Source organism: Telluria sp. ZT3P26, from assembly GCF_059686035.1.
In genome coordinates this window covers 285,364-494,988 of record NZ_JCASII010000005.1, presented here as the reverse complement: position 1 = coordinate 494,988, position 209,625 = coordinate 285,364, and the positions used below count along the sequence as shown (strand labels likewise).

The 209,625-nt window shown below is 64.8% G+C and carries 201 protein-coding genes and 3 tRNA genes (1 of these 204 only partly in view); 83 read left to right on the top strand and 121 right to left on the bottom strand.

What is annotated here, in order from left to right; all coding sequences use genetic code 11:
* Nucleotides 1-286: 286 nt before the first annotated feature.
* The 10 genes from phoR to alr all read right to left on the bottom strand — a co-directional run bounded on the left by phoR (nucleotide 287) and on the right by alr (nucleotide 10,295).
* Nucleotides 287-1,579, bottom strand: coding sequence for a phosphate regulon sensor histidine kinase PhoR (gene phoR, locus AC56LN_RS18720; protein WP_499573955.1), 1,293 nt, complete (start codon nucleotides 1,577-1,579; stop codon nucleotides 287-289).
* Between the two features lie 18 nt (nucleotides 1,580-1,597).
* Nucleotides 1,598-2,284: a response regulator gene (locus AC56LN_RS18715; RefSeq protein WP_183551095.1), complete on the bottom strand. Its 687-nt coding sequence runs from the start codon at nucleotides 2,282-2,284 to the stop codon at nucleotides 1,598-1,600.
* A gap of 2 nt (nucleotides 2,285-2,286) precedes the next feature.
* Complete coding sequence (gene phoU / locus AC56LN_RS18710; protein ID WP_183551093.1) at nucleotides 2,287-2,988, bottom strand: phosphate signaling complex protein PhoU; 702 nt, start codon at nucleotides 2,986-2,988, stop codon at nucleotides 2,287-2,289.
* 71 nt (nucleotides 2,989-3,059) lie between these two features.
* Nucleotides 3,060-3,848 (bottom strand): phosphate ABC transporter ATP-binding protein PstB, encoded by a 789-nt coding sequence (gene pstB / locus AC56LN_RS18705; RefSeq protein ID WP_343027699.1) that lies wholly within the window; start codon nucleotides 3,846-3,848, stop codon nucleotides 3,060-3,062.
* A gap of 36 nt (nucleotides 3,849-3,884) precedes the next feature.
* Nucleotides 3,885-4,745, bottom strand: coding sequence for a phosphate ABC transporter permease PstA (pstA, locus tag AC56LN_RS18700; RefSeq protein ID WP_499573953.1), 861 nt, complete (start codon nucleotides 4,743-4,745; stop codon nucleotides 3,885-3,887).
* Between the two features lies 1 nt (nucleotide 4,746).
* Nucleotides 4,747-5,769, bottom strand: a complete 1,023-nt coding sequence (gene pstC / locus AC56LN_RS18695) for a phosphate ABC transporter permease subunit PstC (RefSeq protein ID WP_482898327.1) — start codon at nucleotides 5,767-5,769, stop codon at nucleotides 4,747-4,749.
* Between the two features lie 108 nt (nucleotides 5,770-5,877).
* Nucleotides 5,878-6,912, bottom strand: a complete 1,035-nt coding sequence (gene pstS / locus AC56LN_RS18690; RefSeq protein WP_499573951.1) for a phosphate ABC transporter substrate-binding protein PstS — start codon at nucleotides 6,910-6,912, stop codon at nucleotides 5,878-5,880.
* Between the two features lie 465 nt (nucleotides 6,913-7,377).
* Nucleotides 7,378-7,698 (bottom strand): PilZ domain-containing protein, encoded by a 321-nt coding sequence (locus AC56LN_RS18685; protein ID WP_499573982.1) that lies wholly within the window; start codon nucleotides 7,696-7,698, stop codon nucleotides 7,378-7,380.
* A 101-nt stretch (nucleotides 7,699-7,799) separates the two neighbouring features.
* Nucleotides 7,800-9,176, bottom strand: coding sequence for a DNA repair protein RadA (radA, locus tag AC56LN_RS18680; protein ID WP_183551078.1), 1,377 nt, complete (start codon nucleotides 9,174-9,176; stop codon nucleotides 7,800-7,802).
* 12 nt (nucleotides 9,177-9,188) lie between these two features.
* Complete coding sequence (gene alr, locus AC56LN_RS18675; protein WP_499573949.1) at nucleotides 9,189-10,295, bottom strand: alanine racemase; 1,107 nt, start codon at nucleotides 10,293-10,295, stop codon at nucleotides 9,189-9,191.
* Between the two features lie 161 nt (nucleotides 10,296-10,456).
* Between alr and lplT the strand changes: the two genes are divergently transcribed.
* Nucleotides 10,457-11,716, top strand: coding sequence for a lysophospholipid transporter LplT (gene lplT, locus AC56LN_RS18670; RefSeq protein WP_183551072.1), 1,260 nt, complete (start codon nucleotides 10,457-10,459; stop codon nucleotides 11,714-11,716).
* A 458-nt stretch (nucleotides 11,717-12,174) separates the two neighbouring features.
* Here lplT and AC56LN_RS18665 read toward each other — a convergent pair whose 3' ends face one another.
* The 4 genes from AC56LN_RS18665 to tsaB are packed head-to-tail and all read right to left on the bottom strand — an operon-like array spanning nucleotide 12,175 to nucleotide 15,122.
* Nucleotides 12,175-13,113: a DUF1853 family protein gene (locus tag AC56LN_RS18665; protein ID WP_499573947.1), complete on the bottom strand. Its 939-nt coding sequence runs from the start codon at nucleotides 13,111-13,113 to the stop codon at nucleotides 12,175-12,177.
* On the bottom strand, nucleotides 13,097-13,954 hold the full coding sequence (locus AC56LN_RS18660) for a uracil-DNA glycosylase (RefSeq protein ID WP_499573945.1): 858 nt from the start codon (nucleotides 13,952-13,954) through the stop codon (nucleotides 13,097-13,099). The genes AC56LN_RS18665 and AC56LN_RS18660 overlap by 17 nt, the downstream gene beginning before the upstream one ends.
* Nucleotides 13,951-14,418, bottom strand: coding sequence for a ribosomal protein S18-alanine N-acetyltransferase (gene rimI / locus AC56LN_RS18655; RefSeq protein WP_499573943.1), 468 nt, complete (start codon nucleotides 14,416-14,418; stop codon nucleotides 13,951-13,953). Before rimI ends, AC56LN_RS18660 begins: the two co-directional genes overlap by 4 nt.
* Nucleotides 14,415-15,122, bottom strand: coding sequence for a tRNA (adenosine(37)-N6)-threonylcarbamoyltransferase complex dimerization subunit type 1 TsaB (tsaB, locus tag AC56LN_RS18650; protein ID WP_499573941.1), 708 nt, complete (start codon nucleotides 15,120-15,122; stop codon nucleotides 14,415-14,417). The genes rimI and tsaB overlap by 4 nt, the downstream gene beginning before the upstream one ends.
* Nucleotides 15,123-15,211: 89 nt before the next feature.
* On the opposite strand from tsaB, the gene AC56LN_RS18645 reads away from it, so the two are divergent.
* Complete coding sequence (locus tag AC56LN_RS18645; RefSeq protein WP_482900201.1) at nucleotides 15,212-15,637, top strand: thioredoxin family protein; 426 nt, start codon at nucleotides 15,212-15,214, stop codon at nucleotides 15,635-15,637.
* Here AC56LN_RS18645 and AC56LN_RS18640 read toward each other — a convergent pair.
* Complete coding sequence (locus AC56LN_RS18640) at nucleotides 15,634-18,774, bottom strand: sensor domain-containing protein (RefSeq protein ID WP_499573939.1); 3,141 nt, start codon at nucleotides 18,772-18,774, stop codon at nucleotides 15,634-15,636. The genes AC56LN_RS18645 and AC56LN_RS18640 overlap by 4 nt on opposite strands.
* Nucleotides 18,775-18,983: 209 nt before the next feature.
* Between AC56LN_RS18640 and AC56LN_RS18635 the strand changes: the two genes are divergently transcribed.
* Nucleotides 18,984-19,493 (top strand): DUF1993 domain-containing protein, encoded by a 510-nt coding sequence (locus tag AC56LN_RS18635; RefSeq protein ID WP_482898318.1) that lies wholly within the window; start codon nucleotides 18,984-18,986, stop codon nucleotides 19,491-19,493.
* 32 nt (nucleotides 19,494-19,525) lie between these two features.
* Here AC56LN_RS18635 and AC56LN_RS18630 read toward each other — a convergent pair whose 3' ends face one another.
* Together AC56LN_RS18630 and AC56LN_RS18625 are read right to left on the bottom strand one after the other, a co-directional pair.
* A complete protein-coding gene (locus tag AC56LN_RS18630) occupies nucleotides 19,526-19,762 on the bottom strand; it encodes a DUF1289 domain-containing protein (RefSeq protein ID WP_499573937.1) in 237 nt (78 codons plus the stop codon).
* Complete coding sequence (locus AC56LN_RS18625) at nucleotides 19,746-20,312, bottom strand: DUF1415 domain-containing protein (protein WP_482898316.1); 567 nt, start codon at nucleotides 20,310-20,312, stop codon at nucleotides 19,746-19,748. The genes AC56LN_RS18630 and AC56LN_RS18625 overlap by 17 nt, the downstream gene beginning before the upstream one ends.
* Before the next feature lie 345 nt (nucleotides 20,313-20,657).
* Here AC56LN_RS18625 and AC56LN_RS18620 point away from each other — a divergent pair, with 345 nt between their 5' ends.
* From AC56LN_RS18620 to selD, 3 genes are all read left to right on the top strand, one after another.
* Nucleotides 20,658-21,980: a transglycosylase SLT domain-containing protein gene (locus tag AC56LN_RS18620; protein ID WP_499573936.1), complete on the top strand. Its 1,323-nt coding sequence runs from the start codon at nucleotides 20,658-20,660 to the stop codon at nucleotides 21,978-21,980.
* Nucleotides 21,981-22,369: 389 nt separating this feature from the next.
* On the top strand, nucleotides 22,370-23,923 hold the full coding sequence (locus AC56LN_RS18615) for a DEAD/DEAH box helicase (RefSeq protein ID WP_343027716.1): 1,554 nt from the start codon (nucleotides 22,370-22,372) through the stop codon (nucleotides 23,921-23,923).
* A 138-nt stretch (nucleotides 23,924-24,061) separates the two neighbouring features.
* The gene (selD, locus tag AC56LN_RS18610; protein WP_499573935.1) at nucleotides 24,062-25,117 is read left to right on the top strand and encodes a selenide, water dikinase SelD; all 1,056 of its coding nucleotides are present in this window, start codon (nucleotides 24,062-24,064) and stop codon (nucleotides 25,115-25,117) included.
* A gap of 18 nt (nucleotides 25,118-25,135) precedes the next feature.
* Here the strand turns inward: selD and nhaR are convergent, their stop codons facing one another.
* Nucleotides 25,136-26,032 (bottom strand): transcriptional activator NhaR, encoded by an 897-nt coding sequence (gene nhaR / locus AC56LN_RS18605; RefSeq protein WP_482898313.1) that lies wholly within the window; start codon nucleotides 26,030-26,032, stop codon nucleotides 25,136-25,138.
* Between the two features lie 194 nt (nucleotides 26,033-26,226).
* Here nhaR and AC56LN_RS18600 point away from each other — a divergent pair, with 194 nt between their 5' ends.
* Nucleotides 26,227-27,189 (top strand): TerC family protein, encoded by a 963-nt coding sequence (locus AC56LN_RS18600; protein WP_308638126.1) that lies wholly within the window; start codon nucleotides 26,227-26,229, stop codon nucleotides 27,187-27,189.
* 50 nt (nucleotides 27,190-27,239) lie between these two features.
* On the opposite strand, the gene AC56LN_RS18595 is transcribed toward AC56LN_RS18600, so the two are convergent.
* The 3 genes from AC56LN_RS18595 to egtD are packed head-to-tail and all read right to left on the bottom strand — an operon-like array spanning nucleotide 27,240 to nucleotide 30,384.
* Nucleotides 27,240-28,196, bottom strand: a complete 957-nt coding sequence (locus AC56LN_RS18595; RefSeq protein WP_499573933.1) for a YihY/virulence factor BrkB family protein — start codon at nucleotides 28,194-28,196, stop codon at nucleotides 27,240-27,242.
* Complete coding sequence (gene egtB / locus AC56LN_RS18590) at nucleotides 28,193-29,419, bottom strand: ergothioneine biosynthesis protein EgtB (protein ID WP_499573932.1); 1,227 nt, start codon at nucleotides 29,417-29,419, stop codon at nucleotides 28,193-28,195. Before egtB ends, AC56LN_RS18595 begins: the two co-directional genes overlap by 4 nt.
* Complete coding sequence (egtD, locus tag AC56LN_RS18585; protein WP_499573931.1) at nucleotides 29,416-30,384, bottom strand: L-histidine N(alpha)-methyltransferase; 969 nt, start codon at nucleotides 30,382-30,384, stop codon at nucleotides 29,416-29,418. Before egtD ends, egtB begins: the two co-directional genes overlap by 4 nt.
* A 199-nt stretch (nucleotides 30,385-30,583) precedes the next feature.
* Here egtD and AC56LN_RS18580 point away from each other — a divergent pair, with 199 nt between their 5' ends.
* The 6 genes from AC56LN_RS18580 to AC56LN_RS18555 all read left to right on the top strand — a co-directional run bounded on the left by AC56LN_RS18580 (nucleotide 30,584) and on the right by AC56LN_RS18555 (nucleotide 35,056).
* Complete coding sequence (locus tag AC56LN_RS18580) at nucleotides 30,584-31,462, top strand: putative selenate ABC transporter substrate-binding protein (protein WP_499573929.1); 879 nt, start codon at nucleotides 30,584-30,586, stop codon at nucleotides 31,460-31,462.
* Between the two features lie 7 nt (nucleotides 31,463-31,469).
* The gene (locus tag AC56LN_RS18575; protein WP_499573928.1) at nucleotides 31,470-32,285 is read left to right on the top strand and encodes a phosphonate ABC transporter ATP-binding protein; all 816 of its coding nucleotides are present in this window, start codon (nucleotides 31,470-31,472) and stop codon (nucleotides 32,283-32,285) included.
* Nucleotides 32,286-32,287: 2 nt separating this feature from the next.
* Nucleotides 32,288-33,118 (top strand): PhnE/PtxC family ABC transporter permease, encoded by an 831-nt coding sequence (locus tag AC56LN_RS18570; RefSeq protein ID WP_499573927.1) that lies wholly within the window; start codon nucleotides 32,288-32,290, stop codon nucleotides 33,116-33,118.
* Entirely contained in the window at nucleotides 33,115-33,924 is an 810-nt protein-coding gene (gene phnE, locus AC56LN_RS18565) for a phosphonate ABC transporter, permease protein PhnE (protein WP_499573926.1), read from the top strand. The genes AC56LN_RS18570 and phnE overlap by 4 nt, the downstream gene beginning before the upstream one ends.
* A gap of 24 nt (nucleotides 33,925-33,948) precedes the next feature.
* Nucleotides 33,949-34,593 (top strand): ABC transporter ATP-binding protein, encoded by a 645-nt coding sequence (locus AC56LN_RS18560; RefSeq protein ID WP_499573924.1) that lies wholly within the window; start codon nucleotides 33,949-33,951, stop codon nucleotides 34,591-34,593.
* Between the two features lie 172 nt (nucleotides 34,594-34,765).
* Nucleotides 34,766-35,056 (top strand): hypothetical protein, encoded by a 291-nt coding sequence (locus tag AC56LN_RS18555; RefSeq protein ID WP_482898303.1) that lies wholly within the window; start codon nucleotides 34,766-34,768, stop codon nucleotides 35,054-35,056.
* Between the two features lie 21 nt (nucleotides 35,057-35,077).
* Here the strand turns inward: AC56LN_RS18555 and AC56LN_RS18550 are convergent, their stop codons facing one another.
* Entirely contained in the window at nucleotides 35,078-35,596 is a 519-nt protein-coding gene (locus AC56LN_RS18550; RefSeq protein WP_499573923.1) for a hypothetical protein, read from the bottom strand.
* Nucleotides 35,597-35,901: 305 nt separating this feature from the next.
* Between AC56LN_RS18550 and AC56LN_RS18545 the strand changes: the two genes are divergently transcribed.
* The gene (locus AC56LN_RS18545; protein ID WP_499573922.1) at nucleotides 35,902-36,987 is read left to right on the top strand and encodes an AI-2E family transporter; all 1,086 of its coding nucleotides are present in this window, start codon (nucleotides 35,902-35,904) and stop codon (nucleotides 36,985-36,987) included.
* Here AC56LN_RS18545 and AC56LN_RS18540 read toward each other — a convergent pair.
* From AC56LN_RS18540 to AC56LN_RS18500, 9 genes are all read right to left on the bottom strand, one after another.
* A complete protein-coding gene (locus AC56LN_RS18540) occupies nucleotides 36,961-37,887 on the bottom strand; it encodes a Ppx/GppA phosphatase family protein (protein WP_499573921.1) in 927 nt (308 codons plus the stop codon). The two genes, AC56LN_RS18545 and AC56LN_RS18540, sit on opposite strands and share 27 nt — an antisense overlap.
* Before the next feature lie 66 nt (nucleotides 37,888-37,953).
* Nucleotides 37,954-39,126 (bottom strand): GGDEF domain-containing protein, encoded by a 1,173-nt coding sequence (locus AC56LN_RS18535; RefSeq protein WP_499573919.1) that lies wholly within the window; start codon nucleotides 39,124-39,126, stop codon nucleotides 37,954-37,956.
* A 157-nt stretch (nucleotides 39,127-39,283) separates the two neighbouring features.
* The gene (locus AC56LN_RS18530) at nucleotides 39,284-39,910 is read right to left on the bottom strand and encodes an exopolysaccharide biosynthesis protein (RefSeq protein ID WP_482898298.1); all 627 of its coding nucleotides are present in this window, start codon (nucleotides 39,908-39,910) and stop codon (nucleotides 39,284-39,286) included.
* A gap of 41 nt (nucleotides 39,911-39,951) precedes the next feature.
* On the bottom strand, nucleotides 39,952-40,200 hold the full coding sequence (locus AC56LN_RS18525) for a hypothetical protein (protein WP_183551000.1): 249 nt from the start codon (nucleotides 40,198-40,200) through the stop codon (nucleotides 39,952-39,954).
* A gap of 69 nt (nucleotides 40,201-40,269) precedes the next feature.
* Nucleotides 40,270-41,859 carry an aspartate-alanine antiporter-like transporter gene (locus tag AC56LN_RS18520; protein WP_499573918.1) on the bottom strand — a complete coding sequence of 530 codons (1,590 nt, stop codon included), beginning with the start codon at nucleotides 41,857-41,859 and terminating at the stop codon, nucleotides 40,270-40,272.
* Between the two features lie 134 nt (nucleotides 41,860-41,993).
* On the bottom strand, nucleotides 41,994-42,950 hold the full coding sequence (locus tag AC56LN_RS18515; protein WP_499573916.1) for a sensor domain-containing diguanylate cyclase: 957 nt from the start codon (nucleotides 42,948-42,950) through the stop codon (nucleotides 41,994-41,996).
* Between the two features lie 103 nt (nucleotides 42,951-43,053).
* Nucleotides 43,054-43,776 (bottom strand): CPBP family intramembrane glutamic endopeptidase, encoded by a 723-nt coding sequence (locus tag AC56LN_RS18510; RefSeq protein WP_499573914.1) that lies wholly within the window; start codon nucleotides 43,774-43,776, stop codon nucleotides 43,054-43,056.
* A gap of 154 nt (nucleotides 43,777-43,930) precedes the next feature.
* Nucleotides 43,931-44,893, bottom strand: coding sequence for a tripartite tricarboxylate transporter substrate binding protein (locus AC56LN_RS18505; protein WP_499573912.1), 963 nt, complete (start codon nucleotides 44,891-44,893; stop codon nucleotides 43,931-43,933).
* Between the two features lie 36 nt (nucleotides 44,894-44,929).
* A complete protein-coding gene (locus AC56LN_RS18500) occupies nucleotides 44,930-45,997 on the bottom strand; it encodes a porin (protein WP_499573910.1) in 1,068 nt (355 codons plus the stop codon).
* A gap of 134 nt (nucleotides 45,998-46,131) precedes the next feature.
* Between AC56LN_RS18500 and AC56LN_RS18495 the strand changes: the two genes are divergently transcribed.
* The 6 genes from AC56LN_RS18495 to AC56LN_RS18470 all read left to right on the top strand — a co-directional run bounded on the left by AC56LN_RS18495 (nucleotide 46,132) and on the right by AC56LN_RS18470 (nucleotide 54,296).
* Nucleotides 46,132-46,821: a response regulator gene (locus tag AC56LN_RS18495; protein WP_499573908.1), complete on the top strand. Its 690-nt coding sequence runs from the start codon at nucleotides 46,132-46,134 to the stop codon at nucleotides 46,819-46,821.
* Between the two features lie 13 nt (nucleotides 46,822-46,834).
* The gene (locus AC56LN_RS18490) at nucleotides 46,835-48,313 is read left to right on the top strand and encodes a sensor histidine kinase (RefSeq protein ID WP_499573906.1); all 1,479 of its coding nucleotides are present in this window, start codon (nucleotides 46,835-46,837) and stop codon (nucleotides 48,311-48,313) included.
* Nucleotides 48,314-48,585: 272 nt separating this feature from the next.
* Complete coding sequence (locus AC56LN_RS18485; protein WP_499573980.1) at nucleotides 48,586-50,112, top strand: CitMHS family transporter; 1,527 nt, start codon at nucleotides 48,586-48,588, stop codon at nucleotides 50,110-50,112.
* A 19-nt stretch (nucleotides 50,113-50,131) separates the two neighbouring features.
* Complete coding sequence (locus AC56LN_RS18480; RefSeq protein WP_499573905.1) at nucleotides 50,132-50,932, top strand: fused MFS/spermidine synthase; 801 nt, start codon at nucleotides 50,132-50,134, stop codon at nucleotides 50,930-50,932.
* A gap of 164 nt (nucleotides 50,933-51,096) precedes the next feature.
* Nucleotides 51,097-53,931 carry a bifunctional diguanylate cyclase/phosphodiesterase gene (locus tag AC56LN_RS18475; protein ID WP_499573903.1) on the top strand — a complete coding sequence of 945 codons (2,835 nt, stop codon included), beginning with the start codon at nucleotides 51,097-51,099 and terminating at the stop codon, nucleotides 53,929-53,931.
* Between the two features lie 149 nt (nucleotides 53,932-54,080).
* On the top strand, nucleotides 54,081-54,296 hold the full coding sequence (locus AC56LN_RS18470; RefSeq protein ID WP_482898287.1) for a hypothetical protein: 216 nt from the start codon (nucleotides 54,081-54,083) through the stop codon (nucleotides 54,294-54,296).
* A gap of 80 nt (nucleotides 54,297-54,376) precedes the next feature.
* Here the strand turns inward: AC56LN_RS18470 and AC56LN_RS18465 are convergent, their stop codons facing one another.
* Complete coding sequence (locus AC56LN_RS18465) at nucleotides 54,377-54,748, bottom strand: hypothetical protein (RefSeq protein WP_482898286.1); 372 nt, start codon at nucleotides 54,746-54,748, stop codon at nucleotides 54,377-54,379.
* Between the two features lie 59 nt (nucleotides 54,749-54,807).
* Entirely contained in the window at nucleotides 54,808-54,945 is a 138-nt protein-coding gene (locus tag AC56LN_RS18460) for a hypothetical protein (RefSeq protein ID WP_482898285.1), read from the bottom strand.
* 185 nt (nucleotides 54,946-55,130) lie between these two features.
* Between AC56LN_RS18460 and AC56LN_RS18455 the strand changes: the two genes are divergently transcribed.
* Nucleotides 55,131-55,340 (top strand): hypothetical protein, encoded by a 210-nt coding sequence (locus tag AC56LN_RS18455; protein WP_499573901.1) that lies wholly within the window; start codon nucleotides 55,131-55,133, stop codon nucleotides 55,338-55,340.
* Between the two features lie 18 nt (nucleotides 55,341-55,358).
* Here the strand turns inward: AC56LN_RS18455 and AC56LN_RS18450 are convergent, their stop codons facing one another.
* On the bottom strand, nucleotides 55,359-55,553 hold the full coding sequence (locus AC56LN_RS18450; RefSeq protein WP_482898283.1) for a hypothetical protein: 195 nt from the start codon (nucleotides 55,551-55,553) through the stop codon (nucleotides 55,359-55,361).
* A gap of 156 nt (nucleotides 55,554-55,709) precedes the next feature.
* Here AC56LN_RS18450 and AC56LN_RS18445 point away from each other — a divergent pair, with 156 nt between their 5' ends.
* Nucleotides 55,710-56,612, top strand: a complete 903-nt coding sequence (locus tag AC56LN_RS18445; RefSeq protein WP_499573899.1) for an alpha/beta hydrolase — start codon at nucleotides 55,710-55,712, stop codon at nucleotides 56,610-56,612.
* 274 nt (nucleotides 56,613-56,886) lie between these two features.
* On the opposite strand, the gene AC56LN_RS18440 is transcribed toward AC56LN_RS18445, so the two are convergent.
* The gene (locus tag AC56LN_RS18440) at nucleotides 56,887-57,189 is read right to left on the bottom strand and encodes a 2Fe-2S iron-sulfur cluster-binding protein (RefSeq protein ID WP_499573978.1); all 303 of its coding nucleotides are present in this window, start codon (nucleotides 57,187-57,189) and stop codon (nucleotides 56,887-56,889) included.
* A gap of 111 nt (nucleotides 57,190-57,300) precedes the next feature.
* On the opposite strand from AC56LN_RS18440, the gene AC56LN_RS18435 reads away from it, so the two are divergent.
* Nucleotides 57,301-58,332, top strand: coding sequence for a L,D-transpeptidase family protein (locus AC56LN_RS18435; protein WP_499573898.1), 1,032 nt, complete (start codon nucleotides 57,301-57,303; stop codon nucleotides 58,330-58,332).
* Nucleotides 58,333-58,383: 51 nt separating this feature from the next.
* Complete coding sequence (locus AC56LN_RS18430) at nucleotides 58,384-59,076, top strand: M23 family metallopeptidase (protein WP_499573896.1); 693 nt, start codon at nucleotides 58,384-58,386, stop codon at nucleotides 59,074-59,076.
* On the opposite strand, the gene AC56LN_RS18425 is transcribed toward AC56LN_RS18430, so the two are convergent.
* The 5 genes from AC56LN_RS18425 to AC56LN_RS18405 form a co-directional block, all read right to left on the bottom strand.
* Nucleotides 59,045-60,871: a M4 family metallopeptidase gene (locus tag AC56LN_RS18425; protein WP_499573894.1), complete on the bottom strand. Its 1,827-nt coding sequence runs from the start codon at nucleotides 60,869-60,871 to the stop codon at nucleotides 59,045-59,047. The genes AC56LN_RS18430 and AC56LN_RS18425 overlap by 32 nt on opposite strands.
* Nucleotides 60,872-60,965: 94 nt before the next feature.
* Nucleotides 60,966-61,559: a hypothetical protein gene (locus AC56LN_RS18420; protein WP_499573893.1), complete on the bottom strand. Its 594-nt coding sequence runs from the start codon at nucleotides 61,557-61,559 to the stop codon at nucleotides 60,966-60,968.
* A 30-nt stretch (nucleotides 61,560-61,589) separates the two neighbouring features.
* Nucleotides 61,590-62,774: a zinc-dependent alcohol dehydrogenase gene (locus AC56LN_RS18415; RefSeq protein WP_499573892.1), complete on the bottom strand. Its 1,185-nt coding sequence runs from the start codon at nucleotides 62,772-62,774 to the stop codon at nucleotides 61,590-61,592.
* A 185-nt stretch (nucleotides 62,775-62,959) separates the two neighbouring features.
* A complete protein-coding gene (gene ypfJ / locus AC56LN_RS18410) occupies nucleotides 62,960-63,841 on the bottom strand; it encodes a KPN_02809 family neutral zinc metallopeptidase (RefSeq protein WP_499573891.1) in 882 nt (293 codons plus the stop codon).
* 27 nt (nucleotides 63,842-63,868) lie between these two features.
* Complete coding sequence (locus AC56LN_RS18405; protein WP_499573889.1) at nucleotides 63,869-64,051, bottom strand: hypothetical protein; 183 nt, start codon at nucleotides 64,049-64,051, stop codon at nucleotides 63,869-63,871.
* A gap of 170 nt (nucleotides 64,052-64,221) precedes the next feature.
* Here AC56LN_RS18405 and AC56LN_RS18400 point away from each other — a divergent pair, with 170 nt between their 5' ends.
* Nucleotides 64,222-65,163, top strand: a complete 942-nt coding sequence (locus AC56LN_RS18400; RefSeq protein WP_499573887.1) for a methyltransferase — start codon at nucleotides 64,222-64,224, stop codon at nucleotides 65,161-65,163.
* A gap of 11 nt (nucleotides 65,164-65,174) precedes the next feature.
* On the opposite strand, the gene AC56LN_RS18395 is transcribed toward AC56LN_RS18400, so the two are convergent.
* From AC56LN_RS18395 to AC56LN_RS18385, 3 genes are all read right to left on the bottom strand, one after another.
* Complete coding sequence (locus tag AC56LN_RS18395) at nucleotides 65,175-66,479, bottom strand: cation:proton antiporter (RefSeq protein ID WP_482898274.1); 1,305 nt, start codon at nucleotides 66,477-66,479, stop codon at nucleotides 65,175-65,177.
* Between the two features lie 343 nt (nucleotides 66,480-66,822).
* Nucleotides 66,823-66,912, bottom strand: a tRNA-Ser gene (locus AC56LN_RS18390).
* Between the two features lie 116 nt (nucleotides 66,913-67,028).
* Complete coding sequence (locus tag AC56LN_RS18385) at nucleotides 67,029-67,358, bottom strand: nuclear transport factor 2 family protein (protein ID WP_499573885.1); 330 nt, start codon at nucleotides 67,356-67,358, stop codon at nucleotides 67,029-67,031.
* Nucleotides 67,359-67,465: 107 nt separating this feature from the next.
* Between AC56LN_RS18385 and AC56LN_RS18380 the strand changes: the two genes are divergently transcribed.
* From AC56LN_RS18380 to AC56LN_RS18370, 3 genes are all read left to right on the top strand, one after another.
* Nucleotides 67,466-68,371, top strand: coding sequence for a LysR family transcriptional regulator (locus tag AC56LN_RS18380; RefSeq protein ID WP_499573882.1), 906 nt, complete (start codon nucleotides 67,466-67,468; stop codon nucleotides 68,369-68,371).
* 121 nt (nucleotides 68,372-68,492) lie between these two features.
* A complete protein-coding gene (locus AC56LN_RS18375; protein ID WP_499573881.1) occupies nucleotides 68,493-69,200 on the top strand; it encodes a hypothetical protein in 708 nt (235 codons plus the stop codon).
* A gap of 17 nt (nucleotides 69,201-69,217) precedes the next feature.
* Nucleotides 69,218-69,526: a hypothetical protein gene (locus AC56LN_RS18370; protein WP_499573879.1), complete on the top strand. Its 309-nt coding sequence runs from the start codon at nucleotides 69,218-69,220 to the stop codon at nucleotides 69,524-69,526.
* Here AC56LN_RS18370 and AC56LN_RS18365 read toward each other — a convergent pair.
* The 4 genes from AC56LN_RS18365 to AC56LN_RS18350 are packed head-to-tail and all read right to left on the bottom strand — an operon-like array spanning nucleotide 69,487 to nucleotide 73,484.
* On the bottom strand, nucleotides 69,487-69,774 hold the full coding sequence (locus AC56LN_RS18365) for an RNA recognition motif domain-containing protein (protein ID WP_183550915.1): 288 nt from the start codon (nucleotides 69,772-69,774) through the stop codon (nucleotides 69,487-69,489). The genes AC56LN_RS18370 and AC56LN_RS18365 overlap by 40 nt on opposite strands.
* Nucleotides 69,771-70,985 carry an acetate/propionate family kinase gene (locus AC56LN_RS18360; RefSeq protein ID WP_499573975.1) on the bottom strand — a complete coding sequence of 405 codons (1,215 nt, stop codon included), beginning with the start codon at nucleotides 70,983-70,985 and terminating at the stop codon, nucleotides 69,771-69,773. Before AC56LN_RS18360 ends, AC56LN_RS18365 begins: the two co-directional genes overlap by 4 nt.
* On the bottom strand, nucleotides 70,985-71,953 hold the full coding sequence (locus tag AC56LN_RS18355; protein ID WP_499573877.1) for a phosphate acetyltransferase: 969 nt from the start codon (nucleotides 71,951-71,953) through the stop codon (nucleotides 70,985-70,987). Before AC56LN_RS18355 ends, AC56LN_RS18360 begins: the two co-directional genes overlap by 1 nt.
* A gap of 25 nt (nucleotides 71,954-71,978) precedes the next feature.
* On the bottom strand, nucleotides 71,979-73,484 hold the full coding sequence (locus AC56LN_RS18350) for a DASS family sodium-coupled anion symporter (protein ID WP_499573875.1): 1,506 nt from the start codon (nucleotides 73,482-73,484) through the stop codon (nucleotides 71,979-71,981).
* Between the two features lie 144 nt (nucleotides 73,485-73,628).
* Between AC56LN_RS18350 and AC56LN_RS18345 the strand changes: the two genes are divergently transcribed.
* A complete protein-coding gene (locus tag AC56LN_RS18345) occupies nucleotides 73,629-74,162 on the top strand; it encodes an arsinothricin resistance N-acetyltransferase ArsN1 family B (protein ID WP_499573871.1) in 534 nt (177 codons plus the stop codon).
* Here the strand turns inward: AC56LN_RS18345 and AC56LN_RS18340 are convergent.
* The 9 genes from AC56LN_RS18340 to AC56LN_RS18300 all read right to left on the bottom strand — a co-directional run bounded on the left by AC56LN_RS18340 (nucleotide 74,159) and on the right by AC56LN_RS18300 (nucleotide 82,933).
* Nucleotides 74,159-75,151 carry a bile acid:sodium symporter family protein gene (locus AC56LN_RS18340; RefSeq protein WP_499573869.1) on the bottom strand — a complete coding sequence of 331 codons (993 nt, stop codon included), beginning with the start codon at nucleotides 75,149-75,151 and terminating at the stop codon, nucleotides 74,159-74,161. The two genes, AC56LN_RS18345 and AC56LN_RS18340, sit on opposite strands and share 4 nt — an antisense overlap.
* Before the next feature lie 65 nt (nucleotides 75,152-75,216).
* Nucleotides 75,217-75,306: transfer RNA gene (locus AC56LN_RS18335), tRNA-Ser, on the bottom strand.
* A gap of 112 nt (nucleotides 75,307-75,418) precedes the next feature.
* The gene (gene serS / locus AC56LN_RS18330; protein ID WP_499573867.1) at nucleotides 75,419-76,714 is read right to left on the bottom strand and encodes a serine--tRNA ligase; all 1,296 of its coding nucleotides are present in this window, start codon (nucleotides 76,712-76,714) and stop codon (nucleotides 75,419-75,421) included.
* Nucleotides 76,715-76,833: 119 nt separating this feature from the next.
* Nucleotides 76,834-77,016, bottom strand: coding sequence for a hypothetical protein (locus AC56LN_RS18325; RefSeq protein WP_499573866.1), 183 nt, complete (start codon nucleotides 77,014-77,016; stop codon nucleotides 76,834-76,836).
* A 179-nt stretch (nucleotides 77,017-77,195) separates the two neighbouring features.
* Nucleotides 77,196-77,867, bottom strand: coding sequence for a hypothetical protein (locus AC56LN_RS18320; RefSeq protein WP_499573865.1), 672 nt, complete (start codon nucleotides 77,865-77,867; stop codon nucleotides 77,196-77,198).
* Nucleotides 77,868-77,896: 29 nt separating this feature from the next.
* Nucleotides 77,897-80,041: a hypothetical protein gene (locus AC56LN_RS18315; protein ID WP_499573863.1), complete on the bottom strand. Its 2,145-nt coding sequence runs from the start codon at nucleotides 80,039-80,041 to the stop codon at nucleotides 77,897-77,899.
* Nucleotides 80,041-81,735 (bottom strand): hypothetical protein, encoded by a 1,695-nt coding sequence (locus AC56LN_RS18310; protein WP_499573861.1) that lies wholly within the window; start codon nucleotides 81,733-81,735, stop codon nucleotides 80,041-80,043. The genes AC56LN_RS18315 and AC56LN_RS18310 overlap by 1 nt, the downstream gene beginning before the upstream one ends.
* A gap of 21 nt (nucleotides 81,736-81,756) precedes the next feature.
* The gene (locus tag AC56LN_RS18305; protein WP_499573859.1) at nucleotides 81,757-82,281 is read right to left on the bottom strand and encodes a hypothetical protein; all 525 of its coding nucleotides are present in this window, start codon (nucleotides 82,279-82,281) and stop codon (nucleotides 81,757-81,759) included.
* A gap of 106 nt (nucleotides 82,282-82,387) precedes the next feature.
* Nucleotides 82,388-82,933 carry a hypothetical protein gene (locus AC56LN_RS18300; protein WP_499573857.1) on the bottom strand — a complete coding sequence of 182 codons (546 nt, stop codon included), beginning with the start codon at nucleotides 82,931-82,933 and terminating at the stop codon, nucleotides 82,388-82,390.
* 137 nt (nucleotides 82,934-83,070) lie between these two features.
* Between AC56LN_RS18300 and AC56LN_RS18295 the strand changes: the two genes are divergently transcribed.
* Nucleotides 83,071-83,436 carry a winged helix-turn-helix domain-containing protein gene (locus AC56LN_RS18295; RefSeq protein ID WP_499573856.1) on the top strand — a complete coding sequence of 122 codons (366 nt, stop codon included), beginning with the start codon at nucleotides 83,071-83,073 and terminating at the stop codon, nucleotides 83,434-83,436.
* Here the strand turns inward: AC56LN_RS18295 and AC56LN_RS18290 are convergent.
* The 3 genes from AC56LN_RS18290 to AC56LN_RS18280 form a co-directional block, all read right to left on the bottom strand.
* Nucleotides 83,433-84,734, bottom strand: a complete 1,302-nt coding sequence (locus AC56LN_RS18290; protein ID WP_499573855.1) for a replication-associated recombination protein A — start codon at nucleotides 84,732-84,734, stop codon at nucleotides 83,433-83,435. The two genes, AC56LN_RS18295 and AC56LN_RS18290, sit on opposite strands and share 4 nt — an antisense overlap.
* A gap of 18 nt (nucleotides 84,735-84,752) precedes the next feature.
* Nucleotides 84,753-85,388, bottom strand: coding sequence for an outer membrane lipoprotein chaperone LolA (gene lolA, locus AC56LN_RS18285; RefSeq protein WP_499573854.1), 636 nt, complete (start codon nucleotides 85,386-85,388; stop codon nucleotides 84,753-84,755).
* Nucleotides 85,389-85,493: 105 nt separating this feature from the next.
* Complete coding sequence (locus AC56LN_RS18280) at nucleotides 85,494-87,980, bottom strand: DNA translocase FtsK (RefSeq protein ID WP_499573852.1); 2,487 nt, start codon at nucleotides 87,978-87,980, stop codon at nucleotides 85,494-85,496.
* Nucleotides 87,981-88,188: 208 nt separating this feature from the next.
* Between AC56LN_RS18280 and trxB the strand changes: the two genes are divergently transcribed.
* The 3 genes from trxB to AC56LN_RS18265 all read left to right on the top strand — a co-directional run bounded on the left by trxB (nucleotide 88,189) and on the right by AC56LN_RS18265 (nucleotide 92,195).
* Complete coding sequence (gene trxB / locus AC56LN_RS18275) at nucleotides 88,189-89,157, top strand: thioredoxin-disulfide reductase (protein WP_499573850.1); 969 nt, start codon at nucleotides 88,189-88,191, stop codon at nucleotides 89,155-89,157.
* Between the two features lie 23 nt (nucleotides 89,158-89,180).
* The gene (locus AC56LN_RS18270) at nucleotides 89,181-89,849 is read left to right on the top strand and encodes a Smr/MutS family protein (protein WP_499573848.1); all 669 of its coding nucleotides are present in this window, start codon (nucleotides 89,181-89,183) and stop codon (nucleotides 89,847-89,849) included.
* A gap of 150 nt (nucleotides 89,850-89,999) precedes the next feature.
* Nucleotides 90,000-92,195, top strand: a complete 2,196-nt coding sequence (locus tag AC56LN_RS18265; RefSeq protein ID WP_499573846.1) for an ATP-binding protein — start codon at nucleotides 90,000-90,002, stop codon at nucleotides 92,193-92,195.
* On the opposite strand, the gene AC56LN_RS18260 is transcribed toward AC56LN_RS18265, so the two are convergent.
* The gene (locus AC56LN_RS18260; protein WP_499573844.1) at nucleotides 92,164-92,589 is read right to left on the bottom strand and encodes a DUF1842 domain-containing protein; all 426 of its coding nucleotides are present in this window, start codon (nucleotides 92,587-92,589) and stop codon (nucleotides 92,164-92,166) included. The genes AC56LN_RS18265 and AC56LN_RS18260 overlap by 32 nt on opposite strands.
* Nucleotides 92,590-92,800: 211 nt before the next feature.
* Between AC56LN_RS18260 and AC56LN_RS18255 the strand changes: the two genes are divergently transcribed.
* Nucleotides 92,801-93,406, top strand: a complete 606-nt coding sequence (locus tag AC56LN_RS18255) for a trimeric intracellular cation channel family protein (RefSeq protein WP_183550873.1) — start codon at nucleotides 92,801-92,803, stop codon at nucleotides 93,404-93,406.
* 25 nt (nucleotides 93,407-93,431) lie between these two features.
* Here AC56LN_RS18255 and AC56LN_RS18250 read toward each other — a convergent pair whose 3' ends face one another.
* Together AC56LN_RS18250 and AC56LN_RS18245 are read right to left on the bottom strand one after the other, a co-directional pair.
* Nucleotides 93,432-93,770, bottom strand: a complete 339-nt coding sequence (locus AC56LN_RS18250; protein ID WP_183550870.1) for a P-II family nitrogen regulator — start codon at nucleotides 93,768-93,770, stop codon at nucleotides 93,432-93,434.
* Nucleotides 93,767-95,839, bottom strand: coding sequence for an NAD(+) synthase (locus AC56LN_RS18245; protein ID WP_499573842.1), 2,073 nt, complete (start codon nucleotides 95,837-95,839; stop codon nucleotides 93,767-93,769). The genes AC56LN_RS18250 and AC56LN_RS18245 overlap by 4 nt, the downstream gene beginning before the upstream one ends.
* Before the next feature lie 83 nt (nucleotides 95,840-95,922).
* Between AC56LN_RS18245 and AC56LN_RS18240 the strand changes: the two genes are divergently transcribed.
* Entirely contained in the window at nucleotides 95,923-97,068 is a 1,146-nt protein-coding gene (locus AC56LN_RS18240) for a GNAT family N-acetyltransferase (RefSeq protein WP_499573840.1), read from the top strand.
* A gap of 89 nt (nucleotides 97,069-97,157) precedes the next feature.
* On the opposite strand, the gene AC56LN_RS18235 is transcribed toward AC56LN_RS18240, so the two are convergent.
* From AC56LN_RS18235 to AC56LN_RS18195, 9 genes are all read right to left on the bottom strand, one after another.
* A complete protein-coding gene (locus AC56LN_RS18235; protein ID WP_332529949.1) occupies nucleotides 97,158-97,286 on the bottom strand; it encodes a hypothetical protein in 129 nt (42 codons plus the stop codon).
* A gap of 131 nt (nucleotides 97,287-97,417) precedes the next feature.
* The gene (locus tag AC56LN_RS18230; protein WP_499573839.1) at nucleotides 97,418-98,374 is read right to left on the bottom strand and encodes an ACP S-malonyltransferase; all 957 of its coding nucleotides are present in this window, start codon (nucleotides 98,372-98,374) and stop codon (nucleotides 97,418-97,420) included.
* On the bottom strand, nucleotides 98,344-99,240 hold the full coding sequence (gene mdcB / locus AC56LN_RS18225) for a triphosphoribosyl-dephospho-CoA synthase MdcB (RefSeq protein ID WP_499573837.1): 897 nt from the start codon (nucleotides 99,238-99,240) through the stop codon (nucleotides 98,344-98,346). The genes AC56LN_RS18230 and mdcB overlap by 31 nt, the downstream gene beginning before the upstream one ends.
* Nucleotides 99,233-99,907, bottom strand: coding sequence for a malonate decarboxylase holo-[acyl-carrier-protein] synthase (mdcG, locus tag AC56LN_RS18220; RefSeq protein WP_499573836.1), 675 nt, complete (start codon nucleotides 99,905-99,907; stop codon nucleotides 99,233-99,235). The genes mdcB and mdcG overlap by 8 nt, the downstream gene beginning before the upstream one ends.
* On the bottom strand, nucleotides 99,891-100,607 hold the full coding sequence (mdcE, locus tag AC56LN_RS18215) for a biotin-independent malonate decarboxylase subunit gamma (RefSeq protein WP_499573973.1): 717 nt from the start codon (nucleotides 100,605-100,607) through the stop codon (nucleotides 99,891-99,893). The genes mdcG and mdcE overlap by 17 nt, the downstream gene beginning before the upstream one ends.
* Entirely contained in the window at nucleotides 100,607-101,515 is a 909-nt protein-coding gene (locus AC56LN_RS18210; protein WP_499573834.1) for a biotin-independent malonate decarboxylase subunit beta, read from the bottom strand. Before AC56LN_RS18210 ends, mdcE begins: the two co-directional genes overlap by 1 nt.
* Nucleotides 101,512-101,835, bottom strand: a complete 324-nt coding sequence (gene mdcC / locus AC56LN_RS18205) for a malonate decarboxylase acyl carrier protein (RefSeq protein WP_499573832.1) — start codon at nucleotides 101,833-101,835, stop codon at nucleotides 101,512-101,514. Before mdcC ends, AC56LN_RS18210 begins: the two co-directional genes overlap by 4 nt.
* 11 nt (nucleotides 101,836-101,846) lie before the next feature.
* A complete protein-coding gene (gene mdcA / locus AC56LN_RS18200; RefSeq protein WP_183550846.1) occupies nucleotides 101,847-103,514 on the bottom strand; it encodes a malonate decarboxylase subunit alpha in 1,668 nt (555 codons plus the stop codon).
* Between the two features lie 25 nt (nucleotides 103,515-103,539).
* On the bottom strand, nucleotides 103,540-104,958 hold the full coding sequence (locus tag AC56LN_RS18195; RefSeq protein WP_499573830.1) for an SLC13 family permease: 1,419 nt from the start codon (nucleotides 104,956-104,958) through the stop codon (nucleotides 103,540-103,542).
* A 271-nt stretch (nucleotides 104,959-105,229) separates the two neighbouring features.
* On the opposite strand from AC56LN_RS18195, the gene AC56LN_RS18190 reads away from it, so the two are divergent.
* Both AC56LN_RS18190 and udk read left to right on the top strand, forming a co-directional pair.
* Complete coding sequence (locus tag AC56LN_RS18190) at nucleotides 105,230-106,207, top strand: TIGR01777 family oxidoreductase (RefSeq protein WP_499573829.1); 978 nt, start codon at nucleotides 105,230-105,232, stop codon at nucleotides 106,205-106,207.
* Nucleotides 106,208-106,265: 58 nt separating this feature from the next.
* Complete coding sequence (udk, locus tag AC56LN_RS18185; RefSeq protein ID WP_183550835.1) at nucleotides 106,266-106,907, top strand: uridine kinase; 642 nt, start codon at nucleotides 106,266-106,268, stop codon at nucleotides 106,905-106,907.
* A 44-nt stretch (nucleotides 106,908-106,951) separates the two neighbouring features.
* Here the strand turns inward: udk and AC56LN_RS18180 are convergent, their stop codons facing one another.
* Nucleotides 106,952-107,872 carry a LysR family transcriptional regulator gene (locus AC56LN_RS18180; protein WP_499573827.1) on the bottom strand — a complete coding sequence of 307 codons (921 nt, stop codon included), beginning with the start codon at nucleotides 107,870-107,872 and terminating at the stop codon, nucleotides 106,952-106,954.
* A 247-nt stretch (nucleotides 107,873-108,119) separates the two neighbouring features.
* On the opposite strand from AC56LN_RS18180, the gene AC56LN_RS18175 reads away from it, so the two are divergent.
* The 7 genes from AC56LN_RS18175 (at nucleotide 108,120) to AC56LN_RS18145 (ending at nucleotide 116,112) form a co-directional block, all read left to right on the top strand.
* Nucleotides 108,120-110,402 carry a TonB-dependent receptor gene (locus AC56LN_RS18175; RefSeq protein WP_499573826.1) on the top strand — a complete coding sequence of 761 codons (2,283 nt, stop codon included), beginning with the start codon at nucleotides 108,120-108,122 and terminating at the stop codon, nucleotides 110,400-110,402.
* Nucleotides 110,403-110,447: 45 nt separating this feature from the next.
* The gene (locus tag AC56LN_RS18170) at nucleotides 110,448-111,647 is read left to right on the top strand and encodes a substrate-binding domain-containing protein (protein ID WP_499573825.1); all 1,200 of its coding nucleotides are present in this window, start codon (nucleotides 110,448-110,450) and stop codon (nucleotides 111,645-111,647) included.
* A gap of 1 nt (nucleotide 111,648) precedes the next feature.
* Entirely contained in the window at nucleotides 111,649-112,440 is a 792-nt protein-coding gene (locus AC56LN_RS18165; RefSeq protein ID WP_499573823.1) for an ABC transporter ATP-binding protein, read from the top strand.
* Nucleotides 112,427-113,173 carry an ABC transporter ATP-binding protein gene (locus AC56LN_RS18160; RefSeq protein WP_499573970.1) on the top strand — a complete coding sequence of 249 codons (747 nt, stop codon included), beginning with the start codon at nucleotides 112,427-112,429 and terminating at the stop codon, nucleotides 113,171-113,173. The genes AC56LN_RS18165 and AC56LN_RS18160 overlap by 14 nt, the downstream gene beginning before the upstream one ends.
* Before the next feature lie 8 nt (nucleotides 113,174-113,181).
* The gene (locus AC56LN_RS18155; protein WP_499573822.1) at nucleotides 113,182-114,204 is read left to right on the top strand and encodes a branched-chain amino acid ABC transporter permease; all 1,023 of its coding nucleotides are present in this window, start codon (nucleotides 113,182-113,184) and stop codon (nucleotides 114,202-114,204) included.
* 2 nt (nucleotides 114,205-114,206) lie between these two features.
* On the top strand, nucleotides 114,207-115,286 hold the full coding sequence (locus AC56LN_RS18150) for a branched-chain amino acid ABC transporter permease (protein ID WP_499573820.1): 1,080 nt from the start codon (nucleotides 114,207-114,209) through the stop codon (nucleotides 115,284-115,286).
* A gap of 166 nt (nucleotides 115,287-115,452) precedes the next feature.
* On the top strand, nucleotides 115,453-116,112 hold the full coding sequence (locus AC56LN_RS18145) for a choice-of-anchor J domain-containing protein (protein ID WP_499573818.1): 660 nt from the start codon (nucleotides 115,453-115,455) through the stop codon (nucleotides 116,110-116,112).
* Between the two features lie 60 nt (nucleotides 116,113-116,172).
* On the opposite strand, the gene ppa is transcribed toward AC56LN_RS18145, so the two are convergent.
* The 5 genes from ppa to hemC form a co-directional block, all read right to left on the bottom strand.
* Complete coding sequence (ppa, locus tag AC56LN_RS18140) at nucleotides 116,173-116,712, bottom strand: inorganic diphosphatase (RefSeq protein ID WP_183550812.1); 540 nt, start codon at nucleotides 116,710-116,712, stop codon at nucleotides 116,173-116,175.
* A gap of 61 nt (nucleotides 116,713-116,773) precedes the next feature.
* Complete coding sequence (locus AC56LN_RS18135; RefSeq protein ID WP_499573816.1) at nucleotides 116,774-117,970, bottom strand: heme biosynthesis protein HemY; 1,197 nt, start codon at nucleotides 117,968-117,970, stop codon at nucleotides 116,774-116,776.
* Between the two features lie 2 nt (nucleotides 117,971-117,972).
* Nucleotides 117,973-119,154, bottom strand: a complete 1,182-nt coding sequence (locus AC56LN_RS18130) for a uroporphyrinogen-III C-methyltransferase (RefSeq protein ID WP_499573815.1) — start codon at nucleotides 119,152-119,154, stop codon at nucleotides 117,973-117,975.
* A complete protein-coding gene (locus AC56LN_RS18125; RefSeq protein ID WP_499573813.1) occupies nucleotides 119,151-119,939 on the bottom strand; it encodes a uroporphyrinogen-III synthase in 789 nt (262 codons plus the stop codon). Before AC56LN_RS18125 ends, AC56LN_RS18130 begins: the two co-directional genes overlap by 4 nt.
* On the bottom strand, nucleotides 119,932-120,891 hold the full coding sequence (hemC, locus tag AC56LN_RS18120; protein WP_482898227.1) for a hydroxymethylbilane synthase: 960 nt from the start codon (nucleotides 120,889-120,891) through the stop codon (nucleotides 119,932-119,934). Before hemC ends, AC56LN_RS18125 begins: the two co-directional genes overlap by 8 nt.
* 197 nt (nucleotides 120,892-121,088) lie before the next feature.
* On the opposite strand from hemC, the gene ppc reads away from it, so the two are divergent.
* Nucleotides 121,089-123,902 carry a phosphoenolpyruvate carboxylase gene (gene ppc / locus AC56LN_RS18115; protein WP_499573812.1) on the top strand — a complete coding sequence of 938 codons (2,814 nt, stop codon included), beginning with the start codon at nucleotides 121,089-121,091 and terminating at the stop codon, nucleotides 123,900-123,902.
* A 4-nt stretch (nucleotides 123,903-123,906) separates the two neighbouring features.
* On the opposite strand, the gene AC56LN_RS18110 is transcribed toward ppc, so the two are convergent.
* The 3 genes from AC56LN_RS18110 to rpoD form a co-directional block, all read right to left on the bottom strand.
* Nucleotides 123,907-125,511, bottom strand: coding sequence for a methyl-accepting chemotaxis protein (locus AC56LN_RS18110; protein ID WP_499573810.1), 1,605 nt, complete (start codon nucleotides 125,509-125,511; stop codon nucleotides 123,907-123,909).
* Nucleotides 125,512-125,523: 12 nt separating this feature from the next.
* The gene (locus AC56LN_RS18105; protein ID WP_499573808.1) at nucleotides 125,524-126,318 is read right to left on the bottom strand and encodes a transporter; all 795 of its coding nucleotides are present in this window, start codon (nucleotides 126,316-126,318) and stop codon (nucleotides 125,524-125,526) included.
* A 299-nt stretch (nucleotides 126,319-126,617) separates the two neighbouring features.
* Entirely contained in the window at nucleotides 126,618-129,350 is a 2,733-nt protein-coding gene (rpoD, locus tag AC56LN_RS18100) for an RNA polymerase sigma factor RpoD (RefSeq protein WP_499573807.1), read from the bottom strand.
* Between the two features lie 555 nt (nucleotides 129,351-129,905).
* Here rpoD and AC56LN_RS18095 point away from each other — a divergent pair.
* The 4 genes from AC56LN_RS18095 to AC56LN_RS18080 all read left to right on the top strand — a co-directional run bounded on the left by AC56LN_RS18095 (nucleotide 129,906) and on the right by AC56LN_RS18080 (nucleotide 133,150).
* On the top strand, nucleotides 129,906-130,442 hold the full coding sequence (locus AC56LN_RS18095; RefSeq protein ID WP_482898222.1) for a ProQ/FINO family protein: 537 nt from the start codon (nucleotides 129,906-129,908) through the stop codon (nucleotides 130,440-130,442).
* A 38-nt stretch (nucleotides 130,443-130,480) separates the two neighbouring features.
* Entirely contained in the window at nucleotides 130,481-131,092 is a 612-nt protein-coding gene (locus AC56LN_RS18090; protein WP_499573805.1) for a 3'-5' exonuclease, read from the top strand.
* A 73-nt stretch (nucleotides 131,093-131,165) separates the two neighbouring features.
* Nucleotides 131,166-131,876 (top strand): c-type cytochrome, encoded by a 711-nt coding sequence (locus tag AC56LN_RS18085; RefSeq protein WP_499573804.1) that lies wholly within the window; start codon nucleotides 131,166-131,168, stop codon nucleotides 131,874-131,876.
* Entirely contained in the window at nucleotides 131,876-133,150 is a 1,275-nt protein-coding gene (locus AC56LN_RS18080; RefSeq protein ID WP_499573969.1) for a cytochrome c, read from the top strand. The genes AC56LN_RS18085 and AC56LN_RS18080 overlap by 1 nt, the downstream gene beginning before the upstream one ends.
* 12 nt (nucleotides 133,151-133,162) lie before the next feature.
* Here the strand turns inward: AC56LN_RS18080 and AC56LN_RS18075 are convergent, their stop codons facing one another.
* Nucleotides 133,163-134,284, bottom strand: a complete 1,122-nt coding sequence (locus AC56LN_RS18075; protein WP_499573802.1) for a type IV pilus twitching motility protein PilT — start codon at nucleotides 134,282-134,284, stop codon at nucleotides 133,163-133,165.
* Between the two features lie 72 nt (nucleotides 134,285-134,356).
* A complete protein-coding gene (locus tag AC56LN_RS18070; protein WP_499573801.1) occupies nucleotides 134,357-134,839 on the bottom strand; it encodes a DMT family transporter in 483 nt (160 codons plus the stop codon).
* 195 nt (nucleotides 134,840-135,034) lie between these two features.
* On the opposite strand from AC56LN_RS18070, the gene AC56LN_RS18065 reads away from it, so the two are divergent.
* Nucleotides 135,035-135,808 carry a head GIN domain-containing protein gene (locus AC56LN_RS18065; RefSeq protein ID WP_499573799.1) on the top strand — a complete coding sequence of 258 codons (774 nt, stop codon included), beginning with the start codon at nucleotides 135,035-135,037 and terminating at the stop codon, nucleotides 135,806-135,808.
* A 43-nt stretch (nucleotides 135,809-135,851) separates the two neighbouring features.
* Here AC56LN_RS18065 and AC56LN_RS18060 read toward each other — a convergent pair whose 3' ends face one another.
* Entirely contained in the window at nucleotides 135,852-136,340 is a 489-nt protein-coding gene (locus AC56LN_RS18060; RefSeq protein ID WP_482898215.1) for a copper chaperone PCu(A)C, read from the bottom strand.
* 40 nt (nucleotides 136,341-136,380) lie between these two features.
* On the bottom strand, nucleotides 136,381-136,923 hold the full coding sequence (locus tag AC56LN_RS18055) for a YaeQ family protein (RefSeq protein WP_482898214.1): 543 nt from the start codon (nucleotides 136,921-136,923) through the stop codon (nucleotides 136,381-136,383).
* A gap of 128 nt (nucleotides 136,924-137,051) precedes the next feature.
* On the opposite strand from AC56LN_RS18055, the gene AC56LN_RS18050 reads away from it, so the two are divergent.
* From AC56LN_RS18050 to AC56LN_RS18020, 7 genes are all read left to right on the top strand, one after another.
* Complete coding sequence (locus tag AC56LN_RS18050) at nucleotides 137,052-138,083, top strand: NADP-dependent oxidoreductase (RefSeq protein WP_499573797.1); 1,032 nt, start codon at nucleotides 137,052-137,054, stop codon at nucleotides 138,081-138,083.
* Nucleotides 138,084-138,235: 152 nt separating this feature from the next.
* Nucleotides 138,236-138,574 carry a KGG domain-containing protein gene (locus AC56LN_RS18045; protein WP_499573796.1) on the top strand — a complete coding sequence of 113 codons (339 nt, stop codon included), beginning with the start codon at nucleotides 138,236-138,238 and terminating at the stop codon, nucleotides 138,572-138,574.
* Nucleotides 138,575-138,721: 147 nt separating this feature from the next.
* The gene (locus AC56LN_RS18040; protein ID WP_499573794.1) at nucleotides 138,722-139,255 is read left to right on the top strand and encodes a YgjP-like metallopeptidase domain-containing protein; all 534 of its coding nucleotides are present in this window, start codon (nucleotides 138,722-138,724) and stop codon (nucleotides 139,253-139,255) included.
* A gap of 286 nt (nucleotides 139,256-139,541) precedes the next feature.
* Nucleotides 139,542-140,696 (top strand): hypothetical protein, encoded by a 1,155-nt coding sequence (locus AC56LN_RS18035; protein WP_499573793.1) that lies wholly within the window; start codon nucleotides 139,542-139,544, stop codon nucleotides 140,694-140,696.
* A gap of 5 nt (nucleotides 140,697-140,701) precedes the next feature.
* Nucleotides 140,702-141,142: a phosphate ABC transporter substrate-binding protein gene (locus tag AC56LN_RS18030; protein WP_499573791.1), complete on the top strand. Its 441-nt coding sequence runs from the start codon at nucleotides 140,702-140,704 to the stop codon at nucleotides 141,140-141,142.
* Between the two features lie 13 nt (nucleotides 141,143-141,155).
* Entirely contained in the window at nucleotides 141,156-143,909 is a 2,754-nt protein-coding gene (locus tag AC56LN_RS18025) for a bifunctional diguanylate cyclase/phosphodiesterase (RefSeq protein ID WP_499573968.1), read from the top strand.
* Nucleotides 143,890-145,005, top strand: a complete 1,116-nt coding sequence (locus AC56LN_RS18020; RefSeq protein ID WP_499573790.1) for a diguanylate cyclase domain-containing protein — start codon at nucleotides 143,890-143,892, stop codon at nucleotides 145,003-145,005. Before AC56LN_RS18025 ends, AC56LN_RS18020 begins: the two co-directional genes overlap by 20 nt.
* Here the strand turns inward: AC56LN_RS18020 and AC56LN_RS18015 are convergent.
* The 5 genes from AC56LN_RS18015 to AC56LN_RS17995 form a co-directional block, all read right to left on the bottom strand.
* Nucleotides 145,002-145,598 (bottom strand): LOG family protein, encoded by a 597-nt coding sequence (locus AC56LN_RS18015; RefSeq protein ID WP_499573788.1) that lies wholly within the window; start codon nucleotides 145,596-145,598, stop codon nucleotides 145,002-145,004. The two genes, AC56LN_RS18020 and AC56LN_RS18015, sit on opposite strands and share 4 nt — an antisense overlap.
* An 11-nt stretch (nucleotides 145,599-145,609) precedes the next feature.
* Nucleotides 145,610-146,305 (bottom strand): TetR/AcrR family transcriptional regulator, encoded by a 696-nt coding sequence (locus AC56LN_RS18010; protein ID WP_482898206.1) that lies wholly within the window; start codon nucleotides 146,303-146,305, stop codon nucleotides 145,610-145,612.
* A gap of 63 nt (nucleotides 146,306-146,368) precedes the next feature.
* A complete protein-coding gene (locus tag AC56LN_RS18005) occupies nucleotides 146,369-147,235 on the bottom strand; it encodes a response regulator (protein ID WP_499573786.1) in 867 nt (288 codons plus the stop codon).
* A gap of 60 nt (nucleotides 147,236-147,295) precedes the next feature.
* Complete coding sequence (locus AC56LN_RS18000) at nucleotides 147,296-148,258, bottom strand: alpha/beta hydrolase (RefSeq protein ID WP_499573784.1); 963 nt, start codon at nucleotides 148,256-148,258, stop codon at nucleotides 147,296-147,298.
* A 94-nt stretch (nucleotides 148,259-148,352) separates the two neighbouring features.
* Nucleotides 148,353-149,132: an RNA methyltransferase gene (locus tag AC56LN_RS17995; RefSeq protein WP_499573782.1), complete on the bottom strand. Its 780-nt coding sequence runs from the start codon at nucleotides 149,130-149,132 to the stop codon at nucleotides 148,353-148,355.
* A gap of 182 nt (nucleotides 149,133-149,314) precedes the next feature.
* Between AC56LN_RS17995 and AC56LN_RS17990 the strand changes: the two genes are divergently transcribed.
* The 4 genes from AC56LN_RS17990 (at nucleotide 149,315) to AC56LN_RS17975 (ending at nucleotide 153,585) form a co-directional block, all read left to right on the top strand.
* Complete coding sequence (locus AC56LN_RS17990) at nucleotides 149,315-150,094, top strand: inositol monophosphatase family protein (RefSeq protein WP_183553544.1); 780 nt, start codon at nucleotides 149,315-149,317, stop codon at nucleotides 150,092-150,094.
* Nucleotides 150,095-150,340: 246 nt separating this feature from the next.
* Nucleotides 150,341-151,702, top strand: coding sequence for a DEAD/DEAH box helicase (locus AC56LN_RS17985; protein ID WP_499573780.1), 1,362 nt, complete (start codon nucleotides 150,341-150,343; stop codon nucleotides 151,700-151,702).
* A 552-nt stretch (nucleotides 151,703-152,254) separates the two neighbouring features.
* The gene (locus AC56LN_RS17980; protein ID WP_499573778.1) at nucleotides 152,255-153,100 is read left to right on the top strand and encodes a hypothetical protein; all 846 of its coding nucleotides are present in this window, start codon (nucleotides 152,255-152,257) and stop codon (nucleotides 153,098-153,100) included.
* A gap of 11 nt (nucleotides 153,101-153,111) precedes the next feature.
* Nucleotides 153,112-153,585 carry a hypothetical protein gene (locus AC56LN_RS17975; RefSeq protein WP_499573777.1) on the top strand — a complete coding sequence of 158 codons (474 nt, stop codon included), beginning with the start codon at nucleotides 153,112-153,114 and terminating at the stop codon, nucleotides 153,583-153,585.
* 100 nt (nucleotides 153,586-153,685) lie between these two features.
* Here AC56LN_RS17975 and AC56LN_RS17970 read toward each other — a convergent pair whose 3' ends face one another.
* The 4 genes from AC56LN_RS17970 to AC56LN_RS17955 all read right to left on the bottom strand — a co-directional run bounded on the left by AC56LN_RS17970 (nucleotide 153,686) and on the right by AC56LN_RS17955 (nucleotide 156,818).
* On the bottom strand, nucleotides 153,686-154,240 hold the full coding sequence (locus AC56LN_RS17970) for a hypothetical protein (protein WP_499573775.1): 555 nt from the start codon (nucleotides 154,238-154,240) through the stop codon (nucleotides 153,686-153,688).
* Between the two features lie 114 nt (nucleotides 154,241-154,354).
* The gene (locus AC56LN_RS17965) at nucleotides 154,355-155,248 is read right to left on the bottom strand and encodes a M90 family metallopeptidase (RefSeq protein ID WP_499573773.1); all 894 of its coding nucleotides are present in this window, start codon (nucleotides 155,246-155,248) and stop codon (nucleotides 154,355-154,357) included.
* Nucleotides 155,248-155,994 carry a glutathione peroxidase gene (locus AC56LN_RS17960; protein ID WP_499573771.1) on the bottom strand — a complete coding sequence of 249 codons (747 nt, stop codon included), beginning with the start codon at nucleotides 155,992-155,994 and terminating at the stop codon, nucleotides 155,248-155,250. The genes AC56LN_RS17965 and AC56LN_RS17960 overlap by 1 nt, the downstream gene beginning before the upstream one ends.
* A 215-nt stretch (nucleotides 155,995-156,209) precedes the next feature.
* Entirely contained in the window at nucleotides 156,210-156,818 is a 609-nt protein-coding gene (locus AC56LN_RS17955) for a winged helix-turn-helix domain-containing protein (protein WP_499573769.1), read from the bottom strand.
* A gap of 523 nt (nucleotides 156,819-157,341) precedes the next feature.
* Here AC56LN_RS17955 and AC56LN_RS17950 point away from each other — a divergent pair.
* A complete protein-coding gene (locus AC56LN_RS17950) occupies nucleotides 157,342-158,370 on the top strand; it encodes an OmpA family protein (RefSeq protein ID WP_499573767.1) in 1,029 nt (342 codons plus the stop codon).
* Nucleotides 158,371-158,456: 86 nt separating this feature from the next.
* Nucleotides 158,457-159,371: a YihY/virulence factor BrkB family protein gene (locus AC56LN_RS17945; RefSeq protein WP_482898192.1), complete on the top strand. Its 915-nt coding sequence runs from the start codon at nucleotides 158,457-158,459 to the stop codon at nucleotides 159,369-159,371.
* Between the two features lie 47 nt (nucleotides 159,372-159,418).
* On the opposite strand, the gene AC56LN_RS17940 is transcribed toward AC56LN_RS17945, so the two are convergent.
* The 3 genes from AC56LN_RS17940 to AC56LN_RS17930 all read right to left on the bottom strand — a co-directional run bounded on the left by AC56LN_RS17940 (nucleotide 159,419) and on the right by AC56LN_RS17930 (nucleotide 161,665).
* Complete coding sequence (locus AC56LN_RS17940) at nucleotides 159,419-160,675, bottom strand: AI-2E family transporter (RefSeq protein WP_499573763.1); 1,257 nt, start codon at nucleotides 160,673-160,675, stop codon at nucleotides 159,419-159,421.
* Between the two features lie 45 nt (nucleotides 160,676-160,720).
* Entirely contained in the window at nucleotides 160,721-161,035 is a 315-nt protein-coding gene (locus tag AC56LN_RS17935; protein ID WP_183550710.1) for a BON domain-containing protein, read from the bottom strand.
* A 78-nt stretch (nucleotides 161,036-161,113) separates the two neighbouring features.
* Nucleotides 161,114-161,665: a hypothetical protein gene (locus tag AC56LN_RS17930; protein WP_499573762.1), complete on the bottom strand. Its 552-nt coding sequence runs from the start codon at nucleotides 161,663-161,665 to the stop codon at nucleotides 161,114-161,116.
* A gap of 249 nt (nucleotides 161,666-161,914) precedes the next feature.
* Here AC56LN_RS17930 and AC56LN_RS17925 point away from each other — a divergent pair, with 249 nt between their 5' ends.
* Both AC56LN_RS17925 and AC56LN_RS17920 read left to right on the top strand, forming a co-directional pair.
* Nucleotides 161,915-162,373 carry an outer membrane lipoprotein gene (locus AC56LN_RS17925; RefSeq protein WP_482898189.1) on the top strand — a complete coding sequence of 153 codons (459 nt, stop codon included), beginning with the start codon at nucleotides 161,915-161,917 and terminating at the stop codon, nucleotides 162,371-162,373.
* Nucleotides 162,374-162,490: 117 nt separating this feature from the next.
* Nucleotides 162,491-162,838: a hypothetical protein gene (locus AC56LN_RS17920; protein ID WP_499573760.1), complete on the top strand. Its 348-nt coding sequence runs from the start codon at nucleotides 162,491-162,493 to the stop codon at nucleotides 162,836-162,838.
* 32 nt (nucleotides 162,839-162,870) lie between these two features.
* Here the strand turns inward: AC56LN_RS17920 and AC56LN_RS17915 are convergent, their stop codons facing one another.
* The 8 genes from AC56LN_RS17915 to AC56LN_RS17880 all read right to left on the bottom strand — a co-directional run bounded on the left by AC56LN_RS17915 (nucleotide 162,871) and on the right by AC56LN_RS17880 (nucleotide 168,343).
* Complete coding sequence (locus AC56LN_RS17915) at nucleotides 162,871-164,013, bottom strand: DUF3616 domain-containing protein (protein ID WP_499573759.1); 1,143 nt, start codon at nucleotides 164,011-164,013, stop codon at nucleotides 162,871-162,873.
* An 85-nt stretch (nucleotides 164,014-164,098) separates the two neighbouring features.
* Nucleotides 164,099-164,959: an IS1595 family transposase gene (locus AC56LN_RS17910; protein WP_499573757.1), complete on the bottom strand. Its 861-nt coding sequence runs from the start codon at nucleotides 164,957-164,959 to the stop codon at nucleotides 164,099-164,101.
* A 182-nt stretch (nucleotides 164,960-165,141) separates the two neighbouring features.
* Nucleotides 165,142-165,531, bottom strand: a complete 390-nt coding sequence (locus tag AC56LN_RS17905; protein WP_499573756.1) for a hypothetical protein — start codon at nucleotides 165,529-165,531, stop codon at nucleotides 165,142-165,144.
* Between the two features lie 23 nt (nucleotides 165,532-165,554).
* On the bottom strand, nucleotides 165,555-165,941 hold the full coding sequence (locus AC56LN_RS17900; RefSeq protein WP_499573755.1) for a phage holin family protein: 387 nt from the start codon (nucleotides 165,939-165,941) through the stop codon (nucleotides 165,555-165,557).
* A 13-nt stretch (nucleotides 165,942-165,954) separates the two neighbouring features.
* Nucleotides 165,955-166,299: an ElaB/YgaM/YqjD family protein gene (locus AC56LN_RS17895; RefSeq protein WP_482898183.1), complete on the bottom strand. Its 345-nt coding sequence runs from the start codon at nucleotides 166,297-166,299 to the stop codon at nucleotides 165,955-165,957.
* Nucleotides 166,300-166,362: 63 nt separating this feature from the next.
* Nucleotides 166,363-166,896: a ferritin-like domain-containing protein gene (locus AC56LN_RS17890; RefSeq protein WP_183550672.1), complete on the bottom strand. Its 534-nt coding sequence runs from the start codon at nucleotides 166,894-166,896 to the stop codon at nucleotides 166,363-166,365.
* Nucleotides 166,897-166,933: 37 nt separating this feature from the next.
* Nucleotides 166,934-167,857 carry an OmpA family protein gene (locus AC56LN_RS17885; RefSeq protein ID WP_499573752.1) on the bottom strand — a complete coding sequence of 308 codons (924 nt, stop codon included), beginning with the start codon at nucleotides 167,855-167,857 and terminating at the stop codon, nucleotides 166,934-166,936.
* Between the two features lie 96 nt (nucleotides 167,858-167,953).
* Nucleotides 167,954-168,343, bottom strand: a complete 390-nt coding sequence (locus AC56LN_RS17880; RefSeq protein WP_499573751.1) for a DUF4398 domain-containing protein — start codon at nucleotides 168,341-168,343, stop codon at nucleotides 167,954-167,956.
* A 202-nt stretch (nucleotides 168,344-168,545) separates the two neighbouring features.
* Between AC56LN_RS17880 and AC56LN_RS17875 the strand changes: the two genes are divergently transcribed.
* The 3 genes from AC56LN_RS17875 (at nucleotide 168,546) to AC56LN_RS17865 (ending at nucleotide 171,304) form a co-directional block, all read left to right on the top strand.
* Entirely contained in the window at nucleotides 168,546-170,618 is a 2,073-nt protein-coding gene (locus AC56LN_RS17875) for an AsmA family protein (protein ID WP_499573749.1), read from the top strand.
* A gap of 117 nt (nucleotides 170,619-170,735) precedes the next feature.
* Nucleotides 170,736-171,062, top strand: coding sequence for a BON domain-containing protein (locus tag AC56LN_RS17870; protein WP_499573747.1), 327 nt, complete (start codon nucleotides 170,736-170,738; stop codon nucleotides 171,060-171,062).
* A gap of 20 nt (nucleotides 171,063-171,082) precedes the next feature.
* Nucleotides 171,083-171,304 carry a YMGG-like glycine zipper-containing protein gene (locus AC56LN_RS17865; RefSeq protein ID WP_183550660.1) on the top strand — a complete coding sequence of 74 codons (222 nt, stop codon included), beginning with the start codon at nucleotides 171,083-171,085 and terminating at the stop codon, nucleotides 171,302-171,304.
* Between the two features lie 101 nt (nucleotides 171,305-171,405).
* Here the strand turns inward: AC56LN_RS17865 and AC56LN_RS17860 are convergent, their stop codons facing one another.
* Nucleotides 171,406-172,134, bottom strand: coding sequence for a Crp/Fnr family transcriptional regulator (locus AC56LN_RS17860; protein ID WP_482898178.1), 729 nt, complete (start codon nucleotides 172,132-172,134; stop codon nucleotides 171,406-171,408).
* Between the two features lie 186 nt (nucleotides 172,135-172,320).
* Between AC56LN_RS17860 and AC56LN_RS17855 the strand changes: the two genes are divergently transcribed.
* The 4 genes from AC56LN_RS17855 to AC56LN_RS17840 all read left to right on the top strand — a co-directional run bounded on the left by AC56LN_RS17855 (nucleotide 172,321) and on the right by AC56LN_RS17840 (nucleotide 174,415).
* Nucleotides 172,321-173,007: a glycine zipper 2TM domain-containing protein gene (locus AC56LN_RS17855; protein ID WP_499573743.1), complete on the top strand. Its 687-nt coding sequence runs from the start codon at nucleotides 172,321-172,323 to the stop codon at nucleotides 173,005-173,007.
* Nucleotides 173,008-173,180: 173 nt separating this feature from the next.
* Entirely contained in the window at nucleotides 173,181-173,405 is a 225-nt protein-coding gene (locus AC56LN_RS17850) for a hypothetical protein (RefSeq protein ID WP_482898176.1), read from the top strand.
* Between the two features lie 86 nt (nucleotides 173,406-173,491).
* A complete protein-coding gene (locus AC56LN_RS17845) occupies nucleotides 173,492-173,638 on the top strand; it encodes a lmo0937 family membrane protein (protein WP_005671362.1) in 147 nt (48 codons plus the stop codon).
* A 108-nt stretch (nucleotides 173,639-173,746) separates the two neighbouring features.
* On the top strand, nucleotides 173,747-174,415 hold the full coding sequence (locus AC56LN_RS17840; protein WP_499501654.1) for a YiaD family glycine zipper/OmpA-like lipoprotein: 669 nt from the start codon (nucleotides 173,747-173,749) through the stop codon (nucleotides 174,413-174,415).
* 69 nt (nucleotides 174,416-174,484) lie between these two features.
* Here the strand turns inward: AC56LN_RS17840 and AC56LN_RS17835 are convergent, their stop codons facing one another.
* Nucleotides 174,485-175,321, bottom strand: a complete 837-nt coding sequence (locus tag AC56LN_RS17835; RefSeq protein ID WP_499573741.1) for a branched-chain amino acid aminotransferase — start codon at nucleotides 175,319-175,321, stop codon at nucleotides 174,485-174,487.
* Nucleotides 175,322-175,516: 195 nt separating this feature from the next.
* Here AC56LN_RS17835 and AC56LN_RS17830 point away from each other — a divergent pair, with 195 nt between their 5' ends.
* Both AC56LN_RS17830 and cls read left to right on the top strand, forming a co-directional pair.
* Nucleotides 175,517-177,724, top strand: a complete 2,208-nt coding sequence (locus tag AC56LN_RS17830; protein WP_499573739.1) for a site-specific recombinase — start codon at nucleotides 175,517-175,519, stop codon at nucleotides 177,722-177,724.
* Nucleotides 177,721-179,109: a cardiolipin synthase gene (gene cls, locus AC56LN_RS17825; protein WP_499573738.1), complete on the top strand. Its 1,389-nt coding sequence runs from the start codon at nucleotides 177,721-177,723 to the stop codon at nucleotides 179,107-179,109. The genes AC56LN_RS17830 and cls overlap by 4 nt, the downstream gene beginning before the upstream one ends.
* Nucleotides 179,110-179,124: 15 nt before the next feature.
* Here cls and AC56LN_RS17820 read toward each other — a convergent pair whose 3' ends face one another.
* Nucleotides 179,125-179,961, bottom strand: a complete 837-nt coding sequence (locus tag AC56LN_RS17820; protein WP_499573736.1) for a metallophosphoesterase family protein — start codon at nucleotides 179,959-179,961, stop codon at nucleotides 179,125-179,127.
* A gap of 11 nt (nucleotides 179,962-179,972) precedes the next feature.
* Complete coding sequence (locus AC56LN_RS17815) at nucleotides 179,973-180,722, bottom strand: phosphatase PAP2 family protein (protein ID WP_499573734.1); 750 nt, start codon at nucleotides 180,720-180,722, stop codon at nucleotides 179,973-179,975.
* Nucleotides 180,723-180,862: 140 nt separating this feature from the next.
* Between AC56LN_RS17815 and AC56LN_RS17810 the strand changes: the two genes are divergently transcribed.
* The 3 genes from AC56LN_RS17810 (at nucleotide 180,863) to AC56LN_RS17800 (ending at nucleotide 183,450) form a co-directional block, all read left to right on the top strand.
* On the top strand, nucleotides 180,863-181,075 hold the full coding sequence (locus AC56LN_RS17810) for a hypothetical protein (RefSeq protein WP_499573733.1): 213 nt from the start codon (nucleotides 180,863-180,865) through the stop codon (nucleotides 181,073-181,075).
* A gap of 109 nt (nucleotides 181,076-181,184) precedes the next feature.
* Nucleotides 181,185-182,186 carry a sulfate ABC transporter substrate-binding protein gene (locus AC56LN_RS17805; protein ID WP_499573732.1) on the top strand — a complete coding sequence of 334 codons (1,002 nt, stop codon included), beginning with the start codon at nucleotides 181,185-181,187 and terminating at the stop codon, nucleotides 182,184-182,186.
* Between the two features lie 241 nt (nucleotides 182,187-182,427).
* A complete protein-coding gene (locus tag AC56LN_RS17800) occupies nucleotides 182,428-183,450 on the top strand; it encodes an SDR family oxidoreductase (protein WP_499573730.1) in 1,023 nt (340 codons plus the stop codon).
* Here the strand turns inward: AC56LN_RS17800 and AC56LN_RS17795 are convergent.
* From AC56LN_RS17795 to AC56LN_RS17780, 4 genes are all read right to left on the bottom strand, one after another.
* The gene (locus tag AC56LN_RS17795; protein ID WP_499573728.1) at nucleotides 183,412-183,846 is read right to left on the bottom strand and encodes a hypothetical protein; all 435 of its coding nucleotides are present in this window, start codon (nucleotides 183,844-183,846) and stop codon (nucleotides 183,412-183,414) included. The two genes, AC56LN_RS17800 and AC56LN_RS17795, sit on opposite strands and share 39 nt — an antisense overlap.
* Before the next feature lie 99 nt (nucleotides 183,847-183,945).
* Nucleotides 183,946-184,923: a porin gene (locus tag AC56LN_RS17790; RefSeq protein ID WP_499573726.1), complete on the bottom strand. Its 978-nt coding sequence runs from the start codon at nucleotides 184,921-184,923 to the stop codon at nucleotides 183,946-183,948.
* A 120-nt stretch (nucleotides 184,924-185,043) separates the two neighbouring features.
* Complete coding sequence (locus AC56LN_RS17785) at nucleotides 185,044-185,775, bottom strand: helix-turn-helix domain-containing protein (RefSeq protein WP_499573724.1); 732 nt, start codon at nucleotides 185,773-185,775, stop codon at nucleotides 185,044-185,046.
* A gap of 55 nt (nucleotides 185,776-185,830) precedes the next feature.
* Entirely contained in the window at nucleotides 185,831-187,489 is a 1,659-nt protein-coding gene (locus AC56LN_RS17780; protein ID WP_499573721.1) for a diguanylate cyclase domain-containing protein, read from the bottom strand.
* A gap of 306 nt (nucleotides 187,490-187,795) precedes the next feature.
* On the opposite strand from AC56LN_RS17780, the gene AC56LN_RS17775 reads away from it, so the two are divergent.
* On the top strand, nucleotides 187,796-189,244 hold the full coding sequence (locus AC56LN_RS17775) for a carboxylesterase/lipase family protein (protein ID WP_499573719.1): 1,449 nt from the start codon (nucleotides 187,796-187,798) through the stop codon (nucleotides 189,242-189,244).
* 30 nt (nucleotides 189,245-189,274) lie between these two features.
* Here the strand turns inward: AC56LN_RS17775 and AC56LN_RS17770 are convergent, their stop codons facing one another.
* Nucleotides 189,275-190,918 (bottom strand): methyl-accepting chemotaxis protein, encoded by a 1,644-nt coding sequence (locus AC56LN_RS17770; protein WP_499573718.1) that lies wholly within the window; start codon nucleotides 190,916-190,918, stop codon nucleotides 189,275-189,277.
* 268 nt (nucleotides 190,919-191,186) lie between these two features.
* On the opposite strand from AC56LN_RS17770, the gene AC56LN_RS17765 reads away from it, so the two are divergent.
* On the top strand, nucleotides 191,187-192,944 hold the full coding sequence (locus AC56LN_RS17765; protein ID WP_499573717.1) for a class I SAM-dependent methyltransferase: 1,758 nt from the start codon (nucleotides 191,187-191,189) through the stop codon (nucleotides 192,942-192,944).
* A 149-nt stretch (nucleotides 192,945-193,093) separates the two neighbouring features.
* On the opposite strand, the gene AC56LN_RS17760 is transcribed toward AC56LN_RS17765, so the two are convergent.
* The 5 genes from AC56LN_RS17760 to AC56LN_RS17740 all read right to left on the bottom strand — a co-directional run bounded on the left by AC56LN_RS17760 (nucleotide 193,094) and on the right by AC56LN_RS17740 (nucleotide 198,579).
* Nucleotides 193,094-193,183, bottom strand: a tRNA-Ser gene (locus tag AC56LN_RS17760).
* Nucleotides 193,184-193,269: 86 nt separating this feature from the next.
* Nucleotides 193,270-195,333, bottom strand: coding sequence for a putative bifunctional diguanylate cyclase/phosphodiesterase (locus tag AC56LN_RS17755; RefSeq protein WP_499573716.1), 2,064 nt, complete (start codon nucleotides 195,331-195,333; stop codon nucleotides 193,270-193,272).
* Complete coding sequence (locus AC56LN_RS17750) at nucleotides 195,326-196,504, bottom strand: HDOD domain-containing protein (RefSeq protein ID WP_499573715.1); 1,179 nt, start codon at nucleotides 196,502-196,504, stop codon at nucleotides 195,326-195,328. The genes AC56LN_RS17755 and AC56LN_RS17750 overlap by 8 nt, the downstream gene beginning before the upstream one ends.
* A gap of 79 nt (nucleotides 196,505-196,583) precedes the next feature.
* Nucleotides 196,584-197,216 (bottom strand): response regulator transcription factor, encoded by a 633-nt coding sequence (locus tag AC56LN_RS17745; protein ID WP_499573713.1) that lies wholly within the window; start codon nucleotides 197,214-197,216, stop codon nucleotides 196,584-196,586.
* A gap of 4 nt (nucleotides 197,217-197,220) precedes the next feature.
* The gene (locus AC56LN_RS17740) at nucleotides 197,221-198,579 is read right to left on the bottom strand and encodes a cache domain-containing protein (protein ID WP_499573711.1); all 1,359 of its coding nucleotides are present in this window, start codon (nucleotides 198,577-198,579) and stop codon (nucleotides 197,221-197,223) included.
* Between the two features lie 202 nt (nucleotides 198,580-198,781).
* Between AC56LN_RS17740 and AC56LN_RS17735 the strand changes: the two genes are divergently transcribed.
* Nucleotides 198,782-200,848: a carbon starvation CstA family protein gene (locus AC56LN_RS17735; RefSeq protein ID WP_499573709.1), complete on the top strand. Its 2,067-nt coding sequence runs from the start codon at nucleotides 198,782-198,784 to the stop codon at nucleotides 200,846-200,848.
* The gene (locus tag AC56LN_RS17730) at nucleotides 200,848-201,042 is read left to right on the top strand and encodes a YbdD/YjiX family protein (RefSeq protein WP_332529846.1); all 195 of its coding nucleotides are present in this window, start codon (nucleotides 200,848-200,850) and stop codon (nucleotides 201,040-201,042) included. Before AC56LN_RS17735 ends, AC56LN_RS17730 begins: the two co-directional genes overlap by 1 nt.
* A 202-nt stretch (nucleotides 201,043-201,244) precedes the next feature.
* Here AC56LN_RS17730 and AC56LN_RS17725 read toward each other — a convergent pair whose 3' ends face one another.
* Complete coding sequence (locus AC56LN_RS17725; RefSeq protein ID WP_499573707.1) at nucleotides 201,245-202,171, bottom strand: LysR family transcriptional regulator; 927 nt, start codon at nucleotides 202,169-202,171, stop codon at nucleotides 201,245-201,247.
* A gap of 96 nt (nucleotides 202,172-202,267) precedes the next feature.
* Here AC56LN_RS17725 and AC56LN_RS17720 point away from each other — a divergent pair, with 96 nt between their 5' ends.
* Nucleotides 202,268-202,903, top strand: a complete 636-nt coding sequence (locus AC56LN_RS17720; protein WP_499573706.1) for an NAD(P)H-dependent oxidoreductase — start codon at nucleotides 202,268-202,270, stop codon at nucleotides 202,901-202,903.
* A gap of 421 nt (nucleotides 202,904-203,324) precedes the next feature.
* Here AC56LN_RS17720 and AC56LN_RS17715 read toward each other — a convergent pair whose 3' ends face one another.
* On the bottom strand, nucleotides 203,325-205,982 hold the full coding sequence (locus AC56LN_RS17715; protein ID WP_499573703.1) for a molybdopterin-containing oxidoreductase family protein: 2,658 nt from the start codon (nucleotides 205,980-205,982) through the stop codon (nucleotides 203,325-203,327).
* Between the two features lie 2 nt (nucleotides 205,983-205,984).
* Nucleotides 205,985-206,728: a 4Fe-4S dicluster domain-containing protein gene (locus AC56LN_RS17710; protein WP_499573701.1), complete on the bottom strand. Its 744-nt coding sequence runs from the start codon at nucleotides 206,726-206,728 to the stop codon at nucleotides 205,985-205,987.
* A gap of 283 nt (nucleotides 206,729-207,011) precedes the next feature.
* Here AC56LN_RS17710 and AC56LN_RS17705 point away from each other — a divergent pair, with 283 nt between their 5' ends.
* On the top strand, nucleotides 207,012-209,625 hold the 5' portion of the coding sequence (locus AC56LN_RS17705) for a response regulator (RefSeq protein ID WP_499573698.1). The gene runs 236 nt beyond the window's last position; the window shows 2,614 of its 2,850 coding nt (coding positions 1-2,614); its start codon is at nucleotides 207,012-207,014; its stop codon lies beyond the right edge, outside the window.

The following is a 209,625-nucleotide window of genomic DNA, read 5'->3' as shown; positions in this document are numbered from 1 at the left end:
GAATTCGCTGGTGTGAATAGTTCGCTTGGGCGAGGGTTTTGTTGTTTCATCCATGGTGACTATTGTCTCCTATTATGAATGTCCACGAAACCCGGGGTACCTCAGAGTCGAATTGTTTGACAACTTTCGAAGTTGCTCGTTAATTCGACTCTGACCCTCATTGCCCCAAAGAAACGTTTCCGTGCAATTCGTGATCAGCTGGAAGGACGCCTCGGCATGTCACAAAGTTGTCAAACAATTCGACTCTGACCCCAATTGGAAGGCAATTGCTTTTGGGATCGGAGGGTTACGCCGGCAGGGATGTGTTTGGGAGCGTGGCGGCGAAGGTGCTGCCTTTGCCGGGTTGGGAGGTGATCGTCAGCTTGCCGCCGTGGCGCAGCAGCACGTGCTTGACGATGGCCAGGCCCAGGCCGGTGCCCTGCGTTTCGCGCGATCGGCTTTTGTCGACGCGGTAGAAGCGCTCGGTCAGGCGCGGGATGTGTTCCGGGTCGATGCCGATGCCGCAATCGGTCACGGCAAATGACAGCGCATCCGGGCCGCGTGTCCAGGCCAGGCGGATCGTGCCGCCGTTGGGCGAGTAGCGCACCGCGTTCGATGCCAGGTTGGCGAAGGCGCTGCGCAGTTCTTCCATGCTGCCCATCACGTCCGGGCCGTCCACGGCCACCTCGATCGTGTGCCGGCCGCCCGACAGCGCGCGCGCTTCGGCGGCGATGGATTCGACCAGAATCTTGATGTCCACCCGCTCGCGCTTGAGCGGGAATTCGTCCGACTCCAGCCGCGACAGGGTCAGCATGTCCTGGATCAGCCGCTGCATGCGCTGAGCCTGCTCCGTCATCAAGGTCAGGTGCGCCGTGCGCGTGGTCACGTCGAGGCCCGGATCGGCCATCGCGATTTCGAGGAAGCCGACGATCACCGTCAGTGGCGTGCGCAGTTCGTGTGACGCGTTGGCGATGAAGTCGCGCCGCATCGCCTCGATGCGCTCGGTATCGGTCGCGTCGTGAGTCACCAGAATCTGGCGCCGGTTCTCGAACGGGATGATGCGGCATTCGATCTTGCGGCCGCGGAAGGCCAGCGTCAGCGGCTGCTCGTAGCGGCCCAGGATGATGTAGTCGATAAAATCAGGATGGCGTACCAGATTGGTCACGCGCAGACCCTTGTCGCGCTCCATCGTCAGGCCCAGATGGCGCTCGAGCGCCGGATTGCACCACTCCAGGAACAGCACGTCGTCCATGATCGCGACACCTTCCGGCAGCAGGTGCATCGCCTGGCGGAAGCGGGCCAGCCACTCGGTGAGTTCGGCCTGGTGCTTCTTGTCGTCACGGCGCAGGTGGTACAGGCGCGCGAACGCTTCCGTCCAGGCGCCCCAGCCGTCGGGCAGACGTGTCTCTTGCGGATGCTCGAGCCATTCGCCGAGCTTTTGCAGATAGGACAGCTGCACGATGATGGCCGTGACAGCAGCGGCCAGCGCCAGCGACAGTCCGGCCACCGGCCCGGACCACCACCAGACCAGGCCAGCGCAGGCAAACAACAGCCCCAGGCGCAACAGCGCCGGGACCCAGAACAGCAACTTGGGATTCATCGCGTCCTTCGACACAGACTATTTTTCGGACAGCATGTAGCCGACGCTGCGCACCGTCCGGATCAGGCCATCGGCCGATTTCAGCGCCTTGCGCAGCCGCAGCACATGCACGTCGACCGTGCGCTCTTCGATCACAGCATGGTCGCCCCACACCTTGTCGAGCAACTGGGCGCGCGAAAAAACGCGCTCGCGGTGCGCCAGCAGATACTTGAGCAGCTTGTATTCGGCATTGCCGATGTCGATCTGCTGGTTCTCGACCGTCACGGTGCAGCTGTTCGGATCGAGCGTCACGCTGCCGGCGCGCAGTGGCGCTTCGGCCAGGTGCGGGCTCTTGCGACGCAGCAGTGCACGTGAACGGGCCAGCAGCTCGCGCGGCGAAAACGGCTTGGTGATGTAGTCGTCGGCGCCACTGTTCAGGCCCGCCAGCTTGTCTTCTTCCATGCTCTTGGCCGTCAGCATGATCACCGGCAGCTCCTGGAAGTCGCGGTCGGCGCGCAGGCGCGACAGCAACCGCAGGCCGCTCTGGTCGGGCAGCATCCAGTCCAGCAGCAGCAGGTCGGGCTTGCCCCGGCTGATGCTGTCCCAGGCCCCGGCCGCCGTATCGGCCGTGCGGATTTCCCAGCCTGCTTCGCGCAGCGAATAGGTCACCAGTTCGACGATCGCCGGCTCATCCTCGACCACGAGGACGGAGGTGGTGTCAGCCATGCTCAAAGTACCGGCGGCTCGCCGAGCGTCGGCTTGCTGTGGCGGATGTCGCGGCCTTCGACCACGTAGATCACGTATTCGGCGATGTTCTTGGCATGGTCGCCGATGCGCTCGATGGCCTTGGCCACCCACAGCGTGTCGAGCGCCGACGAAATCGTGCGCGGGTCTTCCATCATGAACGTGACCATCGTGCGCAGGATGACGCGGAATTCATGGTCGACCACTTCGTCGCCCGCGATGATCTGCAGGGCCTGCTTGCCGTCCAGGCGCGCGAACGCGTCGAGCGAATCGTGCAGCAGTTCGGACGTCGCCTTGGCGATCGTGCGGATCATGTCGAAATGGGCAAAGCCGGTCGCGCCCCGCTCGTGCAGGCTCTTTGCCGTGCGTGCAACCTTGGTCGCTTCGTCGCCGATGCGCTCGAGGTCGGTGATCACCTTGATGGTGGCCATCACGGTGCGCAGGTCGTTCGCGGTCGGCTGGCGTTTCACGATCAGGTGGCTGCAGGCGTCGTCCAGCGCGACTTCAAGCTGGTTGACGGCCTGGTCTTCGGCCATCACGCGCTCGGCGCGCGCGATGTCGCCGATGCGGAAGCATTCCAGCGCTTCTTCGAACTGGGTTTCCACCATGCCGCCCATCAGCAAGACCTGGGAACGGATCCCTTCGAGTTCCTGGTCGTACTGCTTGGATGAATGCTCGCCTGTCATACAAACTCTCCGTCAATATTCTTGTGAAGCCGTCCGCGAAGGAACGGCCGAAAAAAGGTCAGCCTGCTCGATCAGCCGAAGCGGCCGGTAATGTAGTCTTGCGTTTCCTTGCGCGCCGGATTCATGAAGATCTGGTCGGTCTCGCCGAATTCGACCAACTCGCCCAAGTACATGTAGGCGGTGTAGTCGGAGCAGCGCGCAGCCTGCTGCATATTGTGGGTCACGATGGTGATCGTGTAATCCTGCTTCAGTTCGCTGATCAGTTCTTCGATCTTGGCGGTCGAGATCGGGTCCAGCGCCGAGGTCGGTTCATCGAGCAGCAGGACGTCGGGCTTGACTGCCACGCCGCGCGCGATGCACAGGCGCTGCTGCTGGCCACCGGACAGCGACAGGCCACTTTTCGACAGCTTGTCCTTCGCCTCTTCCCACAGCGCCGCCTTTTTCAGGGCCCACTCGACGCGCTCGTCCATCTCGCCTTTCGACAGGTTTTCGTACAGGCGCACGCCGAAGGCGATGTTGTCATAGATCGACATCGGGAACGGGGTCGGCTTCTGGAACACCATGCCAACCTTGGCGCGCAGCATGTTCACGTCGACGCCCGCGTCGAGGATATTGCCACCGCGGTACATGATCTTGCCTTCGGCGCGCTGGCCCGGGTACAGGTCGTACATCCGGTTCAGGGTGCGCAGCAGCGTCGACTTGCCGCAGCCCGACGGGCCGATGAAGGCCGTCACCTGCTTGGCGTGGATGTCGAGGCTGACATTCTTCAGACTCTGCGTTTTACCGTAAAAGAAGTTCAGGCCTTCGATTTCGATCGTCTTGGCTTTGGCCGCAGCCGGGGTCGGAGTCGTATTGAGCATGGCTTGGTTCATCACTTTATCGTTTATCAGAGTGAATTAATTCGGGGTTTTTTGGCTGAACAGCGTACGCGACAGGATGTTCAGCAGCAACACGGTCGTGGTCACCAGCAATGCACCGGCCCAGGCCAGCGAGCGCCAGTCGTCGTACGGGCTCATGGCGTAGGTGTAGATCACCACCGGCAGGTTCGCCAGCGGCGCATTCATGTCATGGCTGTAGAACTGGTTGTTCAGCGCGGTGAACAGCAGCGGCGCGGTTTCACCCGTGACGCGGGCCACGGCCAGCAGCACGCCGGTGACGACGCCAGCCTTCACGGCGCGCAGGCGCACGGTCAGGGCCACTTTCCAGTGCGGCGCGCCCAGTGCGTAGGCCGCTTCGAGCAGGCTGGCCGGTACCAGGCGCAGCATGTTGTCGGTGGTGCGCACCACGACCGGGATGGCGATCAGCGACAGCGCGATCGTGCCGGCGTAACCCGAGAAGTGCTGGACCTTGGCGACATAGATGGCATACACGAACAGGCCGATCACGATCGACGGGGCCGACAGCATGATGTCGGTCACGAAGCGCGTGACTTGCGCGAACTTGTTGTTCTCGCCGTATTCGGCCAGATAGATACCGGCCAGGATGCCCACCGGCGTGCTGATGAGCGTCGACAGGCCGACCATCATCACACTGCCCAGGATCGCATTGCGCAGGCCGCCACCGGGCGTGCCCGGGGCCGGCGTGTCCGCCGTGAACAGCGTTGCCGACAGGCCGCCCAGGCCGTTGTACAGCAGCGTGAACAGGATCCAGGCCAGGAAGGCCAGGCCGATGCCCATCGCGCACACCGACAGCGTGATGCCGATGCGGTGCGCCAGCAGGCGACGGCGATACACCGGGTTCTTGGTAGCAGTGTTCATCTTATTTCGTACCTTCGTTACGGGACATACCGAGCAGCATGATCTTGGCCGCCGACAGCACGATGAACGTGATGCCAAACAGGATCAGTGCCAGCGCAAACAGCGACGACGAATGCAGCGTGCTGGCCGCTTCGGCAAATTCGTTGGCGAGCGTCGACGAAATCGAGTTACCCGGCGAGAACAGCGATGCCGACAGCGAGTGCGCATTGCCAATCACGAACGTCACGGCCATCGTCTCGCCCAGCGCGCGGCCCAGGCCCAGCATGACGCCGCCCACCACGCCGTTGCGGGTATAAGGCAGCACGACCTTGCGCACCACTTCCCAGCGTGTGCAGCCCAGGCCGTATGCCGATTCCTTCAGCACGGTCGGCACGATCTCGAACACGTCGCGCATCACCGAGGCGATGAACGGGATGATCATGATCGCCAGGATCAGGCCGGCGGTCATGATGCCGATGCCCATCGTCGGGCCCTGGAAGATGACGCCGATCACCGGCAACTGGCCGATGGTTTCCTTCAGCAGCGGCTGGACGTGGTCGGCGAACATCGGCGCGAACACGAACAGGCCCCACATGCCGTAGATGATCGACGGCACGCCGGCGAGCAGCTCGACGGCGGTGCCCAGCGGGCGACGCAGCCAGGCCGGGCAGATTTCGGTCAGGAACAGCGCGATGCCGAAGCTGATCGGGAAGGCAACGGCCAGCGCGATGATCGAGGTGGCCAGCGTGCCCCAGATCGCGATCATGGCGCCGAACTCGTCGTTCACCGGATCCCACTCGACGCGGGTGATGAAGCCCGGGCCGAACTGCGAGAACGCCGGCGCGGCGCCAATCGCCAGCGAGATGATGATCCCGATCAGCACCGCCAGGACCGTAGCAGCGAACAGCAGCGTGATTTTGTGGAAGAAGAAGTCCTGGATGCGCTGGTTGCGCATCGTCGTGCGCAGTGCAGCGTAACGGCGGGCGTCTTCGGCTGCTGCCTGATCAGGCAGGTCCTGCACGGACAAGGATGGGTGGGCGCTCATATGTGTGGAAGACTCGCTATAAGACTCGTAATCAATATCGTTTTGTCAATATTGCTGGCATGCAGAAGGACCGGTCGGGCCGGTCCTTCGATGATGAAAATTAGAGGATTACCAGAGCGCCTTGCCGGTGGTGTCTTTCAGATTGGCGCGCCAGGCGTCCTGCACCAGCTTGATGACTGGTGCAGGCATTGGCACGTAATCGAGTTCGGCGGCCGATGCGGTGCCGTTCTTGTACGACCAGTCGAAGAACTTCAGCACTTCCTTGCCCTTGGCCGCGTCCTGGGCCTTGTGCACGAGGATGTACGATGCGCCCGTGACTGGCCAGCTGTCCTTGCCCGGCTGGTTGGTCAGGATGACCGCGAAGCCCGGGGTACCGGCCCAGTTGGCGCCAGCAGCGGCCGCCTTGAAGGCGTCGTCGCTTGGCTGTAGGAACACGCCATCCTTGTTCTGGAGCTGGGTGTGCGACATCTTGTTCTTCTTGGCGTAGGCCCACTCGACGTAGCCGATGCCGCCCTTGATGCGCTGCACGTTGGCGGCGACGCCTTCATTGCCCTTGCCGCCCACGCCCACTGCCCACTTGACGGTGGTGCCGGCGCCGACCTTGGTCTTCCATTCCGGGCTCGACTTCGACAGGAAATCGGTCCACAGGAACGAGGTGCCCGAGCTGTCAGCGCGGCGCACGACGGTGATGTCGGCGTCCGGCAGTTTGACGCCCGGGTTCAGCGCGGCGATCTGCGGCGCATTCCACTTGACGATCTTGCCCATGTAGATGTCGGCGATGACGGCGCCGCTCAGCTTCATCTGGCCCGGGGCGATGCCCGCCAGGTTGACGATCGGCACGACGCCGCCCATCACGGCCGGGAACTGGAACAGACCGGCGGCGTTAAGTTCAGCAGCTGCCAGCGGCATGTCGGACGCGCCGAAGTCGACGGTCTTCGCCTTGATCTGCTTGATGCCGGCGCCGGAACCGACCGACTGGTAATTCAGGCCATTGCCCGATGCTGCCTTGTACAGCTCGGCCCATTTGGCATAAATAGGATAAGGGAACGTCGCGCCTGCGCCGGTGATGTTGGCGGCCTGGGCGGTTGCGGTGAATGCCGAAGCGGCAACAGCGATCGAAACGAAGAGATGCTTCATGCGCATATCTGATCCTCTTGAAATAGAACGACGGGACGATCCCGCTGACGATGAAGCGCAGTCTAGCGGGCGAATATGACAAGTTCATGACATATTCTGAAATGTGACATGAACATGACACGGCCGCAAGCATGGCATTGCGCGGGCGGGCACGGCGCGCGGCAGGCCGGCGGCCGCCATCTTCCCCCTGCGCCGGCCTTGTAAATACGGCGCCAGCTGCTAATCTGAAGGTGTCGTCACCACATGGAGGAGATGCCCGAAGGCGTTGATGAGTGTATGTTGGACATGATGGTCATGGGGATCCTGGGCGGGCTGGCTGCGCTGGTCGCGTTCGAGATCTTCCAGGAAATACGTGGCAGTTCCAGGCACCTTGAAGACCGCTATCACGAATAGCGACAAACCCGCTCTGCGGGTCAGCAGCAAGCGGCGAGGCCCAACGGCGCTCGCCGCTTGTCATTCAAGGGGCCGCCATCAGCGCAGGTAGCGCGCCAGCGCGGTCACCGCTGCCAGGTCCAGGCTCTGGAACTTGAACCCTACTTTGTATTCGCCGCCGCTGAAAATGCAGTGCAGCGCTTTTGCGTGCGTGGCGATCGTCGTGAAGCGACCGTCGATCATCAGGTCGAAACGCAGTTGGCCGGACAGCCCGACCGGCACGGGATCGGGAATGTTGACGCTGATGCCGTTGGCGCTGATATCGACGCTCTTGCCAGAGAACGGCGTCCGGCCGTCGATGGCCAGCAAGACTTTGGTGCGCAATACTTTGCGCGGGGACTGCCTCTGCTCTTGTAACACGTGTTTCCCATGATGCCTGAAAAGAGACAATATTATAGGAACATCCAGCCGATCCGGCACGGCATTGTTGTGCTGTGCCAACCGTCCGGTCGTGCGTGCGCCTAGTCGAGCTCGCGCAGTTTGTTGAAGGCTTCCTCGATGCGCTCGACGGCGATGATCGTCATGCCTTCGATTTTCTGCTTCGGCGCATTGGCTTTCGGGATCACGGCAATCGAAAAGCCCAGCTTGGCCGCTTCGCGCAGGCGCTCCTGGCCACGCGGCGCCGGCCGGATTTCACCGGCCAGGCCCACTTCACCGAACACCACGAGCCCGCGCGGCAACGGTTTGCTGCGCATCGATGAATTGATCGCAAGCAGCACAGCCAGGTCGGCCGCCGGTTCGGTGATCTTCACGCCGCCGACCGCATTGATGAACACGTCCTGATCGAACGCGGCAATGCCGGCGTGACGGTGCAGCACTGCCAGCAGCATCGCCAGGCGGTTCTGCTCGAGGCCGACCGACAGCCGGCGCGCATTGGGCAGGTGGCTCGTGTCGACCAGCGCCTGGATCTCGACCAGCAGCGGGCGCGTGCCCTCCTGCGTGACCATGACGCACGAACCCGGCACCGGCGTGTCGTGCTGCGACAGGAACAGCGCGGACGGATTCGACACGCCTTTCAGGCCTTTTTCGGTCATCGCGAACACGCCCAGCTCGTTGACGGCGCCAAAACGGTTCTTGATCGCCCGCACCAGGCGGAAGCTCGACTGCGTGTCGCCCTCGAAATACAGCACCGTGTCGACGATGTGTTCGAGCACGCGCGGGCCGGCCAGCGCGCCCTCTTTCGTGACGTGACCGACGAGGATGATCGTCACGCCGGTCTGCTTGGCCACACGCGTCAGTTGCGCCGCGCATTCGCGCACCTGGGCCACCGAACCGGGGGCCGACGTCAGCGCGTCGGAATACACGGTCTGGATCGAGTCGATCACGGCCACTTCGGGTTTGAGGTCGGCGATCGTGCCGAGAATTTTCTCGAGCTGGATCTCGGCCTGCAATTTCAGGTCTTGCGCGTCGACCGCGAGGCGACGCGCGCGCAATGCGATCTGGGCGCCGGATTCCTCGCCGCTGACATACAGCGTGGAGCGCGTCTTGGACAGGCTGGCCAGCGCCTGCAGCAGCAGCGTCGACTTGCCGATGCCCGGGTCGCCGCCAATCAGCACGACGCCACCGGCCACCAGGCCGCCGCCCAGCACACGGTCGAATTCCTCGATGCCGGTGCCAAAGCGCGGCACATCGATGGCCTCGATATCGGCCAGCGACAGCACCGGTGCGGTCTGCGCCAGCGCGCGGTGCGGGGTTTGCGACATGCGGTTCACGCCGGGCGCCTCGACGACGGTTTCGACCATCGTGTTCCAGGCCTTGCAGTCGGCGCACTGCCCCATCCAGCGGGTGGCGATCGCGCCGCATTCGGAGCAGGTGTAATTGGTTTTTGCTTTTGCCATGTTCTCTATCGGTTATCCATCGGTGCCCAGGCGGCCTTCGGCGATGCGCACGCGCGGCGCGACAGCGCACATCAACTCGTAGCCGATCGTGCCGGCGGCGTGCGCCACGTCGTCGATCGGCAGACCGTCGCCCCACAGCGTGACCTTGCTGCCGATGCGCGCATTGGGCACCGGTGAGAGGTCGACCGTCATCATGTCCATCGAGACGCGGCCGATCAGCCCCGTGCGCACGCCATCGACGATCACCGGCGTGCCGTGCGGCGCGCTGCGCGGGTAGCCATCGGCGTAGCCGCAGGCGACGACACCGATCGTCATCGGGCCGTCAGCGACGAAGCGGCTGCCGTAGCCGACCGTGTCGCCGCGCTCGATGTGCTGGATGCCGATGATTTCGGAGCGCAGCGTCATCGTCGGGCGCAGGCCGAAATCGCTGGCGCTGCGCCCGCCCGGCGTGCCGCCATAGAGCATGATGCCGGGACGCACCCAGTCGTTGGACAGGTGCTCGGCCAGTTCAGCCTGGTGCAGCACGCCGCCCGAGTTGGACAGGCTGCGCTCGCCGGGCAGGTCGCCGGCGCCGATCTGGAAGCGGCGTACCTGCTCGGCGATGGTCAAGAGCGGGTGTTCGAGTTCGTCAGCGTTGGCGAAGTGCGTCATGTGCGTGATATTGCGCACGTCGGGGATCGCGCGCAGCCGTTTGTATGCGGCGGCGTACTCGTCCGGGCGCAGGCCCAGGCGGTTCATGCCCGTGTTCATCTTCAGGTAGACATCGATCGGGCGGTACAGCTGCGTGTATTCGAGCAGCTTGACCTGCTCGACCGAGTGCACGGCCGTGACGATATTGTGTTCGGCCAGCAGGGGCACGTCGGCCGCTTCGAAGAATCCCTCTAATAACAGGATCGGCTTGATCCAGCCGAGTTCGCGCAGGCGAATGGCGTTCTCGAGCTCGATCAGCGCCAGACCGTCGGCCGTGGCGAAGCCGCGCATCGCGCGTTCGAGGCCATGGCCGTAGGCGTCGGCTTTGACGACCGCCCAGATCTTCGCCATGGGCGCGCAGGTGCGGGCCTGCGACAGATTGTGCTGCATCGAGTCCGGGTGGATGGTGGCAAAGAGTGGGCGCGGCATGGTCGGCGATCGGGGTGGAATCGGTCTGAAACGGTGGAGGGGCTATTCTACCGGAGCAGGCCACGGGGCGTTGCCGGGGCAGTCACGGTGCATCGTATGGGCTTCGCCACGCCAGCCATTCATGGTATAAAGCAACCCGGACCGAACTTTAGAATTTTAGAATGAACCGTGGTTTTTATACCATCATGGCGGCGCAGTTCTTCTCGTCGCTGGCAGATAACGCGCTCCTGTTTGTCGCGATCAGCCTGCTCGTCGCAATGGACGCACCGGCATCGCTGACGCCGCTGCTGAAGCTGTCGTTCGTTCTGTTCTATGTGCTGCTGGCCGCCTTCGTCGGCGCCTTCGCCGATGCGCTCAACAAGGGGCGTGTGATGTTCATCGCGAACATCATCAAGGTGTTCGGTTGCGCGCTGATGTTCTTCACGGTGCACCCATTGATTTCGTACGCCGTTGTCGGTTTTGGCGCGGCCGTTTATTCGCCTGCCAAGTACGGCATCCTGACCGAACTGCTGCCGCCGGAAAAACTGGTGCCGGCCAATGGCTGGATCGAAGGCTTGACGGTGATGTCGATCATCCTGGGCACGGTGCTGGGTGGCACGCTGGTCAGCCCGCGTGGCTCGGGCTTTTTGCTCTCGTTCGACCTGCTGCCGCGCCTCGGCATCGACACACCGGCCGAGGCAGCAATGGCCGTCGTCGTCGCAATCTATATCCTGGCCGCCATCTTCAACCTGCGCATCCCGGACACCGGCGCGCGCTACGAGCACCAGGAACGCAATCCGATCAAGCTCATCACCGACTTCGCCAATTGCTCGGCCACGCTGTGGCGTGACAAGCTGGGCCAGATCTCGCTGGCGGTGACGACCCTGTTCTGGGGCGCTGGCGCCACGCTGCAATTTATCGTGCTCAAGTGGGCCGAAGCATCGCTCGGCCTGCCGCTGGACCAGGCGACGAACCTGATCGGCGTGGTCGCGATCGGTGTCGCACTGGGCGCCGCGATGGCCGCCCGCATGATCCCGCTGCGCAAGTCGCTCACCGTGATCCCGATGGGCATCATCATGGGCCTGGTAGTCACGAGCATGGTGTTCGTGAAATCGGTCACGCTGGCCTACCCGCTGCTGGCCTTCATCGGCTTCCTGTCCGGCTTCTTCGTGGTCCCGATGAACGCGCTGCTGCAGCACCGCGGCCACGTCCTGATGAGCGCCGGCCACTCCATCGCGGTGCAGAACTTCAACGAGAACCTGTCGATCCTGACGATGCTCGCCGCCTACGCGGTGATGATCACGCTGAACCTCGACCTGAACATCATCATCGTCATCTTCGGCCTGTCCGTCGCCGGCATCATGCTCCTGATCCAGCGCCGCCACCTGCTGAACCAGCGCGAACACGACTCCCTCGGGCTGATCGGCGAAGGCAAACACTAAAAGCAGGGTCAGTGTCGAATTGTTTGACAACGTTTCGCCTGACCCCTGTCCCTGAGGCTTCCCCTGCTCGGCATATGCAGCAGGCAATAGCTCAGCACGGGCACTCTGTCCCCACTTATCTCGCTTTCGCGAGAAATTGCCCAATAATTCGACTCTGACCCTAATTGTTTGGCAGGCCTGAACTTGCTGGCCGCTACGCTTTTGTCAGCGCTTTCCGAACCGATTCAGTCATCGGCTGAATTTGATGCCGACAGTCAAACTAAACGAATCCAGCAAGCAAAAAAATAATGAGGGTCAGAGTCGAATTGTTTGACAACTTTGCGGAATTGCCCATTAAATCTACTCTGACCCTACTTTGTTTGGCTAGCTGATCGGCGGGGTTTGAGGCAGGGTCGGGGGCTATTTATTGGGCAACTCGGGAAATTGCTCAATAAATCGACTCTGACCCTCATTGTTGGTCAGGGGTGGGCGGTTTGGGCGCGGGTGCGCCAGTCGTCGGGGACGATGAAGCCGCGGTCGACTTCTTCCAGCGCGTCCTCTTGTTCGCGCACTCTGGCGATCAGCGCTGGGGTGCTTGATGCGGCGAAGCGGTCGTTCAGTTCGGCTGCCAGTTGTGCGCGCGTCATTGTCCAGGCGGATGAATCGGTGCGCAATGGCGCCAGCCATTCGAGTTTTGGCAGGATCACATAGGTTGTGTCGGGCAGACTGCCCAGCTCGCTCAGTGCGCACCAGAAGCCGCGGCAATGGCCCTGGGTGATGCCTTGCATTGCCGGCCAGTGACCGGCGGGGTAGAACAGCCAGCCTTTGACCAGCGCGCCGGCTTTGCTGACCGGACGTGGCAGCTGCGCTTGCGCGGCCGGGTGCTGGCCCAGTGCCAGCTGGCGTTCGAAGATCTTGCGCATCTTCAGGCCCAGCGTATCGGCCAGGTTGGGGCCGACCAATGTGTCGAGGCCCCCTGCGCTGTTTTCTCCTTGCAGATAGAACTTGGTCGCGAACTCGATGTGTTCCAGCGCGTCCGCACCATTTTCCAGCAGGAAGTCGAACTCGCCCACCGTGTCGTTGCGGTTGGCGCGGATTTGCAGGCCGTGCGCGACCAGCCGTCCCTGCTGCGCGAAGTAGAAGGCCATCAGCTTTTCGGCGTACAGCCCCAGTCGCGTATACGGCTTCTCGCCGAGGGCGGCGTTCAGCGTCGACGGGTCGGCATCGAGCTGCGCCAGCCAGGTGGCGACCTCGTCCGTGACCGGGCCCAGCGTGGCCACGCGGCCGGCCCATGCCGGTGCGGCGCCATCGAGCAGGTCCGGCGAATCGAGCAGCCAGGCCAGCGCGCGCACTGGCGGCTGGGTCAGGTGCCGCCAGCGCGCGTGGAACGCGGCCTGGTAACTAGGTGCGGGGTGCAAGCGAACGCGCCCGGCACAGGTCGGCCCAGGCCAGCGCCTTGTCGGCACCGCGCAGCAGCAATTCGCCGGGATGCAGCGTGGCGACCAGCGGTACGTCATTCAATGCATGCACCTGACCGCGCACGCCGGCCAGCGGCTCGTTCAGCGCGCGGCCCAGCAGGCCGTTGGCGGCGACCTGCCCCATCGTCAGCACGGTGGTGGCGCCCGTCAGCGCCAGCTCGCGCTCCAGGAATGGCCGGCACGCCGTGATTTCCTCAAGCGTTGGCGCGCGCTCGCCGCCCCTGGCGTTGACGGGACGGCATTTCACCAGCGGCGTGACATACGCATCGCGCTCGCGCGACAGGCCGACCGCGTGCAGCATATTGTCCAGCAGCTTGCCCGGATCGCCCGTCAGCGGCTGGCCCGCTTGCTCGTCGAGCGCGCTCGGCGTGCCGGCGGCGATCAGCCAGACCGCCTGGCGCGGCCCGCTGCCATACACGGGCTTGCGCCCTTCCCCGCAGGCGCACTCCTTGCAGCCGGCAATCGCCTGGCGCAAGCCCGACCAGTCGAGCGTCGACACGTCAGGCGCGGCCGGCGCGGCATGACTGCCGTCGTCCCACGCGGCGTCGCTGGCGACGGGCGGCGGATTGCGATACGGCGGCGCCGACAGCGGCGTCATCCCGCGCGCCACCGGCGCTGGATCAGGCACCGGCACGGGGGCCGACGCCGCCACAGGCGCAGCATCAACAGCATCGACAACAACAACTTCGGACTCCGGCCCGGCCGCAGTCCGCAACTGCCACAACGGCCCGATCCCCATCTCGTTCAGGAACAGCGCATCGCGCCCGCTCACACTCTTCATAAATCCAGCCTCATCACGATGGCATCTTCACGGCCCGCAGCGCCAGCCGGATAGTAGCCCTTGCGGCGCCCGATATGGACATACCCATGGCGCCGGTACACGTCGAGTGCGCGCTCGTTCGACGGCCGCACTTCGAGCAGGATCGACGTCATGCCCTGGCTGCGCGCGCGCGCCGCGAGCACGGCCAGCAGACGCCGGCCCAGCCCCTGACGCTGGCGATCAACCGCCACGGCAACGTCAAGCAGGTGCGCTTCGTCGAGCGCGTACATCAACAGGTAGTAGCCAGCCAGCGCGCCATCAGCATCACGCACGGTCCAGCAGTCGTAACCGCTGTTGAGCGAGTCGATGAAGTTCCCGCGACTCCAGGGAAACGGGAACACGCTCGTCTCCAGCGCGCACACCTCGGCCACGTCGGCCGCCGTCATCGGCGCCAGGTGCAGGCCGAGATCGAGCAGGTCGCTCATGCGCCGGCCTTGGCCGCATTGATCACCAGGCGCTCGGCCGTGGTGAACGCAATCTTGTTGCGCAGGTAAATCGGCTGCGCCTGCGCCGCCGGCACGCCCTGCCCGGCCGCCAGCGCGCCGACGGCCAGCAGCGCCATCTCGCGCGCATGCGGGACGATGTCCGCCATGGCGCCGGCCGCACACGCCTGGTCGGCAAACGCGTCGGCATACGCCTCGAAGCCGTTGCCGCATGCCTGCAGACCAGGAACTGCCAGCGGCACCACGGCCTGCGGCGCACTCAGCGTGGGCGCCACGATTTCACGCCATGCGCCATCGAAGCGGTACTGCGCCCAGTAGACTTCGCCCATGCGCGCGTCGAGCACCGCCAGCACCTCGGTCGCACCGCAGCGTGCCCGGCAGCTTTCGGCCATCGCGGCCAGCGTCACCATCGGCAGCACGGGCAGATTGGCACCATACGCCAGCCCCTGCGCCACGCCGCAGGCCGTGCGCACACCGGTAAACGACCCGGGACCGGCCCCGAAAGCGATGGCGTCGCAGTCGGCCAGCGCAATGCCCGCTTCACGCAGCAGTTCCTGCACCATCGGCAGGATCGACTGCGAATGGGTGCGCACGCCGGCCGTGGCGCGGGCGATGACGGTGTCGTTGACCAGCAGCGCGCAAGACGCCAGCTCGGCCGAGGTTTCAATGGCAAGGATGGTAGGCATCCCGTATTTTAACCGCTCGGCCGGGCGCCATCCATGCCGGTCGGCCTTCCCCGCCACATTGCAGCGCAACACGGAGTAAAATGCGCTCCATGCATAGCCTGACCCTCGATTCCTCGACCCTCGACGCCGCCGTCGCCGCCGTCCATGACGACGCCTGGACGGTCGCCTGCCTGTGCGCCGCCTGGTGCGGCACCTGCGCGACCTACCGCGCCACGTTCGAGACCCTGGCCGCGCGCCACCCGGACAAGCACTTCATCTGGATCGATATCGAAGACCAGGCCGCCCTGGTCGGCGACCTCGATGTCGACAACTTCCCGACGCTGCTGCTGCAGCGCGGCGACACGGTCGCGTTCTTCGGCACGATGGTGCCCGATGGCGGCGTGGCCGATCGGCTGATCCAGGCCCAGGCCGACATCGCGCCGGCCGAACTGGCACGCCTGGCGCAATCGAGCGATGAGCGCCGCGAGTGGCAGCGCGACTGCAATCTGCGGGTGCTGCTGGGCGGCGCGGACTAACCTTGCCCGCCCCAGCGCGCCACGATCTCGTCGCCCGCCACGGGCTTGCCATACAAATACCCCTGCGCCAGATTGCACCCATGGCGCAGCAGGAATGCCGCCTGGTCCTCGCGCTCGACCCCTTCGGCAATCACCGACAGGTTCATGCTCTTGCCAAGCTGGATGATGGCAATCGCAATGGCTTCGTCGTCTGGACCCTGCGAGATATCCTTGATGAAGCTGCGGTCGATCTTGAGCGTCTGCACCGGCAGCTGCTTCAGGTAGGCCAGCGATGAATAGCCGGTGCCGAAATCGTCGATTGCCAGTCCCACGCCGATCGCGTGCAGGTCCTTCACATACTGCAGCGCGTCGCCCGTGTTCATGATGATCGACTCGGTCACTTCCAGCTGCAGGCGGTGTGGCGCCAGGCCGGTCGAGTGCAACACCTCGGTCACGATCGCCGCCATGCCGCCACGCTCGAACTGGCGCACCGACAGGTTCACCGCGATCTTCGGCATGATCAAACCCTGCGCTTCCCATGCCATCATCTGGCGGCACGCTTCCTGCAGCACCCACTGGCCAAGCTGGCCGATGAAGCCGGTGTCTTCGGCCAGCGGGATGAATTGCCCCGGGCCGATCTGCCCAAGCTCGGCGCTGTTCCAGCGCACCAGCGCTTCGACGCCGGTCAGGCGGCCGGTGTCCATTTCAACCTGCGGCTGGTACGCCAGGTAGATTTCATTCTTGTCGATCGCGCGCCGCAGCAGGCCTTCCATGCGCAGGCGCTCGACGCCGTCGCCGCTCATCGACGCCGCGTAGAACTGGTAGCCGTTGCGCCCGCGCGCCTTGGCCTGGTACATGGCCACGTCGGCATTGCGGATCAGCATGTGCATGTCCTGCGCGTCCTGCGGATACAGGCTGATGCCCACACTGCCGGTCACGAACAGCTCGTAGCCGGAGACCATGAACGGCTGCTCGAACATCGCGATCAGCTTGGCCGCCACGCGGGTCGCGCCGGCGACGCCGCCGATATCCTCGAGCAGCACGATGAATTCGTCGCCGCCCAGGCGCGCCAGCGTATCGCCTTCGCGCAGGCAGCGGGCCAGCGCGAAGGCGGCCTGCTTGAGCAGCTCGTCGCCGACGTGGTGGCCCAGCGTGTCGTTGACGTTCTTGAAGCGATCGAGGTCGATGAACAGCACCGCGAGCTGCTGGCCGTCGCGCTGCGCGCGCGTCATCGCGTGGCGCAGGCGGTCGTGGTACAGCAGGCGGTTGGGCAGCGCGGTAAGGGGATCGTGGTGCGCCAGGTGGTCGAGCTGGTTCTGGGATTCACGCGCGCGCGTGATGTCGCTGAAGACCGACACGTAATGCGTGATCGCGCCCTCGTCGCCCCGCACGGCGGTCACGGTCAGCGATTCCAGATACGCTTCGCCGTCCTGGCGCGTGTCCCAGATTTCGCCGCGCCAGAAGCCGGTGTCGTCCAGTTCGCGCCACAGCTTGTGATAAAAATCGTCGTCCTGGAGCCGGCCACGCATCATGCTCGATTCGCGCCCCACCGCTTCTTCTTCGCTGTAGCCGGTGATGGCGGTAAAGGCCGGGTTGACGGCCACGATGCGGCCCGTCACGTCCAGCACCATCACGCCATCGGCAATATGCTCGAGCACCGTGGCCGACAGGCGCAGCTTTTCTTCGGCCAGCTTGCGTTCGGTGATGTCGGCGAACACCCAGATGCTGCCTTCGTTCGGGTGCGCCGGGTCGAGCGCCGAGCCGCTCATCAGGCACCAGAACAGGCTGCCGTCGCGATGACGCAGCTGGCGCTCCTCCCCCAGGTCCATGCGCTGCGCGAGCAGCGGGTAATGCGTCGTGGCGGTGTGTTCGTAATCCTGCTTCGTCGGGTACAGGATCTCGGTCGACTGGCCGACCATCTGGCCCTCGTCATAGCCGAACAATACCTCACAGCGCCGGTTGCTCGAGACGATGCGGCGCTGGCGCACGAACAGCACGCCGAACATCACGTTGTCGAGGATCGCACCCTGCTCGGTGAGCAGCCCTTCGATGCGCATCTCGTTGTGCTTGCGCTCACTGATATCCGAGATGATGCCGTCGATCCGCACCGCGCCGTCCAGCGCCGCCGCGCCCGACAATCCCTGCGGCTGACCGCTTTCCTGCACCCAGCGTTCAATGCCGTGGGCGTCGATGATCCGGTATTCGAGCTGATAGGCGTCGCCAACGCGCGCGGCATGGCGCACCGTCTGGCTGTACTGGCGCCGGTCTTCCGGGTGCACGATATCGCCCCAGTCGTGGGTCGTGGCGCGCATCAGGCGTTCTGCCGGGTGCCCGGTGATGTCTTCGATCGCGTCACTCACGAACTCGATGGCCCCGCCGGCGCGCACGCGAAACACGGCGCCGGGGACCTGGTTGACGATGCTGCGAAACTGTTCTTCGCGCCGCGCGATGTCGGCGAACAGGTCGCGAATGGCCAGGCGCATCCGCTCCATCTGCTGGCCCAGACGCCCCAGTTCGTCGGACGCCGCCAGCGCCAGCGGCGTGTCGAAGTCGGCGCGCGCCAGCCGGTCGGAAAACCGCATCAGGCGGCGCAGCGGCGAGAGCAGGCGCCGGCGCAACAGGAGCGCGATCAGCAGCAGCGAAACAGCCACCTGTCCCACGACGACGAGCGCGTAGCTGCGCTGCTTGCGGCGCAGCTCTTGGCGGCTGCGGTAGTCGTCCATCTCGAGGCGCACGGTGCCGATGGTTTCGCCACGCACCATGACGGGCCGTTCGGCGCTGAGCACCCGCCCCAGCGGTCGCGCCGGCGAGCGCACCCGCAACGCCACCTCGCCCTCCGGGCCATGCACCTCGACCATGACGACGGCCGGGTCGCGCAGCATCGCATCGAGCAGCGGCCGCGCCGTTTCCGGATCGAGGTTCCAGAGCGGCTCCTGCACGCCGAGCGCCAGGATCTCGGCATTGCGCTTGAGGGTTTCGTCGAGCGCTGCGGCCACCGCGGCGCGCTCCTGCACGCCGATCAGAAGATAGCTGCCCACCGCTGCCGGTCCTGCCAGCCCGACGAATACCACCAGCAGCAGGGCGCGGTACAGCGAGCGCCCATACAGGCTGCCCAGGCGTGACAGGATGGTGGGAGGCGTGGATGCGGATCTGGACATGACGTTGGCGCCGCCGGCGCTCGCCGCTGGCACTGCCTTTAGTGACGCAATTGGGAAGTCGCGATTATGCCCCGTCGCTTGCCAAGCGTCACTAGCAAAGCGCGCATGAGCGCGACAACGTGACTCGGCCCCACGCGGGCGCCGGCAGTACGCGGGCGGACTTGTTATGATGGATTGTCATGAACACGTTTTCAATCAAGGAGAATCTGATGAGTCATTCCCTGTATGCCGCTTCGGTACCGGTATTTCGCCAATTGCTCGACGCGCTGGCGGACGTGCTCGAAAAGGCCGAGGCCCACGCGCTGGAACGGCGCATCGAACCGGACGCCCTGCTCCAGGCCCGTCTGTTTCCCGACATGTTCCCGCTGGCGCGCCAGATCCAGCTCGCCACCGATTTCGCCAAGGGCGCCGGGGCGCGCCTGGCCGGGATCGAATCGCCACGCTACGAAGACGGTGAGCGCACCTTCACCGAACTGCAGCAGCGCATCACGCGCACCGTTGGCTTCCTGGACACGCTGGCGCAAGCCGACATCGATGCCGGCGCAACCCGCCCGATCACGCATGGCAGCGGCGAACGCGCACGCCATTTCGATACCGGTGCGATCTACCTGACCCATTTCGCGATGCCGCAGTTCTGCTTCCACGTGACGACCGCCTACGCGATCCTGCGCCACAACGGCGTGCCGATCGGCAAGCGCGACTTTATCGGCAGCTATTAATAAGGGTAATTATTAAGGGTAATCAATAGCGGTTACTTGTTGCGGCGCGGGTAACCCTGCGCCAGGATGCGCTGCCAGACGAGCTCCTTGGCGTCGGCGCTCATCGAGACCCAGTGGGCCACCTCGGCCACCGTACGGCCGCAGCCGCGGCAGACTTCGTCGAACGTGGTCGAGCATACCGCCACGCAGGGGGTGTCCGGGCGGCCGGCCGGGGTGCCGGGGGTTACCGGTGCGGGGCTGGCCCCGCCCGCCTCAGGCTGGTCCGACATCGAGCTTGTCCCAGCCGTCGTGTCCGAGCTTTTCCATCGTCTCGATATTCTTTTCGAAGATGTCTTCCGCCTGCGGGAAGGCTTCCACGGCGCGTTCGATGCTCTCTTCGCGCAGCAGATGCAGGATCGGGTACGGCGCGCGGTTCGTGTAATTCGAGATATCGTTGATATCGGTATCGGCGAACTGGTACAAGGGATGGAAGCTGGCCACCTGCAGTTCGCCATCGAGCTGCATGTCCTCGAGCGCGGCATCGGCGACGTCCAGGAACTCGTTGTAATCCTCGAAGTCGCCCAGCACGAACGGGTGAATGATCAGCGTGGTGTCGATCTTCTCGGCAGCGGTGTCGGACAGGTGCTGCAGCTCGTCCATCAATGTTTCAAGCAATTGTTCAGGCGTGGTTGCGTTGGCAACGACGTAACGGACCTGCTCCTTGACATACACGGCCTTGGCGAACGGGCACAGGTTCAGGCCGATCACGGCGCGCTCGAGCCAGTTGCGGGTTGCCCCGACGATGGCGTCGTCGTCGGCGTTGAGGTTGGGGGTACGCATGGAAGACTTTCTATAGCAATGCAGACAGCAAAACCCGGATTGTACGCACTCTTTGCGTGCCCTCATAGATTGGGCCCGATCCGGGCGTAACGTTGGCGGGTCGGTCCCGGCGTACGCCGGCTCACCGCACCGAATCGCCCCTGCTGCTGACCGAAAACGCCCTCAGTTCATTAATTTCGATGATCCTGATGGCATCTTCTGTTTTCATGATGTTAACGTACGCGATCCAAAGGGCCTTTTTAATTGTAACGAAGGCGTCATACATCTTGACTCGCTCAACAATCCCTTCGTACACTGCCTCCTGGTCCTCGGTCCGTTCGTTCCTGAACGCAACACTGGAAAGCTATGCACAACACGAAACGTCCTACCTTCGCACTGGCTGCATTGGCCTTCCTGGCCGCGTCACCCCTCAGTTTTGCGATGGACGCAGCCTCGCTGCCCACCATCCAGTCTACCGCAGTCGGCAGCCGCATCACCGCAGCACCTTCGCAAGTCCAGACCAAACCCGATGAATACCGCGAAACCGATGTCTGGGGCCGCATCCGCAGCGGCTACGCGATTCCCGACCTGAACAACGCACTCGTCACCCGTCACACCCAGGCCTACGCCAATCATCCTGCCACGCTGTCCCGCATCTCCGGTCGCGCTTCCCCTTACCTGTACCACGTGGTGTCCGAGCTCGAAAAGCGCGGCATGCCGACCGAACTGGCGCTGCTGCCGGTGATCGAATCGGCGTTCAACCCGCAAGCCATGTCGAGCGCGAACGCTGCCGGCCTGTGGCAGTTCGTGCCGGGCACGGGCAAGGATTTCGACCTCAAGCAGAACATGTTCAAGGACGAGCGGCGCGGCGTCGTGGCCTCCACCGATGCGGCGCTGAGCTACCTGCAGCGCCTGTACACGATGTTCGGCGACTGGCCACTCGCCCTGGCTGCGTATAACTGGGGCGAAGGCAATGTCCAGCGCGCCATCAAGAAGAACCAGGCCGAAGGCAAGCCAACCGATTTCGAGAGTCTGGCCGATCTGATGCCGGCCGAAACGCGCAACTACGTGCCGAAGCTGCAGGCGGTCAAGAACGTGATCGCCAATCCGGGCAACTATGGCGTCGTGCTGCCAGCCATCGACAATCAGCCGTACTTCACCACGGTCGACAAGACCAGTGACATCGACCTGGCAGTTGCAGCCCAGCTGGCCGAAATATCGCTCGACGAATTCAAGGCGCTCAATCCGCAGTTCAAGAAGCCGGTCATCATTGGCGGCGCCCAGACCCAGATCCTGCTGCCGAAAGAAAACGCCGAGAAATTCCATTTGAATCTCGCGCAGTGGGGCCATGCCCTGTCGACCTGGACCACCCACAAGATCACCGGTGCGCGCGTGAGCATTGCGTCACTGGCGTCGAAGTTCGGCACCACGCCGGAAGTCATCCGCCAGGCCAATAACATCCCGGCGCAGTCGCTGCTGAAAGTGGGCTCGACGATCCTGGTGCCGAAAATCTCGACTTCGAGCCACAGCGACATCGCCGAGAACATCATCGACAACGCGGTCGTCGCGTTCGAAGCCGACCGCGGCATCGTCAAGCGCGCCACCAGCCGCTTCAAGGCCAAGGCCAGCGCCAGCAAGAGCAGCAAGCGCATTTCCCGCAATACGTCTTCCAAGCGCAAGCAGCGCTGATCTCTGGCCAGCATCCACGCCACGGGGGTGCTGGCAGTCGTTTGGCACGCAGCCAGTTATACGATTTTCAAAGGGTCCGTGCACGAAGGCCGAAAAACCTGTATAGTTCGGTTTGTGCACTGCGACATCGCGCCCGGCTCTGAACACATCCAGTCCCGGCAGCAGCAAGGCATTCATCCAAGCAGCACCGCAAACCCCAGGCAGCTCTTTAGAGCGCCTTTCTAAAGCCCTCCCGCCCTGTGTGTCGCTTTCAGACACCGTCCCGGCGCAAAGCTTTTGTGCCGAAATTTCTTTCATTCTGAGTCATTTCGTTTGTTGGTTCGCGTTGCATTTTTTCGTTCGCGCCCTCCGTGCGAGCGTATTTGATTTATTCCGAAAGTACAGATCACATGAGTTTTGAAGCCCTAGGCCTCCACGCGTCCCTCGTCCAGGCTGTTGCCGATACCGGTTACACCACCCCTACGCCAGTCCAGGCGCAAGCCATTCCTGCCGCGATCGCCGGCCGCGACCTGCTGGTCTCGTCGCAAACCGGTTCGGGCAAGACCGCCGCCTTCATGCTGCCAGCACTGAACAAGCTGGCCAACGCTGAAGAAACGCCAGCCGGCAAGACCGCTGCGCAAGAAGCGCAGGCTGCCCGCGCCAAAGGCGAGCGCGTGCGTTTCAAGGCTGCCCAGCCAAAGATGCTGGTGCTGACCCCGACCCGCGAACTGGCCCTGCAAGTCTCGGCTGCGACCGAACAGTACACGGCCCACATGCGCCGCCTGCGCTGCGTCTCGATCCTGGGCGGCATGCCGTACCCGAAACAGATGCAACTGCTGGCCAAGAATCCTGAAATCCTGGTTGCCACCCCAGGCCGCCTGATCGACCACATGGAATCGGGCAAGATCGACTTCTCGCAGCTCGAAATCCTCGTGCTCGACGAAGCTGACCGCATGCTGGACATGGGTTTCATCGACGACATCGAAAAAATCGTCGCCGCGACCCCGTCGGCACGCCAGACCATGCTGTTCTCGGCCACGCTCGATGGCGTCGTCGGCAATATGGCCCGCCGCATCACGACCGATCCGATGACGATCCAGATCGCGAGCGCGACCAACCGCCACGAGAACATCTCGCAGCGCGTCCACTTCGTCGACGACCTGTCGCACAAGAATCGCCTGCTGGACCACCTGCTGCGCGACGAATCGATGGACCAGGCCGTGGTGTTCACCGCCACCAAGCGTGACGCCGACACGATCGCCGACCGCCTGAACATCGCCGGTTTCGCTGCTGCCGCACTGCATGGCGACATGCACCAGGGCGCGCGTAACCGCACGCTGGACAGCATGCGTCGCGGCAGCATCAAGGTGCTGGTCGCCACCGACGTCGCTGCGCGCGGCATCGACGTGCCGAGCATTACCCACGTCGTCAACTACGACCTGCCGAAGTTCCCGGAAGACTACGTCCACCGCATCGGCCGTACCGGTCGCGCTGGCCGTAACGGTGTCGCCGTCTCGCTGGTGAACCACGCCGAAAGCATGAACGTGCGCCGTATCGAGCGCTTCACGCGCCAGCCGATCCCGGTCGCTGTCGTCGAAGGTTTCGAGCCAAAGCGCGCTGCAGCACCAGCACGCGCCGGCTGGAAGCCAGGCGATGGCCGCAGCCCGTCGGCCAAGCCGGCATCGCGCGGTTTCTCGAAGCCATCCGGCGCGCGTGAAGGCTACGCCGACCGCGCTGCCAGCGGTTCCCGTGGCGCCCCGTCGGAAAGCCGTTACGCTGACCGCGGTCCGCGTGAAGCCGGCCCGGCGCGTGCCCCGGGCGCCGCACCACGTGCGCCAAGCGCGCCACGTGACGGCAACCGTTTCAGCGCCCCGCGTGAAGGCCAGCCGGCCCGTCGCGAAGGCGGCTACAAGGGTGCCCACCCACGTTCGGCCGACGGCGTGCGTCGTTCGTTCGGTGAGTAATCACCCTGCGTGAATCAAGAAACGGCTGCTTCGGCAGCCGTTTTTTTATGGGCACCACTTCCATTACTGGCACCCTGCCTGGCACGTCCACGCCACATGGTGGATAATCCAAGACGATCAACGATTACCGGACATCCCATGAGCACCAGCGACCAACCCATCAAACTCACCTCGTTCTCGCACGGCGGCGGCTGCGGCTGCAAGATCGCGCCCGGCGTGCTGGCCGAGATCCTGAAGTCGTCGCACGGCTTTCCCGTGCCGAAGGAACTGATGGTTGGCATCGAGACGGCCGACGACGCCGCAGTCTACAAGCTCAACGATGAACAGGCCCTGATCGCCACCACCGACTTCTTCATGCCGATCGTCGACGATCCGTTCGACTTCGGCCGCATCGCCGCGACCAATGCCATCTCGGACGTGTATGCGATGGGCGGCACGCCGATCATGGCGCTGGCGCTGGTCGGCATGCCGATCAACAAGCTGCCGCTCGATACGATTGGCCAGATCCTGCGCGGCGGCGAGTCCATTTGCGCCGAAGCGGGCATTCCGATTGCCGGCGGCCACACGATCGATTCGGTCGAGCCGATCTATGGCCTGGTCGTGCTGGGCCTCGTGCACCCGTCGAAAGTCAAACGCAATGCCGACGCCCGCGATGGCGACGTGCTCATCCTCGGCAAACCGCTGGGCGTGGGCGTGCTGTCGGCTGCACTGAAGAAAGACAAGCTGGGCGCCGATGGCTATGCGGCGATGATCGCCAACACGACCAAACTGAACAAGCCTGGCCGCCTGCTGGCCGACATGCCGGGCGTGCACGCACTGACCGACGTCACCGGCTTTGGCCTCTTGGGTCACTTGCTGGAACTGTCGCGCGGCGCGAAGCTGCATGCCACGCTCGACATGCCGAACATCCCGCTGCTGCCGGGCGTGCTGCAACTGGCGCAGGATGGCTACTTCACCGGCGCATCGGGCCGCAACTGGGAAGCCTATGGCAAGGACGTCCAGCTCGATGCAGCGATCCTGCCCGAGCAGCGCGCGCTGCTGACCGATCCGCAGACCTCGGGCGGCCTGCTGGTGGCCTGCGACCCGGCAGCCGCCGACGAGGTGCTGGCGCTGTTCGCGCGCGAAGGCTTTGCCGACGCCGCAATCATCGGCCGCATGGCTGCCGGCGCGCCGGGCGTGAGCGTCAAGCCGTAACCGCAGGCATGGCAGGCTTCACACGAACAGCTTGTCACGCGCCAGCGTACTGATCGCCACCGTCGCCGGATGACTCATCCGGCGCTCGGTGGTGATCGCATACACCTGCTCCACCACCCCATCGATCTGGCCCAGCGCCACCACCTGGTATTGCTGGCTCACCTGCGCCGCAATCACCGTCGGCACGAAGAACACCCCTGCCCCTGACTGGCCGAACGCGTTCATCATCGCGCTGTCGTCGAATTCGCCGACGATGTGCGGATGCACCTCGGCCTGCTCCAGCCAGCGCAACAGGCGCTGGTGGATCGCGAAGTCCTCGCCCGGCAACAGCATCGGCGCATTGTGCAGGCAGGCCGGAAACGGCTGCTCGAACGTGGCCGCCAGCGCCTGCGTGCACAGCGCCGTCATCGGACTCTGGCCCAGCAGGTGGTTGTAGGCGCGCACGCTGAAATGCCCCGGGATCGGCCGGTCGGCAATCACCAGGTCGAGCCGGTGCACGGCCAGGTCGCCGATCAGGCTGTCGAGCCGGCCTTCGCGGCAGATCAGTCGCACCGGCTCCTTAAGCTTCAAGGCCGGCTCCACCAGCTGGCAGGCAATGAGTTTCGACACCGAATCAGCGCAGCCAATGCGGAACGACATCGTGGCAAAGCTCTTGTCGCGCACCAGCTCGAGCAATTCGTCACCGGTGCTGAAGATCGTCTCGGCATAGCTGACGATGCGGCGACCCGTGTCGGTCAGCTCGAGGCTGCGGCCCGATTTGCGAAACAGCGCCACACCCAGCACATCGGCGAACTCGGACAATTGCCCGGAAATCGAGTGCGGCGTCAGGTTCAGCTGCGAGGCCGCCTTGGCGATGCTGCCGGTCTTGGCCACCATCCAGAAGTAACGCAGGTGCTTGTAGTTCAGCGCAGACATGGACTCTCCAATACATCGTGAAATTCGATGTTATATGAAATTATATTCGATTTGTACGATGCTTCGCCGTCCCCTATAGTCAAGTCCTCACCACAAACTATAGGTGCCATACCAATGACACATCCTGTCCACCATCCCTGCGCACGGGCGCAGGACAACCGGCCGCACGCTGTGCGATCTGAAGGGAGCACCCCATGAACGGTCTGGAAACAATTGCAAGTCCCATGATGTGGGCTGGCTTCGTCGGCTTCGTGCTGGTGATGCTGGCGCTCGATCTGTTCGTCTTCGGCGGTAATAAGGCGCACAAGGTCAGCGTCAAGGAAGCAGGTATCTGGTCGCTGGTCTGGGTCAGCATGGCCCTGCTGTTCAATGCCGGCCTCTGGTGGTATCTGAAAGGCAGCGTCGGCTCGGAAATCGCGGACCAGAAAGCGCTGGAGTTCTTCTCCGGTTACCTGATCGAGAAAGCCCTGTCGGTCGATAACGTGTTCGTGTTCCTGCTGATCTTTACCGCATTCCAGGTGCCGCAGCAGTACCAGCGCCGCGTCCTGATCTACGGTGTGCTGGGTGCGATCATCATGCGCGCGATCATGATCAGCGCCGGTGCGTGGGTCGTGAGTGAATTCAGCTGGGTGCTCTACCTGTTCGGCGCGTTCCTGCTGTTCACGGGTATCCGCATGCTGGTGGCCGTCGATGCAGAACCCGACGTGGTCAACAATCCGATCCTGAAGTTCGCCCGCAGGCACCTGAAAGTGTCCGAAGGCGACCATGGCGAGAAGTTCTTCGTGCGAATCAACGGTGTGCGCTTTGTCACTCCGCTGTTCCTGGTGCTGATCCTGATCGAAGTGACCGACCTGGTGTTCGCGGTCGACTCGATCCCGGCGATTTTCGCGATCACGACCGATCCGTTCATCGTGTTCACGTCGAACATGTTCGCGATCCTGGGTCTGCGTGCGCTGTACTTCCTGCTGGTTGACGTGGCTGACCGCTTCCACCTGCTCAAGTATGGCCTGGCGATGGTCCTGACCTTCATCGGTGTCAAGATGCTGATCATGCCGTGGTACCACGTGCCGGTACAGGCTTCGCTGACTGTCGTGGCTGTGCTGATCGCCGGTAGCTGTATCGCCAGCGTGTTCATCACCAAGAAGGACGACAAATAAGATCGTCGCTTCCCGGTAACACCCAGAGCGGCGCCAGGAGCACCCGGAACTTACCGGGCTGCGCCTGGCGCCGTTGTCATTGGGTCTTGCGCCTTGCCGTCCGGCTCCTTGTCGTCCGGTTCCTTGCCCACCCGCTCATACTCGGCGATCACCTGCGCACCCAGCAACAGCAACGTCGCCGCGATCTCGAGCGAGAACATGACGACAATGGCCGTCGTCATCGAGCCATACACCAGGTTCACCTGCGACAGCGTCGAGAAGTACCAGACCAGCACATGGCGCGCAGCTTCCCACAGCAGCGCCGCCGTCACGCCGCCGATGGCGGCATGCCACAGCGACAACCGGCCCACCGGCATCACCAGGTAAATGGATGTCAGCACGAGAATCTCGCCGATCAGCCCAAGCAGATACAACAGCGCCCCCGACACACCGTTCAGCGACCAATGATAGTTGAACAGCCACACGCTTTCACGCCCCATCACCTGCAAGGCGCCTGCCACCAGCGTGACGACCATGATCCCCACGCCCAGCGCCAGGATGTAGCAGTACGGCAGCACGGCCGAGACCAGGTAATGCCGACGCCGGATCGCCACCCGGTGCACGAAGATCACGCTCATCGCGTTTTCCAGCACCGTGAAGGCAAGCGAGCTGAAGAACAGCATCGTCACTGCCAGCACCCAGGTGATGAGTTGCCGGTCATCCAGGAAGTGCGCTACCTCGGCCACGATCGGCGCCGACTGCCCCGGCATCAGCAGTTGCAGGTAGCGGCTGAGCGTCTCGAGCAATTCCGCCGGATCGATGAAGTGCGACAGCACCACCATCACCAGCATCAGGAACGGCACGATCGACAGCAGCGCGTAATAGGCCACGGCCCCCGCCAGCAGCAAGCCCTGGTTGGCGCGGAACCCCTTCAGGACTTGCAGCGTGAACTTGAGCGGATGATTCAGGATATAGACATTGGCGCGCTGATCCTTCAGGCGCGCCGTCCAGTCACGCCGACGACTCATCGGGCGAGGCGAATGCCGGAAAATTGCCAGCGCGCGCCTGTCGGGAAGAAGTTGCGGTAGCTGGGCCGGGCGTGACCGCCCGGCGTCGCGCAGGACGAGCCGCGCAGGACATACTGGTTGATCATGAACTTGCCGTTGTATTCGCCGATGGCGCCCGGGGCCGGCGCGAAGCCGGGATACGGTGCGTAGCTGCTGCTGGTCCATTGCCAGCAGGCGCCGAACATTTGTTGCAGGCCGGCGCCGCTGGCGGCGTCCGGGTGGTGCGCGGGGCCGCTGCCCAGGCAGGCCTGGCGCGCCGCGAATTCCCATTCGAACTCGGTGGGCAGGCGCGCGCCGGACCAGCGCGCGAATGCATCGGCCTCGTACATCGACACGTGCGTGACCGGCAGTTCCGGGTCGAGCGGCTGCAGGCCGTGCAGCGTGAACTCGTGCCAGCCATCGGCCTGTTCCACCCAGTACAGCGGATGGGTGATCTCGCCACTGCTGACGCGGTCCCAGCCCTCGGCCAGCCAGAGTGCCGGATCGCGGTAGCCGCCGGCCTCGATGAAGGCGCGGTATTCGCCGTTGGTGACCAGGCGCGAGGCCAGCGCGAACGGCGCCACATAGGTGCGGTGGCGCGGCAGTTCGTTGTCGAAGCAAAAGCCCTTGCCGCCATAGCCGGCTTCGGCCAGGCCACCTTCGAAATCGAGCCAGTCCAGCGGCGCGGCCGGCGCGGACGGCGCCATGGCATCTGTCGCATACGCGGGGTACAGCGGATTTTGCGCCAGCAGGTGCTTGATGTCGGTGAGCATCAGTTCCTGGTGCTGCTGTTCGTGCTGCAGGCCCAGTTCGATCAGCGTGGCCAGTGCCTCGTCGATGCCACCCGCCAGCAGGTCGGCGATGCGGCGATCGACATTTGCGCGGTATTCCCTGACGACACCCATGCCGGGGCGCGTCAGGAGCCCGCGCTGCGCGCGTGGATGCTTGTTGCCCACGCCGTTGTAGTACGAGTTGAAGAACACCCGGAATGCCGGATGAAATGGCGCGAAATTGGCTTCGCGCGGCTCGAGGATGAAGGTTTCAAAAAACCACGTCGTGTGCGCCAGATGCCATTTCATCGGGCTTGCATCCGGCATGGACTGCGCGACGCAGTCTTCGTCGGACAGGCCCTCGGCCAGCTGCAGCGAACGGGTACGTACCTGCGCAAACGCGCGTGGCAGGCTGTCATCGCGCATCATGTTCATGATGCGATCGCCTGTGCGTGGATCACGGCGAACCAGCGCTGCGGATCGGTCCAGACGCGCGTGGCCTCGAAACCTGACCGCTCCAGCAGCCCGATCGCGTCGGCCTGCTGGTATTTGTAGCTGTTCTCGGTGTGGATGCGCTCGCCGGCCTGGAAGCGGCGCTCACCACCGCGCCAGTGCACGGTCTGCGCGCTGCGCGCCTCGAGGTGCATCTCGATGCGGCCCATGGCCGCGTTGTAGGCGCCCCGGTGCTGCCAGCCCCTGATGTCGAAGTCGCCGTCGATCAGGCTGTTCACATGGCGCAGCAGGTTCAGGTTGAAGGCCGCCGTGACGCCCAGCGCGTCATCGTACGCAGCGTCGAGCGTGGCGGCATCCTTGGCCAGATCGATGCCGATCAGCACGCCGCCATCGTTGCCGCACTGCGCGCGCAGGCGCGTCAGGAAACCCTGCGCTTCGTCCGGCGTGAAGTTGCCGATCGACGAGCCCGGATAAAAGAACAGGCGCCGGCCAGCATTGACCTGCGGCGGCAATTCGAAGCTTGACGAGAAATCCATGCCCAGCGCTTCCATCGCGATCTGCGGGAAGCGCTGGCGCAGGCGCGCCAGTGCATCGTGGACGAAGTCGGTGGAGATGTCGATCGCCACGTATTGTGCCGGCTGCAGCAGCGGGAACAGGCCGGCCGCCTTGGCGCAGTTGCCGGCGCCCAGGTCGATCAGGGTGGCGCCGGTGCCGGCCGAGCGGGCGATTTCGGCGCCGTAGCGCTCGAAAATCGATGCTTCGGTGCGCGTCGGGTAATACTCGGGCAACTCGCAGATGGCCTCGAACAGTTTCGAGCCAAGCGCGTCGTACAGGTATTTGGGGGAGATCCAGGCGTCGGGCGCTTGCAGGCCAGTGTGCAGTTCGTCGGCTTCGTGCGCGCTCTGACGGGGTGCTGCGACGTCTTCAGGTGTACAGGATGTCAGCATAGGGTTTATCATTCGTGCCGCCACGACGCACCATGCGAGATGGCCTGTGAGTTTTGCTTCGCGTAGTTCTGTGTCTATCTTTATGTATTGCTGTTTTAGCTATCATAGCGGATTCCCCGGATTCGCCTAGTCTGCCTCACGCCAAGCGTGCTGCCCCTCGGGACAGCCCCGTTTCATTACTTATTAGACAAGAGCCACCATGACCCTGTCCTTCCGCCGCAACGTCCTCAAAACCCTGTGCGCCGCCGCTGCCGGCACGCTGCTGATCGCGGGCGCCGCCCACGCACAGAGCAACGGTGTCCTGCGCGTCTCGGCCATTCCCGACGAGTCGCCGACCGAACTGCAGCGCAAGTTCAAGCCGCTGGGCGACTACCTGGCCAAGGCGACGGGTCTGAAGGTGGAATTCACCCCGGTGACCGACTACGCCGCGTCGGTGGAAGGCCTGGTCAACCGCAAGATCGACATGGTCTGGTTCGGCGGCTTCACGTTCGTGCAGGCGAACGTGCGTAGCAAGGGCCAGGTCACGCCAATGGTGCAGCGCGTGGAAGACGAAAAATTCCGCTCGGTCTTCATCACCACCGTGCCGACCATCACCAAGCTGGAAGATCTGAAGGGCAAGACCCTGGCCTTCGGTTCGGAATCGTCGACCTCGGGTCACCTGATGCCGCGCTCGTTCCTGCTGCAAGCCAAGATCAACCCGGACACCGACCTGAAGCGCATCGCGTTCTCGGGCGCGCATGACGCGACCGTCGCGGCGGTTGCCGGCGGCAAGGTCGATGCGGGCGCGCTGAACATCTCGGTCTGGGAAAAACTGGTCGAAGCGAAAAAGGTCGATCCGAAGCAGGTGCGCGTGTTCTACACGACCCCTGGCTACTTCGACTACAACTGGACCGTGCGCACCGACATGGACCCGGCCCTGAAGAAGAAAATCACCGACGCCTTCCTGGCGCTGGACGATTCGACCCCGCAGGGCAAGGAAATCCTCGAACTGCAACGCGCCACCAAGTTCGTGACCACCAAGACCGCCAACTACGGCGCGATCGAAGCAGCGGCGAAAAACGCCGGCCTGCTGAAGTAAGTTAGTCATGGCAACCTTTCGCCTGCGCGGCGTGACCGTGCGCCACCTGGCAGGCAGCCGCGCGCCCGCCCTGCACGCGCTCGATCTCACGATCGGCGCCGGTGAACAGGTTGCCCTGATCGGCCCGTCCGGGGCCGGCAAGACCACCCTGCTCGCGACGCTGGCCTGTGCCCACCGCCCGAGCGAGGGTGCGCTGGACATCCTGGGCCAGGATCCGTGGAACCTGCCGCACGCCGCGCGCCACCGGTTGCGCGCGCGCCTGTTCCTGGCGCCGCAGACGCCGCCGCTGCCGGCGCGCCAGCGCGTCGTCACCGCCGTGCTGGCGGCGCGCCTGCCGCACTGGACGCTGTGGCAATCGTTAAAATCACTCGTGCGTCCGAACGATCCCGATGCGGCGCACGCTGCGCTGTCGCGCTTTTCGCTGGGCGACAAGCTGTATGCACGCGTCGACCGGCTGTCCGGCGGCGAACGCCAGCGCTGCGGCCTGGCGCGCCTGTTGCTGTCGGATGCCGAAGCCTTGCTGGTCGACGAGCCGATCTCCGCGCTCGACCCGGCCCTTGCACGCCACACGCTGGCCACGCTACGCCAGGAAGCCGCCCAGCGCAACGCCACGCTGGTGTGCAGCCTGCACCAGGTGGACCTGGCGCGCGAACAGTTCGGCCGCCTGGTGGGCCTGCGCGACGGGCGCATCGTGTTCGACGCGCCGCGCGAACAGGTCACCGACACCATGATTGCCGACCTGTACGCCAACGAGAACGTCGATCCGCACGTGGCACCGCCACACGACACCCCTGCCCAAATCGCCGTCGGCGCCTGCTTCTAGGCATGACGAGCAAGGCAATCCTTCATCCCGACCCGGCCTGGCGCGCGCGCCTGACGGGCGCCGCCGTCTTCGTCCTGCTGCTGTATCCGCTGCTGGTCGCGGCCGAATTCCGGCCATGGCTGCTGTTCGACGCGCAAAGCCTGCGCGCGGCCGGTGGCTTCCTGCGTGATTTCCTGACTCCGGAAACCGATCCCGCCTTCCTGGCGATGGTGCTGCGCGAAACCTGGCAAACAGTGGCGATTGCCACTGCCGGCCTGACGCTGGCGCTGATCGTCGCCATTCCCGCCACCTTCGTCATCAGCGAGCGCCTGTCGATCTCGCGCCTGGGCACGGGCCGCATCCGTCCGCTCGCCGGCATCGTGCGCCAGGTGCTGCGCTGGATCCTGATGGTGCTGCGCTCCGTGCCCGAGCTGGTGTGGGCGCTGCTGTTCGTGCGCATCGTCGGCCTGGGGCCGACGGCCGGGGTGCTGGCGATCGCGCTGTCGTATTCGGGCATGCTGGCCAAGGTGTATGCCGAAATCCTCGAGTCGTCCGACGCGCATGCCACCGACGTGTTGCTGGCCAATGGCAGCGGGCGCCTGCCGGCGCTGCTGTACGGCGCCCTGCCCGATGCCAGCGCCGAGCTCGTGTCCTACACCGTCTACCGCTGGGAATGCGCGATTCGCGGCTCGGCCGTGATGGGCTTCGTCGGCGCCGGCGGCCTGGGCCAGCGGCTCGATGAATCGACCAAGATGATGGCCGGCGGCGAAGTGGCCACGATGCTCATCATGTTCGTGCTGCTGGTGGCTGGCGCCGACCTGGTCTCAAAACTGCTGCGCCGGAGGATCGGATGAAGACCGATACCACCCCGCGCACCACGATCCCCGCCCCGCCGCCGCGCCAGATCGGCACCTGGCTGATTCTCGGCGGCCTGCTGGCGCTGATCGTCGCCAGCTTTGCCTCGTTGCCGCTGCAATGGAGCGCGTTCTTCACGCGCGAAGCGATCGATTCGGCGTCCGAATTCCTGGCCGGCTTCGCGCCGCCCGATACCGCGCCGGCCTTCCTGGCCAAGACGCTCGTCGCGTTCTGGGAAACGCTGGCCATGTCGGCCATCGGCACGATCCTGGCGGCGCTCGTCGCCATGCCGCTGGCGCTGGCCGGCGCCGGGCGCCTGGGCCGCGCGGCGCGCGCCGTGACGCGGCTGGTGCTCAATGTGCTGCGTTCGATCCCCGAACTGGTCTGGGCCGCGGTGCTGCTGGTGCTGGCGGGCCTGGGGCCGCTGGCCGGCACGCTGGCGCTGGCCGCGCACACGGCCGGCGTGCTGGGGCGCCTGTTTGCCGATGCACTGGAAAACATCGAGCCGCACGCCGAACAGAGCCTGCGCACGAACGGCGCGCGACCGCTGGCGGCATTCCTGTATGCGACGCTGCCCCAGGCGCTGCCGCAGATGCTGTCGTACACGCTGTACCGCTGGGAAAACAATATCCGCGCGGCGGCGGTGCTGGGCGTGGTCGGGGCCGGCGGCCTGGGCCAGATGCTCAAGTACCACCTGTCGCTGTTCCAGATGCCCAGCGCCGCCACGGTCGTGATCGCGATGCTGGTGCTGGTGGCCCTGGTCGATGCGGCCAGTTACGCGCTGCGCCGCGCATTGATGCGCTAACCCTGATTGCGGACACCTCACCCGATGCTCGAACTCGACCAGCTCACCAAATCGTATGGCGGCCGCACCGTGCTGGCCGAACTCTCGCACGTGTTCAAGGCAGGCGAATTCGTCGCGATCATGGGCGAATCGGGCGTCGGCAAATCGACGCTGCTGAACCTGATCGCGGGCCTGGACACGCCCGACGGCGGACGCGTCATCATCGACGGCACGCCGATCTCGAACCTGGACGACGACGCCGCCACGCGGCTACGCCGTACCCGCATGGGCTTCATCTTCCAGGCCTTCCACGTGCTGCCGCACCTGACACTGCGCCAGAACGTCGCGCTCCCGCTGCTGCTGAACAAGGCGCCGCTCGAGCGCGCCGACGCGATGCTCGATGCGGTCGGCCTGCACGGACGCGGCGGCGACTTCCCGCGCCAGCTCTCGGGCGGCGAGATGCAGCGCGTGGCCATTGCCCGCGCGCTGGTGCACCGCCCGGCCCTGCTGCTGGCCGATGAACCCACCGGCAATCTGGATCCCGAAACCGCCGGCAGCATCCTGCAACTGCTGCGCGACGAAACCCGCGCGCACGGCGCTGGCGCCGTCATGGTCACGCACTCGCACGCCGCGGCAGCCATGGCCGACAAGGTCCTTCTGCTGACCCATTCCGGCCTGAAATTAGCGTAAGTTCCGAGAAGAAACGCTCGATTGCCGCGCAATTAGTTAAATGCGCAACTGCGTGCGCTATGCAATCGTAGTAATATCGCAACGACCTGCCACAAACAGCTGTCACAACAGGCAGGGATTATCCAGAACCAGCGGTCTGTCTTGAATCATGTTTACATCAGGGAGAACCGACATGACCGTCCGACAGAAAAAACAGGAATTGCTCGATGCGATGCAACGAGCGCGCGCACTGGAGCCGTCGAGCTTCGTGCCCAACAAGCTGCTCGACACGCTGATCGAGCGCATGCAACTGAAAAATGACGCGGAACTGTGCCGCGTGCTGGAAGTGCAGCCGCCGATCATCAGCAAGATCCGCCACCGCAAGCTCAATGTCGGCGCGACGATCCTGCTGCGCATGCACGAGAAATCGAATATCCCGATCCGCGAGCTCAAGGAACTGACCAACGACTCGGCGCTGCACTGACAACGCGTTACGGCAGCGCGCTCAATCCGGCGCCGGTGGCCGCCCGGTCTTGAGCTGCGGCAGTGCCGCCAGCACGCCTTGCAGGGTTGCCACGTCGAGCTGGCCCAGCAGGGCCACGCCGATGCGCAGCAGTTCACTCTTCTTGACGTCGATACCGGCGCGCAGGCAGGCCTGCTTTACTTCCAGCAGTACCGCATACTCCCCTTCGGGCATCGTGAAGCTGTCGCGTACAAGCGCCGGGCGTGCTTCGCGCGCAGGCGCGCGTTCCACGATCGGGACGACCGGCGACTTGGCGGCCGCGCGCGGCGCCGCCGGCTTTCTTGCCGGGCTGCTGGCCAGCGCCTTCGCTGCCGACTTGACCACCGCCTTTACACTGGTTTTCGCAGCGGATTTAGCGGGCGCAGCCGGCGGCGGGACGGGCTTGAGCGCGGGCTTGACGGCAGCCCTGGCGGCGGTCTTCGAAGGTTTGGCACCCTTGGTGGCCCTGGCTGGTGCAGGTGCGGCGCGGGTGGTTGATTTGGCGGCAGGTGTGCGGGGCATGAGCCGCTCCGTCGTTGAGAAGGCAAACAATATAAACGATTTGGCAGTATGCTGTCGGACGGGAATGCAGGATGGGTAAGGACACCGCGCCGGCAACCGATGCCAATCCGGGTGACAATACAGGGCTCATAGAGCGAAGTTTCTGTTTTTTCGAAGTAAAGCTTCGACAAACTCCTCTTTTGCAGGAAATGAACCTGAATTATCCTGCCAAGGCGACGACTCTGCTGTAAACTTGTCGGCGCCGCGGGCTGCGTCTCGCGGGCCCCTGCGCACCCCCGTAATTTATGAACCCGACCCAGGCCAGTATGCGCACCAAGACTCAATGGATCCTGCCGGTGCTGTTTGCCGCCGCGCTGGCCCTGCTGCTCCAGCATTTTCTCGGCTCGATCGCGTGGGCCGGCCTGCTGGCCGTGATCACGTGGCCGCTGCACCAGCGCATGCTGCACCGTGGCTGGCCGCCGCTGGCCAGTGCCACCTTCATGCTCGTGCTGCTCATCGTCAGCTTCGTGGGCCCGTCCGTCCTGCTGTTCCACACGCTCAGCAGCGAACTGGCCAGCCTGCAGCGCCTGCTCATCAGCTTCAACCAGACCGGCGTGCCGGTACCGGCCTGGCTGTCCGGCCTGCCGCTAGTGGCCGAACCGGCCGTCACCTGGTGGCTCGAACACCTGGCCGTGCCGGGTGGCCTGAACGCCCTCGTGCGCACGACGCTGGGTGATTTCATGCCGCACCTGACCGACACGGCGCGGGTCTGGGGCTCGACTATCCTGGCCAATGCGCTGTATCTGTTCCTGACGCTCCTGACGCTGTTCGTGCTGTACCTGCACGGTGCGGCCGTCATGCATTACATCGATGGCGCCGGCCAGCGCCTGGCACCCGCCCAGTACGCCAAGCTGCGCCGTGTGCTGCCGCTGTCGGTGCGCGGCACGGCGCTGGGCCTGGGCTCGATCGCGATCCTGGAAGGCATCGTGCTGGGGGTGGCCTACTGGATCGCAGGTGCGCCGGCCCCGGTGCTGCTGGGCGTGATCACCGGCTATCTGGCCCTGATTCCGGGCGGCGCGCCGCTGTCGTTCACGATGGTCTCGCTGCTGCTGTTCGGCCAGGGCAATTCGGCCGAGGCGCTGGGCCTGTTCACCTGGGGTGCGGTCGAGCTGTTCCTGGTCGATAAATTCATCCGCCCGAAGCTGATCGGCAAGCGCGTGAACCTGCCGTTCCTGGCGGTGCTGTTCGGCCTGCTTGGGGGCGTGTCGACGCTGGGCGTCATTGGCCTGTTCGTCGGCCCGCTGATGATGGCGATCCTGTTCGGCTGGCTGCGCGACAGCACGCCGGCCGCGCCGCTGGTGCTCACCCCGGTGGCGCTAGACCCTTCAGGCGACGCCCACGGGGTGCGCTAGCGCCCCGCCCACGGCGCCGGCGCGCTGGTGCATGTCCCACAGCGCGCCGACACGCAGGCCAGCCGTCACCGGCGTGACCGCCGCGATCCCGAGTTCATCCATCAATCCCCACAGCAGCGCCAGCCCGCCAGCCAGATGCGATCCCTGGCCGGTGGCGATGAGGGCGTCGCGCAACAGCGCGAGATCGGCTTGCGTCAGCGGCGTGCCAGCGTTGTCGCGCCGGTGCGCATGGCCAGCCAGCGCACGCACCGTGCCACATGCGCCATACGCCATGTCCCAGCCGCGCGCGCCGAAGCCCGCTTCGGCAAAGCGGCTGCGGCTCGAGCGCACCGCGGCATCGAAGCCGGCCGCGTCGATCCGGCCATTCGCAAAAAACGTCAGGCTCTGTCGCACGGCGCCAAGCGCGAACGATTCGATGCGGCGGATCGCCGTACCCTCCCCGATCACCAGTTCCGTCGATACGCCGCCGATGTCGAGCACGAGCCGTGGCGCACAGTCGGCCGCACCCAGCGTGTTGGCCACGCCCAGATACACCAGACGCCCGGCTTCGTCGCCCGCGATGATGTCGACCGGATGACCGAGCGCGCGCCCGGCCGCCGACAGGAACAGGGATGCATTGCGCGCCATGCGCAGGGCCGCCGTGGCCACGACCCGCACGGCGTGCGGCCGCCAGGCGTCCAGCGCGGCCCGGAATTGCGCCAGGCAGGCCAGCGCACCGCGCAGCGCGGCGCTGCCGAGCATGCCGTCTTCGTCGAGGGATGCCGACAGCTCAACCTTCTCGCACATGGTCGCGACAATCTCGAGCACGCCGTCATTGAAACGGCCAATGTGCAGGCGAAAACTGTCCGAGCCAAGCTCGACAGCGGCATAGATGGGGGATTCGTGATCGATGGGCGGCATGGCGCACCAGCATAAGCGCTCACCGTGACGGGCGCATTACATGACGCGGCGCAGCGCGCCCGCGCGCTAGATATCGGCGACCGCTTCGCTGGCGGGCGCCACGCGGTTGCGGCCAGCCTGCTTGGCGCGTTGCATGGCCTCATCGGCGCGCTGGAACAGCGAGGTCGTGCTGTCCTCGGGCCGGATCGTCGTCACGCCGAAGCTGGCCGTAAGCTTGATCATCGCGCGCTCGCTCTTGACCGGCGTGGTGTCGATGGCCGCGCGGATGCGCTCGGCCACCATCACGGCTTCATCGAGGCTGGTGCGCGGCAGCAGGACGGCAAATTCGACCCCCACCACGCGCCCCAGCTGGTCGCTGTCGCGCAGCTGACGCCGGCACAGGGCGACCATCTGGTGCAGCACCACATCGCCGGCCGGATGACCGTAGCTGTCATTGACGCGCTTGAAGCCGTCCAGGTCGAACACGATCAGCGCCGTCGGCAGGCCGGGCCGGCGTGCCAGTGCAATCCAGGGGGCGAGCAGCTGGAAGAAACCGCGCCGGTTCGGCGCATCGGTCAGCGGATCGACGGTCTCGAGCCGCTCGAGCGTGTCCTGCAGGCGTTCGCGGGTGAGCAGCAGCACGCCGAAGGCATTGCCGAGCAGGAGCAGGTACAGGGCGCCGCTGGAAAATTGGCTCAGCAGGTCGTTCGAGAGCCAGCCCCAGCCACGTGGCAGCAGCAGCACCGACAGTCCGCGCGCCGCGACCACGAGCGCCAGCGCCCCCGTGGCCAGCGCCAGGAAGCGTTGCAGCAGGCTGGCATCGCGCCAGCGCCAGCCCAATGCCACTGCACCGGACAGGTAGAACGCGCCCAGCAGGAGCGATGCAGCAACGCTGCGCAGGCCTTCTTCGTCGACCAGATAGCACAGGAAGAACAACAGGACCGCCACGCCGCCCAGGATCAGCGTCGGCGTGCGCCAGCCGGGCCGGCGCGCCGCTTCCCAGGCAGCGCCCGCCTCGATCGCCACACCGGCGAACAGCAGCGCGTAGCCGCCCGGAATCGAGATGGGGGCCGGCACGACGCCAGCGTCGCCCAGCGCCAGCAGCAGCCAGGCGCCGCCCTGGATCTGTTTCGACAGGCCCCAGAACATCAGCGCAGGGCTGCGCACCGGGCCATGATTGAAAAACGTGAGCAGCGCGCACAGGGTCAGGTTGCCCAGCGCGAGCACCAGCACCATCGTCGACGCATCCAGCATAGGCATGTCATTACTCATGTTCGGCGTTCTCGGGTGCCGGCACCAGGCGGGCTTGCCGGGGTGCGGGGTGAATGATTCGCGCCTGTGGGCCGGCAGACGGCGCGCGGGCGGCTGACGGCCAGCTTAGCAGAAAGAGATGCTTTGCGACAAGCCGACGCTGCCGTCAGCCGGCGAAGCGGTTGAACACTTCGCGCATGGCCAGGCCGCCACCGCCAATCAGCACGCCGAAATAGATGATCGTGACGACATTGCTGATGTGGCCCAGCAGGATGCAGACGCCGTCGCGCTGCAGCAAGCCGATTGCCAGGAACAGGATCGCCACGGCCGGGAACGTATTGCTGAACGGGATCAGGCCGAACGGCATCATCAGCAGCACGGCGCCCAGGATCAGGGCCGCGTTGTTGAAGAATGCGACCGGACCGGCGGCGACCAGCCACTGGATGCGGTTGGGCTTGCTGACGCGCTCGAGTTTTTTGAGCCACGACAGCGCCTTGCGCAGCAGCGGGCGCAGCTTGCGCGTACCGATGACGCGGTGCTGGAGCTTCGACGGAATCCACAGCTCGCGCCCGAACAGGCGGCTCACGCTGATCAGGAGGATCGCGGCCCCAAAAACGGTGCTCACGCCCGGAATCGAAATCGGAATCAGGAACACGAGCGTGAGCAGCGCCACGAGGATCAGCAGGCCGTCGTTGCCGACGCTGCGGATCAGTTCACTGAGGGTGATGCCGGTGCGCGGCATCGAGCGGACCAGCGCGCGCAGGCGCTGGGAAACGGGTGGTTCACTGTGCATGGTGTTTTCTTGTGGTGCGTCCGGAGGGCCGGACAGGGTGGCTACTGGCCAACGCAAATGATCCGGGTTTCGTACTCGGCCGCTTTGTCTTTTTTGGTCGTCGCCCAGGCGATGACTTCGTCCGCTTGCGCGATTGTCATGATCGTCGCCTTCTCCTTGTTCTTGATGAAGGAGACGCCCTCGAACTTGCCTTCCTTGCTGCGCATGACCTTCGCGAAGACCGGTGGTTTCTTGCCGTCGTCCGACCGTTTGTCCTGGCGGACGAGATAACGCTGCTCTGCTGGTTCCATAAAAATAATCCGTGCCTGATCGATCAAACCGCTATTTTACGGTGCGCGCATTGGGTACACGTGAAAAGTTCACCGCCCCACGACACCGATCACTTGCACCAGCACGATCTTGAGTACCGTCATCGACGGGAAAATCATTGCATAACCGATATCGGGACGGTCAGTCGGCGCGATCCGGTTGGCAAACGCGAGGATGGCCGGATTGCCCGTGGTGCCGGCCACGATGCCGACCACACTGTCGAACGGCAGCCGAAATACGAACAAGGCAATGACCATCGTCACCACGACCAGCGTGGCCGCAATCGCGCTGCCCAGCAGCAGGTACAGCAAGCCATCGTTGGCAATCGCGGCGGCAAACGTCGCGCCCGACGAAATGCCCACGACCGCCAGGAACAGCGTCAGGCCGAAGTTGCGCAGGACCAGGTTGGCCGGGATCGGCATCGCCCACTGGAACATGCCGCTGCGGCGCCGCCAGCCGAGCACCAGCGCGACCAGCAGCAAGCCGGCAAACCCGAACGAAAACTGCCCGATCAGCGGCAATGGCCAGACGATCGCGCCGAACGCCAGCCCCAGCGTTACGCCGACGCCGATCCCGATATAGCTCACGTCCCCCGTGCTGCGCACCGAGTCGCCGAACAGCTTGCGCAGCGCAGGAAAGCTGCTGCGCGGCGCCAGCACACCGATGCGGTCGCCCATTTCAAGCAGGCGCCCAGGACTCAAGACCAGGTCGGCATCGCCACGCCGCAGGTGCAAAACCCGGGCATTGAGTACGGCTGGCAGCGCCAGCGCGCTCAATGGCAAGCCGGCCATGCTGGCACTGGAGATGAAGAAGCGGTCGTAGTCCAGGTCGCTGCGGTCATGCAGCATGCCGCCCGGATGCGCCGGGCCGAAGCGCGTGGCGACTTCGTGCAGCACGGTCTGGTCATTGCCAGCGACAAGCAAGCGGTCGCCCGGCTCGATGCGCATCGCGTTGTCGGCGACCAGATTGTGCTCGCCGCGCCGTAGCGCAACGATGGCGACACCGTCGGGCAGGCGCGCTGCAGCTTCAAGCAGGGTCATCCCCAGCACGGAAAATTCGGCCACGTCGATCTCTTCCAGATGCAGCGCGGACGATGCCGGCGCAGCGGTCTTGGGCTTGAACACGGCGTTGTACAGCCCGAGCAGCAGGATCGGCACGGCCACGCCGACCGGGTACGCGACCGAGTACCCGGTGGCCGCGGACGTGCCGAACACGGCCAGCGCGGCTTGCAGCGCCGCCGTGCTGGTGCCCGCGCCGGCGAAGGCGCCCAGCGCTTCGGGCAAGGCGAAGACCGGGAACAGCCACGCCGCGCCGACGGCCAGCGCCAGCGCCGTGAAGACGGCCAGCAGCGCCGCCAGGTTGGCCTTGATACCGTCAGGCGTCGTCAGGCCGCGGAAGAACTGCGCGCCATACGCGATGCCGACGCCGTACAGGAACAACAGCAGGCCCAGGTTGCCGAGCATGCCGGGCAAGACCAGATCGGGCACGGCCGCGCCAACCGCCAGGCCGACGAACAGCACCGCGCCGGAGCCGAGCGACAAGCCCTTCACGCTGACCGCCCCCAGCAGGTAGCCTGCGGCGATGGTGAAGAACAGCGCAAACATCGGCTGATGGCTGAAGAACGTGGTGATGGCGGTCATGGGGCGTTGCCTGGTTGCATGTGTGTAATGCAGTCTACGGCATGGCGACCTCGTTGCCCCAGGTTAATCCTCTCAACCTGGGGATTCGGGGTGTTATCCCATCTTCGTGCAGCAGGCAGGCAATCGAGGCGACGCTATGCCTCGGTGTCGCAGAGCCGGTCACGTCCGGCTGACTTCGCCTGATAAAGCCGGCGATCGATCCGGTCGAGGAACACCTTGGGATCATCCTGGGCCTCCGGAATGATGGTGCCGATGCCCATGCTGACGGTAACGAGCCGGCCGACGCCGGACCGGGCGTGGGGGATCTCTTCCGCCGCCAGCAGCTTGCGGCAACGCTCCGCCGTGTTTCGCGCTGCCTCGCGGTCGGTGCCAGGCAACAGCAGGACGAATTCCTCGCCGCCGAGACGGGCGCACAGTTCGCCCGGATGGGACGCTGCGGCGTCAATCGCCTGGGCCACGCGTCGCAGGCATTCGTCGCCCTGCACGTGACCATAATGATCGTTGTACTGCTTGAAGTAATCGATATCGATGATCACGAGGGACAACGGGTGACCGCTTTCGCGCGCTTTTTCCCATTCCACGGGATAGACCGTGTCGAACATGCGCCGGTTGGCGACTCCCGTGAGGCTGTCGCGGTACGACAGAAGCTCGAGTTCGCGCTGCAACTGAAGGATCTTCTCTTCCGCCTTTTTCCGCGCCGAGATGTCAAACATGAAGCCGACCAGCGACTCCACGCCACCGTCCGGACGGCGCACGACGTGCACGACATCACGGATCCAGACGTAGTCGCCCTGCCGTGTAATGGCGCGGTAGTCAGCCTCATGGTCGATGCCTTGCTGCGACTGCGCCACGCAGAAATCCACCGTGTTCTGACGATCTTCCTCATGGATGCGATTGGCCCAGTCGTTCACGGTCAGCCAGCTTGACGGGCTCCATCCAAGCAGTTCTTCGATCTGCGGCCCGATGTAGGTAAATTGCATCGTGGCCCAGTCGATGCGCCACGGGATGGCCTTGGTGGACTCCAGCAGGGTTCGGTACACGCCGGGGTCATCGCAGGCAACCGCCGGAGGATTTGCAGGGGAAGACATCATGAATACACAGGCTCAAATGGTTGGAACTGTGCATCATATTAAGTTGCCTCCGCGAAAAAGTCACGGACTGTCAGGACGACCACCTGCAGACAGCGCCCTTTCTTCAACCGCCTGCTACCGACGGGCTGGCTTGCAGTCGGACAGCCTGACGGCGCTGTGCACGCATCACAGCCGGGATCGTACTCAGGGGGATAAACACGTGGAGGAGAATCAACCACCACAGACTCTGCGTCCGGGCGAAGGCGATCGTGAAAAGGAACGCCGAGACGATCGAGCCAGCAAGCTGCTTTGGATTTTTATAGCCATGCCCGATACCGTAGGCAAGCGCGGACGCAGTAATCGCCAAAGGCAGGCCAGTGACAGGCGTCAGCACCAGCAGCAGGAACCCGCGATACAGCACTTCCCACCCGCCTGTCACGATCAGCATGCTGACGGCAAAGGCGAACGCTTCCGCCAGGTTACGCGGCCATATGGACGACGACGCCAGCATCCTGCGTTCATCCTCTGCACGCGCCTGCGGTGTTTTACGACGTTCGATCACGCTGCCGATCGCCCACAGGCCAGCCAGCAGCAGGACTGCACAACCCAGGCCCCACGCGCCTGCACTCGACAGCGGCATGTCGAAGCCGAGCTGGCCGGACGTGTACCCCGCCTGCGATGCCCCGGCCCACAATAGGCCCAGCAAGACCAGCGAATGGCAGCTCATCGTCCAGTAGCGCCGCATCAGTGACCGCGGCGGCTTGTCGCTTGCGGGACGCACGCTGCGCCAGAGGTTCCACGCCGGGAAGAAGATGAGCAGGTACGCTGCAAGCAGGTGATTCAACATGTGATGACGCAAGCGCCGAAAAGATGACCGGCGCAGCTTAGCACCGCAACGTGCGCTGAAAATGCAGCAATTCCCACGCCGGCTGAAGGCGGCGACGGGGCATATGAGCACCGGCGCCAGGTGCGCAAAACAAACGCAGGCGCTGCCTGCCCGCCTACGGTTCCCGCAACAGCTTGAACTGCCTCGCCTGCCGGTGATACGTATCCACCGACTGCTTGACATACCGCGTGAGTGCATCGCCCGTCAGCGCAAACGGATACAACCCGGCCTGTGCGCGCATCTGCGCGAACGCGGGTGAGCTCTCGACGCCGTCGAATGCCTTGACCCAGCGCCGGTAATCCGCCTCGCGCACGTCCGGTCCCATCCAGACGCCGCGAATTACCGGCCAGACCACGTCATACCCCTGCTCGCGCGCCGTGCGCACGCCGGCCAGCGCGCCCGGCAAACGCTGCTCGGACAGCACGGCCAGCACGCGCACATTGCCGGCTTTTGCCGCCAGCAGCGCTTCGGACGTGTCGCCCGACACCGCCTGCACGTGCCCTGCCCCCATCGCGATGAATTGCTCGCCGCCGCCTTCAAGGGCAACAAAGCGCAGCTTGCGCGGGTCCACGCCGGCCATGCGCGCAAGCAGCGCCATCTTGATCCAGTCCTGGCTGCCGACCGTGCCGGACATGCCGATCAGGACCTGCTTCGGATTGCGCCTGATCGCGCCCAGCAGGTCGGACAGCGTCTTGTAGGGGGAATCGGCGCGCACGGCGACCATGCCGTAGTCGGCCCCGAAGGCCGCGACCCAGCGCACGTCGTCGACGTCGGCCTTGCCGAATTTGCCCAGCGCGAGATTCAGGACCGAGCCGCCGGAGAACGTGACGAGCGTGTTGGCTTCGCTGCGGCGCTGCGAGACGACCGAGTGCCAGGCCACGGCGCCCACGCCCCCGGGCAGGTAGCTGAGCGTGAGTTCAGGCGCACCCGGTTGATCGTGCAGCGCTTTTTGCGCCAGCTTGCAGGTGAGGTCCATGCCACCGCCGGGTTTCGACGGGATCAGGCATTCGGCGGCGCCGGCGTGCGGCAGGCCGCCGAATGCCAGGACGGTCAACAGGAGGACGTGCGAAGGTTTCATGGCGCCCATGATACCGCCGCACGGCAAGGCGTGGCATCAGAAGCGGTGCTGCATGCCCGCAGTGATGCCGCTCTGGGTCGATCCGAAGCCGGGGTCGTCGCGCGACAGGCCGATCAGCTGGCCGTTGTCCGCCTTCGCGTGCGCCAGCGACAGGTACAGGTCCGTGCGCTTGGACAGCGCCAGCATGGCGCGCGCGACGAACATCGTCGGGTCGGCGTCCACGCTGGCAGGCAGGTTCTTCGTGTTGATGTGATACACCGCGCCCGTCAGCGTCACCGCGTCGATCGTGCGCGTGATGCCGCCCCAGTAGGTGTCGCCGCGCAGGTCGGCCAGGTTGGTACGACCCTGCGCCAGCTTGTAGCCACGCTTGCCCGCCGTGTAGCGCCACGGGCCGCTGCGGTAGTCGACCGCCACGTGATACGCCGTCGTTTCGTCGAGCCGATTCGTGGCAACGCCCTCGATCGGCGTGCCGTCGATGCGCTCCCACGAGGCCATCACGCCCAGGCCATCGCCGAACCACGAGCCGCCCAGCGCCAGCTTGCGGCCTTCGCGCGAGCTGCCCGAACGTTCGCCCAGGCCCACCGTGGCGCCGTACGTGAAGCCGCCCGTGCGTCCCGTGTACTTGATCAGGTTATCGAACTGGGTCGTCATGCCGTAGCGCGATGGCCGGGTGGCGCTGCCGCCCGTGGCCCACGAATAATTGGGTGCAAACCCCAGCGGATCGAACTTGATCACCAGTTCATACACGGTGGTGAACGAGCGGCCGATGACGATCCGGCCCAGGTCGTTCTCCAGTCCCACGTACGCCTGGCGCTTGAAGATCGCGCCGTCGCTGGCGCCCGTGTCGAGCAGGATGCCGCCTTCGAGGTTGAAGACGGCTTTCAGGCCGCCACCCAGGTCTTCGCTGCCGCGAAAGCCCCAGCGCGACGTGTTCTTGCCGCCCGAGATGACGCGCACCGCGTTGCCGCCGTCTTCGCCGGCATGGTTGACGAATTCCGCGCCGGCGTCGATCAGGCCATAGACCTGGACGTTGCTCTGGGCGAGGACGGGTGCGGAAAGGGACAGCGCTGCCAGGACGGCAAGCGCGAGGGCCGATTGTTTCATGTGTCTCCGAACGTTGTTATGGTGATCTGCTGCAGCTGGGTCGCTGCTTGTGGGCCGACTATATGTGCGCTAGCCTTTCAGTTCGCTTTCAGCGGCGCTTTTCGGGAAAGCCGCTTTGCGTTTACACTGGCGCGATGAGAATCCTGCTCGTTGAAGACCATGTCGAACTGTCGCACTGGGTATCCAAGGCCCTGCGCGATGCCAAGCTGACCGTCGAATGCGCCGCCACCGGCGCCGATGCCGACGCCCTGCTCCACACCCAGGACTACGCCCTGGTGATCCTGGACCTGACGCTGCCCAAAATGGACGGCCTGGACGTGCTGCGCCGCCTGCGTGCGCGCGGCGGCGCGCGTGGCGGTACGCCGATACTGATCCTGACTGCCCGCGGCGGCCTGGAAGACCGCGTGCAGGGCCTGAACCTGGGCGCCGACGACTACCTGCCCAAGCCGTTCGAGCTGGCCGAACTCGAAGCGCGCGTCAAGGCGCTGCTGCGCCGCCGCAACGGCAACGAAGCGCTGGTGCATGAATGCGGCGGCCTGCGCTTCGACACCGTCTCGCGCATGTTTACCATCTGCGGCGAAGCGCTCGCACTGACGCCGCGCGAGCACGCCGTGCTGGAAGCGCTGATTGCGCGCCCGGGCCGCGCGCTGTCGAAAGAAAAGCTGTTCGACGAAGTGTTCGCACTGGCCGACGACGTCAACCTCGACGCCATCGAGCTGTATATCCACCGCATCCGCAAGAAGCTCGAAAAGTTTCCGGATGCGCGCGCGATGATCGTCACGCTGCGCGGCATCGGCTACCTGATGCAGGAACGGCCCGATTGAGACGCCGCACGCGATGACCCTGCGCGCATCCCTGCTCCAGATCACCGCCGGCCGCCCCCTGGGCAGCCTGCGCGGACAGCTGCTGCGCTGGCTGATCCTGCCGCTGGTGCTGCTTGTTGCACTCAATGCGGTCTCGCTGTACCGCGATGCGCTCGAGGCGGCCGATGTCGCCTACGACCGCTCGCTGCTCTCGTCCACGCGCGCGCTGGCCGAGCGGGTCTCGGTCCAGGACGGCAAGGTCGTCGCCAACGTCCCTTACGTGGCGCTCGACAGTTTTGAAACCGACACGCTGGGCCGCATCTATTACAAGGTCACGGGCCTGCAGGGCGAAACCGTGTCGGGCTACGACGACCTGCCGCCGGTGCCGAAGAACGTGCCGCGCACCGACCTGTATCCGGCGCTGGTGCGGTTCTATCACGCCACCTACAACGGGGAACGGGTGCGCATCGCGGCGCTGCTGCAACCGGTCTACGACGATTCGATGCGCGGCATCGCGCTGATCCAGGTCGGTGAAACCCTCGACGCGCGCCAGGCGCTGTCGCGCGACATCCTGCTCAGCACCCTGCTACGCCAGGCCTTGCTGGTGCTGGCGGTGGCGGCGATGGTGTGGTTCGCCGTGCGCCTGGTGCTGCGGCCCCTGATGCTGCTGAAGAACGAGGTCGAAACACGGGCGCTGTCCGACCTGTCGAACATCGACCCGGCGCTCGTGCACAAGGAAGTGCGGCCGCTGGTGGCGGCGATGAACGGCGCGATGGCGCGTACGCAGGACCTGATCGCCAGCCAGCGCCGCTTCATCGCCGACGCCTCGCACCAGTTGCGCACCCCGCTGGCGGTGCTCAAGACGCAGGCCGAACTGGCCCTGCGCGAAAACGATCCGGCCGCCATGCGCGCCATTGTCGGCTCGATTGCCGGCACCACCGACGGCGCGATCCACCTGGCCAACCGCCTGCTGACGCTCGCGCGCATCGAGCATGGCGGCGGCAGCGTGCCCGATACGCCGGTCTCACTGGCCGAAGTGGCGCGCCAGGTCGGGCTGGAACTGGCGCTGCCGGCCGTGCAGAAAGGGATCGACCTGGCGCTCGAAGCGGATGCCGACGATCAGACCACGGTGCCGGGCCAGGCGCTGCTGCTGCATGAAATGGTGTCGAACCTGGTCGACAACGCGATCCGCTACACGCCCGCCGGTGGCAGCGTGCTGCTGCAGGTCGCGCGCGCTGGCAACGAGGTGCTGCTCGCCGTCAGCGACAGCGGGCCGGGCATCGCGGCGGGTGACCTGGACAAAGTGTTCATGCCGTTCTACCGCGCCCAGGCCACGCTCGAAGCCAATCCGGGTGGCACCGGACTCGGACTGGCGATCGTGCGGGACATCGCCACCCTGCATGGTGCCAGCATCACGCTGGGCGAATCCGGGCAGGGCCCGGGCCTTAGCGTGCGCGTGATATTCCCGGCACCGGCGATCGTTGAGGCATCAAGTGCATTGAAAGCCAATTGAAAGGCACGCACGCCTATAGTTGGTGCAAACAGCAGCACACCAACGACAACGATCGGAGACACCATGTACCTTCCTGCCCCCGCGCCCGCCGCCTTGGCCGCGCCTCCCCCCGTCTGAACCGCGCCTGACAACACGGCGCGCGATCAACCGTGCACCGGCCTGCATGAAGCAGCTGTGCACCACAACACCACGCGCCACCTGCACCAACACCACGGGCCCCAGCGGCCCACACACCGCGTGCGACAAGCGCACCGGCAAGGAGAATGATGATGATGTTGACCATCCTGGCGTATTCCATGGTCGTCGTGTTCATGTACCTGATCATGACCAAACGCCTCCCGGCACTCGTGGCCCTGATCGTCGTGCCGATCGGGTTCGGCGTGATCGGCGGCTTCGGCCCGCAGCTCGGCCCGATGATGCTCGACGGGATCCGCAACCTGGCCCCGACCGGCGTCATGCTGATGTTCGCCATCCTGTACTTCGGCATCATGATCGATTCGGGGCTGTTCGATCCGGTCGTGCGCCTGATCCTGAAGCTCGTCGGCGGTGACCCGTTCAAGATCGTCGTCGGCACCGCCGTGCTGGCGATGTTCATCTCGCTCGACGGCGACGGCGCCACCACCTACATGATCACCGTTGCCGCCATGCTGCCGCTGTATGTGCGGCTCGGCATGAGCCGCCTGGTGCTGGCCTGCGTCATCATGCTGGCCGGCGGCGTCTTCAACATCCTGCCGTGGGGCGGCCCGACGGCGCGCGCCGCCACTGCCCTGGGCGTGGACGTCAGCGACATCTTCGTGCCGATGATCCTGCCGATGGCCGTCACCTCCCTTTGGGTCGTGTTCGTGGCCTGCGTGCTGGGCATGAAGGAGCGCAAGCGCCTGGGCATCATGACGCTGCCGACGCAGGCTGAAAAAGCGGAACAAGCTGCCAGGGCGGCGCAGAACGTCGCCGTGCTGCAGCCAGCCGTGGCCGCCGCCGAAATGAATGGCACCACCGGCCACTGGAGCCCGAGCGCCGCTGCATCCGCCTACGATGGCAATGTGCACCAGCTGGCGGGTGGCCGGGTCGAATCGACGGTGACGCCGTCGGCGGAACCGGCGCTGGCCGCTGGCGGTGGTGGTGGTCATGGTGGTGGCAATGACGATGACGTCTCGAACGCCGCGATCAAGCGTCCCAAGCTGATCTGGGTGAACCTGGTGATGACCACCCTGCTGATGGGGTTCCTGATCAAGGGCGTGCTGCCACTGCCGGTGCTGTTCATGATCTTCTTCGCCGTCGCGATCATGATCAACTACCCGGGCCTCGAAGAGCAGAAGGAGCGCATTGCGCACCATGCCGCGAACGTGGTCCCGGTGGTATCGCTGATCTTCGCAGCCGGTATCTTCGTCGGCATCCTGCAAGGCACCAAGATGGTCGATGCCATTGCGTTGTCCGTCATCGCGGGCGTGCCAGACTGGATGGGGCCGTACCTGGCGGTTGTCACGGGTCTGCTCAGCATCCCGTTCACGTTCTTCATCTCGAACGACGCGTTCTACTTCGGCATCGTGCCGGTGCTGGCCAAGGCGGCCGAAGTGTATGGCATCACGGCGGCAGAAATCGGCCGCGCCTCGGTGATCGGCCAGCCGGTCCACCTGCTCAGCCCACTGGTCGCCTCGACCTATCTGCTGGTCGGCATGTGCAAGGTGGAGTTTGGCGACCACCAGCGCTTCACGCTGATCTGGTCGATCTCGGCTGCGCTCGTGATGCTGGTCGCAGCGCTGGTGTTCGGCGTGGTCCCGCTGATGGGCAGCGCCGCGTAACCCCTCCCCGGGCGCTGGCATGGCGACGTATACTCGCGCCATGCCCGCGCCCTCCGATCTTCCCGACTCTCCTGCAACGACGGCGCCGCTGGTGATCAGCGACGGAATGCGCCGCACGCTCTGCTTCAGGCCGGGCGACGTGCAAAGCGAGATGCTGCTGGCGCAGCCCGACGCCCTCGTCCTCGATTACACCCGCGCCATGATGTGTTTTGCGCTGTTCGCGCCGCGCCCACGCCACATCGTCATGGTCGGCCTGGGCGGCGGCTCGCTCGCCAAGTTCTGCTACCGCCACTTTCCCGACGCCCGCATCACCGTGCTCGAAATCCGCGCCGACGTGATCGCGCTGCGCGACCTGTTCTGCCTGCCCCCGGACGATGCGCGCCTGCGGGTGCTGCATGGCGACGCGGCCGACTACCTGGCGCGCACGCCCGGGGACGCCGACGTGCTGCTGGTAGATGGCTTCGACCGGGACGGCCTGCCACCGGCGCTGGCCAGCCGCGCGTTCTACGCGGCCTGCCGCCGCGCGCTGCGGCCCGGCGGCACGCTGGTTGCCAATATATTCACGTACGATCCCGAATATGTGTCTTTCTTACAACGGTTACGGGATGCCTTTGACGGCCGCCTGATCTGGTTCCGGCACATTGCCGGCAACAACCGGATCCTGTTCGCCGTGCGCCCGTCCACACCATCGGCGCGCGCAGAACGCCTGCTACTACGGCTCGTACGGCGCGACCGGGCTGGTCATGGCATCGGCTTCGGCTGGTGCAACAGGCTGCTGGCAAGTGGCGTGGTGGCCTGGCTGGCGCGGCGTCGTGGCTAGGACGGTTTTACCCACGACGGGCAGGTTGTCCTTCACAATACGATAAGTTTGCGGCGCCGGCCCCTTGTGTGACACACTGGCGCGCATTAATGCCCGCTGGCAAGCACACCTGCCACGCGCACCCCTGACTGATTTGTACGGATTTGCCTGGACCTTTCGACACCATGCCGCGCCGACTGCATCGTTCGCTGACTCTCGCGGCGGCCCTCACCCTCGGGGGCGGCCTGGCCGCTTCCTTCGGCCTGTTCATTGGCGTCAGCCACCTCGAATACGACAATATGGCGCTGTCGTTCGGCCAGCGCGCCGACGAGCGCGTGGCGGCGGTGCGCCAGGGCATGGGCCAGGCGTTCGAAGTGCTGGCCGTGACCAACCAGCTGTTTTCCAGGGGCGAACCGGTCAGCCGCGAACGCTTTGCCGATTTCACGTCGGCGCTGCTGGAGCGCCACCGCTTCGTGCAGGCATTCAATTTTCATCGGGTGGTACCGGGGCAGGAGCGCGCTGCCATCGAAGCCGAGCTGCAGCGCGTGCGTCCCGGCACGATCCTCACCGAGATGACCCCGGCCGGCGTGGTGCCCGCGCCCCTGCGCAGCCGCTACCATGTGATCGAATACGTCGAGCCGATGGCCGGCAACGAAGCGGCTTTTGGCCTGAATCTGTCCCATAACGGCGCCGTGATGGGCGCGCTCGAGCTGGCGCGCAGCACCGGCCAGCCGGCCGCCAGCGGCCTGTTCGCGCTGGCGCAGGCGCCCGCAAGCCAGGCCAGCTTCGACCTGGTGCAGCCCGTGTTCGACAAGGATGGCGTTATGCGCGGCAACACGGCCGTCGTCATCCGGGGCAAGGAACTGGTGCGCGAGTCGCTCGCGGCCGCTGGCCTGCTCGGTGGCGGCGACATCTTCGTTTCGGTGTATGCGAGCGAGCTGGCCGACCCGGCGACCCTGCTGTTCTCGAGCGGCCCGACGTCGAGCGCATCGCGCCGCGAATTTGCCGGCTGGCTGCGCCCCGACCACGGCATGCACGGCACGGTGCTGCACGCGGGCGGGCGGGCCTGGCGGGTCGAGGTCGCCGCAGCGGAGCGCCCGTTCCTGGCCGACCATCTTGCCTCGCTGTCGCTGCTCATTGGCGGCATTCTCGTCACGCTGATGGGCGCCGCGTTCGTGCAGTCGGCCGGCGAGCGGGCGCGCAAGGTCCAGCAACTGGTGCGCCAGCGCACGTCGGAGCTGCGCCGCAGCAATCGCCAGCTGATCGACGACATGGCTGCGCGCAAACGCGCCGAAAAAGCGCTGCTGCACAGCGAACAGCGCTTCCGCCAGCTGGTCTCGATGTCGTCCGACTGGTACTGGGAACAGGATGCCGAGCTGCGCTTCACGATGATCACCGGCGGCTTCACCGAAAAGTCGGGCGTCGCCGTCGAAGGACTGATCGGCAAGACCCGCTGGGAATACGTGCCGGGCCTGCTCGACAGCGACAGCGGCCGCACGCACCTGGCCAAGATGCAGGCGCGTGAAGCGTTCAACAACCTCGAGTACCAGGTCGTCGACGACGACGGCAACGCGCGCTGGTTCTGCGTCAACGGCGAGCCCGTGTTCGACGAGTCGGGCGAGCTCAGCGGCTACCGCGGTACCGGCAGCGACATCACCGAGCGCAAGCTGACCGAGCAGCGCGTGCACCACGTGGCCCAGCACGACGTGCTCACCGGCCTGCCGAACCGTTCGCTGCTGCAGGACCGCCTGGGCCAGTCGATTGCATTTGCCAGCCGCAGCAACCGGCCGGTGTGGGTCATGCTGATCGACCTGGACCGCTTCAAGTTCGTCAACGACAGCATGGGGCACAAGGCCGGCGACGTGCTGCTGGTGACCGTCGCGGCGCGCCTGCGCACGGCGCTGCGCGATGCCGATACCGTGGCGCGCCTGTCGGGCGACGAATTCGTCGTGATCCTCAATGAGCATGCCGACGAGCCCCTGTGCCCGGCCGTCGTGCAGCGGATCATGGATGCGGTGGCCCAGCCCGTCATGCTGGGGAACAAGGAATTCTTCGTCACCTGCTCCGTGGGCGTGGCCGTGTTCCCGACCGAAGGCACGCTCAGCGAAAACCTGATCGAGCACGCGGACATCGCCATGTACCGCGCCAAGAAGCTGGGGCGCAACAACTTCCAGTTCTTCACGCCGAGCATGAATGACGAGGCGATGGAACGCGTGCGCATCGAAGGCGCGCTGCGCAATGCGCTCGAGCGTGACGAATTCGTGCTGCATTACCAGCCGCAGGTCGACATGAAAACCGGCCAGATCGTCGGCATGGAAGCGCTGATCCGCTGGAACCACCCTGAACTGGGCATGGTCCCGCCGGGCCGCTTCGTCGGCGTGGCCGAAGAAACGGGCCTGATCGTGCCCATCGGCGCCTGGGTGATGCGCACGGCGTGTGCCCAGAACAAGGCCTGGCAGCTGGCCGGCTACCCGCGCCTGCGGGTGGCGGTGAACCTGTCGGCGCGCCAGTTCGGCGCGGCCGACCTGATGGCCAGCCTGGAAGCAACGCTGGAAGAGACGGGGCTCGACGCGGCCTGCCTCGAGATCGAGCTGACCGAAAGCCTGTTCATGAGCGACGTCACGCCGGCGGTGGAGTTGCTGCACCGGATGAAGGCACTTGGCATCAATCTGTCCATCGACGACTTCGGCACCGGGTATTCGAGCTTCTCGTACCTGTCGCGCTTCCCGATCGACGTGCTGAAGATCGACCGCTCGTTCGTGGCCGACATCACGCACGACGCCAATGACGCCGCGATCGTGTCGTCGATTATCGCGCTGGCGCACAACCTGAAGCTGGCGGTCATTGCCGAAGGCGTCGAAACCCTCGCGCAACTCGACTACTTGCGCAGCCACTGCTGCGATGAAATGCAGGGCTATTACTTCAGCAAACCCCTGCCCGCTGCCGACTTTGAAGCGCTGCTGATCGAGGGACGCTGCCTGCCGATGCCCGCCCCGGCGCCCGAAACGCTGCCGGCCTGACACACCGCCAGTTGCAGACTCACCACGCCTGTTGGTAGAAAGCCATGTCATTACATGGCCGGCAAAACATTTGTATAGCTAAATAAACATTATTGGTCGTACAATTGCCGGGCCGATGGCAACCCCGAGACCTGGACACGATAATGAACATGAATGACATGCCTGATATGGCCGTCAAAGCCAACACGACCACGACCCGCCACCAGCGCGTCGATGGCCGCACGTCCGATCTGGTCAACCAGGCGATTGCGTCGATTCCGACCCTGGGCCTGCAGCGCGCGGCGGAATTCCTGGCCACGATGAATGTGCCAGCTGAAGTTGCGGTGCGGGTGCTGGTGTATCCGGCGCGCCGCCGCGCGCACTGAACGGGCGCGAGGCAGCAGGCACGCTGCCGGTATCACCGGCAGGTGGCAAGGCGGTCGCGTGCAACGGACCGCCAGCGTGATCAGCGGCGCTCTTCGTTCAGGGCGATGTCGGCCAGCGACTCGCGACCCTTGTCGCTCAGGCCATGCCCGCCACCGTCGAGCGGCACGATGTGCGACTTGCGGTTCAGGAAACGCAGCACGTCCTCGTCGAGCGCGACCTGCGGATCAGCAGCCAGCGCGCGCAAGCCCGTCACGCAGCGGCGCAGGAACAGCACTTCTTCACCCTTGTCGGTCAGCGTCAGCCGCTTGTCACGACCGTAGGACATCAGCTTGATGCCACACAGGCGCTTCGAATTGCGCCCGACACAGGCACTGGCCATCTCTTGTTTACCGCCGCGCCGCACCATCTCGAGTGCGTCGTATTCGTCCGTCGTGAGCTTTTCGTTTTTCATTACCGCGTTTCGTTGACCAAAGGGCGCATGGTACGCGTCGCAGCGCGCCGGGGCAACCTTCAGCGCAGCGAACGCAGCACGAGCCAGCCCAGGCCGACACCGGCCAGCACGCCAAGCACGAGCGCGAGCTGCACGCTGCGCGACGCCAGCAACGGGCTGCGGCCCAGATAAATCTTGTTGTACAACGTCGAACCCATGATCGCCTCCTGTTTTGCATGTCACTGACATTATAGAAACCGCTTTGTTGCGGTTCAGTGACAGACAGCACACACACCCCTGCGCGGACGAAAAAGCAACAGTTGTCGGCAAGGTCTGGCGCGCGACATGACAGCACGAGGGCTGTTAGGATCGTACAACATTGACAACGCTATTGGAGCACAGCATGACCGACACAACACCCCCGGTGGATCCCGAGAACAAGAGCCGCGCCATCTTCGACGAAGCCGACATCGGCAGCGGCGAACGCTCGCCCGGCCAGCACGACACCGAACAGATGATCCGCGAAATCCCGGCACTGCCACCAGCGGGCGCCGACGACAAGCAGGAAGATAAGGAAGGCCAGCAAGACAAGCGCCAGGAATCCGGCGCCTGATTCACGCAAATGTAGTAATTAATGTGCCCGGATAGGCGGTTCGGGCATGCTCGGCTCTTCGACCGGTGCATTCACCGGATCGGGGACGTCATCCGGCACTGGCGGCTGCGCAGGCGGCGCCAGCGGATCGTTTGGTGCATCCGGATCGGGCGTCGTGTGCGCATGGCGGCTGAGCGGTTCGCGCGAGGCGTCGTTGGCATGGACTTGATTCATGGTCGCCTTTCGGTAAGTGATGGGATGATGGCAGACTAGCATGGGCGGCATGCCGGGGCCGTACGATTGCCTCGCAACGTGCTGCCATCACTGCGGCAGGTGCCACCCTCTGGCGACTCGGCTATAGTGATGTTTTCACCATCCTCGCCGCCTCCCATGCGCCTTCCCAGCCTGCTGCTTGCCCTTGTGCTTGGCGCGACTTCAAGCGCCCACGCCGCCCCGATGAAACTCGACGACTACCTGGCCCTGCGCGGCCCTGCTCCGACTACCAGGCTGGCCTATGGCCCCGCCCCGTCCCAATACGCCGAACTGTTCGTGCCCGCGGGCGCCGGCCCGTTCCCGGTCGCGGTGCTGGTGCACGGCGGCTGCTGGAACAGCAAGTTCGGCGGCATTACCCAGTTTGGCGATATGGCCGGGGCGCTGGCCGCGCGCGGCATCGCGGTCTGGAACGTCGAATATCGGCGTATCGACGAACCGGGCGGCGGCTATCCCGGCATGTATCTCGACATGCACGCCGCGCTCGACCTGCTGGCGCAGCACGCGCCCGCGCACAAGCTCGACCTCGACCGCGTCGTCGCAGTGGGCCACTCGGCCGGTGGCCAGCTGGTGCAATGGATCGCGGGCCGCGCGCGCATTCCTGCCGGCAGCCCGCTGCACCATGCCAACCCGCTCCCGGTCAACCGGATCGTGAGCCTGGGCGGCCTGGCCGACCTGCGCCACGAAGCAGCATTGATCAAGTCGAGCTGCGATCGCGATCTTGCCCAGCTGGCCGGGGAGCCCAGCGCCACGCGGCCGGACGTGCTGATCGACACCAATGCCGCTGACCTGATGCCCAATGGCAGCCGCACGTGGCTGGTGACCGGGGCGCTCGACACGATTTCGCCACCGCGCGTGGCGCATGACTATGCGGCTCGGGCGAAACAATCCGGGGATATGGCTGAGGTGGTGATCCTGCCGCAGGCAAGTCATTACGATGAGGTGGCAACGGGTTCGCCGGCGTGGCCGACCGTGCTGGGGGTGATCGAGGGCGCGCTGGGTCTGCCGGCGGCCAGGCCGTAACCGGCGCGACGCGCGTCGCCGGGAGGCGACGCGGTAAAACAGGGTACAGCTGGCGCTACATCATTACTGCTGGCGCGACTTTTCTTCTTTCTTGACCTTCTTGGCTTCCTTCTTTTCCTTCATCGTCTTGGCCGGTTCTTTCTTGGTCGTCTTCTTTGCATCCTGACTTTTGCTCATGGTGTTGCTCCATTCCTGGTGATTGCTGCGGATGTCATGAGAACGTGCCGGACAGCGTGTCGGGCATCATGCGGATAGTACCACCATGCTATCGCCGTCAGGGAGCGGCACGCCGTGCCAGCGGGACATCCAGCACAAGGTCGCTGCGCGCCAGCGCCACGCAGGGCAGGATGTCGCCGTCACGCCGTTCATCGGGCGACAGTCCGGGCCAGTCGATCGTGTACGCCACCGCGCCGTCGCGCAGGCGGCACAGACAGGTGCGGCAAGTACCGTTGCGGCACGAACTGGGGATGGCGATGCCAGCAGCGTCGAGGGCATGCAGCAGCGTGGTGGACGCGTCCACAGCGACACTGGCGCCGAGCGGCATGACGGTGACGGTATAAACAGGGTTATCCATGATGCAATTGTAGCCTCAATGAAACAGTTGACCGACTGTGAGTACGCTGACGCACAGACCCGCGCCCTGCAGAGCACTAGTCTATAGTTTTCCAGAAGCAAACCCGGAGACCGCATGAACAAGATGACCGCCCTGACCCTGATCGCCGCCCTTGGAGGCACGCTGACCCACGCCATCGCGCAACAGCCTGCTCCGCTGCCGCCTGCCGCCCAACCGGCAACGACAGCCCAGAACACGACGACGTCGACGGCGGTCACCGCTGCGCCTGGCGCCGTGCAGGATCCCGCGATCGCCGAACAGGCCGAATTCGAAAAACTGCTGCGCGCCCAGGTACTGCTGGAACGTATTTACCTGTCGCCAGGCGAACTGGACGGCGCCTACGGCTCGAACCTGCGCCAGGCCCTGAACACCTTCCAGACCTTGCGCAAGCTGCCGGTCACCGGCAAGCTCGACGACGCGACCTGGAATGCGCTGGCCGTTGACACGACCCCGACGCTGGCCGAGTACGCGCTGATCGCCGAAGACGTTGAAGGCCCGTTCCAGCCGATCCCTGACACGATGATGGAAAAGGCCAAGCTCGACACTCTGGGCTATGCCAACGTGCTCGAAGGCCTGGGCGAAAAATTCCACGCCAGCCCGGCCCTGCTGCAGCGCCTGAATCCGGGCAAGACGTTCGCCCGCGCCGGCGAGCGCATCATGGTGCCGAACGTGAGCGGCAAGGAGCCGCTGGCGCAGGCAACCAAGGTCGTCGTGCGCGATGGCGCCAAGACACTGCAACTGTATGATGCATCGGGCCGCCTGCTTGCGCAGTATCCGGCCTCGACCGGCAGCAGCCGCGATCCGCTGCCGATCGGCACCTGGAAAATCGAGGGCGTGCACGCCAATCCGGTCTACAACTACAACCCGAAACTGTTCTGGGATGCCAAGCCGGGCGACAAGGCAACGCCGGTCAAGCCGGGTCCGAACAATCCGGTCGGCGTGATGTGGATCGACCTGTCCAAGCCGCACTACGGCATCCACGGCACCCCGGTGCCGGGCCACGTTGGCAAGACCGAGTCGCATGGCTGCATCCGCTTGACGAACTGGAGCGCCGCTGAAGTGGGCGCTGCCGTCACGGCCGGCACCGAAGTAGTCCTGCAGAAATAACGCACATCCCAGGCACACACGCGGCGCCGGTGGCGCCGCACGGAGAACAAGATGAAATGGTTGATCACGTTTGTCATCGGCGCCCTGGTGGGCGCCGCGATCCTGTTCGTCGCGCTGCAGGACGTGCCGGAAACGCCGGCACCGGCGGTCACCGCTGCCACGCCTGCAGCGCCCGGCATCCCCGCATCGCAGATCGATGACCAGTTGCCGCCGGCGCCGGTGGTGACGCCGAACCTGGAAGATGCCGACCTGCCGCTGCGCCCCACGCCTGAGGGCACTGCGGCTGCCGGTGCAGCGACGCCAGCGACGATGCCGGGCAAGCTGCTGGTGCCAGTACAGGGCATCAAGTCGGCCCAGCTGACCGATACCTTCTACCAGCCGCGCGGCGAGCAGCGCCAGCACGAGGCGCTCGACATCATGGCCCCGACCGGCACCCCGGTCATTGCTGTCGCCGACGGCAAGGTCGTCAAGCTGTTCCAGAGCAAACCGGGCGGCCTGACCGTGTACCAGTTCGACCCGAGCGAGCAATTTGCGTATTACTACGCCCACCTGGACCGCTACGCCGACGGCATCGCCGAAGGCATGGACGTCAAGCGCGGCACGGTCATCGGGTATGTCGGCGTGACCGGCAATTCCGACCCGAACGCACCGCACCTGCACTTTGCCGTCGTTGCCCTGACGGCCGAGAAGCAATGGTGGAAAGGCACGCCCATCAATCCGTTTCCACTGATGAGCGATCAGTAACCGCAGCGGCGGCTGACCCGGAGCCCGGGTCGGTCGCCGGTTCATCGATGTCGGCCCCGACATTGATGGCGGCATAGGCGCGCGTGACCGCGACCACTTCGCGGCTTCCCGCGCCGTACAACTCCCCCGCCGACTCGATCATCTTCGCCCGCGCATCGGCGTAATTGGTGCTGGCCGTGAACTTGGTCGTGTTGGCACGGAACCAGATGCGAAACGCCTTGTCGATGCCGATGCCCGTCATGGCCGCTGGCTGCCGGGTCAGGTAGCCGCTCCACGCGTCGCCCGTCCTGTCGGCATCCGAACCCCGCGCCAGGAAATAGAACATCCGGTTGTTGGGGCCGCTGCTGTAGTGCACGTCCAGGCGCTTGAGACCCGTGCTCCAGGCATCGGGGCTGCTGCCATCCTTGCTCGGCTTGATCATCCAGCGCAGCGGCTTGCCATCACGGGCGATCTCGCGGCCCAGCATCCAGTCGTTGCCCAGCCCGGGCACGACGTCCCCGGTGCCGCCGGCGCGCGCATACGCTTCGACAACCTCGCCCGCGATGTCCGAACTCGACTCGTTCAGCCCGCCCGATTCGCCCTTGTAGACGAGATTCGACGTGGCGGCCGTGATGCCATGGCCCATTTCGTGGCCGACCACGTCGATCGCGCCCAGGTTCGTGAAGAACGTGCCGTCGCCAATGAACATGCAGCGGCAGGTATCGCTGTAATACGCATTGTCGTAGCCGCGGTTGACGTGGACCGCGATGTGGGTGGCGGTATCCTGGCCGTCGAGCGCGCGCCAGCCGAGTACGTTCTGGTGCAGGTCGTAGGTGTTCATCAAGCCCCACATGGCATTGACGGCCGCGGTCTGGCCGTTGGCGCCTGTCGTGCTGGTGCCCTCGACGAACTGCTTGCCGTCGCCCCAGGTGTTGGTGCCGTTGCTGTACACGCGCCCGCTCGAGGTGGCGTGGTTGGCATTGGTGATGGCCATCGCGCCGAACGAGCCGCCCTTGCCGCGCAGCGGGTCGAGCAGCTGGTACACATTGCCGGCCAGCGTCGTGCTGAGCGGAACGCTGCCGTTGTACTGGCTCAGACCGATGCCTTCCACCGTCTGCAGCATGTTCCAGCGCTCGATGATGGCGGCCGTGCGCGCATCGACGATGGCATCGTAGAAGATCGGCTGCTCGCCGCTGCGCAGCCGCACGCGTACATGCCAGGCCAGCACGTAGTGGTCGACCGTCTCGACCACGTCGACCGCGTTCAGTTCGCTGTCGGGCTTGGCAACGGCGCCCGGCGCACGTTCGTCGCGCATCACGGGATAGATCACCAGTTCGGCGGTGGGGAGCTTGACATTGACGGTGCCGGGCGGGCTACCCTTGAGGGCAGCGCTGACGGCGGCCTTGCGCTTGATGACGGGCGTGGTGTCGAAACCCGAGGCAGCGGGCGCCATCGCACCGACCGCGCCGCGCCCCAGGTCCAGGCGGCGGGGCGAGGCGCTTTCGGACACGATCTGCTGGCGTGCATCGAGCACGAGCACGGATTCGGCGCCGAAGATACGCACGCCCTTGTACAGGTGCGCCACGCGCATCACATGCGTGCCCTGCACGCCCGGGTGCTGCGCAACAACACGGTAGCTGTGGTCGGCATCGAGGCCGATTGCCGGCCGGCGCGCAGCGAGCTGCTCCAGCACCAACGCCTGCGCCTTGCTGTCGAGCTTGGCAGGCGCCCCCATCATCGGCGCGGCAGGAACGCCAGGCGCCAGCAGGATCGCGGCAGCCAGCACGACTGCCCTGAAAAACGGTTGAGGAATCATCTCGGCTCCATCCGGTAAGCCGGGCCAGGTGGCACCGGTCATCGACCATGATGGACGCGCAAATAAACGAGTATTTGCTTGAGAACAATGTCCTTTACCTACGGCGCTTCATCAGATACACCGCCGTGCCAACGACGGCCACGCCGAGCGCGACCTTCTTCGCCAGGCCCGCCTTGTTGTGCTGCAACTCGGCCCTGATGCCCATTTCCGCCAGCACGTTCGGGATCTTGCCGCCCGCCAGGTCCTGGCCGATGCCCTCGACCATGTTGACGCGGTCGGCCAGCAGCAACAGCAACCAGTGGCGCACGTCATTCTCGGTCAGCCTGAAGGCCTGGCGCCGGATCAGGCCGGACAGGCCGGATGGCGGCTGCACCGTGCCGAACAGGGGCGTGCGGCCGGGGCGCTCGGTGGAAACCAGCACCTCGACGCGCTCTTCCTGCGGTGCGGGATCGCCGTCCGGGACGTTGATGAAACGCGGCGGCGTGCGTTCCATCGGCACGCCGGGCCGGTCCTTGCGGTCGAGGTCGGCGCCCCAGCCCTGGATGTGCGCCAGTTGCGCGCGGGTCGGCCGGCGTGGCGCGATCGCGCCGTGGACGTGGCCGACGTGGCCGTCGTTGTCGTGTTCGCCCGGTGCGTGCTGGCCGTCGTGCTGGTTGTTGGCGGTGACGATGTCGTTACGTGTCTGCATGATGTGTCCTCGTGGTGATCGGCATGTCGGTCAGGCTGCGATGCTGGCCTTGACGGCGCGCACTTCGTTCGCGCGCGGCGGAATCAGGACCGTCTTGATGCAGTTGTCGAGTTTGCTCGAGAAAATGTGGTACGCGTCCGATACTTCTTCCAGCGGGACGCGGTGCGTGATGATCGCTTTCGGATCGATGCGGCCGGCGCGGATGTGCTCGATCAATCGGGGCAGATGGCGGCGCACGCTCGCTTGGTTCATGCGCAGCGTCAGACCCTTGTTCAGCGCATTGCCGATCGGGACCGCGTTGAATGTCGGGCCATACACGCCGACGATCGACACATTGCCGCCCTTGCGCACCGAGTTGATGCACCAGTGCAGCACGGTGGCAGCGCCAGCCTGCATCATCGTGTAGACACCCGTGATCGTCTGCATCGTGTTGCCCGCCGCTTCGCAGCCGACCGCGTCGATGCAGACGTCGGCGCCCATCCAGTCGGTCATCTTCTTGATATGCAGCGCCATGTCGCGCACTTCCTTGAAGTTCACCACTTCGCACTGCGCATAGTTCTTGACGAATTCGAGGCGGTATTCGATCTCGTCGACGACGATCACGCGCCCGGCGCCCATCAGCCAGGCCGATTTGGCGGCAAAGATGCCGACCGGACCCGCGCCAAACACGACGACCGTATCGCCTTCCTTGATGTCGCCCATTTCGGCGGCCTGGTAACCGGTCGGCAGCGCGTCGGTGAGCAGCACCGCATCGTCGTCGTGGATGTCGTCCGGGATGATCATCGGGCCGACATCGGCCATCGGCACGCGCACGTATTCTGCCTGGCCACCATCGTAGCCACCGGCCGTGTGCGAATAGCCATAGATGGCCCCGACCGCCGTCGATTGCGCATTCGTGTTGTTGCAGTTGCCGTACAGCTCGTTCTGGCAAAAGAAGCAGGAACCGCAAAAAACGTTGAACGGCACCAGCACCTTGTCGCCCACTTTGAGCTTGTGGACGTCGGAACCGATTTCTTCGACGATGCCGATGAATTCGTGGCCAAAGGTATGGCCGACCCGCGTATCGGGCACGAGGCCGTGGTACAGATGCAGATCGGAGCCGCAGATGCAGGCCCGGGTGACGCGCACGATGGCGTCGCCGGGGTGCTCGATAACGGGTTCGGGTTTCTGGTCAGCGCGGACGCGGTATGGCCCTCGGTAATTCATGGCAAGCATAAGCACTCCCTGGCAATTGATAGTAGGCGACGTCGGCACGCATCGAGTAGCGTGCTGAGCTGAGATCAACTTATGTCAAATTTTCAAGAATTGCGATATACGCACGGTAACGAACATGCGTATTTTTATGCAAACCGCGAATTACTTTTCTCTTTTATACCCAATAGGAAACTTTTAGCCGTCTTTTACAGACTTTTAGCGTCAAAGGTATTGCAAGAAGCCACTTCGCCACTCTCGAGGCCCCGCTCGAACCAGCGCACGCGCTGCGCCGACGTACCGTGCGTGAACGAATCCGGCACCACCACGCCGCGCGACTGCTTTTGCAGCGCATCATCGCCGATGGCACTGGCCGCGTTCAAGGCGGACTCGACGTCGCCCTGCTCCAGGATCCTGGCACGCTGGTCAGTGCGCTTGGCCCAGACACCGGCAAAGCAGTCGGCTTGCAGCTCGAGCTTGACCGACAGGATATTGCCCTGCTTTTCCGACGCGTTCTGCTGGGCCGCATGCACCTTGTCGGAAATCCCGAGCAGATTCTGGACGTGGTGACCGACTTCGTGCGCGATCACGTAGGCCTGGGCAAATTCGCCGCCGGCATTGAGCCGTTGCTGCATCGTGCGGAAAAAGTCGAGGTCGATGTAGACCGACGCATCGGCCGGGCAATAGAACGGACCGGTTGCGCTCTGGCCGAGACCGCACGAGGTGCTAACGCGGCCGTCGAACAGCACGAGTTTCGCCGGCTGGTACTGCGCATTCTGTTCGGTGAATATCTGGGTCCATGCATCTTCGGTGTAGCGCAGCGTGACCTTGACGAACTGGCTTTCGCGGTCGTCCACCGGCGCCGTGCGCGGCTGCGACGACTGCTGCACCTGCGGCGCGCCGCCGCCCGACAGCAGGCTCAGGATCGTGGCGGGCGAGACGCCCAGGAAGTAGGACCCCACCAGGGCGATGACGATCGTGCCGATGCCGATCGAACGCCCGCCAATCCCGAAGCCGCCACCGCCGCCACCACCACCGGCACCCCGACGGTCTTCGACATTATTACTTTCCGGATCACCTTCCCAACGCATACGTTCTCCCTGTCGTTCAGTGTTGAATCAGCGGCTGTTGCGCTTGAGGTTGGAAGTATCGGCGCGCTCGCGTGCATCCTTGCCGCGCAGGTCGTCCGGTGCCGCCAGGCCTGCGCGCTGCTCGTCGTTGAGCGCGCGCTCGCGGCGTTCGCGGGCGATTTCGCGGTCCATGCGCCCGCGCGGGACGTCGTCCATGTCAAAGCTTTTCATTTTTTGGGTTCTCTCTCTCGTTGTCGATGTCGTTGCGCGACTGTGTTGACGAGTATGGTTGGTCGCCATCATCCGGTATGTTCGAGTTGTCACATAATGCATCAAATTTCAGCGGCAGACGGCACGGTTGGTGTACACCCGTTTCGCCGGATTCATGCGATGCTGGCGCCATGACACCATCCCAAGCCAACGCCCTGCTCACCCTCGGCACGACCCTGCGCCAGGCCGGTTACCGCTTCATGACCGTCACACCATCGACGCACCGGCGCCTCAACGGCCGGCCCGGCAATGAACAGGCGCGCGACCTGCGCGACGTGTTCGGCTGGAGCCGGCCCTTTTCGGCCGCAGTACTGCCCCCCGGCATGCTCGAACTGATGGCTGCGGCCGGCGTGCTGGAAGGCGCCGGCGACGCGCTGCGCGCGACCGTGCGCGCCTCGACGCTGGACGACCTGCTGCTGTTTCATTCGGCCTTCCCCACCCATCACGACGATGCGGTGTTCTTCGGGCCGGACACCTACCGCTTCATCGGCGCGATGCGGCGCGCGTTCGTGGCAGACGGCGCGGCGCCGGCGCCCCTGCGCGCGGTCGATGTCGGCTGCGGCGGTGGCGCTGGCGCGCTGACGGTCGCGCGCGCCTTCCCGGCTGCCGACGTGATCGGCGCCGATGTGAACACGGCCGCGCTGGCGCTGGCCCGGGTGAATGCAGCATTGAACGGCGTGACCAGATTCACGGCCTGCGAAAGCGACCTGTTTGCCGGTGTCGCGGGCGAGGTCGACCTGATCGTGTCGAATCCGCCGTTCGTCGTCGATCCCGATGCGCGGCGCTACCGCCACGGCGGCGGCGAGCGGGGTGCCGAACTGTCGCGGCGCATTGTCGAAGATGGCCTGACACGGTTGCGTCCCGGCGGGCGGTTGCTGCTGTACACCGGCGTGGCGCTCTCGGGGGACAATGACCATTTCCTGGAGAGCGTCCGTGCGCGGCTGGATGCAGCGTGCGCGTCGTGGTCGTATGAGGAACTCGATCCCGACATCTTCGGCGGGCAGCTCGGCGAGCCCGGGTATGAAGAGGTCGAGCGGATTGCCGCAGTGTGGCTGCAGGCGCGCAAGCGCTGAGGCCAGCGCGTTCAGCCCGGATTGTTCCTGCGCCGACGCCAGAAGCGGTCCATGATCGGTTTGACGCTCAGGCCGTGGGCCAGGATCGACAGCATGATCACGGCAATGGTGATCTGGCTGAGCTCGCGCGCCAGGCCCGCCGGCAGATCGTGGTTGATCGCATACATCAGGTAATACAGCGAGCCAATGCCGCGCACGCCGAACCAGGCGATCATCGACGTCACGCGCGGCGAGCGTCCGCAGCCCAGCAGCCCCAGGTAGACGCTCAGCGGGCGCGCCACAACGAACAGGAACAGCGCCGTCAGGACCGTCTGCCAGGTCCAGGTCTGGATTGCCAGCATGCCGCCCAGCAGCAGCACCAGCGTCAGTTCGGAGAGGCGCTCGATGTGTTCCTTGAACACCAGCGATTCGGAACTGACCGACAACGGCGCCTGGGCTTCGGCTGCGGGACTGGCGGGCGGCTCGTCCGGCACCAGTAATCCCTGGCGATCCTTGTGCGCGCCCGATGCCTTGAGCTCGGTGTGACGCAACGCGACGCCTGCGGCAAACACGGCCAGGAAGCCCCACGCCAGGCACATCACCGTTACCGCATACACGACGGCAATCAGCCCCAGGCCAACCAGGTCGTCCAGCACCTCGTGCTTTGGTTCCCGCCCGCGCAGCATCCAGCCCAGGCGCCCGACGGCGTAACCGCCAAGGGCGCCGATCAGGATCGCCCCAAAGGTGGCCCAGATGACTTCCACCGCGAACCAGCGCAGGCCGAATTCGCCGAGTTCATGCACGCCCAGCAAGCCGAGGCCCAGCATCACGAACGGAAACGCCGAGCCGTCGTTCATGCCGGCTTCGCATGTCAGCGTGAAGCGCAATTCGTCGCGGTCGTCCGGATGGCGGACCTGGACGTCGGTGGCCAGCACCGGATCGGTCGGCGCCAGGATGGCGCCCAGCAGGATGCCGGCACCGAGAGGCAGCCCGAGCACGTAATAGGAGAACGCGGCCACGAGAGCGACACTGATCGTCATCGACACCCAGGCGAGCCGCAGCGCCGGCACCCAGCGCGGCCAGCGGATCGGCACCGGCATCTTGACGCCCGCCGAAAACAGCGAGACCAGCACCGCGATCTCGGTGAGCGTTTCGAGCAAATGCGACTGACCGATGGGATCGAACGAAAAGACATGAAAGCCCGCCGGCCCGAGGACCAGCCCGACACCCAGATAGATGATCGCGGACGTGACGGGCAAGCGTGCCAAGGTGGACGCCGCAAGGCCGCGCGCCAGCATCAGCATGCCGATCAGGAAAAACCAGTGAGTTGTCGACATGAAGTTAGCCAGCACATTGAATCGGGCGATTGTACGGACAATGTCTGTACAGGCCCGTTGTGTAGCCGCCTGGAATTATCCGCGCAAATCCGGGGTCCAAAGCCGGGGTCAGGTCTGACATTCGGACACGATCTCGACAGCAAAGCCGGGGTCAGGTCTGACATTCGGACACGATCTGGACAGTCATGTAGTCGGAACTGGCTGGAACCGGGCCATGCCAAGACTGATCAAGGCACTATTGCCCGTGCCTGTTGCTGAGGTCGTGTCCGAATGTCAGACCTGACCCCGGCTGTGGCTGACCAGAATGAAAAAAGCCACCTTGCGGTGGCTTTTTTTTGCTACTTGGCGGAGAGGGTGGGATTCGAACCCACGGTACGCTCGCGCGTACGCCTGATTTCGAGTCAGGTACATTCGACCACTCTGCCACCTCTCCAGATTCGGTCGTCTCGCATCGCTGCGAGAGGCCGCATTATACCGGCAGCCTGGCGCACCTTGCAAGTAATGCCGTGCAACTTATTTGAATGGCGGTGATCTGGTCTGCCGGTCCTCTTACGCGTTGATGGACAAGGCCCTGATCGCCGGGCCATCCACGCTGAAATCAAACACGATGCGCGCGGGGCTGCCGGGGAAGTTTCCGCTGACCTCGGCTTGTACGATACAACCGGACGATGTGGTTTCACACGCTAGCGGGTGCGCCGTTGCACCGTAGCGGGCGCTGGTTGCCCGCTTCCATGCGCGGATCGCGTCGCGCCCACGGTACACGTGTCCCTCGTCGCGTACCTCGGCGGCCTGACTGAAGCACGCGGCCACCGCGTCGGCATCGTGTGCATTCGCATGCCGGAAGTAGTCTGCGACCGGGGCGGGCATCGGGATTGTCATGGTGTCTCCTGCAAGTTGATCGAAGTCCCTATGCTGCCAGCCTTGATTACGTCGCGATACACACGTTTAACCGATAGACTAACAACTCCAAGTTCATGATCGCCGCGATGAAAACGACTTCCCTGGACGCCATCCGCACTTTTCTCGCCGTTGCCGAGATGAAGAGTTTTACTGCCGCCGCGATCCGCATCGGCGTGACGCCGGCCGCAGCCAGCAAGGCCGTGAAACTGCTCGAAGCGCAGCATGGCGTCATTCTCCTGACGCGCAACACGCGCCGGGTCATGCTGACCGAGACGGGCAGCGCGCTGTATGCCGACCTGCTGGCCGCAACGTCCCAGATCGACGATGCCTTCTCCAGCCTGGCGCGCTTGCGCGACCGTCCTGCCGGCACCCTGCGGCTGACCGTCCCGCGCGCGCTGGGCGCGCTGGTGCTCAGGACACTGGCGCCGCAGTTCCGGCGCGCGCATCCCGACGTTGCACTCGATATCTCGCTCGACGATGGCGAGGTCGATTTACTGGAACGGGGGTATGACGCGGGCATCCGTCTCGGCCAGTCGGTCGCACAAGGCATGGTGGCGGTGCGGCTGACGCCCGACCTGCGCTGGTCGGTCGCGGGTGCCCCCGCCTACTTTGCCGATGCCGGGCGGCCGCGCATACCGGAAGACCTCGTGCGCCATGCGACGATCCGCTACCGCTTTCATACCTCGCGGTTGCTCGCGCGCTGGCAGTTCACGCGCGATGGCGGCGCATTCCATGTCGAGACGGGGCACGCGCTGGTCGTCAACGACACGGGCCTGATCGCCGACTTCGCCCGCCAGGGCCTGGGCCTGGCCTACCTGCCCGACATCGAGATCGCGCACGACCTCGCCAGCGGCCAGCTCGAACGGGTTCTCGCACCGTTCGTGCCGACCACCTCGGGCCTGTTCCTGTACTTTGCCGCAAAGGCGCAAGGCCAGCCCAAGCTGCGCGCCTTCATCGACATGGCCACTGCCCTCCGCGACGCCGCAGCCTGACTGCGCGCCGCGCATGCCAGGCCACGTTTACACGGCATTGACAGCCACACCCACCTCTTTTGTCCCGTTTTTACGGCCGCAGCGCTACGCTGGCTGTATCGAATCCAGCCTGGAGGCCTGCATGATCATCGCCATCGTCAACCAGCACGACAGCCCCGAGCGAACGGTCGTCGCGCGCAATCTGGCGGTGCTGCGCGCGCGTGCCGGGCGTCGCGTGTGCCTGATGACCACTGCCGGCAATGGCAACAGCGACTGGTCCGGTGAACGCAACGAGGCCCGCGTGCAGCCGTGGATCGAAACGCACCAGGTGGGCAGCCGCGCAATCAAGATGCGCCTGACGGCGCTGCGGCCGCTGTTCGACGACATCCTGATCGACGCCGGCACGCGCGACACCGATGGTTGCCGCTGCGTGCTGGCGGAAAGCAGGCTGGTGGTGGTGCCGGTGCGCGGCGGCGCGCTCGACCTCGACCTGCAGTACCGGCTGCTGGCGCGCCTGAATGGCGCACGCACGTTCAACCCCGCCATGCGGGTGCTGTTCGTCGCCGTCAGCGGTCCGGCCGCCCCCGGCCCCGAAGAGCGCGCCGCCGTGCTGGCGCATGTGGCGCGGGTACAGGATGCGACGCTGGCCGCGACCGTCCTGCATGCGCCCGCCGCGCTCGACTACGGGCCCGGGCGCTGCGTGTCGGACGCCGCCACGTGCGACCCCGATGCCGCCGCCGAACTGCGCGCGCTGTATGACGAGGTGTATCCGGAGGCGGCGCCGTTCGCATTCGCCGTACAGGCGCAACCAGGTCGCCAGGAATGTTTGCCACGCCGGATGTCACGGTAACCGCAGGAGAAATCACGATGAAACACCCCGCCCTTCACAGCCCTGCCCCGGATCACACGATGCTTGTCTGGCTGCAGGTCGATACGGCATCGTCCACGAGCTTGCGCGAGGCGGTGATCCGCGCTGGTCTGGACGCGGTGCGATTCCTGCGCATCGATGCCTGCCCTAGCGGGCGCAACGTGCGCGCATTGCTGTGCGTCGAGCGCGACGCCGCCCCGGCGCTGCAGGCAAAGCTGTTACAGCGCCTGCCCGGCTGCCAGTGGCATGCCGCGCCGCGGCGCCACGCTCAAGCGATATCGAGGCGCTCGTGCGGCGCGAACTCGTGATAGATGTCGGGTTGGTGCGTCGGGATGTAGACGCTCAGGCGCTTGCCCCGATGGAAGACGCCGCGCAGGCTGTTGCAGGCCGCCCAGGCATGCTCGTACGAATCCGCGATGTGCAGCACGGCCCAGGGGCTGTCAGGCGACCCTTCGCGGATCATGTCCACCTGCGTGATGTGAAAGTACGGGGTAAAGCTCTCGATGATGGCGCTTTCGCTGGCATCGGCGTGCAAGCCGGACAGGATGACTTTCATGGGTGTTCTCCAGATTCATGCAGTGGTGGATCGAGCAGATCACGTGCATGGCGCGCGATCATCAGTTCTTCGTTGGCGGGCACCAGCCAGACCGCGACCCGGCTCGATGGCAGGCTGATACGGACCGGGCCGGCCAGCGGCGCCGCGTTGGCGGCCGGGTCGAGTTGAACGCCGAGCCAGGCCGCATCACGGCATACCGCGGCGCGCAGCCGTGCGCTGTTCTCGCCGATCCCGCCCGAGAACACCAGCGCATCCAGCCCGCCCAGGCTTGCGGCCAGCGAACCCAGTTCGCGGCCGATCCGGTACACCAGCAAGTCGATCGCCAGCTGCGCGCGCGGGTCGCTGCTCGCTTCGAGCACGCGCATATCCGACGACACGCCGGACACGCCCAGCAAGCCCGATTCGTTGTACATCATGCGCTGCACGCTTTCCACCGTCATGCCCAGTTCTTCGATCAGATAGATGACCACACCCGGGTCGAGCGCGCCGCAGCGTGTCCCCATCGGCAGGCCGTCGACCGCCGTGAAGCCCATCGTGCTGGCCATGCTGCGCCCGCCCTGCATCGCGCACATGCTGGCACCGTTGCCCAGGTGCGCGGCGACCACGCGCGCGCCGGCCAGTGCCGGATCGCACTGTGGCAGCGTGGCCGCGATGTATTCGTAGGACAGCCCGTGAAACCCGTAGCGGCGGATGCCCAGCTCCGTGATCGCCTCCGGCAGCGCGAACGCCTGCGCCAGCGCCGGCTGCGCCGTGTGGAACGCGGTGTCGAAGCAGCCGACCTGCAGCAGTTCGGGCCGCAGCGCGGTCAAGGCGCGCACCGGCGCCAGATTGTGCGGCAGGTGCAGCGGCGCGAGCGGAATCAGGCGGGCCAGCCGATCGAGCACAACCTCGTCCAGCGGCACCGGGCCACTGAAGTCGACCCCGCCGTGCACGATACGGTGACCGACCGCGCACACGCGGTAGCCATCCAGGTGGCCCTCGGCGAAATCGATCAGGTATTCCATCCCGGCCTGGTGGTCGAGCGGCGCCGTCCAGGCATGTTCACCGACTGTGTGACCGGCGGCATCGCGGGCGATGAAGCGCGCGGCGCCCCGATACAACCCATCGATCTTGCCCGTGAAGAGTGGCGCCAGGTCAGGCAGCGCATGCAGCGAAAACTTGATGCTCGACGAGCCGGCATTGATGACTGCGATGCAGTCCTGCGTCGCCATCAGCGCCCCGCCACGCTGGCACTGGCGGTAGCGGTAGCGGTAGCCAGCTGATGCCGCGCCAGCAGCACGGCAACGGCGCACGAGGCCAGACGTGCCGCCACTGAATCGGCGCGGCTGGTCAGGATCAGCGGCACGCGCGCGCCGAGGACGATGCCGGCCGCCGCCGCCCCGGCCATGAAGGTCAGGCTCTTGGCCAGCATGTTGCCCGCTTCCAGATCCGGCGCGACGAGTACATTGGCGCGCCCGGCCACGGGCGAATCGAGACCCTTGACGGCGGCGGCCTGCGGGTCGATTGCATTGTCCATCGCCAGCGGTCCATCGAGGATGCCGCCGGTGATCTGGCCGCGGTCGGCCATCTTGCACAGCGCCGCCGCATCGATCGTCGACGGCATCTTGTCGCTGACGGTTTCCACCGCCGCCAGGATCGCCACACGCACGCCCTCGAAGCGCAGCACGTGCGCCAGGTCGATCGCGTTCTGCACGATGTCGCGTTTTTCGGCCAGCGTCGGGATGATGTTGATGGCGGCGTCGGTGATGATCAATGGTTCGCTGCGCCCCGGCACGTCCATCACGAAGCAGTGGCTCAGGCGCCGCGCCGTGCGCAGGCCGGTCGTGGCGGCCACCACGGCGCCCATCAGTTCATCCGTGTGCAGGCTGCCTTTCATCAGCGCGGCAGCCTTCCCTTCGCGCACCAGTTGGACGGCCCGTGCGGCCGAGGCGTGGCTGTGCGCCGTGTCGACCAGGCGCAGCGCGCCGATGTCCAGGCCGGCGGCATCGGCCGCAGCATGGATGCGCGCCGCCGGGCCGACCAGGATCGGCGTGATCAGGCCGATGCGGGCTGCGTCAAGCGCCGCTTCTAGTGCATAGCGGTCGCACGGGTGCGCCACCGCCACCGTCACCGGGCCGTTGGCGCGGCCGGCCTCGATCAGGCGGTCGTAATACGGATGTTCGGTCACAACTGCTGTCATCTATCTCTCCTTGGACGTGGATACCTCACCAGTACCCGAGCAACTTCCACCACAGGCCGCCGACGACGGCAAACACCGCCAGCTCGAACAGGCACATGATGAAGCCGACTTTCCACCACAGCCCCATCGTGACATACCCGCTGCCGAAGATGATCGGCGAGGTACCGGTGGCGTAGTGGGTCAGCGTCATCATGATGCCAGACGCCGCCGTCATCATCAGCAGGAACAGCACGAGGTACTGGCCCGGCACCAGCGCGGCGCCCACCGACAGGAACGCGAACATCATCGCGCTGATGTGGGCCGTGGTGCTGGCAAACAGGTAGTGCGACAGCACGAAGGCCAGCACCAGCACGCTCGCTGCGGCGCCCCACCCCATGCCGCTGGCAACGATGGCATCGCGCATGCCGTTCGAGGCCCAGGCAATCACGCCCATCTTGTTGAGCTGCTCGGCCAGCATGACGAGCGCGCCGAACCAGATCAGCGTATCCCACGCGCTTTTCTCGGACAGGATATCGTCCCAGTCGAGCGTGCCCGTGATGATCAGGATGAACAGGCCGACAAAGGCGACCACGGTCGGGTCGAGCGTGAACGCGCTGCCGAAGAGCATGGCCGGCACGTTCGCCCACAGCACCAGCAGCAGGCCGAACGTGCCGAGCATGACGCGCTCGCTGGCCGACAACGGCCCCATGCGGGCAAGCTCGCTCCGCGCGAAACCGATCGCATCCGGCGTCTGCTTGAGCTCCGGCGGCGCCAGCAGGTAGATAATCAGGGGCATCAAAAACAGGCACACGAGGCCCGGCAACACCATGCACAGCGCCCACGTGGTCCAGCTCAGCTGAAATGTCTGGCCACTGGCGCGCGCCACGAAGTCGACCACCAGCGGATTGGGCGCGGTGGCGGTGAGGAACATCGCAGAGGTGATCGGATTGGCGTGGTAATTGACCAGCGCGAGATACGTGCCGACCTTGCCCTCGGTGCCCTTGGCCGGGTCGGAGTCGAACGACGCGGCGATCGATTTCATGATCGGGTGGACGATGCCGCCACCGCGCGCGGTATTACTCGGCGTGAACGGCGCCAGCACCAGCTCGCAGACGGCCAGCCCGTAGCCGATGCCGATCGTGCGCTTGCCCAGCAGCGCGATGAAGTTCAGTCCGATGCGGTTGCCCAGGCCCGTCTTTTTCAGCCCCCGCGAAATCAGCACGGCAACGACGATCAGCCAGATCAGTGGACTGGAAAAGCTGCCCAGGGCATCGGCCATCGCGCCCTTGGATGACCCGGACGTCACCTGCGACAGCGCCACGATCACGATCGCCATCAGCGCCATGACGCCAATCGGCATGACTTTCAGAATGATGGCGACGATGGTGGTCAGAAAGATCGCCACCAGCGTCCAGGCACCAGCGGTCAAGCCTGCGGGATGCGGAATGGCCAGCAGCGTGAGCAGTACGGCAGTGGTGACCAGTGCAGGGATCAGGCGAAACGGCACGGCCTGATTGAAATAACGAAATGCAGCCTGCAAGCGCAACAGCATGAACTTCCTTCTACGTAACCGACCAGACAGGGAAAATATTGACTACTGGTTTGGATGGTAACAGGAATATATTGCACCGCATCAATCATCGAGCGGTTTGGTCAGGTATTCACACAGGTCGTGGTCTGCGGCCCGGCTTATCTTATGATGCGTTTTTACATGGCCTTGTACCCGACGATGACCGCTATCCGCCCCGCATGCCCGCTTGACGCCGCCCGCATCTGCGCCATCTACAACCATTACGTCGACGGCACGACCATTTCGTTCGAGGAAGCGCCGGTGACTGCCGACGGCATGGCCGCGCGCATCGCCGACGTCATCGACGGCGGCCTTCCCTGGCTGGTGCTGACGGACGGCGACGCCATCATAGGCTATGCCTACGCCACCAAGTGGCGCGCCCGGCCCGCCTACCGCCATGCGGTCGAGAGCACGATCTATCTCGATGCAGCGCTGGCCGGCCAGGGCCATGGCATGCGTCTGTATGCCAGCTTGCTGGATGAGTTGCGCGCACGCGGGCTGCACACCGTCATTGCCGGCATCGCGCAGCCGAACGCGCGTAGTGTCCGGCTGCACGAACGCCTGGGCTTTGCGAAGGTCGCGCACTTTTCAGAAGTGGGCTTCAAGCTCGGACTGTGGCTCGATGTCGGTTACTGGCAGATGCGCCTGGCGCCAGGCTAGACGGACTCGGCAGGCTCAACCGGCCGCCGCGCGTAGCGGCCCGCAATGACCGCGCAGACGATCAGCTGGATCTGGTGGAACAGCATCAGCGGCAGCACCACCATGCTGATGCTGGCGGCGGGAATCAGCACGTGGGCCAGCGGAATGCCGGTGGCCAGGCTTTTCTTGGAGCCGCAAAACACGATCGTGATTTCGTCGGCCTTCGAAAAACCGAAGCGCCGCGCCAGCCACGTCACCACCAGCATGACGACCGCGAGCAGCACGATGCAGACCACCACCAGGTTGACCAGCATCGCGGCCGGCACGCGCGACCACAGCCCCTCCACCACCGCCGCGCTGAATGCGGAAAACACCACCAGCAGGATCGAGCCCTGGTCGACGCCCCTGACCAGGCTCTTGTGGCGATCAACCCAGCCACCGATCCAGCGCCGCGCAATCTGGCCTGCAATGAATGGCAGCAACAGCTGGTAGACGATCGTCAGGACCGAATCGAGCGACGCGCCCGCGCCTGAAGAGGCTGGCATCGCCACGCTCACCAGCAGCGGCGTGAGGAAAATGCCGAGCAGGCTCGACACCGAGGCGCTGCAGACCGCGGCCGGCACATTGCCGCGCGCCGCCGCCGTAAAGGCGATCGACGACTGCACGGTCGAGGGCAGCAGGCACAGGAACAGGATGCCCAGATACAGCTCGGGCGTTAGCAGCAGCAGGATGCCGGGCTTGGACAGCAGCGCCAGCACGGGAAACAGCGCGAACGTGCACAGCAGCACCAGCAGGTGCAGGCGCCAGTGGGTTGCACCGGCGATGATCGCGGCGCGCGACAGCTTGGCGCCGTGCAGGAAGAACAGCACGCCGATCATCACCATCGTGACGACCTTCAGCACGGCTGCGACGTCGCCCTGGGCCGGGAAGATGCTGGCTGCGGCCACGACCGCCAGCAGCATCAGGGTCATTCGGTCCGGCAGAAATCGGGATGCAAGTCGTGCGAGCATGGGGAAGTCCTGGCAGCGTTCGGGAATGAAAAAAGCCACCTTGCGGTGGCTTGTTCCATGCTACTTGGCGGAGAGGGTGGGATTCGAACCCACGGTACGCTCGCGCGTACGCCTGATTTCGAGTCAGGTACATTCGACCACTCTGCCACCTCTCCTGATTCGGTCGATTCTTGCTGTGAGCTGCAAGAGACCGCCATTATAGCGGATTGATCGGAAAATGGAAGGGAGAAAATGCGCGGTGGCTGATTTCTCCTTCCATCACCCGTTTCACGCTGCCGGCGTCAGGCGTTCCAGGCCACCCATGTAAGGGCGCAGCACTTCGGGAACGATCACGCTGCCATCGGCCTGCTGGTAATTTTCGAGCACGGCCACCAGCGTGCGGCCCACGGCCAGACCGGAGCCATTGAGCGTGTGCACAAGCTCAGGCTTGCCCTGGGCATTGCGGAAACGGGCCTGCATGCGACGCGCCTGGAAGGCTTCGCAGTTCGACAGCGACGAAATCTCGCGGTAGGTGTTCTGCGCCGGCAGCCAGACTTCGATGTCGAAGGTCTTGGCGGCCGAGAAGCCCATGTCGCCCGTGCACAGCAGCATGACGCGGTATGGCAGGCCGAGCGAGGTCAGGATGAACTCGGCATGGCCGACCATTTCGTCCAGCACGGCGTAAGACTGCTCCGGATGCACCACCTGGACCAGCTCGACCTTGTCGAACTGGTGCTGGCGGATCATGCCGCGCGTGTCGCGGCCATAGCTGCCGGCTTCGGAGCGGAAGCATGGCGTGTGCGCCGTCATCTTCAGCGGCAGCGCATCCAGCGCCAGGATCTCGTCGCGCACGACGTTGGTCAGCGACACTTCGGACGTCGGGATCAGGTAGAAGGTTTCGCCCTCGCCTTCGACGCCACCTTTTTTCACCGAGAACAGGTCGGCTTCGAATTTCGGCAGCTGGCCGGTGCCGCGCAGCGAATCGGCATTGACCATGTACGGGGTGTAGCACTCGGTGTAGCCATGCTGTTCGGTGTGCGTGTTGAGCATGAACTGCGCCAGCGCGCGGTGCAGGCGCGCCATGCCGCCCTTCATCATCGAGAAGCGCGAACCGGTGATCTTGGTGGCGGTTTCGAAATCCAGACCCAGACGCTCGCCGATGTCGACGTGGTCGCGCACGGCGAAGTCGAATGCCGGCACGGTGCCCACCTTGCGCACTTCGACGTTGCCGCTTTCATCGAGGCCCTGCGGGGCGCTCTCGTGCGGCAGATTCGGCACGGCCGCCATGAACTGGGCCATGCTCTCCTGCACCTTGGCCAGCGCGCCTTCATTAGCCTTGAGTTCGTCGGCCAGGCCTGCCACTTCCGCCATCACGGCCGTCGTGTCTTCGCCTTTGCCCTTGAGCATGCCGATCTGCTTGGACAGCGCATTGCGCTTGCCCTGCAGTTCTTCGGTGCGCGTCTGGATGGCCTTGCGTTCGGCCTCCAGTGCACTGAAGGCGGACACATCGAGCTGGTACTTGCGGGTCGCCAGGCGGGCGGCAGCGGTGTCGATGTCTTTGCGGAGAAGTTGGATGTCAATCATGTCGGGTTGGACCAGGCTGTGTGTATCGAAACCACAATTGTACCAAGCCGACTGGCATTCCTTGCGAGATTTGGCAGTGATGCTGCCGGGCCCTCGCCTGCCCACCGCTCGGCGGCGAATTACAGCGTGGCGGCCAGGCGCGGCGCGCTCACGACGACGGTCTGGATGCTGGCCATGTCGAGCTTTGGCGCGGTCGATGCGGCGATCGTGATCGGCCGTTCGCTGGCGGTGACGTAGCTGCCAACCAGGCCCAGTGCGACAACGGCCAGGAACAGGGCTTCGAAGTTTTTACGGATGTTCATGATGGCTCCTCGGTGGTGGTTTCAGGGGTCGCAGAGGTGCTGCGGTATGGTGGTACTGTAGCCACCGATCCCCTGAACCACCATCGACTTGCGACGAAGCGCATGAACTGCGGCGCAGAATGCGCCGCCATGCGACCGACGGCAACATCGCCCTGAATGGCGCTGTGCGCCATGCGGGATCAGAAGGCCAGATCGACCGGCTTGGAACTGGCCGTCACTTTCGGCACGTCAATTTTGGCGCCCTGCGCCAGTTTCACCACGCCGGCGATGATGCCACCTGAATCGCTGACGACTTTACCCAGCAGTGGCAAGGTGTCCTTGACCGGCATGATTTTCGTCAGGTTCATCGGATTGGCGCCGGCCTGGCCGATCAGCGCCTGCCCGGTCTTGGTCAACTCGAGCGCTTGCAGACCGCCGATACCAAAGTTGAGCAAGGCGCTGCCGATCTGTTTGCGACCGTCGGCGTCGAGCGTGGCCATGCGGCCCTTCATGTCGCCCGAGTCGAGCAGGCGCTTCGTTTCGGCCGACTGCGACTCATACAGCTTTTTCGTGCGCACGTTCTTTTCGCCCGGATCGGTCAGCTTGTTGATGGCATTCAGTTCGGCCTGGATGACGGCGCTGTCTTCCTTGCTCATGAAGGCTGAATTGATCGCCACCAGCGATTGGCTGGTCAGTGCGCCCAGCACCGCGCTCTGGCTGACGAAGGTGCCGACGCTGGCGCCGATATCACCGCCACTGTTGCTGCTCTTCGCGCCGCCCAACAGGCCACCCAGGCCACCCAGCTGGGCCTGGGCCGTGCCGGCACCCATCAGGCATGCTGCCACGACGACGGCTTGTGCAATCTTGTTCATTTTTTTGTATCCCTGTGCTGTAACGTTGATCAGTTCTCGATTTTCTTGAGCAGGTCGGGCTGCATCGACAGCCCGTTGCCCAGTCCTTTGTATCCGTAGAATGCCTCCCTGCCCTGCGGCGGCACCCCACTGAATTCGGTGCGCAAGCCAGAGGCTGCCGTATGCTTCAACTCGCCTCCTGCCTTGAAACGTGCTTGCAGGCCCAGCATCAGCGTGGCACTGCATGCTGAGCCGGCGCACTGCGCCGCTTCTTCGCGCATGACATATCCCGGCTGGACGCACAGGCCGATCGCCGGCGCCTGCAAGCGCAGGTCGAACAGGCCGGTGCGCAGCAGCGCATTGGCGGTGTCGTAGAACGCGGGGTCGCCTACATGCCCGGCATAGTTGCGCGAACGATAGACAGCGTGGCGCACCAGCGGCCCCGCAAACGCCGCCTCGGCCACATTGTTCTGCCCGACATACAGCGGCTCCGCGCAATCGGTCACGCGCGTCACGCCGGCCAGTTGCTGCCCATACAGACGCACGATGTCGCCACGCTGCGGACGCGGCAATGCCGGATTGACGGCCGAATACGACAGGCCGACAAGCGCACCGTCGCCGACGGCATTGATGCTGCCAGGCTGGACGTCCAGATCCAGCAGCGCTGCCTTGTTTCCTGCTTTCGCTGACAGCGGATGGAGCACGCCAAAGCTGGGCAGCCCGGTCGGCACGCCGTCCATGCCCTCGACCCAGAGCCGTTCTGCATCCACCTTCACCACGCGCAGTTCGCGCGCGGCAAAGCGCACATTGGCGAGGAAGTTGTCCGCCAGCTTGCCGGTTGCATTCTTGAGGGCGACTTCGCGCGCCTCCGGCAGGCCCAGGCCCTTGCCGCCGACGCGTTCGATCCGGTGATCGTCATCGCCCAGCTCCGAAAACACGACCTTGCCGAACTGGTCAACGACCTGCGCCGTCACGAGCGTATGAAAGCGTTCCTCGGTCACGGCGCCGCGCACGCCACTCAGGACAACCGACGGCGTGCTCACCGGCGTGAAGCGCAGGAAGAAGTCGGGGGGATCGTTTCGCTCGCCGGATGCCTGCGCCATGCTCGGCAATTTGCTCCAGTCGACACAATTGGCCACGCGGGTGATGCGTTGCCTGGTCTGGTCAAAATGCACGTCGACCGGGCTGAGCTGGAAGGTTGCCTTGAAGCCGATGGCGCGTCCAAACATGTCGGCGACCGCCGCGCCGTCAGGATCGTTGCTGGCAACCACCGGCATCAGGCGTGGTTTGCGGCTGTCGTCGCCCGTGCTTTCGAACGTGAATTGCAGGCTGTCGCCCACGCTTGCCGAACCCATGGCGCTGCGCAATACGGCGTAGCCGCTGTCAGCGTAGAGCACGTCGAAGATGCTGGCCTGGCCGTCGGCAGAGCGCGCCTCGACCTGCTCGCCCTTGACGAACCCGGCCTCGACACCACGATCGGCGACCAGGAACTTGCCGTCGCGGTCCACCAGCCTGACTGTCGTCGACCTGGGGTCGAAGGCAGCGCGCGCACCGGCAACCAGCGTACCGATCTGTTCGCCGATGCTCTTGAGGACTTCGGCGCGGATGGTCGCATCCATTGCTCCCGATGCGTACTCGCTGCGGCTGAAGCGAAACGGCGTATAGACCGTTTCGCTCATCGTGTAGACGACCTTGGCCAGACTCGGACGGACAAACTGCAGGCTGAGCGTCACCGGCACCAGCACCTCGACGTTGTCGCCACGCTCGACCTTGTACAGGGACGCCCGCGTGATGCCGAGCACCACGGCGTAGGTATCGGCCACCTTGAACGATGGCGCCGCGCGGCACTGCAGGCTGCCGTCATTGACGAAGCGGTGGCCTTGACCGATGTTGTTGTCGGCAACCTGCCGCGCATGGATGAGTGAGTCCGGATAGGCCCCGTGCAACTGATTGACGAACTGCGTGACCAGCGCAGCCTGCGCCTGCTGCCCGGCCTTGTCGCCGAACAGGCGCGCCATCACACCGGGGTCGAGCATACGGCGTGCTTTTTGTCCCTCTGCCGACATGCCCTCGATTTCCTGCACGGGAAACAGATAGAACGATGCCGCTGCGGCCGGCAAGACGGTGGCAATGCCGATGCCGAGACCGATGACCAGACGGGCAACCTTGCCCATCATGCGCACACAACCTCCCATCAGATTCGCTCCGGACACTTGCCTTCGATGCACATCACGAGGCGGTCGCCCCGGCGTTCAAAGCGGGCGTCCTTGTACGCAGCGTCGCCGGATTCCTTGAAGGCGTCGACCATGTCTTCGATCCGCTCGCTGAAGTTACCCTTGGCCATGACGTTCCAGGTACGCAGCTCGTCGGTCGCGTTGTCGCCGTCACCGACTTCGACCACGCCTTCGATTGCCTTCAGGCGGCTCGAGAAGTCGCGCCGCACCTTGCCCGGCACGCGCAGTGCGCTGTAGATCGAGACAAAATACGGCGTGCCCTGGACGGCGCCCTGCTGCAGCGCGCGCTGGGCATTGGTGCCGATCGTGTCGGCGAGCGCACGCGCCATCGCCTCGGAAAGGTTGCCACGGCAGTTCTGGTCGCTGCTGCCGGTAGCACGCTTGACGATCGTGCCGGCCACGAAGCCGGCGCCGGTGTCGACGTTCGACGACGTCAGCTGCAATTGTCCGGAACATTCGGTCTGGCCGCTCGGACTCGTTCCTTCGGTCTGCATGCGGGCACGTCCATAGACGACATACTTGGCGCGGTAGCTGCCTGCCGCGGCCTTCGCCAGATAGGTATCGAACTTCTGCAGGCGCTCGATATCGCTGACGGTCAGGCGCTGCCCGCCTTCGACGCGGAAATCGCGCTCGTCGGTAAAGGCCAGGCCGAAATCGCCCGCGACCTGCTGCAGCTTCTGGGTGATCAGGGCACTGCTGGCCTCGACCGGCCGGCCATTGTCGATGCCGGCAAAGACCTGGCGCACCTTGAGGTTGACCACGTCATTCTGGCGCCGGACGTCAGTATTCTGCGCCGAGTAGCCCGCCGCACTTGCCGACTTGCTGGCGCTGGCGTTCGCGTACGTGGCGCTCATGGCCGCCTGCGACGACGTACTGCCGGCGGCGGACGATTTCTGGGCGCCGGCAAACTGCGTGTCACGGGCACCGGATGACGAGGTGCTGCCCGAAGCGGCGCCGGCATTACCGTAACCATCACGCAGCGCCATCGCGCCGCTGGCAGAGCCGCTGTGGGCCTGGCGATCACGCGCCGCCACGGACGACGCCGAACTGGCGGCGAACGCGGCCTTGTCCGACGAGGCGGCTGCGACGCTGCCCTTGGCCGCGCTGGCGGACGAACTCGAGGCGCTGCGCGATGACGCGACCGACGTGCTCTGGTCCGACATTGCGCTCTTGTCGTGCGAATAATCGATTTCAGTGACGATCGGCAGCGACGGATCAAGCCGGGTGCCGACACCAAAGTACTCGTCGATCAGGAACAGTACCCTTGCATTGGCGACCGCCACGCCCGAACCGATGCCCAGCGAACGTGCCAGATCAAGGAACTCGCCCGATTCAACCTGCAGCACGCTGCGCGCACTGAGGACGTCGCCCTCGGCACTGAACGATGTGCGCAGCTTGTCGGCCAGCTGCTTGTGCAGATCGGGCAGCGCATTGCGCACTTTCGGGTCGTTCAGGTCGGCGCTGAGCTTGATCTTGAGCACGCTGGCCACGGCGTCTTTCTCGGCCTGTTCGCGCGCGATACGACGAGCGTTAATCAAGTCGCCATTCGCCTTGATACTCAGTTCCTTGATACCGTTGGCCTGGAAAGTTTCGGCCGTGACCGGCGCAGCAATACTCAGCGCAAGCAGCGCCGGCAGCAGATGTTTCTTCATCATGGAAAAGTGGGAGAGAAAAGATTAATCGGGAAGCCGGACCGACACATCGCCGGCGCTGGCCGTGATGCCATCAACGCCAATCGACGCCGCCGCAGCATTGGATGACGCTGGCGCAGGGGCCGGCGTGGCGCCAGGCGCCTGGGTATTGGTCTGACCATCAGTACCTGCGGCCAGAGCGACGAGGCGCTCGTCAAGACGCAAGGGTTCGAGCATGGGCTCAGTCATCAGCCGCACCCCGTCCACCGCGCCGCCCTGCACCGCCATGCCGGCGAAGCGGATCGCTGCATCGGCGTGGCCTGCCTGCGCACACGCTTTTGCCGTTTCCCAGGCCACGCCGCCGCTTGGGTCGGTCTGATTCGCCAGCCAGGCGGTGCCATCGGCACTGGCCCGGCTGAACTCGCCCTTGGCAATCTGTTCACGCAGCGCGCCTGCAACCTCGGCCGGACTGGCCGGGCGAATCGCTTCGGCCACACTGTGACGCGCGCGATCGCAGCCAGCCAGTAATGTTGTCGCGATCGACAGCGCCAGCACGCCAGCGTAAAGCAAGCTTGATCTTGTCCGCATCCCAGGCCCAATCGTTATAAGTAATAGAACGTTATAATTATGGGAACGTATCGTACGCCTGTATTTATTTTCTGTAAAGAAATTGTTTTTACCGGAAAGCAGGCTTTGGCCAGAACACGCGCAGGATGAGCCTGGCGCCGTACAGCACGATGAGCGTGCCCGCCAGGTCACCAACGTACATGACCGCGAAGCCATGCCACAGATCGTGCCCACCCGTCAGCGCGAACCAGACGTGGTGCATGGCCGGACTCATGACAGAAAACAGCAGCGCGAAGCACAACAGTCGCGGGCCGCTCATGCCGCGCAGCGAGGCGCCGATGCCCGAGGCCAGCAATGCGCGGTAGGCCAGATACGGCGCCAGCGCCGACAGGATGCCGCCGATGAACGAGCGCAGCGGATCATCCGGGAACATATAGAAGAAGCAGATGCCCCAGGAAGCCAGCAGCAGGCCGATGGCGCCGGCTTCGGCAAACAGCAGGACGCTCAGCAGGCGCACGCCGGCGGGCAGATAGATCAGGTTGATGCCGGGGGCGAACTCGAAGTGCGTGAATAACAGTTCGTTCAGCAGGATCGTGGCCAGGAACAGGAGCGCGGTACCCGCAACCAACGTACATTCAAGCTGCAGCTGACGCATGACCGGGAGGCTTTCGTTACAATGTCAATACACTGGGCAGAGACCGGATTATAAGCGGGCAGTTGTCATCTGCAGCGCGCAGGCCTGCGATTGGCACCAGTGCAATGAATATTATCCATATTGGGTATGGGACCTCGATGAGTCACGATAAATCACCAACGCGGCCAGCTGATATCTACCTGCGCTTCCTGCATCTGGTCGATGCCCTGCGCACGCTGCCCACGCTGGGGCCGCTGGACGCGCGCGAAGAGCGCGTGCTGACCGTCGTCGCCCGCGCGTCGCAGGCGCACCAGCGCCTCTCCGTGCGTGACCTGATGGCGCAGGAACACCTTGGCGCGCCTGCCACCATCCATGCGCGGGTCACGGCCATGCGCAAGAAAGGCTGGCTCACGCTCACCGACACCGAGGACACCCGGCGCAAGCAGGTCGACCTCACGCCGGCCGCGCTGGCGTATTTCGATGAACTTTCAGGCCTGCTGGTGAAAGCCGCCGAGGGCCGCTAGCGGCGCGCCTCGTCGTCCAGCCCGCGCAGCCACGCCATTTTTTCGGCGATCTTGGTCTCGATCCCGCGCGGCACCGGCTGGTACCAGCCTGGCTCGGGCATGTCGTATGGCAGGTAGCTCTCGCCCGCCGCATACGCGTTGGGCTCGTCGTGCGCATACCGGTAATCGTGACCGTAGCCCAGTTCTTTCATGAGCTTGGTCGGTGCATTGCGCAGGTGCACCGGCACTTCGCGCGACTTGTCCTTGCGCACGAATGCCATCGCCGCATTGAAGGCGTTGTAGCCGGCATTGCTCTTGGCGGCAATCGCCAGGTAGATCACCGCCTGGCCCAGCGCCAGTTCGCCTTCCGGCGAGCCGAGCCGCTCGTAGGTGGCGGCCGCGTCATTGGCCAGCTGGATCGCGCGCGGATCGGCAATGCCGATGTCTTCCCAGGCCATGCGCACGATGCGGCGCGACAGGTACTTGGCATCGGCCCCGCCGTCGAGCATCCGGCACAGCCAGTACAGCGCGGCATCGGGGTGCGAGCCGCGCACCGATTTGTGCAGCGCCGAGATCTGGTCGTAGAAGTTGTCGCCGCCCTTGTCGAAGCGGCGCACATTCAGCGTCAGCGCATTCTCGACGAAGTCGGCCGTGATGTGCGTGATGCCGGCCGTGTCGCTGGACGTCTTGGTTTGCTCGAGCAGGTTCAGGAAGCGGCGCGCGTCGCCGTCGGCGTAGCCGATCAGCGTGTCGATGGCGACCTCGTCGAATTCGAGATGCTGCAGCACGGATTCCTTCGCGCGCGCCAGCAACTGGCGCAGCTCGTCATCGGTCAGCGCCTTGAGCGTATACACCTGCGAGCGCGACAGCAGCGCCGAATTGACCTCGAATGACGGGTTCTCGGTCGTTGCGCCGATCAGCGTCACCAGGCCGCTTTCGACGAACGGCAGCAAGGCATCCTGCTGCGACTTGTTGAAGCGGTGGATTTCGTCGATAAACAGGATCGTGTGCTTGCCGCGCGCCAGATACTGCTCGGCCTGGTCGATCGACGCGCGGATATCCTTCACGCCCGACAGCACGGCCGACAGGGCGATGAATTCGCAGTCGAATGCATACGCGGTCAGCCGCGCCAGCGTGGTCTTGCCCACGCCCGGCGGCCCCCACAGGATCATCGAATGGGGTTTACCCGACTTGAAGACCAGGTTCAGCGGCTTGCCGGGACCCAGCAGGTGGCTCTGCCCCACCACCTCGTCGATGGTGCGCGGGCGCAGGGCCTCGGCCAGCGGCGCCGCCGGTTCGGTCTTGAACAGGTCATCCACGGCGCTCTCCGGTACGGCTTACTGGTTGACGACGTCGGCGCCCTTGGGCGTCTCGAACTTGAATTGCTGCGCGCCCAAAGCCGGGTTGCGCTGGAAGTTCGTGAAGGTCAGGCGCGACGTCTGGCCAAACGTGTCCTTCAGTTCCATTGCCAGCGGCACGCCGCCCTTCAGGCCGATGCTGATCTGCTCGAACGACGTGTCCCTGGCTTTCGGGACGGCCTTCAGCCATTCCATGCCGTCGCGCTCGCCAGCTTCGCTGAGCGTGAAGTTTTCTTCCAGCTTGTTGCTGCCAAACAGGATCGCGGCCGGGGACGAGCCCAGTGCGTTGCCCAGTTTGCGTACGGTGACCTGGTTCAGGTCCTTGTCGTAGATATACAGCTGGTCGCCATCGGCTTGCAGGACCTGCTCGTACGGCTTCTGGTAGGTCCAGATGAATTTGCCGGGGCGGGCGAAGACGAAGCTGCCGCTCGATGCGGGGCTGGCCTTGCCGCTTTTGGATTTGCCCAGCTGTTGCTGGGTGAATTCGCCCTTGGCCGATTTGGTGCTGGCCACGAAGGATTTGAATTGGTCGAGTGCGGCGGCGCTGGCGATGGTCGAGAACGCGAAGGCGCTTGTGGCCAGCAGTGCGGTGATCGTGAGTTTGGTTGCTTGCATGCTTGGGGCCTTTTCTTGTTGTTGGGGCCTGCTCGGGCAGGTTGGACGCGTGGACGGCGGAGCCGTCCACCCTACGTGCGACAAGGGTGCTTGGCGAGCGGGATGTTATTCCGCGCTGGCCGCCGGCACCAGGATGTCGCGGTTGCCGTTCGACTGCATCGGCGAGACGACGCCGCTGTTTTCCATCTGTTCCAGCAGGCGTGCGGCGCGGTTGTAGCCGATGCGCAGGTGACGCTGGACCAGCGAGATCGATGCGCGGCGGTTCTTGAGCACCACCTGCACCGCCTGGTCGTACAGCGCGTCGGCCTCACCGCCGCCCTCGCCTGCCGGGGCCCCGTCGGCTGCGCCGCCTTCTTCCAGCGTGCCGCCTTCGAGGATGCCCTCAATATAGTTCGGCTCGCCGAGCGATTGCAGATGTTTTACAACTCGATGCACTTCCTCGTCGGACACGAACGCGCCGTGCACGCGCACCGGCAGGCCGGTACCCGGCGGCATGTACAGCATGTCACCCATGCCCAGCAGCGCTTCGGCGCCCATCTGGTCGAGAATCGTGCGCGAATCGATCTTCGACGACACCTGGAACGCGATGCGGGTCGGGATGTTCGCCTTGATCAGGCCAGTGATGACGTCGACCGACGGGCGCTGCGTCGCCAGGATCAGGTGGATGCCGGCCGCGCGCGCCTTTTGCGCGATACGGGCGATCAGCTCTTCGACCTTTTTACCGACGACCATCATCAGGTCGGCCAGTTCGTCGATGATGATGACGATGGTCGGCAGCTTTTCGAGCGGCTCCGGGTTGTCCGGCATGATCGAGAACGGATTCGGGATGTGCTCTTCGCGCTTGGTGGCCTCGAGGATCTTGTTGTTGTAGCCCGCCAGATTCCGCACGCCGAGCTTGCTCATGAGCTTGTAACGGCGTTCCATCTCGTTGACGGCCCAGTTCAGCGCGTGACCGGCCTGGCGCATGTCGGTGACAACCGGCGCGAGCAGGTGTGGAATGCCTTCGTAGACCGACATTTCGAGCATTTTCGGGTCGATCAGGATCAGGCGCACGTCAGCCGGGTCAGATTTGTAGAGCAGCGACAGGATGGTGGCGTTGATGCCGACCGATTTACCGGAGCCGGTCGTACCCGCCACCAGCAGGTGCGGCATCTTGGCCAGGTCGGCCACCACCGGCTTGCCGGCGATGTCCTTGCCCAGCGCCACGGTCAGGCTCGACGCGCTGTCGCCATACACCTTGGAGCCGACGATTTCGGACAGGCGCACGATCTGGCGTTTCGGGTTTGGCAACTCGAGCGCCATGTAGTTCTTGCCGGGGATGGTTTCCACGACGCGGATCGAGGTCAGCGACAGCGAACGCGCCAGGTCGCGCGCCAGGTTGACGATCTGGCTGCCCTTCACGCCGGTGGCGGGCTCGATCTCGTAGCGCGTGACAACGGGGCCCGGATAGGCGGCCACGACCTTGGCGTCGACGCCGAAGTCGGACAGTTTCTTTTCGATGAGGCGGCTGGTGAATTCGAGCGTCTCGACGCTGACCGTCTCGGTGACGGGCGGCGCTTCATCCAGCAGCGCCAGTGGCGGCAGGTCGGAATCGCCCCGGTGATCGGAGAACAACGGCGTCTGGCGTTCCTTTTCGGCGCGCTCGGACTTGGGCACGCTGACCATCTGCGGCTCGATCTTGATCGGCTGCAGCGCAGGCTGGGCACCTGGCGCACCGCTGGATGCTGCACCCGAGACCGACGACGCCGTCGATTTGGCCATGGATACAGGCGCGGGCGCCATGTCGAGCGACGGCTCGGCCTTGACGACCGGGATCGGCTCGTTCGAATGCTTTTCGGTGAACTTGGCGCGGCCATGGTCGACGACCTCATCGCGCTTGACGGCCGCCACTTCGCCCTGCTTGCGGTCTTCGATGTCTTCCATGCGCAGGCGGAACCAGTCGAACGCGTCGTCGAACACGCCGCCGATGCGCTCGGCCACGGCCAGCCACGAGACCTGGAAGAACAGCGAAAAGCCCAGGCCGAACAGCAGCAACAGCAGCAAGGTGGCGCCGGTGGCGCCGAACGTGACCTGGCTGGCATGCCCGATCAGTTGCCCCAGCACGCCGCCCGGTGCGCGCGGCAGTTCGACGTCCCACGACCACATGCGCAGGTATTCGAGGCCGACGCTGCCGGCGAACATCAGCGCAAAGCCGATCCAGCGGACGTAGATTTCACCATGGTGCACGGGTTCGGCCGCTGCGGCGGTGCCGAGCTTGTCGGTCAGGCGCCGCCAGCCGCGCCAGACCTGGCGCAGGAAGATGACGCTCCACCACCAGGCGGAAAAACCGAAGATGAACAGCAGCAGGTCGGACAGCCAGGCACCGGCGCGCCCGCCCAGATTGTCGATGCGGGGCACCGAATTGGCGTGCGACCAGCCGGGGTCACCCTTGCTGTAGCTAAGGAGAATCAGGACGAAATAGAGGAACGCGACGGCGCCGGCGATCCAGCGCGCTTCGGACAGCAGGCGCGACAGGCGGCCTGGCAGCGGCGCGCGGGCCGTTTGCTTGGTGCGGGTGTATCCGGAGGTGGCGGCTGGACTATTCTTGCTCATTGCAGGCACTACTAGGTAACTACGAATCGACGATCCGGTCATTCTAAGCGATATATGGTCGCGCCGGCCCCACGATTCATGCCCGCGCGCCGCATCGTCTATAATCTGCCCTCTTTCGCACACCCCGACCGGCGCCCGCGTGGGCCTTGATTCTTCTCAAGCTGCCCCCAATTGCCGTGTGTCTATTAACAATCATTGAAGCGCCGCCATGACTACAACTAAACACGCCAAAGTCCTCATCCTCGGTTCCGGTCCTGCCGGCTACAGCGCTGCCGTGTACGCCGCGCGCGCCAACCTCAAGCCGATGCTGGTGACGGGCGTCGAGCAAGGCGGCCAGCTGATGACCACTACCGATGTCGAGAACTGGCCGGGCGATCCGATGGGCGTGCAAGGCCCGGAACTGATGCAGCGCCTGCTGCAGCACGCCGAGCGCTTCAATACCGAGATCGTGTTCGACCAGATCCACACGACCTACCTGAACGAAAAGCCGATCCGCCTGGTGGGCGACAGCTTCACGTTCACCTGCGACGCCCTGATCATCGCCACCGGCGCCTCGGCCCAGTACCTGGGTCTGCCATCCGAGCAGGCGTTCATGGGCAAGGGCGTGTCGGCCTGCGCCACCTGCGATGGTTTCTTCTACCGCAACCAGGAAGTCGCCGTCATCGGCGGCGGCAACACTGCCGTCGAAGAAGCGCTGTACCTGGCCGGCATCGCCTCCAAGGTCACGCTGATCCACCGCCGCGACAAGTTCCGCGCCGAGCCGATCCTCGTTGACCGCCTGATGCACAAGGTTTCCGAAGGCAAGATCGTGCTGGAATACAACCAGACGCTCGACGAAGTCCTGGGCGACAACAGCGGCGTGACCGGCCTGCGCCTGAAGTCGACCCAGACGGGCGAATCGAAGGACCTGACCGTGCACGGCCTGTTCGTGGCGATCGGCCACAAGCCGAACACCGGCATCTTCGAAGGCCAGCTCGAGATGCACAGCGGCGGCTACCTGGTGACCAGGTCGGGCCTCGAAGGCATGGCGACCGCCACCAGCGTGCCGGGCGTGTTTGCTGCCGGCGACGTGCAGGATCATATTTACCGCCAGGCGATCACCAGTTCGGGCACCGGCTGCATGGCCGCGCTCGACGCACAGCGCTATCTCGAAGCGCTGGAAGACGACCCACAGTAAATCCTCACCAGGGACCGCATTCGATGGCAGGCATGAAAGACTTCGCCGAGCTCAAGGGCTTGCGCGACCAGCTCAAGGAAACCGAGCGCGTGCGCGCCATCGAACAGGCCGAGCGTGAACAGCGCGAACGCCTGGCACGCGAACGGGCCGTTGAATTTCGCAGCTCGATGCAGGGCGTGCGCAAGCTGCCCGAATCCGACCGCTACGTGCACCGCCCGGTGTACGTCGCCCCGAACCGCGACCTGCGCAAGGGGCCGGTGCTCTCTGCCGAAGAGGAAACCGAGGCCGTCCTGCGCGAATCGCTGTCCGACGAATTCGATGTCGAAGGCATGCTCGACGAAGATCCGGCCCTCAGTTACTCGCGCGACGGCGTCGGCCCCGACGTCGTGCGCAAATTGCGCAAACGCCACTGGCCGATCCAGGACGAACTCGACCTGCATGGCATGAACCGCGACGCCGCGCGCGATGCCCTCACCGACTTTTTGCACCGCGCCAACCGGCGTGGCGTGCGCTGCGTGCGCATCATCCACGGGATCGGCTACGGCTCCCCGGGTGGTGCGCCCGTGCTGCGCGGCATCGTGCACAGCTGGCTGGTGCAAAAGAACGAAGTGATTGCCTTTTGCGCGGCCGGCCGTTCCGACGGCGGGCATGGCGCCCTGATTGCCTTGTTGCGCGCCGCGATGCTGGAATAACAAGCGTCTGTATGGGTAACGCAACACGGCTGTGTAACAATTGCAATGTTCGTGTTTGCAGTGCCGACGCCTTTTGCAGGTTGATTGTAGAATTCCTCTCGGCCGGTCTGTTGCCGGTCATTCGACTAGGGGTGGTGTGATTTGAAGGCAATGCAAGCGGTGACCATGGAGCATGGGCAGCAGGTCGATTTGTCGTCCTGCGCCGACGAGCCGATCCATATCCCGGGCTCGATCCAGCCTCACGGCGCCATGCTGTTCTTTACCGAAGACGCACGTCTGGCCGGCTGGAGCGAAAACGCGCCCGGTATGCTGGGTGTCGCCCCGCAACTGGGCCTGTCGCTCGATGCGCTGGCATTGCCGGTGGCGGCCTTCGACGCCATCTCCGACTGCATCGGCACCCTGCACGACGACGATGCCGGCCCGATCGTGGCCGGCCTGTCCATCGGCGCGGCCGAATACGATTGTGTGGTGCACGCTGCCGGCGGTCGCATCACGGCCGAATTCGAATTGCGCGAAGCCTCGACCGAAGAAGTGTCACAGTTCGCCGTCAAGGCGCACAGCTCGATCGACCGCCTGCGCCGCCAGAAAACCATCGAAGGGCTGCTTAACGCCGCCGTCACCCAGGTGCGCGAGTTCACCGGATTCGATCGCGTGATGGCCTACCGTTTCCGCGCTGACGACAGCGGCGACGTGGTGGCCGAAAGCCGGCGCGACGACCTGGTCCCGTACATCGGCCAGCGCTACCCGGCCGGCGACATCCCGGCCCAGGCGCGCCGGCTGTACACGCTCAACACGCTGCGCATGATCGGCGACATGGACTACACCGCCGTGCCGCTGCGCGGCGCCCCCGGTGCCCCACCGCTGGACATGAGCTTTGCCGTGCTGCGCAGCGTCTCGCCGGTGCACATCGAGTACCTCAAGAACATGCACGTGATGGCGTCGATGAGCGTCTCCATCGTCATCAACGGGCGTCTGTGGGGCCTGATCGCCTGCCATCACATGTCGAAGAAGCTGGTGCCCTACGCGGTGCGCCTGGCGGCCGACGTGCTGGCGCAGGTGATGGCGTCGACCATCCATAGCATCGAAGCGCGCGCCGACGCCACGCTGGCCGAAGAATCGGCCCGTGTACGCACCGGCATCGTCGAATCGCTGCTGCTCGACGACGACCCGATCGACGCGCTGGGCGAGCACGGCACGTCGCTGATGGCCGCTGCCGGCGCCCAGGCAATGATCGTCGCCCAGCACGGCAAGGTGGTCGTGCATGGCGAACTGGCGCCGGAGCTGGCCAAGGCGATCATCGCATCGCTGCCGGACAACCAGCACGATCTGCTGGTGCGCGAAGCCAGGCGCGAATGGCCGGAGGCGCTCCGGGAGCAGCTGGGAAAGTGGGTCGGCATGCTGGCCCTGCCCTTCGACCCGATGGGCCAGGGCTGGTGCGTGCTGCTGCGTGTCGAGCAGATCGAAACCGTTGCCTGGGGTGGCCGTCCGGAAAAAATTGCCATCTTCGGTCCGCTGGGCGAACGCCTGACGCCGCGCGGCTCATTCGATGCCTGGCACGAGACGGTGCGCGGCTGCGCGCACCCGTGGGAACCGACCGTACTGGGCAATGCCCGCCTGACGCTGGCCGAACTCGTACGCGCAATGAACTCGCACCGCTCGCAGACCGAAGCCACCCGCGCGCAGCTGCTGGCGATGCTCGGGCATGATCTGCGCGATCCGTTGCACTCGATCAATATGGCCGGCATGGTCCTGGAACGCACCGGCAACGGCGGCGGCAACGGCCAGCCGACGCTGGGCAAGCGCATCCAGTCATCCACCAACCGCATGCAGCGCATGATCAGCCAGGTGCTGGACATGAGCCGCATCGACAGTGGCATGGGTCTGGGCGTGTCGCTGGTGCCGGTCGACCTGAAGGATTTGCTGATCGACCTGATGGATGAGGCGCGCATGGCCTACCCGTCGATCCCGCTCGACCTGATCTGCGACGACGAGGCCACTGTCAGGGCCGACAGCGGCCGCCTGGGCCAGGTGTTGTCGAACCTGATGAGCAATGCGCGCCACCACGGCGAGCCCGGCACGCCGGTGACCGTGTGCCTGCGCGCCAACGAGCGTGACGCGTCGGTCGAGGTGGCCAACGCCGGCCAGGCGATCGCGCCCGAGACGGTGGCCACGCTGTTCAACCCGTTCAAGCGCGCGTCGATGAACAATCCGCGCAACCGCACCGGCATGGGCCTGGGCCTGTACATCGCGCAGCAGATCGTGCGCGAGCACCAGGGCGAGCTGGCCTACCGCTATGCGGATGGGCGGGTCATCTTCACGTTGCGGCTGCCGCTGCTCGCACGCTAAGGCCCGGCACGATCGGCACATCGGTCACGTCATTGGGCGGGTAGTTGAAGTAGCCCCTGCCCACCCAGTCGTTGTCGGTCACGAAGAAGGCGCTGAACGGCATCTCCATGGTACCGATTGCCGGTGGCTTGAGCGTCGTGAAGATCGTGCCCTTGAGCGCCAGCGCCTGCGTTGCCGGGCCAAACCCCATCGCACGTATCTGGCCGGTGATGTTCGACACCCGCAGCTCGCCGTACGGCGGCGCCAGGGCCTGGGAGATCTCGCCTTTGCCCTGCACGGTGCCATCGGCCCCGTCGATCATCAGTGCCATCGTCAGGATCGGGGCGCCGGGCATGCCCTGGTTGCCTGCGGTCAGCGTGATCACTCGTACGGATTCGAACGTATTCGCCATCATGTGCTCCTTGATCTGGTTGGCCTGCCGGGACTGCCCGGCGTTCACACCGCCCGGGACATGACCACTGTAAGCACACCCGGCCGGAATCACCTTCCGGTTTTCTTCCGGCTCGCACGCGGCATGGCGTGATCCGTGCCACCCATACATAATTCTCTTATGCAAGCGCCGAGCACGTGGTAATCTCACAACACCATTCCCAGCCCACTGTTGCATGACGCTCATCAAGTTCATCGAAATCATGGCGATCCTGGTCGGCGCATTTTCCGGCTTCATCGAAGCGCGCCGCAAGCGCATGGATCTGGTCGGGGTGTTCACCGTCGCCTTCATCACGGCATTCGGCGGCGGCACGCTGCGCGACATCCTGCTCGACAAGCGCCCGCTGTTCTGGGTGACGCACCAGGAATATGCGATCGCGATCTTCGTGCTGGCGCTCGTCGCTTCTCCGCTCATCCGCACGCTGCGCCAGATCGTTTCCGAACGCCTGATCGTGATTGCCGATGCCGTGGGCCTGGGGCTGTTCTCGATCGCGGGCGTGTCAGCTGCGCTGGCGGCAGACATGCCGATCTTCATCGCCTCGATGATGGGCGTCATTACCGGGATTTTCGGGGGTGTGCTGCGCGATATCGTCTGTAACGAAGTGCCGATGGTGTTCCGTGACGGCAAACCGTATGCGATCTGCGCCTTCATAGGCAACTGGCTGTTTTTGCTCATGGGCAAGTACGGCGTGCCGGACGATTTCGCGCTGTGGTCGAGCTGCCTGTTCATCAGCGGCCTGAGGCTGCTGACATGGAAGTTCGATATGCGGATGGGGCGGTAACGACGCACCGCCCCGATGGGCCTGCCTAGACGGCGTCGGGGCCGGTCTCGCCGGTACGGATCCGGATGACCTGCTCGATGTTCTGCACGAAGATCTTGCCGTCACCGATCTTGCCGGTGCGGGCTGCCTTGATGATGGCGTCGACGACGCTGTCGGCCATCGGATCGTCCACCACCACTTCGATCTTCACTTTCGGCAGGAAGTCCACGACGTATTCGGCGCCGCGGTACAGCTCGGTATGCCCCTTCTGGCGACCGAAACCCTTCACTTCGGTGACGGTCAGGCCGGTGACGTTCACTTCGGCCAGCGCTTCACGCACTTCGTCGAGCTTGAACGGTTTGATCACGCAGGTAATCTGTTTCATGGTGGTAGTCCTTTCGATGAGTCGGGGATGGTCGCCAGGTCGTCGAGCCAGACGGTGGCCTCGGAGTCGGACGGTGCGCGCCAGTCGCCACGTGGCGAGAGCGAGCCGCCGTTGCCGACCTTTGGTCCGTTCGGTACGCACGAGCGCTTGAACTGGCTGGTCTTGAAGAAGCGGAACAGAAAGATCGACAGGTTGCGCTTGATGGCATCCAGGTCGTATTGGTTGCGCGTGCCGGTCTCGTCCGGCCAGCGGCCTGCCGCATTGTCGTGCCACGCGGCGTACGACATGAACGCGACCTTGCTCGGCTTGAAGCCATAGCGCAGTGTATAGAACAGATTGAAGTCTTGCAGCTCGTAGGGGCCGATGCGCTCCTGCGTGCTTTGGGCGGGCTTGGCATCGGCCGCGCCACCCGGCACCAGCTCGGGGCTGATTTCGGTGTCGAGGATGTCGATCAGCACCTGCGACTGCCCTTCGGCAACCACGGCGCCCGTCTCGGCGACCCAGCGCACGAGGTACGAGATCAGCGTCTTCGGTACGCTGGCGTTGACGTTGTAGTGCGACATATGGTCGCCCACGCCGTAGGTGCACCAGCCCAGCGCCAGCTCGGACAAATCGCCCGTGCCGATCACGATCCCGTTGTGGAAGTTCGCCAGCCGGAACAGGTGGTTGGTGCGCTCGCCGGCCTGCACGTTTTCGAACGTGATGTCGTAATCTGGCGTGCCTTCGCTGTACGGGTGCCCCAGATCCTTGAGCATCTGGATGCAGCTCGGGCGGATGTCGATCTCTTGCGCGCTGCAGCCCACGGCCGCCATCAGGTCGCGCGCCTGCTTCAGGGTGCGCTCGCTGGTGGCGAAGCCCGGCATCGTGTAGGCCAGGATGTTCGTGCGCGGCAGCTTCAGCCGATCCATCACCTTGGCGCAGACGAGCAGCGCGTGGGTGGAATCGAGGCCACCGGACACGCCGATGACCACCTTCTGGATGCCGCTCGAGGCCAGGCGCTGGATCAGGGCCTGGACCTGGATGTTGTAGACCTCGGTGCAGCGCTCGTCGCGCCGGGCGCGGTCGGTCGGCACGTACGGGAAGCGCTCTATGCTGCGCGCCAGCGGCAAGGTGCGTTCGAGCGGCAGCGCGAGCTCGAAGCGCACGACGCGAAACGCCGCGACTTCGCTTGCATGGCGCCGCGCCGATTGCGCGAACGTGGTCGCCTTCATGCGGTCGTGCGACAGACGCTCGAGGTCGACGTCGGCGAAAATGATCTGCGACTCGTCGGAAAAGCGCGCGGATTCGGCCAGCAGCTCGCCCTTTTCGTAGATCAGCGACTGGCCGTCCCACGCCATGTCGGTGGTCGACTCGCCCCGCCCGGCCGACGTGTACAGGTAGGCGGCCATGCAGCGCGCCGATTGCTGGCCGACCAGCTGGTGGCGGTAACCGCTCTTGCCGACGACGACGTTCGATGCCGACAGATTGACCAAAACCGTGGCGCCGGCCAGTGCCGCAAACGAGGACGGTGGCACCGGCACCCAGACGTCTTCGCAGATTTCGAGGTGAAAGCGCAGCAGCGGCAGGTTGGCGACCTCGAACAGCAGGTTCACGCCGAACGGCACCGCCTCGCCAAACAGGTCGATCTTGTCGACGGGCGCGCAATCGGCGGGCGTGAACTGCCGGGATTCGTAAAACTCGCCATAATTAGGCAAATAGCTTTTCGGCACCACGCCCAGCACACGCCCGTCGGCGATGGCGACGGCGCAGTTGAACAGCATGTGGTTGACCCGCAGCGGCATGCCGATGACGATGGCCAGCGGCAGGCTGCGCGAGGCATCGAGGATGGCCTGCAAGCCGTCAAGGCAGGCATCGAGGAGCGTACTCTGGTGAAACAGGTCGTCGCAGGTGTAGGCGGACAGGCCCAGTTCGGGAAACGCGACCAGCGCCGCCCCTTCGCTTGCCGCCTGCTGCGCCAGCTGGATCGTCTGTTCGACGTTGTAGGCCGGGTCGGCCACGCGGATGCGCGGGATGGCGACGGCAACGCGTGCAAAATGGTGCGAATAGAGATTGAAGAATCGGCTGTTCATGAATGGGTCTCTCGCAGTGCCGACGCGGCGAATCGCTGCCCGTCGCCACTAACTTCGTAGAATTGGAAGCAATGTTGAAAGCAATGACAGATTATCGCACGCATATCGTCTCGAGCCTGTCCGAAGTCGGGCAGGCGCCATGGGACGCGCTGGTCCAGGCCCAGGCCGCGCCGACGCCGTTTCTCTCGTACGCCTTCCTGCATGCGCTGCACGCATCGGGCAGCGCAGCGCCCGAGAGCGGCTGGCAGCCGCAGTTCCTGCTGCTGTACGACGCGGCCGACGTGCTGGCGGCCGCCCTGCCCCTGTACGTCAAGGGCCATTCGTATGGCGAGTACGTGTTCGACTGGGCCTGGGCCGATGCCTACGCCCGTAATGGCCTCGACTATTACCCGAAGCTGCTGTCGGCGATCCCGTTCACGCCCGTGGCCGGTTCGCGCCTGCTGGCGGTCGATGCCGCCGCGCGCGCCGCGCTGATCGACGTGCTGACGGCCACGCAGTCGGCCACCGAGGTCTCGTCGACCCATATCCTGTTCCCGCCCGAGGATGAAGCGCAGGCGCTCAAGGATGCCGGCTTCCTGCTGCGCAGCGGCGTGCAGTTTCACTGGCTGAACCGGGGTTATGCGAGCTTCGACGACTTTCTGGCCACGCTCGAGCCAAAAAAGCGCAAGAACATTCGCGCCGAGCGGCGCAAGGTGGTCGACGCTGGCGTGACGATGCGGCGCGTGCGCGGGGCGGACGCCACCCGCGAAGACTGGGTGCTGTTCAACCGCTGCTACCGCAATACCTACAAGGACCATCACTCGACGCCGTACCTGAACCTGGACTTTTTCCTGCGCATCGGTGCGACGATGCCGGACAATATCCTGCTCGTGATCGCCGAGCTGGAAGGCCGTGCGATCGCCGCGTCACTCGTCATCCACGATGCCGACACGCTGTACGGGCGCTACTGGGGCGCGCTGGAACACGTGCCGTGCCTGCACTTCGAGGCCGCGTATTACCAGCCGCTGGAATTCTGCATCGAACAGGGCATCGCCACGTTCGAAGGCGGCGCGCAGGGCGAGCACAAGATGGCGCGCGGCTTCCTGCCGACCAAGACCTGGTCGGCGCACTGGCTGGCGCATCCGTCGTTTGCCAATGCCGTGGAAAATTTCCTGCAGCGGGAAGCAGGCGGCATCGATGACTACCTTGATGAATTGAACGAGCGCAGTCCGTTCCGCAGCCAGCCATAAGACGACGCTCCTAGATAAAAAAAAAGGCCGGCCCGCAGTACGGGCCCAGCCTTTTCATCGGTCCGCCAACAGGTAGCGGCGGGTACTGCTTAGTTCCAGCCGCCGGCGTTCAGGCGATAATCGACCTTCGCTGGCTTGATGGCTTCTGCCCGCTTGCGCAGGGCATATTTGGCGCGGCTGCCGGCAGCGGCGACCAGTGCGTGGACAATCTTTTTCACGTAGAGCTCCTTCGATTGCATTACCCAGATGGGCAACGCCTATGGTTTCAGTTGGTGTGCAACTGTTATATAGGCGACTCAGCGTGTTTTCCAATTCTGAGTTGCAATATCAGACATCAGCTTCGTGAATGTCAGTCGAGCTGCCTGTCTAGCCAGGCGCGTATCCCGTCAAGTGAACGGAATTCGGTCACCGAGCGACAAGCGATATTCTGGTTGCGGAACTGCAACATTTTTGACAGCGCGGCGCCTGGCCCCAGTTCGAGCGCGACGGTGACCCCGGTTTCGGTCATCGCGTCCATGCAGTCGCGCCAGCGGATCGGCTCGGCGATCTGGCGCGGCAGGTCCGCCAGCGCCTTGGCCACATCGAACACCGGTTCGGCCGTAATGCCGGACAGCACCGGGATCGCAGGTACGTGCCATCGCGCATCAGCCAGCAAGGCCGCGAACGCTGCGACCGCGCCCGCCAGCAGCGGCGTATGCGATGCGACGGCGACCGGCAGCACCGTGGCATGGCCACCGGCGGCAACTGCCGCCCTGGCCAGTTCCTCGCGCTGCGCGGCTGGACCGCCGGCCACCAGCGCATCGTCACCGGTCACGATCGCCGGATAAAAACCGGCGCTGGCCAACAAGCCTTCAACGGTCCCGGACGGCATGCCGGACAGCGCCACCATGCCCTGCGCCGCGCCATCGACCAAGCAGGCATCCATCAGGCGCGCCCGCTCGATGGCCAGCTTGATCACGTCTTCCGGTGCCAGCGCCCCGGCCACACCATAGGCCGACAACTCGCCGATGCTGTAGCCTGCCACCAGCGCCGGCGTTGCGATCGTGTCCTGCAGTGCGCGCCACATGGATAAAGTGGCGGCGACGATCGCCGGTTGTGCGATGCGGTTCGTGAAGCGCTCTTCACCAAGGCCGGCCTGCAGCGTTGGGCTCAGCGCCGGATCGGCGCGCCATTCCTCAAGCAGCCGGCTGGCGGCAGGATCCGTGCGCGCCATGTCGAACATGGCCGGATGCTGCGCGCCCTGCCCCGGACACAGGATGGCCAGGCGCCCCGCCATCAGCGCGTCGCCACCGCGTGCACGAGGCACACGGCGCCCAGCAGATCGGCCGCGCCGCCCGGCGACAGCCGCGCTGCCACGAAGGTGCGGTGGCTGGCCAGCGCCCGCGCTTCCCAGTCGGGCGCCGCCGTGCCGCCGCGCGCGACGAAAGCACGCGCCTGGCGCCGCACCGTCAAGGCGCCTTCGACGCCGCCACGGTGGTAGACATTGGTGTCGCTGATGTGAGCCATCAACGCAAACAGTGCATCGATGCGGGCTTCGCGCATGCCGCGCCCCGCTGCCAGTGTTTGGTGCAGCGCCGGCAGACCCACATCGAACACCGATGGAAAGCCAAGCGCGCCTTCTTCACGCGCGCCGCTCGCTGCGTAGCGCAGCACGGCGCGGGCGCCGTGCGAAACAGGCTCGCCGTTGACAATGCTGTGCGCCCCCAGCGCCTGGCCCCAGCAGGCGCGCAGCAGTTCGCCGATGCGCGCCGGGGTCAAGGCGTCACCACGCGCCCGGCAGCGACCGATGGCCGCGCACAGCATGCCCAGGCAAAAGATCGCGCCACGGTGGGTATTGATGCCGCCAGTCGCGCGCAGCATCCGCACTTCGGCGTCGATCCCCAGTTGTCTTAAAGCGTGGAACGGGGCGTCCAGCATGCCGGCACGCGTGATGTCGCCGAAGTAGCGCCGCAGCGCAAACATGCTGCGCACGAAGGTGGCGGCCGTCATGTCGGTATGGCTGCCGTTGTCGATCTTCGAGACGAGGCCCGGCTTCGGATACAGCACCAGTTCCGCATACAGGCTGCGCACGGCCACGCGCGCGATGCGCTGGCAAAAGGCGCGCTCGCCGGCATCGGCGCGTTCGGGCCGGCCAGCCAGGCGTGTCGTCTGTACGCGGTTCAGGTCATCCATGTTCTTCCTCCAGCGTGGCCATCAATGCTTCGGGCAGGACCAGCGCGATGCGGTCCAGCCCTTTCGTCAACACGCGCGTGCCCGGCGCACCGGCAAACGCCGCGCGCAATTCTTTCCACGCGACGGCGCGGCCGTCGGGGAACACCACTTCGCCATCGAGCGGCAGGATACCCGCATGCCACGACAGCAGATCGAGCCCGATCATCAGCTGGCGCCGCGTCTGCGGCTGCAGCAGCACGTCGATATCGGACAACGGCGTCAGATAATACTGGCCCGTGAGCGCAGCCAGCGCCACCGAGCCATATACGCTGAGGCTCACGCCGGCATCGGCCGCCTGGCGTTCGAGTGCTTCCAGGCCTTCACGCCACTGCGCCGGCACGGCATCAAGTGCACCCACGAGCGGCAAGGCGCGCGTGCGCCGGCCGATATCGGACATCTCGACCGCGCAGCCGAATTTGAGTTTGCCGCCATCTTCAGGCCGTGGCGGCAACGGGAACCCGATCGCCACTTCGCCCGGCAGCATGCCGGCTTCGGTGCGCCGCACGACCGCCGGCCAGCCGCCGTCACGCCAGCGATCCAGCGCAGACAGTGCGGCCTGCGGCGCGCCCGAGCGCACGCGCTGCCAGCCGCGGCTCGTCAGCCAGACCAGGTCATGCCGGGCGAACATCGCTGCCCACCCTGACCGCCTGCGCCACCGGATGCGCCATCAGGCGGCCGCCCCGCGCCAAGCCGAGCGCCATGCGTCCGTCCTCGGCCTTGGCATCGGCCAGCGCGCGCACCAGTTCACCGGCCAGATCGCCATCCCAGATGCCGTGCAGCCCACCCATGCGCAGGTAGTTTTCCGGCCCAGGTGCGAACACGGGATTGTCCTTGGCCAGCTCGGTCAGGCGTTCCTCGGGCACCTTCGTGATGCGCGCCATCGCCGGCAAGCCCATCACGCGGATGGTCGCCTGGGGCAGCGCATAACACGCGCTGGCAATCAGGCCACTGGTGATGAAGCCACCCGACAGCGCCTGGTCGTACACGAGGCCGATCACCGTGTGGCCTTCGCGCCGCGCCAGGTCCACGCACTTGCCCAGATGGGCCATGTAGCTGTTGATGCCCAACATCTCGTCGCGGTGGCGCAGGCGCTGGCCTTGCGTGTCGACCAGGATCAGGATCGGGCGCCCCGGATGCTCGCGTACCGTCCGCAAGATCGCCTGGGCCTGGGCCAGCGCGATCTCGATGCCGATCGGGGTGTGGCCGGTGGTGCCGATGACAGCCACCGGCTTGCCATCGACCTGCGCACTGCCGCTTAAAAAATTGTCGGCTTCGGTGATGGTATGCCCGTCGGGGAACAATTGTGCTGCTACGTTCTGCCAATCCATCATCGTTCTCCCAGCGTGGGCGTGGCGCGGTGCTGCGTCGCCAGTGTGAGGAAGGCGTCGGGTTCCAGCATCGGCACCCGCGCCGGGTCAGCAATGCCCAGCCCCTTCCAGATATCCATTGGTTCGGTGAGGCCCTGCGTGTCATGCAGGCGCCGTTCGAGCATCGCCTGCTCGGCCAGCAGGCCGTCGAGCGTCAACGGCGCGCCGCCCACCGGGATGTCCGCGATGGCCTCGAGCGCCGCAGCGCGCAGCGCCTCGGTGTCGTCTTCCACCAGCACCTGGCAGTCGCCCAGCAGGTAGCGGTGCTTGCCGCCCGTCGTGCGCCACACCAGCGCGCGGTCGCGCGAATCGAATTCTTCCACGCCGTTGGCAGTCTCGATGACTTCGGGACCCGACATCGCCAGACGCCCTTCTTCGGACATGATGACGGTATTGGCGCAGCGCGCCGCGATGCCCATGCCGCCAAAGCACCCGTTGGCGCCACCGACCACCGCGATCACCGGGATGCCGGCCGCGCGCACGTCGAGCATCGCGCGCATGACTTCCGACACGGCGATCAGGCCCGCATTGGCTTCGTGCAGCCGCACGCCGCCCGATTCGAGCAGCAGCACGACAGCGTGCGCCCGCTCGTCGATCGCACGTTGCAGCATGCCTACCAGCTTGGCGCCGTGGACTTCGCCCACCGCGCCGCCCATGAAGCCGCCCTCCTGCGCCGCGCCAAACACGACCTGGCCACCGAGCTTGCCGCGGCCGACGACGACGCCATCGTCGAACGACACCGCCGCATCGAGCTGCGCCAGGTGCGGACTGACGATGCGCATTGACGGCGGCAGAAATTCTTCAAAACTGCCGGCATCGAACATCGCCGGAATGCGCTGGCGCGCCGTGAGTTCCTGGTAGCTGCTCATGGCGCGCCTCCGGGCAGATCGGCAATGGATTCGACCGCCTGGTCCAGGCGCAGGCTCACGACGGCCGGCGTGGCGCCCATGTCGTTGACGCTCACGCGCGCGTCGGCCAGACTCCAGCGCGCGTGGAAGTCGGCCATGACGGCCTGCCAGGTGGCGCCGAAACCGACAGCCGCCGTGCGCACTTCGATCTCGCACGCGCCTTTCAGGTGCGCCGGTTCGATCATGATCTCGAGATTGCCCGATCCCACCACGCCCACCAGTTGCGGCATGCCGCTCAATGGGCGCTGCCCGCCTTCGAAACGATAGTTCAGCGTTTCCATGATGTTGTTCCTTACCAGTTCCTGAAGCGCTTCGGCGGGTCGTACAGCCCGCCCGATGCGCGCACCAGGCCCTTCATGTTCTTGGCGGCCAGCAGGTCGCGGGTCGCCATACGTTTGTCGATGCCGAGATCTTCGGGCCGGCGGATGATGCCCCGGTCGCGCAGATTCTCGACCATGCGCTTGTCGCGCGCCATGCCCACCGGCGTGTAGCCGGCCACGCCGCGGATCGCCTGTTCGCGCTCTTCGTCCGTGCGGCACAGCAGCAGGTTGGCGATGCCTTCCTCGGTCAGGATGTGACTGACGTCGTCACCATAAATCATCACGGGCGGAATCGCCATGCCAGCCTGCTCGGCCAGTTGCCAGGCGTCGAGCTTATCGACGAAGGCCGGCGCCATGTGTTCGCGGAAGGTCTCGACCATCTGCACCACCAGCTTCTGTCCGCGCGGGATCACGTTGCGGCCCGCGCGCGCCTCTTCGCCGGCCTTCAGCCAGGCCTTGCTCGGATGGCGCCGGCCCCGCGCATCGGCGCCCATGTTCGGCGCGCCGCCAAAGCCCGCGATGCGCCCCAGCGTGGCGGTCGACGAATTGCCCTGCAAGTCGATCTGCAGCGTCGAGCCGATGAACAGGTCGCACGCGTAGTGCCCGGCCGCCTGCGAAAAGGCGCGGTTGCTGCGCATCGAGCCGTCCGGCCCCACGAAGAACACGTCGGGGCGCGCGCGGATATAGTTTTCCATCCCCAGTTCGGAGCCGAACGAGTGCACCGACTCGACGAAGCCCGCTTCGATCGCCGGGATCAGCGCCGGATGCGGGTTCAGCGCCCAGTGACGGGCGATCTTGCCTTTCAGACCCAGGCTGGCCGCGTAGGTTGGCAGCAGCAGTTCGATGGCGGCCGTGTCGAAGCCGATGCCGTGGTTCAGGCGCTCGATCTCGTACTCGGCATAGATGCCCTTAATGGCCATCATCGCCATCAGCACCTGGATCTCGGAGATCAGGGCCGGATCGCGCGTGAACAACGGCTCGATGTAATACGGCGTGGGCGACTGCACGACGTAGCCGACCCAGTCGCCGGGGATGTCGATGCGGGGCAGTTTGTCAACGATCTGGTTCACCTGCGCGATGACGATGCCGCTCTTGAAGGCGGTCGCTTCAACGATAGCCGGCGTGTCTTCGGTATTCGGGCCGGTGTACAGATTGCCGTCGCGGTCAGCCATCTCGGCGGCCACCAGCGCCACGCGCGGCGTCAGGTCGATGAAGTAGCGGGCGAACAGCTCGAGGTAGGTGTGGATCGCGCCAATATTGAGCTTGCCCGACTGCGCCAGCTTGGCCAGGCGCCCGGCCTGCGGGCCCGAGAACGAGAAATCGAGTTTCGACGCGATCCCCTTTTCGAACACGTCCAGGTGTTCCGGCAGCGACAGCACCGACAGCAGCATGTGCAGGTCATGCACGCGCGCCGTATCGACGCGCGTCAGGGCCTTGCCAAGGAAGTCAGCCTGCTTCTGGTTGTTGCCTTCGAGGCAGACGCGGTCGCCCGGTTCGAGCACCGCGTGCAGCAGCTCGACGATGTGCGAGGCCTGGACGACTTTGCCGTCGAGCGCACCGCCAAGGGCGGCGCCGGCGCGGGCCAGGCGCTCGCTGCGGTTACGTTGCTGGCCGGTCCAGCGGCCTTCAGCATGATTCATGATAGTTCCTAAAATTTGCGTGGCCTTACAACACCACGAACAGCAGCCATACGACGATCGGTGCCACCAGCGTCACGATACCGCCATAGATCATCAGCTGGCGCAGGAATACGTCGCGGTCGATGCCCTGGGCACTGGCCAGCACGAGTGCGCCATTGGTCGAGAACGGGCTGACGTCGACGATGGTCGAGGCGACGGCCATGGCAGCGATGAAGCCGATGGCATCGACACCCGTGCCCGATGCCAGGAATGGCACGGCCAGCGGAATGAGCGAACCCAGCACCGCGGTCGAGGACGCAAAGGCCGAGACGATGGCGCCGACGAACAGCAGCAGCAAGGCCACCATCAGTGGCGAAGTCAGGCTGGCGACGCTGTCGCCAACCCAGGTGATCGTGCCCATCTTCTGCATCACGCCGACATACGTGCTCACGCCGACGATCAGCATGATCTCGGGCCACGACACCTGGCCGATGGCGCGCTTTTGCACCTGCGGCGACAGGATCGAAATCAACAGGCCGATGGTCAGGGCAACGAAGCCGATATCGAGCTTGTACAGCAGCGTGAGCACGGCCAGCGCGACCAGGCCGACAACGGTGAACATCTGGTGGAAGGTCGGACCGGCATGCAGGTCGATGTCGCCGGTGCCCAGGCCCGAACCGGGGCCGCCGTTGCCGACGGCGCCGACGGCGGCAGTCGAACGCTGCGCGGTGAGGCGCTCTTCGCTGCCGGTTTCATTCTCGGCGTCGCCGTAGATCTGCGGACCTTGCGCTGCAACTGCCACCGGTGGCGTAAATGGCGTCATCGGACGGATGCCGGCGCCGGACTTCGGCATTTCCTGGCGCATCAGCTTGGCGCCGCCGAACACGAAGAACAGGATGATCGACACGGCCAGGTTCACGCCCAGGCTGGTGAAGGCGGTGGTCAGCGGCGAAATCGGCAGGCCGGCTTCCATGACGACCTTGTTGGTGATGCCGCCGTAGATGCTGATCGGCGAGAAGCCGCCGCCCTGCGCGCCGTGGATGACCAGGAGGCCCATCATCAGCGGATTGATCTTGTACTTGGCGGCAAAGCCCAGCGCGATCGGGGCGATGATCGCCACCGCGGCCGGGCTGACGGCGCCGACCGAGGTCAGCAGCGCCGTGACCGCGAACATGACCCAGGGAATGGCGGCGATGCGCCCGCCAACGGCCCGTACGGCCAGTCTGACCAGCCAGTCGATGGTGCCATTGTTCTGGGCCTGGGCGAACAGGAAGGTGATGCCGACCAGGGTCAGGAACAGCTCGGCCGGGTAGCCGGACATGATGGCCTTGGTCTCCATGCTGAAGACAAGGGTGCCGACCAGGAAGGCGCCGACAAACGCGATGACGCCCATATTGATGGGCATGGCGGTGGCGACGATGAACATGAGCGCCAGAACGCAGATTGCAATGACATGAGAGGACACAGGGTGGCTCCTACGAGGTGCGGCGACCGGTTCCACCCGGCGCGTCGCTGGTGATACGTCTCCAATGCATGGCCTGTCGCCATCGCCTCCTCGGACCGTGGTCTCGGGAGCTTTGCGGGGCCGGCCATGCTCTTTTGTTATGCAGGTTGTGCGGCCAAGGTAAACCCGATTGCTGCCGAGATCAATTACGCTGGGGTGGCAACGTTTACTGTCAGCGGAAGTGTTACATTCCTGTCTTGGCAGAATTGAGAACAAAGAACCGGAGAACAAGTTGACAACGAGTGCGACCCCGACATCCAGCAAGACACCCAGCGTGTTCGACACCGTTGCCCGCTGCGTCCTGGTGACTGGCGCCACGGGTTTCGTGGGCCAGCACCTGGTGCGCGCCCTGCTGCAGGACGGCCACCAGGTGATCGCCCTGACCCGCGACGTGGGGCGCGCTGCGACGCTGTTCGGTGGCCGGGTACGCGCCATCGCCGCGATGGATGATCTGCCGCCTGACCACCAGGTCGACATCGTCGTCAACCTGGCCGGCGCCCGGATCCTGGGCCAGCGCTGGACCGACGCGCGCAAGGCTGTGCTGCGCCAGAGCCGCGTCGCACTGACTGAAAAAGTGGTCGACTGGATTGGCCGCGCCAGTCACAAGCCGCGGCTGTTGCTGTCGGCATCGGCGATCGGCTACTACGGCATCCAGCGCATTGGCGACGACGCCAAGCTCGACGAAGCAGCGCCGCCGCAGCCGATGTTCATGTCGGACCTGTGCCGCGAGTGGGAAGCGGCCGCGGCCGGCGCTGTGCGCCACGGCGTGCAGGTCGAGTGCATGCGCTTCGGCCTGGTGCTGGGCGAGCAAGGCGCGCTGCCGATGATGCTGCTGCCGATCCGGCTGGGCATCGGCGGCCGGCTGGGCAGCGGCCGCCAGTGGCTGTCGTGGATCCACATCGACGATCTGGTCGCGGGCATCGCCCACCGCTGGAAGCAGGCGCTGAATGACCGGTCTGCGCCGACGTCTGGTGCGACCAACTTCACTGCGCCGATCGCGGTGTCGCAACTGGAATTCAGCCAGGCGGCTGCGCGCGTCTGGAAACGGCCATGCGTGATCCCGACGCCCGGTTGGCCGATGCGCCTGGCGCTGGGCGAGCAGGCTGATTTGCTGCTCGAAGGCCAGCGTGTGGTGCCGCTGCGGTTCGCCCGTGAAGGGTTCGAGTTCACCTATCCGGCGCTGGAAGCGGCGCTGCGCAGCCTGAAGTAACGGCGCTGCCAGGGCCCCGGGGCCTGTCAGTCAGGTCCGGATTCCGGTATCATTCGGCATGCTCAGTTTTCCTTTTCAACCGTTTATTATTGGCGTCGCGGGCGGTAGCGGCAGTGGCAAGTCCACGGTGTCCAGGCAAGTGTTGTCCACGTTCGGCACCGAAATGGTCTCGGTCGTGATGCAGGACGATTATTACTGCGACCAGACGCATCTCAGCCCCGAAGTACGCACCCAGCAGAATTACGATCATCCGCAGGCGTTCGAGTGGTCGCTGCTGGTGCAGCACGTTCAGGCACTGCGCCGGGGCGAGTCGATCGACATGCCCGAGTACGACTTCACGCTGCACAACCGCTCGGACCGCACCATCCGGGTCAAGCCGGCCCCGGTCATCGTCATCGAAGGCCTGTTCGCCCTGTATGACCCCGCACTGTGCGACATGATGTCGCTGAAGATCTTCGTCGACACCGCATCCGACATCCGCTTCATCCGCCGCATGCAGCGCGACATCACGGAGCGCGGCCGCTCGGTGGAAAGCGTCATCAGCCAGTACCTGGACACCGTGCGCCCGATGCACAAGCAATTCATCGAGCCGACCAAGCGCAATGCCGATGTCATCATCCCGCACGGGGCGAACAATCCGGCGGTCGACATGATCACCACGAAGGTCGCCAGCGTCATCAACCAGCTGAAGCGTTCGTGAAGCTGGCCGGGCGCTGATCCGCACTGGCATCAGCGCCAACGGGGTCAGCCCGCTGGCGTGCGGTGTTTCAGCATCCGGCACACCGCCGCCAGCGCCAGCAGGTTTGGATCCCGTTCACGCACGCGCAGGAAGCTCAGGCCGATCGTCTGGCGCATCAGGTAGTCGCTCTTGAGCGGGATCAGTTCTACCTTGTCGCCGAACGCGTGGCGCACGCGGCCCGGCAGCAGCGTGTAGCCGATCCCCGCCCCCACCAGGTTCATCAGCGAGAAGATATCGCCCACGCGCGTGACGATCGTCGGTGCATAGCCGGCGATGCGGAATGCTTCCTGGAACCCGCTGAAGGTCACGAAACCATCCTTCAGGCAGACGAATTTTTCGTCTGCGCATGCGCGCAGATCTACCTCGGCCATCCCCGCATACGGCGAGCCGGCCGGCGCCGCAAAGAAAACCTCGTCCTCGAACAGCGCGATCGATTCGATATCCGGATCGGGTTCGGGCACCGCCATCAGCGCCGCATCGATCGCATTCTGCTTGAGCTTGTGCAGCAGATCCGCGTTCGAGCCCAGTACCAGTTCGGTTTCCAGTTCCTGCTTGCGCAGCTTGATGCCGATGATGACATCGGGGATCGTGCCGGTCGTCAGCGAATACAGCGAGCCGATCTTCAGATGATCGGCTGAATAACCGGCGGCCGAGCGCGTCGCTGCGATGCCGTCCGCCATCAGCCGCACCACTTCGCGGCTCACGTCTGCCAGCACCTGCGCGGCGTCGTTGGGAATCAGGTTGCGCCCCTGCAGACTGAACAGCTGACAACTCATCCCGTCCTCCAGCGAATGCAACGCGCGGTGCACGCTCACGGCGCTGATGTCGAGCATGCGGGCGGCGGCGTTCAGGTTGCCGCCTTCCATGTACGCCAGCAGGATCTCGAGCTTGCGGAAGGTGATGTCGTCGCTGATCTGGCTGCGCATGAGGGCCCTCGTGAAATGGATACGGTACGAGGATACATGAAGCGCCCGCCCGGGTCTCCATCGCCAGGCGCCGGCTCAGTCTGGTGAGACGGCGCGCATCCGTCCGACCATCTGTTGCATCGCCGCCATTCAAACTGCGTATTCATCAGAGCGCTTGTTGATACGCAAGGCGACGCATGGTGCGCTCGGGCACATTCCCCCATTGAGCGACACATTCACCGTGGCGACGAACAACAAGGAGACAGGCATGCGTCCGATCAGAAAGATGAAGCTGCTGCATCCGTCCACGTGCGCGTTGCTCGCCGCGTGCAGTAGCGCCATCGGCGCCGTCCACGCGCAGGAAGCGACGGGCATCCCGGCAGCGGGCAGCACCGACGAGAACATGTCGCGGGTGGTCGTCACCGCCCGCCGGCGCGAAGAGTCGCTGCAGGACGTGCCGGTATCGGTCACCGCGTTCTCCGCCGACCAGCTGTCCAAACAGGCGCTGCCCGACGTGACTGCGCTCGCGCTGTCGCTGCCCAACACCACGCTCAAGGCGTCGCGCGCCACCAACAGCACGCTCACGGCGTTCATCCGCGGCGTCGGCCAGGCCGACCCGCTGGCCGGCTTCGAGTCGGGCGTGGGCATCTACATCGACGACATTTACCTGGCCCGGCCGCAGGCCGCCGTGGCCGACATCTACGACGTCGAGCGCATCGAGGTGCTGCGCGGCCCACAGGGCACGCTGTATGGCCGCAACACGATCGGCGGCGCGCTCAAGTACGTGACGCGCAAGCTCGCGCCGCAGCGCGACGTGCGCGTGCGCGCCACATTCGGCGACTATGGCCAGCGGGATGGCGTGCTCACGGCCAGCACGCCGCTGTCCGACACGGCGCGCATCGGCGGCACCTTTGCCCGCTTCACGCGCGACGGCTTCGGCGCCAACCTCACCACCGGCAAAGGCAACTACGACAAGGACGTCACGGCCGGCCGGGTCTCGGCCGAGTTCACGCCGACCCCGGACCTGTTCGTCCGCCTGGCCGGCGACATCACGCAGGACGATTCCAACCCCAAGAACGGCCATCGCCTGATCGTCGGCCGCACGGGCGGCGCGCCGATCCTGGACGACGTGTTCGACACGCGCGGCAACCTGACAAAAGTACTGGGCCGCGACCAGGAAGTGCGCTCGTACGGCGGCTCGGTGACGGTCGACTACACCGTCGACAGCGCATGGCGCCTGAAGTCGATCACCGCCGCGCGCCGCGACAAATCGTGGGCACCGATCGACTTCGACGCCCTGCCCGTCGTCGACATGGAAGTGCCGGCGCTGTACACCAACCGCCAGTTCAGCCAGGAGCTGCAGGTGACCTATACCGGCGCGCGCCTGCAGGGCGTGGCCGGCGTGTACTACATGGACGCCAATGCCTTCAACCAGTTCGACACGCTGCTGGCCGGCGCGGTACCCACGTCGACCTTCACGCTGGGCGACATCGACACGCAAGCCTGGGCCGCCTACGTCGACGGCAGCTACACGATCGCCGATGGCGTGAACCTGTCGCTGGGCGGGCGCTACACGGTCGACAAGCGCGAAGGCGACGTGCTGCGCCAGATCTATTTCGGTCTGGCCGGCTCGCCCGCCATGGGCAACCCGAACGCGATCCTGTTTCGCACCGACACCGACCTGCGCGGCGGCCTGCTCGAGCGCACGGACAAGAAATTCACGCCTCGCGTGGCACTGAGCTGGAAGGTCAACGACGCCCACAACCTGTACGCGTCGTATGCCGAAGGCTTCAAGGGCGGCGGATTCGATCCGCGTCTGAACGTGGTGGGCACGCGCATCCCGATCGCCACCGCGCGCGCCGGCTATGCGCCGGAAACCATCGAGACAACGGAGCTGGGCCTGAAGTCGGCCTTCCATGGTGGGCGGATCACGACCAATCTTGCCGTGTTCCACAGCGATTACCAGGACGTGCAGATTCCCGGCTCGGTCGCCATCGACACCAACGGCGACGGGCGCGATGACAGCTTCGCCGGCGTGACGACCAACGCCGGCAAGGCCCGGATCAAGGGCGTCGAACTCGAGGCGGTCGCCAACTTCACGCCCAGCTTCATGGTGGCCGGGATGTACAGCTATATCGACGCCAAGTATAGAGAGTACATCGTGGCCAACGTCAACGTGGCCGGCCAGCGCACGTTCCAGAACACGCCGAAGAATTCGGCGAATCTGCGCGCCAGCTACGACATCCCGCTCCCGCTCATGGGCCACAACGGGCGCGTGTCGCTGATTGGCAGCTACGCGTTCAAGGGCGCTACCAGCCAGTTCGAAACCGCATCGATCCTCGACCAGGACTCGTACCGGATCTGGGACGCCAGCATCGTCTGGACCCGCGCCGACGGCAAGCTGCGCGCCGGCCTGCATGGCAAGAACCTGGGCGACGAGCACTATAAAACAGCCGGCTACCTGTTCCCGACGCTGGGTAACGAAGGCACGCTGACCGCGTTCTACGGCAACCCGCGCACGGTGTCGGCAACGCTCGAACTGCGCTTCTGAACCGCAGCCACGGCCAAGCCTGACCACACATCACGAGGAGACCGCATGCCCCATCCGATCCGATCCTTCGCCTTCCTGCTGCTGGCGGTGTTCGCCCTGGGCGCCGCGCCCCACGCTGGCGCGCAGGGCAAGGCGTTCAGGGTGGCCCTCATCGCCGGCAAGACGGGCGCGCTCGAGACCTATGCGCGCGAAACCGAGAACGGCTTCATGCTCGGCCTCGAGTACCTGACCAAAGGGACGATGGCCATCAACGGCCGCGCCATCAAGGTGTACGTCAAGGACGACCAGGGCAAGCCCGATCTGGGGCGCACGCTGCTGGCCGAGGCGTATGGCGACGACCGCGTCGACATCGCCGTGGGCACCACCTCGTCCGCGTCGGCGCTGGCCATGCTGCCAGTGGCGAAGGAGTATAAAAAAATCCTGATCATCGAGCCGGCCGTGGCCGATGCAATCACGGGCGACAAGTGGAACAAGTACATCTTTCGCACGGCGCGCAGTTCGATGCAGGATGCGCTGGCCGCCGCCAGCACGCTCAAAAGCGGCAGCGTGGCCTTCCTGGCGCAGGATTACGCGTTCGGACGCGATGCGATCAAGGCCGGCAAGGAAGCGTTGACCGCCACCGGCAGCAAGGCCAGCGTCATCCACGAAGAGTATGCGCCGCTGGCCACGACCGACTTTACGGCATCGGCGCAGCGTCTGTTCGATGCACTCAAGGACAAGCCGCAGCCGCGCGTGCTGGCCATCGTCTGGGCCGGCCCCAGCCCGATGAACAAGATCGCCGCCATGAAACCGGAACGCTATGGCATCGCGCTGGCGCCGGGTGGCAATATCCTGCCCGTGATGCAAACGTGGAAGGCCCATGCCGGCACCGAAGGCACCATCCATTACTACTATGATTTCCCGAAGAATCCGATGAACGACTGGCTGGTGGCGCAGCACATGAAGCGCTTTACCACACCGCCCGACATGTTCACGGCCGGTGGCATGGCCGCCGCCAGCGCGGTCGTTGCCGCGCTGGGCAAGGTGCCGGATGGCGATGGCGACCGGATGATCGCGGCGATGGAAGGGATGCGCTTCGAGACACCGAAGGGCGCCATGGTGTTTCGCAACCAGGACCACCAGGCGCTCCAGCCGATGTACCACTTTCGCATCAGGAAGGACCAGAAAAACGAATGGGACCTGCTCGAACTGGTGCGCGAGATCCCGGCCGGCGCGATGCCGCTGCCGGTGCGGAACAGGCGCTGACATGGCGACTGACATCGGGCGCGCTGCGCCGTCCCTGTCCACGCGCGGCCTGACGATCCGCTTCGGCGGGCACCTGGCCGTCAACGCCGTCACGGCCGATTTTTACCCCGGCACCCTCACCGTGATCGTCGGCCCCAACGGCGCCGGCAAGACCACATGGTTCAACCTGATCTCGGGCCAGATGCGCGCGAGCGCCGGCAGCGTGCACCTGCATGGCCGCGACATCACGCGCCTGGGCGCAGCGCAGCGCACACGCCTTGGCATCGGCCGCGCGTTCCAGCTCACCAACCTGTTTCCGCTATTGTCCGTGATCGAGAACGTGCGGCTGGCGGTGCAGAGCCGCGCCGGCATCGGCCTGGATTTCTTCTCGGTCTGCGCCGGCGACAAAACGCTCGTCGACCGCGCCGACTACTACCTCGAACGCGTGGCATTGGCCGCGCGGCGCGACCTGCTGGTGGGGGCGCTGTCACACGGCGACCAGCGCAAGCTCGAAGTGGCGATCCTGCTGGCGCTGCAACCGTCCGTGATGATGTTCGACGAGCCCACCGCCGGCATGAGCGTGGACGACGTGCCGGTCGTGCTCGACCTGATCCGCGACGTGAAGGACGACGCCGCCCGCACCGTGCTGCTGGTCGAGCACAAGATGGACGTCGTGCGCCAGCTGGCCGACCGCATCGTCGTGCTGCACAACGGCGCGCTGGTGGCCGATGGCAAGCCGGGCGAGGTGATGGCATCCACCATCGTACAAGAGGCTTATCTTGGAACGTCCGACACCGAACATGCTCGCGCCTGATCCCGCGGCGCGCCAGCCGCTGCTGCGGCTGGCCGGCGTGCACACGCACATCGGCCAGTACCACATCCTGCAGGGCGTCGACCTGCAGGTGGCGCGCGGCGAACTGGCCGTGCTGCTGGGCCGCAACGGCGCCGGCAAGACGACGACATTGCGCACGATCATGGGCCTGTGGCGCGCCAGCAGCGGCAGCATCCACTTCGATGGCCACGACATCACGCACCTGGCCACGCCAGCGATCGCGCGCGCCGGCATCGCGTACGTGCCCGAGAACATGGCCGTCTTCTCCGCGCTGACGGTGCGCGAGAACCTGGTGCTGGCCGCGCGCGACGGCCCGCCCGACGCCGCGCGCGTCGACTGGATCTGCGGTTTCTTCCCGGCGCTGCGCACGTTCTGGCAGCGCCCGGCCGGAACACTGTCCGGTGGCCAGAAGCAGATGGTGGCGATCGCGCGCGCGATGGTCGAACCGCGCACGCTGCTGCTGGTCGATGAGCCGACCAAGGGCCTGGCGCCCGCCATCGTCCAGTCCCTGATGGCGGCGTTTCGCGAACTCAAGACGCAGGGCACGACGATCCTGCTGGTCGAGCAGAACGTCCAGGTCGTGCGCGCGCTGGGCGACACGGCCAGCGTGATGGACGACGGCCGCGTGGTCCATGCCGGCCCGATGGCCGTGCTGGCCGGTGACGCCGCGCTCCAGCAGCGCCTGCTGGGACTGTCCGTCGACATTCAACCATAGGAACGCCCATGTCCATCGCCCCCACCGCACCGTCGGCCGCGGTTCAACTGCCGGCCACCCGTCGCGACATCGCGCCGCTGCTGCTCGTGCCGCTGCTGATGCTGGCCATGCTGCCGCTGGTGGGCAACCTGGCCAACTGGCTCACCTTGAGCGTCGCGGGCCTTGCGATGGGCATGATGATCTTCATCATGGCCAGCGGCCTGACGCTCGTGTTCGGGTTGATGAACGTGATCAATTTCGGCCATGGCGCGTTCATCGCGGTGGGCGCGTTTTCTGCCACCCTCGTGCTGCTGCCGCTGCGCGGCTGGCTCGAAATCGATTCGCTCACCGTCAACCTGGGCGTGCTGGCGCTGGCGATCGTGGTCGCCATGCTCGTCACGGGGCTGCTCGGCTGGGCCTTCGAGCGCCTGATCATCCAGCCGGTCTACGGCCAGCACCTCAAGCAGATCCTGGTCACGATGGGCGGCATGATCGTGGCCGAGCAGCTGATCCACGTCGTCTGGGGCGCCGGGACGATCGCCGTGCCACTGCCCGCAGCCCTGCGCGGTGCGCTCCTGCTGGGCGACGCGGCCATCGACAAGTACCGCCTGGTGGCGGTAGCAGTCGGGCTGATGGTGTTCGTCGCGATGTACCTGATCCTGAACCGCACGAAGATCGGCCTGCTCGTGCGCGCCGGCGTCGAGCACGGCGAGATGGTGGAGGCGCTTGGCTACCGCATCCGGCGCCTGTTCGTGCTCGTGTTCGCGGCCGGGGCGAGCCTGGCCGGCCTGGGCGGTGCGATGTGGGGCCTGTACAAGGAAACCCTGACGGCGGCCATGGGCGGCGAAATCATGGTGATGCTGTTCATCGTCATCATCATCGGCGGCCTCGGCTCGGTCGGCGGCTGCTTCATCGGCGCGCTGCTCATCGCGCTGGTGGCCAATTACGCGGGCTTCCTGGCGCCCGGGGTCGCGCTGGTCTCCAGCATCGTGCTGATGGTATCGGTACTGCTGTGGCGGCCCGCCGGGCTGTATGCGACGGGACGGGGCTGAGCATGCTGCGGCAACTGTTATCGGGCGACTTGCCGCGCGGCCGCATCCTCACGGCGCTGCTGGTCACGATCCTGCTCGGACTCGCACTGGCGCCATTTCTGACCTCGGGTGCGCGGCCACTCAATACGGCAGCCACGATCTGCGTGTATATCGTGCTGGTAGCGTCCTATGACCTGCTGCTGGGGTATACGGGCATCGTCTCGTTCGCCCACACGATGTTCTACGGGATCGGCGCGTATGGCGTCGGGCTCGCGCTGGCGCGCGCCGACGAGCCGGCCTGGGGCGTCGTCATGGCGGGCCTGGGCCTGGCGCTGCTGCTCTCCCTCGTGCTGGCGCTGGTGGTCGGCCTGATCGCGCTGCGTGTGCAAGCCATCTTCTACGCGATGATCACGCTGGCCGTGGCCTCGTCGTTTGCGGTGCTGGCGTCGCAACTGTCCGACTTCACCGGCGGCGAGGATGGTGTCACGTTCAGCGTGCCGCACGTGCTTTCTCCTGCCTGTCGGCTGGTCGACCACGAGGTATTCGGACGCCAGCTCGATGGCCGGCTGCTCACCTATTACATCGTGTTCGGCGGCTGCCTGCTGCTGTTCCTGTTCCTGCTGCGGCTGGTCAATTCGCCGTTCGGGCGGGTGCTGCAGGCCATCCGTGAAAACCCGTTTCGCGCCGAGGCGCTGGGCTACCGCACGATGGTGTACCGGATCTGGGCCAATGTCCTGGCAGCGCTGACGGCGAGCCTGGCCGGCGCGCTGATGGCGCTGTGGCTGCGCTACGTCGGTCCGAAGACGTCGCTGGGCTTCGAGGTCATGACCGACATCCTGCTGATCGTCGTGATCGGCGGCATGGGGACGATGTATGGCGCGGTGGTGGGCGCGACGCTGTTCATCCTGGCCCAGAACTATCTGCGCGACTGGATGGCGCATGGCGCTGCCGCACTGGACGGCGTGCCGGTCCTGGCCGCCGCCCTGCACCCGGATCGCTGGATGCTGTGGCTGGGGGTGCTGTTCATCCTGTCCATTTACTGGTTTCCGGTCGGGATCGTTGGCAGGCTGCGGCTGCGGGCGTGGCTGGCGCAGCGCTTTTAGCGTTAAGAACATTCCATTCGCAAACACGACCTCGGCGCCTGTTTTTGGTTCGCCCTCCCCCTTTGCGGCACGCCGGCCACGTGACGTGGATGCCCCAACGTACCGCAATAACGCAGCGCCCGCCGTTTCTATGATGAAGCCTCGATCCACGACGCGATGCCTCATCATGCAACGACTCAATTACATGCTGGCAGCGGCAGCGGCCCCGTCCGCCTGCGCGCCACTGGCCACGCAGGCAGCCGGTATCGAGGTACTCAGCGAAGATTTCGGCAACCTGGCCGACGCCCCCGGCTGGGTCCGCATCAACCGCAGCATCCCGCCCGGTGCGCCGTGGTGCCAGGGCGCCCCCGATATCTTCCCCGCCCAGGCTGGCTCACCCGGCGCCTATGCGGCCGCAAGCTGCCGCAGCGCCGCCCACGGCGTCGGCCTCGTTGACAACTGGCTGATCACGCCCGCGCTCACGCTCAGCGGCCCCACCACGCTGTCGTTCTTCACCAGCCGCGAACGCGTCGACGGCTTCGACGACCTGCTCGAAGTGCGCTTCGGCCGCGGCAACGGCACCGCTGCCGCGTCCTTCCATACGCTGCTGGCCAGCATCGGCGGCGCCACCGACTTCCCCGCACAATGGCAGCCGTGGCACCTCCACCTGACGGTGGACGGCACAGGCCGCTTCGCGTTCCGGTACGTGGGCGACGCGGCCAGGCTGAGCCACGTCGGGCTCGACACGGTGCGCGTCGTCACGCACCTGCCGGAACCGACCAGCCGGCTGCTGCTGGCCGACGGCCTGGGCGTGCTCGGCCTGCTGCGTCGCCACGAACGTCATTGACGTAAAAAAGCCGGCGGTCCTTACGGGCCGCCGGCTTTCGGATACTGCACGCGCGCTGGCTTATGCCTGGGCGCCCTTGTTGTACGCTGCCACGCCGGCAACGATCTCGGCCTTGGCTTCATCGATGCCCGCCCAGCCTTCGATCTTGACCCATTTGCCCGCTTCGAGATCCTTGTAGTGCTCGAAGAAGTGCTGGATCTGCTTCAGGCGCAGCTCTTCCACGTCGTCGAGCGACTGGATTTTCTTGTACATCGGCAGCACTTTTTCGATCGGCACCGCGATGACTTTGGCATCGCCGCCGCCGTCGTCGGTCATCTTCAGCACGCCCAGCGCGCGGCAACGGACCACGACGCCTGGTGGCAGCGGGAACGGGGTGATGACCAGCACGTCGCATGGGTCACCGTCGTCGGCGATGGTTTGCGGCACGTAGCCGTAGTTGCACGGGTAGTGCATGGCCGTACCCATGAAACGGTCGACGAAGATCGCGCCCGTGTCCTTGTCGACTTCATACTTGACCGGATCGGAGTTCATCGGGATTTCGATGATGACGTTGAAGTCGTTCGGCACGTCTTTGCCGGCTGGGACGTTGTTCAGGCTCATGATGGGATCCTTGGTTGCTAAAGAGTCAAAATTAGTCCGCCATTATAGCGAAAGGCACGCGTTACAACACCGTGGCGAGTGCGCACTGGCGGTAATGCTTTGCCGCCAGCTCGTCCTGCCCCAGCGCTTCGTGCATCTGGGCCAGTTTCAGGTGCGCCTCACGCACCATCGACGCTTCGGTCGCGTCCGACAAGGCTTGCTCCAGATAGCGCTGGGCCTTGCCCCACAGTTTCTGTTTCAGGCACAGCGTGCCGAGCGTGAGCGCCAGTTCGGCGTCCTGCGGCCGTTCGCGGCGCCACGTTTCGCAGGCTTCGATCTGGGCCAGCAGCGATGGCGAACCGGCCGGGCTGGCCGCGTCGCGGTAGGCGCGCACGACCCGCTCGTCCCAGTTGGCCCTGAGCGACTCTTCGGCAATCGCGCGCGCTTCGTCGTGCAGGCCGCGCGCATTGAAGGCGCCGGCGGCGCGCGCCGCCACGTACGGCACCGTGCGGTCCTGCAGCGGGACCGTGGCCCAGGTCCAGCGGATCGATTCGGCGTCGTGGTCGTCTTCGCCCAGCAGCGCTTCGTAGGCCATTTCGCGCAGGCGCCGGGCCAGGGCCGGATGCAGCGCATTGCGCTTGTCGAGGATGCGCACCAGGCGCAGTACCTCGGGCCAGTTGCGCGCCTGCTGGTTGGCCTTCATCGCCCACTGCAGCGCGTGAATATGGCGCTGGCCGCTGGCATTGAGTTCGGCCACCGCTTCGAGCGCCGCCTCGGGCCGGTGGTCGTCGACCAGCAGTTCGGTCAGCGTCATCAGGCGCGCCGTCTTGAGCGTGGTGTCGTGCGAGATGCCAGCCAGCCAGGCGTCGCGCCGCGCCGGCTCGCGCATGCGGTGCGCCGCGCGCGCGCCGATCAGCGCTGCCAGGCCTGTGTTCTCGGGCAGGTCGGCAGCGCGCATCGCCGCTTTTTCGGCATGGCCGAAGCGGCCTTCGAACAGCGCCTTGAGCGCATCGCGCAAGCCCTTGTTGCCATCGCGCTCGCGGCGGCGCTGGCGGTATGCCGCCACCCGCTGGGGCATGCGCGCCGTCGCATAGAAGGTGCGCACCAGCACGTACAGCGTGGCGAACAGCAGCATCAGCACCACAACGAACAGGTTGAGCGACATGTCGATCCGGTGCGGTGGATAGAACAGCACCACGTTGCCCGGATTGAAGCGCGCCGTCACCGCGATGCCGATGGCCGCAGCCATCAACGCAACCAGCCAGATGAGTAAGCGCATGGTTATTGCTTCGCTTTGTAGTTACGCACCGCGCCCAGGCTCTCGGCCAGCGTCGGCAATTCGATGGTCAGGTCGTTGGCCTGCACCTGGCGCAATGCCGCCTGGGCCGATTGCGTCGTGCGGGCGCGCGTGTCGAAGTACTTCGCCAGCATGGTCTGGGCGGTGGCCAGGTCGTCGCGGAACGTGGTCTCGTTACGTGACAACAGGGCCAGGCGCGCATTGAGCAGGCGCAGCTTGAGGTTTTCGCGGACAAAGAACGACTCGCTCGGCGACAGCATCAGCGCCTCGGGCTCGTCGACGCTGCGCACGCGGATCAGCTGGCGCACGTCGTCCCACATCTCCTGGCTCCACATGCTCCACGTCTGCAGCAGGCGCTGGCCCACGCCGAGCGACTCGGGCGGGACGGCCGGCGTGGCGCTCTTGCCCGGCGCGGCCGCAGCCTCGAGCCGGCGCGTCGTGCGCACCGGGGCCACCGGCAGCAGCGGCTTTTCGTCGGCCAGCATCGGCAGTGTTTCGACCTGGACGATCACGTTGTCCAGGCGCAGCGCGACGCCGGCCAGATCGACGGCCGGCAAGGCCTTGAGCCTGTCGATGTCGGCCGCGATCGCGCGGCGGATGGTCAGGAACTGCGGCGCGTTCGAACTGGAGACGGCGCGGTCGGCGTTCTGCAGCGCGATCAGGGCGCCCTGCACATTGCCGGCCAGTTGCAGTTGCTGGCTCGCGGTCGCGAGAACCTGCTCGATTTCGGACAACGCCCACTCGTCGCGGTTCTGCGACAGATCCTTGTAGAGCTGCTCGAGCGCGACCTGCTGGCTTTGCGCTTCGCTCTGGCGGCTTTCCAGCACGCCGACCTTGATCTGCAGTTCCTTCGACTGGTCGGCCACGTCGCGCGCCAGCGCGGCTGTTTCGGCATTGACCGCATTGCCCTTCTGCAGGCTGCGCGCCATGTCCTGGCGCAGCGAATTGATGCGGCTGTGCGACGAGACCGTCTGCACCGCCAGCAGTACGGCCAGCGCGATGACGGCCAGCGGCAACGGCCGCGCCACGCGGTCAAGCAGGCCACTGGTGGCCGGGCCGCTCATGCGCGGCGCAGCAGGCGGCACCTGCGTATCCTCCGGCTTGGCAAGGCTGGGAGCGGGCGCACTGGACTGAGGCTGGTCTGGGTTGTTCGGCAATTCGTTCATTCTTGTAATTGTAACGCTGCTAATAGGCGTGCATCGCCGGAACCGGTGAGACACACGTGGTCCAGGCCCAGGTCGCGGGCCGTCCGCGCGATCCGCGCATGGGGCACGATGAAGCGCTGCTGCATCAGGCGGCGCATCAGCAAATCATCGTCACCGCCATCCATGGATCGCACCAGCCCGGCCAGTCCGCGCAGGGCTTCCGAACTCGTGATTATCCAGTCGTTTGGCTGCGCCAGCAAGGCGCGCAATCGTGTGGCCAGTTCGCCCGTCAATACCGGCGTTGCGCGGCGATACGCGGCCACCGGCTCGACCCGGGCGCCGGCGGCGCGCAAGGCGTCGGCCAGCAGCTCGCGCCCGCCGTCGCCGCGCACGATCAGCACGCGTTTGCCGGCGTATGAAGCCAGGTCGAGGCGCTGCAGCAGGTGTTCGGAATCGCTGTGCGCGCTGTCGGCGGGGCTGAAGATCGTGAATGCGTCGCCCGTCACGCCGTGGCGCGCCAGGGCGGCGCGGCTGCCGTCGCCGACAATGGCCACCGGCACCGCCGAAGGCCAGGCATCGATGTGCGCGAACGCGGCGTCGATGGCATTGGGCGAGACGAACGCCACCAGCGCAAACCGGTCGAGTTCAGCCAGCGCCCCGCGCAGTGGCGCCGCATCATCGACCGGGCTGATCTCGAGCAGCGGCAGCAGCACCGCCGTGCGGCCGCAGGCGGTGACCGACTGCGCCAGCGCATCAGCCTGCGCGCGCGGGCGCGTGACAACGACAACGCTGGCCGTATCAGGCATCCTGGTTTGCCGCGGCATCGAGACGGCACGCCGCCAGGATTGCGTTCGCATCCTGCTGGGCCAGCAACTCGGCCACCTGCTCGCCCAGGTACTCGGGCTGCTCGACCGGGCCGCTCACTTCGGCGTGCGCGCTGCGCTTGCCGTCGGGTGTGGCAACCATCGCGCGCAGGCGCAACTGGCCGCCCTGCACGGTGGCGAACGCCGCCAGCGGGATCTGGCAGCTGCCGCCGAAGATGCGCGACACCTTGCGCTCGGCCAGCACGGCGCTGGCCGTGTCGCCGTGGTTCAGCGGCGCCAGCACGGCGCGCAGGTCGACGCCGTCGCTGCGCGCGCTGCTCAGGATTTCGATCGCCATCGCGCCCTGCCCGGCCGCCGGCAGGCTCATTTCGGGTTCGAGCAATGCGCGGATGCGCTGCGGCAGGCCGAGGCGCTTGAGGCCCGCGGCGGCCAGGATGATGGCGGCATATTCGCCGCGATCGAGCTTGCCGAGGCGCGTATCGAGATTGCCGCGCAGCGGCAGGATCACCAGGTGCGGATAGCGCGCCGCGATCAGCGACTGGCGTCGCAGGCTGCTGGTGCCGACGATGGCGCCGGGGGGCAGCGCGGCCAGGCTGTCGTAATCGTTCGAGACAAAGGCGTCGCGCGGGTCTTCGCGTTCGAGCACGGCGGTCAGCTCGAAGCCTTCGGGCAGCTCCATCGGCACGTCCTTGAGCGAGTGCACGGCCAGGTCGGCGCGGCCTTCGGCCATCGCGACTTCGAGTTCCTTGACGAACAGGCCCTTGCCACCGACGGCCGACAGCGTGCGGTCGAGAATCTGGTCGCCCCGCGTCGTCATCCCGAGAATCTCAACGCGACACTGTGGATATAATGCGACGAGCCGGTCGCGCACGTGCTCTGCCTGCCACATGGCCAGGCGGCTCTCGCGGGATGCGATAATGAGTTTTGACGGCATCGCTGGCGCCGCTGGCGCCGAAGTACCCTGCGAAGTTCCCTGATGAATAGCTGCTAACACACGAATTCTTTCACTGTCATTGGGCCGATCCGGCCGGTGCCGGTAACCGCTCCCTGCATAAGATCACAAATTTTATCATGGGGGCCTCTTGCAGACCGTGGCCAACCGCCCTCGCACAACGCTTACTTGTGGTCGATATGAACAACCCTGCTCTCCCTGACGTATCCACTGGCGCCGACAAGGACGCGCCGCTCAAAGAAGACATCCGCCTGCTCGGTCGCCTGCTCGGCGACGTATTGCGCGACCAGGAAGGCGCCATGGTCTTCGACCTGGTCGAAACCATTCGCCAGACTGCCGTGCGCTTCCGGCGCGACGACGACCCTGACGCCAGCAAGGAACTCACGACGATGCTGCACGGGCTCACGCGCGACCAGACCATCTCGGTCGTGCGCGCGTTCTCGTATTTCTCGCACCTGGCCAATATCGCCGAAGACCAGCACCACAACCGCCGCCGCCGCGCGCACCTGCTGGGCGGCTCGGCGCCGCGTGCGGGCAGCATCGGTTACGCGCTGGACAAGCTGGCCGGCGCCGGCATCGGGCGCGACGAAGTCCGGGCATTCTTCAACGATGCGCTGATCTCGCCCGTGCTGACGGCCCACCCGACCGAGGTGCAGCGCAAGAGCATCCTGGATGCCGAGCACGATATCGCGCGCCTGCTGGCCGAACGCGATACGCCGCTCACGCCGCGCGAACGCCAGCGCAACGAGCAGATGCTGCATGCACGCATCGCCACGCTGTGGCAGACGCGCATGCTGCGCTACTCGAAGCTGACGGTGGCCGACGAAATCGACAACGCGCTGTCGTACTACCGCATCACGTTCCTGCGCGAACTGCCCGCGCTGTACGACGACATCGAGTTCGAGATCGACGAACAGTACGGCCCCGGCGACAGCGCGCCGCCGCAACACGCGTCCTACCTGCAGATGGGCAGCTGGATCGGCGGCGACCGTGACGGCAACCCGAACGTCAACGCCGACACGATGCGCCACGCGCTGACGCGCCAGTCGACGACGATCCTCGACTTCTATCTCGACGAAGTCCACGCGCTGGGCGCCGAACTGTCGGCCTCGACGCTGCTGGTGGACGTCACGCCGGCGCTGGAACTGCTGGCCCAGAACTCGCCCGATGCGTCGCCACACCGCAGCGACGAGCCCTACCGGCGCGCGCTGATCGGCATCTATGCACGCCTGGCCGCCACCGCGCGCGAACTGGGCGTGGGCCACATCCTGCGCAAGGAAGTCGGCCACGCGGCGCCCTACCTGGATCCCGAACTGTTTGCCGCCGACCTGGAAACGCTGGCCGACTCGCTGCGCCAGAACCACGGCGCGATGCTGACCATGCCGCGCCTGGCCGGCCTGCTGCGCGCCGCGCGCATCTTCGGCTTCCACCTGGCCTCGCTCGACATGCGCCAGAGTTCGGACATCCACGAGCGCGTGCTGGCCGAACTGCTGGCGCGCGCCGGCGTCGAGGCAGACTACGCGGCGCTCGACGAAGACGCGAAGGTCGCGCTGCTGCTGCGCGAACTCGATGGCGCCCGGCCCCTGATCTCGCCGTGGGAAACCTATGGCGAAGAGACGGTGTCCGAGCTGGCGATTTTGCGCAGCGCGCGCGAGATCCGCCTGCGCTACGGCCCGCGCGCGATCCGCAACTACATCATCTCGCACACCGAGACCGTGTCCGACCTGCTTGAAGTACTGCTGCTGCAAAAGGAGACCGGTCTGCTGCGTGCCGGCAGCGCGACGGGCGAAGTGATGGTGATCCCGCTGTTCGAAACCATCCCCGACCTGCAGCGCGCGGCCGGCATCATGGATGCCTGGATGGCGTTGCCGTTCGTGGCCAACGTGATCGCAAAACAGGGCCACCTGCAGGAAGTCATGCTGGGCTACTCCGACTCGAACAAGGACGGGGGCTTCCTGACATCGAACTGGGAGCTGTACCAGGCCGAACTGAAACTGGTCGAGGTGTTTGCGCAGCAGAAGGTCAAGCTGCGCCTGTTCCACGGCCGCGGCGGCACGGTCGGCCGTGGCGGTGGTCCGAGCTACGACGCGATCCGCGCCCAGCCGCCGGGCACCGTCAATGGCCAGATCCGCCTGACCGAACAGGGCGAGATCATCGCGTCCAAGTTCTCGAATGCCGAAATCGGCCGGCGCAACCTGGAGCTGCTGGTCTCGGCCACGCTGGAAGCGAGCCTGACGCCCAATGCGGCCAGCGACGCGCAGACCGCGCGCCTGCACCGCTTCGAATCGGTGATGGCCGGGCTATCGAACCGCGCCTACAAGGCGTACCGCGACCTGGTCTACGACACGCCGGGCTTTACCGACTACTTCTTTGCCGCCACGCCGATCGCCGAGATCGCGGAGCTGAACCTCGGTTCGCGCCCTGCCTCGCGCAAGTCGACCCGCCGCATCGAAGACCTGCGCGCGATTCCATGGGGCTTCTCGTGGGGCCAGTGTCGCCTGCTGCTGCCGGGCTGGTTCGGGTTCGCGTCGGCCGTCAATGGCTGGCTGGGTGAAGGCGAGCGCGAGGCGAAACTGGCCGAGCTGCGCACGATGTTCCAGGAATGGCCGTTCTTCGCCACGCTGCTGTCGAACATGGACATGGTGCTGGCCAAGACCGATTTGCCGATCGCCCGCCGTTATGCCGAGCTGGTGGCCGACGTGGAACTGCGCGAGCGGATCTTCAAGCGCATCACGGCCGAACACGCGCTCACGCTGACCATCCTGGAAGAGATCACCGGCACGGGCGAACGCCTGCAGGGCAATCCGCTGCTGGCGCGTTCGATCCAGAACCGCTTCGCCTATCTCGACCCGCTGAACCACCTGCAGGTCGAGTTGATCGGCCGGCACCGGGCGCTGGCGCTCGATCCGGCAAGCCAGGTCGATGCGCGCGTGCACCGGGGCATCCACCTGTCGATCAACGGCGTCGCCGCCGGCCTGCGCAATACGGGCTGACCGCTCAGGCCAGTTGCAACACGCCGGTCTGCTGGCGCCGCTCCACCGGCGCCAGCGGTACCGGCACCGCCTGCCCCAGCTTGAAATTCCCGACCAGCACACTGAGACTGGCCGTCTGTTCCTGCATCGACGCCGCCGCTGCTGCCGCCTGTTCCACGAGCGCGGCATTCTGCTGCGTGACGGCGTCGATTTCCCCGATCGCGCTGTTGACCTGGGCGATGCCCATCCCCTGTTGCTGGCTGGCACTGGCAATCTCGGCCACGATATCGGTCACGCGCCGCACGCTGGCCACGATCTCGTCCATCGTGCCGCCGGCCGTCGCGACGAGGGAGATCCCGTTGTCGGCGTGCCGTACCGACTCGTCGATGAGCACCTTGATTTCGCCGGCCGCCGCATTGGCGCGCTGGGCCAGATTGCGTACCTCGGACGCCACCACAGCGAAACCGCGCCCCTGCTCGCCGGCACGCGCCGCTTCCACGGCCGCATTGAGCGCCAGGATATTGGTCTGGAACGCAATCGATTCGATCGTACCGGTGATGTCGACGATACGGCGCGATGAGGTATGGATCGCGCCCATCGTATCGACCACGCGCGCCACCGCCTCGCCGCCCTTGACGGCCACTTCGGAGGCCGATGCCGTCAGCGTGTTGGCCTGCAGGGCGTTGTCTGCATTCTGCTTCACTGTCGCCGTCAGTTCTTCGATCGATGCCGCCGTTTCTTCGAGTGCGCCGGCCTGCTGCTCGGTGCGGCGCGACAGGTCCAGGTTGCCGCTGGCGATTTCACCGGACGCCGTTTCAATGGCGTCAGCACTGCCGCGCACCTGGCTGACCACGCGATGCAGGTTGGCGCGCATGCGCTGCAGCGCCACCTTCAGGCGACCGGTTTCGGTCCGGTCGTCGGCATTGCAGTCGAGCGTTGCACCAAGGTCGCCGTCGGCGATGCGATCGGCGAACCCCACCGCTTCCTCGAGCGGGCGCCGGATGGCGCGTGCGGACAACTGGCCCACGACCACCATCAGCATCACGGAGATCAGGGAAGCGAGCACGAGCAGGCGTTCGGAGCGTATGACCAGTGCGTGGCCGCCAACCCGCGTGGCCTCCGCGCTGGCCCCGATGGTATCGCTCAGCTCGCCCATGCTCGTTTCGAGCTTGCGGAAATGCCCCATGAATTCTGCCTGCGCCTGGCGCGCGGCGACGGGATCGGCAAACGCCAGGTCGATCATCCGCGCCACGCTCTTGAGGTAGGCGTCGATGTCGGCGCGCACGGCAGGAATGGCGCTTTGCAGCGCCGCGTCGGGATGCTCTTTGGCGAGCGTGTCGATCAGGCCGGCCAGCGTGGCCGCATGCTGCGCATGGTCGCGCCGGACCTCGGCCTGCTTGCCTGCGTCATCCGGCCCGGCAATCAGCGCGGCCAGCACGTCGGCGCGCAAGGCGTCGTGCGCCATGTCGGCCTGGAGTTGCTGCTTCAGCGCGCTGCCGTTGACGGTGATGGCGTTCATCGCCGTCTCCAGCGACAGCATTGCGCCGTAGCCGATGCTGGCCACCACGGCAGCCAGAAGGACCGCAGCCAGGTTCGATAGAAACAGCCGGTGCCGGATGGTCAGATGCATGGTGATCTCCCCCTACAGTTTGAACGATAGCCCGACCGTGAGCGCGGCATCGGGCGTGCGCCGGTTCAGGCCCAGCGCGAGCATGGTGTCGAGCTGGCAGCGGTCCGACAGCAGCCACGCCATGCCCGTGTCGAAGGTGGCCACGGTGCCGCCGTTGGCGCTGCGGGCAATCTGCGGCGCCGCCACTTCGACGAACGCGCGCCAGGTCGGCGTCAATTCCTTGCCCAGCACCACGCCGAAGATGCCGTAGCCGTAGCGCTTGCCGTCTTCGGTGCGCTCGCGCCCGATGCCGGGCATCACGCCCAGCGACAGGTCGCCCGGCAATTCCCATTCGGCCGCGACGCGCAGTGACGGACGCACACCCTGGCCGCGCCAGGCCCGCGAACCGATGTCCAGGTCGGCATGCAGCAGCACCCCGACTGAAGGCCGGCCCGCGGCCTCGTCCTGCACATGCCACTTCACGCCCAGCGCGGTGTCGGCGTAGCCGGCTGTCGTGCCATCACCGCCCGCATGCTGGACCGTACGGCCGTCGGTTTCGAGCCGCAGTTCGAGTACGTCGCCTACGCCGTAGCGCAGCAGCGTCGGCATGCTGTAGGTGCGTGCGCGGACGCCATCGGACTTGTCGCGCTCGGCCAGCACGCTGGTCTCGATCTGGAACCGGCCGCGGCCGACGACATTGCTGGATTCGACGAAATCCGGGCGGTCGGTGACGATGCCGTCGTCGCCGGCAATGGCTGACAGCGGGGCCAGCAGCGCCAGGCTGGCAAGACAGGTATTGGCAAGGCGCGGGAGTGTGGTGGAAGGCATGCGGCGGTCTTTCAGGAAAGGAAGTCAAGGCCTGGAGTGCAGGTCAAGTATTGCAAAATTTTGTGTGCATAGAACAGATGTCCGAATTTATTTCTGCTGTTCAATAAAACGTGTGTATTGACAACCACGTTTTACTTGGAAGAGTGACAAAGAATCGTGGTTGGCGCATGTCCATGATTTATTCTGGAAGGTGGCGCGCACATGGCGTCGACTGCCGCTGACAGGCCGGCGCAAAAAAAGCCGCCCGGTGCGAACCGGGCGGCTTTTTCACGTCGAGACTACCGACGCTGCGTGACGACTTACTGATTGTGCAGGAAAGTCTTGAGCTTGTCCGAGCGCGATGGCTGGCGCAGCTTGCTCATCGCCTTGGCTTCGATCTGGCGAATGCGCTCGCGCGTGACGTCGAACTGCTTGCCCACTTCTTCCAGCGTGTGGTCGTTCGACATTTCAACGCCGTAACGCATGCGCAGCACCTTCGCTTCGCGCGGCGTCAGGGAGTCGAGCACTTCCTTGATCACATTGCGCATCGAGGCATGCAGCGCGGCGTCCAGCGGGGCCAGCGTGGCGTTGTCTTCGATGAAGTCGCCCAGCTGCGAATCGCCGTCCTCGCCCATCGGCGTTTCCATCGAAATCGGCTCTTTCGCGATCTTCATGATCTCGCGAACCTTGTTCTCTGGCATTTCCATCTTCAGGGCCAGCGTCGGCAGATCCGGCTCGCTGCCCGTTTCCTGCATGATCTGACGCGAGATGCGGTTCATCTTGTTGATCGTCTCGATCATGTGCACCGGCACGCGGATCGTGCGGGCCATGTCGGCGATCGAACGCGTGATCGCCTGGCGGATCCACCACGTCGCATACGTCGAGAACTTGTAGCCGCGACGGTATTCGAACTTGTCGACCGCTTTCAGCAGGCCGATATTGCCTTCCTGGATCAGGTCCAGGAACTGCAGGCCGCGGTTGATGTACTTCTTGGCAATCGAGATCACCAGGCGCAGGTTGGCCACGGTCATTTCGCGCTTGGCCTGGCGTGCGCGCTTCTCGCCCGCCGCCATCTGCTTGTTGATCTTGCGCAGGTCGGCCAGCGGCAGTGCCACGCGCGCCTGCAGGTCGATCATGCGCTGTTGAAGTTCCTTGATCGCCGGCAGGTTACGGCTCAGCACGGCGCTGTACGGATAGGCGCAGTCGACTTCGCGGTCGCCCCATGCCAGATCGGTTTCATTGCCAGGGAAGACCTTGATGAAGTGCGCGCGCGGCATGCCGCAGCGGTTCACGCAGATGTCCAGCACGGCGCGCTCGATCGAACGCACTTCGTCCATCTGGCCGCGCAGCGTGTCGCACAGCTTCTCGACAACCTTGGCAGTAAAGCGGATGCCCAGCAGCTCGTACGAGATGACGGCCTGCGCATCTTCGTAGGCAGCAGAACCGTAGCCCTTGTTCTTGAACGCGTGGCCCATCAGGTCGAACTGCTGTTCGATCAGCGCGAATTTCTCGAGCGCGCTCTTTTTCAGTTGCGCGAGCTGCTCAGGCGAATAGCCGGCCGCGGCGCCGCTATTGACGTCGCCCTCTTCTTCTTCGACTTCTTCCTCTTCTTCATCGTCGTCCTCTTCGCTGATGGCAGCGGCGTGGGCGACCGAGGCGGCCGGGGCCGGGGTATCGTTCATGTCGACGAAGCCATCGACCACGTCGTCGATTTTGAGTTCATCGTTGGCGATCTTGTGGGACAGCGCGATGATTTCCGAGATCGTCGTCGGGCAGGCCGAGATCGCCTGGACCATGTCCTTCAGGCCCTGCTCGATGCGCTTGGCGATTTCGATTTCGCCTTCGCGCGTCAGCAGCGACACGGCGCCCATTTCACGCATGTACATGCGCACCGGGTCGGTCGTGCGACCGAAGTCCGAGTCGGCCGTCGACAGCGCGGTTGCGGCGGCTGCTTCCACTTCGTCTTCGCTCGTCGGCGTCACGGCCTGGTCCGACAACAGCATCATTTCGGCTTCCGGCGCACGCTCGTAGACGGCGATGCCCATGTCGTTGAAGGTCGCGATGATGCCTTCGATCGCTTCCGGATCGATGATGTTTTCCGGCAGGTGGTCGTTGATCTCGGCGTGGGTCAGGAAGCCGCGCTCCTTGCCCATATTGATCAGGTTCTTCAGCTGCTGGCGACGGCGCTCGAGTTCGGTTTCCGAGAAGCCTTCTTCCTTGAGCATCGCAATGCCCTTGGCCTTGCGCTCACGCACTTTCGACGCAGCCTTCATTTCGGCGCGCTCGACGGCGTTCAGCGCCGCGACTTCGTCGTTCTCCGGCACGAATTCGCTTGGCTTGCGGCCACGGCGGCCAGGCACCTTCACCTGCGGCAGCAGGTAGCCCGACGTATCGATCGCTGCCAGCGCGGCAGCGTCGGTGGTCTTGCTGACGGTGCCAACGGCATTGGTCTGGGCAACCGGGACCGACGCCGGGCTGGCATCGACGCGGCGCGCGGTGCGGGTACGCACGACTTTCGGCGCTTCCTCGGCCACTGGAGCGGGCTCGGCAACGACGGCGGCGGCGACTGGCGCGGCTTCGTCGGCGATGTCCGCTTCCGGCTCGGCGTTTTTCAGCGCGGCCAGACGACCGCGCTTGCGCACGATGACGGGTGGCGCGGCCGGCTTGGCTGGCGCTGGCATGTAGTCGTCGGCAGGATCGTGTGCGGCGCCGGCATCGGCGTCGGCGGCAACCGGCTCGCTGACTTCGGCCTGGGCAGCGGCTTCCACTGGCGCAGCGGCGACCGGGGCTTCCACCGGGGCCGGGGCTTCCACAGCAGCGGCAACGGGCTCGGCCGCCACAGGCTCGGCGGCGGGGCCACCGGCGGCCAGGATCGCGTCGGCCTGGGCTTTGAGCGTCGCCAGGCGCGAACGGGTCTTGACCACCGTGACCTTGGCCGCCGCTTCCGTTTCGAGGAAGTAGGAAGTGGCGGTTTTAGGCACTGCCAGCGGGGCCGATGCCTTGGCCGGGGCTTTTTTCGCTGTCAGTGTCAATGTCTTGGCGGTGTTTTTCATAGCTTAAAACTCTCCAGTCGAGGCGAGTAGCGCGCCTGCGAAGTCAATAATCCAGCGGGCCCCGCGTACGGGACCTGGGAATGGGGAACGGAAGTGGCCCTACCTTAGGGCGGACATGCCAGACTTCAAGCTCGACCTGCCCTTCGGTGCGCGCGCCGGCGTAATATCGGGGCTGCGGGCAGGTGGCGTTGGTCGCTGTTCAAAATCGTGCTTTGCATGTCGGAACGAAAAAAAGCCCGCTAACACGGGCTTGCATCTATTTTTCTAGAAGAATAGGAGATGGGGGTATTATTCCCCAATGCAAGTTTTGATGATCGTCGCGCAATCCGGCGAAGGATTTCCACGAGTCACATAGTGCATTGCCCCGGCGTAACGACCTTCTTGCTGGTCTGCGCCGGCGCAAGCCGGACTCAAGGCAAGAGGCGGATCATACACGATTTCGCGTTTCAATGCTTCATTCCAGTGCGTCTTTCTCAACATTTATTAGTGGAACTAGTACAATGCGGCTTTTAGCGTCGTGCTATCCTTCGCAATCCTGTTCTTACCATGAAGTCAATGAATACCAATACCCCTGCAGAGTCCGTCGACACCACCGCCGCGCCGGCCACCCCGGATGCACAGCAGCCAACGCAGTCGCCAGCCGAGCCGGCAGCGCCAGCAGCCCCGGCTGCGGCCCCTGCTGCGGCCCCGGCATCAGGCCAGTCGGCGCGCTCGCTGCTCAAGCAACTCCAGCAGGAGTATCCCGCCTTCCGTGACTGCCTGCCGCTGTCGATCGGTATCGACAAGCAGCTGCAGGCACGCATGCCGGGCCTGGACAAGAAAACGATGCGCGCCGCCCTCGGCATCCACACCGGCTCGATGCGCTACCTGCGCGCGATGGAAAAAGCCAAGGTCCGCTTTGACCTCGACGGCACCGCCGGCGCCGAAGTGCCCGAGGCGCACCGCCTGCACGCGAAAGAGCAATTGCAGCAGCGCTTCAAGAAAGAAGCCGACCGCAAGAAGGCCGAGCGCGACGCCGCCCTCGAAGAAGAAAACAACCGCAAGCGCCAGGAAAAACTGCAGGCGCTGGCGTCCAAGTTCTCGAAGACTTGAATCCGGGCGACGCCTTGAAGGACGCGGCAGCAGATGGCATGCAAGCCGGCTCGCGAGCCGACCTGCAACCTGAGCTGCCCGCCTACATCGGCATCGATCCGGCCCATGTGCGGCTGGTGCGTTCCGAGTCCGACGCGCAGCAGGCGCTCGCAGCCCTGCTCGCAGCCGACGTCATCGGCTTCGACACCGAATCCAAACCCACCTTTGCCAAGGGCGAAGTCTCGACCGGCCCGCACCTGGTGCAGCTGGCAACTGATGATTTCGCCTTCCTGTTCCAGACCGCCACGCCGGCTGGCAACGCCCTCGCCTTCACCGTGCTGGAACCCGTGCTCGCTTCCAGCAGCATCCTCAAGGTGGGTTTTGGCCTGGGCGACGACGTCAAGCGGCTGAAGTCCAAGTTCGGCATCGAGCTGCGCCACGTGCTCGACCTGTCGACGGCGCTGCGCCGGCGCGGCGAAAAGAATCCCCTTGGTGCGAAGAGCGCCGTGGAGCGTTTCTTCGGCCAGCGCCTGCAGAAATCCAAGCGCATCACGACCACCAACTGGTCGCTGCCGCACCTGTCCGACAAGCAGTTGCAGTACGCGGCGGACGACGCGCACGCGGCGCTGCGGATCTACCGGCGCTGGAAAGCGGAAACGCCGGCGGTCTGAAACCAGCGCGGCGTTCAACGCGGCGTTCCATATTCGCGCTATCATCGTCAGCGTCCAAGCTGCCGGTGAATCCATGATGTCTCGCTGCTTCCGTTGGCCCGCTGCTGCGCTTTTTTGTGCCGTAACGTCCGTGGCCAATGCCGTGCCACAGCCCGTCCCCGACACCCTCACCCAGCGCCTGCTCGCCTGCGCCACCTGCCACGCGCGCACCGATGCGCGCGGCAATCCCGTCAACGACAGCTTCTATCCGCGCATCGGCGGCAAGCCGGCCGGCTACCTGTACCACCAGCTGCGCAACTTCCAGGATGGCCGGCGCCACTACCCGGTGATGACCTACCTCACCGAACACCTGCCCGATGCCTACCTGCGCGAGATTGCCGCACACTTTGCCGCGCAGGCGCCGACCGTGCTGCCGCCCACGCCCATGAACCTGTCGCCCGCGCAGCGCGAACGGGGTCGCCAGCTCGTGCACGAGGGTGACCGGGGACGCGCCATCCCCGCCTGCATCGCCTGCCATGGCGCGCGCCTGACGGGCGTGCAGCCCGCGATCCCGGGCCTGCTTGGCCTGCCACGCGATTACGTCAACGCGCAGTTCGGCGCCTGGCGCAACGGCGTACGGCGCGCCCATGCGCCCGATTGCATGGGCCAGGTGGCCGCGCGCCTGTCGCCCGACGATGTCGCCGCCGTCTCGGGCTGGCTGGCGGCGCAGCCAATGCCGTCCGATCCACGGCCAGCCGATGCCGTCGCCAGGCCGCTGCCGATCCCCTGTGGCAGCGCGCCATGATGAAGACCATTCGCATCGTTCTTCTCGCGGCGGTGGCCGCCATTGGCCTCGCGATCCTGCTGGCGTGGCCACGCGCCGTCTTCGTGCCGGCCAGCTCGCCCGCCGCCTGGGCGGCCACGCCGGCCAACATCGCGCGCGGCGCCTATCTGGCGCGGGCCGGCGACTGCATCGCCTGCCACACGGCGCGTGGCGGCGTGGCGTATGCCGGCGGGCGCGCGCTCGATACGCCGTTCGGGCGCTTTTACGGCCCGAACCTGACGCCCGACCGCGACACCGGCATCGGTGCGTGGAGCGCCGACGACTTCTGGAACGCGCTGCACAATGGCATCGCACCAAATGGCCGCCTGCTGTATCCGGCCTTCCCGTACACGAACTACACGAAGGTCACGCGCGCCGATGCGGATGCGCTGTATGCCTATTTTCGCAGCCTGCCGCCACAGCGCCAGGCAAACCGGCCGCATGCGATCCGCTTCCCGTACGACCAGCAGGCGTTGCTGGCCGGCTGGCGCCTGCTGTACTTCCGGCCCGCCGAATACACGCCGCAGCCGGCGCGCAGCGCCAGCTGGAACCGGGGCGCCTACCTGGTCGAAGGCCTGGGTCATTGCAGCGCCTGCCACAGCACCCGCAACAGCCTGGGCGCGGCGGATGGCGCGCTGGCCGGCGGCATGATCCCGACCCTCGGCTGGTACGCGCCATCGCTGACTGCCAACCGCGAGGCCGGCCTGGGTGACTGGAGCGACGCGCATATCGTGGCCTTGCTGGGCACTGGCATCTCGCCACGCGGCGCGGCGACCGGCCCGATGGCCGAAGTGGTGGCGCGCAGCCTGCAGTACCTGACGCCGGACGATCTGGGCGCGATGGCGGGCTATCTGAAGTCGCTGGCGGCCACGTCCGCGGGTGCGCAGCCTGTATCGGCGGCAGCGCCAGCAGCTGAACAGGTGCTGGCCGAAGGTGGCCGGATCTACGCGGCGCAGTGCGCGGCGTGTCATGGCGACGATGGCAAGGGAAGAATGCCGGCCTACCCGCCGCTGGCCGGCAACCGCGCCGTGACGCTGACGCCGGCCGTGAACGCGATCCGGATGACCGTCAACGGGGGCTTCCCGCCCGGCACGCGCGGCAATCCGCGGCCGTACGGGATGCCGCCGTTCGGACATGAACTGGATGATGCGGAAGTGGCGGCGGTACTGACCTGGATCCGTGCCAGCTGGGGCAATGCAGGCGCGCCGGTGACGGCGACCGAGGTGAACCGCTACCGCGCCGTGTCGCTCGACTGAGTCACGGGCGACTCACACCATATCGGCAAACGCCACGCGATCGGTGGTGGCATTGCGCGCATCCTCGACGCGCACTTTGTGCGACGCCAGCAAGCCTTCGAGCGATGCATTCATCGTGTGGCAACCGGCATCGATCCCGCGATTCATGTGCGCGCGGATGCTGCCCAGGTCCCCTGCTTCGAGCATGCGCACGACGGCCGGACTCGGGGTCAGGCATTCGGTGGCGAGGTGGTAGCGGTTGCCCTCCACCGATGGCAGCAGCGCCTGGCACAGCACGCCGCGCAGCGCGTGGGCCAGCGCTTGTGCCTGGGCATCCGTGTTGCCCAGCAGGCGCAGCATCTTTTGCAGGCCAAGCTCGGTCGAGCGCGCATGCAGCGACGCCAGCACCAGCGGGCCGGATTCAGCCAGCGCCAGCGCTTCCTGCGCCGTCTGGGCGTCACGGATCTCGCCGATGACGATCACGTCCGGCCGCTCACGCAGCGCGTCCAGCGCGCCCAGGTAGTAGCTGTCGACGTCCCCATCCTCGCCCACTTCGCGCTGCGTGATGATGCAGCGGCGCTGCGGAATCAGCGTTTCGACCGGGTCTTCGATGGTGATGATGTGGCCCGAGCGGTGCCGGTTGATCTCGTCGAGGATCGACGCGATCGTCGTCGACTTGCCCTGGCAGGTGTCACCGATGATCAGGACCAGGCCGCTGGTCAGGCGCGCGAATTCGCGCTCGTCGTCCCACAGGCCCAGGTCGGCCAGCGGGATCGGCTCTTTCGGGAAGCGCCGGATCACGCAACCGATCCGCTTGCCGCCCTGGAAGCGGAAGCAGTTGGCGCGGATGCGCGCCGTGTGCAGGTCGATCGAACGGTCAAAGGCGCGCGAGGCGATGCGCTGGGGCCAGTTCGGTTCGATCACGTCGAAGAACTCTTCCAGCTCTTCCTTCGTGATCGGCGAGTCGGTCACCGCCACCAGGCCCTTCGGCTGGCGCAGCATCAACGGGCTGTTCTGGTGGATGATGATGTCCGAGAACACCAGTTTCGAGTTCAGCAGATGCAGGATCTGCTGGACCAGCGTTTCGAACACCGGATGGTCTTCGTTCTCGATATACGACAGGGTGGGGATCTGCGAGGACTGGTGATGTTCCATCTGGCCGATGCTGGTAAAAGATCAAGTGTCGACCATTATAGAACCTGAATATTGCAGAAAAGAAAAAAATCTTCAGCGTGACATGCTTGCAACAATGCGCTCGCCGAACACGGTGATCGTCACCCCGGCCACCACCACCAGTGCACCAAAAATGCGCACGCCGGACACCTTGCGCGTTGCCATATTGATCAGGCCAAAATGGTCGATCGCCATCGAGCTGAGCAGCTGACCGGCAATCACCAGCACGATCAAGCTGAGGAGGCCAATGCGCGGCGCCAGGAACACGGTGCCGAACACGAACGCCGCACCCAGAAAGCCGCCCAGGAACTTCCAGGCTGGCTGCGACGGCAAGGCCGCCAGTGTCGCGCCCAGACCGCCCACGCCGCCCTTGGCCAGCGCCACCGCCAGCAACACCGCCGTGCCGCAGCTGAACGACACGAGCGCCGCCATCACCGAATTGGCCCCGATCGAATGGGCCAGCTGGCTGTTGACCGCCGCCTGCACCGACATGGCCATGCCCACACAGAAGGCCATCGCCAATAAAATCACGTTCATCGCACTACTCCGTTGCAAAAAGCGCACTAGTTTAGTGCATCTTGGGCGATGGCGTCAGTGTCATGCGTGCCCCTGCCACAGCGCGCGTCTTGCATTTCACACCACGCTGCGTGCAGTCTGTCGCAAACCACTCGGCAGCAGGATCGCGCCTTGAGAGGATGTGAGCATTCCCAACGACGTTCAAGGAGCCCCACCATGTCGCGTAATGTCTGCTCAACCCCTGCCCTGCGCGCCCTGATGCTCGCCGCTGCCCTCGCCTGCACCATGGCGCCCCCGACGGCCATGGCCTGGCCATTCGGCGGCGAACAGGTCGAAGGCAGCGGCAGCGTCACGCGCCAGGCGCGCAAGGTCGATTCGTTCAATGGCATTGCGCTGGGCCTGCCGGGCCGGCTGGAACTGCGTAGTGGCAGCGTCGACAGTGTCACGGTCGAGACCGATGACAACCTGCAAGCCCTGGTCGAAACGCGCGTGGAAGACGGCATGCTGCGCATCCGTCCCGTCAAGCGCAACCTCGACCTGCGCACGCGCAATCTGAAGATCGTCGTGACGGCGCGCCAGATCGAGCGCCTGTCGCTGGGCGGCTCGGGCACCATCGATGCGGACGTCCTGCGCGGCAAGCGCCTGGACGTGGACGTCGGCGGCTCGGGCAAGATCCGGATCGCGCGGCTGGACGCCGAGACGGTTGCAGCGAAGGTGGCCGGCAGCGGCGACCTGCGCGCCGATGGCGGGACCGTACGTGACCTGTCCGCTTCCATTGGTGGCTCGGGGAGTGTCGACATGGGCAAGGTCGCCACCGATACGGCGCGCGTCAGCATCGCCGGATCCGGCGACGTGACGGTGTGGGCAAAGAATGACCTGCGCGCAAAGATCGCCGGGTCGGGCGACGTGGGCTATTACGGTGACCCGACAGTGAGCCGCAGCGTGGCGGGCTCGGGAGAAGTGCGGCGCATCGGGAACGCGCCGCGCTGATGCGGTGAACTCGCCGGTGGCGCTCAGTGGCGCTCAGTGGCGCTCAGTGGCCGGCGTGGCCAGCATGCGCACCGTGCGCATCCTGCGCTGCCGGCTTGCCGCTGTGCGTCAGCGGCATGACCGGCAGCGTCACTTTCACTTCCTGGCGCTTGGCGGCGGCGTCCTGCACCACCAGGGTCAGTTCGACGTTCTCGCCTTCTTTCAGCTGGCGCTTCAGGTCCAGCAGCATCACGTGGTAACCACCCGAGGCCAGCACGACCGGCTTGCCGGCGGGCAGATCCAGGCTCTTCAGCTGGCGCATGCGCATCACCTGGCCTTCCATCGCCATCTCGTGGATCTCGGCGCGGCCGGCCACCGGCGTACGCACTTCGAGCAGCCGCGCCGGCGTCGCCGATTGCAGCTGCATGAAGGCGCCCGTGCTTTTCTGGGCCGGCACGGTGGCGCGCACCCAGGGTTCGGTCACGGTGACCTGGGCCAGCGCGGAGACGGAAAACAGGCCCGCGGCAAGCGCGGCGATCAGGTGACGGGTCATGGCAATCCTTGGCAAGTTGAGGTCAGTGAAAAATACAATGTTACACGGTGCCGCGCAAGGCTTCACGCTCGACCAGCACGGTGTCAGTGCCGTCGGTCAGCCACACCTGGCCATCCTGGATCGTGCACTGCAGCGCCATTGAGCGCGACGCCATTTTCTCGAGCTGGGCGCTGATATCGGCCGGGATGTTGATCACGCTGACGTTCTTGGCGCGCTCGATCTTGTTGGCGATGCCCTTGAACCAGATGCTGCTCGTTGCGCTATAGCTGTAGACGATCACTTTCTCGGCGCGGCCGGCCGCTTTCAGCAGGCGCTTTTCATCGGGCTGGCCCACTTCGATCCACAGGTCGATGGCGCCGGTCAGGTCCTTGAGCCACAGCGCCGGCTCGTCGACGTCGAACAGGTCTTTCGTGAACGCCAGCGCCGGGTCGGCGTGCAGCGCGTAAGCCAGCACGCGGATCATCACGCGTTCGTCGGTCTCGGACGGATGCCGGGCGATCGTCAGGCTGTGTTCGTGGTAATAGTTGCGGTCCATGTCTGCAATCGACAGGTCGGCCTTGTAGATGGTCGCTTTGATAGCCATTGGTGCGGTGCTTTGAACGGGATTGATCGGTGGGGTAACCCGCTATTGTCGCATGCGCAGCGCGCGCCGGGAGCCGCCGCGGGGTAGACTTCCTGGCACAGATCATCCAACCAGCCAGGGAGACCCGCATGACCGAGACCTTTCCATCCAATCAGCAATTCCTGCTCGCTGCCCGCCCCGTCGGGCTGCCGCAGGCCCACGACTGGCAATTGCACGAACAGGCCGTGCCGGCCCCTGGCGAGGGCGAGGTCGTGGTCAAGGTGCTGTACCTGTCGCTCGACCCGGCCATGCGTGGCTGGATGAACGAAGGCAAATCGTATATCCGCCCGGTCGCCATCGGCGAAGTCATGCGCGCCGGCGGCCTGGGCATCGTGGTGGCGTCGCGCTCGCCCCGCTTTGCGGTGGGCGACCATGTCGCCGGCGGCACCGGCGTGCAGCGCTACTGGTCCGGCCCCGCCGATGACAAGAACGCCGGCTTCGTCAAAATCGATCCCCGTATCGGTAACCTCACCGCGTGGCTGAACCTGCTCGGCATGCCGGGGATGACGGCGTACTTCGGCCTGCGCGAGGTCGGCCAGGCCAAGGCCGGCGACACGGTCGTGGTCTCGGGCGCGGCCGGCGCTGTCGGGATGACCGTGGGCCAGGTCGCCAAACGCATGGGCTGCCGCGTGGTGGGCATTGCCGGCGGCGCAGAGAAATGCCGCTTCGTCGTCGAGCAACTGGGTTTTGATGCCTGCATCGACTACAAGGCGGGCGGCCTGCACGCCGCGCTCAAGCAGCATTGCCCGCAGGGCGTGGACGTCTATTTCGACAATGTCGGCGGCGACATCCTCGATGCTGTCCTTACGCGCATCAACCTGAAGGCCCGCATCGTGATCTGCGGGGCGATCTCGCAGTACAACGTCACCGCGCCCGTCAAGGGGCCGGCCAACTACCTGGCGCTCCTGGTGAACCGCGCGCGGATGGAAGGCATGGTGGTGTTCGACTACGCCCCGCGCTACCACGAGGCAGTGGCCGAACTGGGCGCGTGGCTGGCCGCAGGCGAGATCGCCAGCCACGAACACGTGGTGGACGGCTTCGAACAATTCCCGCAGGCGCTCCTGATGCTGTTCGAGGGCCGCAACCTGGGCAAGCTGGTCCTGAAGGTGGCCGACGCGTAAGCACATCCTCGCTGCCTTTGCCTGCCCTGGCGTGAAAACGGTGGAACTAACGCTCACCACGTTTCTCTAAACACGAGAGCGCAACCTGTGTGCTCTCGTGGCATCGGGCACGACTTCCATCACTGACAGCCCCAGGGCAGAAGGAGATCGACATGGCGACCAGCAAGGAGAATGGCAGCAAGGGTACGAATACCGGCAGTGCCCATAAGACCGGGCAACCGGCAAAGCGCGGTTTCGCAGCGATGGACCAGAACCAGCAGCGCGAAATCGCCAGCAAGGGCGGTCAGGCGGCGCACCAGAAAGGCACGGCGCACGAATTCGATTCCGAAGAAGCGCGCCGCGCCGGCCAGAAAGGCGGCGAAGCCGTCAGCCGTAACCGCGCCCACATGGCCGACATCGGCCGCAAGGGCGGCGAAAGCCGGCAGTCGGCGCAGCGCGCGGCAGCCGCGGCGCTGGCCGACAAAGGCAATCGCCAGGGTAAAGACAATTAGCGTTGTCGGCGTCGTTTCCCGCCAGTGCGGGAAACGACGCGGTGCCCTTGCATGCCCGTCCCGGCATGCGCGCGTTCACGAGCGCCACTCCACAACCTTGCCCACCATTCGGCACGGCGCCACCCCCTGTGGTACATTGCCGGCCTTATGCAAACGCTGAAATACCTGACCGCCTATCCCGAGCAACTGCGCACGCAGGTCAGCGGCCTGATCGCGCAGAACCGTCTTGGCGACACGTTGCGCCAGCGCTATCCGGCGCCGCACGGCATCCGTACCGACCGCGCCCTGTACGACTATGTACAGGACCTGAAGGACGAGTACCTGCGCCAGGCCGCACCGGTGTCAAAAGTGGCCTTCGACAGCAAGATCCAGGTAGTCCAGCATGCGCTCGGCCTGCACACGGCCATCTCGCGCGTGCAGGGTGCACGCCTCAAGGCCAAGCACGAGATCCGCATCGCCAGCCTGTTTCGCGATGCCCCGCTGCCGTTCCTGCGCATGATCGCCGTCCACGAACTGGCGCACCTGAAAGAAAAAGAACACGACAAGGCGTTCTACAAGCTGTGCTGCTGGATGGAACCGGCCTATCACCAGCTGGAGTTCGACGTCCGCCTGTACCTGACCTGGCTCGATCTGGCCGGCGCACGCTTGTGGGACGTCGAGCCAGCAGCGCTGTCGCGTTGATGCTACCATGTGCAACCAACGTTGCACATGCGCAACAAAAATCTTTGCCATTTGTCTGTGTTGTCGTGCTCCGCTCGACTTTGAACGCGCCCTTCGCTAGAGTCCTCAGGTTCTGGCGCGGCGTCACCCGACACCGTGCAGGCCCTTGGCGCCAACATCTCATCACATGCTTTTGCACTCTTTTCCCGGCACGCTATTGCCTGCCGCATTCGCTAGTTGTGTGCTCGCCTGCACGCCGCTCCATGTTCAGGCGCAGGTAACCGACGCAGCGACCGACGCGGCTGTCGTGCCCACGTGGAAGCTGTCCGGCTTCGGCACGCTTGGCGTCGTCCATTCGAACAGCCGCGAGGCCGATTTCAGCTCGTCCATCCTGCGCGCCAGCGGCGCCGGCGTGTCCGGTGCCTGGAGCCCGAACGTCGACAGCCGCCTCGGCGCGCAGCTCGACGTCAGCCAGGGTGCCTGGTCGGGCGTGCTGCAGGTCATCAGCGAACAGCGTCTCGACCACAGCTACCAGCCGCGGATCGAATGGGCCAACATCAAGTACCAGATCACGCCCGATGTCGCCGTGCGCGTCGGGCGCATCGCCCTGCCCGTCTTTCTCGGCGCCGAATCGCGCAAGGTCGGCTACACCATTCCCTGGGTCCGCACGCCGGTCGAAGTCTACGGCGCATTGCCGATTTCGAGCAGCGACGGGGTCGACGCGACCTGGCGCTGGAATGCGGGCGCCGTACGCCACGCAACCCAGGTGTTTTCCGGCAGTACCGACCAGGATCTGGGCTACGGCCTGCAGATCGACGCCAACAACATCCTGGGCCTGTCGCACAGCATCGACTACGGCCCCCTGACCGTGCGCCTGTCGGCAGCGCGCGCGCGCCTGAACACCGACATCGCCGCCGACCTGTTCGCAGGGCTGCGCATGTTCGGCCCCCGCGGCCAGATGCTGGCCGAGCGCTACGCCATCGTCGACAAACGCGTGTCGATGATCAGCGCCGGCGCCAGCTACGATCCTGGCGCCTGGTTCGTGACCGCCGAAACGGGTCGCACCCGTACCGACTCCCTGCTCGGTGGCGGGACCTCGGTGTATGTCGGCGCCGGCTGGCGCCAGGGCGCATTCACGCCATACGTCGGCTACGCGCAGATCCGCGCCGACGTGGCGACGTCCGACCCGGGCCTGTCCCTGGAAGGCCTGCCAGCGCCATTTGCTGCCGGCGCCGCCCAGATCAACGGTGCGCTCAATACCCTGCTGGCAACGATTCCGATCCAGACCACCTGGAGCACCGGCGTGCGCTGGGACGTTGCTGCCGATATCGCCCTCAAGCTGCAGTTCGAAAGCGTGCGCCCGCGCGGCGGCTCGCGCGGCACCCTGATCAATTCCACGCCTGCGTTTCGCTCGGATCGCACGACCAACGTGACCAGCATTGCGCTGGACTTTGTCTTTTGACGCCGATGAAAACACGCCTCGGTACTTACTCCCGCCAGATGCTGGCCCTGTGCACGCTGTGCCTCGTCGCCACGAGCGCGTCGGCCGAACTGGTCGTCATCGTCTCCAGCCGCAACGCGAACCCGGTGCTCAACGCCGAGCAGGTCAGCGCCATCTTCCTCGGCCAGACCGGCCGCTTCCCCGACGGCGCGGCCGCCGTTGCCATCGACCAGGGACTGGGCGCCGCGCAGCGCGACCTGTTCTATCGCCAGCTCACCGGCAAGAGCCCGGCGCTGCTCAAGGCGCACTGGTCGAAGATGGTGTTTACGGGCCGCGGCCAGCCGCCGCGCGAAGCCGCGAGCGATGCTGCCGTGCGTCGCATGGTGGCCGACAATCCGTCGATGATCGGCTACATCGAGCGCGCCGCGCTCGACCCGTCGGTGCGCCCGGTGCTGGTGCTGCAGTGAGTCCGCCGTGAACATGCTCGCGCGCCCCACCGGACCGACGCTGGCTGCCGGCGACGAGCCGTCAGCGGGCGCACCGCGCACGCGCGGCCGGCTGGCGCGCTGGCTTGGCCTGGCGCTCGAGACGCATATCTCGCTGCCGCTGTTTGCGCTGGCGCTGCTGGGCGCGATGTGGTTCGGCACGCTGCACGTGATCGACGCCGAGCGCCGCACCGCCGTCGCGGCCGAACGCGACGCCACCCAGGAACTGCTCGACACCTATGAAGCGCAACTGGCGCGCAGCCTGAGCGCGATCGACCAGACCCTGCGCGTGCTGAAGTACGCGGTCGAGCAGAATGGCCCGACCGGCGCGCTGCCCGCGCTCGAAGCCAAGGGCCTGCTGCCGCCCGGACTCGTGTTCCGGGTCGAGATCAGCGACGCCAGCGGGCGCATCGTCGCCAGCAATCCGGCCTCGACGGGTCGCAACCTGGCCGGCACCGCGTGGTTCGAATTTCATCGCCACACCCGCGACGACGTGCCGTTCGTCAGCCTGACGAATCTGAGCGAGTCGTCGCACGAACCGATCGTCCACTTTTCACGCCGTATCAGCGATGGCGCCGGACGCTTTGCCGGCGTGGCGGTCGTGGCGCTCGACCCGGCCTATTTCACCAGCGGTTACGAACGCTCGCGCCAGGGTGATCGCGGCCTGCTCGGCATGGCGGGCACCGATGGCATGCTGCGCGCGCTGCGCATCGGCGACACGGTCTCGTGGGGCCAGCGCTTCACGCCAGGCGCAAGCGGCGGCGTGGCGGCCGGCACGAGCGCGCACGGCGCCCCGGTACTGGCGGACGAGGCCCGCACCGTTGCCAGCCGGCCGATGAACAGTTTTCCGCTGGTCGCCGTGGCCGGCCTGTCCGAGGCCGAGCAGATGGCCGAGTTCTACCAGGACCGGCGCGCCTGGCTATTGGGTGCCGGCGCCGCCAGCGCGCTGCTGATCGCCGTCGTGATCCTGGTCAGCGCGTGGTCATGGCAGCTCGCCAAGGCGCGCCGGCGCGAACGGCTGGCGCAGGAAACCTACGCCGCCGCGTCCGAAGCCAGCCCCGACGCCTTCTTCGTGCTGCGCACCGTATTCGGTCCGCGCGGCGAGGTCCGCGATTTTGTCGTTGCCACCACCAACAGCCGCGCCGAGCGCTTCACCAGCCTGACCAAGCACCAGATGGCCGCCAAGCCGATTTCGGGCCTTCTGCCGCCATCGATCAGTCAATCCGTCTTCGACGACCTGTCAGCCGTGGCGCGCGACGGCATTGCACGCGAAACCGAATGGCAGGCGCAGACCCTGCCCCAGCCCGGAGTCTGGCTGCACCGCCAGGCCGTGGCCGTCGAAGGCGGCGTGGTGGTGATCGTGCGCGACATCACCGAGCGCAAGATGGGCGAACAGCGCATCCGTCACCTGGCCCACCACGATGACCTGACCGGCCTGCCCAACCGCAGCCTGCTGCGCGAACGCCTGGGCCAGGCGATCGTCACCGCCGCCGGGGCGGGCCACGCGGTGGGCCTGGCGTTCATCGACCTCGATGGCTTCAAGCTGGTCAACGACACGCTGGGCCATAACGCCGGCGACGAACTGCTCAAGGTGGTCGGCGCGCGCATGCACCGGTGCCTGCGGCGCGACGACACGCTGGCGCGCTTCGGCGGCGACGAATTCGTGATCCTGCTGCCTGAGCTGGCGGGCGACCCGATGGCCATTGCACCGCTGCTCGAGCGGGTGCGCGAAGCCGTCACCGAACCGGTGCTGGTCGAGGGCCAGGAAGTCCAGGTCAGCTGCAGCGTCGGCGTCACGTTCTACCCGCGCGACGGCGCCAGCGCGAATGCGCTGATGATGCATGCCGACGTGGCCATGTACCGCGCCAAGGAACTGGGCAGCAATAACGTGCAGTACTACGTCAGCGAGATGAACGAGAGCGTCGACGAGAAACTCGTGCTGCTCGAAGGCCTGCGCGCGGCGATCGACACCTGCGCCGAAGACTACCCGGGCCCGTGCCAGTTCCAGCTGCTGTACCAGCCCAAGGTCGACCTGCGCACGAACTGCCTGTTCGGCGTCGAGGCGCTGATTCGCTGGCACCATCCCGAGCAGGGCCTGGTCTCGCCGCTGCGCTTCATCGGTCTGGCCGAAGAAAGTGGCCTGATCGTGGCCATCGGCGACTGGGTGCTGCGCACCGCCTGCGCCCAGGCCCAGCAATGGCGCACCGATGGCCTGCCCCCGGTCAGCGTGTCGGTCAATGTCTCGGCGCGCCAGTTCGAAGACAAGCGTCTGGTCGAACGCGTCGCCGAGGCGCTGCGCGCCAGTGGCCTGCCGGCCGACGGCCTCGAAGTCGAAGTGACCGAAAGCCTGATCATGCGCGACCTGGGCCGCTCGGTCGACAAGATGCGAGAGCTCGAGGCGATGGGCGTGGCGCTGTCGATCGACGATTTCGGCACCGGCTATTCGAGCCTGTCGGCGCTCAAGTCGTTCCCGATCAGCCGTCTCAAGATCGACAAGTCATTCGTCGCCGACCTGGCCGACTCGCCCGACGACCAGGCGATCGCCATGGCCGTGATCTCGTTGGGACACAAGCTCGATCTGCGCGTGATCGCCGAAGGCGTCGAGACCGAGCAGCAGCGCGACTTCCTGCGCGCCAACGACTGCGACGAAATGCAAGGTTACCTGTTCAGCCGCCCGCTCCCGGCCGGCGACATTGCGCGCCTGCTCGCGGGTGGCGCCGGAGACGCGCATGACCCCTGCGGCAAATAACACGACCAGCACCGGCACGGTCACTGCGCCGTCCCAGGACACGCTGATGCTGCGCCGCATGCGCAACTACTGGTTTGCCACCGCCATGCTGTACGTGGCCACCATGGGGCTGCTGGCGGCGCAGGTCAGCGCCGGCTACACGCCGCGCGGCCCCGCGCTGGTGCTGAGCATCATCGCCGCGTGCGGCACGCTCGCGTTCTATGCCCTGATCCGCTTCAGCACGCGACTGCAGATCGCGCCCGACATGCTCGCCGCGCTGCAGTCCCTGTTCGCGATCGGCTGCACCATCGCGGGCTATGCGATCGCCGGTCCGCTGCGCGCCTCGCTGCTGAGCATGCTGGTGGTGGCTATCGCTTTCTGCACGTTCGCCATGCACCCGCGCCGCGCCTTGCTGCTGGCCGGCGCCGCACTGGCCGGCATGGCCGGCATCATGTGGTATCTGCAGGCCACCGATCCGGTGGGCCATCCGCCCGCCGTCGAGGCGATGAGCTTCGGCTACCTGGCTGCCGCCTTGCTGGCAACCACGCTGCTGGCCAGCGAAATGACCAAGCTGCGCCGGCGCATGAAGGCCAGCCGCCAGGAATTGCTGGCAGCGCTGGAAACCATCCGCCTGCTGGCCACGGTCGACGAACTGACGTCGCTGGCGAACCGCCGCCACATGAACGAGGTGCTGGGCGCCGAAGAACGGCGTTCGGCGGCGACGACCAGCTGCGTCGCGCTGCTCGACCTCGACCTGTTCAAGCAGGTCAACGACCAGTATGGCCACGCGGTGGGCGACGCCGTGCTACGCGGATTCGCCGGCGCCGCGCACGGCGCGCTGCGTGAGCACGACACGCTGGCGCGCTGGGGCGGGGAAGAATTTTTGCTGCTGCTGCCCGATGCCACGGCGCAGGCGGCGCACCAGGTGCTCGAGCGCATCGTCACGCGCGTGCATGCGCTGCAGATCGACGGCATGGATCCGGCGCGGCGGATCAGCTTTTCGGCTGGCCTCGCGGAACGCCGCGATGGCGAACCGTTCCTGGAGGCGATCAGCCGCGCGGACAAGGCGCTGTACCGCGCCAAGGCGGCGGGACGCGACCGGATCGAGGCGGCCTAGCCTTTCAACTCGTCGGCGGCGGCCGCCGACAGGCCCGATGCCAGCTCCAGCGGCGCTGCGGCGCGCAGGCGCTGGATCAGCTGGTCGGGATCGCTGTCGGCGATCATCAGGCTTTCGTGCTCGGGCCGCACGAAGCCTTCGGCCACCTGGTGGCCCACGAACGCGCGCAGGCCGTCATAGAAACCGTTCACATTCAGCAGGCCGATCGGTTTGGCGTGGATGCCCAGCTGGGCCCAGGTCACCATTTCGAACAGTTCTTCCAGCGTGCCCATCCCGCCGGGCATCGCGATGAAGCCCTCGGACAGGTCGGCCATCATCGCCTTGCGCTCGTGCATGTCCTTGACGACGAACAGGCGCGTGAGGCCGGCATGACCGACTTCGCGCTCGACCAGGGCGCGCGGAATGACGCCGGTGGCTTCGCCGCCCAGGCGCAGCACTTCGTCGGCGATCACGCCCATCAGGCCGACCTTGCCGCCGCCATAGACGAGGCTGATGTTGTGGTCGACCATCGCGCGTGCCAGCAGGCGCGCCGCATCGGCGTGGACAGGGTTGACGCCGTGCGCGGCGCCGCAGTAGACAGCTATGGTTTTCATCGTAGGCATTTTCAGAGGAAATCAGCGCCGGGCCGGGCATCGGCCGACAGCTTTTTCAGGTAATCGTCGGACAGCTTCTCGAACAGCACGCGCGTCTCGCCATTCAGGTAGGGGCCGATCATCGAAAGCACCTGGTAGCAGCCGCGCGCGAGCGCATCGGCAATCGCCTGCTGCTCGCTGTATTTGCGGGGATTGCGCACGTATTCGAACGAGAGCCAGTAGGTCGCCACCACCACCATATTGGTGGCCATGGCGCCGATCTGCTGGTCCGACGCGTCGAGCGAGCCTTCGCTGCGCAAGTCTTCGCACAGCTGGCGCGCGACCTTGATCTTGTGCGCGTGGATCGCCTTGAAATGCAGTTCGAGCTTGCGGTTGCGCGACAGCAGGTCGTTCAGGTCACGGTAGAAGAAGCGGTAGCGCCAGATCAGCTTGAACATATGGTGCAGGTACAGCCACACGTCTTCCATGTTCGAGCGGCGCCCGGCCGGCACCGTCAGGATGCGCTCGATCTCCGCCTCGAACTGGACGAAGATCGAGTTGACGATATCGTCCTTGTTGCGGAAATGGTAGTACAGATTGCCTGGGGAGATATTCATCTCCTCGGCAATGACGGTGGTCGTGATGTTGGGCTCGCCGAACTCGTTGAACAGCCTGAGCGAGAGCTCGAGGATGCGTTCACGGGTCCGGCGCGGTGCTTTTTGTTGCATGTAGGCCGCTGTTCGTGTTTGTTCCCGCAAGGATATCATCGAACGGTCGTTCTATCGAGCAATCTACCGGCTGGCCTGACTGACCCCCATGCCGCGCGTGCGCTGCAGGCGGAACGCTTCGTCGAGCTGCTCGCGCAGCGCCCGCGCGCCGAGCGGCTTGATGTAATGGCCATCGGCCACCCCGCTCCTGATGGCTGCTTCGATGTCGGTCAGGTCTGGCTGGCCCGACAGCATCAGGCGCACCGTGTTCGGATAACGCGCCGCTGCCTCGGCCAGCACCTCGGTGCCGCGCATGCCGGGCATGGCCTGGTCGCACAGGATCACTTCGACCGGTTCGTGCGACAGCACGTCGAGCGCTTCTTCGCCCGAGCAGGCGCTGAGCACGCGGTACGGCTGGCCGATCAGCATGTCGTTGAGCACGCCGAGCATGAAGCGGTCGTCGTCGACCAGCAGCAGCGTGCGCGCGCCGGCTTCCGGCGCGGCAGCGGGGGCGGCAGCGGCCACGGTGGCCGTGACCGAAGGCGCCACAGCGGGCACCGCCGCCGCTGCCGGTGCGGACGCTGGTGCGGTGGTCAGGAACGCCTCGAGTTCGGCCACGAAGCTTTCGGGTTCGATCGGCTTGCTGATGTAGCCATCGAAGCCAGCGGCCAGGACTTTTTCACGGTCACCCGTCATCGCCAGCGCGGTGACGGCCAGGATGGGCACACCGGCCAGCGCCGGGTCACCCTTCAGTTCGGCCAGGACGGCAAACCCGTCCATGCCCGGGAGGTTCACGTCACAGGCGATCAGGTCGGGGCGCTCGCTGCGCGCAGCGGCCACGCCGCGGGGGCCATCGGCTGCGCTCAATGGCGCGTGGCCATAGGCGCTGAGCAGAAACGACATCAGTTCGATGTTGGCCGGGTTATCTTCGATGATCAGGATGCGCGCCACTGGATACTCCGAAGGATGCGTTATTGACATCACTGTACCACGCTCGGGCGCGGGGTGGATTCACGCCGCGCCGTGCAAAACCGGGGTTGCCGGACAGGCTGCCTGAAGGCGTGCGATCTCGTCCATGACGAGCGCCAGCACGCGCCGGTTACGACCCAGCGCGACGTGGCCGACGCCGCCCAGTTCGATGTTGCGCGCGCCCGCCAGATGCGATGACGTCTGGGGCGCGACGATATTGTCGTGGTGCGTGTAGATCGACGTGATGCGCGCGCGCGTGGCGGCGTCTTCGTGCGCTTCCAGGTCGCACAACCATGTGCAGGCGGGGCCATCGACGCCCGTGCGCCGCATCTGCATGGCGTTGATGCCGATCCCGAACGCCGCCAGGCATGTGCCGTGGTGTGGTGTGCCGAGCGTGATCACGCCCGCCGCCTGCGCGCTGCCATGGCGGCGCAGCCAGGCACGCGCGGCCAGGCCGCCCATGCTGTGACCGACAACAATGACCTGCTGCGCGCCGGCCTCGCGGCGCAGCCGTGTTGCGCCCGCTTCGATCGCAGCGGCAAAGCCGTCGATGTCGCCGGTGAGCGGTTCAAGGTCGAGCGTGGCGTGACTGATGCCGGCCGCATCGAGCCGCGGCGTCAGGTACGCCCAATAACCAGCGTTGCAACCGTAACCATGCAGCAGCAGGACGGGCGGCGTCGTGCAGCCGCGATGGATGCGTGTGCGCGGCCGCGCGCGCGGCATGTGCCAGGAACTGGACAGCATGCTGGCCCCGAACTCTTCGCCGAACATCCGCACCGCGGCCAGCACGCCGATCTGGTATTCGGGCGGCGTGGGACTGGCAACGCGCCGACTCATCACGAAGTTGTTGGCATTGATCGCCAGGCGCACCAGCACCACGCTAGCCACGCCGATGGCAACGGCTTGCCACGGCGCCGCGCCGGCCCGGACGGCGCCGGCAACGATCGCGCAGGCGACCAGCAGCTGCACGAGCAGGACCAGGCGTAGCAGCTGGCGCGAACTCATGCCGGCCGCCTCATAGAGACGCTGGCGCGGCGTGGGGCGGGATCGGTGCAGGGGGTGGCCATGATGCGAGTATAGGCTTGCTGCCGCGGGCGCATCAACGGGGTGGCGCGTCCTTCAGGATCGCGCGGGCGATGCCGCGCAGGATGTTGACTTCTTCGAGTTCCAGGCCACCGCGCGCGAACATGCGCTTGATGCGCGGCATGAGCTTTTTCGGGTTGTCGGCGTTCAGAAAGCCAATGGCAACCAGGGCCTGTTCGAGGTGCGCGTACATGCCGTCGATCTGCGTCACGCTGGCGGCGTCGCCCTGGAAGCCGACGCCACGCGTATCGGGTGCACCGCTCACGGAGGCCATGCGCGCTTCGTAGGCCAGCACCTGGGCCGCCTGCGACAGGTTCAGCGACGAATAATCGGGATTGGCCGGGATGTTGATCAAGACATTGCAGCGCTCGACGATGTCGTTCGGCAGCCCGACGCGCTCGTTGCCGAACACGATGGCGGCGCGCAGGTCGGGCGCGGCGCCGGCGTGCTCGGCGAACGCGCGCGGAGTCCAGACCGGGGGCGAAAATTCGCGCAGGCGCGCCGACACGGCGGCGGCGAAATTGCAGCCGTCGAGCGCCGCGCCGATATCGGGCACGACCCGTGCGTTGTTCAGTACGTCGCCTGCGCCGCTGGCAAAGGCGACGGCTTCCGGGTCATTGACGAAGTCGGCGCATTTCGGCGTCACCAGCACCAGATCGGTAAAGCCCATCGTTTTCATCGCGCGCGCGACCGAGCCGATGTTGCCGGCGCGGCTCGTTTCGACGAGGACAAAACGCAAACGGCCGAACAGCGGCAGCGGGCTGAAAGAAGAAGTGTCGGTTTGGGTCGGGTTCATTTACAATAGCGACCATCGCGTGGTGCGGACGGTTTTACGGTAGCGGGGGGAAGCCCCGGATTGTAACGGGTTCCGGCGCCGCCCTGCTCTTTAATCACTCTTCAATAGCTGATCGTTCACGGCGCCCCATCGGTGCGTGAGTGGGCGTTCGCGTTCTTACGGAAAAAGCCTCCATGCACCCAATGCTCAACACGGCCATCAAGGCCGCCCGCCGCGCCGCCACCGTCATCAACCGTGCGTCCTTCGATATCGACCGCATCGTCGTTTCAGAAAAGCAACATAACGATTTCGTCACCGACGTCGACCAGGCGGCGGAGCATGAAATCGTTGAAACGCTGCTCAAGGCGTATCCGGGCCATGCCATCCTGGCCGAAGAAAGCGGTGCATCAGCCAATCTGAACGACGAGAGTGAAAACGTGTGGATCATCGACCCGATCGATGGCACCACCAACTTCCTGCACGGCTACCCCAACTACTGCATCTCGATCGCGCTCAAGCAGCGCGGCGTGATCACGAACGGCCTGGTCTACGACCCGGTCCGCAACGACCTGTTCACCGCCACCAAGGGCGGCGGCGCCTACCTGAACGACAAGCGTATCCGCGTGCGCAGCACCGAGCGCATCGGCCGCGCGCTGCTGTCGTCGGGCCACGGTCCGGATCCACGCGCACTGGCCGAATACCTGCGCATGTACGAAGTGGTCGCCTCGCGCAGCCATGGCGTGCGCAGCGGCGGTTCGGCAGCGCTGGAACTGGCCAACGTGGCCGCCGGCCGCATCGACGGCTTCTTTGAAAAGAACCTCAAGATCTGGGACATCGCTGCCGGCGCCCTCCTGGTGACCGAGGCAGGCGGCATCGTCGGCGAGTTCAGCGGCGAATCCGATTACCTGAACAAGGGCGACGTGATCGCCGCCGGTCCGAAGGTTTTCGGCGCGCTTGTCCCGCTGTTGTCGCCTTTCGCGTAAAATACACGTTGTAACAGTCAGGCCACTCGCAGGCGGTGCTTGCCAGTGGCCTGTGCTTTTATACAATACGTTACAGAGTTCTGCGTCAAATACTTTCTACAGTGAAATACACTTCACTATAATCCCTGCCAGCCGCCTTTGCGGCAGCGTCCGGGCGCCCGCTAGCTTGCGCGCCTGCATCGATCAATCCGATTCCAGGACTGCCGCCAAGCATGGCGACGGGCCGCTTTTTTACTGAAAAAATCTATGTCATTTTCTTCACTTGGTCTTTCTGACGCGATCGTGCGCGCGGTAACCGAACAAGGCTATACCGCCCCGACCCCGATCCAGAGCCAGGCCATTCCAACCGTGCTGAACGGCGGCGACCTGCTCGCCGGCGCCCAGACCGGTACTGGCAAGACGGCCGGCTTCACGCTGCCGATCCTGCATCGCCTGTCGACCGACACCATCGGTGCGGCGCAGAAAAACAAGACCTCGCCACGCGTGATCCGCGCGCTGGTCCTGACCCCGACCCGCGAACTCGCGGCGCAGGTCGAGGAAAGCGTGCGCCTGTACGGCGCGTACACGAACCTGAATTCGGCCGTGATCTTTGGCGGCGTCGGCATCAATCCGCAGATCAAGCTGCTCAAGCATGGCGTCGACATCCTCGTCGCCACGCCGGGCCGCCTGCTGGATCACGCTGGCCAGGGTACCGTCGACCTGTCGAAAGTCGAAATCCTGATCCTGGACGAAGCCGACCGCATGCTGGACATGGGCTTCATCCACGACATCCGCAAAGTGCTGGCCCTGCTGCCGGCCAAGCGCCAGAACCTGCTGTTCTCGGCCACGTTCTCGGAAGAGATCAAGACGCTGGCCGATCGCCTGCTGAACAACCCGCAGATGATCGAAGTGGCGCGTCGCAACTCGACCGTCGAAGTCATCGCACAGAAGATCCACCCGGTCGACCGCGACAAGAAGCACCCGCTGCTGTCGCACCTGATCAAGTCGAACAACTGGACGCAGGTGCTGGTGTTTACGCGCACCAAGCACGGCGCCAACAAGCTGGTCGAGCAACTGGGCAAGGACAGCATCGGCGCGATGGCAATCCACGGCAACAAGAGCCAGTCGGCACGTACCAAGGCGCTGGCCGAGTTCAAGGATGGCAGCCTGCAGGTGCTGGTCGCCACCGACATCGCCGCGCGCGGCATCGACATCGACCAGTTGCCACACGTGGTGAACTACGACCTGCCGAACATCCCGGAAGACTACGTCCACCGCATCGGCCGTACGGGCCGTGCCGGCGCGACGGGTGAAGCCGTATCGCTGGTCTGCGTCGACGAGCACCAGATGTTGAAAGACATCGAAAAGCTGATCAAGCAAACGCTGCCACGCGAAGTCATCGAAGGCTTCGAGCCGGACATGAACGCCAAGCCACAGCCAATCCAGCTGCGCAGCGGCGCCCCAGGCCACACCGGCCGCGGCGGTCGTCCGGGCGGCGGTAACGGCGGTGGCCGTGGTAACGGCGGCGGCGGCGGCGGTGGTGGCAACAAGCCCCGCGCCCCCGGCGGCGCCCCCGCCGCAAAACGCAGCGGCCCGCGCCCAGCCTCCGCAGTACGCCGCGACCGCTAACCCAATCAGGGTCAGAGTCGAATTAATGGGAAAGATTGTCACAACTCCCGTTAATTCGACTTCACCCGAAGGGTAATGTCGCAAAAGCTCGTACCAAATAATGAGGGTCAGAGTCGAATTGTTTGACAACTTTAAAAGTTGTCATTTAATTCGACTCTGACCCTCATTGTTTTCTTGCCACTCAAAACCGGATTTCGCGAATAGTCGTAACAGTCACTACCTGATCGGCAATTTCTGCATGCGTCATGCAAGATCAATGTCTCCAAGGTTTTTCTGGCGCTTTATTTAAATAGGGTCAGAGTCGAATTATTGACCAACATCCTCAGATCAGTTGAGGACAAGCTTTTGCCCTTACCGGGCTTCTCGAAATCAATTACTTAACAATGAGGGTCAGAGTCGAATTGTTTGATAACTTCTAAAGTTGTCATTTAATTCGACTCTGACCCTCATTGTTTATTGGACTGGGGAATTGGGGAGGGTTGATGGATAACAATGACGACTGGCAGGGGATGGCAAGAATGGGATGTTGCGGGATGTGCTGAGGGGGGTCGTATGGCGCGCTGGTTGCGAGTGGGGGTACTGGTCGGGTTGGTCCTCGCCGGGTGTGCTTCGCCGGGGGCGGTCAGCTTGGTGGAAGTGCGGGAGTTTGCGGATGCGTCTGCCAAGCTGGGCGGTTATGCGGAGTTGTCGCGGCGCTATCGGGATACGTATCAGCGGGAGTTGCCGTATTTGTCGCCCCAGGCAGAACGCCTGGCACGCGATACGGATGCCAGGCGGCAGGCGGTATTCAATGATTTTGTGGCGATCCAGAAGACGCTCGTCCTGTATATGCAGACGCTGAGTTCGCTCGCGGGGGATGACCGGTACGATTTATCCGGGCGCATCGATGAATTGGGGCATGGTCTCAGTACCACCACCGATTCCGGGCTCCGGCAGCGCCATATTGCGGCGTATGCGGGACTGACCCGGTTGCTGACGCGGGTCATTACCTCTCGTTACCAGAGTCAATATGTCGCGACGATGGTGCGCGATGGGGATGCTGACGTCCAGGCGCTGATTGATGCCATGATCGTTCTCACCCGCCTGTATGAAAAGGCCAACGAGAATGAGCAAAAAACTGTGCTGGGCAGCTTCAATGCCGAGATTCCGATGGCTAACCGGAATGCGGATCGCATGCTGGTCATGCTGGCCAAGGTGCATCTGCAGAACAAGACGGCCGAATACAAGCTGATCGACCGCCGCTACAAGCTTGCCCAGCAAGGCTTGACGAAGGTGGCGCTTGGCCACCAGAAAATGCGCGAGAACATGGATCACTTGAGCAGCGCGGAAATGCGGCACATGCTCGCAGGGTATGTTCGCGACTTGAATGTGATTCGCCATTCTCTTGGCGGGGACTAACGGGGAATCTCATGACCACACCTTCAGACAGCAGGCCCGGGCAGACCACTGACCATATCGTCGAACTGGCTGACAGCGTGGCCGATATTGCGGACCGACTGCACGAGCGCATTCTGAAGGAGATTGCGTCCTACCCGGATCAGGCCATGCCGGATGCCCAAAAAGCGGTACTGCGTACCTTGATGGACAATGAACTCATGCTGCGCCAGCACGCACAAGCGCTGTACGCGGACGCGACCAACCATGTCATTCAGGGTCTCGACCAGCCGCAACGTCGCCTGATCGCTCTCACGGCGGTGGCAGCCGAACAAATCCGCCAGATCGGTGTCATCGGTGAAACCACCGGACTTGTCGGCGAGATCCTGTCACTGGTCGGCGGCATCGCCACTGGCCGGTTATCCCAGGTGGAAACGGCGCTGGAAAACATCAGGCTGCACCACACCGCACTGAAAGCGCTCAAGCCCACGCCCGCGGTCAAGACCTGAACCAGCACAGTCTGTTCAGTGAACATTCTGCCTGCCGCTGATCGCGTTCGCTGCAGGTAGCGGGCGCGGGGTCCGGAACGACGCACCCGCCCACCGTCACTCAGGCAATCACTTCCGGCAGGCTCGACGCATCAAAGTCTGCCCAGTCGCCTCCAACGATATTACCCTGTGCACGTTCGATATGATGCGCCCCGAGCTGGCGCAGTACGTCGACGGCGCGGGTTTCCTGAGCAGGATCGGTAAACGCAACTGCCACCAGCATCCCGGCCGTACGCGGCGCCACCGCATTCTCCCCGCCCTCTTCCGCCTCGCCCCGGTCTTTCATTTTCGAAAAGCTGAACAGCGAGCCGATATGTCCGCCCACCAACCCGCCGACGATCGGCCCGATCGGCCCGGTGACGGGCGAGGTTGCCGCGCCGATGGCCACGCCAACTGCGCCGCCCGTCGCCACGCCCTGGACCACGCCCTCGGGCGTGTCCTTGGCGCCGGGCGACTGCAGATTGTCGCCGCCGATGGGCGTCATGTCGTGCTGACCTGGCTGGCTCAGATAGAAGCCGCTGATGCGATCGGCATCGAAGCCGGCATCGACCAGGGCGCTGCGCGCGCGGTCGACCTCGTCCTGAAGCTGGAAACGTCCTGCGATGATCATAGACATGGGCAAGTTCTCCTGGATAGAGCTAGCAGCATGCGCCCGCCGCCGCAGCCCATCTGTACGGCGCCGCACGCACCCTGTCGCAGGCGAACGATGCCGGGCCACACCCCGTGCGCGTCAGCGCCACTGTCCATAGACCACGCCGTATTGCTGCGGTTCCTCGACCGGCACGGGCGCAGGCGGCTGCTGCCATTGACGGGGATCGATCTTGTAGTACTTGAGGAATTCGTCGTACAGGGCAGGATGACGCGCAGCAAGCTGGTGCGGTTGCTCGAAGAAACTTTCGGTGGCCACGGCAAAGAACTCGGCAGGATTGGTCGCGCCATAATGGTCGAGTACGCCCTGCGTGCCCCACATGGCGTCATGCCGCAGGTTCGCATAATCGCGTGACAGCACCTCGGACCAGCGACGGTAATGCTCGCTGCTGCCCAGATACGGCGCGCCATTCGTGCTGCCGGATTCGCTGTCGAGCTGGTGGGCAAACTCGTGCAGCACGACATTATGGCCGGGCGCATCGGCGGTATCGCCACGCCGCACATGATCCCACGACAGGATCACGCGCCCATCGCCCCATGATTCGCCCAGCAGATCCTGGCGCTCTTCGGTGACCACACCGGATGCATCGATCTGCTTGCGTGGCGCCAGGAACGCCCCCGGATACACCAGCACCATCTCGAGCGTGGGATAACTGACCGGCTTCGGGCTGTCGCCAACACGCCCCAGCAGCAGCAGACACGCCTGCCCCGCGATGGTGACGCGCATCGTGTCGGTGATATCCAGCCCGCCGCAGCCGACAAACTTCTTCTGGTGCAGGAAATACTGGACCATGCGCGCCAGCCGTTGCCGTTGCAGGTCGTCCATGCCGTTGTATTGCCTGACGTTGGCCGCCAGGATGGCGACATGCTCAGGCGGCAGCGGGCGGGCGACGGCGCGGCGCAAGCGCCACTTGGGCAGCAGCCAGGCCGCCAGGATACCAGCGCCCAGCAACCCGACAACGAGCGCTTCCATCATCAAGCCCGGTTGGCGAGCCAGGCCTGCACATCGTCGGCGCCGCCGATCAATTCACCGCCGACAAAGACTTGTGGCCAGGTCATGCTGCCCGTGATGCCACGCAGGACGATCGAATTGATCTTCTGGTCTTCGGAAATGTCGGTGAACTGGATATCCTGACCATGCAAAGCGTCGCGGGCGCGCGCGCAATGCGGGCAGCCGGGGCGCGAAAACATCACCACCGGCTCGGGCACCGTGGCCTGCGGCGCGACATACGCCAGCATCGTGTCGGCATCGGAGACCTCGAAGGGGTCACCTTCCTTGTCTGCTTCGATAAAAATCTTGTCGATGACGCCGTCGCGCACGAGCATCGAATAGCGCCACGAGCGGACGCCGAAACCCAGGTCGCGTTTGTCGACCAGCATGCCCATGCCGGTGGTGAAGTCGCCATTGCCGTCCGGGATGACGGTGATATTGCCCGCGTCCTGCCCTGCTTTCCACTGGTTCATGACGAAGGCGTCATTGACCGAGATACACATGACTTCGTCGACACCGTGCGATTGCAGCACCGGCGCCAGCTCGTTGTAACGTGGCAGATGGGTCGAGGAACAGGTCGGCGTGAACGCCCCTGGCAGCGAGAACACGACCACCGTGCGCCCTTTGAACAATTGATCGGACGTTACATCGCACCACTGATCATCGGGGCGCGCCTTGAACGTCACGTTAGGTACGGGTTTGCCTTCCAGCGATTCGGCACTCGGTAACATCGATACTCCTGTCTGGTTGATTGTGCACCGCGCAAACACGGCGAGATGGCAGGCAGATGAGGACCATTGACTTGTTTTCAACACGTGCGCTGCAAAAGACGCGGCCCAAAAAACAAAACCGCGCAACATGCGCGGCAAAGGACGACAGCGTTCGTCAGGACCGTGACCGGTGCGGGTCTCGACCGCACCAGCCCCGGGGGCGCATGTAGGGCGCCTTACTTGACTGCAGGTTGGCCTGGTGGCGGGCCGAACAGTGCTGCTACCAGCGGATCGCGCGCCACAGGGCTGCGATTGACGCGGATGGCGTAGTGGGTGTCATCGGCCAGGATGTGGAAGTGGCGACCGCTGCCGGCCATGTTCTGCTCGCGCAGGCCCGGACGCTCCTTGCGTGGGGCGACGCCTTCGCGCTTTGGCTGGCAGATCGCTGCCAGGAACGCCTTGACGCGGTCCGGGTCAGGCGAAATCTGGTACACGGCCTTGCCCAGGTAGGTGGCGGTGCCTTCGATGTAGCGGGCCAGTTCGATCACGCCTGCTTCACGCAGATCGCGGATGTACTTGCGCGCGCCGGACGGCGAAAACTTGAGGAACCAGGCGATTTCATCGGCGAGCATCTCGTGGCTCGACAGTTCATTGATCAGCTTTTGCATGTTTTCAATGCGGCGCTGGGTGGCAGACGTCGAACGCACACGTTCGATCGGTGCCAGGGAAATTGGTGCACGCTCGGTTGGCTGTGGTGGGACGCGTTCAATCAGCGCCGAATTGCCGGAAGTGTGCACTGCGCCGGTGTCGCTGTGAGCCGCGTTGTGCTGTGTCGTTGCATGCATATTGATTAGCTCCAATAGAGAGTGAGACTGTGTGGTCCGGGTCGCTGTGTGTCGTGTGACACCCTGACAACATCTCGGTTCCGCTTAACTAGCCTCAAGATTGCCTGCATCAGACACCAAGGTCTGTGCGCCATCCAACATTCGACAAGATTCCTGAAAGCACCATGGTGCACAGCACCAATGCTGTGGTTTTTCGCCACTAGTGGAACTTTTTGCAATCTTGTAAACTCTCTACGACATGACAGCGTTATGACGTCATGTGATCTGCACGAGCATCACTATACCTGCATGACGGCGACGTGACATTCTCCGGTGCGCGCCCCTTCCTGCGCTATATGACAGCGTCGTTACAGTTAGTTTCACCTTAGAAATGTGCGAATTTGATCACTGTTGTAAAATCGCACAGCGTTTTTCCATTAGGTGCGGTAGCGCACCGAGGATTCTGACCCAGCACTGTTAAGCTTTATCCAACTTAGCTGCTGACGCATGCTTTGTCATCAATTTCAACCAACGGGAGTTACCTGTGAACAACACCAAGAAAATCGCCCTGGCTGCTGCACTGCTGTGCGCATCCGGCGCCACCCTCGCTCAAGAGATCAACCCATCGTGGTACATCCAGCCTAGCGTGAACCACGTTAAGCCAGATGCAGACTTCGGCGTTGACGACCGCGACACGGGTGGCGGCCTGAAGTTCGGTAAGGCGGTCAGTCAGAACTGGGATATCCAGGTCGGCGCGAGCCAGACCCGTTTCGAACAGGGTCGTAGCGAATACCGCCAGACCCTGCTGGGTGCGGACGCTCTGCTGATGCTGAGCCGTGAGCGTTTCCGTCCATTCATCCTGTTCGGTCTGGGTGTTGAGCGTGACAAGGTCAACAATCTGCAGCGTAACGTCGAGAAAAACTCGCCGTACGGCACCGTTGGTATCGGTTTCCAGGCAAGCCTGACCCCGCAATGGTCGCTGCAAGCTGACCTGCGCACCGTCCGTGGCTTCCTGCGTGATGACGAAGAGTTCGGCTTCAAGCGCAGCAACAACAAAATGCTGACCGTCGGCCTGAACTACGCGTTCAACCCGCCACCAGCAGCACCAATGCCAGCACCGGCACCAGTGGTCGAAGCACCAGCTCCAGCACCTGAGCCAGTTGCACCACCACCACCGCCAGCACCACGCTTCCAGAAAGTCACCCTCGAAGCAACCAAGATGTTCGCCTTCGACAAGGCTGTCGTGATCACCCCAGCACCTAAGCTGGACGAGATCGCTGCTGCCCTGCAAGCTGACACCAGCGTCACCAACGTCGAAATCACCGGTTACACCGACCGTCTGGGTTCGGAATCGTACAACCAGAAGCTGTCGGAGCGTCGCGCCATGGCCGTGCGTGAATACCTGATCGGCAAAGGCATCGACGGCAACCGTCTGCGCGCTATCGGCAAGGGCGAAGCTAACCCAGTCGTCGAGTGCAACCAGAAAGGCCGCGCTCAGCTGATCGCTTGCCTGGAACCTAACCGTCGCGTCGAAGTCGACCAGATCACGGTTGAAGTCCCAGTCCAGCGTTAATACCTGAAGCTGTCACTGCCGCATGGCGGCGGTGACAATGCGAGATCGAGGGGGCTTAGGCCCCCTTTTCTTTTGGAGAAGCGGTTATGGCAGTAAATAAATGGTTCCCGTACACGCACCAGATTTACAAGGTACTGCGCGCTGCAGTCATGGACTGGATCGATCACCGCGCATCCAGCAAGGGCGCTGCCCTCGCCTTCTATACACTGTTTTCGCTGGCGCCGATCCTGGTGCTCGTGATCGCCGTCGCCGGCTTTTTCTATGGTGCGGAGGCAGCCCAGGGGCAGTTGCTTAATGAACTGCGTGGCCTCGTCGGGGCCCAGGGCGCCGATACCATCCAGGCCATCCTGGCCGGTGCGCAAAACAAGGAAACGGGCATGTTTGCCACAATCGTGGCCACATTGCTGCTGATCGTCGGCGCGACGACCGTATTTTCAGAACTCAAGGACAGCCTGGATGAAATCTGGAACCTGCCGGCGCCACCGAATGGCGGCGTGTGGAACCTGATCCGTACGCGCCTGCTGTCGTTCGGCGTGATCCTGGTGCTGGGCTTCCTGTTGATGGTATCGCTGGTGATCAGCGCCGCGACCACGGTGGCCGAGAAATTTATCAGCGGTATGTGGCAGGAAGCTGCGATCGTCATGGGCTGGATCGCCTCGGGCCTGGGCTTCCTGGTCATCGCGACGCTGTTTGGCGTGATCTATAAGCTGCTTCCGCGCGTGAAACTGTCGTGGAAAGACGTGGCCATCGGTGCGCTTGGCACGGCGGCGATGTTCACGCTGGGTAAGTTCGGCATTGGCCTGTACATCGGCAACAGCGGCACCACCGACAGCTTCGGCGCTGCCGGCTCGCTGATCGCGCTGCTGCTGTGGGTGTATTACTCGGCGCAGATCTTTTTCCTGGGTGCGGAGTTCGCGCGCCAGTATGCGTTGCAGATGGGTAGTTTGCGTAACAAGCCGAAGTCGGTAACGGGCGTGGACCCGAAGCCGGTGGAAAGCTAAGTCGTCTCACCAGGTCGGCAGCCCGGCTGCCGACCTTCTTGCAGTTCTTATTCGCCCAGCAACTCCGACACCACTTCCATCCCCTCGACGCGCTCGGCCACGACCTTGAGCACCATCACGAGCGGCACGCCAAGCAGCAACCCCCAGACACCCCAGAGCCAGCCCCAGAACAGCAGGCTGACGAACACCGCGGCCGGATTCATGCGCGCGATCTTGCCGGTCATCCAGGTCGCGACGACCATGCCAACCAGGGTTGCGATACCGAGCGAGGCACCGGCTACCAGCGTCACCATCCCCACGGTTTCAAATTGCAGGAAGGCCGCCATGCCGGTCGCGACGGTGATCACGAGCGGACCAAAATACGGCATCAGGTGCGCGACTCCGGCAAATGCCGCCCAGGCGCCGGCATTTTCGAGGCCGATCGCGCGCAGTGTGCCCCACATCAGCAGTGCCAGCAAAACATTGGTCACCAGCAGCATGAACATATAGCTCTGGATCGAGGTATTGATATCGTCCAGAATATGGACCGTGACCTTCTTGCGCGACAGCGACGGCCCGGTCAGCTTGACCAGCTTGCGCTTGAACGTGTCGCCGGCAAGCAGCAGGAAAAACACCAGGAAAATCACCATTGTGGCCTGCGACATGAACGCAGCCAGGCTCATCGAGCCGGCCAGCACCCAGTCCATCACGCGAATTGGCGAGCTGGCCGACGCAACGCTGGCGTTCTGGCGCCGCTGCTGGGTGACGCGGCGGACATCCGAGCCGACATTGCTGGCAGCGCGCTCGATTTCTGCGGCGGCCGCCTGCATCTGCTGCAGCGTCGAGCGCTGCCCCGTCGTATTGGACAGGATGCGCGTGACCTTCGACGTCAGCGTCGGCAGGTCATCGATGATATTGAAGAATTCGCCCTGGAGGCGGTAGACGGTGCCAGCCATCGCGCCCACGATCAAGACCGTGACCAGCGTAGCGCCGACGATGCGGCGGATATGCCAGCGCTCGAGCCAGCGCACGACAGGATTGAGGGTGTACGCGATCAGGATGCCGAGCAGGAGCGGCACGAAGAATTTTTGCGCCCATTGGAGCGCGAAGACGAATGCGATGGTAGCGAGGACGCCGAGCGAGAGGCCGCGGGCGTTGACGTGCAATGGAACGCGCAGACCACCGATGTGGAGCGCCAGTTCATCGCCGGTGGAACGCACCTCGGGATGGAGGGCGTCACCGTTGCTGCTGGGGGGCAAAGCCCCCGGGGCGGCAGTATCAGGCGGGGTTGCCGGCATGGCCGGATCAGATTGAGCTAGCTGCATATGTGTGCCTGAACAAGTGACCGGGCCGCCCCGGCGATCCGACTATTATTTCACGCGGATGTCGTTCTTGACAGCGGTCACGCCTTTGACGCCACGTGCGATCTCGACAGCGCGCTGTGCATCGCGTGCATCAGCAACAAAGCCCGACAGCTGAACGTCGCCCTTGAAGGTTTCGACGTTGACTTCACGTGCTTTCACGTTCGGGTCGTTGATCAGGGCAGCCTTGACCTTGGTGGTGATCACTGCGTCGTCGACGTATTCGCCGGTGCTGGCTTGCTTGTTGGTCGACGAGCAACCGACAGCGGTGATGGCGACGGTAGCGAAGATGGCTGCGGAGATGATGCTTTTAGCGATTTTCATGATGGCTCCTAATAATGATCATGTTAAAACTTACCCTTGCGGGCGGATTGCGCGGCGCCGGCAAGCCGGCCCGCAGGTTTATTTGCCGTATGCCGTCCGGGCGGTGCTCACGCACCCGTCCTTGACAGCGCCGGCGAAGGCATCGCACTTCTGCAGTGCGACGCGATATTCGGCTTCGATCTTGGCGTCATTGGCATCCAGTCGCGCTTCGATCGCCTTGCGGTCGGCCCTGGCGTCAGCCTGGAGCGTGACCAGTGTCGCCTTGGCCTGGGCCAGGCAGACCTCGCGGTCGTTGCCGACCAGCGCGCCGCAGCGCGTCTTGTCGCGTTCATGAAACGCGGTGGCGATGCGCATGCGTGCCTGGGTATAGGCCGCCAGTGTGTTCTTGTTGGCCGCCGTCGCTTCTTCTTCGATCCGGACCCGCGCAGCGCGGGCGTCGGCGACGCAGATATCGTGCGGCACACCTGCCATGGCATCGCACCGGGCCTTGGCAGCGTCATAGCCTGCTTCAGCGCTGTCCATGGCGTATTGATAGATGGTCTTCGCATCCTGTCCTGCCTGTTGCGCCAGGGCCGGCAGTGACCAGGCCATGGCAACAGCGATCAGGAACGTCACATGCGAAGTCTTCATTATTTTTGTTCACCATTTGTCAACACTGGCGCTATCTTTACATGCAGCGCACGCTCGTTCTGTTCGCTGCCGAACATAAGACGCAGAGTGTTGGTGCTTGTCACAGAAACCACGCAGATTGCCTGCCGAATTCACTGTCAACCGGCGAAAACACGGCCTTGTGCTGTAAAACAGAGTAAGTGCGGCAGCGCACAGACCCCTTTCAGCGGCGTGATTAATCTGAACCATACAATTTGTCAGGAGAACAACATGAATGCAAACCGTAAACTTATCGTCGCTGTGCTGGCAACTGGTGCCATGCTCACCGGTTGCGCCACCAACAGCTCGCAGCCCTTCGGCGGCGGCTACAACAATGCCAGCAGCAGCGCATCGGCAGGCTATGGCGTGATCGATTCGATCCAGGTGGCACAGGGTGAAAACCGTACCAGCGGCGCCGGTGCGATCCTTGGTGGTGTGGTCGGCGCACTGGCCGGCAGCCAGATCGGTAGCGGCGGCGGTCGCACGGCGGCCACCGTGGCTGGCGGCGTTGCCGGTGCTGCACTGGGCAACAATGTTGAAAAGAACCGTGGCACGACGGGTCCTGAGCAATACCAGATCAATATTCGCATGGACAACGGCGAATACCGCGCCGTCATGCAGGACAGCGTCTACGACCTGCGCGTGGGCAACCGCGTGCGCATCGTCGACGGCCGCGTCTACCGCTATTAATGATTGATTACGGCGCCAAGCCGTACCTCCTGGCAGGTTGAGGCAATGGGGCATGCGCCCCTTTCCTCGACCGGCCTGTCAGCATCATCGTCTGCCGCACCGCCTCCGGAGAACACCATGGGACACGTCATTCGCACCGCCACGACCGGCCTGCTTGCGCTGGCAACCTCGTTTGCCTGCCTGAGCGCTGCCGCGCAACCGACCCCGCCCACCGGTGGGGATGCCAATGTCAGTCAGGTCGCTGCCCGTCAGCAAGCTCAGGAAATCGCCAAGGGCGATCCGGCACGCTGGTACCGCGACGACCCGGCACAGCAGACACTGCGCAAGGAGCTGCGCGCGGCACTGCAGGAAGCGCAGAACGCGTGCCGGCAACGGCCCACTGCCGAGCGCAAGGCCTGCGTGGCCGAGGCGCGCGCCACGTTCCAGCGCGATTCGGCATCCCTGGCCAAGGCCCCCTCAGCGTAAGCTGCCAGCACCGGCCAGGCCCAGGCACTCGGTCAGCGCTTTTTCTTGCGTGACGGTAGCGGGTACACATCCGCCACCAGCGTGCTCTCGCCGATTTGCCGGCTCGGTGATGCCGAGTCGTGTACCACCAGCAGACCTTCGTCGGCCCCGTCGCGGCTGGCAAACAGGGCAATGCCTTCCGGGTGATCCACGCCCTGGCCGAACGGCAGGTTCAGCACATGCTCCAGCACTGCGCTGGACACGACCGTTTCGCCATCCGGCTCGGCGCCGCCAATCCATCTGAACAGCGTTACCGGCCCATCGAGGTCCATCGTCGGTCCGGCCAGGATCAACAGATCCCTGCCCTGCTTGCACAGGTCGCGAATGCCCAGGCCACCCAGGTCAAGGAAATGTTTGCGGTACAGGTTGCCGTCGGCATCGAGCGGCGCCAGGCGCAGCAGACCGGCTTTCTCGTCATCGACGGGCGCCACCTCGATGATGGTCGCCCAGCCCCGCAGCACCGGCCCGCGCAGACCGAGCAGGACATGCTTGCCCGCCAGTGCGATGCCCTCGATATCGAAACCATTGTCCTTGCCGGGAATGGCCAGGAACGGGCCGATGTGTTCATCGAGCCGCAACTGCGCCGTGAGTTCGTTACCGTGCGCGTCGCCACGCAGCATCGCAGCGGTGCGGCGCTTGCCCTTGTGCTCGATCTCCTTGACCAGCGTGGGCACGCCATCCTGCTCGCCCATCGGAATACGGCCCAGCAGATAGCGGTTGCCATCGGCGCTGACCGTCGCCAGGCGCTTGTGCGTGCGCTTGTTGCCGTCCTCCGGGTCGGGCTTCTTGCGGCGCAGGCTGTGCGAGCCGGTCACCCACATGTACTTGCCATCGCAGGCCAGGCCTTCGACGTCGGCTTCATTGATGCGTTCCTTCTCGCCATCGAAGGCCGGCAGCGGCAGGTCGAAGAAATCATGCAGGGCGAACTGGCGATGCTCGCGCGCGAAGCTGCTCTGGCCGCGGCTGTCTTCTTCCACCAGCGTCAGGCGCTCGATGCTGACCGACTCGTCGTTCGCCAGCCACAGTGTCTTGCCCATGCGCAGCGCCACCGAAAGGCCGTTGCGCAGCTCCTTGTCGGGACTGAGGTCATCGCGTTCCGGATGGAATTCGAGCAGGACGATATTCGAGGGATGCATGCGTGTCTCGTGAAAAATGATTTAACACCCAGCATACCCGATCGGTCGCGCGGCCGATGCCGACAAAAAAGAGGCGCAGTCAACATTATCTGTTGATGACGCCGACAGCGATACGGAACATTTGTTCTGGGGCACATACCCTCCCACCATCCAGAGTCCAGCGACTGCCCAGATACTTGGTGCGCCCTTCTGAATGCAGACTGACCGCCTGGTGCGCAGTCCCGTGCTTGCGTGAAAAGGCGCGATCGGCGGCATGGCTGTCGGTGACCAGCAGCGCCTGCGGATCGAGCCGGGGCAGCAAGTCGCGTTCGAGTTGCGCCGCCGTCAATGCCCCGCGCCCAGTGACCGCGTCGATCGTGTTGCCGCTGCGATCGCGCGCGACCAGTATGCAATCCAGATGCCGCGAAATACCCCGCAAGGCGGCGCACCCGCCCCGCCGGCGCGGTGGCCGGTCGAGCGTGCGGGATCCTTTTTGCGATTCGAGCAGGAACGTCTCGTCGGCCTCGACAATGCCATTCAGAGAGGCCGGCCGGTCCAGCTTGACCCAATCGAGGAAGCGGTGACGCCAGCGGAAGGCCGTATTGCGGTGCACGCCTGTGCGATCTGCCGCTTTGCGCACGGACAGTGAGTCCAGTAGTACGTGAGAATACGCGAGCCATTTGGCCTTGTGCCGGAGTCGCGCCAGGGGCGTGCCGCTCAGATCGTTGAAGGTGCGCCCGCAGCCGCAGCAGCGAAAACGCTGCAGATCGTTGGCGAATCCGTGCCGGTGACAGCGTGCACCGCCACACCGGGGGCAGCAGCGCCCCGGGCCTCTGGCCTCGGCGATCAGTGCCACTACCTGATCGAGACCCGCTGCAGGATGCAGGGCATCGAGCACTTGCCGGCGCTGCGGCCCGTTCAGCTTTGGCACTCTGGAGAACCAGCTTTTGGAACGTGGCGCTTTCATGGTCGGCTCCTGACGCTGGGAACAGGGTTAGACCACGGGGCTGCTTGTCAGTTCAAAACTCTCCTCAATTTAACGCTGACTGCGCCAAAAAAGACGGCGTCCATCTTGCGATTGGACGCCGTTCAAGCCCCACCATATCCGCTACAGCGCGTTGCACCGTATCGTCATCCATTGCGCGCCGCTCAGGCTTCGGTTGCTGCCTTGCGCGAACGCTTGCGATTGAAGTACCAGCCCACTGCGCCCAGCGCCACGGCGGCGCCGGCCACCGGCTTGGCCAGGCGACGCTGGCGCACGAAGTTCAGCGCGCTCATTGCATACGGCATCAGCATCGCCACATTCGCGCCGGTCGGCTTGAGCAAGGCATCGGCCCTGGTGCGCAGTGCCACCGTGGTGTGGTCGATGGCCGTGCGCATCATCACTTCAGGCTTGATGCTGTGCTGGATGCCAGCCTTGGCGTGCGCAACGCCAGCGCGGAAGAACTCGCCCTCACGCAGGAGTTCCTTCTTGCGTGCCGCCGGGTCCAGGCTGTGTTGATGACCGGCCAACCCGGTCGTCTCGTCGTGTTTGTGCATGTTGGCTTCCTTGGATACGCCGCTCACAGCAGCATCTCGCGATCGTTTTTCAGTTCTTTCATCGTGGCCGGGAACCCCAGCTTGTTCTGCTTGATCAGCGCCATGCCCTTGGCCACCAGGATGGCCGTGACCAGCGTGAACACCGCGAACATGATCAACAGGATGGTCCAGCCCATCGATTCCCACGCCAGCGCCACGATCGTCATCGCGCCGAAAGCAATGGCAAACCAGACTGCCAGCGCGGCTCCGGCAAAGATGGCCACCAGCTCGATGACATGGTTGCGGATCTCGGCCAGCTCAAGCGCTGCGAGTTCCACACGCGAGACGGCCAGGCCGAACAGACTCTTGAAGAGACTGGATATGCCGGCAAACACCCCGGGGTTCTGCACGATTGCTTCTTGTTTATCCACGTAGCCCCCAGCCTTATTGTTTACGACTGATCAAGAGGCCGATGAGCACACCGACACCTGCCGCAGCTGCCACGATGCGCCATGGATTATGTTTCACATAATCATCAGCGGAATGCACCAGTTCCTTGCCCTTGACCACGGCCTGCGTGGGCATCAGGCTGGCGCCGCCCAATACGGTATCCAGCATCGCCATGCCGCGCTCGCGCAGCTCTTCGGCTTTTTCGCCGGTGAGCGATGCGGCTGCGGTCAGCATGGATTGCGCGTCGCGCACCAATGCCTTCATGTCGGACTGGGTGGCATAGGTGCTTCCGCTGATCGGGTGCATGCTGCCGTGGCTGTTGCGGGAAGTGTCTAGCATGTTCTACTCCTGTCACTAATCAATCATCAAAACTGACCCGCACGAGGCGGGTCGCCATCAGGCTCAGGCCATCAGGTCGCGCATGTCGTCGGCGTGCTCTTCTTCGACAGCCATGATCTCGACCAGCATGTTGCGGGTGGTCGGATCCTTGTCGCCGATTGCCACGATCATCTGGCGGTACGATTCGATCGCCACGCGTTCGGCGATCAGGTCGGCGCGGACCATGTCTTGCGCGTTTTCCGACGCATCGTATTCGGCGTGGCTGCGTGCAGCGAACGTGGCCGGGTTGAAGTCTGGCGAACCGTTCAGCTGCACGATGCGCTCGGCGATGCGGTCAGCGTGTTCCTGCTCCTGCTGTGCGTGCTCGAGGAACTCAGCCTTGATCTGGCCGGTGCCCGGGCCGCTGACCGTGTAGTAATGGCGCTTGTAGCGCATCACGCACAGCAGTTCGGTGGCCAGTGCATCGTTGAGCATGGCGATGACCGCTTCGCGATCTGCCTGGTAGCCCTCGGTAACGGCGCCGTCGTCGAGGTTGGCGGCTGCCTTGCGGATTGCCGAGACGTCAAAGCCGTGGCCGAGGTTGTTGGTTTGTTCCATGGTGATTCCTTAATTCAAAGTCGGTTCAAAAATGTGTTCAACGCATTGCTGCGCGTGGCGGAATGGCTGCGCCTTCGTTCGACAGAACGATTTCGACGCGACGATTCTGCTGACGGCTTGCTGCGCTGTCATTCGATGCAACAGGGAATGCCTCGCCGTATGCGCGCATGGCGATACGTTCACGCGGCACGCCCTGGCCGGCCAGCGCGGTCGCGACTGCGGCGGCGCGGCGTTCGGACAGTTGCTGGTTGTGGCTCGCGCTGCCGGTGCTGTCGGTGAAACCTTCGATCAGCACGGTGCGGTTAGGGTTCTGGGCCATCACGTCGGCCAGCTTGCGCAGGGTCGACATGCCATTCGCATTCAATACGGCCTGGTCGGTGGCGAACAGGACGTCGCCGATCGTGACCACGAAGCCGCGTTCGGTCTTCACGGCCTGCAGATCGACCAGCAGCGCTTCGAGCTTGGCTGCGCGCTCGGCCATTGCGGCGGTTTCGGCCTGCGCTGCCTGTGCCTGCATCTGGGCTTGCTGCGCCTGGCCTTGTGCCTGCTGCGCGGCGGCCTGGGCCGCTTCGGCTTCGCGCTTGGCGCGATCGGCTTCGGCAGTACGGGCATCCAGGCGCACCATGTCGCGCTGACGGGATGCGTCGGCGATATTCGCTTCGGCAGCCTTGCCCTTGGCAACCTCCTGCGCCGTGGCGATACGCTGCTTGGCCACATACGCGAGACGATCGATGTCGCTCAGGCTTTCGCGGCGGGCCGCGGCCTGGTTGGCCTGGTCGAGGGCTTCACTGGCCTGCTTGAATTCGAGCGGTGCGTAGGTCGACACCTGCACGTTGTTGTTAGCGCTGACAAAGTCGGCGCGCGCCTGGTCGAGCGTTGGCGTGGTCATCGGCGCGCTGGCGCAGGCTGCGGCCAGCACGGCGGCGGCCAGGATCGATACGGCGGATTTGCGGTTTTTCATGTTGTTATTCCTTTTATTGTGCAAGCGCCGGATCGTCGGCGCGAACTCCTGTCCGGGGACAGGAAACAGTGCAATGAGGCAGCTGGCTCAGTTGAATCAGTTGGTATTGGCGCGATCGACTTCTTCACGCAGTACGCGCAAGTCTTCATTCAGGCGGGTCGAGGCAGCCGTTGCCTTGCTCGAGACAGCCTTGCTCTGGGCCAGCTTGGCGTCGGCCTGGGCCTGCACCGCAAGTTCGCGTGCCAGCTTGTAGTCGCGCGCGGCCAGTGCCTGGTTGGCGCGGCCCATTTTTTCGCGTGCTGCCGTCATTTCGGCTGGCGCCAGATCAGCTGCACCTGCCGACACCGCGTTCTCGATCGCATTGCGCGAGACTGCCACGTCCGCCGTCGCAGGCGCCTTGTCAGGACTTGCGCAGGCCGTCAGTGCCAGCAGAGCGGCAACGCAGCCAAGGCGGGCAAACCCGGTCATCGATTGATGTTTATTCATCACATTTTCTCCTGGGAAGTGGTGTAGGTAACGTTATAAACCTGTTATCGGATGCGATCAGTTCGGTGACGCACATTGCCTGCAGGGAGGCAGACCCGCAGCGCATACGCTGGCGCATTGCCGGCGCTCGGTGCAGCATCGCACGTTGGAATGATGGCCCGTAGCGTACGCTCGGCGCACCGACTCAAGACAAAGGATGATCATGGCCGAACCAATGCCGCCGGCGGCGCAACGTCCGCAGGGACCACGCCGCAACAAGAAGACACGGATCGCCCTGGCGGTCCTCGCGGTATTGATTGCGCTGCCGGTCATCGCCGTCATCGTTATTCTCACGTTCGACTGGAACCGCGCACGGCCGTGGATCAACGACAAGGTCAGTGACGCCATCGACCGTCCGTTCGCCATCCGTGGCGACCTGACCGTGTCGTGGGAACGCCCCGCCGCGCGGATGGCGCCGGCCGAGCGCACATGGCGTGATCACATTCCCTGGCCTTACCTCGTCGCGCGCAACACCACGGTTGGCAATCCGGCCGGCATGGAGGCCGGCAACATGGCCAGCGTGGGCCAGTTCTCGTTCTCGCTCGACCCGCTGGCGCTGCTGGACAAGAGGATCGGCATTCCGCTGCTGCGCTTTGACGCACCGCGCATCGACCTGCTGCGCCTTGACCCGACCACCAATAACTGGACGTTCAAGCGCAACGAACAACCGTCGCGCTGGAATCTCGACCTCGAACGCGTGGTGCTGACCGATGGCGTCATCCACGTCAAGGATGCGGTCACCAAAGCGGACGTCACGGCCCGGGTGCGCACGCTCGAGCGCGACCCGGTGTATGGCGTAGCCTTCTCGCTGGACGGCACCTACAACGGCGCGAAGGTTAATGGCGGCGGCAAGCTCGGCTCGGTGTTTTCGCTGAAGAACGAGACCGCGCCCTATCCGATCCAGGGCGAGTTCAGGTCGGGCAAGACCCGGATCGCAATCGAAGGCACCGTCACCAATCCGGCGCAGCTCGCCGCGCTGGACGTACAGCTTGAACTGGCGGGCGCCAGCATGGCGCGCCTGTACCAGTTCACCGGCGTCCTGCTGCCGGAAACACCGGCATTTTCCACTGCGGGCCGCCTGACCGGTCGCCTCGGCAAGGGTGCCAGCAGCTGGGTGTATGACGATTTCTCCGGCAAGGTCGGCGCCAGCGATATCGGCGGGCGCCTCGCGTATGCGACGGGCGGCGCGCGCCCTGTCCTGTCGGGCAATGTGCGCTCGCGCCAGCTCGTGTTTGCCGATCTGGCGCCCCTGGTCGGCGCCGATTCGAACGCCAGCAAGGCAGCGCGTGGCGTCGAGGCCAAACAGCCAACTGGCAAGGTGTTGCCGGTGGAAGAATTCCACACCGAACGCTGGACAGCGCTCGATGCCGACGTGCGCTTTGCTGCCGACAATATTGTGCGCGACAAGGCGCTGCCGATCAGTAAGCTCAGCAGCCATATCAAGATGGACAATGGCGTGCTACGGCTCGACCCGCTCGAATTCGGCATGGCCGGCGGCACCGTGCGCTCGACCATTCGCCTCGATGGCAGCGGGCGCAGCGGCAAGAATGCCATCCAGGCGATGGCGGACGTGCGGGCACGCAAGATTGGCATCAAGCAACTGTTCCCGAAGATTGAACAGATGCAGGCAACGGCAGGCCAGATCAACGCTGACGCCAAGTTGTCGGCCACCGGCAACTCCGTCGCGTCATTGCTGGCCAAGTCCAATGGCGAACTCAAGGCGCTCGTCAGCGAAGGCACGGTGAGCAAGATGCTGCTGGAAATGGCAGGCTTGAACGTGGCGAATATCGTCGTGACCAAGCTGTTTGGCGACAAGCAGGTTGAACTCAATTGCGTAGCAGCGGACTTTGCCGTCAGCGACGGTGTCGCGCGCACGCGCAGCTTCATCGTCGACACCGAAGAAGCCATCATCACCGTCGACGGCGCGATCAACCTGGCGGGCGAGCAGATGGAGCTGCGCATCCGGCCCGAAACCAAGGCGCTGCGCATCTTCTCGCTGCGCGCGCCCCTGTATGTGCGCGGTTCGTTCAGCAAGCCGGACGTGGCCATCGACAAGGGCGTGCTGGCGATGAAGGCAGGCGGCGCAGCAGCACTCGCCGTCGTCGCCGCGCCGCTGGCCGCCCTGCTCCCACTGATCAATACTGGCCCGGGAGAAGACAGCGATTGCGCACGCCTGCTGGCCCAGGCACGGCAAGCGCCGAGCGCGCCGCCACCGGGCCGGCGCCAGCGTCGCTAAATAGCCTCACGGATACAACCTGTAACAACCTGGCACGGGCTCTGTGTGTTGCCGAACAGATCAATTTGGCAATCCTGACTATGATCGCCCCAGGTCATCAAGAAAAGAAACACCCGCATGAACGGATCGAGCATCAGGCGTTTTGGCAGCATCCCGGTTTTACTGGTCGCATTGGCTGGTAGCGCACTGATGGGATGCACTTCCGGACTACCCGGCTTCGGCAAGATCGAAGCCGTCCAGGACGATGCCATCACGGCCGCAGTACACAGCGCCATCCGGCGCGATCCTGAACTGAAGGTGTCCGATCTGGATGTCAATACGTATCAAGGCATTGTCCGGTTGCGTGGATTTGTATCCTCTGCCGACAGCGTCGCCGCAGCGGCCTCGGTCGCGCGAACCGTCAACGGCGTGAAATCGGTCAGAAATGACCTGCGCCTGAAATAACCCCATCAAAGGAGAACATCATGAAACTCATCAAAAACCTGGTAGTGACGGCAACCCTGGCGACCGCCGCATTCGGTATGGTCGGCTGCTCGAACATGTCGAAGCAAGACCGTAACACCGCAGTCGGCGCTGGCGCCGGTGCCGTGATCGGTGGCGTCCTGACCGGTGGCAGCGCAGTCGGCACCGTTGGCGGCGCAGCTGTCGGCGGCGTGGTCGGCAACCAGGTCAAGACCACCAACTGATCCCTGTTCACTGGCGCCAAAGCCAGTGACATGACAGTGAATAGAACACGCCCGGCTCGCCGGGCGTTTTCTATTGGGCGACGCGCTTTGGCGCAGGCCGCTCAGACGGTATCGGTGGCCGGCGCTGCACCGGCTTCGCGCACGATCTGGTAGCAGCTGCAGGCCGCCGCTGCGAGGCGCTCCGGGTCGAGGATCTCGATATTGCCCCGGCTGTAGTTGATCAGCCCCTGCTGCTGCAGCGCGCTGGCCGCCTTGGTCACGCCAACCCGGCGCACCCCGAGCGCATGCGCCAGAAATTCATGGGTCAGGTGGAACTTGTCGGATTGCAGGCGGTCGCGCGTGATGAGCAGCGAACGTGCCAGGCGTGCTTCAAGGACATGGAAGCGGCTGCAGACGGCAATCTGGATCGCCTGGGCCAGTAATGAATCGGTGTACCGGTACAGCACGCGCTGCAGGGCCGGATTGCGCGAGACTTCGAGGCGAAAGCGCCCGCCGTCCATCCGGCTGGCGCTGCCAGCGCGCTGCACGACGGCGCGCACTTGCGTGGTGTCGTGGCCCAGCGCCGTGGTGGCGCCAAGCATGCCTTCACGCCCGACCTGGCCAACCTCGAGCGTCATGCGCCCCTCGGCCACCCCCAGCAGCGATACCAGGCAGTCATGAGGGAAATAAATGTGAAGAATCGGATCACCCGCTTCGCACAGGACCTGGCCAGCTTCCACCCTGACCTCGTCGAGCTGCGGAAGCATCTGGGCAAGGTCATCTGGGGGAAGTGCTGCGAGCAACAAATTACTGCTGGGCTCGAAGACAGGCGGGTGGACGGCAGAATTCATCATTTCCTCACAGATTGGCGTGTGGCGCCAGCCGGGACCGCCACACCCAGTTACATTTACAAACAATGTCTTGGAGACTAACGGTACAGGGTGTGCAGGTATGTACGGTGACGCACGGAAGCTTTAGTTGTTCCTGAGGACAATCATTGAACATCCGGCTTAATGCCTATACGAAAGGAACAAAAGATGACAACCCCTCCAAACATGCCTGTAAAGAACCGCACCCACCCGCTGCTGCTGCTGGCAGCCGCTGCTGTCGTGCTGTTCTCGCTGGTCGGTACCGCCGCCATCATGGGCTGGCTGCCATCATCGGTGGGTGGCACGGCTGACCGTCAGCTGACCGAAGCTGACCGCCTGGCGCTCGCGTCGACCTTGCCGCAAGGTGGTTACGCCGTTGCACCACAAGCCGCCTACCCTGCACCGGCGCCAGCCCAAGCGTACGCGCCGGCCCCTGCGCCAGCACCGGTGCAACAAGCAGCACCTGTGACGAAGATCAAGGAAAGCCAGCCGACCCAGCTGGCCGCCAAGAGCAACTGGTGTGAAAACTGCGGCAACGTGGAATCGGTCCGCGCGATCAAGGAGCGTGCCGAAGGCAGCGGCCTGGGCGCAGCCGGCGGCGCTGTCCTGGGCGGCCTGCTGGGCAACCAGATCGGTGGCGGCAATGGCAAGACGCTGGCCACTGCGGCCGGCGCCATCGGTGGCGCTGTCGTCGGCAACCAGGTCGAGGGCAATGTGAAGGCCACGACCAGCTATGAAATCCGGGTTCGCCTCGATGACGGCACGCTGCGCACCTTCCGCCAGACCACCCAGCCACAATGGGGCAACGGCGACCGCGTGCGTATCGTCAAGGGCCGTCTGCGCTCGGTGGCATAACGCTGCAACGCGCTGGTTTCAGCACGATGACATGGCCGGGATCGCGCAAGCGACCCGGCCAATTTTTTTCCTGAGTGCAATGTGTGCCATCGCACGGTTTTATTGATGAGCTAAGCCGACAATCGGGGTGTGCTGAATCGATTGGCGATACGGCATCAATCAGGGAGACCCACATGAATACCTTGACCTGGATCGGCATCATTGTTTGGGGAATCGTAATGACGTTATTCGGCATGCTGTCGGCCGGGCCGGCGCCTGTCGCGCAGGGCCTGGTGCAAGCCCATGATGTGGTGTTCCTGATTGCCGGAGGCCTGCTGAGCTGCCTGATCGGTTTTACCGGCCTGATCGGGATGATGGGCTGGATTCCAGGCGTGCAAAAACAAAAAAGTTGCGTTTAATGTACGCCATCGAACGGTAGTCGCTCTCAGGAAACAACATACTGGTCTCACAGCGCAACGGGCGCACCCCTTCTAGGAGATTCATCATGCTGTACACAATTGCTGTTGTCCTCGTTATCCTCTGGCTGCTTGGCTTGGTCACGTCGTACACCATCGGCGGCTTCATCCACATCCTGCTCGTCGTCGCCGTCATCATGATCCTGGTTCGCCTGATCAGCGGTCGCGGTATATAGAACTTTTATGACAAGTCTCTGCTTGTCGTAAAATCCAATCCGTTTCGCTGTCGCGCCCCTGTCCGGCGTGACAGCGAAACGGATTTCTTACTTTTAAGGAGTTCCACCATGAACAAAAACTTCATCAAAACCACCGCAGCAGTCGCCATCGTCGTCATGACGGCAACCGGTTGCGCAGACATGACCGGCACCCAGCGCGGTACGGCAACCGGCGCCGGCATCGGCGCAGGCCTTGGCGGCCTGATCGGCGGCACGACCAGCGGCGGTGGCGGCGGCCGTGTGGCAGGCGGCGCAGCCATCGGCGCAGCAGCTGGCGCCGTGATCGGCAATATCTGGTCCAAGCGCATGGAACAGCAAAAACAAGCCATGGAACAAGCGACCCAGGGCACCGGCGTGCAAGTGACCCAGACCTCGGACAACCGCCTGAAGCTGGAAATCCCGAGCGACATCTCGTTCGACACCGGCCGCTCGGACATCAAGAGCAACTTCCAGCCAGTGCTGCAGCGCTTTGCTTCGACGCTGCAAGAGAACCCGAACACCAACGTCGTGATCATCGGCCACACCGACAGCACCGGCAGCGACAGCATCAACCAGCCATTGTCGGTCGACCGCGCATCGCGCACCCGCGACTACCTGGCAGGCCGCGGCGTGAACCCGAACCGCATCACCATCGAAGGCCGCGGTTCGCGCGAACCAATCGCATCGAACAACGACAACGCCGGCAAGGCGCGCAACCGCCGCGTCGAGATCTACGTCGCAGAACCAGCACGCGGCTGATCGCCACGTTCGCCAGTAATACAAAAGGCCGGCATTTGCCGGCCTTTTGCATGGTGACGCCAGACGCGGCTAGGCGGCCTGCGTGAACGCCATGTACAGCTCGCGTGCCTGCCGTGCGACAGGCCCGGCGTCCAGCACATGGTCTTCATAGCGCGTGCATGGCGTGACCTTGCCATAGTTACCGGTGCTGAAGATCTCGCGCGCCGTGCGCAGTTCAGCCTCTTCCACCGTGCGTTCTTCGACCTGGATACCGACCTCGGCCAGCAGCGCCATCACGCGCGCACGCGTGATCCCGGCCAGGAAGGTGCCGTTCAACCGGGGCGTGACCACCTTGCCGTCGGCCGTGACCAGGAACAGATTCGACGCGGCAAACTCCGCGACGTGGCCGTCGCCGTCGAGCACGATCGCCTGCTCGAAGCCGCGCGCCTTCACTTCGCGCATGGCGCGGGTCGAGTTGGCGTACAGCGCCGATGCCTTGGCGTCGGTCGGGGCCATGCTCGGCTGCGGGCGACGCATCGTCGACAGGCCAGCCGAAAACCCGACAAACGGCGGCAGCGGTGCATCGAACAGCGTCAGCGCGAACTGGCTCTTTTCAGCCACCGGAATCAGGAAGCCTTCCGTGCCGAACACGAGCGGGCGCACGTACAGCTCGGCATCGGGCGCAAATTTTGCGACGCCTTCGCGCACCAGCGCTTCCATCTCGTCCACGCTCAAGGGACAGGCCAGGCCCAGTTTCTCGGCCGAGCTGATGACGCGCTCGAGGTGCGGCCGCAGGTCGGGCAGCTTGCCGGCCAGCGCACGCGCGCCGTCGAACACGGACGAACCGAGCCACAGGCTGTGATCCATCGCGCCGTACAGGGGCACATTGCCTTCGGCCCACTGGCCGTTGAAATAAGTGAGGTACATGGTTTCCTTGATGACTGAGACATGGCAGATCCGGTCCAGTGTAGCGGGACTGCCCTGCCCGCGTCCAGTCGCCGGCGCCGCGGCGCGGGTCTGAACCGTGCTACAGGATACTTCCACGAGGTTACTGTTCGTTGCCACACCATATTGGCCCGGCTCCTCGCGTACACTGGCGCTTTTCTGACCAGATTTTTTTTCATGCTCGCAACACTTGAACGGATTGATCCCCACAGCGACAAGATCGACTTGCTGGTCGAGCTCGTCTGCCATTTGCGCCCGCGCCAGCGCTGGGTATGGCAAACGGCCGATGACCCGGCGCAGGCGGTCCGTACGCTGACCCAGCTCCTCAAGGGAAATCCCGACCAGGCATGGGCGCTGCGCCGCTACATCACCACGCTGCTCGAAAAGCGCCGGCACACCAGCCTGTACAGCGACATCGGCATCCTGTCGAACGATGGTTTCGTCACCGAGCTGAAAAGCCGCATCACTTACCGCTTCCTGCCGCCGGCGCTGGAAGACCTGTACCTGTCCGACGCGCTCGACCAGGTGCTGTACCGCCAGGACGATTACGCCTGGATCCGCGCGGTGCCCGACACCGACTGGATGACGTTGTTCCACGTGATCGAAAGCGCCCCGGTGCCGGCGGATGCCAATCCCGGCCGCGCGCGCGTGGTCACGCTCAAGGGCCTGCTCGATGCGATCCGCACGCTGTCGTGCCGCGTCTGCGCGCTGGGCCTGGAGCCCCGCCTCGTGCACAGCTACAGCCAGATCGAGAACTTCGATTCGCCGTTCCTGATGCAGAACATCGAGGTCAACCGTTACCTGGATGAATATGCGCGCTACCTGAACGGCGACATCGCGCGCCCGGACGATGCGCGCCACCTGCTCGTGATGCTCGACCAGTGTGAAGACGTCGTGCTCAAGATCCGGCGCCTGGCGCTGAGCAGCGGTACCAGCATCGCCCTGACCTATCTGCTGGTCGCACTCCAGCAAAGTATCGACCGCCTGCAAAAGCTGCTGTTCCTGGTGGATGTGCCGGAGACCGGGGCGAGCGCCGACACGGACGTCGACCCGGCCGCCGCGACCCAGGGTGTGCTGAGCGCCATGAGCGCGACGGCGACGCCGCCCGAGGCCGCCACGACAGCAGCGCCTGTCACAACGCTGACGCCGCAAGGCAGCCTCGCCGTGATCACCGACCAGCCGGCGCCTGAACTGGGCCCGCGCGAGCGCGCCGTGATCGAGCTGGCCGAAGAACTGATCGAGGCGCACAACACCAAGTATCAGGTGACCAACCTGGTGCGCGACAACGTCGACCTGCTGGCGCGCAACGTCACCGAAAACGCCAGCCGCACGGGCGAGCATTACATCGCCGAAGACCGCAAGGGCTTGCGCAAGATGCTGTGGTCGTCGTCCGGCGCCGGCTTCATCGTCGGCTTCATGGCGCTGCTCAAGATCCTGCTGGGCTACCTGCACTCACCGCCGCTGGTCCAGGCATTTTTGTTCAGCATGAATTATTCGTTCGGCTTCGTGCTGATCCACATGCTGCACTTCACCGTCGCGACCAAGCAGCCGGCCATGACGGCCCAGCGCATCGCCGCGTCGCTGCACCGCTCGGCAACGGGCCGTGGCCTGGACGTCGACCGGCTCGCAGAGCTCGTCAACAAAGTGTTCCGCACCCAGATGGTGGCGGTGCTCGGCAACGTGCTGGTCGCGTTCCCCGTGGCCTGGGCCATTGCCGAGAGCGTGCGCTGGTACCGGGGCGAGCATCTGGTCGACCCGATCAAGGCGCTGCACCTGCTCAACGAAATCGATCCCGTCAACAGTCCGGCCCTGTTCTATGCGGCGGTGGCGGGCGTCTGGCTGTTCGTGGCCGGCCTGGTGTCGGGCTACTACGACAACAAGGCCCTGTACACCCGCATGGGTCAGCGCGTGCAGCAGTTGCGCGGCCTGCGCAGCCTGCTCGGCCCGGCACGGCTGGCGCGCCTGGGCGCGTATGTCGAGAACAACCTCGGCGGCCTGATGGGTAACTTCTTCTTCGGCATCCTGCTCGGCACCACCGGCACGGTCGGTTTCCTGCTGGGCCTGCCGATCGACATCCGTCACATCACGTTCTCGGCCGCCAATTTCGCGACCGCGCTGGTGGCGCTCGACTACCAGATGACCGTGCCGCAGATCATCAACGCCACCGCCGGCGTGCTGCTGATCGGCACGGTCAACCTGCTGGTCAGCTTTGGCCTCGCGCTCTGGGTCGCCCTGCGCGCGCGCAAGATCCGCTTCAAGCGCGGCATCCTGCTGGTGCAGGCACTGGGCCGCCGCTTCGCCTATTCACCGGTCGAGTTCTTCCTCGGCCCCAAACACCGCCAGCTGGCGCCCCCCGACTCCGACCCCGCAAGAGGAACAAAATGATCACGAAGCGCTTCGCCACCTGGTGTGCCATCGCCGCTCTCGCCTGCGCGGTGACCGCATGCAAGACACTGCCCGATGCGAGCACCATGACCGGCGGGCCTTCGCAGTCCACGCCGACGGTCACGAACCAGCATGGCGAACTGAAGCAGAAACAGGCGGCGGCGCTGCTCAAGCGGCGCTGGGCGCGCGCGTCGGCCGACCTCAAGGGACTGGCGGTGCTGGAAGAACAGGCCACCGGCGTACCGATGATTGCCGGGAATGCCGTCACGCTGCTGTTCGACGGTCCGGCGACCATGCGCGCGATGATGGAAGCGGCGCGCGGGGCAAGGAAATCGATCAACCTGGAAACCTATATCTTCGACCACGACGAGATCGGCGGACAGTTTGCCGACATCCTGATGGAAAAGCGGCGCCAGGGCGTCGTGGTCAACATCATGGTCGACGGCGTCGGCACGCTCTCGACACCGAAGGAATTCTTCGACCGGCTGCGCCAGGCCGGCGTCAACGTGCTGGTCTTCAATCCGGTGGACCCGACCAAGCGGCCCGGCAAATGGGCGCTGAACAACCGCGATCACCGCAAGATCATGATCGTCGATGGCCTCGTGGCTTTCACCGGCGGCATCAACATCAGCAGCACCTACGCCAACAGCTCGCTGTTCCGGTCGAAGAAACGGCCGGACGACGTGAGCAAGGATGAAGTCGGCTGGCGCGATACCCACATCAAGATCGAAGGACCGGCCGTCGGCGCGCTGCAATGGGCGTTCATCGACAACTGGGTCCACCAGGACGCGGGGGAATTGCCCGAGATCGATTACTTCCCGAAACTGGCCCCGGCGGGCGACAAGGTCGTGCGCGTGCTGGCCACGTCACCGGACCGCGATTCGACGATCTACAAGTCGCTCGTCGTCGCCATCGGCGAAGCGAAGAAATCGATCCACCTGACGGCCGCCTACTTCGTGCCGGACCGCCAGATCGTCGACGGCCTGATCGCCGCGGCCAAACGGGGCGTGGACGTGCAGCTCGTGCTGCCGGGCGTGTCGGATCACGGCTTCATCCGCCATGCGGGCGAGTCGTTCTATGAAGAGCTGCTGGAGGGCGGCGTGCGCATTCACCAGTTGCAGGTGGCCGTGTTGCATGCCAAGACCACGGTGATCGACGGCATGTGGTCGTCGATCGGCTCGGCCAATATCGACCGCCGCAGCTTCATCCACAACTATGAGGTCAATGTGATCGTGCTGGATCCGGCGTTCGGGCGCGACATGGAAGCCGCGTTCCGGGACGACGTGGTCCATTCGAAGGAAATCAAGCTCGACGCCTGGAAGCGGCGGCCATGGTCGGACCGCCTGCGTGAAGCCATGGCGCGCCTGACCGAATACTGGATTTGAGCGCCGGGCGGCGCGTCAGAGCCCCGCTGCCAGCATGCCGTCGGCATGCGGGGACCAGACGCTGCCTGCCTGCATGAACTTTTCGGTCGTGATCACGTCAAACTTGCCGCCCACGGCATCCCAGCCATAGCGGTCGATCTCGACCCGCTGCGCGTCCACCCGCACCACGTTGAACGAATTCACTTCACCGCGCCCGCGCGTCGAGGTAGCCGTGCCGGCCTGGATCACCAGCGCCGCATACGCATCGATCTGGTAACGCGCCGCCGTGCTGCCCGCGTGGCTGGCATGCATGTGCCCGGCCATCAGGATATCCACGCCGGTTTCGGCAAACACCTCCATCGCCAGCGGCGCGCGCACGACCAGGTCGCGCTTTTCGAAATGGTCGGGCAAGTCGAACGGGTGATGCGTGACGACGATGCGCGTGATGTCCGGGCCCAGGCCACTGAGGCGCTCACGCAGCGCGGCGATCTGTTCGTGGCTGACGCGCCCGTCCTTGATCGTCAGTGAACGCGCGGTGTTGACGCCCACGACGGCGATCTCGTCGTCGATGAAGACCGGCTCGAGATTGTCGGTGATATAGCGGCGGTAGCGCGACAGCGGCCGCGCGAAGCGGCGCAGCACGTTGTACAGCGAGATATCGTGATTGCCCGGCACGACGATCTGCGGCCCGGGCAGCGAATCGAGAAACGCGCGCGCTTCTTCGAATTCTTCCACCTTGGCGCGCTGGGTCAGGTCGCCCGAAATGACGACGACGTCGGCGGCGATGGCGTGCACGAGATCGCGCAGCGGGCCGAGCAGGGCCTGGTCGACGCGCCCGAAGTGCAGGTCGGACAGGTGAACGAGAGTGCGCATCGAAAAACTCCTTACATGTCTTGGGATGAAGCCGCGCCGGACAGGCGCCGCTCGCGGGCCCGGCGGCGGCGATTGAGGGTAGCGGTGCCGCTGATGCAGATGGCGAGCCAGCCGCAGCCTTCCACGAGCGCGGCGAGGATGTCGGTGAGATAGTGCGCACCGAGATACATGCGCGAAAACGCCACGGCGCCGATCATCATGGCTGCGAACACGAACGGCAGCACCCTGCCCGGCCAGGTGCGGGCGTGGCGCGCAACGTAGCAGGCCAGCACGCCGTACAGCACGGTGGCGGCCATCGTGTGCCCGCTGGGGAAACTGTAGGTAGTCAAGGTGACGATCGGCTCGTCGAAATGCGGCCTGGCGCGCTCGAACGTGTGCTTGAGCGCGACATTGAGCAGCATGCCGCCCGGCACGCTGGCAATCACCGCCATCGTCCAGTAACGATGGCCGCGGCGATACACCCACAGCGCCGCGCAGAACGCCATGACGAGCATGCCGGGCGTGCTGTGGATGTGGGTCAGGATCAGCAGCGCTTCGCGCAGCAGGCCGCCCTGGCGCGCGTGCTGGTGCAGCCAGTTGGCGATCTCGGCATCGAATTGCGTGATCGGCGCACCGGCGACGACGGCACCGGCCAGTTGGGCGAACACCGCCATGGCAGCGAGCAGCAGCGCCACGCCGATGGTCAGGTGCAGCCCGTATTCGCCTTCCGGCGAGAAGCGGTTGGCAGCGAAGCGCTGCAGTCGGGGCAGTGTTTTGGTCATGATGACGCGATTATGACTGACTTGGCGAAAATACCACACACCGCAAAAAGTACTGTATGCCCGAACAGTAACTGTTGATTCATACAGTGGTTGTGGTATTCTTACTTCACTGCATAACCACTCGATACGAGGAAACGAACATGACCACGCTCAACAGCTCTTTTGGTATGGAACACGCCCCGACCCCTTTCATGGTCCGCATTGGCCGCCGTGAAATCCTGGTGACCCGTGATTTCCGCAAGCGTTTCTACGCCGTGAATCCGGTCATCGAGTGCGATACCGGCGTCGAAGCCGGCCATGTCGAAATCCTGCTGTTCCGTCGCTGGCTCGTCATCCTGTCGAAGGCGCACTGATCCCCGCTGGCGCCAGCGCAGAAACCGCATAAGGTTGCTTGAATTTATTCGTTTTGTTTCTACAGGTTGAGACCGTACGCTACGGTCTTCAACCCAGAGAAAGAGAACAATGCTTCGCAAAACCTTCATCAGCTCGCTGGCAGCCCTGACCCTTCTGGCGCAAGCGCCTGCGTTTGCTGCCGACATCAGCCTGCTCAACGTATCGTATGATCCGACGCGCGAGCTGTACCACGAGTTCGACGCGGCATTTGCCAGGCACTGGAAAGCGAAAACCGGCGACAACGTCACGATCAAGCAGTCGCACGGCGGCTCCGGCAAGCAGGCACGCTCGGTGATCGACGGCCTGCAGGCCGACGTCGTCACCCTCGCGCTGGCGTACGACATCGACGCCATCCGCGACAAGGGCCTGATCAATCCGGGCTGGGAACAAAAACTCAACTACCGCAGCGCGCCGTACACATCGACCATCGTGTTCCTGGTGCGCAAGGGCAATCCGAAGCAGATCCGCGACTGGGGCGACCTCGTCAAGCCGGGGGTGTCGGTGATCACCCCGAATCCGAAGACCTCGGGCGGCGCCCGCTGGAACCACCTGGCGGCCTACGGCTACGCCCTGCGCCAGCCAGGCGGCAACGATGCCAAAGCCCGCGACTACCTGGCGCGCCTGTACAAGAACGTGCCGGTGCTCGACTCGGGCGCCCGCGGCGCCACCACCACGTTCGTCGAACGCGGCATCGGCGACGTGCTGCTGGCCTGGGAAAACGAAGCGCTGCTGGCGCTGCGCGAACTGGGCCCGGACAAGTTCGAGATCGTCGCCCCGTCGGTCAGCATCCTGGCCGAACCGCCAGTGGCCGTGGTCGACAAGAACGTCGACAAGCGCGGCACCCGCAAGGTGGCGCAGGCGTATCTCGAGTTCCTGTACGGCGACCAGGGCCAGGACATCATCGCCAAGAACTACTACCGTCCTTCTGTCGACAAATTCGCCAAAAAATATGCATCGCAGTTCCCGCAGATCAAGCTGTTCCAGATCAGCGAGTTTGGCGGCTGGACCGCAGCGCAGAAAACCCACTTTGCCGATGGCGGCGTGTTCGACCAGATCTACGCCAAGAAGTAACGATCAACGCTGCCTTCGCGCAGTGTTCATCGAACGCCGTTCCCGCATCCTGTGGGGACGGCGTTTTTTTTCATGCGCTCGTTCGCCGGGACGGTCGCGTCACCCGCGCGCCACGATTTCGCTTGAAATATCACTATCAAACACGAAGTGATCATTTCACTAACTCGTGGCTTGTCCCCGGTGCACGACGCATGCCAGGGGGCCGCCCATCCCGCCAACATCAGAGCAAAAAGGATCACCCATGTCAGTCAAGCTGAAACACATCAGTGAGCAAGTCATCGTCATCACCGGCGCCACCAGTGGCATCGGCCTGTCCACGGCGCGCATGGCGGCCGGGCAAGGCGCCAGACTGGTGCTGGCCGCACGCGCCGACGACGCCCTCGCCCACCTGGCCGAAGAACTCGGGTCGCTGGGCGCCGAGGTCGTCACCGTCACGGCCGACGTCGGCAATGTCGACGAGGTGGCGCGCATCGGCGACGCCGCCATCGAGCGTTTCGGTCGCATCGACACGTGGATCAACAATGCCGGCATTTCGATCTTCGGTCGCCTGGAAGATGTCTCGCCGGAAGACCACCACCGCCTGTTCCAGACCAATTTCTGGGGTGTGGTCAATGGTTCACTGGAAGCGGTCAAGCGCATGAAGCTGCGCGGCGGCGGCGCGCTGATCAACCTGGGCAGCGAACTGTCCGACCACGCGATCCCGCTGCAGGGCATGTACGCCGCATCCAAGCACGCCGTGAAGGGCTTCACGGATTCGCTGCGCATGGAGCTGGAAAAAGAAGGCGCGCCGATGTCGGTCACGCTGATCAAGCCGACGGGTATCGACACGATGTTTGCCGTGCACGCGAAAAACTACATGGACAAGGAGCCGAAGCTGCCGGCGCCCGTGTATGCGCCGGAAATCGTTGCGGATGCAATCCTGTATGCGGCCCAGCATCCGAAGCGTGACGTGTTTGTCGGCGGCGCATCGAAGTTCAATGCCACCGGTGCGCGCCTGCTGCCACGCGTATTCGACAAATACCTGCAAGCGACGATGTTCAAGAATCAGAAGCTCGACATCGACACCGATCCGAGCCGACGCGATGCCTTGCACAAGCCCGACTACACGCGTGAATTGCGCGAGCGCCAGGGCTCACCACACGATGTCATCGAGCACAGCGAATACACGGCGGCAGCGCTGCGCTCGAAGTACATCACCACCGCCCTGCTGGGCGGCGGCGCCCTGTTAGCGGCTTTCGCCCTGACCCGGCGGACGACTCGCTAAAAAGTCGGTGTCATCCTCGGTCAGTGGCAGATCGGGGATCGACTCGATGTGGTCGGTGTCGATGTCGGCGCCGTCCCTGACGACGGCGTCGCGCCCGGCAGCGGCGCGTTCGCCCGTGCCGCTGCGATCACTGTCACCCGAGAAATCGGCATCGCCGACATCCGGCCCGGCCGTTTCGCCCGCGTGACCGGCCTCGAGGTCGGACGTCGTGCCGCCGTCGAAGTCCAGCGTCTGTTCAGGATCGATATTGGTGGCAAAGCCGGGGCCGCCGACAACGTCGCTGCCGGTGTCCGACAAGTCGCTCGGACCGAGTGCGTCAACGCCATGGCCCTTGCCCAGGCTGCGGTCTGGGGCTTCCGGGAAGTTATCCGGATCAAGTGTGCTGGTACCAGTCATAAGGTCTCCTCAATAGTTAATGAACCATGGAGGCACATTACTGAATTTCGCCGATTCCTGTCGCAGCGCACGGACGGTGCGTCCGCGACGGGCACCGCTTCAGAAGGCGCGCCGCATCCCGACGTTCAGCGACGAGCCATTGCCCGGCTTGACACCGAGCTGCACGCCGGCCAGGTGCTGGATGCGCGAATACGCCGCGTAGAAATCCATCCGGCGCGAGACGGCATAGCTGGCGCCGACAGCGATCTGGCGCGCATCGCGATTGGCCAGGTCGCGGTCGTTGCGGCGAATATAGGACGCCAGCAGCGTGGTGCAGTGGGACATGGGCACGGCCACGCCGGCGAGCACGTCGCGGCTGTTGGTCGAGCGGGTGGCGGCCACGCCGGCGCTGTAGGGATTGTCGGGATTGAACAGCGGCGAGCTGCCCCAGCCGCGGCTGGCACTGTAGGCGGCGTAGGCCGTGCCCCAGTCGAAGCGCATATTGGCCGCGACAATGGAATTCTTGGCCGCCATCGTGATGTCGACCTGGTCGTAGCGCGTGACCTTGGCCACATTGCGATTCTGGTGGGCCGCGCGGATGTTGAGTGGTCCGAGATTGACACCGACCGACATGCCCCAGGCCCGGCCGGAAGGCGAGCCGTCGACGTCGCCCTTGCCCCATTTGGCGCCGGTCGACAGGCCGGCGAACGTGCCTTCGTAGGCGACGCTGTCGTCGGCGCGTTCGCCGCGCGGCGCGGCCTGGGCGGACAGGCCGCCATGGAACGGGTCGCCCACGTCATTGAGCGTCGTGTAGTCGATGTTGAACTGCCGGCCGACGGTGACCGTGCCGGCGCCAGCGCGCCCGGCGCGCTGATCGGACTCGGGGGCTGTTTCGCGGGTGAAGACCATATTGCCGGCGGGCGCATTGACGCCATCGGTACGCGCGGCCAGCTGAAGCTGGGCCAGGCAGTCTTGCGCACAGACGGTCTCGGGGATCACGGCGCTGCCAGCAGCCGTTGCAGTGGCTGCCGATTCCTGCGCCGAAGCACATACCGCACTCGAACCCAGCACGGCCATTGCGATGAAAGACATGTTCATGGCGTCAAACTCTCCCTGACACCTACTATCCGACAAATGCGGCGATCTTATCTGTCTATTACTTCACATAACCGACCGCTTCCGGTCCGTCATGGTCAGGCACGTGCAACTCATCATACGCTACCGGCGCAGGCCCGCAAAGGCTGCCGGTTCCCATTCCCGCAATGCAATCAACAGGCCGGTGCCACGCCGCTGCGCCAGTGGCGCAGCCAGGCTTTCGTCGTGCAATTGCGCGAACCGGCTGCGCAGCTGGCGCAGCTCCTGCTGCAGCCTCGCGCGCGCGCTCTCGGTCAGCATGCCATGCGCGAAGTCGAGCGACTCGCCCACCCCGCCGAAATCCCCGGCCACGAATTCCGGCATGCCCTGGTCGCGGAAATACGCGCGGATCGGCCCGTCGGGCAACCAGTCGAAATCGCGCGCGACATTCACGCGGATGCGATTGCCGGGCAACAGCGAAATCAGTTGCAGGCGGTCGAGATGGAGCAGGTGCTGGATGCATTGCGCCTCGCTCAGGGCATAGGCGCCCAGGATGTCGAGCATGCGCCAGTGGTTCAGCGCGCAGACGGCGACCAGCAACAGTTTCGGATCCGACACCAGCTCGGTTTCCTGCTCGGCGCTCAGCGTGCGCAGGCGGCGCTGGCCGTTCTGCGCTTCCTGCGTGATCTCGGCCAGCGTAAATCCAAGCAGGCTGCAGATTTCGACGATGCGGTCGAGGGTAAATTGCTCGCTGGCGAACAGGCGCTTGACGCTGGGCTCGGACAAACCGAGTGCGACAGCAACGTCACGGTAGGTCAGTCCCTGCAGCTTCAACTGACGCTTGATGGTGGCGATGATCTGGCTGATTTGGGTCATGAAGGGTACTGGCAATCGCAAAGAACGACGTGGGGCGTGCAGGCCAGTATGTGCCTCACACGGGTACGGCAGCCAGGGCCACCGCATTCTTGCCGCCGCGCTTGGCGGCGTACATGGCATGGTCGGCGCGCGCCAGCCAGGCATCGAGATCGGGCTTATCACCCGGCGCAAAGACCGCAACGCCCATGCTGGCGCCGACGGTCACTTCGGTGGTGCTGAGCTGGTACGGCTCGCGCAGCCGGTCGAGGAGTTTCCAGGCGGTTTCCTCGGCATCGGTGCGCGACGTCAGCATTTCAAGAACGACGACGAATTCATCACCGGCCAGGCGGGCCACCATATCGGTCTTGCGGATCGCCCCGGCCAGGCGCGCGCCGAACTGGCGCAGCAGCTCGTCGCCTTCTTCGTGGCCATGGTTGTCGTTGACCGCCTTGAAGCCATCCATGTCGATGAACAGCAGCGCCGCCGGACGCCCGCCCCGGCTGGCGCGACCCATCGCCTCGGGCAAGGTCTCGAGCAGCGCGCGGCGGTTCGGCAAGCCCGTGAGCACGTCGCGCAGCAGCAGCGCCTGCAGTTCGGCCGTGCGCTGCGCCACCTTCGACTCCAGGTGTTCGTTCATCTGCTGCAGGGCGCGCCGGTAGTCCGCTTCGCTGTCGACCAGGTTGCGCATCGTGCGCGACAGCATATTCGCTTCGTAAAAACCCTGGATATGCGGAATCGCCGGCAACTCATGCCCGCCAGCGGTGGCTTCCGTCACCCGCTCGATCGCTTCGCCCAGCCGCGTCATCGGGCGCGCCAGGCGCTGCGCCAGCAATGCGGCGACCACGGCCAGCACCACACCCAGCAAGCCGCTCCACATCAGCATCCGGTGCTGCAGCAGCTTGGCGCTCTGCAAGGCCTTGTCTTCATCCTGGCGCACCAGCACCGCCCAGTTCAGCGAGGCCGCGTTGCCGATCTGCCCCGTCTGGCTATAGCCGGTGAGATAGGTACGCCCGTCCGGCCAGGCCTCGCGCAGCGCGCCCGTGTCACCCAATTTGGCGCGCCGCAGGCTCTCCGTTGCAATCTTTTTCTCGACCAGTTCTTCCGGCCCCAGCATCACGGTCCCGTCGTTGCGCACGACCAGGATCTCGGCGCCATACTCGCGCAGCGCCGGGGTCAAGAGCTTGCGCGCCTGGCGTCGTGCCCAGTCCCAGCTCAGGTGCAGGCCAAGCACGGCGAACATCTCACCATCCTGGCTGAAAACGGGTGTGGACACATCGACGAAGCGCCACGGATCGGTACCGTGGGGCATGAGCTTTTCGAGCATCAGAGCGGGATGGTAATCGGTGGCGCGCACGCCCACCTGACCCGACTTGAACCACGGCCGGGCGCTGACATCCGCGCCTTCGAGCAGGCCCTTGGTCGAGGCCGTTACTTTTCCGTCGATATCGGCCAGGCCGATCCAGGCGTAATCGGGGAAGGTTTGCTGCAGGCTTTCCAGCGCAACACGGGCCGACGCCGGACTACGCGCATTGCGCACTTGCGGCAACGCGGCCAGGAGACGCGCGTCACCCGTGGCCTGCTCGACCACGCGATTGAGCGAGTCACGCATCTGCCACGACAACTGTTGCAGCCGCAACTGCGCTTCAGCATTGGCCTGCCGTACCGCAAAATGGTTGACCACGGCCAGCAGCAGAGCGACGGTCAGTGCCACCGTGGCGCACACGGCCAGGGTCATCAGGGTGGACAGTCGAAATCTACAGAGCAAACCTTGCATGTGCGGGCGTAGCAAACGTGTAATAGCTCATCATGATAGCGCCGAAACCGGGAGTGAATTCGGATTAATGAAGATGCGCCATGGAAATAAATTTCCAGCGTGCTATTTTGGATGAATTGCAACACTGTAACGGAGATTGGCAGGCCTGACCATCTTTACGGTGAGATTGCAGCCTGACGCTGAAAACATTGAGGTGCTGCCGGTACAGTGACTGGTCCGGTACTATCCATGGTCAACCGTTCAACCATCCGATCAAGAGGCCCATTCATGTTGCATCGCTCACTTCCTCCCCTGCTTGCCATGGTAATCGTCGTGGCCGCGCCTGGCGCCACCGCGTCGCCAGGTGCGCCCGTGATCGCCACCGACAGTGGCAAGGTGGCAGGATCGACCGATGCAGGCGTCGTCAGCTGGAAAGGCATTCCGTTTGCCGCCCCGCCGGTGGGCACGCTGCGCTGGCGCCCGCCAGCGCCTGCCAAGCCGTGGCCCGACGTGCGGCAGGCCACGGCCTACGCGGCAGACTGCATGCAGGTGCCCTTCCCCAGCGACGCCGCGCCGCTGGGCACGACGCCCAGCGAAGACTGCCTGTACCTGAACTTCTGGAAGCCGGCTGATGCCAAGGGCAAACTGCCCGTGATCGTCTGGATCTATGGCGGCGGCTTCGTCAACGGCGGCGCCTCGCCCCCGACCTACTCCGGCGCCGAGCTGGCGAAACAGGGCGCACTCGTCGTCAGCTTCAACTACCGCATCGGACGGTTCGGCTTCTTCGCTCACCCGCAGCTCACACGCGAAACCGGCGGCAACGGCATCGTTGGCAACTTCGGCTTCATGGACCAGATCGCAGCACTGGAATGGGTCAAGCGCAATGTGGCGGCGTTTGGCGGCGATCCGGCCAATGTCACGATCGCCGGTGAATCGGCAGGCGGCATGTCGGTCAACACGCTGCTGACTTCGCCAATGAGCAAGGGGCTGTTCGCCAAGGCAGTCGTGATGTCGGGCGGCGATGGCGCAGCAGCGCCGACCAAGCTGGCGGACGTCGAACAAATCGGCGTGAATTTCGCGGCCGGCAAGGGCATCGCGGCGGACGATCCGGCAGCACTCGCCAAACTGCGGGCGCTGCCGGCAGAAACGATCGCCGATGGCTTGAACCTGGCGAACTTCATGCAGCGCGACAAGCCCACGTATCACGGGCCCTATATCGACGGCACGCTGGCCATCGATTCCCGCGCCGCCTTTGCCGAGGGCCGCATGCACAAGGTGCCGGTGATGATCGGCGCCACCAGCGCGGATATTGGTGGCAAGACGGGGTATATGGTTGCGGGCGCGCGCAGTCTGGCCGCGACCCTTGCCGGGCACGGCGTGCCCGTGTATGCGTACCGCTTTTCCTACGTGCACCAGGCGAACGACAAGCCGGGCGCCGGGGCCGGGCATGCAACGGATATCCCGTTCTTCTTCGATACCGTGGCCATCAAGTACGGCGCGCAAACGACACCGCGCGATCTTGGCATGGGCAAGGCGATGAGCACGTATATGGTGAATTTTGCGAAGCGCGGCGATCCGAACGGGGCCGGGCTGCCGGTGTGGGAGCGCTATGCACGCGCGGCCGACGCGATCATGGACTTCACGGCAAACGGCACCGCGGTGATGGGCAAGGATGCCTGGGGCGCCGACATCGATGGGGCGCAAGCGACGCCGGCCAGGCCTGGCGAGCGTCGCTGAACCGCCACTTCTTCAACGGCGGGAATTACATCACGCCAGTTGCGCCTGGTAAGGAATGGCGCTGGCGCGGCGCGCAGTGACCGCCCTGGCCGGCGCTGACACGACGGCCGGCTCGATCTTGAACACGCTGACGCGATCGGCCAGACCAGCAGCGCTTTCCTGCAGCGACGTGGCAGCGCTGGCGGCTTCCTCGACGAGGGCGGCGTTCTGCTGCGTGACCTGGTCCATCTGGCTGATCGCCTGGTGAATCTGCTCGATGCCCGAGCTCTGCTCGGCGCTGGCCACGCTGATTTCACCCATGATCCCCGCCACACGGCGGACGCTCTGGACGATTTCCTCCATCGTCGCACCGGCCTGGTCGACCAGGCGCGTGCCCGCATCCACCTTGCTGACCGAGTCGCCGATCAGTTCCTTGATTTCCTTGGCCGCACTGGCCGAACGCTGCGCCAGATTGCGCACTTCGGTCGCGACGACGGCAAAGCCACGACCCTGCTCGCCGGCACGGGCCGCTTCCACTGCCGCATTGAGCGCCAGGATGTTGGTCTGGAACGCGATGCCATCGATGACGCCGATGATATCGACGATCTTGCGAGCCGACGCATTGATCTCGCCCATCGTGCCCACGACTTCGGTCACGACCGTACCACCACGGGTGGCGATCTGCGTGGCCGATGCGGCCAGCTCATTCGCCTGACGCGCATTTTCCGCATTCTGGCGCACGGTGCTGGTCAGCTCTTCGACGGATGCGGCGGTCTCCTCAATCGCGCTTGCTTGCTGTTCGGTACGCGACGACAAGTCCATATTGCCGGCGGCGATCTGCGTCGACGCCGTGGCGATCACTTCACTTTCGCTGCGCACATCCTTGACGATACCGGCCAGCGACGCGGTCATGTCACGCAGGGCGGCCAGCAGCTGGCCGAATTCGTTGGTCGACTTGACCGGCGCCTGGAGACTCAGGTCACCATCGGCGACACGGCGGGCAACGGCCACAGCCTGCATCAGCGGCGTATTGATCGCGCCGACCAGGTAGAACGCAGCGCCGATGCTGAGCAGGATCGCCACGACGATGGCGGCGATCACGACCGCGTTGAGCATGGCGAGTTCCTGGTGCAGCTCCTTGCCCTGGCGGATATTGCGATCGCTCATCAGCTTCTGCAATGCACCGAACGCTTCGGTCGACTTGTTGTAGGTCGGGTTGATCTGCTTGCCGAGCATCAGATTGGCGTCATCCCATTGACCCGATTGAATCGCGCGCATGGCATTGCCGATCATGTCGATGCCCAGGTTGTCGCTGGCCGTCATCCACGCAGCAAAACGCTCACGCGTTTCGGGGAAACGCAGACTCGCCTCCAGCTCCTGCTGCTCCTTGCGCATTTCTTCGCTGTTCTTGGCGATGAAGTCGCTGTGGAACGTCAATGGGTGGTTGTGCAGCGACGCATGCTTGTTCTCAGGATTGTGCTGCAGCGCCTGCAGGATGTGGCTGCGGTTGGTTTCCATCCGCATTTTCAGGTCGGACATGCCGATCTGTTGATTCGCCGTCTTGAGTGCGAGGTTTTCGAGAAGGTCGACGGAGCGCTGCGTGGCATGGTAGCCAAGGGCGCCGACAGTGATCACGGCAAGAATGAGCAAGCCGATGACTGCGGCGATCACGTACTTGATGCTGAAGTTTTTCATGATGGATGGGAAGTGGGGCGCGATCGATGTCGCTGAGGGAGTCGATTATCCACGCACTTCAGCCGGATTTCGAACAAGAAACATTGCTTTTCGTCTGACAATATTTACAGTTGTTGTTCGGGCAAGGGGGGCTGTGTTGAATCCCTCCAGGCACCCTTGCGTGACGCTCCTACCGGCAGAACCGGTACATGTTGCGAACGATTTCGCTTGCCCTACGGCAGTATGCTTCGGCATACAATTAATGGGTCGATAAACCATACCGAAGGTCATGCAGACCATTTCTCAGTACGATCAGAACGCCGAACAATTTGTCTCCCAGTACGAATCGCTGACCTTCGAGCATGTTCACCCTGCCTTGCTGGATCTTCTGCCGCCGCCCGGCGCGACAATTCTGGACGTGGGTGCCGGTTCGGGAAGGGATGCCGCATGGTTCGCGGCCAACGGATACGATGTCGTCGCCGCCGAGCCATCGGCAGCGATGCGTACGCTGGCGCGCCAGCGCCACCCCTCGCCGCGCATTCACTGGGTGGCCGACAGTCTGCCTGACCTGTCCCATGTACGTCGGCTGGGACTGTCCTTCGACCTCATCCTGCTTTCTGCTGTCTGGATGCACGTCCCACCAGCTGCACGCCAGCGTGCATTGAGAAAGCTGGCGACGCTGCTGGCGCCGAATGGTCGCATCGCCGTCAGCCTTCGCATTGGCCCGCCCGATACCGCCCGCGCAATGCATGAGGTCACACTGCCAGAGTTGATGGCGATGGCCCAGCAGTTTGGACTCAGGCTGGTACGCACCGACGATAGCCCCGACAGGTTGGGTCGCCCTGGCATTTCATGGACAACAGCGGTACTTGGACTACCGGACGATGGCCTGAGCGTGCTTCCGCTGCTACGCCATCTGATCCTCAACGACAATAAGGCATCGACCTATAAGATCGCGCTGCTGCGCATTCTTGCAAGAATCGCCGATTCTGCGGCCGGGTCTGCCCGTTATGAGTCCGAGTCAGTCGTTCTGCCAATGGGCTTGGTGGCAATGTTCTGGCTACGCATGTACAAACCACTCATCGAGGGTGGCCTTCCCCAGATGCCGCCCAACCGGACCGGAAACGGACCTGGTTTCGTCACCAGCAACTTCACGGCATTGCATCCAGTTCGGCCAGTTGACCTTCGTGCAGGGATGATGTTTCACGACGACACGGCGCGACACCTTCATGGCAGCCTTTGGGAAATCTCGCGGCTCATCCGCGAGATGCCGGTCAGGTTTCTGCGTTGGCCCGCGAGCGATGAGAACATCTTCCACATCAGGCACCAGCGCCGCACATCAACACCGTCATTTCTGCGGATCGATGATCCATTTCTATGGAGCTTTGGCGAATTCCACGTCCCCCTTCGTATCTGGGACGCACTCCGTCACTACAATGTGTGGGTGGAACCAGTACTTGTTGCGGAATGGGTGCGCCTGATGGAATCCTACGCGGGACAACTCGGCCCTGTGATCAGCCAGACCGCAAATGCGCTCCTTGCGTGGGCGGATCCAGAGCGCGACACCAAGTTCGCACGTGCTGCAGTAGAACGGCTTCGCACTCAAGGAAAGTCCATCTACTGCGTCTGGTCGGGCCAGCATCTGAAGGATGACTACGACATCGACCATTGTTTTCCCTTCGCCGCTTGGGCCTGTGGAGACGCATGGAACTTGATGCCTGCATCGAAGCGGATCAACAACGAAAAGTCGAACCGGCTGATTACACAAGCCGCCCTCGAACGCGCAAGCGAGCGAATCAACGACTGGTGGGAGGAAGCGTTTCTTTCGACGGGGACTGATGCGCGGCTGCGCTTCTTTCTGGAAGCCGGGCAAACGCTCCCGATGCTGGACGCGACCGGGTGTTCCACAGATTTGATCGACGCCATGAAATTGCAGCGCATTCGGCTTGCCAAGGATCAGGGCTTACGCCCATGGGAACCAGTGTCAGGCAAGGAACGGCTTGTGGTCGCCACTGGCGGCTCTTCGCTCGTCATACCATCAGCGTGAGCCGCTTGGCGCTAGCGCGGCCAAATTACGGAACCGGATCTCTACTACACGCTCGGGTTCGACCAATCGATCGGACAAGCGCCGCAGCGCAGACTTTTGATGACGAGACGAAAAAAAGCCCCACGTGTGGGGCTCTTGTTCAGTATGCTTGGCGGAAGCGGTGAGATTCGAACTCACGAACGGCTCACACCGTCGGCAGTTTTCAAGACTGCTGCCTTCAACCACTCGGCCACGCTTCCTGTTGCACGGCATTATACATAATCATCGGCTGGATGAGGGAGTTCTGAGCCAGGCAAGACAGTGGCGCTCACGCACAATCGCCCTCTCACCCCACCAACGCCCAATTCTCCCTTAACGCCTTCTCGAACGCATACGCCGGCAAAGGCGCCGCATACAAATACCCCTGCACCTCATCACACCCCGCCCCGCGCAGAAACGCCAACTGATCCAGCGTCTCAACACCCTCAGCAATCACCCGCAAACACAACTGCCGCGCCATGCTGATGATGGTCCCCGCAATCGCGCAGTCGCTGCCATCCGCCGGTATCCCCATCGTGAACGACCGGTCAATCTTCAACGTATGAATCGGGAACCGCTTCAGATACGACAGGCTCGAGAAGCCGGTCCCGAAATCGTCCAGCGACAGCGACACGCCCAGCGCCGTGATCTGGTCCATGATGGCCGTGACGCGATCCACGTCGTGCATCAGCGTGCTTTCGGTGATCTCCAGCTCCAGCCACGATGGGTCGAGCTGGTAGCGCCGCAGCGTGGCGGCCACGCGTTCCGGCAGCGATGGCGTGAACTCACGCGCCGACACGTTCACCGCAACGCGAAACGGCGCAATGCCGGAGCGCTGCCAGATCGAGGCCTGCGCGCAGGCTTCTTCCAGCACCCATTCGCCGACCTGCACGATCAGGCCCGTGGTCTCGGCCAGCGGGATGAATTCGCCGGGCGGCACGATGCCACGCTCGGGATGCATCCAGCGTACCAGCGCTTCCGCGCCGACCAGGCGGCCGCTCGCGATTTCGAACTTCGGCTGGTAGTACAGCACCAGCTCGCCGTTGCCCAGCGCGTGGCGCAGGCCGGATTCGATGCGCATGCGCTCCTGCATGCCCTTGTTCATGTCCTGGCTGTAGAAGGCGACGCTGCGGTCCGGGTTGGCGTCGTCGCCCTTGGCCCGTTCCATCGCGATGTCGGCCAGCGCCAGCAGGGTTTCGGCGTCGTTGCCGTCCTGCGGGTAGACACTGATGCCGATGCTGGCGCCCAGGCGCAGGTCGTGGCCGCCGATCAGGAATGGTGCGTCGAGCGCGGCTTGCAGCTTTTGCGCCACCGTGGTGGCTTCGAAGTGCTGGCGCACGTCGGCCAGGCCGACGGCGTATTCGTCGCCCGACAGGCGCGCCACCAGGTCTTCGTCGCGCAGCGCGGCCTTGAAGCGCTGGCCGACCTGCTTGAGCAGTTCGTCGCCGATGCGCCGGCCCAGCGTGTCGTTGATGCGCTTGAAGCGGTTCAGGTCGATGAACAGGATGCAGCCGGCCGTCTCGTTGCGCTGCGCGACCATCAGGGCCTGGTCGACCAGCCGCGCGAACAGCGTGCGGTTCGGCAGGCCGGTCAGTTCGTCATAGTAGGCCAGGTGGTGCAGCTGCTCTTCGGCGTGTTTGCGTTCGGTGATGTCGGTCAGGTAGGCGATCAGGCCGCTCGGGCGGCCCGCCAGGTCGCGCAGGGGCGACAGCGACAGGCTGGCCCAGAAGATGTCGCCCGACTTCTTGCGGCGTTTCACCTCCATCATGCGCCCGCCGTGCTCGGCGAACAGGTCCGGCGGCGCGCCGCCCTCCTCGTCGCCCAGGTCTTCGTCGGCGTACAAAAACAGGATGTTGCGGCCCACCGCTTCGAGCGCCGTGTAGCCGAACAGGCGTTCGGCGCCGCGGTTCCAGCTGGTGATGTAGCCCATCTGGTCCATCGTCAGCACCGACTCGTGAATCTGGTCGAGGATCTGCGACTGGTGTGCCAGCTGCGCTTCCATCTGTGCGTAGGCGTGGGTCGAGCGCTGTGCCAGCGAGTGCATCTGCATCAGGCTCGCTGTCAGTTGCGCCAGCGCGCCCAGCGTGTGTGCGCTGGCCTCGGCATGGTCGCCGTAGCCGCTCACTTCATACCAGCCGAACTGTTCGATGCCTGCGACCACCGCGTGGCGCAACACGCGCCCGCCGGCCGGACCTGGATCGACGAGGCCCGGGCCGGGCACGAAGCGCCCCTGCGCGCTGCCCGTCAGCGTACGCGCCAGACGGCCCAGTTCCTGCACCAGCGCCTCGCCGCGCAGGCGCAGGACCGCGTCGCAGACGGCGCTCGTGCCCTGGACGAAGGCGGTCGGAGCCAATTCGCGCACGTCAGACATTGCGACCTACCTCGATCGCCCAGTGGTAGGCGTGCAGCTGGCTGTGCCACCAGTGCTCGAGGCTCACGCCGGCCTCGTGGAGCGCAGGTTCGGTCGGGTTGGCGTCGACCAGCGCCAGCCACACGCCCAGCTGGCCGCTGCGGTTGACGAGCGCGCCGTAAACGTCGTCAGGCAGGTACAGCTCGGCCGCGATCTCGGTCATCGGCATGTACAGCAGCCGGTCGAGCAGCGAGAACACGCCGGTCATGAAGGCCAGGTCCTGCGCGTCGCGGTCGTCGCCCTGCAGGCGCGCGAGCGCTTCGAGCTGGGCGCCGCGGCGCGCGGCCAGCGGCAGCAGCAGGTTCGGCAAGCCGTCCGGTTGCTGGCGCGCGTACAGCAGCAGTTGCAACCAGCGTTGCAGCTGGCGCCGGCCCAGCACCGTGATCGCCTGGCCGAAGCTGGTCACTTGTGTCGATACCGTGAAGGCGGCCGAGTTGACCAGCTTGAGCAGGTGGTAGGCCAGCGCCGGATCCTGCTTGACCTGTTCTTCGAGTTCGCGCGAGTCGGCGTCGCGTGCGAGCAGACCCAGCAGCGTGAGGATGCGGCGGCGCGAACTGCCGTCGTCGTCGGGCGATGGCGCGATATCCGGGTCGTAGGCGTAGTCGCCGATGAACCAGTCGAAGCCCGCGATTTCGCAGGCGAAGAAGCGGCGCGCGTTGTCGACACCATACGCGATGTGCGGAGCAAACAGGGCCACCAGGCGCCCAGGCGGCATCGGGGCGACGCGGCAGTTGCGCGCGACCGAGCGCAGCGCGGATGGCGCCGTGACGCCGTCGGGGATGTCGCCGTCCAGCCAGATGCGGTAGCCGCAGGCGTGCAGTTCGATGAGTTTGCGCGCCACGCCATCGGTCGCCAGCGCGTTCGCGTCGATCACCAGGCCGATGCGGTTGGCGGGCAACAGCGCCAGCACCGGCGGGGCCAGGGTGGCCGGGTCATCCAGGTTCAGCAGGCAGTCGAGCGGCGCGGCAGCGGCCAGCAGGTCGGGCGTGCCGAACACGGTCTGCAGGCGCTGGGGCAAGTCGGGGCCCGGCGCGAGGCGCACGCTGAGCGCGACCCATTCATTCTGTGCGTTGGCGACCGGTTCGATTGCAACCAGCGGACATGTTTCCTGCTCTGCCATGGAAAGTTTCAAAGTGGTATCCAGGCAATCTTATTGCACCGAATGCCATAAAGCAAATCCAAGTTTCCCAGTGGACAGCCGGTGTTGACCATCAGTTACCGCTGGCGCGTTGCACGGCGAACCGGATCAGTTCAGCCTGGCCTTCGATGCCCAGCTTGCGCTTGATGTTCAGGCGGTGCGTTTCGACCGTGCGCACGGACAGGTCGAGGTCGCGCGCGATCTGCTTGTTCGACTGGCCGGCAGCGATATGCCCCAGTACTTCGTGCTCGCGCGCAGTGAGCTGGTCGCTCGGGACGGCCGGATTGGCCAGCTGGCGCGCCAGCGCGGCGCTGTAATAGATGCCGCCGCCCATCACGGTGTCGATGGCCAGCACGATGTCCTTGCCCGGCGCATCCTTGAGGACGTAACCGCGGGCACCGGCGCCGATCGCCTGGCTCACGTATTCCGGTTTGTCGTGCATTGACAACATTAATACTGCAATGCCGGGAAAACGCGCCGTGAGCTGGAAGGTGGCTTCGATGCCGCTGCCGCCACGCATGTTCACGTCCATCAGCACCAGGTCGGGATGGTATTCGCCCGCGCGCTCCAGCGCTTCGGCGCTCGAGCCGGCTTCGGCCACCACGTGCAGGTGCGGCGCCGACTCGAGCCGCGCGCGCAGGCCGTCGCGTACCAGCGGGTGGTCGTCCACCAGCAGAATCTTCACTTCTTTGATGTCACCGTTCACTGCCCTACTCCTTCAAATCGATGCTGGCCACCACGCTGGTGCCGCTGGACGACGAGTTGACCGACAGGCGCCCGCCGATCGCTTCCATCCGTTCCATCATATTCCTCAAGCCGATGCCGCGCTTCGGGTGCACGGCCACGCCATCGGTATCAAAGCCCACGCCGTCGTCCGCGATCGACAGGCTGACGCGGTTGGCCACGCGCTCCAGCGAGAGTTCGATGGTGCTGGCCTGGGCGTGGCGTTCGACATTGGTCAGGGCCTCCTGTGCGATGCGAAACAGCACCGTTCCCACCATCTCGGGCAGCGCGTCGAGCGCGCCGGTGGCACGAAAGCGTACCGGCGTGCCGGCGTCTTCGCCGAATTCGCGGGCCAGGTACTCCAGTGCCGGCGCCAGGCCCATGTCGTCGAGCAGCGTGGGGCGCAGGTCGTGCGAGATGCGGCGCACTTCGCCCAGCACTGCGTTGACCTGATCGACGGTGCGCTCCAGGCCCGCGCGCGCCTGCTCGCGCTTGTTGGCGTCGCCGTCGAGGCGGATGATGCCGGCCTCGAGTTGCAGCTTGACCGAGACCAGCGCCTGGCTGATCCCGTCGTGCAGGTCGCGCGACAGGCGCGCCCGTTCTTCTTCCTGCGATTCCACCACACGCTGGGCCAGCGCGCGCAGCTTGGCGTCGGCCAGGCGCCCTTCACTGATGTTCAGCGCCAGCCCCCCACCGGCCACGCCGATTGTGGCCAGCGTGGCCAGTACGGCCATCCAGAGCAGCGTCTGGTCACTGTTACGCGATTGCTGGGCCTCGACCAGTTCGAGCGCCGCATCGACATCGTCGAGGTAGATGCCGGTGCCCATGACCCAGCCCCAGTGCGCGACCGGGACCACGTAGCCCAGCTTGGGCGCCGCCGCCTTGCTCGACGGCTTGGCCCAGGTGTAGCGCAGGAAGCCGCCGCCGCCCTGCGCCAGTCCGATCAGGCGCTGGATCGTCAGTGAGCCGGTCGAGTCGCGCCAGTTCCACATGTCGGTGCCGACCAGTTCCGGCTGGCGCGGATGCGCGAGGTTCTTGCCACGCGTGTCATACACGAAGAAGTAGCCGTCGTCGCCGTAGCTCAGCGACGACAGGATGCGGATTGCCTCGGCCTGCGTGGCCGGGTCGCTGCGTCCGCTCTGGGTCAGGTGCGCGATCGAGCGCGTGGCCAGTTCGACGTAGTGGCGCAGTTCGGCTTCCTTGCTGGCCAGGTAGGCGCTGCCGATCGTGTCGCGCTGTTGTTGCGCCAGAGTGACAGCCTGCTGGCGCACGTAGAGCGTAATCGCGCACAGGGCCACGACCAGGGGCGCCACTGCCAGCATGATGACTTTTTGCTTGAGCCGCATGGGCCGACTGCCTTCTGATGGGGAAAGCAAGGCATTTTACGTGCGTTACGGGCATGCGTCCTACGTAGTGGTACGTAGCTTCTGCGTAATAGTTGCGCTTGCAGTCCTGATAATTGTGCAAGATACTCATTGCCATGCTGTAAAGAATCGCGCCGGCATGTACTGGCGTACGAAGCATCAATCCATATCGGAGGAGTCACCAATGAAGAAAATGACGAGCATGCTCGGATGGATCGCCTTGTCCATCCTGGGCGCGTTTTCGCTCGGCTACATCGCGCTCAAACGCGGTGAAACCATCAATGCCATCTGGATCGTCGCGGCCGCCGGCTGCGTCTATCTCATCGCTTACCGCTTCTATTCGAAGTTCATCGCCAACAAGGTGCTGGGGCTCGACGCCACCCGCCAGACACCCGCCCACAAGTTCAACGACGGCCTCGATTACGTGCCGACCAACAAGAACGTCCTGTTCGGTCACCACTTCGCGGCGATTGCCGGCGCCGGCCCGCTGGTGGGCCCCGTGCTTGCCGCGCAGATGGGCTACCTGCCGGGCATGATGTGGATCCTGGCTGGCGTCGTGTTCGCCGGCGCGGTGCAGGATTTCATCGTGCTGTTCATGTCCACGCGGCGCGATGGCCGCTCGCTCGGTGACCTGATCAAATCCGAAATGGGCGAAATCCCCGGTATGATCGCGCTGCTCGGCACCTTCATGATCATGGTGATCATCCTGGCCGTGCTGGCACTGATCGTCGTGAAAGCGCTGACCGGTTCGCCATGGGGCACGTTCACCGTGATGGCCACGATCCCGATCGCGCTGTTCATGGGCATCTACTCGCGCTACGTGCGGGTGGGGCGCATCGGCGAGATTTCGGCGATTGGTTTTGTGCTGCTGATGCTCGCCATCGTCGGCGGCCAGTGGGTGCACGACTCGCCAGTCTGGGGCCCGATGTTCACCTTCACCGGCACCGAACTGACCTGGATGCTGATCGGTTATGGCTTCGTCGCCGCCGTGATTCCTGTGTGGCTGCTGCTGGCGCCGCGCGACTACCTGTCGACCTTCCTCAAGATTGGCACCATCCTGGCGCTGGCGATCGGCATCCTGGTCGTCGCACCGGACCTGCGCATGCCTGCCGTGACGAAGTTCGTCGATGGTACCGGCCCGGTCTGGTCGGGCGGCATTTTCCCGTTCCTGTTCATCACCATCGCCTGCGGCGCCGTGTCGGGCTTCCACGCGCTGATCGCCTCGGGCACCACGCCGAAGATGCTGGAAAATGAAACGCAGGCGCGCTTCATCGGCTACGGCGGCATGCTGATGGAAAGTTTCGTCGCCATCATGGCGCTGATCGCGGCGTCGACCATCGACCCGGGCGTCTACTTCGCCATGAACAGCCCTGCTGCCCTGCTGGGCACGACGGCGCAATCGGCCGCCGCTGCCGTCTCGCAGATGGGCTTCGTGATCACGCCGGAAGCGCTGGAACAGATGGCCCGTGACGTCGGCGAGCACACGATCATCTCGCGCGCCGGTGGCGCACCGACGCTGGCAGTGGGCATGGCCCACATCCTGTCGAACGTGGTCGGTGGCCAGACCATGATGGCGTTCTGGTACCACTTCGCGATCCTGTTCGAAGCACTGTTCATCCTGACCGCCGTTGACGCAGGCACCCGCGCTGGCCGCTTCATGCTGCAGGATCTGCTGGGCGCGTTCGCACCATCGCTCAAGCGCACCGACTCGCTGCCGGCCAACCTGCTGGCCACCGGCCTGTGCGTGGCGGCCTGGGGCTACTTCCTGTACCAGGGCGTCGTCGATCCGCTGGGTGGCATCAACACCTTGTGGCCACTGTTCGGTATCGCCAACCAGATGCTGGCCGGTATTGCGCTGATGCTGGGTACCTGTGTGCTGTTCAAGATGAAGCGCGGCAAATACGCGTGGGTCACTGCACTGCCGACGCTGTGGCTGCTGGCCTGCACGCTGACGGCGGGCTACCAGAAGATCTTCCACGTCGACCCGCGCATCGGCTTCGTGGCGCACGCCAACAAGTACCAGGCTGCACATGATGCCGGCACGATCCTGGCGCCGGCCAAGTCGATCCTCGACATGGAGCGGATCATCTTCAACGACTACGTCAACGCCAGCCTGGCCGGCTTCTTCATCTTCGTCGTGCTGGCCGTGCTGTTCTATGGCCTGCGCACCGTGATGGATGCGCGCAAGGCGAACAGCCCGACCGCGAAAGAGTCGCCGTACGTCGCCATGCCCGCACCGCAGGTCGCCTGATGTTCGGCACCCTGAAGCAGGCCGGCAATTACCTCGGGCAGTCGCTGCGCCTGATGGTCGGCCTGCCCGAGTACGACACGTACCTGGCGCACATGGAGCGTACGCATCCGGATGAGCCAGCGATGACGTACGAGGAGTTCTTCCGTGAGCGCCAGGAGGCGCGGTATGGGGGGAGTCGGGCTTCATGCTGTTAAGCCTGTAATCGGGTAGCACCGTAGGGGACGCCGAGGCGTCCCCTTTCAATTCCCAAACAGCAAAGCGGGGGTCAGGTCTGACATTCGGACACGAGCTCAACAAACAAAGCGGGGTCAGGTCTGACATTCGGACACGAAGTCAACAGAAGTCTATTCATGAATCCCCTAGTGGACGGACTAAGGAAGAGTCCGTGTCCAAATGTCAGACCTGACCCCGGCTTTTTGAACTGTCCCGCGCCGCGACCAGCATGTCGATCAGTGCGCGCGACGCGGCTGAAAGGCCACGGTGTGCCGGGTAGACGACCGAGAACGCGCGCGTGCGGCCGCCCAGCTGTGGCAGCACCTCTACCAACTGCCCCGCCGCCAGGCTGGCTTCCGCAAACAGGCGCGGACACAGCGCGATCCCCATTCCCTGCTCGGCCAGCCAGATGACGCCCATCACGTCGGTCGATACCGTCACCGACGCCGGTGGGAGCCAGTCGATGTCACGCCCACCATCGCGCAGGTGCCAGGGAAATACCCGCCCGGTATTGGGCCGGACAAAGGCAATGCATTGCTGGCGCGCCAGGTCATCGAGCGTCGCGAGCGGTCCTGCTGTCTCCAGGTAGGCTGGGGATGCCAGCAGGCACAGCGGCGACGCTTCCAGCTGGCGGGAAGCCATCGTACTGCTCGGCAGTGGGCCGGAGCGGATCGCCAGGTCGAATCCTTCGGCCACCAGATCGACGTTGCGGTTGGTGATGTCGACATCCAGTTCGACCAGCGGGTAGGCGCGCGCGTAGGCAGCCAGGATCGGCGGCAGGCGTTGCTGGCCGTAGCCGGTGGACACGCTCATGCGGACCTTGCCGCTCAGTTGCGCCGTCGTGCTGCGCATCGCCTGCTCTGCCTGCCCGAGCCGGGCGAAAGCGTCGCGTGCCTCGTTGGCGTAGCGCTGGCCGGCGTCAGTGAGGCTGAGGCTGCGCGTGGTCCGGCGCAGCAATTGCGTGGCAAGGCGCGCTTCGAGTCGCGACAGCGCCCGGCTCAGCACCGACGGTGTGGTCGAGAGCACGATCGCTGCTGCGCTGAACGAGCCGTGTTCGACAACGTTCAGAAACACTTCGACATCGGCCAGATGATCGAACTTTCGCGCCATCTTGTCTCCTCAAGAACAAATCATTTGTCAGAATCGTAGTTTATCTATCTACCGAGAAAAAATACAATGATGAATCTCTCATCCGAAAGGAAGCACATGGAATTGCTCGACAAATTGAACTGGCGCTATGCGACCAAGGCAATGGACCCGACCCGCAAGGTGTCGCAAGATAAGATAAACCGGATCATCGAAGCCGCGCGCCTGGCGCCGACGTCGTCCGGCCTGCAGCCTTACGAAATCCTGGTCGTGAACAATCAGGCGCTGCGCGCCCAGATCAAGGATGTCGCCTGGAACCAGGCACAGGTGGTCGATGCCTCGCACCTGCTGGTCTTTGCTGCCTGGGACGACTACACGCCCGAGCGGATCAACCATATGTTCGACCTGACCAACGAAGTGCGCGGTTTCCGCAACGAAGGCTGGGAAGCCTACCGTCAGCAACTGCTGTCGACCTACCCTGGCCGCGATGCACAGGTGAACTTCGAGCACGCGGCGCGTCAGGCTTATATCGGTTTCAGTGCAGCGATCATTGCCGCCGCGTTCGAGGAAGTCGATTGCACGCCGATGGAAGGCTTCGATCCGGCCGCTGTCGACCGCATACTGAACCTGGGCGAGCGCCACCTGCGTAGCGTGCTCATTCTGCCACTGGGCTATCGCAAGGCCGAGGAAGATTGGCTGGCAGGACTGACGAAAGTGCGCCGGCCGCTCGAACAGTTCGTCAGCGAAATCAACTGATTTACGTTTTACCGCAAGCTGCCGGGCGGCGTTGATGTGTGCGCGCCGCCCGCGTTTCCAACCATGCACAAGCGAGTGAATCGCTATCTGAGTATCACGCCCCCTGTTGTCCTCTACGTTCACCCATGAAACATCGTAGAAGCGGGCTTGGCTTGAAGACTGCTCTTTTCTGGCCTCTCACCTAACCGTTGGTTAGTTACTTATTTAGGGGGCGAACAAAAAACGAGCAGGGTCAGGTCTGACATTCAGACACGAGCTCAACAACAGTCTGATCATCAAATCGCTTGTGAACAGACTAAGGACGAGCCCGTGTCCAAATGTCAGACCTGACCCCGGCTGGGCTGGACGAGCCCGTGTCCAAATGTCAGACCTGACCCCGGCTTGACTACGTCCAAGGCGAACCCGTGCGCTGCGTCAGCGATCAGGATGCCACTTTGCGCAGCGAACACACTGTATCGAACCATGCCTGCATCCCCACCAGCGGCTGGGGATTGATCGGCAGCAGCGCATTGATATTGATGCCATTGCCCCGTCCGCCGTTCTTCTTGTCCCACCAGACGCCCGCGTTCAGGTCGTCCAGCGCAGGCGCCGGCGCGTAGCCCTTGGCCGCATCGGGACTGATGCCCTGCGCCGCCACGTCGGCGCGCCAGCCGCTCTTGCCTTCGCTGGCGCGGCCGCCGCTGATCCACCCGAGCGAATTGGACACGGCCACCACCCGCGGATGGATGCCGCGCGTGACGAACACGCGCATGCGCGCCGAACCGATCACGTCGCCCGTCCCGCGATACGCCTGCTGCGCCTTGAGCTCGCCGGAACGCGGGCGGTACGTCGTCAGCTCGACCATGTCGCCGCTTTTCAGGCCCAGCTCTTTCGCTGTCGCCACATTGATCCACATGGGATTGTCGTGCACGATTTCGGACAGGTATTTCTGCGATGCCGTCCTGCCCTGCGTGTGCACGTTCCATTTGAAGGAAGTCAGGATGAACCGGTCTGCCGGCAAGTCCACGTGCGACGGAATGCGTGCAAACGTCGGCATGCCATCGTCGACGATGCCCAGCCCCTTGGCCACCTGCGTGATCTCCGGCGCATGGATTTCGAACTTGCGTGACGGCGTGGCAAAGCCCCGCACTGCCTTGCCATCGACCTGCAGGCCCACGGCGCTGTCCTTGCCCTTGTCGTTGGGGCGGTAGACAACGCCAGTCGCTTCCTCGACGCGCGACCCCGCCAGCTGCTTGTCGCTGAGCGGCTTGCGATAGATTTCGTACGGTTTCGGCGCCGACTTGTCGACGAACGCGCCGTAGAATTTCATGTACTCGAAGCCGTCCTTGAACTGGCGCCCGTCCGGCCCCACCGTCGGCAGTTTCGAACACTGGACGCGCACGAAATCCTCGTGGCTGCCGAACTGGAAATACTTCGCCTGTTCCGGCCCCAGACGCCGGCCGATGTCGAACAGGACATCGGCAAAACTGCGCGCATCGCCTGGTGGACTGGTGAGCGGCTGGCGCAGCGTGACGAAGTGGGTCAACTCGAGATTGTTGCGGATATCCAGGCCCCAGCGTTCCAGGTAGGTCGCATCCGGCAGGATCAGGTCGGCATAATGCGCCGTTTCGGAATAGACAATGTCGGAACACGCATGGAACGGGATCAGCGTTTCATCGAGCAGCACCTCGACCGTCGTACTGCGGCCCTCCGGCCACGTCATCGGTGAACCCAGCGTGTAGGTCAGGTAGACATCCAGTTTGGCCCGCCCCTGGCGCACGAAGTCGTAGACGATCTGGCCCACCTTCATCTTCTGCCAGCGGTTCGCCAGCGGCCACTCGGGCGGGTCTTCCAGGTCCGTGCGAATTGTCGGTGCCGGCGGCAGCGGCAGCGGCTGGGGGTAACGGCCGATCGACAGTTTTTCATCGAGACCGTAGCAATACCCGCCCGGCCTGCCGATGGAACCGGCCAGTGCATTGAGCATGACGACCGCACGCTCGGCATTGAAGCCGTTGAAGTGCGCGCCGACGCCCCGGTTGGAAAAAGCAACCGTGGCGGGACGGGCGCGCGCGAATTCCAGCGCCAGCCGTTCGATGTCGGCCACCGCAATGCCCGACAGTTTGGCGGCCCATGCCGGCGTGCAGTCAGCCAGCCACGTGCGCAGCGTGGCGACACCTGGCTGGACATACTTGTCCACGAACGCCTGGTCGAACTCGTTTTCACGCAGCATGACGTGGGCCATCGCCAGCGCCACCGCGCCCTCGGTGCCAGGAAACGGCTGGTGCCACTCGTCGCTGCGCCCAGCCGTGTTCGACAGGCGCACATCGAACGTCACCAGCTTGGCGCCGTGGTCGTAGCGCGCCTTGACGACGCGGCTGACCAGATGCAGGCCACCCTGGTGCGCCTCGTAGAAATTGGCGCCGAAATTGAGAAAGTACTTGCAGCGCTCGGCGTCGATCGATTCCCAGTCCGTCTCGCCCAGCGATACATAGTTCGCGGCCCGCTTGTTCGATGAGCACAGGGCGCGGTGGTTCAGTTGCACGGGCGTGCCGATGGCCGACAGGAACCGGTTGATTTCCGCGTCGATGCGCGAGCGGCCCTGGTGCAGCGCCACGCGCTCCGGATGGCCGCTGGCGATGCTTGCCTTGATGCGCTCGGCCACTTCGGTGTAGGCCTCGTCCCAGCTGATGCGCTGCCACAGGCCCTCGCCTCGCTTGCCCACGCGCTTCAACGGATACAGCAGGCGTTCCGGATAATCGTTGATCGTCGGTCCCGACTGGCCCTTCGCGCAGGTCATGTGGCTGCCCATGTTCGGGTCGAGCGGATTACCCCGGATCTTGATGACCTTGTTGTCCACCACATGGGCCTCGATGCCGCAGACGGTCGAGCAGTTCAGGCACACGCTGGTGATGCGCCTGGCGGCGCGGTAATTGTTTTTTACCTTGCGCAGCTGGCCGGCGCGTTCGCCCGCCAGCACGGGCGTGTAATTGAGCACCTGCTCGGTCGCCTGCGCGGCGCCGTGCGTGAGCAGGATGGTGTCGCCCAGGCCCAGCGTCGCCATGGCGCCGAAGCCCCGCTTGATGAAATGACGGCGGTCCATGATTACGCTTTCCGTGGTGTTTTCGGGTGGGGCGTCGATGCTGGCGCCGCCGGGAATGCCGCCTTGAGCTGGTCCCAGGTATCGGCCTCGTACGACATCGGATCGTGCGCACGGCCTTTCGGCACCTTCTTTTCCATCGCCAGCGGCACCGCCGTGCCAAGGCCGCGGTACTGCACGCGCGGGCGCGTCTTCTCTTCCGCCTTCATGGCCTTGACCTGCGCGCCATGCCTGGCGTTGAACACGCTGACAGGGCTGGCAGGATCCTTCAGGTCGCCGAACGCAAACACGCCGGCCGGACACACTTCCACACAGGCTGGCGCCATGTCCGCCTCCAGCCGGTGCGCGCAAAAATCGCACTTGTCAGCCACTTGCGAGACGGGATCGATGTGAATGGCGCCATACGGGCACGCCTTGATGCAGTCGCGACTGCGGTCACACACGTCGACATTGATGTGCACGATACCGTCGGCCCCGCGCGTGATGGCCTCGGTGGGACAGGCGTCCAGGCACGGCGCGTCGGTGCACTGCATGCACAGCGTCGGCAGGAACGCCCGTTTCGTCGTCGGCTGGTGATTGAACGGATTGACGGCCGGGTAATCGTAGTAATACACCTTGGTGCGGAAAAACCCCAGCGAGACAGCATTCTCGACCTTGCAGGCAACGGAGCAGGCGTGACAACCGATGCAGCGTTCGAGATCGACGGCCATGCCCCATTGCGGCGTGGCGGTAGCGGAAGCGTTGTTCATGAACATCCTTGTGAGTCGTGCCAGGCAAGATTGTATGACAGCATGGCTGTAGCGCTAACAAAACCGGCACCCGGTGCTGTCCGGCCGGCGCCGCTGCGGTCTGCGCCGTCGCGTTGCGGATTTGGGCGTGTTTGCAACATGCACCCGGTTCGCCTGCCCTGTTTGCGTTCTCGCAAGGCCGCGCACGCCCCTACCCCGTATATTTTTTTCCTGCGGGCTCTTGCCCGCGCGGAGGATCCGCGTCGTGCAGGTCCATGCCGCTGTGCCCACTGCGGGAATTGCGATGCCGAACTTCGAGCGCTCGAGCCTGAACCGGAAGCTGACCATCATCTCGCTGCTCTCGACGGCGACGGCATTGCTGTTCGTGTTCGGCGCGTTCGCCGTCACCTCCATCCACAACCACCGCAAGGACGAAGCCGTGCAGCTGGCGGCGTTCGCGCGCATCATCGGCGCGGCCAGTGCCGGTGACCTGCTGCTGGTCGACCGCAGGCAGGCCGGCGCCACGCTGTCGGTCCTCGACGCCCAGCGCAGCATTTCGGCAGCCGTGCTGTACGACCGCTTCGGCCAGCCCGTCGCCACCTACCGCACCCCGGCGCGCCAGGACGCCGACCTGTCCCCCATGGACGGCATCGATTCCGCCACGCTGGAACAGGTCAACCGCGCTGGCCGTGCGCTGCTGGGCCGCCACATGCGCGTGGTGCAGGCAGTGCAGCATGGCGAGCTGGTGGTGGGCGCCGTGATGATCGAAGCCGACCTGTTGCCGATGTGGCTCGATATCGCCGCCAGCCTGGGCGTGATCGGCTTGGCGATGGGCGCGGCGCTGCTGGTCTCGCTTGGCCTGGCGGGCCGGCTCAAGCACAGCATCGCCGAGCCGATCACCAAACTGATCCAGGCCGCGCAGAAAGTCTCGGCCAGCCAGAACTACGGCCTGCGCGTGCCGCACCAGCGCAGTGACGAACTGGGTGTGCTGATCGACAGCTTCAACAGCATGCTGGCGCAGATCGAAGAACGCGGCGCCGCCCTGCTGCACCACCGCGACGAACTAGAACGCCAGGTCGGCGTGCGCACCGAACAACTCGAGAAGGCCAAGAACGCCGCTGAAGCGGCCAGCCGCGCCAAGAGCGGTTTCCTGGCCACGATGAGCCACGAGATCCGCACCCCGATGAATGGCGTGCTGGGCATGACCGACATGCTGCTGGCCACGCCCCTGACCGAGTTACAGCGCAACTACACGCAGCTGGTCAAGCGCTCGGGTGAGCACCTGCTGGTGATCATCAACGACATCCTCGACTTCTCCAAGATCGAAGCGGGCAAGCTCACGATCGAATACATCAACTTCAATCTGTGGGACCTGCTCGACGACATCCATAACGTCTACACGCCGCAGGCAGCGGCCAAGGGCCTGGGCTGCGAGTTCGACATCGCCAACGACATCCCGGTGGCGATCTGCGGCGATCCGAACCGGCTGCGCCAGATCCTCGCCAACCTGCTGGGCAATGCGCTCAAGTTCACCGACGATGGCCACATCCTGGCGCGCGTGCGCGTTGCCGGCGAAGACGCGCAGCAGGTCGTGCTGCGCTTCGAGGTGCACGACACCGGCATCGGCATCTCGCACGAAGCCCGGTCGCGCCTGTTCAATGCGTTTTCGCAGGCGGACGACTCCACCACCCGCAAGTACGGCGGCACCGGCCTGGGGCTGGCGATTTCGAAGCAGCTGGTCGAACTGATGAACGGCGCCATCGGCGTCGAGAATGGACGCCAGCGTGGCTCGGTCTTCTGGTTCACGGTCAGCTTCGACAAGCACCGGGTCGATCCGGATGCGCCGGGCCATCAGCGCAACACGCTGGACGGCTTGCGCGTGCTGGTCGTCGACGATCAGGAGACGAGCCGCACGGCGCTGGTACAGCAGCTGACAGCGTGGCGGGCGCACTGCGATGACATCGATGGCGCGCGCGCGTTCGAGTGGCTGGTCGACGCGGCCCGCGCCGGGCGGCCCTACGATGCGGCGCTGCTCGACATGGAACTGCGTCGCACCAGCGGCCTGGCGCTGGCCGCGGCAGTGCGCGCCGAACCGCTGGCACGCGACACGCGTCTGGTGCTGCTCAGTTCCGAGCGGCTGGCGGCCGATCCGGTACAGCGGCGCGAAGCGGGCGTGGCTTACCAGCTCGTCAAGCCGGCGCGCGCGGCCGATCTGCATGCCTGCCTGGCGGTGCAGGCAGCGCGGCTGCAGCAGCCGGTCGCGCCGTCCGCGACGGCCAGCGATGCGGCGCCCGCGCCGCATCCGGCCAGGCGCGCGCGGCGCGTGCTGCTGGCAGAGGACAACCCGGTCAACGTCGAAGTCGCGCGCGCGATGCTGGAAAGCCTGGGCCTGGAAACCGGGTGCGCGAAGAACGGCCAGGAAGCGCTGCGCGCGGTGCACGAAGGCCGCTGGGATGCGGTGCTGATGGATTGCCAGATGCCGGTGATGGACGGCTTTGCGGCCACCGGCGAAATCCGGCGCCACGAGCGCGAGTCGGGCCGCCAGCGCGCGCTGCCCGTGATCGCCATTACCGCCAACGCGCTGCAGGGCGACCGCGAAGCGTGCCTGGCGGCGGGCATGGACGACTACCTGTCCAAGCCCTTCACCCAGCAGCAGCTGGCCGCCGTCATCGGGCGCTGGATCGCGATGCCGCTGCTGTCGGCGCGCGAGCATGGTGACGAGCCGGTGGTCGAGATTGCGCCGGCAACCCCGCTGCCGCCGGCCCGACCACCCGCTGGCCAGATGACGGAAACCGGCATCGCTGCGATCAACCACAGCGCGCTGGAGAATATCCGCGCCCTGAGCCGCGACAACGGCGACGCGCTCGTGCACAAGGTGATCGCCGCCTACGTCGGCGACACGCCGCGCCAGTTGCACG

Excerpts from the sequence above, each read along its gene's own strand:
- AC56LN_RS18295 (WP_499573856.1), top strand. The coding sequence starts at position 83,071 with ATGAGTCACGATAAATCACCAACGCGGCCAGCTGATATCTACCTGCGC.
- AC56LN_RS17970 (WP_499573775.1), bottom strand. The coding sequence starts at position 154,240 with ATGTCTATGATCATCGCAGGACGTTTCCAGCTTCAGGACGAGGTCGAC.
- AC56LN_RS18380 (WP_499573882.1), top strand. The coding sequence starts at position 67,466 with ATGAAAACGACTTCCCTGGACGCCATCCGCACTTTTCTCGCCGTTGCC.
- AC56LN_RS17880 (WP_499573751.1), bottom strand. The coding sequence starts at position 168,343 with ATGAATAAACATCAATCGATGACCGGGTTTGCCCGCCTTGGCTGCGTT.
- egtB (WP_499573932.1), bottom strand. The coding sequence starts at position 29,419 with ATGAACATGATGCGCGATGACAGCCTGCCACGCGCGTTTGCGCAGGTA.
- AC56LN_RS18270 (WP_499573848.1), top strand. The coding sequence starts at position 89,181 with ATGGCAGGCATGAAAGACTTCGCCGAGCTCAAGGGCTTGCGCGACCAG.
- AC56LN_RS17775 (WP_499573719.1), top strand. The coding sequence starts at position 187,796 with ATGTTGCATCGCTCACTTCCTCCCCTGCTTGCCATGGTAATCGTCGTG.
- trxB (WP_499573850.1), top strand. The coding sequence starts at position 88,189 with ATGACTACAACTAAACACGCCAAAGTCCTCATCCTCGGTTCCGGTCCT.
- AC56LN_RS18575 (WP_499573928.1), top strand. The coding sequence starts at position 31,470 with ATGGCAACCTTTCGCCTGCGCGGCGTGACCGTGCGCCACCTGGCAGGC.
- lolA (WP_499573854.1), bottom strand. The coding sequence starts at position 85,388 with ATGCAAGCAACCAAACTCACGATCACCGCACTGCTGGCCACAAGCGCC.
- AC56LN_RS17895 (WP_482898183.1), bottom strand. The coding sequence starts at position 166,299 with ATGCTAGACACTTCCCGCAACAGCCACGGCAGCATGCACCCGATCAGC.
- AC56LN_RS18505 (WP_499573912.1), bottom strand. The coding sequence starts at position 44,893 with ATGAAACCTTCGCACGTCCTCCTGTTGACCGTCCTGGCATTCGGCGGC.
- AC56LN_RS17720 (WP_499573706.1), top strand. The coding sequence starts at position 202,268 with ATGGAATTGCTCGACAAATTGAACTGGCGCTATGCGACCAAGGCAATG.
- AC56LN_RS17985 (WP_499573780.1), top strand. The coding sequence starts at position 150,341 with ATGTCATTTTCTTCACTTGGTCTTTCTGACGCGATCGTGCGCGCGGTA.
- selD (WP_499573935.1), top strand. The coding sequence starts at position 24,062 with ATGAGCACCAGCGACCAACCCATCAAACTCACCTCGTTCTCGCACGGC.
- AC56LN_RS17710 (WP_499573701.1), bottom strand. The coding sequence starts at position 206,728 with ATGAACAACGCTTCCGCTACCGCCACGCCGCAATGGGGCATGGCCGTC.
- mdcC (WP_499573832.1), bottom strand. The coding sequence starts at position 101,835 with ATGGAAACGCTGAACTATCGTTTCGAAGGCGGGCAGCGCCCATTGAGC.
- AC56LN_RS18095 (WP_482898222.1), top strand. The coding sequence starts at position 129,906 with ATGAATACCAATACCCCTGCAGAGTCCGTCGACACCACCGCCGCGCCG.
- phoR (WP_499573955.1), bottom strand. The coding sequence starts at position 1,579 with ATGAATCCCAAGTTGCTGTTCTGGGTCCCGGCGCTGTTGCGCCTGGGG.
- AC56LN_RS18040 (WP_499573794.1), top strand. The coding sequence starts at position 138,722 with ATGCAAACGCTGAAATACCTGACCGCCTATCCCGAGCAACTGCGCACG.
- AC56LN_RS18355 (WP_499573877.1), bottom strand. The coding sequence starts at position 71,953 with ATGACAGCAGTTGTGACCGAACATCCGTATTACGACCGCCTGATCGAG.
- mdcB (WP_499573837.1), bottom strand. The coding sequence starts at position 99,240 with ATGGATGACCTGAACCGCGTACAGACGACACGCCTGGCTGGCCGGCCC.
- AC56LN_RS17995 (WP_499573782.1), bottom strand. The coding sequence starts at position 149,132 with ATGAACCCGACCCAAACCGACACTTCTTCTTTCAGCCCGCTGCCGCTG.
- AC56LN_RS18060 (WP_482898215.1), bottom strand. The coding sequence starts at position 136,340 with ATGACCCGTCACCTGATCGCCGCGCTTGCCGCGGGCCTGTTTTCCGTC.
- tsaB (WP_499573941.1), bottom strand. The coding sequence starts at position 15,122 with ATGCCTACCATCCTTGCCATTGAAACCTCGGCCGAGCTGGCGTCTTGC.
- AC56LN_RS17765 (WP_499573717.1), top strand. The coding sequence starts at position 191,187 with ATGCAGACCATTTCTCAGTACGATCAGAACGCCGAACAATTTGTCTCC.
- AC56LN_RS18535 (WP_499573919.1), bottom strand. The coding sequence starts at position 39,126 with ATGCCTATGCTGGATGCGTCGACGATGGTGCTGGTGCTCGCGCTGGGC.
- AC56LN_RS18280 (WP_499573852.1), bottom strand. The coding sequence starts at position 87,980 with ATGAGCAAGAATAGTCCAGCCGCCACCTCCGGATACACCCGCACCAAG.
- AC56LN_RS18090 (WP_499573805.1), top strand. The coding sequence starts at position 130,481 with ATGCAAGCCGGCTCGCGAGCCGACCTGCAACCTGAGCTGCCCGCCTAC.
- AC56LN_RS18570 (WP_499573927.1), top strand. The coding sequence starts at position 32,288 with ATGACGAGCAAGGCAATCCTTCATCCCGACCCGGCCTGGCGCGCGCGC.
- AC56LN_RS18125 (WP_499573813.1), bottom strand. The coding sequence starts at position 119,939 with ATGCCTGATACGGCCAGCGTTGTCGTTGTCACGCGCCCGCGCGCGCAG.
- hemC (WP_482898227.1), bottom strand. The coding sequence starts at position 120,891 with ATGCCGTCAAAACTCATTATCGCATCCCGCGAGAGCCGCCTGGCCATG.
- AC56LN_RS18300 (WP_499573857.1), bottom strand. The coding sequence starts at position 82,933 with ATGCGTCAGCTGCAGCTTGAATGTACGTTGGTTGCGGGTACCGCGCTC.
- pstS (WP_499573951.1), bottom strand. The coding sequence starts at position 6,912 with ATGCGCATGAAGCATCTCTTCGTTTCGATCGCTGTTGCCGCTTCGGCA.
- AC56LN_RS18515 (WP_499573916.1), bottom strand. The coding sequence starts at position 42,950 with ATGATGTCTTCCCCTGCAAATCCTCCGGCGGTTGCCTGCGATGACCCC.
- AC56LN_RS18625 (WP_482898316.1), bottom strand. The coding sequence starts at position 20,312 with ATGCGTACCCCCAACCTCAACGCCGACGACGACGCCATCGTCGGGGCA.
- AC56LN_RS18405 (WP_499573889.1), bottom strand. The coding sequence starts at position 64,051 with ATGAAAAGCTTTGACATGGACGACGTCCCGCGCGGGCGCATGGACCGC.
- AC56LN_RS18560 (WP_499573924.1), top strand. The coding sequence starts at position 33,949 with ATGCTCGAACTCGACCAGCTCACCAAATCGTATGGCGGCCGCACCGTG.
- AC56LN_RS17860 (WP_482898178.1), bottom strand. The coding sequence starts at position 172,134 with ATGAATTCTGCCGTCCACCCGCCTGTCTTCGAGCCCAGCAGTAATTTG.
- cls (WP_499573738.1), top strand. The coding sequence starts at position 177,721 with ATGATCACGAAGCGCTTCGCCACCTGGTGTGCCATCGCCGCTCTCGCC.
- AC56LN_RS17740 (WP_499573711.1), bottom strand. The coding sequence starts at position 198,579 with ATGCGGCTCAAGCAAAAAGTCATCATGCTGGCAGTGGCGCCCCTGGTC.
- lplT (WP_183551072.1), top strand. The coding sequence starts at position 10,457 with ATGAACCGTGGTTTTTATACCATCATGGCGGCGCAGTTCTTCTCGTCG.
- AC56LN_RS17800 (WP_499573730.1), top strand. The coding sequence starts at position 182,428 with ATGTCAGTCAAGCTGAAACACATCAGTGAGCAAGTCATCGTCATCACC.
- AC56LN_RS18460 (WP_482898285.1), bottom strand. The coding sequence starts at position 54,945 with ATGGGTTCGACGTTGTACAACAAGATTTATCTGGGCCGCAGCCCGTTG.
- AC56LN_RS17940 (WP_499573763.1), bottom strand. The coding sequence starts at position 160,675 with ATGCAGCTAGCTCAATCTGATCCGGCCATGCCGGCAACCCCGCCTGAT.
- mdcE (WP_499573973.1), bottom strand. The coding sequence starts at position 100,607 with ATGGATTGGCAGAACGTAGCAGCACAATTGTTCCCCGACGGGCATACC.
- AC56LN_RS18000 (WP_499573784.1), bottom strand. The coding sequence starts at position 148,258 with ATGAGTTCGCGCCAGCTGCTACGCCTGGTCCTGCTCGTGCAGCTGCTG.
- AC56LN_RS18635 (WP_482898318.1), top strand. The coding sequence starts at position 18,984 with ATGAGTCATTCCCTGTATGCCGCTTCGGTACCGGTATTTCGCCAATTG.
- pstB (WP_343027699.1), bottom strand. The coding sequence starts at position 3,848 with ATGCTCAATACGACTCCGACCCCGGCTGCGGCCAAAGCCAAGACGATC.
- nhaR (WP_482898313.1), bottom strand. The coding sequence starts at position 26,032 with ATGTCTGCGCTGAACTACAAGCACCTGCGTTACTTCTGGATGGTGGCC.
- AC56LN_RS18045 (WP_499573796.1), top strand. The coding sequence starts at position 138,236 with ATGGCGACCAGCAAGGAGAATGGCAGCAAGGGTACGAATACCGGCAGT.
- AC56LN_RS18340 (WP_499573869.1), bottom strand. The coding sequence starts at position 75,151 with ATGCTCGCACGACTTGCATCCCGATTTCTGCCGGACCGAATGACCCTG.
- mdcA (WP_183550846.1), bottom strand. The coding sequence starts at position 103,514 with ATGAATCATGCTGAAGGCCGCTGGACCGGCCAGCAACGTAACCGCAGC.
- AC56LN_RS17790 (WP_499573726.1), bottom strand. The coding sequence starts at position 184,923 with ATGAACATGTCTTTCATCGCAATGGCCGTGCTGGGTTCGAGTGCGGTA.
- AC56LN_RS18325 (WP_499573866.1), bottom strand. The coding sequence starts at position 77,016 with ATGAACATCCGTAAAAACTTCGAAGCCCTGTTCCTGGCCGTTGTCGCA.
- AC56LN_RS17770 (WP_499573718.1), bottom strand. The coding sequence starts at position 190,918 with ATGAAAAACTTCAGCATCAAGTACGTGATCGCCGCAGTCATCGGCTTG.
- pstA (WP_499573953.1), bottom strand. The coding sequence starts at position 4,745 with ATGAACACTGCTACCAAGAACCCGGTGTATCGCCGTCGCCTGCTGGCG.
- AC56LN_RS18155 (WP_499573822.1), top strand. The coding sequence starts at position 113,182 with ATGTCCATCGCCCCCACCGCACCGTCGGCCGCGGTTCAACTGCCGGCC.
- AC56LN_RS18385 (WP_499573885.1), bottom strand. The coding sequence starts at position 67,358 with ATGACAATCCCGATGCCCGCCCCGGTCGCAGACTACTTCCGGCATGCG.
- phnE (WP_499573926.1), top strand. The coding sequence starts at position 33,115 with ATGAAGACCGATACCACCCCGCGCACCACGATCCCCGCCCCGCCGCCG.
- radA (WP_183551078.1), bottom strand. The coding sequence starts at position 9,176 with ATGGCAAAAGCAAAAACCAATTACACCTGCTCCGAATGCGGCGCGATC.
- AC56LN_RS18400 (WP_499573887.1), top strand. The coding sequence starts at position 64,222 with ATGACACCATCCCAAGCCAACGCCCTGCTCACCCTCGGCACGACCCTG.
- AC56LN_RS17780 (WP_499573721.1), bottom strand. The coding sequence starts at position 187,489 with ATGACCCTGGCCGTGTGCGCCACGGTGGCACTGACCGTCGCTCTGCTG.
- rpoD (WP_499573807.1), bottom strand. The coding sequence starts at position 129,350 with ATGAAAAACACCGCCAAGACATTGACACTGACAGCGAAAAAAGCCCCG.
- AC56LN_RS18425 (WP_499573894.1), bottom strand. The coding sequence starts at position 60,871 with ATGATTCCTCAACCGTTTTTCAGGGCAGTCGTGCTGGCTGCCGCGATC.
- AC56LN_RS18050 (WP_499573797.1), top strand. The coding sequence starts at position 137,052 with ATGACCGAGACCTTTCCATCCAATCAGCAATTCCTGCTCGCTGCCCGC.
- AC56LN_RS17795 (WP_499573728.1), bottom strand. The coding sequence starts at position 183,846 with ATGACTGGTACCAGCACACTTGATCCGGATAACTTCCCGGAAGCCCCA.
- AC56LN_RS17865 (WP_183550660.1), top strand. The coding sequence starts at position 171,083 with ATGAAACTCATCAAAAACCTGGTAGTGACGGCAACCCTGGCGACCGCC.
- serS (WP_499573867.1), bottom strand. The coding sequence starts at position 76,714 with ATGATTGACATCCAACTTCTCCGCAAAGACATCGACACCGCTGCCGCC.
- AC56LN_RS18130 (WP_499573815.1), bottom strand. The coding sequence starts at position 119,154 with ATGAACGAATTGCCGAACAACCCAGACCAGCCTCAGTCCAGTGCGCCC.
- AC56LN_RS18640 (WP_499573939.1), bottom strand. The coding sequence starts at position 18,774 with ATGTCCAGATCCGCATCCACGCCTCCCACCATCCTGTCACGCCTGGGC.
- AC56LN_RS17980 (WP_499573778.1), top strand. The coding sequence starts at position 152,255 with ATGGCGCGCTGGTTGCGAGTGGGGGTACTGGTCGGGTTGGTCCTCGCC.
- AC56LN_RS18160 (WP_499573970.1), top strand. The coding sequence starts at position 112,427 with ATGCTCGCGCCTGATCCCGCGGCGCGCCAGCCGCTGCTGCGGCTGGCC.
- AC56LN_RS17870 (WP_499573747.1), top strand. The coding sequence starts at position 170,736 with ATGAACGGATCGAGCATCAGGCGTTTTGGCAGCATCCCGGTTTTACTG.
- AC56LN_RS18250 (WP_183550870.1), bottom strand. The coding sequence starts at position 93,770 with ATGAAACAGATTACCTGCGTGATCAAACCGTTCAAGCTCGACGAAGTG.
- AC56LN_RS18015 (WP_499573788.1), bottom strand. The coding sequence starts at position 145,598 with ATGAAAACCATAGCTGTCTACTGCGGCGCCGCGCACGGCGTCAACCCT.
- AC56LN_RS17910 (WP_499573757.1), bottom strand. The coding sequence starts at position 164,959 with ATGAAAGCGCCACGTTCCAAAAGCTGGTTCTCCAGAGTGCCAAAGCTG.
- AC56LN_RS18320 (WP_499573865.1), bottom strand. The coding sequence starts at position 77,867 with ATGAACAAGATTGCACAAGCCGTCGTCGTGGCAGCATGCCTGATGGGT.
- AC56LN_RS18180 (WP_499573827.1), bottom strand. The coding sequence starts at position 107,872 with ATGCGCAGCCAGATCAGCGACGACATCACCTTCCGCAAGCTCGAGATC.
- AC56LN_RS18510 (WP_499573914.1), bottom strand. The coding sequence starts at position 43,776 with ATGTTGAATCACCTGCTTGCAGCGTACCTGCTCATCTTCTTCCCGGCG.
- udk (WP_183550835.1), top strand. The coding sequence starts at position 106,266 with ATGCTCAGTTTTCCTTTTCAACCGTTTATTATTGGCGTCGCGGGCGGT.
- AC56LN_RS18545 (WP_499573922.1), top strand. The coding sequence starts at position 35,902 with ATGCGCACCAAGACTCAATGGATCCTGCCGGTGCTGTTTGCCGCCGCG.
- AC56LN_RS17855 (WP_499573743.1), top strand. The coding sequence starts at position 172,321 with ATGACAACCCCTCCAAACATGCCTGTAAAGAACCGCACCCACCCGCTG.
- AC56LN_RS18520 (WP_499573918.1), bottom strand. The coding sequence starts at position 41,859 with ATGACCGCCATCACCACGTTCTTCAGCCATCAGCCGATGTTTGCGCTG.
- AC56LN_RS18210 (WP_499573834.1), bottom strand. The coding sequence starts at position 101,515 with ATGAGCAGCTACCAGGAACTCACGGCGCGCCAGCGCATTCCGGCGATG.
- AC56LN_RS17735 (WP_499573709.1), top strand. The coding sequence starts at position 198,782 with ATGAAGAAAATGACGAGCATGCTCGGATGGATCGCCTTGTCCATCCTG.
- AC56LN_RS17925 (WP_482898189.1), top strand. The coding sequence starts at position 161,915 with ATGAATGCAAACCGTAAACTTATCGTCGCTGTGCTGGCAACTGGTGCC.
- AC56LN_RS18070 (WP_499573801.1), bottom strand. The coding sequence starts at position 134,839 with ATGAACGTGATTTTATTGGCGATGGCCTTCTGTGTGGGCATGGCCATG.
- AC56LN_RS18430 (WP_499573896.1), top strand. The coding sequence starts at position 58,384 with ATGAAATGGTTGATCACGTTTGTCATCGGCGCCCTGGTGGGCGCCGCG.
- rimI (WP_499573943.1), bottom strand. The coding sequence starts at position 14,418 with ATGAGCGACCTGCTCGATCTCGGCCTGCACCTGGCGCCGATGACGGCG.
- phoU (WP_183551093.1), bottom strand. The coding sequence starts at position 2,988 with ATGACAGGCGAGCATTCATCCAAGCAGTACGACCAGGAACTCGAAGGG.
- AC56LN_RS18245 (WP_499573842.1), bottom strand. The coding sequence starts at position 95,839 with ATGAACAGCCGATTCTTCAATCTCTATTCGCACCATTTTGCACGCGTT.
- AC56LN_RS18080 (WP_499573969.1), top strand. The coding sequence starts at position 131,876 with ATGAAGACCATTCGCATCGTTCTTCTCGCGGCGGTGGCCGCCATTGGC.
- alr (WP_499573949.1), bottom strand. The coding sequence starts at position 10,295 with ATGCCGCGCCCACTCTTTGCCACCATCCACCCGGACTCGATGCAGCAC.
- AC56LN_RS17805 (WP_499573732.1), top strand. The coding sequence starts at position 181,185 with ATGCTTCGCAAAACCTTCATCAGCTCGCTGGCAGCCCTGACCCTTCTG.
- pstC (WP_482898327.1), bottom strand. The coding sequence starts at position 5,769 with ATGAGCGCCCACCCATCCTTGTCCGTGCAGGACCTGCCTGATCAGGCA.
- AC56LN_RS18530 (WP_482898298.1), bottom strand. The coding sequence starts at position 39,910 with ATGCACAGTGAACCACCCGTTTCCCAGCGCCTGCGCGCGCTGGTCCGC.
- AC56LN_RS18240 (WP_499573840.1), top strand. The coding sequence starts at position 95,923 with ATGACAGATTATCGCACGCATATCGTCTCGAGCCTGTCCGAAGTCGGG.
- AC56LN_RS18660 (WP_499573945.1), bottom strand. The coding sequence starts at position 13,954 with ATGAAGAGTGTGAGCGGGCGCGATGCGCTGTTCCTGAACGAGATGGGG.
- AC56LN_RS17890 (WP_183550672.1), bottom strand. The coding sequence starts at position 166,896 with ATGGAACAAACCAACAACCTCGGCCACGGCTTTGACGTCTCGGCAATC.
- AC56LN_RS17975 (WP_499573777.1), top strand. The coding sequence starts at position 153,112 with ATGACCACACCTTCAGACAGCAGGCCCGGGCAGACCACTGACCATATC.
- AC56LN_RS18445 (WP_499573899.1), top strand. The coding sequence starts at position 55,710 with ATGCGCCTTCCCAGCCTGCTGCTTGCCCTTGTGCTTGGCGCGACTTCA.
- AC56LN_RS17815 (WP_499573734.1), bottom strand. The coding sequence starts at position 180,722 with ATGACCAAAACACTGCCCCGACTGCAGCGCTTCGCTGCCAACCGCTTC.
- AC56LN_RS18010 (WP_482898206.1), bottom strand. The coding sequence starts at position 146,305 with ATGCAACAAAAAGCACCGCGCCGGACCCGTGAACGCATCCTCGAGCTC.
- AC56LN_RS18480 (WP_499573905.1), top strand. The coding sequence starts at position 50,132 with ATGGCGACGTATACTCGCGCCATGCCCGCGCCCTCCGATCTTCCCGAC.
- ypfJ (WP_499573891.1), bottom strand. The coding sequence starts at position 63,841 with ATGCGTTGGGAAGGTGATCCGGAAAGTAATAATGTCGAAGACCGTCGG.
- AC56LN_RS18470 (WP_482898287.1), top strand. The coding sequence starts at position 54,081 with ATGAATGACATGCCTGATATGGCCGTCAAAGCCAACACGACCACGACC.
- AC56LN_RS18485 (WP_499573980.1), top strand. The coding sequence starts at position 48,586 with ATGTTGACCATCCTGGCGTATTCCATGGTCGTCGTGTTCATGTACCTG.
- AC56LN_RS18555 (WP_482898303.1), top strand. The coding sequence starts at position 34,766 with ATGACCGTCCGACAGAAAAAACAGGAATTGCTCGATGCGATGCAACGA.
- AC56LN_RS18075 (WP_499573802.1), bottom strand. The coding sequence starts at position 134,284 with ATGGAACATCACCAGTCCTCGCAGATCCCCACCCTGTCGTATATCGAG.
- AC56LN_RS18030 (WP_499573791.1), top strand. The coding sequence starts at position 140,702 with ATGAAAACACGCCTCGGTACTTACTCCCGCCAGATGCTGGCCCTGTGC.
- AC56LN_RS18020 (WP_499573790.1), top strand. The coding sequence starts at position 143,890 with ATGACCCCTGCGGCAAATAACACGACCAGCACCGGCACGGTCACTGCG.
- AC56LN_RS18260 (WP_499573844.1), bottom strand. The coding sequence starts at position 92,589 with ATGATGGCGAATACGTTCGAATCCGTACGAGTGATCACGCTGACCGCA.
- AC56LN_RS18600 (WP_308638126.1), top strand. The coding sequence starts at position 26,227 with ATGAACGGTCTGGAAACAATTGCAAGTCCCATGATGTGGGCTGGCTTC.
- AC56LN_RS18150 (WP_499573820.1), top strand. The coding sequence starts at position 114,207 with ATGCTGCGGCAACTGTTATCGGGCGACTTGCCGCGCGGCCGCATCCTC.
- AC56LN_RS18360 (WP_499573975.1), bottom strand. The coding sequence starts at position 70,985 with ATGGCGACGCAGGACTGCATCGCAGTCATCAATGCCGGCTCGTCGAGC.
- AC56LN_RS18645 (WP_482900201.1), top strand. The coding sequence starts at position 15,212 with ATGCATAGCCTGACCCTCGATTCCTCGACCCTCGACGCCGCCGTCGCC.
- AC56LN_RS18620 (WP_499573936.1), top strand. The coding sequence starts at position 20,658 with ATGCACAACACGAAACGTCCTACCTTCGCACTGGCTGCATTGGCCTTC.
- AC56LN_RS17905 (WP_499573756.1), bottom strand. The coding sequence starts at position 165,531 with ATGCACAAACACGACGAGACGACCGGGTTGGCCGGTCATCAACACAGC.
- AC56LN_RS18265 (WP_499573846.1), top strand. The coding sequence starts at position 90,000 with ATGCAAGCGGTGACCATGGAGCATGGGCAGCAGGTCGATTTGTCGTCC.
- AC56LN_RS17920 (WP_499573760.1), top strand. The coding sequence starts at position 162,491 with ATGGGACACGTCATTCGCACCGCCACGACCGGCCTGCTTGCGCTGGCA.
- AC56LN_RS18255 (WP_183550873.1), top strand. The coding sequence starts at position 92,801 with ATGACGCTCATCAAGTTCATCGAAATCATGGCGATCCTGGTCGGCGCA.
- egtD (WP_499573931.1), bottom strand. The coding sequence starts at position 30,384 with ATGCTGACATCCTGTACACCTGAAGACGTCGCAGCACCCCGTCAGAGC.
- AC56LN_RS17965 (WP_499573773.1), bottom strand. The coding sequence starts at position 155,248 with ATGATGGAAGCGCTCGTTGTCGGGTTGCTGGGCGCTGGTATCCTGGCG.
- AC56LN_RS17935 (WP_183550710.1), bottom strand. The coding sequence starts at position 161,035 with ATGAAAATCGCTAAAAGCATCATCTCCGCAGCCATCTTCGCTACCGTC.
- AC56LN_RS17835 (WP_499573741.1), bottom strand. The coding sequence starts at position 175,321 with ATGTACCTCACTTATTTCAACGGCCAGTGGGCCGAAGGCAATGTGCCC.
- AC56LN_RS18490 (WP_499573906.1), top strand. The coding sequence starts at position 46,835 with ATGACCCTGCGCGCATCCCTGCTCCAGATCACCGCCGGCCGCCCCCTG.
- AC56LN_RS17730 (WP_332529846.1), top strand. The coding sequence starts at position 200,848 with ATGTTCGGCACCCTGAAGCAGGCCGGCAATTACCTCGGGCAGTCGCTG.
- AC56LN_RS18420 (WP_499573893.1), bottom strand. The coding sequence starts at position 61,559 with ATGCAGACACGTAACGACATCGTCACCGCCAACAACCAGCACGACGGC.
- AC56LN_RS18540 (WP_499573921.1), bottom strand. The coding sequence starts at position 37,887 with ATGCCGCCCATCGATCACGAATCCCCCATCTATGCCGCTGTCGAGCTT.
- AC56LN_RS17850 (WP_482898176.1), top strand. The coding sequence starts at position 173,181 with ATGAATACCTTGACCTGGATCGGCATCATTGTTTGGGGAATCGTAATG.
- AC56LN_RS18165 (WP_499573823.1), top strand. The coding sequence starts at position 111,649 with ATGGCGACTGACATCGGGCGCGCTGCGCCGTCCCTGTCCACGCGCGGC.
- AC56LN_RS18170 (WP_499573825.1), top strand. The coding sequence starts at position 110,448 with ATGCCCCATCCGATCCGATCCTTCGCCTTCCTGCTGCTGGCGGTGTTC.
- AC56LN_RS18630 (WP_499573937.1), bottom strand. The coding sequence starts at position 19,762 with ATGTCGGACCAGCCTGAGGCGGGCGGGGCCAGCCCCGCACCGGTAACC.
- AC56LN_RS18375 (WP_499573881.1), top strand. The coding sequence starts at position 68,493 with ATGATCATCGCCATCGTCAACCAGCACGACAGCCCCGAGCGAACGGTC.
- AC56LN_RS18175 (WP_499573826.1), top strand. The coding sequence starts at position 108,120 with ATGCGTCCGATCAGAAAGATGAAGCTGCTGCATCCGTCCACGTGCGCG.
- AC56LN_RS17955 (WP_499573769.1), bottom strand. The coding sequence starts at position 156,818 with ATGCATGCAACGACACAGCACAACGCGGCTCACAGCGACACCGGCGCA.
- AC56LN_RS18365 (WP_183550915.1), bottom strand. The coding sequence starts at position 69,774 with ATGAAAGTCATCCTGTCCGGCTTGCACGCCGATGCCAGCGAAAGCGCC.
- AC56LN_RS18025 (WP_499573968.1), top strand. The coding sequence starts at position 141,156 with ATGCTCGCGCGCCCCACCGGACCGACGCTGGCTGCCGGCGACGAGCCG.
- AC56LN_RS18450 (WP_482898283.1), bottom strand. The coding sequence starts at position 55,553 with ATGAATCAAGTCCATGCCAACGACGCCTCGCGCGAACCGCTCAGCCGC.
- AC56LN_RS18550 (WP_499573923.1), bottom strand. The coding sequence starts at position 35,596 with ATGCCCCGCACACCTGCCGCCAAATCAACCACCCGCGCCGCACCTGCA.
- AC56LN_RS17755 (WP_499573716.1), bottom strand. The coding sequence starts at position 195,333 with ATGTCTGACGTGCGCGAATTGGCTCCGACCGCCTTCGTCCAGGGCACG.
- AC56LN_RS17930 (WP_499573762.1), bottom strand. The coding sequence starts at position 161,665 with ATGAAGACTTCGCATGTGACGTTCCTGATCGCTGTTGCCATGGCCTGG.
- AC56LN_RS17875 (WP_499573749.1), top strand. The coding sequence starts at position 168,546 with ATGGCCGAACCAATGCCGCCGGCGGCGCAACGTCCGCAGGGACCACGC.
- AC56LN_RS17945 (WP_482898192.1), top strand. The coding sequence starts at position 158,457 with ATGGCAGTAAATAAATGGTTCCCGTACACGCACCAGATTTACAAGGTA.
- AC56LN_RS17830 (WP_499573739.1), top strand. The coding sequence starts at position 175,517 with ATGCTCGCAACACTTGAACGGATTGATCCCCACAGCGACAAGATCGAC.
- AC56LN_RS18525 (WP_183551000.1), bottom strand. The coding sequence starts at position 40,200 with ATGGAACCAGCAGAGCAGCGTTATCTCGTCCGCCAGGACAAACGGTCG.
- AC56LN_RS18065 (WP_499573799.1), top strand. The coding sequence starts at position 135,035 with ATGTCGCGTAATGTCTGCTCAACCCCTGCCCTGCGCGCCCTGATGCTC.
- AC56LN_RS18085 (WP_499573804.1), top strand. The coding sequence starts at position 131,166 with ATGATGTCTCGCTGCTTCCGTTGGCCCGCTGCTGCGCTTTTTTGTGCC.
- AC56LN_RS17810 (WP_499573733.1), top strand. The coding sequence starts at position 180,863 with ATGACCACGCTCAACAGCTCTTTTGGTATGGAACACGCCCCGACCCCT.
- AC56LN_RS18615 (WP_343027716.1), top strand. The coding sequence starts at position 22,370 with ATGAGTTTTGAAGCCCTAGGCCTCCACGCGTCCCTCGTCCAGGCTGTT.
- AC56LN_RS18345 (WP_499573871.1), top strand. The coding sequence starts at position 73,629 with ATGATGCGTTTTTACATGGCCTTGTACCCGACGATGACCGCTATCCGC.
- AC56LN_RS18310 (WP_499573861.1), bottom strand. The coding sequence starts at position 81,735 with ATGATGAAGAAACATCTGCTGCCGGCGCTGCTTGCGCTGAGTATTGCT.
- AC56LN_RS18500 (WP_499573910.1), bottom strand. The coding sequence starts at position 45,997 with ATGAAACAATCGGCCCTCGCGCTTGCCGTCCTGGCAGCGCTGTCCCTT.
- AC56LN_RS18715 (WP_183551095.1), bottom strand. The coding sequence starts at position 2,284 with ATGGCTGACACCACCTCCGTCCTCGTGGTCGAGGATGAGCCGGCGATC.
- AC56LN_RS18350 (WP_499573875.1), bottom strand. The coding sequence starts at position 73,484 with ATGCTGTTGCGCTTGCAGGCTGCATTTCGTTATTTCAATCAGGCCGTG.
- ppc (WP_499573812.1), top strand. The coding sequence starts at position 121,089 with ATGAACAACCCTGCTCTCCCTGACGTATCCACTGGCGCCGACAAGGAC.
- AC56LN_RS17725 (WP_499573707.1), bottom strand. The coding sequence starts at position 202,171 with ATGGCGCGAAAGTTCGATCATCTGGCCGATGTCGAAGTGTTTCTGAAC.
- AC56LN_RS17915 (WP_499573759.1), bottom strand. The coding sequence starts at position 164,013 with ATGCATCCCTCGAATATCGTCCTGCTCGAATTCCATCCGGAACGCGAT.
- AC56LN_RS18455 (WP_499573901.1), top strand. The coding sequence starts at position 55,131 with ATGACCGACACAACACCCCCGGTGGATCCCGAGAACAAGAGCCGCGCC.
- AC56LN_RS17840 (WP_499501654.1), top strand. The coding sequence starts at position 173,747 with ATGAACAAAAACTTCATCAAAACCACCGCAGCAGTCGCCATCGTCGTC.
- AC56LN_RS17885 (WP_499573752.1), bottom strand. The coding sequence starts at position 167,857 with ATGAAAAACCGCAAATCCGCCGTATCGATCCTGGCCGCCGCCGTGCTG.
- AC56LN_RS17990 (WP_183553544.1), top strand. The coding sequence starts at position 149,315 with ATGCTCAACACGGCCATCAAGGCCGCCCGCCGCGCCGCCACCGTCATC.
- AC56LN_RS17820 (WP_499573736.1), bottom strand. The coding sequence starts at position 179,961 with ATGCGCACTCTCGTTCACCTGTCCGACCTGCACTTCGGGCGCGTCGAC.
- AC56LN_RS18315 (WP_499573863.1), bottom strand. The coding sequence starts at position 80,041 with ATGGGAGGTTGTGTGCGCATGATGGGCAAGGTTGCCCGTCTGGTCATC.
- AC56LN_RS18370 (WP_499573879.1), top strand. The coding sequence starts at position 69,218 with ATGAAACACCCCGCCCTTCACAGCCCTGCCCCGGATCACACGATGCTT.
- AC56LN_RS18475 (WP_499573903.1), top strand. The coding sequence starts at position 51,097 with ATGCCGCGCCGACTGCATCGTTCGCTGACTCTCGCGGCGGCCCTCACC.
- AC56LN_RS18055 (WP_482898214.1), bottom strand. The coding sequence starts at position 136,923 with ATGGCTATCAAAGCGACCATCTACAAGGCCGACCTGTCGATTGCAGAC.
- AC56LN_RS18595 (WP_499573933.1), bottom strand. The coding sequence starts at position 28,196 with ATGAGTCGTCGGCGTGACTGGACGGCGCGCCTGAAGGATCAGCGCGCC.
- AC56LN_RS18105 (WP_499573808.1), bottom strand. The coding sequence starts at position 126,318 with ATGCCTTCCACCACACTCCCGCGCCTTGCCAATACCTGTCTTGCCAGC.
- AC56LN_RS17960 (WP_499573771.1), bottom strand. The coding sequence starts at position 155,994 with ATGTTACCGAGTGCCGAATCGCTGGAAGGCAAACCCGTACCTAACGTG.
- AC56LN_RS18145 (WP_499573818.1), top strand. The coding sequence starts at position 115,453 with ATGCAACGACTCAATTACATGCTGGCAGCGGCAGCGGCCCCGTCCGCC.
- AC56LN_RS18110 (WP_499573810.1), bottom strand. The coding sequence starts at position 125,511 with ATGCATCTGACCATCCGGCACCGGCTGTTTCTATCGAACCTGGCTGCG.
- AC56LN_RS18495 (WP_499573908.1), top strand. The coding sequence starts at position 46,132 with ATGAGAATCCTGCTCGTTGAAGACCATGTCGAACTGTCGCACTGGGTA.
- AC56LN_RS18580 (WP_499573929.1), top strand. The coding sequence starts at position 30,584 with ATGACCCTGTCCTTCCGCCGCAACGTCCTCAAAACCCTGTGCGCCGCC.
- AC56LN_RS18465 (WP_482898286.1), bottom strand. The coding sequence starts at position 54,748 with ATGAAAAACGAAAAGCTCACGACGGACGAATACGACGCACTCGAGATG.
- AC56LN_RS17845 (WP_005671362.1), top strand. The coding sequence starts at position 173,492 with ATGCTGTACACAATTGCTGTTGTCCTCGTTATCCTCTGGCTGCTTGGC.
- AC56LN_RS18435 (WP_499573898.1), top strand. The coding sequence starts at position 57,301 with ATGAACAAGATGACCGCCCTGACCCTGATCGCCGCCCTTGGAGGCACG.
- AC56LN_RS17715 (WP_499573703.1), bottom strand. The coding sequence starts at position 205,982 with ATGGACCGCCGTCATTTCATCAAGCGGGGCTTCGGCGCCATGGCGACG.
- ppa (WP_183550812.1), bottom strand. The coding sequence starts at position 116,712 with ATGAGCCTGAACAACGTCCCAGCCGGCAAAGACGTGCCGAACGACTTC.
- AC56LN_RS18415 (WP_499573892.1), bottom strand. The coding sequence starts at position 62,774 with ATGCTTGCCATGAATTACCGAGGGCCATACCGCGTCCGCGCTGACCAG.
- AC56LN_RS18395 (WP_482898274.1), bottom strand. The coding sequence starts at position 66,479 with ATGTCGACAACTCACTGGTTTTTCCTGATCGGCATGCTGATGCTGGCG.
- AC56LN_RS17785 (WP_499573724.1), bottom strand. The coding sequence starts at position 185,775 with ATGACCCAAATCAGCCAGATCATCGCCACCATCAAGCGTCAGTTGAAG.
- mdcG (WP_499573836.1), bottom strand. The coding sequence starts at position 99,907 with ATGTTCGCCCGGCATGACCTGGTCTGGCTGACGAGCCGCGGCTGGCAG.
- AC56LN_RS18135 (WP_499573816.1), bottom strand. The coding sequence starts at position 117,970 with ATGCGCTTACTCATCTGGCTGGTTGCGTTGATGGCTGCGGCCATCGGC.